Source organism: Nocardia sp. NPDC004168 (assembly GCF_040610355.1).
In the GTDB taxonomy this organism is placed as follows: Bacteria; Actinomycetota; Actinomycetes; order Mycobacteriales; family Mycobacteriaceae; genus Nocardia; species Nocardia sichangensis.
The window spans coordinates 1-211,703 of the sequence record NZ_JBEXME010000012.1; the positions used below are offsets into that span (position 1 = coordinate 1).

The 211,703-nt window shown below is 68.5% G+C and carries 182 protein-coding genes and 2 pseudogenes; 87 read left to right on the forward strand and 97 right to left on the reverse strand.

What is annotated here, in order from left to right; all coding sequences use genetic code 11:
* A pseudogene (locus tag ABZW96_RS21545) lies at positions 1 to 1,164 on the forward strand (DNA-directed RNA polymerase subunit beta); the annotation flags it as partial.
* A gap of 72 nt (positions 1,165 to 1,236) precedes the next feature.
* Here ABZW96_RS21545 and ABZW96_RS21550 read toward each other — a convergent pair.
* The 4 genes from ABZW96_RS21550 to ABZW96_RS21565 all read right to left on the reverse strand — a co-directional run bounded on the left by ABZW96_RS21550 (position 1,237) and on the right by ABZW96_RS21565 (position 5,858).
* Complete coding sequence (locus ABZW96_RS21550; protein WP_355077075.1) at positions 1,237 to 2,406, reverse strand: CHAP domain-containing protein; 1,170 nt, start codon at positions 2,404 to 2,406, stop codon at positions 1,237 to 1,239.
* Positions 2,407 to 2,642: 236 nt separating this feature from the next.
* Positions 2,643 to 3,494, reverse strand: coding sequence for a TIGR02569 family protein (locus tag ABZW96_RS21555; RefSeq protein ID WP_355077077.1), 852 nt, complete (start codon positions 3,492 to 3,494; stop codon positions 2,643 to 2,645).
* 51 nt (positions 3,495 to 3,545) lie between these two features.
* Entirely contained in the window at positions 3,546 to 4,730 is a 1,185-nt protein-coding gene (gene moeZ, locus ABZW96_RS21560; RefSeq protein WP_355077079.1) for an adenylyltransferase/sulfurtransferase MoeZ, read from the reverse strand.
* 156 nt (positions 4,731 to 4,886) lie between these two features.
* Positions 4,887 to 5,858: a DUF3152 domain-containing protein gene (locus ABZW96_RS21565; RefSeq protein ID WP_355077358.1), complete on the reverse strand. Its 972-nt coding sequence runs from the start codon at positions 5,856 to 5,858 to the stop codon at positions 4,887 to 4,889.
* 485 nt (positions 5,859 to 6,343) lie between these two features.
* Between ABZW96_RS21565 and ABZW96_RS21570 the strand changes: the two genes are divergently transcribed.
* Entirely contained in the window at positions 6,344 to 7,000 is a 657-nt protein-coding gene (locus ABZW96_RS21570) for a TetR/AcrR family transcriptional regulator (protein WP_039800303.1), read from the forward strand.
* An 82-nt stretch (positions 7,001 to 7,082) separates the two neighbouring features.
* Here the strand turns inward: ABZW96_RS21570 and ABZW96_RS21575 are convergent, their stop codons facing one another.
* Both ABZW96_RS21575 and ABZW96_RS21580 read right to left on the reverse strand, forming a co-directional pair.
* Positions 7,083 to 7,310 carry a DUF3107 domain-containing protein gene (locus ABZW96_RS21575; protein WP_355077360.1) on the reverse strand — a complete coding sequence of 76 codons (228 nt, stop codon included), beginning with the start codon at positions 7,308 to 7,310 and terminating at the stop codon, positions 7,083 to 7,085.
* 67 nt (positions 7,311 to 7,377) lie between these two features.
* Positions 7,378 to 7,917, reverse strand: coding sequence for a YceI family protein (locus tag ABZW96_RS21580; RefSeq protein WP_355077082.1), 540 nt, complete (start codon positions 7,915 to 7,917; stop codon positions 7,378 to 7,380).
* Between the two features lie 102 nt (positions 7,918 to 8,019).
* Here ABZW96_RS21580 and ABZW96_RS21585 point away from each other — a divergent pair, with 102 nt between their 5' ends.
* Complete coding sequence (locus tag ABZW96_RS21585; RefSeq protein ID WP_355077084.1) at positions 8,020 to 8,859, forward strand: helix-turn-helix transcriptional regulator; 840 nt, start codon at positions 8,020 to 8,022, stop codon at positions 8,857 to 8,859.
* Position 8,860: 1 nt separating this feature from the next.
* Here ABZW96_RS21585 and ABZW96_RS21590 read toward each other — a convergent pair whose 3' ends face one another.
* Genes ABZW96_RS21590 through ABZW96_RS21600 form a run of 3 tightly spaced genes read right to left on the reverse strand, consistent with a single transcriptional unit; the run spans position 8,861 to position 11,558 of the window.
* Complete coding sequence (locus tag ABZW96_RS21590; RefSeq protein WP_355077085.1) at positions 8,861 to 9,562, reverse strand: ferritin-like fold-containing protein; 702 nt, start codon at positions 9,560 to 9,562, stop codon at positions 8,861 to 8,863.
* Positions 9,563 to 9,589: 27 nt separating this feature from the next.
* On the reverse strand, positions 9,590 to 10,645 hold the full coding sequence (locus ABZW96_RS21595; protein ID WP_355077087.1) for an alpha/beta hydrolase: 1,056 nt from the start codon (positions 10,643 to 10,645) through the stop codon (positions 9,590 to 9,592).
* A 55-nt stretch (positions 10,646 to 10,700) separates the two neighbouring features.
* Positions 10,701 to 11,558: a hypothetical protein gene (locus tag ABZW96_RS21600; RefSeq protein ID WP_355077089.1), complete on the reverse strand. Its 858-nt coding sequence runs from the start codon at positions 11,556 to 11,558 to the stop codon at positions 10,701 to 10,703.
* A 408-nt stretch (positions 11,559 to 11,966) separates the two neighbouring features.
* Here ABZW96_RS21600 and ABZW96_RS21605 point away from each other — a divergent pair, with 408 nt between their 5' ends.
* The 5 genes from ABZW96_RS21605 to ABZW96_RS21625 all read left to right on the forward strand — a co-directional run bounded on the left by ABZW96_RS21605 (position 11,967) and on the right by ABZW96_RS21625 (position 17,104).
* The gene (locus ABZW96_RS21605) at positions 11,967 to 13,718 is read left to right on the forward strand and encodes a DEAD/DEAH box helicase (protein ID WP_355077362.1); all 1,752 of its coding nucleotides are present in this window, start codon (positions 11,967 to 11,969) and stop codon (positions 13,716 to 13,718) included.
* A 27-nt stretch (positions 13,719 to 13,745) separates the two neighbouring features.
* Positions 13,746 to 14,972, forward strand: a complete 1,227-nt coding sequence (locus ABZW96_RS21610; RefSeq protein ID WP_355077091.1) for a hypothetical protein — start codon at positions 13,746 to 13,748, stop codon at positions 14,970 to 14,972.
* Between the two features lie 277 nt (positions 14,973 to 15,249).
* Positions 15,250 to 15,855 carry an acid phosphatase gene (locus ABZW96_RS21615; protein ID WP_355077093.1) on the forward strand — a complete coding sequence of 202 codons (606 nt, stop codon included), beginning with the start codon at positions 15,250 to 15,252 and terminating at the stop codon, positions 15,853 to 15,855.
* A gap of 59 nt (positions 15,856 to 15,914) precedes the next feature.
* Positions 15,915 to 16,391 carry a GNAT family N-acetyltransferase gene (locus tag ABZW96_RS21620; RefSeq protein WP_355077364.1) on the forward strand — a complete coding sequence of 159 codons (477 nt, stop codon included), beginning with the start codon at positions 15,915 to 15,917 and terminating at the stop codon, positions 16,389 to 16,391.
* A gap of 5 nt (positions 16,392 to 16,396) precedes the next feature.
* Positions 16,397 to 17,104: an endonuclease V gene (locus ABZW96_RS21625; RefSeq protein ID WP_355077095.1), complete on the forward strand. Its 708-nt coding sequence runs from the start codon at positions 16,397 to 16,399 to the stop codon at positions 17,102 to 17,104.
* On the opposite strand, the gene ABZW96_RS21630 is transcribed toward ABZW96_RS21625, so the two are convergent.
* The gene (locus ABZW96_RS21630; RefSeq protein ID WP_039800324.1) at positions 17,083 to 17,502 is read right to left on the reverse strand and encodes a hypothetical protein; all 420 of its coding nucleotides are present in this window, start codon (positions 17,500 to 17,502) and stop codon (positions 17,083 to 17,085) included. The genes ABZW96_RS21625 and ABZW96_RS21630 overlap by 22 nt on opposite strands.
* 193 nt (positions 17,503 to 17,695) lie before the next feature.
* On the opposite strand from ABZW96_RS21630, the gene ABZW96_RS21635 reads away from it, so the two are divergent.
* Together ABZW96_RS21635 and ABZW96_RS21640 are read left to right on the forward strand one after the other, a co-directional pair.
* Positions 17,696 to 18,640, forward strand: a complete 945-nt coding sequence (locus ABZW96_RS21635) for a diacylglycerol kinase family protein (RefSeq protein WP_355077097.1) — start codon at positions 17,696 to 17,698, stop codon at positions 18,638 to 18,640.
* 256 nt (positions 18,641 to 18,896) lie between these two features.
* Positions 18,897 to 19,151, forward strand: a complete 255-nt coding sequence (locus ABZW96_RS21640; protein WP_011211115.1) for a WhiB family transcriptional regulator — start codon at positions 18,897 to 18,899, stop codon at positions 19,149 to 19,151.
* Between the two features lie 528 nt (positions 19,152 to 19,679).
* Here the strand turns inward: ABZW96_RS21640 and ABZW96_RS21645 are convergent.
* The 4 genes from ABZW96_RS21645 to ABZW96_RS21660 all read right to left on the reverse strand — a co-directional run bounded on the left by ABZW96_RS21645 (position 19,680) and on the right by ABZW96_RS21660 (position 22,659).
* Positions 19,680 to 21,194, reverse strand: coding sequence for a histidine kinase N-terminal domain-containing protein (locus tag ABZW96_RS21645; protein WP_355077099.1), 1,515 nt, complete (start codon positions 21,192 to 21,194; stop codon positions 19,680 to 19,682).
* Positions 21,195 to 21,216: 22 nt separating this feature from the next.
* The gene (locus ABZW96_RS21650) at positions 21,217 to 21,432 is read right to left on the reverse strand and encodes a biotin/lipoyl-binding carrier protein (RefSeq protein WP_355077100.1); all 216 of its coding nucleotides are present in this window, start codon (positions 21,430 to 21,432) and stop codon (positions 21,217 to 21,219) included.
* A gap of 307 nt (positions 21,433 to 21,739) precedes the next feature.
* The gene (gene rsrA / locus ABZW96_RS21655) at positions 21,740 to 22,006 is read right to left on the reverse strand and encodes a mycothiol system anti-sigma-R factor (RefSeq protein ID WP_355077366.1); all 267 of its coding nucleotides are present in this window, start codon (positions 22,004 to 22,006) and stop codon (positions 21,740 to 21,742) included.
* A 20-nt stretch (positions 22,007 to 22,026) separates the two neighbouring features.
* Positions 22,027 to 22,659, reverse strand: coding sequence for a sigma-70 family RNA polymerase sigma factor (locus ABZW96_RS21660; RefSeq protein ID WP_051021205.1), 633 nt, complete (start codon positions 22,657 to 22,659; stop codon positions 22,027 to 22,029).
* Between the two features lie 297 nt (positions 22,660 to 22,956).
* Between ABZW96_RS21660 and ybaK the strand changes: the two genes are divergently transcribed.
* On the forward strand, positions 22,957 to 23,451 hold the full coding sequence (gene ybaK / locus ABZW96_RS21665; protein WP_355077102.1) for a Cys-tRNA(Pro) deacylase: 495 nt from the start codon (positions 22,957 to 22,959) through the stop codon (positions 23,449 to 23,451).
* Positions 23,452 to 23,541: 90 nt separating this feature from the next.
* The gene (locus ABZW96_RS21670) at positions 23,542 to 23,823 is read left to right on the forward strand and encodes a hypothetical protein (protein ID WP_355077104.1); all 282 of its coding nucleotides are present in this window, start codon (positions 23,542 to 23,544) and stop codon (positions 23,821 to 23,823) included.
* Positions 23,824 to 24,294: 471 nt separating this feature from the next.
* On the opposite strand, the gene ABZW96_RS21675 is transcribed toward ABZW96_RS21670, so the two are convergent.
* Positions 24,295 to 25,074 carry an SOS response-associated peptidase gene (locus ABZW96_RS21675; protein ID WP_355077106.1) on the reverse strand — a complete coding sequence of 260 codons (780 nt, stop codon included), beginning with the start codon at positions 25,072 to 25,074 and terminating at the stop codon, positions 24,295 to 24,297.
* 165 nt (positions 25,075 to 25,239) lie between these two features.
* Here ABZW96_RS21675 and ABZW96_RS21680 point away from each other — a divergent pair, with 165 nt between their 5' ends.
* The 3 genes from ABZW96_RS21680 (at position 25,240) to rsgA (ending at position 29,443) form a co-directional block, all read left to right on the forward strand.
* Complete coding sequence (locus tag ABZW96_RS21680) at positions 25,240 to 26,748, forward strand: aldehyde dehydrogenase family protein (RefSeq protein WP_355077108.1); 1,509 nt, start codon at positions 25,240 to 25,242, stop codon at positions 26,746 to 26,748.
* Positions 26,749 to 27,152: 404 nt separating this feature from the next.
* Positions 27,153 to 28,445: a 3-phosphoshikimate 1-carboxyvinyltransferase gene (gene aroA / locus ABZW96_RS21685; protein ID WP_355077110.1), complete on the forward strand. Its 1,293-nt coding sequence runs from the start codon at positions 27,153 to 27,155 to the stop codon at positions 28,443 to 28,445.
* A complete protein-coding gene (gene rsgA, locus ABZW96_RS21690) occupies positions 28,442 to 29,443 on the forward strand; it encodes a ribosome small subunit-dependent GTPase A (protein WP_355077368.1) in 1,002 nt (333 codons plus the stop codon). The genes aroA and rsgA overlap by 4 nt, the downstream gene beginning before the upstream one ends.
* A gap of 20 nt (positions 29,444 to 29,463) precedes the next feature.
* Here rsgA and ABZW96_RS21695 read toward each other — a convergent pair whose 3' ends face one another.
* Both ABZW96_RS21695 and secA read right to left on the reverse strand, forming a co-directional pair.
* Positions 29,464 to 29,868 (reverse strand): NUDIX domain-containing protein, encoded by a 405-nt coding sequence (locus ABZW96_RS21695; protein WP_355077112.1) that lies wholly within the window; start codon positions 29,866 to 29,868, stop codon positions 29,464 to 29,466.
* A gap of 122 nt (positions 29,869 to 29,990) precedes the next feature.
* Positions 29,991 to 32,855, reverse strand: a complete 2,865-nt coding sequence (gene secA / locus ABZW96_RS21700; RefSeq protein ID WP_355077114.1) for a preprotein translocase subunit SecA — start codon at positions 32,853 to 32,855, stop codon at positions 29,991 to 29,993.
* 392 nt (positions 32,856 to 33,247) lie between these two features.
* Here secA and ABZW96_RS21705 point away from each other — a divergent pair, with 392 nt between their 5' ends.
* The 7 genes from ABZW96_RS21705 (at position 33,248) to ABZW96_RS21735 (ending at position 40,374) form a co-directional block, all read left to right on the forward strand.
* Positions 33,248 to 34,669, forward strand: a complete 1,422-nt coding sequence (locus ABZW96_RS21705; protein ID WP_355077116.1) for a wax ester/triacylglycerol synthase family O-acyltransferase — start codon at positions 33,248 to 33,250, stop codon at positions 34,667 to 34,669.
* A 40-nt stretch (positions 34,670 to 34,709) separates the two neighbouring features.
* Positions 34,710 to 35,225: a hypothetical protein gene (locus tag ABZW96_RS21710; RefSeq protein ID WP_355077370.1), complete on the forward strand. Its 516-nt coding sequence runs from the start codon at positions 34,710 to 34,712 to the stop codon at positions 35,223 to 35,225.
* A gap of 125 nt (positions 35,226 to 35,350) precedes the next feature.
* On the forward strand, positions 35,351 to 36,505 hold the full coding sequence (locus tag ABZW96_RS21715) for a ferredoxin reductase (RefSeq protein WP_355077117.1): 1,155 nt from the start codon (positions 35,351 to 35,353) through the stop codon (positions 36,503 to 36,505).
* Between the two features lie 45 nt (positions 36,506 to 36,550).
* Positions 36,551 to 37,987 carry a fatty acid desaturase gene (locus tag ABZW96_RS21720; RefSeq protein WP_355077119.1) on the forward strand — a complete coding sequence of 479 codons (1,437 nt, stop codon included), beginning with the start codon at positions 36,551 to 36,553 and terminating at the stop codon, positions 37,985 to 37,987.
* A gap of 99 nt (positions 37,988 to 38,086) precedes the next feature.
* Positions 38,087 to 39,343 (forward strand): fatty acid desaturase, encoded by a 1,257-nt coding sequence (locus tag ABZW96_RS21725; RefSeq protein WP_355077121.1) that lies wholly within the window; start codon positions 38,087 to 38,089, stop codon positions 39,341 to 39,343.
* A gap of 103 nt (positions 39,344 to 39,446) precedes the next feature.
* Positions 39,447 to 40,067 (forward strand): 5,6-dimethylbenzimidazole synthase, encoded by a 621-nt coding sequence (bluB, locus tag ABZW96_RS21730; RefSeq protein ID WP_355077372.1) that lies wholly within the window; start codon positions 39,447 to 39,449, stop codon positions 40,065 to 40,067.
* A 136-nt stretch (positions 40,068 to 40,203) separates the two neighbouring features.
* Complete coding sequence (locus ABZW96_RS21735) at positions 40,204 to 40,374, forward strand: hypothetical protein (protein ID WP_355077123.1); 171 nt, start codon at positions 40,204 to 40,206, stop codon at positions 40,372 to 40,374.
* A gap of 33 nt (positions 40,375 to 40,407) precedes the next feature.
* Here the strand turns inward: ABZW96_RS21735 and ABZW96_RS21740 are convergent, their stop codons facing one another.
* Positions 40,408 to 41,700, reverse strand: a complete 1,293-nt coding sequence (locus ABZW96_RS21740; protein ID WP_355077125.1) for an acetyl-CoA C-acyltransferase — start codon at positions 41,698 to 41,700, stop codon at positions 40,408 to 40,410.
* A 305-nt stretch (positions 41,701 to 42,005) separates the two neighbouring features.
* Here ABZW96_RS21740 and ABZW96_RS21745 point away from each other — a divergent pair, with 305 nt between their 5' ends.
* From ABZW96_RS21745 to ABZW96_RS21760, 4 genes are read left to right on the forward strand one after another with little or no spacing between them, the layout of a single operon-like run.
* Positions 42,006 to 42,707: a helix-turn-helix transcriptional regulator gene (locus ABZW96_RS21745; protein ID WP_355077127.1), complete on the forward strand. Its 702-nt coding sequence runs from the start codon at positions 42,006 to 42,008 to the stop codon at positions 42,705 to 42,707.
* Between the two features lie 10 nt (positions 42,708 to 42,717).
* Entirely contained in the window at positions 42,718 to 43,155 is a 438-nt protein-coding gene (locus ABZW96_RS21750; RefSeq protein WP_355077128.1) for a hypothetical protein, read from the forward strand.
* Positions 43,156 to 43,202: 47 nt separating this feature from the next.
* A complete protein-coding gene (locus ABZW96_RS21755) occupies positions 43,203 to 43,727 on the forward strand; it encodes a hypothetical protein (RefSeq protein ID WP_355077130.1) in 525 nt (174 codons plus the stop codon).
* Positions 43,724 to 44,881 (forward strand): MAB_1171c family putative transporter, encoded by a 1,158-nt coding sequence (locus ABZW96_RS21760; protein WP_355077132.1) that lies wholly within the window; start codon positions 43,724 to 43,726, stop codon positions 44,879 to 44,881. Before ABZW96_RS21755 ends, ABZW96_RS21760 begins: the two co-directional genes overlap by 4 nt.
* Here the strand turns inward: ABZW96_RS21760 and raiA are convergent.
* The 15 genes from raiA to cofD all read right to left on the reverse strand — a co-directional run bounded on the left by raiA (position 44,857) and on the right by cofD (position 60,201).
* Complete coding sequence (gene raiA / locus ABZW96_RS21765) at positions 44,857 to 45,537, reverse strand: ribosome-associated translation inhibitor RaiA (RefSeq protein ID WP_355077374.1); 681 nt, start codon at positions 45,535 to 45,537, stop codon at positions 44,857 to 44,859. The genes ABZW96_RS21760 and raiA overlap by 25 nt on opposite strands.
* 228 nt (positions 45,538 to 45,765) lie before the next feature.
* On the reverse strand, positions 45,766 to 46,410 hold the full coding sequence (locus ABZW96_RS21770) for a ComF family protein (protein WP_355077134.1): 645 nt from the start codon (positions 46,408 to 46,410) through the stop codon (positions 45,766 to 45,768).
* Positions 46,411 to 46,626: 216 nt separating this feature from the next.
* Positions 46,627 to 48,450 carry an MtrAB system accessory lipoprotein LpqB gene (gene lpqB / locus ABZW96_RS21775; RefSeq protein ID WP_355077135.1) on the reverse strand — a complete coding sequence of 608 codons (1,824 nt, stop codon included), beginning with the start codon at positions 48,448 to 48,450 and terminating at the stop codon, positions 46,627 to 46,629.
* A complete protein-coding gene (gene mtrB, locus ABZW96_RS21780) occupies positions 48,447 to 50,447 on the reverse strand; it encodes an MtrAB system histidine kinase MtrB (protein WP_355077137.1) in 2,001 nt (666 codons plus the stop codon). Before mtrB ends, lpqB begins: the two co-directional genes overlap by 4 nt.
* A complete protein-coding gene (mtrA, locus tag ABZW96_RS21785; RefSeq protein WP_174315456.1) occupies positions 50,444 to 51,130 on the reverse strand; it encodes an MtrAB system response regulator MtrA in 687 nt (228 codons plus the stop codon). Before mtrA ends, mtrB begins: the two co-directional genes overlap by 4 nt.
* Before the next feature lie 69 nt (positions 51,131 to 51,199).
* Positions 51,200 to 51,847, reverse strand: a complete 648-nt coding sequence (locus ABZW96_RS21790; RefSeq protein ID WP_355077139.1) for a dTMP kinase — start codon at positions 51,845 to 51,847, stop codon at positions 51,200 to 51,202.
* Between the two features lie 136 nt (positions 51,848 to 51,983).
* Positions 51,984 to 53,462: an adenosylhomocysteinase gene (ahcY, locus tag ABZW96_RS21795; protein WP_355077141.1), complete on the reverse strand. Its 1,479-nt coding sequence runs from the start codon at positions 53,460 to 53,462 to the stop codon at positions 51,984 to 51,986.
* 105 nt (positions 53,463 to 53,567) lie between these two features.
* Complete coding sequence (locus ABZW96_RS21800) at positions 53,568 to 54,704, reverse strand: alkane 1-monooxygenase (protein ID WP_355077143.1); 1,137 nt, start codon at positions 54,702 to 54,704, stop codon at positions 53,568 to 53,570.
* 190 nt (positions 54,705 to 54,894) lie between these two features.
* Positions 54,895 to 55,515: a TetR family transcriptional regulator gene (locus ABZW96_RS21805; RefSeq protein WP_355077145.1), complete on the reverse strand. Its 621-nt coding sequence runs from the start codon at positions 55,513 to 55,515 to the stop codon at positions 54,895 to 54,897.
* Between the two features lie 40 nt (positions 55,516 to 55,555).
* The gene (locus tag ABZW96_RS21810; protein WP_355077147.1) at positions 55,556 to 55,738 is read right to left on the reverse strand and encodes a rubredoxin; all 183 of its coding nucleotides are present in this window, start codon (positions 55,736 to 55,738) and stop codon (positions 55,556 to 55,558) included.
* Complete coding sequence (locus ABZW96_RS21815) at positions 55,735 to 55,908, reverse strand: rubredoxin (RefSeq protein WP_355077148.1); 174 nt, start codon at positions 55,906 to 55,908, stop codon at positions 55,735 to 55,737. Before ABZW96_RS21815 ends, ABZW96_RS21810 begins: the two co-directional genes overlap by 4 nt.
* Positions 55,905 to 57,164 (reverse strand): alkane 1-monooxygenase, encoded by a 1,260-nt coding sequence (locus ABZW96_RS21820; RefSeq protein WP_355077149.1) that lies wholly within the window; start codon positions 57,162 to 57,164, stop codon positions 55,905 to 55,907. The genes ABZW96_RS21815 and ABZW96_RS21820 overlap by 4 nt, the downstream gene beginning before the upstream one ends.
* Positions 57,165 to 57,351: 187 nt before the next feature.
* Positions 57,352 to 57,870, reverse strand: coding sequence for an NUDIX domain-containing protein (locus tag ABZW96_RS21825; RefSeq protein WP_355077151.1), 519 nt, complete (start codon positions 57,868 to 57,870; stop codon positions 57,352 to 57,354).
* A gap of 34 nt (positions 57,871 to 57,904) precedes the next feature.
* Entirely contained in the window at positions 57,905 to 59,251 is a 1,347-nt protein-coding gene (locus ABZW96_RS21830) for a coenzyme F420-0:L-glutamate ligase (RefSeq protein WP_355077152.1), read from the reverse strand.
* Positions 59,248 to 60,201 carry a 2-phospho-L-lactate transferase gene (cofD, locus tag ABZW96_RS21835; RefSeq protein WP_355077377.1) on the reverse strand — a complete coding sequence of 318 codons (954 nt, stop codon included), beginning with the start codon at positions 60,199 to 60,201 and terminating at the stop codon, positions 59,248 to 59,250. The genes ABZW96_RS21830 and cofD overlap by 4 nt, the downstream gene beginning before the upstream one ends.
* 537 nt (positions 60,202 to 60,738) lie before the next feature.
* Here cofD and ABZW96_RS21840 point away from each other — a divergent pair.
* From ABZW96_RS21840 to ABZW96_RS21870, 7 genes are all read left to right on the forward strand, one after another.
* Positions 60,739 to 60,972 carry a WhiB family transcriptional regulator gene (locus ABZW96_RS21840; protein WP_029901515.1) on the forward strand — a complete coding sequence of 78 codons (234 nt, stop codon included), beginning with the start codon at positions 60,739 to 60,741 and terminating at the stop codon, positions 60,970 to 60,972.
* Between the two features lie 124 nt (positions 60,973 to 61,096).
* Positions 61,097 to 61,576, forward strand: a complete 480-nt coding sequence (locus ABZW96_RS21845; protein ID WP_168434228.1) for a metallopeptidase family protein — start codon at positions 61,097 to 61,099, stop codon at positions 61,574 to 61,576.
* Between the two features lie 288 nt (positions 61,577 to 61,864).
* Entirely contained in the window at positions 61,865 to 62,254 is a 390-nt protein-coding gene (locus ABZW96_RS21850) for a DUF3499 domain-containing protein (protein ID WP_195046620.1), read from the forward strand.
* Between the two features lie 52 nt (positions 62,255 to 62,306).
* Positions 62,307 to 63,683 carry a phosphomannomutase/phosphoglucomutase gene (locus ABZW96_RS21855; protein WP_355077155.1) on the forward strand — a complete coding sequence of 459 codons (1,377 nt, stop codon included), beginning with the start codon at positions 62,307 to 62,309 and terminating at the stop codon, positions 63,681 to 63,683.
* 118 nt (positions 63,684 to 63,801) lie between these two features.
* A complete protein-coding gene (locus ABZW96_RS21860; RefSeq protein WP_355077157.1) occupies positions 63,802 to 65,004 on the forward strand; it encodes a tobH protein in 1,203 nt (400 codons plus the stop codon).
* Complete coding sequence (gene manA / locus ABZW96_RS21865) at positions 65,004 to 66,224, forward strand: mannose-6-phosphate isomerase, class I (RefSeq protein ID WP_355077159.1); 1,221 nt, start codon at positions 65,004 to 65,006, stop codon at positions 66,222 to 66,224. Before ABZW96_RS21860 ends, manA begins: the two co-directional genes overlap by 1 nt.
* Positions 66,225 to 66,298: 74 nt before the next feature.
* The gene (locus ABZW96_RS21870; protein ID WP_355077160.1) at positions 66,299 to 67,225 is read left to right on the forward strand and encodes a cation diffusion facilitator family transporter; all 927 of its coding nucleotides are present in this window, start codon (positions 66,299 to 66,301) and stop codon (positions 67,223 to 67,225) included.
* Positions 67,226 to 67,248: 23 nt separating this feature from the next.
* Here the strand turns inward: ABZW96_RS21870 and ABZW96_RS21875 are convergent, their stop codons facing one another.
* Both ABZW96_RS21875 and ABZW96_RS21880 read right to left on the reverse strand, forming a co-directional pair.
* Positions 67,249 to 68,718: an NAD(P)/FAD-dependent oxidoreductase gene (locus tag ABZW96_RS21875; RefSeq protein WP_355077162.1), complete on the reverse strand. Its 1,470-nt coding sequence runs from the start codon at positions 68,716 to 68,718 to the stop codon at positions 67,249 to 67,251.
* A gap of 39 nt (positions 68,719 to 68,757) precedes the next feature.
* Positions 68,758 to 69,192 (reverse strand): TetR-like C-terminal domain-containing protein, encoded by a 435-nt coding sequence (locus tag ABZW96_RS21880; RefSeq protein WP_355077164.1) that lies wholly within the window; start codon positions 69,190 to 69,192, stop codon positions 68,758 to 68,760.
* Here ABZW96_RS21880 and ABZW96_RS21885 point away from each other — a divergent pair.
* Complete coding sequence (locus ABZW96_RS21885) at positions 69,175 to 69,390, forward strand: DUF4287 domain-containing protein (protein ID WP_355077166.1); 216 nt, start codon at positions 69,175 to 69,177, stop codon at positions 69,388 to 69,390. The genes ABZW96_RS21880 and ABZW96_RS21885 overlap by 18 nt on opposite strands.
* Before the next feature lie 54 nt (positions 69,391 to 69,444).
* Here ABZW96_RS21885 and ABZW96_RS21890 read toward each other — a convergent pair whose 3' ends face one another.
* The gene (locus tag ABZW96_RS21890; protein WP_355077168.1) at positions 69,445 to 70,803 is read right to left on the reverse strand and encodes a cation:dicarboxylase symporter family transporter; all 1,359 of its coding nucleotides are present in this window, start codon (positions 70,801 to 70,803) and stop codon (positions 69,445 to 69,447) included.
* Positions 70,804 to 70,925: 122 nt separating this feature from the next.
* Between ABZW96_RS21890 and ABZW96_RS21895 the strand changes: the two genes are divergently transcribed.
* On the forward strand, positions 70,926 to 72,497 hold the full coding sequence (locus ABZW96_RS21895; protein WP_355077170.1) for an ATP-binding protein: 1,572 nt from the start codon (positions 70,926 to 70,928) through the stop codon (positions 72,495 to 72,497).
* A complete protein-coding gene (locus tag ABZW96_RS21900; RefSeq protein ID WP_355077172.1) occupies positions 72,494 to 73,195 on the forward strand; it encodes a response regulator in 702 nt (233 codons plus the stop codon). The genes ABZW96_RS21895 and ABZW96_RS21900 overlap by 4 nt, the downstream gene beginning before the upstream one ends.
* On the opposite strand, the gene ABZW96_RS21905 is transcribed toward ABZW96_RS21900, so the two are convergent.
* The 3 genes from ABZW96_RS21905 to ABZW96_RS21915 all read right to left on the reverse strand — a co-directional run bounded on the left by ABZW96_RS21905 (position 73,196) and on the right by ABZW96_RS21915 (position 76,754).
* Positions 73,196 to 74,497 carry a cytochrome P450 gene (locus ABZW96_RS21905; RefSeq protein WP_355077173.1) on the reverse strand — a complete coding sequence of 434 codons (1,302 nt, stop codon included), beginning with the start codon at positions 74,495 to 74,497 and terminating at the stop codon, positions 73,196 to 73,198.
* A gap of 106 nt (positions 74,498 to 74,603) precedes the next feature.
* The gene (locus tag ABZW96_RS21910; RefSeq protein ID WP_355077175.1) at positions 74,604 to 75,326 is read right to left on the reverse strand and encodes a TIGR03089 family protein; all 723 of its coding nucleotides are present in this window, start codon (positions 75,324 to 75,326) and stop codon (positions 74,604 to 74,606) included.
* A gap of 3 nt (positions 75,327 to 75,329) precedes the next feature.
* The gene (locus ABZW96_RS21915; RefSeq protein ID WP_355077379.1) at positions 75,330 to 76,754 is read right to left on the reverse strand and encodes an LCP family protein; all 1,425 of its coding nucleotides are present in this window, start codon (positions 76,752 to 76,754) and stop codon (positions 75,330 to 75,332) included.
* A 294-nt stretch (positions 76,755 to 77,048) separates the two neighbouring features.
* On the opposite strand from ABZW96_RS21915, the gene rfbD reads away from it, so the two are divergent.
* From rfbD to ABZW96_RS21930, 3 genes are all read left to right on the forward strand, one after another.
* A complete protein-coding gene (gene rfbD / locus ABZW96_RS21920) occupies positions 77,049 to 77,867 on the forward strand; it encodes a dTDP-4-dehydrorhamnose reductase (protein WP_355077381.1) in 819 nt (272 codons plus the stop codon).
* Between the two features lie 432 nt (positions 77,868 to 78,299).
* Entirely contained in the window at positions 78,300 to 79,196 is an 897-nt protein-coding gene (locus tag ABZW96_RS21925) for a glycosyltransferase family 2 protein (protein ID WP_355077177.1), read from the forward strand.
* A gap of 44 nt (positions 79,197 to 79,240) precedes the next feature.
* Positions 79,241 to 80,320: an NDP-sugar synthase gene (locus ABZW96_RS21930; protein WP_355077179.1), complete on the forward strand. Its 1,080-nt coding sequence runs from the start codon at positions 79,241 to 79,243 to the stop codon at positions 80,318 to 80,320.
* 134 nt (positions 80,321 to 80,454) lie between these two features.
* Here ABZW96_RS21930 and ABZW96_RS21935 read toward each other — a convergent pair whose 3' ends face one another.
* From ABZW96_RS21935 to ABZW96_RS21965, 7 genes are all read right to left on the reverse strand, one after another.
* Positions 80,455 to 82,050 carry a carboxylesterase/lipase family protein gene (locus tag ABZW96_RS21935; RefSeq protein ID WP_355077181.1) on the reverse strand — a complete coding sequence of 532 codons (1,596 nt, stop codon included), beginning with the start codon at positions 82,048 to 82,050 and terminating at the stop codon, positions 80,455 to 80,457.
* A 211-nt stretch (positions 82,051 to 82,261) separates the two neighbouring features.
* Positions 82,262 to 86,035 carry an ABC transporter ATP-binding protein gene (locus tag ABZW96_RS21940; protein ID WP_355077183.1) on the reverse strand — a complete coding sequence of 1,258 codons (3,774 nt, stop codon included), beginning with the start codon at positions 86,033 to 86,035 and terminating at the stop codon, positions 82,262 to 82,264.
* Positions 86,032 to 87,378, reverse strand: a complete 1,347-nt coding sequence (locus ABZW96_RS21945) for an LLM class flavin-dependent oxidoreductase (RefSeq protein ID WP_355077185.1) — start codon at positions 87,376 to 87,378, stop codon at positions 86,032 to 86,034. Before ABZW96_RS21945 ends, ABZW96_RS21940 begins: the two co-directional genes overlap by 4 nt.
* A 12-nt stretch (positions 87,379 to 87,390) precedes the next feature.
* Positions 87,391 to 88,113 carry an ABC transporter ATP-binding protein gene (locus ABZW96_RS21950; RefSeq protein WP_355077187.1) on the reverse strand — a complete coding sequence of 241 codons (723 nt, stop codon included), beginning with the start codon at positions 88,111 to 88,113 and terminating at the stop codon, positions 87,391 to 87,393.
* Positions 88,089 to 88,937, reverse strand: a complete 849-nt coding sequence (locus ABZW96_RS21955) for an ABC transporter permease (protein WP_355077189.1) — start codon at positions 88,935 to 88,937, stop codon at positions 88,089 to 88,091. The genes ABZW96_RS21950 and ABZW96_RS21955 overlap by 25 nt, the downstream gene beginning before the upstream one ends.
* A gap of 34 nt (positions 88,938 to 88,971) precedes the next feature.
* On the reverse strand, positions 88,972 to 90,015 hold the full coding sequence (locus tag ABZW96_RS21960) for an ABC transporter substrate-binding protein (protein ID WP_355077191.1): 1,044 nt from the start codon (positions 90,013 to 90,015) through the stop codon (positions 88,972 to 88,974).
* 168 nt (positions 90,016 to 90,183) lie between these two features.
* On the reverse strand, positions 90,184 to 91,320 hold the full coding sequence (locus ABZW96_RS21965) for an ROK family transcriptional regulator (RefSeq protein WP_355077192.1): 1,137 nt from the start codon (positions 91,318 to 91,320) through the stop codon (positions 90,184 to 90,186).
* 119 nt (positions 91,321 to 91,439) lie between these two features.
* Here ABZW96_RS21965 and ABZW96_RS21970 point away from each other — a divergent pair, with 119 nt between their 5' ends.
* Positions 91,440 to 91,667 (forward strand): zinc ribbon domain-containing protein, encoded by a 228-nt coding sequence (locus ABZW96_RS21970; RefSeq protein WP_355077194.1) that lies wholly within the window; start codon positions 91,440 to 91,442, stop codon positions 91,665 to 91,667.
* A gap of 15 nt (positions 91,668 to 91,682) precedes the next feature.
* Here the strand turns inward: ABZW96_RS21970 and ABZW96_RS21975 are convergent, their stop codons facing one another.
* Genes ABZW96_RS21975 through ABZW96_RS21990 form a run of 4 tightly spaced genes read right to left on the reverse strand, consistent with a single transcriptional unit; the run spans position 91,683 to position 95,331 of the window.
* Entirely contained in the window at positions 91,683 to 91,958 is a 276-nt protein-coding gene (locus ABZW96_RS21975; RefSeq protein ID WP_355077196.1) for a SelT/SelW/SelH family protein, read from the reverse strand.
* A gap of 18 nt (positions 91,959 to 91,976) precedes the next feature.
* Positions 91,977 to 92,366: a YchJ family protein gene (locus tag ABZW96_RS21980; RefSeq protein ID WP_355077198.1), complete on the reverse strand. Its 390-nt coding sequence runs from the start codon at positions 92,364 to 92,366 to the stop codon at positions 91,977 to 91,979.
* A gap of 21 nt (positions 92,367 to 92,387) precedes the next feature.
* Complete coding sequence (locus tag ABZW96_RS21985; RefSeq protein ID WP_355077200.1) at positions 92,388 to 92,879, reverse strand: hypothetical protein; 492 nt, start codon at positions 92,877 to 92,879, stop codon at positions 92,388 to 92,390.
* Positions 92,880 to 92,886: 7 nt separating this feature from the next.
* The gene (locus ABZW96_RS21990; RefSeq protein ID WP_355077202.1) at positions 92,887 to 95,331 is read right to left on the reverse strand and encodes an AAA family ATPase; all 2,445 of its coding nucleotides are present in this window, start codon (positions 95,329 to 95,331) and stop codon (positions 92,887 to 92,889) included.
* Between the two features lie 438 nt (positions 95,332 to 95,769).
* Here ABZW96_RS21990 and ABZW96_RS21995 point away from each other — a divergent pair, with 438 nt between their 5' ends.
* The 5 genes from ABZW96_RS21995 to ABZW96_RS22015 all read left to right on the forward strand — a co-directional run bounded on the left by ABZW96_RS21995 (position 95,770) and on the right by ABZW96_RS22015 (position 104,140).
* Positions 95,770 to 98,628, forward strand: a complete 2,859-nt coding sequence (locus tag ABZW96_RS21995; RefSeq protein WP_355077204.1) for an SWIM zinc finger family protein — start codon at positions 95,770 to 95,772, stop codon at positions 98,626 to 98,628.
* Positions 98,625 to 99,725, forward strand: coding sequence for an AAA family ATPase (locus ABZW96_RS22000; protein ID WP_355077206.1), 1,101 nt, complete (start codon positions 98,625 to 98,627; stop codon positions 99,723 to 99,725). Before ABZW96_RS21995 ends, ABZW96_RS22000 begins: the two co-directional genes overlap by 4 nt.
* Positions 99,722 to 102,121 (forward strand): DUF5682 family protein, encoded by a 2,400-nt coding sequence (locus tag ABZW96_RS22005; protein WP_355077208.1) that lies wholly within the window; start codon positions 99,722 to 99,724, stop codon positions 102,119 to 102,121. Before ABZW96_RS22000 ends, ABZW96_RS22005 begins: the two co-directional genes overlap by 4 nt.
* 420 nt (positions 102,122 to 102,541) lie before the next feature.
* On the forward strand, positions 102,542 to 103,699 hold the full coding sequence (locus tag ABZW96_RS22010; protein WP_355077210.1) for a VWA domain-containing protein: 1,158 nt from the start codon (positions 102,542 to 102,544) through the stop codon (positions 103,697 to 103,699).
* A 99-nt stretch (positions 103,700 to 103,798) separates the two neighbouring features.
* Positions 103,799 to 104,140 (forward strand): DUF3626 domain-containing protein, encoded by a 342-nt coding sequence (locus ABZW96_RS22015; RefSeq protein WP_355077212.1) that lies wholly within the window; start codon positions 103,799 to 103,801, stop codon positions 104,138 to 104,140.
* Positions 104,141 to 104,166: 26 nt separating this feature from the next.
* Here ABZW96_RS22015 and ABZW96_RS22020 read toward each other — a convergent pair whose 3' ends face one another.
* Positions 104,167 to 104,943 (reverse strand): AraC family transcriptional regulator, encoded by a 777-nt coding sequence (locus tag ABZW96_RS22020; RefSeq protein ID WP_355077213.1) that lies wholly within the window; start codon positions 104,941 to 104,943, stop codon positions 104,167 to 104,169.
* 123 nt (positions 104,944 to 105,066) lie between these two features.
* Here ABZW96_RS22020 and ABZW96_RS22025 point away from each other — a divergent pair, with 123 nt between their 5' ends.
* On the forward strand, positions 105,067 to 105,504 hold the full coding sequence (locus ABZW96_RS22025; RefSeq protein WP_355077215.1) for an SRPBCC family protein: 438 nt from the start codon (positions 105,067 to 105,069) through the stop codon (positions 105,502 to 105,504).
* Between the two features lie 4 nt (positions 105,505 to 105,508).
* On the opposite strand, the gene ABZW96_RS22030 is transcribed toward ABZW96_RS22025, so the two are convergent.
* Positions 105,509 to 106,723 carry an MFS transporter gene (locus tag ABZW96_RS22030; RefSeq protein ID WP_355077217.1) on the reverse strand — a complete coding sequence of 405 codons (1,215 nt, stop codon included), beginning with the start codon at positions 106,721 to 106,723 and terminating at the stop codon, positions 105,509 to 105,511.
* 154 nt (positions 106,724 to 106,877) lie between these two features.
* On the opposite strand from ABZW96_RS22030, the gene ABZW96_RS22035 reads away from it, so the two are divergent.
* Positions 106,878 to 107,030, forward strand: a complete 153-nt coding sequence (locus ABZW96_RS22035) for a hypothetical protein (protein ID WP_355077219.1) — start codon at positions 106,878 to 106,880, stop codon at positions 107,028 to 107,030.
* A 178-nt stretch (positions 107,031 to 107,208) separates the two neighbouring features.
* Here the strand turns inward: ABZW96_RS22035 and ABZW96_RS22040 are convergent, their stop codons facing one another.
* From ABZW96_RS22040 to ABZW96_RS22050, 3 genes are all read right to left on the reverse strand, one after another.
* Positions 107,209 to 108,039, reverse strand: coding sequence for a phosphatase PAP2 family protein (locus tag ABZW96_RS22040; protein WP_355077221.1), 831 nt, complete (start codon positions 108,037 to 108,039; stop codon positions 107,209 to 107,211).
* A 794-nt stretch (positions 108,040 to 108,833) separates the two neighbouring features.
* The gene (locus tag ABZW96_RS22045; RefSeq protein ID WP_355077223.1) at positions 108,834 to 109,178 is read right to left on the reverse strand and encodes a hypothetical protein; all 345 of its coding nucleotides are present in this window, start codon (positions 109,176 to 109,178) and stop codon (positions 108,834 to 108,836) included.
* On the reverse strand, positions 109,178 to 109,549 hold the full coding sequence (locus ABZW96_RS22050; protein WP_355077224.1) for a hypothetical protein: 372 nt from the start codon (positions 109,547 to 109,549) through the stop codon (positions 109,178 to 109,180). Before ABZW96_RS22050 ends, ABZW96_RS22045 begins: the two co-directional genes overlap by 1 nt.
* 227 nt (positions 109,550 to 109,776) lie before the next feature.
* On the opposite strand from ABZW96_RS22050, the gene ABZW96_RS22055 reads away from it, so the two are divergent.
* The 3 genes from ABZW96_RS22055 to ABZW96_RS22065 are packed head-to-tail and all read left to right on the forward strand — an operon-like array spanning position 109,777 to position 111,109.
* Positions 109,777 to 110,667, forward strand: coding sequence for a helix-turn-helix transcriptional regulator (locus tag ABZW96_RS22055; protein ID WP_355077226.1), 891 nt, complete (start codon positions 109,777 to 109,779; stop codon positions 110,665 to 110,667).
* Positions 110,664 to 110,852 (forward strand): DUF397 domain-containing protein, encoded by a 189-nt coding sequence (locus ABZW96_RS22060; RefSeq protein ID WP_355077227.1) that lies wholly within the window; start codon positions 110,664 to 110,666, stop codon positions 110,850 to 110,852. The genes ABZW96_RS22055 and ABZW96_RS22060 overlap by 4 nt, the downstream gene beginning before the upstream one ends.
* A gap of 47 nt (positions 110,853 to 110,899) precedes the next feature.
* Positions 110,900 to 111,109 (forward strand): DUF397 domain-containing protein, encoded by a 210-nt coding sequence (locus ABZW96_RS22065; RefSeq protein WP_355077228.1) that lies wholly within the window; start codon positions 110,900 to 110,902, stop codon positions 111,107 to 111,109.
* A gap of 75 nt (positions 111,110 to 111,184) precedes the next feature.
* Here the strand turns inward: ABZW96_RS22065 and ABZW96_RS22070 are convergent, their stop codons facing one another.
* The 6 genes from ABZW96_RS22070 to ABZW96_RS22095 all read right to left on the reverse strand — a co-directional run bounded on the left by ABZW96_RS22070 (position 111,185) and on the right by ABZW96_RS22095 (position 119,248).
* Positions 111,185 to 113,713, reverse strand: coding sequence for an FtsX-like permease family protein (locus ABZW96_RS22070; RefSeq protein WP_355077230.1), 2,529 nt, complete (start codon positions 113,711 to 113,713; stop codon positions 111,185 to 111,187).
* Between the two features lie 34 nt (positions 113,714 to 113,747).
* Entirely contained in the window at positions 113,748 to 114,524 is a 777-nt protein-coding gene (locus tag ABZW96_RS22075) for an ABC transporter ATP-binding protein (RefSeq protein ID WP_355077231.1), read from the reverse strand.
* 55 nt (positions 114,525 to 114,579) lie between these two features.
* A complete protein-coding gene (locus tag ABZW96_RS22080; RefSeq protein ID WP_355077233.1) occupies positions 114,580 to 115,500 on the reverse strand; it encodes a hydroxymethylglutaryl-CoA lyase in 921 nt (306 codons plus the stop codon).
* Positions 115,501 to 115,660: 160 nt separating this feature from the next.
* Positions 115,661 to 116,881, reverse strand: a complete 1,221-nt coding sequence (locus ABZW96_RS22085) for a CaiB/BaiF CoA-transferase family protein (RefSeq protein ID WP_355077235.1) — start codon at positions 116,879 to 116,881, stop codon at positions 115,661 to 115,663.
* A 423-nt stretch (positions 116,882 to 117,304) separates the two neighbouring features.
* Positions 117,305 to 118,234 carry a TauD/TfdA family dioxygenase gene (locus ABZW96_RS22090; protein WP_355077237.1) on the reverse strand — a complete coding sequence of 310 codons (930 nt, stop codon included), beginning with the start codon at positions 118,232 to 118,234 and terminating at the stop codon, positions 117,305 to 117,307.
* Positions 118,235 to 118,477: 243 nt separating this feature from the next.
* Positions 118,478 to 119,248, reverse strand: coding sequence for a deoxyribonuclease IV (locus ABZW96_RS22095; protein ID WP_355077239.1), 771 nt, complete (start codon positions 119,246 to 119,248; stop codon positions 118,478 to 118,480).
* A gap of 124 nt (positions 119,249 to 119,372) precedes the next feature.
* Here ABZW96_RS22095 and ABZW96_RS22100 point away from each other — a divergent pair, with 124 nt between their 5' ends.
* The 4 genes from ABZW96_RS22100 to ABZW96_RS22115 all read left to right on the forward strand — a co-directional run bounded on the left by ABZW96_RS22100 (position 119,373) and on the right by ABZW96_RS22115 (position 125,026).
* A complete protein-coding gene (locus ABZW96_RS22100; RefSeq protein WP_355077240.1) occupies positions 119,373 to 120,503 on the forward strand; it encodes a serine/threonine-protein kinase in 1,131 nt (376 codons plus the stop codon).
* Between the two features lie 125 nt (positions 120,504 to 120,628).
* Complete coding sequence (locus ABZW96_RS22105; protein ID WP_355077242.1) at positions 120,629 to 122,437, forward strand: protein kinase; 1,809 nt, start codon at positions 120,629 to 120,631, stop codon at positions 122,435 to 122,437.
* Between the two features lie 3 nt (positions 122,438 to 122,440).
* Positions 122,441 to 124,045, forward strand: coding sequence for a protein kinase (locus tag ABZW96_RS22110; RefSeq protein ID WP_355077243.1), 1,605 nt, complete (start codon positions 122,441 to 122,443; stop codon positions 124,043 to 124,045).
* Between the two features lie 33 nt (positions 124,046 to 124,078).
* Entirely contained in the window at positions 124,079 to 125,026 is a 948-nt protein-coding gene (locus ABZW96_RS22115; RefSeq protein ID WP_355077245.1) for a MerR family transcriptional regulator, read from the forward strand.
* Here the strand turns inward: ABZW96_RS22115 and ABZW96_RS22120 are convergent.
* Together ABZW96_RS22120 and ABZW96_RS22125 are read right to left on the reverse strand one after the other, a co-directional pair.
* The gene (locus ABZW96_RS22120) at positions 125,011 to 125,841 is read right to left on the reverse strand and encodes a GNAT family N-acetyltransferase (protein ID WP_355077247.1); all 831 of its coding nucleotides are present in this window, start codon (positions 125,839 to 125,841) and stop codon (positions 125,011 to 125,013) included. The genes ABZW96_RS22115 and ABZW96_RS22120 overlap by 16 nt on opposite strands.
* A gap of 84 nt (positions 125,842 to 125,925) precedes the next feature.
* A complete protein-coding gene (locus ABZW96_RS22125; protein ID WP_355077249.1) occupies positions 125,926 to 126,156 on the reverse strand; it encodes a hypothetical protein in 231 nt (76 codons plus the stop codon).
* 349 nt (positions 126,157 to 126,505) lie between these two features.
* Here ABZW96_RS22125 and ABZW96_RS22130 point away from each other — a divergent pair, with 349 nt between their 5' ends.
* The gene (locus ABZW96_RS22130) at positions 126,506 to 126,934 is read left to right on the forward strand and encodes a hypothetical protein (RefSeq protein ID WP_355077250.1); all 429 of its coding nucleotides are present in this window, start codon (positions 126,506 to 126,508) and stop codon (positions 126,932 to 126,934) included.
* 36 nt (positions 126,935 to 126,970) lie between these two features.
* Here the strand turns inward: ABZW96_RS22130 and ABZW96_RS22135 are convergent, their stop codons facing one another.
* Together ABZW96_RS22135 and ABZW96_RS22140 are read right to left on the reverse strand one after the other, a co-directional pair.
* On the reverse strand, positions 126,971 to 128,095 hold the full coding sequence (locus ABZW96_RS22135; RefSeq protein WP_355077252.1) for an acyl-CoA dehydrogenase family protein: 1,125 nt from the start codon (positions 128,093 to 128,095) through the stop codon (positions 126,971 to 126,973).
* 9 nt (positions 128,096 to 128,104) lie between these two features.
* Positions 128,105 to 129,277: an acyl-CoA dehydrogenase family protein gene (locus ABZW96_RS22140; protein ID WP_355077254.1), complete on the reverse strand. Its 1,173-nt coding sequence runs from the start codon at positions 129,275 to 129,277 to the stop codon at positions 128,105 to 128,107.
* A gap of 204 nt (positions 129,278 to 129,481) precedes the next feature.
* On the opposite strand from ABZW96_RS22140, the gene ABZW96_RS22145 reads away from it, so the two are divergent.
* Positions 129,482 to 130,192, forward strand: coding sequence for a hypothetical protein (locus ABZW96_RS22145; RefSeq protein ID WP_355077256.1), 711 nt, complete (start codon positions 129,482 to 129,484; stop codon positions 130,190 to 130,192).
* A gap of 207 nt (positions 130,193 to 130,399) precedes the next feature.
* On the opposite strand, the gene ABZW96_RS22150 is transcribed toward ABZW96_RS22145, so the two are convergent.
* On the reverse strand, positions 130,400 to 131,539 hold the full coding sequence (locus ABZW96_RS22150) for an epoxide hydrolase family protein (RefSeq protein WP_355077258.1): 1,140 nt from the start codon (positions 131,537 to 131,539) through the stop codon (positions 130,400 to 130,402).
* A gap of 97 nt (positions 131,540 to 131,636) precedes the next feature.
* Here ABZW96_RS22150 and ABZW96_RS22155 point away from each other — a divergent pair, with 97 nt between their 5' ends.
* On the forward strand, positions 131,637 to 132,617 hold the full coding sequence (locus ABZW96_RS22155; RefSeq protein ID WP_355077260.1) for a YafY family protein: 981 nt from the start codon (positions 131,637 to 131,639) through the stop codon (positions 132,615 to 132,617).
* A gap of 300 nt (positions 132,618 to 132,917) precedes the next feature.
* Here the strand turns inward: ABZW96_RS22155 and ABZW96_RS22160 are convergent, their stop codons facing one another.
* Positions 132,918 to 133,826 carry a hypothetical protein gene (locus ABZW96_RS22160; protein WP_355077262.1) on the reverse strand — a complete coding sequence of 303 codons (909 nt, stop codon included), beginning with the start codon at positions 133,824 to 133,826 and terminating at the stop codon, positions 132,918 to 132,920.
* Between the two features lie 108 nt (positions 133,827 to 133,934).
* Here ABZW96_RS22160 and ABZW96_RS22165 point away from each other — a divergent pair, with 108 nt between their 5' ends.
* From ABZW96_RS22165 to ABZW96_RS22185, 5 genes are all read left to right on the forward strand, one after another.
* The gene (locus ABZW96_RS22165; RefSeq protein WP_355077264.1) at positions 133,935 to 134,648 is read left to right on the forward strand and encodes an alpha/beta fold hydrolase; all 714 of its coding nucleotides are present in this window, start codon (positions 133,935 to 133,937) and stop codon (positions 134,646 to 134,648) included.
* A 33-nt stretch (positions 134,649 to 134,681) separates the two neighbouring features.
* On the forward strand, positions 134,682 to 135,116 hold the full coding sequence (locus ABZW96_RS22170) for a hypothetical protein (RefSeq protein ID WP_355077266.1): 435 nt from the start codon (positions 134,682 to 134,684) through the stop codon (positions 135,114 to 135,116).
* Positions 135,109 to 136,419 (forward strand): hypothetical protein, encoded by a 1,311-nt coding sequence (locus ABZW96_RS22175; RefSeq protein ID WP_355077268.1) that lies wholly within the window; start codon positions 135,109 to 135,111, stop codon positions 136,417 to 136,419. Before ABZW96_RS22170 ends, ABZW96_RS22175 begins: the two co-directional genes overlap by 8 nt.
* Positions 136,401 to 137,237: an ESX secretion-associated protein EspG gene (locus ABZW96_RS22180; RefSeq protein WP_355077269.1), complete on the forward strand. Its 837-nt coding sequence runs from the start codon at positions 136,401 to 136,403 to the stop codon at positions 137,235 to 137,237. Before ABZW96_RS22175 ends, ABZW96_RS22180 begins: the two co-directional genes overlap by 19 nt.
* Before the next feature lie 164 nt (positions 137,238 to 137,401).
* On the forward strand, positions 137,402 to 137,926 hold the full coding sequence (locus tag ABZW96_RS22185; RefSeq protein WP_355077271.1) for a gamma carbonic anhydrase family protein: 525 nt from the start codon (positions 137,402 to 137,404) through the stop codon (positions 137,924 to 137,926).
* Here ABZW96_RS22185 and ABZW96_RS22190 read toward each other — a convergent pair whose 3' ends face one another.
* On the reverse strand, positions 137,927 to 138,550 hold the full coding sequence (locus tag ABZW96_RS22190; protein WP_355077273.1) for a phosphoribosyltransferase family protein: 624 nt from the start codon (positions 138,548 to 138,550) through the stop codon (positions 137,927 to 137,929).
* Positions 138,551 to 138,562: 12 nt separating this feature from the next.
* Positions 138,563 to 139,417, reverse strand: a complete 855-nt coding sequence (locus ABZW96_RS22195; RefSeq protein ID WP_355077275.1) for a carbon-nitrogen hydrolase family protein — start codon at positions 139,415 to 139,417, stop codon at positions 138,563 to 138,565.
* Between the two features lie 62 nt (positions 139,418 to 139,479).
* On the opposite strand from ABZW96_RS22195, the gene ABZW96_RS22200 reads away from it, so the two are divergent.
* Together ABZW96_RS22200 and ABZW96_RS22205 are read left to right on the forward strand one after the other, a co-directional pair.
* A complete protein-coding gene (locus ABZW96_RS22200; RefSeq protein ID WP_355077277.1) occupies positions 139,480 to 141,270 on the forward strand; it encodes a DEAD/DEAH box helicase in 1,791 nt (596 codons plus the stop codon).
* Positions 141,271 to 141,386: 116 nt separating this feature from the next.
* Positions 141,387 to 144,764 (forward strand): AAA domain-containing protein, encoded by a 3,378-nt coding sequence (locus ABZW96_RS22205; protein ID WP_355077383.1) that lies wholly within the window; start codon positions 141,387 to 141,389, stop codon positions 144,762 to 144,764.
* On the opposite strand, the gene ABZW96_RS22210 is transcribed toward ABZW96_RS22205, so the two are convergent.
* The gene (locus ABZW96_RS22210; protein WP_355077279.1) at positions 144,734 to 145,912 is read right to left on the reverse strand and encodes an amino acid deaminase/aldolase; all 1,179 of its coding nucleotides are present in this window, start codon (positions 145,910 to 145,912) and stop codon (positions 144,734 to 144,736) included. The two genes, ABZW96_RS22205 and ABZW96_RS22210, sit on opposite strands and share 31 nt — an antisense overlap.
* Positions 145,913 to 145,955: 43 nt before the next feature.
* The gene (locus ABZW96_RS22215) at positions 145,956 to 146,438 is read right to left on the reverse strand and encodes a TetR family transcriptional regulator (protein WP_355077281.1); all 483 of its coding nucleotides are present in this window, start codon (positions 146,436 to 146,438) and stop codon (positions 145,956 to 145,958) included.
* A 416-nt stretch (positions 146,439 to 146,854) separates the two neighbouring features.
* Between ABZW96_RS22215 and ABZW96_RS22220 the strand changes: the two genes are divergently transcribed.
* Positions 146,855 to 147,601 carry a tyrosine-protein phosphatase gene (locus ABZW96_RS22220; RefSeq protein ID WP_355077283.1) on the forward strand — a complete coding sequence of 249 codons (747 nt, stop codon included), beginning with the start codon at positions 146,855 to 146,857 and terminating at the stop codon, positions 147,599 to 147,601.
* Between the two features lie 7 nt (positions 147,602 to 147,608).
* Here ABZW96_RS22220 and ABZW96_RS22225 read toward each other — a convergent pair whose 3' ends face one another.
* Complete coding sequence (locus ABZW96_RS22225; RefSeq protein WP_355077284.1) at positions 147,609 to 148,844, reverse strand: AMP-binding protein; 1,236 nt, start codon at positions 148,842 to 148,844, stop codon at positions 147,609 to 147,611.
* Between the two features lie 92 nt (positions 148,845 to 148,936).
* Positions 148,937 to 149,731, reverse strand: coding sequence for an enoyl-CoA hydratase/isomerase family protein (locus ABZW96_RS22230; RefSeq protein WP_355077286.1), 795 nt, complete (start codon positions 149,729 to 149,731; stop codon positions 148,937 to 148,939).
* Between the two features lie 38 nt (positions 149,732 to 149,769).
* Between ABZW96_RS22230 and ABZW96_RS22235 the strand changes: the two genes are divergently transcribed.
* The 6 genes from ABZW96_RS22235 (at position 149,770) to ABZW96_RS22260 (ending at position 161,216) form a co-directional block, all read left to right on the forward strand.
* Positions 149,770 to 150,795: a glutathione S-transferase C-terminal domain-containing protein gene (locus tag ABZW96_RS22235; protein ID WP_355077288.1), complete on the forward strand. Its 1,026-nt coding sequence runs from the start codon at positions 149,770 to 149,772 to the stop codon at positions 150,793 to 150,795.
* Between the two features lie 138 nt (positions 150,796 to 150,933).
* Entirely contained in the window at positions 150,934 to 151,665 is a 732-nt protein-coding gene (locus ABZW96_RS22240) for a hypothetical protein (protein ID WP_355077290.1), read from the forward strand.
* Positions 151,662 to 152,648 carry an ATP-binding cassette domain-containing protein gene (locus tag ABZW96_RS22245; RefSeq protein WP_355077292.1) on the forward strand — a complete coding sequence of 329 codons (987 nt, stop codon included), beginning with the start codon at positions 151,662 to 151,664 and terminating at the stop codon, positions 152,646 to 152,648. Before ABZW96_RS22240 ends, ABZW96_RS22245 begins: the two co-directional genes overlap by 4 nt.
* Positions 152,645 to 153,427, forward strand: a complete 783-nt coding sequence (locus ABZW96_RS22250) for an ABC transporter permease (RefSeq protein ID WP_355077294.1) — start codon at positions 152,645 to 152,647, stop codon at positions 153,425 to 153,427. Before ABZW96_RS22245 ends, ABZW96_RS22250 begins: the two co-directional genes overlap by 4 nt.
* Before the next feature lie 51 nt (positions 153,428 to 153,478).
* Positions 153,479 to 157,279: an ABC transporter ATP-binding protein gene (locus ABZW96_RS22255; protein ID WP_355077296.1), complete on the forward strand. Its 3,801-nt coding sequence runs from the start codon at positions 153,479 to 153,481 to the stop codon at positions 157,277 to 157,279.
* A 106-nt stretch (positions 157,280 to 157,385) separates the two neighbouring features.
* A complete protein-coding gene (locus ABZW96_RS22260; protein ID WP_355077297.1) occupies positions 157,386 to 161,216 on the forward strand; it encodes a multifunctional oxoglutarate decarboxylase/oxoglutarate dehydrogenase thiamine pyrophosphate-binding subunit/dihydrolipoyllysine-residue succinyltransferase subunit in 3,831 nt (1,276 codons plus the stop codon).
* Positions 161,217 to 161,294: 78 nt separating this feature from the next.
* Here ABZW96_RS22260 and ABZW96_RS22265 read toward each other — a convergent pair whose 3' ends face one another.
* Entirely contained in the window at positions 161,295 to 161,420 is a 126-nt protein-coding gene (locus tag ABZW96_RS22265) for a hypothetical protein (RefSeq protein WP_355077299.1), read from the reverse strand.
* Positions 161,421 to 161,483: 63 nt separating this feature from the next.
* Positions 161,484 to 161,828 carry a hypothetical protein gene (locus ABZW96_RS22270; RefSeq protein WP_355077301.1) on the reverse strand — a complete coding sequence of 115 codons (345 nt, stop codon included), beginning with the start codon at positions 161,826 to 161,828 and terminating at the stop codon, positions 161,484 to 161,486.
* 130 nt (positions 161,829 to 161,958) lie between these two features.
* Here ABZW96_RS22270 and ABZW96_RS22275 point away from each other — a divergent pair.
* A pseudogene (locus ABZW96_RS22275) lies at positions 161,959 to 162,873 on the forward strand (IS481 family transposase); the annotation flags it as partial.
* Between the two features lie 168 nt (positions 162,874 to 163,041).
* Positions 163,042 to 164,196, forward strand: coding sequence for an IS110 family transposase (locus tag ABZW96_RS22280; protein ID WP_355077303.1), 1,155 nt, complete (start codon positions 163,042 to 163,044; stop codon positions 164,194 to 164,196).
* Positions 164,197 to 164,500: 304 nt separating this feature from the next.
* Here ABZW96_RS22280 and ABZW96_RS22285 read toward each other — a convergent pair whose 3' ends face one another.
* The 9 genes from ABZW96_RS22285 to ABZW96_RS22325 all read right to left on the reverse strand — a co-directional run bounded on the left by ABZW96_RS22285 (position 164,501) and on the right by ABZW96_RS22325 (position 178,698).
* Positions 164,501 to 166,543: an AIPR family protein gene (locus ABZW96_RS22285; RefSeq protein ID WP_355077304.1), complete on the reverse strand. Its 2,043-nt coding sequence runs from the start codon at positions 166,541 to 166,543 to the stop codon at positions 164,501 to 164,503.
* A 293-nt stretch (positions 166,544 to 166,836) separates the two neighbouring features.
* Positions 166,837 to 168,360, reverse strand: coding sequence for an N-6 DNA methylase (locus ABZW96_RS22290; RefSeq protein ID WP_355077306.1), 1,524 nt, complete (start codon positions 168,358 to 168,360; stop codon positions 166,837 to 166,839).
* 98 nt (positions 168,361 to 168,458) lie between these two features.
* Positions 168,459 to 169,115, reverse strand: coding sequence for a hypothetical protein (locus ABZW96_RS22295; RefSeq protein WP_355077307.1), 657 nt, complete (start codon positions 169,113 to 169,115; stop codon positions 168,459 to 168,461).
* Between the two features lie 110 nt (positions 169,116 to 169,225).
* Positions 169,226 to 170,788 (reverse strand): class I SAM-dependent DNA methyltransferase, encoded by a 1,563-nt coding sequence (locus tag ABZW96_RS22300; RefSeq protein WP_355077309.1) that lies wholly within the window; start codon positions 170,786 to 170,788, stop codon positions 169,226 to 169,228.
* Entirely contained in the window at positions 170,785 to 172,164 is a 1,380-nt protein-coding gene (locus ABZW96_RS22305) for a restriction endonuclease subunit S (protein ID WP_355077311.1), read from the reverse strand. Before ABZW96_RS22305 ends, ABZW96_RS22300 begins: the two co-directional genes overlap by 4 nt.
* Positions 172,161 to 175,685: a DEAD/DEAH box helicase family protein gene (locus ABZW96_RS22310; protein ID WP_355077385.1), complete on the reverse strand. Its 3,525-nt coding sequence runs from the start codon at positions 175,683 to 175,685 to the stop codon at positions 172,161 to 172,163. Before ABZW96_RS22310 ends, ABZW96_RS22305 begins: the two co-directional genes overlap by 4 nt.
* Before the next feature lie 668 nt (positions 175,686 to 176,353).
* Positions 176,354 to 177,259 carry an aromatic prenyltransferase gene (locus tag ABZW96_RS22315; protein WP_355077312.1) on the reverse strand — a complete coding sequence of 302 codons (906 nt, stop codon included), beginning with the start codon at positions 177,257 to 177,259 and terminating at the stop codon, positions 176,354 to 176,356.
* A gap of 120 nt (positions 177,260 to 177,379) precedes the next feature.
* Positions 177,380 to 178,300 (reverse strand): hypothetical protein, encoded by a 921-nt coding sequence (locus ABZW96_RS22320; RefSeq protein ID WP_355077314.1) that lies wholly within the window; start codon positions 178,298 to 178,300, stop codon positions 177,380 to 177,382.
* Positions 178,300 to 178,698, reverse strand: a complete 399-nt coding sequence (locus ABZW96_RS22325) for a hypothetical protein (protein ID WP_355077316.1) — start codon at positions 178,696 to 178,698, stop codon at positions 178,300 to 178,302. The genes ABZW96_RS22320 and ABZW96_RS22325 overlap by 1 nt, the downstream gene beginning before the upstream one ends.
* A 139-nt stretch (positions 178,699 to 178,837) precedes the next feature.
* Between ABZW96_RS22325 and ABZW96_RS22330 the strand changes: the two genes are divergently transcribed.
* The gene (locus ABZW96_RS22330) at positions 178,838 to 183,001 is read left to right on the forward strand and encodes a CHAT domain-containing protein (protein ID WP_355077318.1); all 4,164 of its coding nucleotides are present in this window, start codon (positions 178,838 to 178,840) and stop codon (positions 182,999 to 183,001) included.
* A gap of 39 nt (positions 183,002 to 183,040) precedes the next feature.
* On the opposite strand, the gene ABZW96_RS22335 is transcribed toward ABZW96_RS22330, so the two are convergent.
* Both ABZW96_RS22335 and ABZW96_RS22340 read right to left on the reverse strand, forming a co-directional pair.
* Positions 183,041 to 184,819 carry an NERD domain-containing protein gene (locus ABZW96_RS22335; protein ID WP_355077320.1) on the reverse strand — a complete coding sequence of 593 codons (1,779 nt, stop codon included), beginning with the start codon at positions 184,817 to 184,819 and terminating at the stop codon, positions 183,041 to 183,043.
* Positions 184,820 to 184,970: 151 nt separating this feature from the next.
* Positions 184,971 to 185,996, reverse strand: coding sequence for a hypothetical protein (locus ABZW96_RS22340; RefSeq protein WP_355077322.1), 1,026 nt, complete (start codon positions 185,994 to 185,996; stop codon positions 184,971 to 184,973).
* A gap of 56 nt (positions 185,997 to 186,052) precedes the next feature.
* Between ABZW96_RS22340 and ABZW96_RS22345 the strand changes: the two genes are divergently transcribed.
* Positions 186,053 to 186,496, forward strand: a complete 444-nt coding sequence (locus ABZW96_RS22345) for a MarR family transcriptional regulator (RefSeq protein WP_355077323.1) — start codon at positions 186,053 to 186,055, stop codon at positions 186,494 to 186,496.
* Positions 186,497 to 186,535: 39 nt separating this feature from the next.
* Here ABZW96_RS22345 and ABZW96_RS22350 read toward each other — a convergent pair whose 3' ends face one another.
* Positions 186,536 to 187,168: a TetR/AcrR family transcriptional regulator gene (locus ABZW96_RS22350; protein WP_355077325.1), complete on the reverse strand. Its 633-nt coding sequence runs from the start codon at positions 187,166 to 187,168 to the stop codon at positions 186,536 to 186,538.
* 71 nt (positions 187,169 to 187,239) lie between these two features.
* On the opposite strand from ABZW96_RS22350, the gene ABZW96_RS22355 reads away from it, so the two are divergent.
* The 5 genes from ABZW96_RS22355 (at position 187,240) to ABZW96_RS22375 (ending at position 194,378) form a co-directional block, all read left to right on the forward strand.
* Entirely contained in the window at positions 187,240 to 188,769 is a 1,530-nt protein-coding gene (locus tag ABZW96_RS22355) for an NAD(P)/FAD-dependent oxidoreductase (RefSeq protein WP_355077327.1), read from the forward strand.
* A complete protein-coding gene (locus ABZW96_RS22360; RefSeq protein ID WP_355077329.1) occupies positions 188,766 to 189,596 on the forward strand; it encodes an SDR family NAD(P)-dependent oxidoreductase in 831 nt (276 codons plus the stop codon). Before ABZW96_RS22355 ends, ABZW96_RS22360 begins: the two co-directional genes overlap by 4 nt.
* Positions 189,597 to 189,617: 21 nt before the next feature.
* Positions 189,618 to 190,535, forward strand: a complete 918-nt coding sequence (locus tag ABZW96_RS22365; RefSeq protein ID WP_355077331.1) for an alpha/beta hydrolase — start codon at positions 189,618 to 189,620, stop codon at positions 190,533 to 190,535.
* A gap of 119 nt (positions 190,536 to 190,654) precedes the next feature.
* Positions 190,655 to 192,448 (forward strand): long-chain fatty acid--CoA ligase, encoded by a 1,794-nt coding sequence (locus tag ABZW96_RS22370; protein WP_355077333.1) that lies wholly within the window; start codon positions 190,655 to 190,657, stop codon positions 192,446 to 192,448.
* 127 nt (positions 192,449 to 192,575) lie between these two features.
* Positions 192,576 to 194,378 (forward strand): molybdopterin-dependent oxidoreductase, encoded by a 1,803-nt coding sequence (locus tag ABZW96_RS22375; protein ID WP_355077334.1) that lies wholly within the window; start codon positions 192,576 to 192,578, stop codon positions 194,376 to 194,378.
* Between the two features lie 92 nt (positions 194,379 to 194,470).
* Here ABZW96_RS22375 and ABZW96_RS22380 read toward each other — a convergent pair whose 3' ends face one another.
* The 3 genes from ABZW96_RS22380 to ABZW96_RS22390 form a co-directional block, all read right to left on the reverse strand.
* On the reverse strand, positions 194,471 to 195,952 hold the full coding sequence (locus ABZW96_RS22380) for a DHA2 family efflux MFS transporter permease subunit (RefSeq protein ID WP_355077336.1): 1,482 nt from the start codon (positions 195,950 to 195,952) through the stop codon (positions 194,471 to 194,473).
* A gap of 12 nt (positions 195,953 to 195,964) precedes the next feature.
* Positions 195,965 to 196,663, reverse strand: a complete 699-nt coding sequence (locus ABZW96_RS22385; RefSeq protein ID WP_355077338.1) for a PadR family transcriptional regulator — start codon at positions 196,661 to 196,663, stop codon at positions 195,965 to 195,967.
* A gap of 481 nt (positions 196,664 to 197,144) precedes the next feature.
* The gene (locus ABZW96_RS22390) at positions 197,145 to 198,035 is read right to left on the reverse strand and encodes a glycine betaine ABC transporter substrate-binding protein (RefSeq protein WP_355077340.1); all 891 of its coding nucleotides are present in this window, start codon (positions 198,033 to 198,035) and stop codon (positions 197,145 to 197,147) included.
* A 242-nt stretch (positions 198,036 to 198,277) separates the two neighbouring features.
* Between ABZW96_RS22390 and ABZW96_RS22395 the strand changes: the two genes are divergently transcribed.
* Genes ABZW96_RS22395 through ABZW96_RS22410 form a run of 4 tightly spaced genes read left to right on the forward strand, consistent with a single transcriptional unit; the run spans position 198,278 to position 201,767 of the window.
* Positions 198,278 to 199,162, forward strand: coding sequence for an ABC transporter substrate-binding protein (locus tag ABZW96_RS22395; protein WP_355077387.1), 885 nt, complete (start codon positions 198,278 to 198,280; stop codon positions 199,160 to 199,162).
* Positions 199,163 to 199,175: 13 nt separating this feature from the next.
* The gene (locus ABZW96_RS22400; protein WP_355077341.1) at positions 199,176 to 200,324 is read left to right on the forward strand and encodes an ABC transporter ATP-binding protein; all 1,149 of its coding nucleotides are present in this window, start codon (positions 199,176 to 199,178) and stop codon (positions 200,322 to 200,324) included.
* Positions 200,325 to 200,373: 49 nt separating this feature from the next.
* On the forward strand, positions 200,374 to 201,042 hold the full coding sequence (locus ABZW96_RS22405) for an ABC transporter permease (RefSeq protein WP_355077342.1): 669 nt from the start codon (positions 200,374 to 200,376) through the stop codon (positions 201,040 to 201,042).
* Positions 201,039 to 201,767: an ABC transporter permease gene (locus ABZW96_RS22410; RefSeq protein ID WP_355077344.1), complete on the forward strand. Its 729-nt coding sequence runs from the start codon at positions 201,039 to 201,041 to the stop codon at positions 201,765 to 201,767. Before ABZW96_RS22405 ends, ABZW96_RS22410 begins: the two co-directional genes overlap by 4 nt.
* Before the next feature lie 113 nt (positions 201,768 to 201,880).
* On the opposite strand, the gene ABZW96_RS22415 is transcribed toward ABZW96_RS22410, so the two are convergent.
* The 4 genes from ABZW96_RS22415 to ABZW96_RS22430 form a co-directional block, all read right to left on the reverse strand.
* The gene (locus ABZW96_RS22415; RefSeq protein ID WP_355077345.1) at positions 201,881 to 203,068 is read right to left on the reverse strand and encodes an NADP-dependent malic enzyme; all 1,188 of its coding nucleotides are present in this window, start codon (positions 203,066 to 203,068) and stop codon (positions 201,881 to 201,883) included.
* Between the two features lie 515 nt (positions 203,069 to 203,583).
* Positions 203,584 to 205,125: an FAD-binding protein gene (locus ABZW96_RS22420; protein WP_355077347.1), complete on the reverse strand. Its 1,542-nt coding sequence runs from the start codon at positions 205,123 to 205,125 to the stop codon at positions 203,584 to 203,586.
* A 51-nt stretch (positions 205,126 to 205,176) separates the two neighbouring features.
* Entirely contained in the window at positions 205,177 to 205,443 is a 267-nt protein-coding gene (locus ABZW96_RS22425; protein ID WP_355077348.1) for a hypothetical protein, read from the reverse strand.
* Positions 205,440 to 206,294, reverse strand: coding sequence for a PHP domain-containing protein (locus ABZW96_RS22430; protein WP_355077350.1), 855 nt, complete (start codon positions 206,292 to 206,294; stop codon positions 205,440 to 205,442). Before ABZW96_RS22430 ends, ABZW96_RS22425 begins: the two co-directional genes overlap by 4 nt.
* A 75-nt stretch (positions 206,295 to 206,369) precedes the next feature.
* Here ABZW96_RS22430 and ABZW96_RS22435 point away from each other — a divergent pair, with 75 nt between their 5' ends.
* Positions 206,370 to 207,461 carry a magnesium and cobalt transport protein CorA gene (locus tag ABZW96_RS22435; protein WP_355077388.1) on the forward strand — a complete coding sequence of 364 codons (1,092 nt, stop codon included), beginning with the start codon at positions 206,370 to 206,372 and terminating at the stop codon, positions 207,459 to 207,461.
* A 12-nt stretch (positions 207,462 to 207,473) separates the two neighbouring features.
* Here ABZW96_RS22435 and ABZW96_RS22440 read toward each other — a convergent pair whose 3' ends face one another.
* Genes ABZW96_RS22440 through ABZW96_RS22450 form a run of 3 tightly spaced genes read right to left on the reverse strand, consistent with a single transcriptional unit; the run spans position 207,474 to position 209,519 of the window.
* Complete coding sequence (locus ABZW96_RS22440; RefSeq protein WP_355077352.1) at positions 207,474 to 208,055, reverse strand: suppressor of fused domain protein; 582 nt, start codon at positions 208,053 to 208,055, stop codon at positions 207,474 to 207,476.
* 3 nt (positions 208,056 to 208,058) lie between these two features.
* Complete coding sequence (locus tag ABZW96_RS22445; RefSeq protein ID WP_039800517.1) at positions 208,059 to 208,550, reverse strand: general stress protein; 492 nt, start codon at positions 208,548 to 208,550, stop codon at positions 208,059 to 208,061.
* Between the two features lie 12 nt (positions 208,551 to 208,562).
* Complete coding sequence (locus ABZW96_RS22450) at positions 208,563 to 209,519, reverse strand: CoA ester lyase (protein WP_355077354.1); 957 nt, start codon at positions 209,517 to 209,519, stop codon at positions 208,563 to 208,565.
* A 63-nt stretch (positions 209,520 to 209,582) separates the two neighbouring features.
* Between ABZW96_RS22450 and ABZW96_RS22455 the strand changes: the two genes are divergently transcribed.
* Both ABZW96_RS22455 and ABZW96_RS22460 read left to right on the forward strand, forming a co-directional pair.
* Positions 209,583 to 210,863, forward strand: a complete 1,281-nt coding sequence (locus tag ABZW96_RS22455; RefSeq protein ID WP_355077356.1) for a CBS domain-containing protein — start codon at positions 209,583 to 209,585, stop codon at positions 210,861 to 210,863.
* A 58-nt stretch (positions 210,864 to 210,921) separates the two neighbouring features.
* The gene (locus ABZW96_RS22460) at positions 210,922 to 211,551 is read left to right on the forward strand and encodes a DUF1003 domain-containing protein (protein WP_355077389.1); all 630 of its coding nucleotides are present in this window, start codon (positions 210,922 to 210,924) and stop codon (positions 211,549 to 211,551) included.
* Positions 211,552 to 211,703 lie beyond the last annotated feature (152 nt).

Sequence of the window (211,703 nt, forward strand, 5' to 3'; positions counted from 1 at the left end):
ATCGGTGCGGAGGTGCGGGACGGTGACATCCTGGTCGGCAAGGTCACTCCGAAGGGTGAGACCGAGCTGACGCCGGAGGAGCGGTTGCTGCGGGCGATCTTCGGTGAGAAGGCGCGTGAGGTGCGTGACACCTCGTTGAAGGTGCCCCACGGTGAGTCCGGGAAGGTGATCGGTATCCGGGTGTTCTCCCGGGAGGACGACGACGATCTGCCGCCGGGTGTCAACGAGCTGGTGCGGGTGTATGTGGCGCAGAAGCGCAAGATCCAGGACGGTGACAAGCTCGCGGGCCGTCACGGCAACAAGGGTGTCATCGGCAAGATCCTGCCGACCGAGGACATGCCGTTCCTGCCGGACGGTACCCCGGTCGACATCATCCTCAACACCCACGGTGTGCCGCGTCGTATGAACATCGGCCAGATCCTGGAAACCCATCTGGGCTGGATCGGCAAAACGGGCTGGAACATTCAGCTCGCAGACGGGGTTCGTCCCGACTGGGCGAAACGATTGCCCGACGAATTGTTGTCGGCGGCCCCGGATACGAATCTCGCGACACCGGTTTTCGACGGCGCCCGCGAGGAAGAACTCGCCGGATTGCTGTCCTCGACGCTGCCCAACCGCGACGGCGAGGTCATGGTCGGGGCGGACGGTAAGGCGACGTTGTTCGACGGTCGTTCGGGTGAGCCGTTCCCGTACCCGGTGGCGGTCGGCTACATGTACATCCTGAAGCTGCACCACCTGGTCGACGACAAGATCCACGCGCGTTCGACCGGCCCGTACTCGATGATCACCCAGCAGCCGCTGGGTGGTAAGGCGCAGTTCGGTGGTCAGCGTTTCGGTGAGATGGAGTGCTGGGCCATGCAGGCCTACGGTGCGGCGTACACGCTGCAGGAACTGCTGACCATCAAGTCCGACGACGTGGTCGGTCGCGTGAAGGTCTACGAAGCGATCGTCAAGGGCGAGAACATCCCGGAGCCGGGCATTCCGGAATCGTTCAAGGTCCTGCTCAAGGAACTCCAGTCGCTGTGCCTCAACGTCGAAGTGCTGTCGGCGGGCTCGGCCATCGAATTCCAGCACGCCGACGACGAGGTGGATCGCACCGCCGCCAATTTGGGAATCAAGCTGTCCGGCAATGAGTCCGCCTCGGTCAACGACCTCTCGAGCTGATCCTGCCGCACATTGATCGGCGCGCCGCGCACGAAGCTGTCGCAATGGCCCGTGCGCGGTGCGCCGGTACCGTCAGGACGCTCTTGCCTGGTTGGACGGCGGCTTGACCACGCCGACGAGCGATCCCGCGTTCATGGAATAGCTGTTGGATTTCAATTGATCACTGGAATTGCCCTCGATGGTGGTGATCCGGCCGGTCCTGGGATCCACGGACTCCACGATTCCGACATGGTCGGGGGTTCCGTCGCCCTCCCAGTCGAAGATGATCATGTCCCCCTTTTGCGCGCTCGAGATATTCGCCGCCAAGCCCATGTGTTTGGCGTCGTTCCAGACGGCGGGCACGTAGTTGGGGTTGGTCCAATGGACGTTGTAACCGGCCTGATCCCACGTCCAAGTGGAGAAAGCCGCGCACCATGCGTCATTGATGTTGTACGGGGCCTTGTAAAGCTTGCCGTCCGGGCCGCGGAACATCGGGACGTTGTTGCCGCCGATCTCGGCGACACCGAGCGCCAGTTGCTCCCGCGCCTTCGCGATGATGTCGTCCGGGGTTCCGGTTCCACGGGTCCAGGTGGCATTGCTGGCGGTCGGCGCCCACGGAGCAAGTGACCCGGCATCCGGCGCATTGCCGTAAGGGTTGCGCGGAAGGTCCGGGATCATCTGATAGATGTTGCCCGCGTCCCGTCGCATGCCGCTGTCCGCGTCCTCGATCGTGTCGTGCACACGGTCCACGCCCTCCAAGATCAGCTGTAGCAGCCGGTTCTCCTCGGCGGGGGTCAGGTGCAAGTTGCCATCGGGCAGCCGGGTCAGCTGGTGCTCTCCGGGCTTGCGGCTCAGCTCGGTCACGAGCCCGTTCACGATCTCCTTGACATCCTGGAACGCCTTGTTCGAGGTGTCGAAGCTCGCGATGGCGCGTTCGTTCACGCCGTCGTTCTGCGCTTGCAGTTGTGACGTCTTGTCCACGAACGCACCGCGCTGCTTGTCGTAGCCGTCGACCAGCACCGACGATCCGGGTTCGAGCGTCTGGGCGCCATCCTTGGTGAGCTTTTTGCCGTCCGCGCTCAGCAGCTTCTTGTCCCCCAGCCAAGCGATCATGTCCGGCTGCCCGCCATCCCAGCCGGACGCGAACAGCATGACCGCGTTCTGCATGTACACATTCGCCACGTCGACCACCGCGTTGAGACCGCCACTGGCGTAGTCGGGATGCGGAAGGTCGGGGAGGTCTATGTCGGCAAGGGTCGTCATGCACGCCCTCCACTCCGCGCGATCTCCACGGCCCGTCCCCGCGGGACAACAAACAGCATCCGTAACCTCTCTCGGCGAGAGTCTCCTGGCACATGCGGCGCACGTGCGTTACCGCAAGTATCGGGCATTCCCGACATTGGAAATTGCCGACACGTCCGTCCGAACCCTGGGTGAGCTGCCCCGACGAATCGCACGAGTCGTGCGCTGTGGGGTGGACTGCGTTGCCTGGGAAAGCCTCAGAGGGTCAGACGCACCATATCCGCCGTGCGCGCCAAACCGGGGAACGCCTGGGGGGTCGAGCGCGGATGCAGCGCATGCACCGCGAGCCGGAACATCACCGCGCGCAACAACATCTGCGGCCACTCCGGCAAGTCCGACCAACGATCGAGTAAGCCGTCGTCCGCGCCGCCCCAGGAGAGTGCGTCCACCACGACCACCGCCGCTGCCCAGGGCACCGGCCGCCAGTACGGGGTGAGGTCGGTGAGCCCGGGGGTCTGCGCGCCCGCGAACAACACGGTGCCGAACAGGTCGCCGTGCACCAGCTGCGGAGGCGACTGCACCGGCTTGCGGAGGGTGGCCAGTTGGCCGATCAGTTCGATGCTGCGCCGCCCGTCCGGGGAGGTCGACAGCGACGCGCCGCCCGCGCGCAGACTGCGCAGCGGCACCGGCTCCCAGGCGGCGCGATCGGCCGCGACGAACACGTCGATGTCCACCCACGGCACCACCGGCGGCTGAGCGAGGAAGCGCGGACGCTCCAGCTTCTCTGTCGCCTTGTGCAGGCGCAGCGACACCGAGACCACCTCGTCGTGTCGCGGTTCGGGCATGCCCTCCAGATAGGTGTCCGCGCGCCAGCCGGACACCACATAGCGACCGTCGGTCGCCCGCACCGGACGGGCCAGCCGCAGGCCGTCCACCTTCAACGCCTCACGGACCTTCGCCGACCACGCCGCACGCGCGTGATCGGTGACCGGACTGAGCACCACGTCGCCCAAGCGCCAGCCGCCTTCCCAGTCGCCGAGCGAAACCGGGGTCACTTCGCGCAGACCGAACGTGGCACGCACATGCTCGGGAGGTTCCACAGAAGTCACGGCCGTACGCTACGCTGCGTCGATTTCGGCGCGCCTCCGGCGCGCCGTGACTCAGTACACCGGCAGCGACTTGTCCACCTGGTTGGCCCAGGCGATCACGCCGCCTTGCAGATGGGTGGCGTCGGAGAAGCCCGCGCGCTTGAGCGCGGCCAGGGCCTCGGCGGAGCGCACTCCGGTCTTGCAGTGCAGCACGATCGGACGGTTCTGGGGCAGTTCGGACAGCGCCTCACCGGACAGGATGCGGTCCTTCGGGATGAGCTTCGCGCCCTCGATGTGCACGATGTCCCACTCGACCGGCTCGCGCACGTCGATCAGCTCGATGTCCTTGCCCGACGCCAGCAGCTCCTCTAGCTCGCGCGCGGTGATGGTGGACCCGGCCGCGGCCGCCTGGCCCTCCTCGGACACAACGCCGCAGAACGCCTCGTAGTCGATCAGCTCGGTGATCGGCTGACGCTCCGGGTCGCGGCGCAGCTTGATGGTCCGGTAGTTCATGTCCAGTGCGTCGTACACCATCAGACGGCCGAGCAGCGGCTCACCGATGCCGGTGATCAGCTTGATCGCCTCGGTGACCATCACCGAACCGATGGACGCGCACAGCACGCCGAGCACGCCGCCCTCGGCGCAGGAGGGAACCATGCCGGGCGGCGGGGCCTCCGGGTACAGGTCGCGGTAGTTGATGCCGCGCCCGTCCGGGGCGTCCTCCCAGAACACCGAGACCTGGCCCTCGAAGCGGTAGATCGAGCCCCACACGTACGGCTTGGCCGCCAGCACCGCGGCGTCGTTGACCAGGTATCGGGTGGCGAAGTTGTCGGTGCCGTCGACGATCAGGTCGTACTCGCGGAACAGTTCCACCGCGTTCTCCGGTTCCAGCCGGATCTTGTGCAACCGCACATCGATGCCGGAGTTGATCTCCAGGATCGAGTCGCGCGCGCTGTCGGCCTTCGGGCGGCCGATGTCGGATTCGCCGTGGATGACCTGACGCTGCAGGTTCGAGGCGTCGACCTCGTCGAACTCGACGATGCCGAGCGTGCCCACGCCCGCGGCGGCCAAGTACAACAGGGCGGGCGATCCGAGGCCACCCGCGCCGATCACCAGCACTTTGGCATTCTTCAGACGTTTCTGCCCGTCCACGCCGAGATCGGGGATGATCAGGTGTCGGCTGTAGCGGGCTACCTCATCCCTGGTCAGCTCCGCGGCCGGCTCGACAAGTGGCGGCAGGGACTTCGGTGATGACACGTCCAGGACTCCTCGAATCGCTTGGCCGATCGCTGCGGCGGTATGACGCCCTCGGCGGGTTGGTTCAACAGTGCAACACCGACGACCGGGCCGTTCTTCCCGCCCATCGTTCCGTATACCCGCCGCACCGCGACAACCACCCCTTCGGCGCAATCACTATCCCCGGGGGTAGGGCCAGGGGTTGAAGCGGCAGCGTTTGCCGTCCATCGGGACCACGCCGTGCGGATCGAGGGCGGCGATGTCGTCGTTGCGGGTGCCGAAGGTCTGCTGCATCATCACCGGCGCCAGCCCGCCGTCGGTGTCGCACGCCTGATGCTGGTGGTAGCCGATGGCGTGGCCGACCTCGTGGTTGATCTGGTACTGCCGATAGGACCCGATATCGCCTTCGAACGCGAGCGCGCCGCGCACCCACCTGACCTCCGACAGCACGACGCGGCGATCGTCGGCGTTGTAGCAGGAGGTATCGATCGGGATGTCGTAACCGCATTCCTTGCGGCTGGATCCCCGTGAGGTGAGCGAGACGCGGAAGTCCACCTCGCCCTGGTCGACCCGGCGGAACGCGAACTTGGGGTCGTGCGTCCAGCTCTTCGGGTTGGCCAGCGTGGAATCGATCATCTTGGCGACGGCCTCGTCCCCGCCCAGGCCGGAAGTGTCCACGCCGTTCTCGATTTCCACGGTGTAGCGGAAGGCGGTCGCGGTGCCGGTGCCGATCTGGGCGGTCGTGCCGGGCACTACATGCCAGACGCCCGCACCGGACTCGGCGAAGGCGCCGCCTTCGGGAAGAGCCCCGGTCGGCAGGTCGGTGGGAAACTGCCCGTCACCCGGCGGAGCGCCGATGATGCCCGCGGTCGCGGTGGCCGGACTGAGTCGACCGAGCCCAGGATCCGAGCCCGCGGCGTTGATGTCGTCGGTGGCGCGGATCGCGTCGACCACCACCAGAACGGTGATCACGACCAGCACCGGCAACGCGTACGCCCGCCAGCCGTAGGTCGAGACGAATCTGCCCAGTGCGCTCTGCTTCTTGGCATCCCGCTCGGGACGCGACCTCGTCCTGCCCTCGTCGGGAGCGGTGGGATCCCAGCGGGCGCGCAGCGGTTGGTGGGATCGCTCGGCCTTGTGCGAGTACAGACCGAGCGGATCGTAGACCTCGGCGCCATCGTGTTCGAGCTGCGCCAAGGCTGAATCCGGCTGGGGCGCAGGAGGTTCAGGCGGTTTGCCGCGCACGCGTTTACTTGTCTCCCGGCCGGGCGACCCGCCGCCCGCCCCGGACCGCTTGGCTGCGCCGGTCCGAGCCGCCTCACCGGATCGCGCCACTGGCCAGGTTCTCGCCACGCCGTCCGACCCTACGGAACCGGGCGCGCCGGAGCCAGCCGGGCGACGCGCACCGCGCCGCCCGCCGGGGGGTCTTTCCGGTCGGTCGGTCACGTTCACCAGCGTCTCACAGCGGCGAATCCCCACCTGCGGGCATACCAGCGGGCCCGTCGGTGCGACAATGTGTCTCCGGGTGGCACCAGTTGCCCGGCCCCGATCCGCGGGCGGGCGACAACCGGGTATCGTTCTTGAGATAACCCGGTGCACACCCCTTTGCCGGGGAATCGACTGGGAGAGCCGAAATGACTGACCTCGTGGACCGGATGACGTCCCGTAGATCGTCGTCCGAGCCCGCCAAACGCGGTACCCGGCTTCCGCGCGACGAGCGACGTCTACAGCTACTCGCGGCGGCAAGCGAAGTCTTCGTGCAGCGCGGTTATCACGCCGCCGGCATGGACGAGATCTCGCAGTGCGCCGGAGTGAGCAAGCCGGTGCTGTATCAGCACTTCACCAGCAAGCTCGAGCTGTATCTCGCGGTGCTGCAGAACTACGTCGACATGCTGGTGTCCAGCGTGCGCCAGGCGCTGCGCTCCACCACCGACAACAAGCAGCGCGTGCGCGCGGCGGTGCAGGCGTACTTCGATTTCGTGGACAACGAGATGCAAGGCTTCCGCCTGGTCTTCGAGTCCGACCTGACCAGCGAGCCGCAGGTGCAGCGCCGCGTCGAGCAGGCCACCGAGGCCTGTGTGGACGCGGTCTTCGACCTCGTCGCGCACGACTCGGGCCTCGATCCCTACCGGGCCCGCATCCTGGCCGTTGGCCTGGTCGGCGCGAGCCAGTTCACCGCACGGTACTGGCTGGAGGCCGATCGGCCGATCCCGAAGGAGGAGGCGGTCGACACCACCGTCTCGCTCGCCTGGGGCGGCCTGAAGCACGTGCCGCTGCACCCGATCGACTGAGCGCGGTCACGACGACGAGCGAGCCCCTGCCCCCGACCGATCGGGGGCAGGGGCTCGCTGCGTTTCGGCGGGAAGCCGGGAGTCAGACGGCGGCGAAACCGACGCGGCCGCCGGTGGTCGAGCCGATCTCGACGTAGGCGACCTTCGAAGCCTGGATCAGGAACTTGCGGCCCTTCTCGTCGGTGAGCGTCAGGACGCCATCGTCGCCGCCGAGCGCACCGGACACCAGCGCCTCGACCTCTTCCTGGGTCTGCGCGCTGCTGATCACCAGCTCGCGCGGGCTATCCGAAATACCGATCTTGACCTCCACGGCCAACCTCCGAACCTGAGAGTCCTGTGCTGTCGGTTCCAAGGCTAGTGCGGGCCGCCGGGGGCGCTCACTTGGGCTCGACGAGCTGGATCTCCAGTTCGATCTTGACCGTGTCGCTCAGCATGCCGGGCAGAGCTCCACCGACGCCGAAGTCGGTGCGCTTGATGGTGCCGGTGGCGGAGAAACCCGCGTGCCGGTCGCCGGTGGGACCGAAGTCCTGCACACCGCCCCACTCGACCTCCAGCGTGACCGGCTTGGTGATCGCGCCGAGCGTGGCCTGCCCCTCGACCTCGAAGGTCTCGGCGACGACCACGGGATGGTCGGCGCGGAAGGTCAGCGTGGGGCGATTGGCGACGTCGAGGAAATCGGCGGTGCGGATGTGCGCGTCCCGATCGGCGTTTCCGGTGTCGAAGGAGTCGAGGTAGATCGTCGCGCCGACGGTGGCCGCGCCCGATTCGTCGACCACGAATTCGGTCTCGAACCGGTTGAATCCGCCACGGACCTTGGAGATGCCGAGATGGCGAATGGTGAAGGCGACCGAGGAGTGCGCGGCGTCGAGTGCCCACGAACCGGTTTTCAGCGTGGTGGATTCCGAGGTAGATGTCATGCTTCCGACAATGACCGGACCGCGGTCCGGTAGCCAGACCGCCGTTATCCTGGACCTGACAGGGCGCGGATAACCGTCCTCGGACCGGGCACGATGGGATCTATGGCAAGCAACGGATTCGCGGAGTTCCTCATCGCCCGGCGCGCCGAACTGCGGCCGTCGGATGTCGGCTTGCCCGAGGGCGGCCGGCGCCGGACACCCGGGCTACGTCGCGAGGAGGTCGCGGTGCGCGCGGGCGTCAGCGCCGACTACCTGGCCCGGCTGGAGCAGGGCCGCGACACCAATCCGTCGCTCGCGGTGATCGACGCGCTGGCCGACGCGCTGCTGCTGCGCGGCGACGACCGCCAGTACTTCGGCATGCTCGCGATGACCTCCGGCAACGAAACCCGTTGCCCCGGGAGCGAATCCGCCGCGGAGCAAGTGGCCCCGACGATCGAGACGATCCTGCACGCGTTGCAGCCGACACCGGCCTTCGTGGTCGGCCGCAGACTGAACGTGCTGGGCTGGAACCAGGCGTGGGCCGATTTCGTCGCCCCGCTGGGCCTGCTGGACGGACCGGATCAGCCCAATCTCGCCTGGTACACCTTCGTGCATCCCGCCGCGCGGCGCGTCCTGCGCAACTGGGAGGAAGCCGCCGACACCTTCACCGCCGCCCTCTGCCGCGCCAAACTCCATTGGCCCGGCGATGCGGCGCTGCTCGAGACGATCGAGGCGCTGCGCGGACTCCCCGATTTCGCCGGCCGCTGGAAGCCGCATCGCGTCGGCGCGCCCGGCTCCGGCACGCTGCACCTCGACCATCCCGTACACGGCATGGTCGAGGTCCCGTTCGAGATGTTGGAAGCCGACCGCAGGGACCAGAGCGTCGTGGTCTGGCTGATCGACCGGGCGAGCATCCACGCGCCCGGTTTGCGGCTGGTGCCCAACCGCGCGGCGAACGAATAGCTCAGATGCCGAGAACCGCCATGCGTTCGGCGTGGCTGTCCTGCATCCGCTCGAACAACGCGGCGATGCCGTTGAGATCGCCGGTGGCGGTGAGCACCAGATCCGTCAGCTCGTCGCGCTGCGCCATGACGAACTGCGCCTGTGTGATCGCCTCACCGAGCAGCCGCCTGCCCCACAGCGTGAGCCGGTCGCGCTCGGAGCGGCTCTCGGTGACCGCCCGGCGTACCTCCTCTACGACGAACTCGGAATGCCTGGTCTCGGCGAGCACATCGCGGACCACCGCGGCGACGTCGGGGGTCAGCGCGCCCGCGATCTCGGTGTAGAAGTCCGCGGCGATGCCGTCACCGACGTAGAACTTCACCATCGACTCGAGCCACGTCGACGGGTCGGTGGACGCGTGGTAGTCGTCCAGCGCGCGCACGAACGGCGCCATCGCGTCGAAGACGCCTGCGCCGCGCGCGGCCAGCGCGGACTCCAGCGTCTTGAAATGCTCCATCTCGGCCGCGGCCATCTTCGCGACCGCCACCTTGCCCCGCAGCGACGGCGACAGCTTGGCCTCCTCGGTCAGCCGGTAGAAGGCGGATATCTCGCCGTAGGCGAGCACCGCGAACAGGTCGGTCACGCCGGGATGGCTCGCGGGGATGGAAAGGCTTGCTGGGTCGGTCGACGAAACACCTAACGCGGCAGGTGACTGTGCTCCCATGCGCCCCAGCGTAATACTCACCGCGACTCAGGAGGTCTCGGCAAGGAACTTCTCGAGGTAACTCCATGTCGTGTCACGTGCGGTCGGCGCGGCCAGGATGCCGAGGTGGCTGCCGGGCGCGGTCTCGTAACGGACCATGGCCGCTCCCGTGAGCAGGCGCACACCCCCCTCGACGGCGGGAGCCGGGGTGATCACGTCGGACGGCCCACCGACGAGCAGCACCGGCGCGGTCACGTTCGCCAACTCGATCCGGCGCTCGCCGAGCCGCACGACACCGCGACCGATGTCGTTGTTCAGGATGAACCGGCCCCACAGCTGACCGTAGAAACGACCCGGATATCCGGGCATCTCGGCCATGAACCGATCGATCGACTCCATCTTCGCCAGCGCCTCGGTCCGCGCGATATTGCTCGCGACGAACCATGGCCGGGTCAGCTCACGATCCCAGGCGGTGACCTTGTAGCCGATTCGAGTCAGTGTCGCAGGAACGCCACCGGCCGCGCGGATGACGGTCGAGGTGCCGCGGCCACCGGTGAGTTTCGCGACCGCGCGCAGCTGCGGCACGCCGGTCATCCGGTCGTAGTCCAGCGGCGAGCCGACGGCCGTGACGGACCGGATGGGCAGTTCGGCGTGCGCCGCGGCGGTCAGCAATGCCAGCGTGCCGCCGAGCGACCAGCCAACCAGATCCACCGCGCGCCCGTCGCCGTCGGCGCTGGTGCGCAGCACCGCCTCGGGCAGGATGTCGTCGATCCAGTCCTCGAAGCCCATGCGCCGGTCGGCGAAGGTGATCTCGCCGTAGTCGACGACGTAGGGGCTGCGGCCGATCTCCAGCAGGAAGCGCGCCAGGCTCTGGCCGGGCCGCAGATCGAAACAGGTGGCGGGCGCGGCGAGCGGCGGGACCAGCAGGACGGCCGAATCCGCTTCCGCCGCATCCCCTTCCGCGCGCTCGAACCGCCGCAGTTGCCGGTGCGGCTGGTCCCACAGGATCGTCGCGGAGGTCGGGTCCGGCGCCTCGATGCCGGAGCCGAAGGTCAGCGCCCAGGCGTTGCGCGCGGCGATGGTGACAGTGTCGGCAAGGCTCACAGCGAAGAGAGTCTCACATGTCGGTACCGCCGGTAACAGGCAACTGCCCGCCGCGCTACCGCGGCCCCATGCCGACGGGGTTGAGCGGCGGAACCACCGACTCCTGCACGCTGCGCACCAGCGGCGCGAGCGAGGTGGCCAGCTCCGTGATCGCGTCGGCCGACAACACCGCGAGCGCACCGGTCCACGCCGCTTCGTCGGTCTCGGCCTCTACCGCGGCCAGCAGTTCCGCGCCGCTGCCGGTGAGAGTCGGAGTGACCGGCTCCCCCGCGACCAGCCCACGGGCCCGCAGCTCGTCGAAAGCGTCCGCCCATTCCGCTTCCGACACCCCGCGCGCGGGCCGCATCACCGATTCGGGCGCCTTGCCCGCGGCCACCTGCGCGACCAGCGCATGGCGTCCGCTGAGACCGTGCGTGACCAGGGCCGCGACATGGCCGTCGCCGCGATGCTCACGCAGGGAGGTGGCCAGCTGCCACAGCGCGGCCACCGGGTCGGCGGGCAGCGGCAAGGCCGCGTTCGCGGCGAACAGCGCCCGCCCCGTCGGATCGGCGGCACGCTGCACCGGCGCCAGCAGCTCGACCGCGCGAGCCGACACCGCGTCACCCGCGCCGACGCCGCGCAGCAGACCGGTGGCCAGCTCGAGCCGAGCGGCCAGGCAGCGTTGCGGCGTCGCCCGCTCCCACGCCTCCGGCAGCGCGCGACGCACCATGCCGGGGTGGAATCCGGCGAAAGCCGCCTGCACGGTAGCGGGCGTCACCGCGCCCAGCGGCGCCGCGCGGAAAGCGAAGTAGGTCTGCCAGTAGCCGCGCAATCCGACCCCGACGCCCGCCTCCTTGACGCCGGTTCCGAAATAGACGACATCGTGTAGCGGTTCGAGCGTCGCCCAGATTTGCCGCGCCGGATGAATTCCCATGTGGCGCAGCGTACGTGGGCGCCCTGCACGGCGAAAGCGCGCTGCGGGTCCGCAGCATTTTCGATAGCGCGCCGTGGTGGCAATTCGAACGCGGCACAATATCACGCTACAATCGCGGCGGACAACGGAAAGTTTCGCTCGACAGAGTCGCCGGACGTCGCGCTCACGCACACCGCGGGGACGCCGCTGCGACTGCCGACCGGTTTCGAGTGCGAAGTTTTCGTTGGACAGGAAAATGTGCGCGCACCAATCCGCGTCACCAGTGCGCCGCGCCGATGTTTTGCGAGGTAGCCGCCGCTTTTGTGGCAGGCGCCCGGCATCCGGAGCGTGGCCGGGTGAAGTATCGCCTGCGGAGTCGTGGTCGTCGTGGACCGCCCGGTCCGCCCCACCTCGTGCGCGCGGGACGTGATTACGAGGAAGGCACGAACCCTGAGCAAGATCACAGTCGATCAGGAACCAGGTCTGGCGGAGACCCTGTTGACGGCCGAACTGGACGCAACGCATACCGCCCCGACTTTCGCCGAATTGGGCGTGCGCGCGGAAATCGTCCGCGCACTCGGCGAGATCGGAATCGAACGTACTTTCGCCATTCAAGAACTGACCCTTCCGCTGGCGCTCGCGGGAGAAGATCTCATCGGTCAGGCACGCACCGGCATGGGTAAAACCTTCGGATTCGGCGTGCCGCTGCTGCACCGGATCGCCACCGCGGAATCCGGCACGACGCCGCTGGACGGCACGCCGCGCGCGCTGGTCATCGTGCCGACGCGCGAGCTGTGCATCCAGGTCACCCAGGACCTGGAGAACGCGAGCAAGTACCTGACCAACCATCAGGGGCCGCTGCGCGTGGCGTCGATCTACGGCGGCCGCCCCTACGAGGCGCAGATCGCGGCGCTGCGCGCGGGCGTCGACGTGGTGGTCGGCACGCCGGGCCGACTACTGGACCTCGCCGACCAGCAGCACCTGATCCTCGGCAAGATCGGCGTGCTGGTGCTCGACGAGGCCGACGAGATGCTCGACCTGGGCTTCCTCCCGGATATCGAGCGCATTCTCGGCATGGTCCCGGACAAGCGCCAGACCATGCTGTTCTCCGCGACCATGCCCGGGCCGATCATCACCCTGGCGCGCACCTTCCTGACCCGGCCGACGCACATCCGGGCCGAGGAGCCGCACGACTCGGCGGTGCACGACCGCACCGCGCAGTTCGTCTACCGCGCGCACGCCCTGGACAAGGGCGAGTTGATCGCGCGGATCCTGCAGGCCGAGAGCCGCGGCGCGACGATGATCTTCACGCGCACCAAGCGCACGGCGCAGAAGGTGGCCGACGAACTGGCCGAGCGCGGGTTCGCGGTCGGCGCGGTGCACGGCGACCTGGGGCAGATCGCCCGGGAGAAGGCGCTGACCAAGTTCCGCAAGGGCACCATCGACGTGCTGGTGGCGACCGACGTCGCGGCGCGCGGCATCGATATCGATGACGTCACGCACGTCATCAACTACCAGTGCCCGGAGGACGAGAAAACCTACGTGCACCGGATCGGGCGCACCGGCCGCGCCGGGCGCACCGGCGTCGCGGTGACGCTGATCGACTGGGACGAGCTCAACCGCTGGTCGGCGATCGACGGCGCGCTCGGCCTCGGCATCCCCGAGCCGGTCGAGACCTACTCGCGCTCGCCGCACCTGTACACCGACCTCGGCATTCCCGAGGGCATCACCGGTGTGATCCGCAAGCCGAAGCCGGAACGCGACCCGGACGCGGTGGTGGTCGAACGCCAGGCCCGCGCCCCGCGCAAGCGCAACCGCAAGCGCACCCGCGGCGGTAAGCCGATCGACGGCGCAACGAACGTCACCGATTCGGCCGACACCGACTCCGCCGTGGACGACGAGGTCATCGACACGGAGCAGGAAGCCCCCGAGGCCGACGCGGCCGACAAGCCCGCCCGCCGCAGGCGCAGGCGGCGCAAGGCGACCGGCGACACCACCGACGGCGCCGCCACCGACGAGTCGAGCCCAGAACCCTCGGACGACCACGGCGCCGCCGAGGGGACCGACACGACCGACCGTCCCGCTCGCCGCAGGCGCAGGCGGCGTCGGTCGAGCGAAGGAGACGTCGCGGCGGAGGACGCCGGGAGCGCGGCCGAGCCCGCGGCCGCCGCGTCGGCCTGACCGCCCGGATCGGCTAGTCTCGCATTCGTGCTCGCACCCGAGCGGCGGACGCGCGCCGATATCATCTCCGCAGTCGCGATCGCGGTTCTCGTCGTGATCGCGGCAGCCGTGGTGTGGGTGCGCGGCGACGCACACGGCACCGAATCGGTGACCGCGTCCTCCACGGTGCCGACCCCGGTCGCGGCCGATCAGCTGCCGACCGCGCTGCGTGAGGTGTGGCACGCGCCCGACCGTGCGATCACGCGGGCGCTGGTGTCCGGCGGGGTCGCGGTGACCGGCGACGACGACACGGTCACCGGCCGCGACCCACGCACCGGCGATCAGCTCTGGAAGTACCGGCGCGACTTGCCGCTGTGCGGGGTCGAGGGCCAGTACGGCATGGTGATCGCGGTCTACCGCGACGAGCGCGGCTGCAGCCAGGCCACCATGCTGGCCGGCGACAGCGGCGCCCGCCGCACCGCGCGCAGCAGCTACATGGACCGGGAGGTGCGGCTGTCGGCCGACGGCACCTACCTGTTGGCGCAGGGGCCGCAGCGGCTGGAGATGTGGCGTTCGGATCTGGTGCGCACCGTGGAGTACGGCTTCGTCGACGCCCCGGTGAACGTCAGGACGCAGCCGCGCAAAGGGTGCACGCTGCTGTCGTCGGGTTCCAGTCCGTCTCGGCTCGCCGTGCTGGAACGCTGCCCCACCGACCCGGCCGAGCGGCTGACGGTGCTCAACCCGGCTCCCAAGGACAACACGGTGCCGGAGGAGTTCGGCTCGCACGTATTGACCGGTCCCGGATCGGATTCCACGGAAGCACGGGTGCTCGCGGTCTCCGACAACCGCATCGTGCTCTACTTCCCCGCCGCGACCGGCGTCGAGCCGGTACCGCCTCGCTTGGCCGTCTATGACGGGAACGGCAACGCCGTTGTGGTGCATCAGCTTTCGGCGCCGCTGAGCCAGACGGCCACGACCACGCGCATCGGATCGGCCTATCTGGTCTTCACCGGGAACAGCGTGATCGCTTTGAACGGCAGCACTTTCGACCCGCTGTGGACCGCGGGCGGCGCGCTCGGGTCGCCCGCGCTGATGGCGGGCAAACTGCTGCTGCCGACCACCGGCGCGCTCGCCGTCCTCGACCCGGCCACGGGAACCGAAACCGGTCGGATTCCGGTGGACCGGCCCGGCTATACCGGAAACCCGATCTCGCTCACCGTGATCGGGAGCACCGTGCTGGAACTGCGCGACGGAGAATTGCACGCCTTCGGCTGAGGCACGCGGCGAATCTATTGGTGCCGCTGAGCTCCGACGTCACCAATCGACCACCTGCCGGTGCACGGCGCGGAAGGCCGGGGGCCGACTACGAACGAGCTCGCAATGGGTGACCGCGAGCGATCCGTTGCTCGCGAACTACCAGGCCGAGGTCTCGCGGCCGGTGCCGCTGACAGTGCTCGAGATCGAGCGGCCGACAGGATCGTAGTCCGCTTCGTCACCGTCGCGGGGAGACCACCGTGCCGCTCCATGATCAACGGTGGACCATCATGGAGGCATGTCCGCACTCGACGATGCCCGCGTTGTGCTGCTTCGGCACGGCGAGACCAGCTGGTCAACACAGCGGCGGCACACCGGCCGCACCGATCTCCCGCTCACCGAGCGCGGCGAAGAACAGGCCAGGACGGCAGGCGAGTTGCTCGCCACGCTGAAATTGCGGAATCCGTTGGTGCGCACCAGCCCCCGACTACGGGCGATGCGCACCGCGGAGCTGGCCGGGCTCACCGGCGCCGTGGTCGACGACGACCTCGCCGAATGGGACTACGGCGCCTACGAGGGACTGACCACCCCGCAGATCCGCGAGTCCGCGCCCGGATGGACCATCTGGACGGGCCCGGTCCCGGACGGTGAGACCGCACAGCAGGTGCGCGAGCGCGCCGACCGGGTGCTGGCCGACGTGGCGCCCGCGCTGCCGGAGCGGGATATCGTGCTGGTGGGGCACGGCCACTTCTCCCGCGCGCTGATCGCCCGCTGGGCCGAATTCGACGTCCGGGAGGGCCGCCGATTCGCCATGTCGACCGGCGCGCTGACCGTGCTCGGCTACGAACACGACGCGCGCACGATTCGCACGCACAACCTGGTACACAACGGAGCGTCACTGTGACCCGACCCGCCACCGACCCCACCGCCGTCGACCGCACCGCCGTCGACCTCGGCGCCGCCATCCTGCGCCGCGCCGTCCCGTCCGACGTGCCGGGCCTGGTCGACCTCATCTACGACCTCGCCGATTACGAGAAGGCACGGCACGAGTGCACGGTCACCGCCGAGCAGCTGCGCTCCGCGCTGTTCGGCGCGGAACCGAAGGTGTTCGCGCACGTGGTGGCGGACGAGTCGAGGCTGCTCGGCTGCGCCATCTGGTTCCTCAACTTCTCCACCTGGGACGGCGTGCACGGCATCTACCTGGAGGACCTCTACGTCCGGCCGGAGACCAGGGGCAAGGGCTACGGCAAGGCCCTGCTCACAGCCCTGGCGAAGGAAGCGGTCGAGCACGGCTACAGCCGCGTCTCCTGGGCGGTGCTGACCTGGAACAAGCCCTCGATCGACTTCTACGAATCGATCGGCGCCGTAGCCCAGGACGAATGGCTGGGCTATCGGCTGGCCGGCGACGCGCTCGGCAAGCTGGCCGCCGACGCGCGGTAGCGCGGATGTCCTGGTTCCCGCCGCTCGATCCCGCGTCCTGGCCCACCACTGTCGAATCGGCTATGGCCCTGCAGGACGAATTGCGGCCGCTGGTCACTCCGGTCACCCCGCCCGGTACTCGATTCCGCACGATGGCCGGACTCGACTCGGCCTACGACGACACCGGCGCCGTGGCCACGGCCGTCGTCGTCTTGGCGGCGGGCACCCTGCGACCGGTCGCCTCCGCGGTCGCGCACGGCGTCGCCGATTTCCCGTACGTGCCCGGCCTGCTGGCTTTCCGGGAGATCCCGGCCACTCTCGCCGCGCTCGAAAAGCTCGTCAGCGCACCGGATCTGCTGGTCTGCGACGGCCAGGGAATCGCCCATCCGCGCCGCTTCGGCCTCGCCTGCCATCTCGGACTGCTCACCGGCGTGCCGACGATCGGCGTGGCGAAGACGGTGTGGGGCGATTACGCCGAACCGGGCCCGCAACGCGGCGCGGCCACCGACATCACCATCGGCGGAGCGGTGGTGGGGCGGGCGTTGCGCACCAGAACCGGCGTCAAGCCGGTGTTCGTCTCCGTGGGACACCGCATCGACCTCGACACCGCCTGCGCACAGGTGCTGGCACTGACCCCGCGCTACCGGCTACCGGAGACCACCCGGCACGCCGACCACCTCTGCCGCGCGGCGCTGCGCACGGCCACCGGGAACTATTCCGGTTCGACGCCGTAGTCCTGCGCCATCCAGCGGGTGGACGGCGGCGCGAACAGCAGCACCAGCGCGGCGACCGCGACCACCCCGAGCACCGTGCCGTAGACCGGCTGATGCGAGTCGGTGAGCAGCGACCAGGTGACCGGGAGCAACAGCAGCTGCGCGATGACGGCGATGGCGCGACCCCAGCGTTTTCCCAGCAGGAGCCCGATGCCTGCGGCCAGCACCGCCCCGCCGAGGATGCCGAACCAGGCCGCCGTGCCGTAGCCACTGGTCGCGGACTGGTCGTGCCCGAGCAGCCCCCGCACCACCAGCACGATCGCGAAGCCGACGGCGACGACGCCTTCGAGCGTCACCAATCCGCCGGCCGCCCGCACCGTCGTCGGCGCCGTTCCCGCGGCCGCGCTCTTGTCGCTCACGATCGCGCCTCGCTCGGCTCCGTCGTGCGCCGCAGCGCACGGTGTCCTCGCTTCCCTTGCTGACGCTCGTTCACGCGGCAAGCCTACGGCCCCGCTGGTCCGCGGCATCGTCCTGGCGTATGCCGGGCAACGGCATCCGGCGCATCGCTCGCCGCTTTTCCAGGGCCGGTCGGCCGCCAACTAGGCTGCCATCGTGCGGACGCTGCTGATCGTGAACCCGAATGCCACCTCGACCACACCGGCGACCAGGGACCTACTCGCGCACGCGTTGGAGAGCCGCACTCAGCTGACCGTTGCGCATACCCAGCATCGCGGCCACGCCGCGGAACTGGCCCAATGGGCAGCCACGAACGAGATGGACCTGATCGTCGTGCACGGTGGCGATGGGACGGTCAACGAGACCATCAACGGCTTCCTGCCGCTGCCCGTCCTCGACGACGGTCAAGCCTGGTTGCCACGCCTGGGTGTGATCCCGGGCGGCTCGGCCAACGTCTTCGCCAGGGCGCTCGGCATCTCCCCCGACCCGGTGACCGCGACCAACCAGCTCATCGACCTGCTCACGCTGGACGCCGATCGCCGGATCGGTCTCGGGCTGGCCGACGACCGCTGGTTCTGCTTCAGCGCAGGCGTCGGACTCGACGCCGACGTCTGCGAGGCGATCGACGCGAGCCGCGCCCGCGGACGCGCCGCCACTCCGGCACGTTATGTTCGAACAACTGTGCGACAATTCTTCCGGGCAAAACGCAAGGAACCCGGCGTTCGGGTCGAAATTCCCGGCCGAGAGCCCGTGGACGAGGTGCATTACGCCTTCGTTACCAACACCACACCGTGGACATATCTGAATGCCACGCCGGTGCACACCAACCCCGGCACCCGGTTCGAAACGGGCCTCGGAGTGTTTGCGGTGCGCTCCATGGCGGTCCTCCCGACGCTCCTGCTCGCACGCCAGCTCCTGGCGGCCAACGGGAATCCCAAGTCCCGCAATTTATTTCGCGAAGACGACGTTCCCGCCGTACGAATCGAGTCCAAAGAACCGATCGGCCTGCAAATCGATGGCGACTTCATCGGGAAGCGCAACGTGGTGGATTTCACTGCCGTGCCCGATGTCCTGGCCGTCGTCGCGCCGAGACCGCGCTGAGCGGCGAAACACCGGGAAAAACATCGCGGTTAGTGCTGCGAAATCCGGATAGAGCGAGTACAAAGGACCGGGCAGGCTTCCCCACAGCGGGGGCCTTCAGAGCGTGAGCTTCCCCACGGTGCACCGCGTGCCTATTGACATCTACGGTGTTCGTGAAAGCATTCACAAGCAACCGTGCGGAAACATTCGAGTCGCACAAGTGAACGAACCACAAACCATCGGCGCCCTGCGCGGCGCCCAGCAAAGGAGCAGAGGAATGGACTGGCGCCACAAGGCCATCTGTCGCGATGAGGACCCCGAGCTGTTTTTCCCCGTGGGTAACAGTGGTCCGGCGCTCGCGCAGATTGCCGATGCCAAGCTGGTCTGCGCTCGCTGCCCCGTAACCGCCGACTGCCTGTCCTGGGCCCTGAAGTCCGGACAAGACGCCGGCGTGTGGGGTGGTATGAGCGAGGACGAGCGCCGCGCGCTCAAGCGTCGCAACGCGCGCACCCGCACCCGCACCGTCGTCTGATCTCCAGACGACCGGCCTTACCGGGCCATTCAGCCCGGCCCGGTAACGCATTTCAGCCCGGCACCCAAAGGTGCCGGGCTGTGTTGTTTTTGCACGCTCGTCCGCGAACTGGAAATGACCGGTCTCGCTTCGCGACGAATCCGGAAGCCGACCAATGCGGTTCGCCGGACGGCAAAATCGGCAGCGCGGATCAGAGCGCGGCGCGGGCCGCGGTTCGACTCGCGGACGAGCGGAACTTGTGGGAAAGTGGTTGGTTTCCAATCGGGTTGGGACGGTCGCGAATCAGTGCGACACCTCGCATTCCACTCGTTGCGGACATTCGGAAGTAACCGTGCCGCAAGCCGCACACCGCCCCCGAGAAGCCGCCATTCCGCGACCTCCGAGCAACAGCGCGCAGCGGGCACGACCGATAGCGCGGGCGACGGATCCGGCACCGCCTGCTCGCGGCGATGGGAAACTGCGGCGCTGCCGAGCGCGACTTGACGCGGTGATCCTCGTGAGCTGCGGCTCACGGCCCGAACGCGCTGGTCAGCGGCCGGAACGACGGCCAAGCGGAACGCGAAGGACGGCATCGGTACCGATGTCGGCGCCGGGGTGCAGGCCGATGGAGCCGCCGAGTTCGGCCGTCACCAAGGTGCGGACGATCTGGAGGCCGAGCCGATCGGAGGACTCCAGACTGAACCCGGGCGGCAGACCGCGGCCGTCATCGCTGATGATCACGTCGAGCCAGCGGGCCGAACGCTCGGAACGGATTGTCACCGTGCCGTTTTCGCCCGAGTCGAAGGCATGCTCGATGGCGTTCTGCACCAGTTCGGTGAGCACCATCACCAAGGGGGTGGCGCGTTCGGCGGAGAAGACGCCGAGCGAACCGGCGCGGCGCACCTTGATGCGCGTGGTGTGCACCGTGGCCACGTCGGCCATGATCGGCAGCAGCCGGTCCACGACCTCATCGAGATCGACCTCTTCGTCCACCGACATCGACAGCATCTCGTGCACCGAGGCGATGGAGGTGACCCTGCGCACCGATTCGGTGAGCGCGACCTGCGCCTCCTCGTTCTCGGTGCGGCGGGCCTGCAGGCGCAGCAGCGCGGCGACGGTCTGCAAGTTGTTCTTGACCCGGTGGTGGATCTCCCGGATGGTGGCGTCCTTGCTCAGCAGCGCGCGATCGCGCCGCTTGACCTCGGTGACGTCGCGGACGAGCACCGCGGCGCCGGCCAGCTCACCGTGCGGGCGCAACACGAGGGTGCGCAGCAGCACGGTGGCTCCGCGCGCCTCCACCTCCATCCGGCGTCCGGTCCGCCCGGCCAGGGCGGCTTGGATGTCGCCGACCACTTCCTGGGCATCGAACGGGTCGGTGATCAGCGAACGGGTGGTGACGGCGAGATCCTGGCCTGCCAAGTCGGCCTGCAAACCCATCCGGTGGTAGGCCGACAGCGCGTTCGGGCTGGCGTAGACGACGATGCCCTCGGTGTCGAGCCGGATGAATCCGTCTCCCGCGCGCGGGCTGGAATGGGTGGCCGCGCGATCCTCGGTGGTCGGGAAGGTGCCTTCGGCGATCATCTGGCACAGATCGTCCGCGCACGCCACGTAGGCGCTCTCCAGCTGACTGCGCACCCGGGAGCGTTGCCGATCGGTGTCCCGGCTCAGCACCGCGATCACGTCGTCGCCGCAGCGCACCGGTATGGCCTCGCGGACCGCGGGCACCGGATGCGGGTGATAGACGCCGGAGGCCTCGCCCTCACTGTCGGCTCGTACGGTCTCGCCGGTGAGTAGCGCCTCGAACACCTGCGGATGGTCGGTCCGCAGCGCGACCGTGCCCACCAGGTCCTCCTGGTGCACGGTGGGCGCGGTGGTGGGACGGCACTGCGCGACGCAGACGATGTCCGCGCCGTCCGTCACCGGTCCCGCACCGACCCACAGCAGCAGATCGGCGAAGGACAGATCGGACAGCAACTGCCAATCGCCCACCACGCGCTGCAGATGATCCACGGCGACGCCGGGTAGGTCGGTGTGCTCGGCCAGCAGCTCGCTCAGTGTCGCCATGCAGATCTACCGCCGCAATCGATCAGGAGATGACCGCGATGAGGTGGCCCGCCTTGATCGCGTCGCCTTCCTTGACACCGATCGAGGTCACCGTGCCACTGGACTCCGCGACCACCGGGATCTCCATTTTCATCGACTCGAGGATCACCAGGGTGTCGCCCTCCTGGACTTCGTCGCCTTCCTCGGCGACCACCTGGTAGACGACCGACACCAGCTCGGCGAGTACTTGCTCAGCCATGACACCCCATATCCTCGTTGGCCTGCATCCGCTGACGGTACAGCCAACCACACGTGAAAGAATGGCCTTCAATCAGAAGGGAGACTACTCATGGGTAAGCGCGGACGTAAGAAGCGTAGCCGCAAGGGGAACGCGGCCAACCACGGCAAGCGGCCCAACGCCTGAGCGCTACGCTCGGCCCGCAAGCACGAAGCGGCACGCACTTCCAGCAGGAAGGCGTGCCGCTCGCGTTTCGCGGGCTATGCGTACCTCCGCCTTCGCTCCGGCCATGCGCAGGCTGAGGACGGACTACGTCCGACGGCACCCATCAGTCGGAGGTCTCGACCGAAGTCTCCGTGGTCACGGTCGTCCGGCGGATCTCGATGGTCAGGCGCTCACGCAGCGACTCGGGCGCGCGATCACCGCCACATTTGCGGCTGAGCAGGCTCTTGACCTTCTCCTCGATGCCGTAGGCCTCGATACACGGACTGCAGTGCTCCATGTGGTGCTGCAATCGTTCCCGAGTCGCGTCGTCGCACTCGCCGTCCAGCATCAGCCACACGTCGGCGAGCACCGCCGTGCAGTCGAGCTCCATGTCGGGGTCCCGCTCGGTACTCACTGCTTGACCTCCTGGCGTTCCCCCGAACGGTTGAATCCACGCTCGCGCGCGACATCGGCGAGCAAACCCTTCAGTTGCTTCCGGCCGCGGTGCAGCCGGGACATCACCGTACCGATGGGAGTGCCCATGATGTCGGCGATTTCCTTGTACGGAAAACCCTCGACGTCGGCGTAGTACACCGCCATGCGGAACTCCTCAGGGAGTTCCTGCAACGCGGCCTTGATGTCGTCGTCCGGTAGCGCGTCCAGCGCCTCGACCTCGGCCGAGCGCAGCCCCTGCGACGTGTGCTCGGCTGTCGCCGCCAGCTGCCAGTCGGTGATCTCGTCGGTCGGATACTGCGCGGGCTGGCGCTGCTTCTTGCGGTAGGAGTTGATGTAGGTGTTGGTCAGGATCCGGTACAGCCAGGCACGCAGATTGGTGCCCTCCCGGAACGACTTGAAGCCCTGGTAGGCCTTCACGTAGGTCTCCTGGACCAGGTCCTCGGCATCCGCCGGGTTCCTGGTCATGCGCAGCGCGGCGCCGTAGAGCTGGTCGAGCAGCGGGAGCGCGTCCCGTTCGAACCGCTGTGCCAGCTCGGCATCGTCGACGGCGGCGACATCGTCGGCCGCCACGTCATCGTCGCTCGTCACACCTGTCCCTTCGATCGCCGTACCTGCCAAATCTACCGGCATCGGCACATCGAAGGAGAATCCGCCGTCGGTCGGGGACACGTCGGTCCCTACCGGGCGGTCATCGAGCAGCACGGGCACAGGCATCTCCTTCACGTCTCCATAGGGCCTGCTCACGCGGTGGAAATCATTCCGAGCGCGGTGTACCGGCTACAACATGCGCGACCCGTCCGGTGTTCCCACCCGCCACCGGCTCCCGGCGAATTCGCAGGAAATCCCGTTGCGGGCAGGGTCACAGCCGCCGTTAGGGTTTGGCCCATGGCAGCAGGCTCGACTCCCGCGATCCGCGCGTTGACCCAGGCGAAGGTGTCCCATCGCGTGCACGCCTACAAGCACGATCCGCGCTCCGACTCCTACGGCACCGAGGCGGTCGGCGCGCTGGGCGCCGAACTCGGAGTCGCGGCCGAGCAGATCTTCAAGACCCTGGTCATCGAATTGGCCACCGGCGCGCTCGCGGTGGCCGTGCTTCCGGTGCCGAACACGTTGTCGCTCAAAGCCGCGGCGGCGGCGCTCGGCGCGCCGAAGGCGAGCATGGCGGACAAGACGCGAGCGGAGAAGACGACCGGATACGTCCTCGGCGGCATCTCACCGCTCGGTCAGCGCAAACGGCTGCCCACCGTGATCGACGACTCGGCGCTGACCTGGGACCGGATGCTGTGCAGCGCCGGACGGCGCGGACTGGAGATCGAGCTGGCGCCCGCCGACCTGATCCGGCTGACCGCCGCGGTGACCGCGCCCGTGACATCCGCGTAATTCCGCCACGATCACCGCGATCTGTGCGTTACTGAACTGGCCAGATAGACCCGACTCGAGGATGTGATGCGAATGTCTACGCAGCAGCGTGTGCGCACCGTGATCGTCGCGTTGTTCGGAGCTCTCGTCTTGGCTCTCGGTTCGGCAACGCTCCTCGCCCCCGAGGCAGCCGCCGCGCCGGACAGCCCGCAGATCACGCAGGTCAGCGATTCCGTGTTCGACTTCGGCGGCCAGGGTTCGAAGAGTGACGACAAGTCCGGGAAAGCCGAGAAGCTGAGCGGCAATGTCACCACCAAGCTGATCGACTTGGTCGCCGGAATCATCAAGTGCGGCTTGAATATCGCTTCACCCAGCGTGAAGTGCAGTCTGTGATTTTTTGCAGCGCCTTCGGCGCTGCGTGTTCGCGGCCCCTTTATGGCTCGTGTCCGAGTGACCGCCGCTTGCTCCTTCGTCGCCTACGCGGCGGCCACTCGGACACGAGCCGGGCCGCGAACGGAACATGCTCGGTCTCGCTTCGCTCGAAACCGGGGGTTGGGCCGACGCCGTTTGCGTCAGGCGGTTGGTCCGGCACCCGATCCAGCCGCCAACGGCTGGACCACACTCGAAACCGTGTATGCAACGCAACTCCTTGCGAACGCGGCAGCCGCTCGGACGTGTTGAGCCGACTGCGGACGAGCCACGGCCGCCATCACCAGGGCGCAGCAAGCCATTCCGTTGCCGGACCCGGGCGCTCGTTCGTGGTGGAGATTCAAGCGGTGCGGATGTCCGATTGCACGCCGATCCAGCACGACACGCCCCGTGTGCCTGCGGCGGCGCGGGATCCGGCGGTGGGGCAGCCGACGCTCACAGCAGGGTGATCTGCCCTGCTTCCTTTTGATCGTCCACCGGGGCGAGCAGTTCGGGGCCGTTGTTGCGCACGCTGTTGACCAGGGATGGGACCGGGCGGGGCACGATGGCGGCGACCGTCTCCTCGGACGGCGTCTCCAGCAGGCTCGCCGGGGCCGGGTGATCCGGGTCCAGCCACGCGTCCCAGTGTTCCCGTGGCATGGGTAGCGGCATCCGGTCGTGGATGCGGGTGAGGTCGCCGACCGCGTCGGTGGTGAGGATGGTGCACGACAGCAGCGGTCGGCTCTCCGGTTGCGACCGGTCGCGCCAGACCGACCACAGGCCTGCCATGTAGAGACGGGAACCGTCCGCGTTGGCCATGTAGTAGGGATGCTTGGCGGCTTTGCCTTTCTCGCCGTTCGGCTCGACGACCCACTCGTACCAGCCGTCCATCGGCACCAGGCAGCGCCGGGACTTCACCGCGTCACGGAAGGACGGCGTGGTGGCGGCCTTGTCGGCGCGGGCGTTGAACAGCGGTTTGCCTTTGACCGGTACACCGGGCTCGGCCGCTTTGGTCCATACCGGGATCAGGCCCCAGCGCATGCGCCGGATACGCAGTTTCGGGTCGTCGTCTTCGTGGTCTCGGTCGTGCCGCTCGACCACGGTGAGCACCTGCGTCGTCGGAGCGACGTTGTAATTGGTGAACGAGCTCTCGTCGGCCGCGCCGGTCTCGTCGAGCGCATCCAACTCCACCGCGAGCCTGCCGGGATTGGTCGTGGTCGCATATCGTCCGCACATATCCCGATAGTCCCACTCGCCACCGACAGCGTCGGGGACAATTGGTGCATAGCTGGTGACCTGTTGAGAGTTGTGGCATAGCATTCTCTCATCGGAGGACGGGCTGCCCGTCCACTCGGACATGCGCATCGACCGTCGACCGCAGACGGCAAGAGGAGAACCACTGTGACATCCACCGACACCAAACCGGCCGATCACGACACGGCACTGACGTCGGTCAATCCGGCGACAGGCGAGGTGATCGGCACGCACGTCATCGCCGACGACGCCGCGGTGGCCGCCGCGGTCGCCAAGGCTCGCGCAGCGGCCGCCACCTGGGGCGCGCTGAGTTTCGATGAGCGGCGCACGCATCTGCTGCGCTGGTCGAGCAAGCTGGTGCAGAAATCGGAGGAATTCTGCGCCCTGATCCACGCGGAGAACGGCAAGCCGCTCGACGACGCCTTCCTGGAATTGATGCTCGCGCTCGAGCACATCTCCTGGGCGGCCAAGAACGCCAAGAAGGTGCTCGGCCCCAAGCGGGTCTCCCCTGGCGCGCTGATGTCGAACTTCAGCGCCCGGCTCGAGCAGCGCCCGCTCGGCGTCGTCGGCGTGATCGGCCCGTGGAACTACCCGGTCTACACACCGAACGGTTCCATCGCCTACGCGCTCGCCGCGGGCAACACCGTCGTGTTCAAGCCGAGCGAGTACTCCACCGGCATCGGCAATTTCCTCGCCGACGCGTTCGCCGAAGCCAATCGTGAACTGCCCGAGGGCGTGTTCAGCACGATCAACGGCTATGGCGCCACGGGTGCGGCGCTGGTCCGCTCGGACGTCGACAAGATCGCGTTCACCGGCTCCACCGCCACGGGTAAGCGGATCATGGCCGCCGCCGCCGAACGGCTCACCCCCGTGCTGCTGGAGTGCGGCGGCAAGGACGCGGTGATCGTCGCCGCCGACGCCGACATCAAGGCCGCGGCGGACGCGGTCGCTTGGGGCGCCACCGCCAACAGCGGTCAGACCTGCGCGGGCGTCGAGCGGGTCTACGTCGACCGCTCGGTGCGCGAGGAGTTCGTCGCGGAGGTCAAGCGCATCCTCACCGACATCAAGCCCGGCTCCGGCGACAAGGCCGCCTACGGCCCGATGACCATGCCGAGCCAGATCGACATCGTGCGCCGCCATATCGACGACGCGCTGAAGAACGGCGGCACCGCGGTGCTCGGCGGCCCCGAGTCGGTCAAGGCGCCGTTCATCGAACCGGTCGTACTGGTCGACGTGGACGAGAACTCCGAGGCGGTGGCCGAGGAGACCTTCGGCCCGACCATCACCATCCGCACCGTCGACGGCGTCGACGAGGCGGTGGAACTGGCCAACAACTCCAAGTACGGCCTGTCCTCGGCGGTCTACTCGAAGAAGAACGGCCTGGACATCGCGCGCAGGCTGCGCGTCGGCGCCACCTCGGTGAACTCGGTGCTCGCCTTCGCCGCCATCCCTGGCCTGCCCTTCGGCGGCGTCGGCGATTCCGGCATCGGCCGCATCCACGGCGAACCGGGTCTGCGCGAGTTCACCCGTCCGCACTCGATCGCGGTGCAGCGCTTCACCGTTCCGGGCATGGCGCTGCTGAGCTACAGCCGCACCGACTCCACGATGAAGCTGCTGCGCAAGCTCGTCCCGTTCCTGCACGGACGGCACAAGTAGGAATCCCACTGCACGGGCCGGGCACTCGACCTCGTCGAGCACCCGGCCCGTGCCGTAGGTGACACCCGCCGATCGGTGCCGGCGAGCCACCAAGCAGCCGCGAACACCAGCACAGCAGGCGACAAAGGAACAAGCGGCAGTCGGACTGAGCCGGTGCCGGGTCACAACAAACGGCATGCACTCGATAGCAAGCTCCGACACCTACGCTCCCAGCGCACCGCAACTCCCGGTTTCGAGCGAAGCGAGACCGAGCATCCGCCGTTCGCGGCCCGGCCCGCGTGTGCGCGGCCGCCGCGTACGCGACGAAGGAGCAAGCGGCGGGCGCGCACACGCGAGCCACAACAGGGCCGCGAACACCCAGCGCCGCAGGCGCTGGAAAACTAGCACCGTGTGATGATGGATGAGTGAACTTCTGGCCAGCGCCCCATGTCGAGGTCCCCGTACACGCGACCGTGACCCTGCCCGGATCGAAATCGATCACGAACCGGGCGCTCATCCTGGCCGCACTGGCCGACGGTCCGTCCACCATCACCGGTGCGCTGCGCAGCCGGGACACGAACCTGATGATCGCCGCGCTGCGCGCGCTCGGTGCGGACATCGAGGGCGCGGGCGACACGTTGACCGTCACCCCGGCGCCGTTGGGCGGCGGCACGGTCGACTGCGGGCTCGCGGGCACGGTGATGCGCTTCCTGCCGCCGGTCGCCGCCCTGGCGTCGGGCGATGTCGCGTTCGACGGTGACGAACAGGCCAGGATCCGGCCGCTGCGCACGATCCTGGACGCGCTGCGCTCGCTCGGCGCCGATATCGACGGCGACGCACTGCCGTTTACCGTGCACGGCAAGGGCGCGCTGCGCGGCGGCACCGTGACGATCGACGCGTCCGGGTCGTCGCAGTTCGTCTCGGGCCTGCTGCTGTCGGCCGCGCGCTTCGACGAGGGCCTGGTGGTGCACCACGACGGCAAGGCGCTGCCCTCGATGCCGCACATCGAGATGACCGTGGAGATGCTGCGCCGCGCCGACGTGCGGGTGCAGGCGCCCGCGGACAGCTTCAAGGCGCAGACCTGGACCGTGGAGCACGGGCCGATCCGCGCCGTGGACTGGGAGATCGAGCCGGACCTGTCCAACGCCACCCCGTTCCTGGCCGCGGCCGCGATCACGGGCGGCACGGTCAGCATCCCGCACTGGCCGCGGCTGACCACCCAGCCGGGCGACGTCATCCGCGAGATCCTCGTGCGGATGGGCGCGGAAGCGCGGATCTTCGACGGCGTGCTCACCGTGCACGGCCCCGACCGGCTCGCAGGCATCGATATCGACCTGCACGACGTGGGTGAGCTGACGCCCACCGTCGCCGCGCTGGCCGCGCTGGCCGACTCCCCGTCCGTGCTGCGCGGCATCTCCCATCTGCGCGGGCACGAGACCGACCGGCTGGCCGCGCTGTCCACCGAGATCAACCGCCTCGGCGGCAAGGTGACCGAGACCGAGGACGGACTGGAGATCGTGCCCACCGAACTGCACGGCGGCAGGTGGCACTCCTACGCCGATCACCGGATGGCCACGGCGGGAGCCATTCTCGGCCTCCGGGTGCCCGGCGTCGAGATCGAGGACATCGGGACCACGGCCAAGACGCTGCCGAACTTCGTCGCTTTGTGGGAGCAGATGCTCGCGCCCGCGCTATCCGACGAAGGAGCGGCGCACTGAGCCGGGGACGACGATCCGCGGCCAGCTACGACGAATCCGATGTCCGGGTTCGTCCGGGGCGTAGCTCCCGTCCCCGCACCAAGACCCGGCCGCAGCACAGCGACGCCGAGCCGGCCATGGTGGTCTCGGTCGACCGGGGCCGGTGGGGATGTGTGCTCGGCGGCGATCCGGATCGCCGCATCGTCGCGATGCGCGCCCGGGAACTGGGCCGCACTCCGATCGTGGTCGGCGACCAGGTGGACGTGGTCGGCGACCTGTCCGGGCGACCGGATACCCTCGCGCGCATCGTCCGGGTCGCCGACCGCCGGACGGTGCTGCGCCGCACCGCCGACGACACCGATCCGTTCGAGCGCATCGTGGTCGGCAACGCGGAGCGGCTGTTCATCGTGGTCGCGCTCGCCGACCCGCCTCCGCGCACCGGCTTCGTGGAACGCGCCATGGTCGCCGCGTACGCCGGTGGGCTGCAACCGGTTCTGTGCTTGACCAAACACGATCTGGCGGCCGATTCCGAATTCGCCGCCGCTTTCGACGATCTCGACCTCACCATCGTCTACGGCGGCATCGACGATCCGCTCGATCCGGTACTCGATCTGCTCACCGATCACCTCACCGCGCTGATCGGCCACTCCGGCGTGGGCAAGTCCACGCTGGTGAATCGCCTTGTGCCGGAGGCGGAGCGGGCCGTGGGCGAGGTATCCGGGGTGGGCAAGGGCAAGCACACCTCCACCCAATCGGTCGCGCTCCCGCTACCCGGCGGCGGCTGGGTCATCGACACGCCGGGCGTGCGGTCGTTCGGTCTGGCGCACATCACGCCGGACGACGTCATCGCCGCCTTCACCGACCTCGCCGACGCCATCGAGGACTGTCCGCGGGGCTGCACCCATCTCGGTCCGCCCGCCGATCCCGAATGCGCGCTGGACCAATTGCCGGGCAAGGAACACCGGGTGGCCGCCATCCGCCGCCTGCTGGTCGCCCTGAATTCCAACGATCCCTGGTAATCGCCTCGGCCGTCCGAGACTCAGTCGAAAAGCCGACCGATCATCGCGCTCTGCCCACTTTGCAGCACATGCGCGGCGGTCAGCGGAATCCAGAAGCACTCCAACTTCGTCGGCGGGGCCAGGCCGTCGTGGTCCTCCTGACTCGCCCACCGTTCGGGTGTGGTTCGGTGTAATGCGAGCTGGAAGAAGTGACGCCGGTGCGTCTCGAAACGATTTGGGCGGACGTCGAATTGGTCTCTACCGAGTTCGCGGACCACCGTGAACTCGGTCAGCCCCGTCTCCTCACACGCTTCCCGGAGGGCAGCGTCTGCCGGAGACTCGCCCGCCTGGATGCTGCCCGCGGGAACCTGAATCCCGACTTCCTCCCAAGAGAACTCGGTGTGGCGGAACACCAGCAACTTCTCGCCCCGAACGATGTAGCACACAACTTTCTCTCGCCGGACACGCGCAGACACGACGGTAAAATCCCCCTTGCGAAGACGCTTCGGCATACGGAAAACAACGAAGGCGCCCAGGAAAACCCTGAGCGCCTTCGTGATTCAGCGGATCAGTGACGGCGGCGCGACTTCGGGCCGCGGCGGCCCTTCGCCTCCGCGCGGGCCGCCTCGCGGCGCTCGCGACGGGTGGGCTGCGGCCCACCGTCCACGCCGTATTCCTCGGCGTCGCTGTGCACGGCGGCGCGGCCGCCCTCGTCGGGGCCGGAGTAGCTGAAACCGCGCGGGGCGGTGTCATCGATACCCCTGGCGCGCAGGGCCGCCGGTGCGGCGTGGCCGTTGGCGACCTGAGCCTCCTCGGTGGGCAGCGGGCGCGGGGCGGTCATCGCTCCGACCGGCGAACGAAGACCCTGGCCGACGGCGACGCCCTCCGGCTGCGGCTGCTGCACCTCGACCTGCAGGTTGAACAGGAAGCCGACCGACTCCTCCTTCAGGCCGTCGAGCATCGCGGTGAACATGTCGAAGCCCTCGCGCTGGTACTCCACCAACGGGTCGCGCTGCGCCATGGCCCGCAGACCGATGCCCTCCTTGAGGTAGTCCATCTCGTAGAGATGCTCACGCCACTTGCGGTCGAGCACCGACAGCAGCACCTGCCGTTCCAGATTGCGCATGCTGCCCTCGCCCGCCAGACCGTCGATCTCGGCCTCGCGGCGCTCGTAGGCGTCGTGCGCGTCGTCCAGCAGCGCCTCGAGCAACTCCTCGCGCGTGAGCTCGCCCGCCTCGCCGACCTCGGTCTCGCCGGTCAGGTCCCGGTAGTCCAGGCTCACCGGGTACAGCGTCTTCAGCGCCGTCCACAGCTTCTCCAGATCCCAGTCCTCGACATAGCCCTCGGCGGTGGCGCCGTCCACGTAGGCGGTGATCACATCGGTGATCATGCTCTGGACCTGGCCCTCCATGTCCTCGCCGCGCAAGATCCGATCGCGCTCGCCGTAGATGACGGTGCGCTGCTGGTTCATCACCTCGTCGTACTTGAGCACGTTCTTGCGGATCTCGAAGTTCTGCTGCTCGACCTGCGTCTGCGCGCTCTTGATGGCCTTGGAGACCATCTTCGCCTCGATCGGCACGTCGTCGGGCAGGTTCAGCCGCGTCATGATCGCTTCCAGCGCGGCGCCGTTGAATCGGCGCATCAGCTCGTCGCCCAGCGACAGGTAGAAGCGGGACTCCCCCGGGTCGCCCTGTCGGCCGGAGCGGCCGCGCAGCTGGTTGTCGATGCGGCGCGACTCGTGCCGCTCGGTGCCCAGCACATAGAGGCCGCCCGCCTCGCGCACCAACTCGGCGTCCTCGGCGGTCTGGGCCTTGACCTGGTCCAGGGTGGGCAGCCAGGCGCGCTCGTAGTCCTCCGGCGTCTCGACCGGGTCCAGCCCCTGCTTGCGCAGCAGGATGTCGGCGATGATGTCCGGGTTGCCGCCGAGCACGATGTCGGTACCGCGGCCTGCCATGTTCGTCGCGACGGTCACCGCGCCCGGCCGACCCGCCTCGGCGATGATCTCCGCTTCCTTCTCGTGGAACTTCGCGTTCAGCACGTTGTGCGGAATGCCGCGCTTGGTGAACTGCTTGGACAGGTACTCCGAGCGCTCGACGCTGGTGGTGCCGATCAGCACCGGCTGGCCGTTCTCATGCCGCTCGGTGACGTCGTCGACCACGGCGGAGAACTTCGCCTCTTCCGTCTTGTAGATCAGATCGGACTGGTCGGCGCGGATCATCGGCTTGTTGGTCGGGATGGGCACCACGCCGAGGCTGTAGATCTGGTGCAGCTCGGCGGCCTCGGTCTCGGCGGTACCGGTCATGCCGGACAACTTGTCGTAGAGGCGGAAATAGTTCTGCAGGGTGATGGTGGCCAGGGTCTGGTTCTCCGGCTGGATCTCCACCCCTTCCTTGGCCTCGATCGCCTGGTGCATGCCCTCGTTGTAGCGGCGGCCGACCAGGATGCGGCCGGTGAACTCGTCGACGATGATCACCTCGCCGTCGCGGACGATGTAGTCCTTGTCGCGGGTGTAGAGCTCCTTGGCCTTGACGGCGTTGTTCAGGTAGCTCACCAGCGGCGAGTTGGCGGCCTCGTAGAGGTTGTCGATGCCGAGCTGGTCCTCGACGAACTCGACGCCGGCCTCGTGCACGCCGATCGTGCGCTTCTTGATGTCGACCTCGTAGTGCAGGTCCTTCTTCAGCAGCGGCGCGATCCGCGCGAACTCGGCGTACCACTTCGACGAGGCGTCGGCGGGCCCGGAGATGATCAGCGGGGTGCGCGCCTCGTCGATGAGGATGGAGTCGACCTCGTCGACGATGGCGAAGTTGTGCCCGCGCTGCACCAGGTCGTCGAGCGAGTGCGTCATGTTGTCGCGCAGGTAGTCGAAGCCGAACTCGTTGTTCGTGCCGTAGGTGATGTCGGCGTTGTAGGCCACCCGCCGCTGCGCGGGGCTCATGCCGGACAGGATCACGCCGACCTCGAGGCCGAGGAAGCGGTGCACGCGGCCCATCCACTCCGCGTCGCGCTTGGCCAGGTAGTCGTTCACCGTGACGACGTGCACGCCGTCGCCGCTGAGCGCGTTCAGGTAGGCGGGCAGCACACAGGTGAGGGTCTTGCCCTCACCGGTCTTCATCTCGGCGATGTTGCCGGTGTGCAGCGCGGCGCCGCCCATGATCTGCACCTTGTAGTGCTTCTGGCTGAGCACCCGCCAGGACGCCTCCCGCGCGACGGCGAACGCATCGGCCATCAGCTGGCCGAGCGGATCGGTCTCGCCGTCCTCGACCATCTCGGCGTACCGCTCGCGGAACTCGTCGGTTTTGGCCCGTAGCTCCAGGTCGCTGAGGTCCTCGTACTCCGGTTCGAGGGCGAGGACCTGGTCGGCGAAATGCGAGAGCCGCTTGACAATGCGACCCTCACCAATCCGTAGCAACCTCGTCAGTGTCAGCGCAGGCACGGGTCTCGTCAGTCCTCTGGTCGGTGTGTCAAATCGTGTCGTCGGCCCCCGGGCCGGTGCGGCCCACGCGGTTGCGCGGAATCCGCTGCATGCCCCATGGTAATGGTCTGTTGGATGTGCAGCGCCTGCGGCGCTGCGTGGACCTGCCGCGAAGTGGTCGCGCCCCGCTGGAAAAGGTGCCCGGCGGGCCACCCGGACGGTTCGGCCACGCATTCCGGTCCGCCCTGTGATCGAATCGGTTCGCAGAACTCGAGTCGACCAGCGTGTCATGGGCCCCCGGCGCGGGAAAACGTGTACGGAATTCATCAGAAATGCCACAACGGCCGGGCCAACGGTTGATGCGGCAGCACAATGAAGCGGGGGCGGCATCGGGAAAAGGAGTACCGGGCAGCGTGATCACGAGACTGACGCCGCAAGACACGGCCTTCTACCGGCTCGAGTCGAGCAGCAATCCGATCCATATCGGCTCTCTCGCGATCGTGCGGAACACCGATCCCGGCGACAGCTCGGGCGCGCCGATCCTGGACTACGACCGGTTGGTCGATCTCGTCGAGAGCAGGCTCTCGCTGGTACCGAGATACCGGCGCAAAGTGCGGGAGATCCCGCTGTCGCTGGGGCGGCCGGTCTGGGTCGAGGACAGCCGTTTCGACATCACCTACCACATCAGGCGTTCGGCGCTGCCCGGTCCCGGCACCGACGAACAGCTGCACGACCTGGTCGCCCGCCTCGTCTCCCACCCCTTGGACCCGGCCCGGCCGCTGTGGGAGATGTACCTGATCGAACGGCTGTCCGACGGCCGCTGCGCCATCTTCACCAAGACGCATTCCGCTCTGGTGGACGGGGACACCGCGCTCGAGATCGGCCATGTGATCCTCGACGCGGGGCCCGCTCCCCGCGAACTGGCCTGCGACGACTGGATCGCGCCGCGCGAACCCGGTGAGATGGAACTGCTGGTCGGCGCGCTCGCACACCTCGCCGCACAGCCGCGCAAAGCCCTCGAGGTCGCCCGGGAGGCGAGCGCGGGCGCGTTCGCAGTGGTCGGGACGGCGGGCAAGGCGGTCGAGTCGGTGGTCGCCGCCGTGCGCACCGCGGCGACCGGTGCGCCCGCCAGCCCCCTGAACACGCGTACCTCGCGAAACCGGCGCTTCGACGTGGTGCGCACCGACCTGGCGGATTACCGGACGATCCGCAAGCGGTTCGGCTGCTCGACCAACGACGCCATCCTCGCCGTGGTCACCGGCGCTCTGCGCAACTGGCTGCTGTCGCGCGGGGAAGCGCTCACCGAGTCCACCACGCTGCGAGCTGTGGTGCCGATGTCGGTGTACGTCGAGGGAAACGAGGGCGACCAGACGCACTCGGCGAGCGAGGTGTCGTCGTTCCTGATCGATCTGCCGGTGGGCGAACCGAACCCGGTGATGCGGTTGTCGCACATCGCGCACGCCTCCGAACTCAACGGTCGTCAGCGGCGCGGCGTCCGCGCGCGTACGCTCGTGCACCTGGCCGGTTTCGCTCCGGCCAGCCTGCATGCGATGAGTGTGCGAGCGGCGAGTACGTTCGCAGAACACACGTTCAATCTGGTGATCACCAACGCGCCGGGTCCGCAGGCGCCGATGTACATCGGCGGCGCGCGGATGCTGGAGATGTACCCGGTGTCGCCACTGCTGCGCAATCAGGCGTCGAGTATCGGGATCACGTCCTACGACGGGCGTGTCTTCTACGGTCTCAACGCCGACCGCGACGCGATGGCCGACATCGGCGTGCTCGCCACGGCGGTGCGCGATTCCATGGAGGAGATGCTCGGTGCCTGCGTCTGATCAGAAGAAGCTGCGGGTCTACATCCCGGCCACGGTGCCGATGCTGCGCGATCTGGTCGGCAACCGTGAGCTGGCCCCCGTCGGCGGGACCGCGTTCGCGGTGACGCCCGCGCTGCGCGAGGCCTACGCCTCCGGCGACGACGAGGAACTCGGCGAAGTCGCCATGAACGAGGCCGCGCGCGCCTCGCTGCGACTGCTGGCCGCCGAACGCGAGGCGATCGGATCGGAGGACTCCGACGACGAGGCCGCGCCGGCGGCGGGCGGTAACCCGGTTTACCGCCGTGCGGTGATCGCCGCCGACGTGACCGGCGCGAAGCTGCGGCCCGACCTCGACGACGCGGTGGTCCGGCTGGCGGGCCCGATCGGCTACCAGCAGATCGCCTCGGTGCACGTCGACCTGGCCGACGCCGAACCACAGGTTGCCAAGGCCGTCGACGTGGTGGACGCGGCCGATCTCGGCGACACCGACGCCGAGTTCGTCCTCGGCGACGCCGAGGACCATCAATTGGCCTGGTACGCGGCCCAAGAGCTGCCGTTTCTGCTCGAGCTCCTCTGAATCGCCGCGGCGGGCGCCCCACTGACCTGCCGCCGTAACCTACGATGCCGTAACCTTGCTGGCGAGGCCTCCGATCGGCGAGACGGCGGCCCGCGCATCCGACGACAGGGAGACCAACGGCAGCGATGGGTTCGAAAATTGGGAGCTCCGTGCGAAGCGTCCGTGCGTGGCTGGAGGCGCCCGCCGCGAGCGTCGCCGAGCGCGGCGGCAAGCTGAACGTGCTGCGCGGAGCCTTTGCGCGCGTGACCACACCGCTGCTGCCCGACGACTACCTGCACCTGGCCAACCCGCTGTGGTCGGCTCGCGAGCTGCGGGGACGCATCGTCGAGGTACGCAAGGAGACCGCCGATTCCGCGACGCTGGTGATCCAGCCGGGATGGGGCTTCGACTTCAAATACCAGCCCGGCCAGTACATCGGCATCGGCATCCTGGTGGACGGCCGCTGGCATTGGCGCTCATATTCGCTGACCTGTCCGCCGAATTGGTCCGACCCCGGCCACGGCGGCAAGCGGCTGATCTCCATCGCCGTGAAGGCGATGCCGGAAGGCTTCCTGTCCAGCCACCTGGTCAGCGGCGTGCCGGTCGGCACCGTCGTCCGGCTCGCCGCCCCGCAGGGCGGTTTCGTACTGCCGTCCCCGCCGCCGGAGAAGGTGCTGTTCCTCACCGCGGGCAGCGGCGTCACGCCGGTGATCGCCATGCTGCGCGCGATGGACCGCCGCGAGGTGTTCACCGACGTGGTGCACCTGCACTCCGCGCGCACTTCCGACGACGTGATGTTCGGCGCGGAGCTGGGCGCGCTGCGCGACCGCAATCCCGGCTTCGACACCCGCCTGCATCTCACCGCCGAGCGGGGCAAATTCGCCCTCGCCGATCTCGACACCGAGATTCCCGACTGGCGCGAACGCCAGACCTGGGCGTGCGGCCCGGCCGGAATGCTCGACGAGATCGAGAACCACTGGCGCGACGCGGGGCTGTCGGACCGGCTGCACGTGGAGCGCTTCGAGATCGAACGCTCCGCGGTCGGTGCGGGCGGCACGGTCACCTTCGGCAAGACCGGTCGCAGCGTCGCGGCCGACGGCGCGACCAGCCTGCTCGAGGCCGGTGAGTCCGCCGGTGTTCAGATGCCGTTCGGCTGCCGGATGGGCATCTGCCAGACCTGCGTGGTCACCTTGAGTTCCGGACACGCGCGCGACCTGCGCAACGGTGAGGAGCGCCGCGAAGGCGACAAGGTGCAGACCTGCATCTCGGCGGCGGCGGGCGACTGCACCCTGGACGTCTAGTCCGGCAGGTACCCTCGAGGTGTATCGAGTAGGGAAAGGACCCCGGTGGCCATCACCGACATCAAGACGTTCGCGCATCTCACGGCGGCCGATATCGAGACACTGGGGCAGGAACTCGATTCCATCCGGCGTTCGGTGGAGCTGTCGCGCGGCGAGCGCGACGCGAAGTACATCCGGCGCACGATCGCGGCGCAACGCGGTCTCGAGGTAGCCGCCCGGGTGGTGCTGTTCGGCAGCCGCAACCGCTGGGCCTGGCTGGCAGGCACCGCGATGCTGTCGGTGGCCAAGATCATCGAGAACATGGAGCTCGGGCACAACGTCAGCCACGGGCAATGGGACTGGATGAACGACCCGGAGATCCACTCCAGTTCGTGGGAGTGGGACATGACCGGCCCCTCCGCGCAGTGGCGCCGGGCGCACAACTACTCCCACCACACCTACACGAATGTGCTGGGCAAGGACGAGGACCTCGGTTTCGGCATCCTCCGGATGACCCGGGACGAGCAGTGGCGGCCGATCCATCTGGTGCAGCCGCTGGCGAACTTGCTGCTCGCCGCGACCTTCGAGTGGGGCATCGCGCTGCACGACTGGAGCATCGACAAGGAGCTGTCGGACACCCCGCGCTGGGAGGTCGCCTCCGGTCCGAACGTGGAGTTCGCCCGCAAGATCTGCCGTCAGGTGGCCAAGGACTACCTCATCCATCCCGCGCTGACGGGTCCGGCGTTCAAGCACACGCTGAAGGCCAACGCGATGGCGAACCTGGTGCGCAATCTGTGGGCGTACGCGGTGATCTTCTGCGGGCACTTCCCCGACGGCGCGGAGAAGTTCACCGTCGAACAGCTGGAGAACGAGACCAGCGGCGAGTGGTATCTGCGCCAGATGCTCGGCAGCGCGAACTTCGAAGCGGGGCCCGCCATGGCGTTCATGAGCGGCAACCTCTGCTACCAGATCGAGCACCATCTGTTCCCCGACCTGCCGAGCAACCGGTATCAGGAGATCGCGGTACGGGTGCGCGAGCTGTGCGACAAGTACGACCTGCCCTACACCACCGGATCGCTGGGCAAGCAGTATCTGCTGGCCTTCCGCACGATCCACAAGCTGGCCCTGCCGGACCGGTTCCTCAAGGCCACCGCCGACAACGCGCCGGAGACCTCCTCCGAGCGCAAGTTCGCCGGTATCACGCTGCCGTCGCTCGGCGCGGAGTCCACGCACTGGCTGCGCGTCGATCCGGAGACCGGTGAGCGGCGCGGCCTGCGTTCGGCGCTGCACGAGGCGAAGATCGCGCTGCGCGAGAAGGCGCGGCAGGAGAAGGAGATGCTCCGCGAGGCCAAGGCGGCCCTACAGGAGAAGGCCGAACACGAGCGGCAGGTGCTGCGCGAGGCCAAGCTCGCGTTCCAGGAACGGGCCCGTCATGAACAAGCGGCGCTGCGCGAAAAAGCGAAGCGGGACAGGCGTTTTCGCTTTCCGGGCAGGGCGCGCTAACCTACCATTCGACAGCCGGGATCGCAATAAGGTATTTGACACATCCGTGCGGCGCACCTCGCAACCTACGGTTTCGTAACTTACGGTAAAGTAACCCGCATGGCGATCTCGGATGTCAAGGAATACGCGCACCTCACCGAGGCCGACGTGGAAGCACTCGGCGCGGAATTCGACGCGATCCGGCGGGAAATCGAAGCCTCGCGCGGCGCACGCGACGCGAAGTACATCCGCAACGTCATCCGGTTGCAGCGCGTTCTCGAGATCGGCGGCCGTGCGGTGCTCTTCGCGAGCCCGAAGCGCCCCGCGTGGCTGGCAGGCGTCGCACTGCTCGGCACCGCCAAGATCATCGAGAACATGGAGATCGGGCACAACGTCATGCACGGGCAGTGGGACTGGATGAACGATCCGGAGATCCACTCCAGCTCGTGGGAGTGGGACAACACCGGCGCGGCCAAGCACTGGAAGCACACCCACAACTACCTGCATCACAAGTACACCAACGTGCTCGGCATGGACGACGACATCGGCTACGGCCTACTGCGGGTGACCCGCGACCAGCGCTGGAAGCCGTTCAACCTGGGCAACCCGGTCTACAACCTGCTGTTGCAGCTGTTCTTCGAGTACGGCGTCGCCATCCAGCACCTGGAGCTGGGCAAACTGGTGGCGGGCCGGTACAAGCCCGGCTCCCCCGAACGGGCCGAGTTCGAGCGCAAGCGCGACGAGGCGCTCACCAAGATGGGCAAGCAGGTCCTCAAGGACTACGTGGTCTTCCCTGCCCTCACCGGTCCCGCGTTCTTCTCCACGCTGACGGCCAACCTGGCCGCGAACGCGATCCGAAACGTCTGGTCCAACGCGGTGATCTTCTGCGGGCACTTCCCCGACGGGGCGGAGAAGTTCACCAAGGCCGATATCGACGGCGAAACGCACGGCCAGTGGTACCTGCGCCAGATGCTCGGCAGCGCCAACATCTCCGGCGGCCCGGTCATGCACTTCATGACCGGCAATCTGAGTCACCAGATCGAACACCACCTGTTCCCCGATCTGCCGAGCAACCGGTACGCCGACATCGCCGTGCGGGTGCGCGAGCTGGCCGACAAGTACGACCTGCCCTACACCACCGGCTCGCTGCCGGTGCAGTACTTCAAGGCGTGGCGCACCATCCTCAAACTGGCGTTGCCGAACAAGTACCTGCGGGCCACCGCCGACGATGCGCCCGAGACCGCCTCGGAACGCAAGTTCGGGGGCCACACCGCCGCCTCCATCGATCCGGTGACGGGCCGCCGCCGCGGTCTGCGCACCGCGCTCGCCGGGGGACGGCGGCGGCTGGCCCGGCGCCGCGTGTCCGCGGCAGGCTGACTTCCACTCCCGCCACGCCGCGGTCGGTCGGCGACGCAGGAGCCAACGCCGTGTGCGGCGAGTTCGCCGGGTTTGATTGACTCGGGCGGTGCATGCTGAAGTTCTGAGCGTCTACGAGGCCATCCGGCGCCGTCGTGACGTACGCGCGGAGTTCACCGGCGAACTCGTCGACGATGCGACACTGTGGCGGCTGCTGGATGCCGCGCACCGGGCGCCGAGCGTCGGGAATTCGCAGCCCTGGGATTTCGTGGTGGTCCGCGAGCCGGCGACGCTGCGCGAGTTCGCCGAACACGTGGCACAGAAGCGCATCGAGTTCCGCGACGCGCTGCCACCCGAGCGCGCCGCCACCTTCGAGCCGATCAAGATCGAGGGCATTTCGGAGAGCGGTACCGGGATCGTGGTCTGCTACGACCACGATCGCGGCGGGCCGCAGGTGCTCGGCCGGGCCACGGTGCCCGAAACCGGTGTCTACTCCGCGGTTCTCGCCATCCAGAACCTTTGGCTGGCCGCCACCGCCGAAGGCATCGGCGTGGGGTGGGTGTCGTTCTACGATCCCGGTTTCCTGTCCGATCTGATCGGCCTCCCGGAGGGCGTCCGCACGGTCGCCTGGCTGTGCGTCGGGCCGGTGCGCGAGTTCCAGCGCATTCCCGATCTGGAGCGCTTCGGCTGGCGCGCGGGCAGACCCCTCACGGACGCGGTGCACCGCGAGACCTATCGGGGCTGACCTTCCGCGCATCGTTACCCAAATGTGCGGATCGTTCATGCTTCAATCGGATCCCCACTGGGTACGACAAGGGCGAAACTGTCACTTACGCAGTGCGCTTCATCGTGGTTTTCGTCGGTTCCAGGAGGTTTGTGCAATGGCCAATGTCGATGCTGTTCGGCTGTCCAGCGAGCTGGGCATCGATCTGGCACAGGCGACGTTGCGCCTGCGTCGAGAAGGCGTCCCCGGCGAGACCAAGCACCAGACCTGTCTGCGCATCCTCGCGGACGAGGGGCGCAAGCGCCGGGGCTTCACAGGCAAGACCTGAGAGAGGCTCCGGCAGGGCCACTCATACGTCGCCTCAGACGCGTTCGAGCACCGCCGATGCGCCGATGCCGCCCGCGGCGCAGATACCGAGCAGGGCCGCGTTCTTGCCCGTGCGAGTCAGTTCGTTGGCCATGGTGGTCACCATGCGCGCCCCGGTGGCGCCGAACGGGTGACCGAGCGAGATCGAGCCGCCGTGCACGTTCAGCTTGTCGACGTCCACCTCGCCGACGGCGGTATCGCGATCCAGCCTGGTCTTGGCCCATTCGTCGCTGGCCAGTGCGGTAAGCACCGCCAAGGTCTGGGCGGCGAAGGCCTCGTGGATATCCACGAGATCGACGTCGGCCAAGGACATTCCGGCGTTCTCCAGCGCGCGTGGCATCGAGATGGCCGGCCCGATTAGCACCTGATCGGCCGGGTCGACGCTCACGTAGCTCCACGACCGGAACGCCGCCAGCGGCCGATATCCGAGGGCGTGCGCTTTCTCTTCGCTCATCAGCAGCACCGCGGCGGCACCGTCGGTGAGCGGGCTGGCGTTGCCAGCGGTCACGCTGCCGTCGGCGGCGAAAACCGGTTTCAGCGCGGCCAGTTTCGCGACGCTGGTGTCGCCGCGCACCAGACCGTCGCGCCGGATCTCCGCGTCTTCGGGCGTGCGGATCCGCAGCACCTCGTCATCGAACCGGCCGGAGTCGATGGCGGCCGCCGCGCGGTGATGCGAGCGGGCGGCGAACTCGTCCTGGTCCGCGCGGCTCACGCCGTGGATACGAGCCATCTTCTCGGCCGACTCGCCCATCACCTCGCCGGTGGTGCGCTCGGCGATCTTGGGCCTGCTCGGTAGCAGGTCGGTGAACGGCGCCAAGCGCGCGACCGCGGACAAGTAGTCCTTCGGCTTCGGCTTGCCCAGCGCCAGCGGCGCCGCCGCGTGCACGACCTTTTGCGGCAGCTTGACCTCGGCGTTGGAGGTGGAATCGCTGCCGCCCGCGATCATGACGTCGTATTCGCCCCGCTCGATCGCGGCCGCCGCCGACGTGACCGCCTGCAGACCGGAGGCGCAGGCCCTGGTCACGGTGTAGCCCTCACAGCCCGGGTCCAGCGCCAGGTCCAACGCGACTTCGCGGGCGATGTTCGGCGCCGCGCTGGGCAGGATGACCCCGCCCCACACGATCGCCTCCACTTCCGCACCGGGCAGCCCGGTGCGCTCCAGCAGTCCACGGACCGCGGCATCGGCCAGCGCGATGGAGTCCATCCGGGTGTATCCGGTGAACGCACGCAGGAACGGCGTGCGCGCACCGGACACGATCACAGCACGGCGAGCAGCTCTGGTGGCCATGCGATTTCCTTTCGAAAGCCTGGGACCACCAAACTTACTTCAAAGTAAGTTCACCGTCGACCCCCTTCGCCGACGGTGAACCCCGACGCAGCGACGATCCCCTCCACCGCCGCTGAACCGGTCCGCCGCGCGCCGTTGCGCGACGGACCGAGACGCCCGTCCCGGCGAACGCCCCTGCCCGTCCCGGAACCGTCGCATGCACTCCGTCATCCGACGCAAAGAACCGTAACAAACTTTCGACTAACTTTCCAAATAGTTTCTATTTGTTTGCCTTGAGCCTCCCATCGGCTTACCATGAACGCACTATGCATAGCCCTTCGGAGCTGTCGCGGCAGAAGAGATTCGGGCGAATCATCAAAGAACGCCGGGACGAGCTCGGCCTCACCCAGCTACAGATCGGCGACCTCGGGGGACCTTCGGCGCCGACCATCAGGAAGATCGAGGACGGCGAAGCGACCATCAGCATGCAGACGCTGAACAAGCTCGACGCGCCGCTGCGATGGCTGCCGGGCAGTGCCGCACGCACCTACGCGGGCGGCGTACCCGCCGCCGACGAACCCGCGAACTCCGCGCGCGGCGCGGGCGACTCGGTGGTGGCGGGGCCGGACGCGATCCGCTTCGAAATCTCCGACCTGACCGGCCTTCTCGCGGCATCGGGCAGTCTCAACGACGCCGTCGAGCACGGCCGCACCACCGACCCGCAGGTGGTCGCCGCGATCGCGGAACTCAACCGGGTGGTCTCCAAGCTGTCGGCGCGATACGCGACCGCCATGCTCGAACGCAACGGTGGACCGGGCAAGCAGTTGCATCCGCTGGTGGAAATGGCCTTCGCGCACTTGCTCGCGGTCCCCGCGGAGTCCAGCGACCCCGACGAGCTACAGGAACGCCGGTACCGCCGCTGGCTGGCCGGTCGATCGGAGGATATCGATGCAGCGACCGAAGCCCGATTCCGCGCACGCTGGCTGGCGGCCAACCTGGCCACGACAGCGGTTCGAAACGGCGAGTGACGAGGCAGCCATGACCGACCACGGATCGAATCGCCCGGAGCTGACCCTCAGCCACAAGATCAATCGGCTGTTCTCCGTCGTGCACCCGCGCAACGCACCGGAACGCAGCACCGAATCCGTCGCCGAGCAGATCGGCGAATTCCTCGGTCGCACGGTGCCGCCCGGTTACCTGGAGCGCCTGCGCGACGGCGAGTTCGACGACCGGAACGCGGGCGCCACAGCGGATGTCGAGATCCTCGCGGCGGTGGCGCGCAGTTTCGGCGTGGCGGCCGACTATCTGCTCACCCGCGGACCCGCGGCGGACGCGATCGACCGGGAACTCGAACTCCTCGCCACCATGCGAGACGCGAACGTCGCCAGCGTCGCGCTGCGCGGTTCGAACATCGATCGGGCCATGCTCGCCAGGATCATCCAGAGCACCGAAGGATCGATGCCGCCGAGTCGGTAACATGCTTCCCTACATGGGCCACTGAGCTTTTGTAGGAGACCGATCACATGGCCATCCAGGCCCGGTTCCGGAGCTTGACCCGGGACCTCCCGATACCCCACCCATGGAATCTGCAGACCTACCTCGATGCCGTCGCGGCGCACCGTGGTCGCAGCATCAGCCTGTTGCCGATCGATACCGCGCTGCTCGCAGGCACCGGTTGCGGCACGGGCAGCGGCCTGTGGATCGCGAAGCAGGACAGCGACGTCATCGTCTACGGCGCGGACACCACCGAATGGCATGCCGAGCACATCATCGTGCACGAACTCGGGCACATGTTGCTCGGGCACGGCCCGGAGCAGCACCGGCCCGGTGAGCCGCCCGCGGGCACGCCGACGGTGGCGGCGGTCGCCGACCTGCTGCCCTCGATCTCGCCCGAGTCGATCGCCCACGTGCTCGGCCGCACCGACTACGGCACCCTGCGCGAGCGCGACGCGGAGACCTTCGCCGACATGGTGATGCTGCACGCCATGCGTCCACCGCGTCGCGATTCGCTGCTGCACCGCACGTTCTTCCGCGACCGGCGGCGGTGAACTCGCCGATCCCCGCGCCGATCGCGATACCGCTGATCGTCTTCGTCGCGGTGGTCGTCCTCGGACGGTTGATCGTGCTGCACCACGCCGCCGTCGACCGGCTGCTCAATCGAGCCTTGCTGTGGGGTACGGCCACGCTGGTCCTGCTCGAGCGCGGCGTCGCTCCGGGGATCGGCAGTCTGCTGCACCAGCTTTCGATGGTCACACTGCTGATGGAGGTGGCCGGTCTGTACGGTGCGGCCCGGCTGTGGTCGGGCGCCGACCCGGTCTCCGCATCGGCTCGGCAGCGGGTCTACGACTTCACCGGACTGGTGGGTGGCGCGATCATCCTTGCCGTCGGCACTCCGGCCCGACAGGAGGGCAGGCTGCTGGGGCAAGCATCGGACTGGCCGACGGTAGTGGTCTGGTCGATCCTGTGGCTTCCGCTGCTCGCCGCCGGTCGGCTGGCCTGGCGCGCGGCACTGCGCGAATTGCGCTCGGCCGAATCCACCGCCGCCGAACGGATCGTCTACGCGACCCTGCTGGCGACGCTGGTCGTCGGTTCCGCGGGCCTGGTCGTCTCCGCCGTGCGGCTGGCGGCGCCTGGTACGGCCGCGGACCCGGCCATGGTGCGCTGGGCGGCACCGACTTTCGCCGCCTCGACGCTCGGCGCGGCGCTGCTCGCCGTGCCGCTGCTCGCCGGGCTGCGGGCCCGCGCGGGCTGGGACCGCGCCGGACGGTACTGCCGTCGCCTGCGGCCGCTGTGGCGCGATCTCACCGCGGCCGTGCCCGAGGTCGTGCTCGAGCCGGACATCCCCCTCGGATCCGAAGCGCGGCTGATCCGGATGACGGTGGAGATCCGCGATGCCCTGATGCACCTGCGGCACTACCTGCCCGGGGAGACGAGCCGGCCGGACTACGTGGAACAGATCGTGCAGGCCATCGCCGCGAAGACGAACGGCGCGGCCGTGACCCCGCGGCAGTTCGACCAGCCCGTGCGGCTGCCCGTCGGCGACATCGACTCGGATCTGCGGCTGCTGCTCGCGCTGGCCCGCCGCTGGCACGCCGAGGGCGCATCGACGAAAATCTCCGGGCATCCGGCCGGTGAGCCGAATGCCCGGAGAAGTGGGGACGGGTGGTTTCCGTTTCGTCAGGCCAGGCGGATCAGGCCGTAGTCGAAGGCGTGACGACGGTAGACCACCGAAGGCCGGTCGGTCTCTTTGTCCTGGAACAGGAAGAAGTCGTGGCCGACGAGCTCCATTTGGTACAGGGCATCATCGACGGACATCGGCGTCGCCGCGTGCTCCTTCGTGCGCACGATGTGGCCGGGACCCTCCTCGTATTCCGGTTCCCGCTCTTGGTGCGCGTGGGCGGCGCCGGACTCGGCGAGCCGGTCGAACAGGGAGTCGTCCACCAGATCGGCAGTGGCCTGGGCGACCGACAGCGGCGTCTTGTCGCCGTAGTGCACCCGGCGCCGGTCCTTGGTGCGGCGCAGTCTGCTCTCCATCTTCGCGGTAACCGACTCGAATGCGGCGTAGAAGCTGTCCGCGCAGGCCTCAGCCCGCACGACGGGACCCTTTCCGCGCGCGGTGATTTCGACGCGCTGACAGTTCTTGCGCTGACGACGGTTGCGCTCGTGGAACAGCTCGACGTCGAAGAGGAAGATCGACGGGTCGAAGCGTTCTAATCGGGAGAGTTTTTCCGCGACGTAGATACGAAAATGATCGGGCACCTCGACGTTGCGGCCCTTCACCACGATGTCGCCGCGCGGCGCTCGTGGTCGTTCCGCAGTGGGTTGCTCGAGTGCTTCCTGGGTGCTGGGCTCCAGCACCGAAGCAGCGGGATCTTTCACTGAAGGTCGTGAAGAAGTCGTCACGCGTACCTCCCGGATCTGGCCGCACCGACCGATTCCAGTGCGGCGGGATTGAACCGTGCCGAACGACGATTGCTCGGCACTAGACGTCCGAGGCGCCACCTCCAAACTTGCGGTTCGGGTGTGTGTCCGCGACGCTAGTCCGCCGACGGGCTGATCGCCAGTGTTCACGCAAATTTCCCGGAGTCAAGCAGCACAAGTAACCAGAACGCCACGTGTCGGCAACCCGGCGCGCTGTAGCGCGCGCACCGACTCGAAGGCCGTCGCACCGGTGGTCAGCACGTCGTCGACCAGCACTACCTCGGCATTCGCCGGTACTCCCCAGTCCGCGGCAGGGCCGGGCGTCGTGGTCACCCGCCCCTTCAGGTTGCGAGCGCGCTCGGCGGGTGTCAAGCCCACCGAATCGCGCACCCCTTGCCCCACTCGCAACACCGGCACCACTCGGCAGTTGGGCAGCCATCGGGTAGCTACCGTCGCCGAGCGAAGCACCGGATCGCCGCCCCGGCGCCGCGCCGCCACGCGTCGGCTCGGCGCGGGCACCAGTACCAACGGAACACCCGGCGAACGCAGTTCGGCGAGCGCGCCCGCGAACGCCTTTCCGAGTGGCAGCGCCAGATCCCGCCGTCCCCGTTCCTTGGCGGCGAGCACCGCCCGCCGCGCGGGCCCTGCGTACGGCCCCAGCGCCCAGCACGGAATGCCCGGGTCGTTGCGCGGCCACACCCGCACCGGCGGACCGGCCAACGTGACGGCGCAATCGGCGCACCAATCGGCTCCGGAACGTCCGCAGCCCGCACAGGCGGCGGGCAACACCAGATCGAGCAGGGTTCGCATCGACCGAGTGTGCGCCCGCCCCCTGACAGAATCGCTCGATCATGTCGACAGCATGCACCTGGCAGAACGCTATGCCCTTGCGGCGAAGTCTTTTACGCTGCGCTCGCACCCTGCTCGAACCGCCATGCGCGCCCGCGCCGGATTCTTCCGAGTGTGAGCGAGCCTTCCGAAGTGCCGACGTGCGGCCGGCCTCGCGTACTCGCGACAGATCGCCGCTCAGCCGGGCAGGACGGGCGTGGCGTTCGCGCCCAGACCCGGCACCTCACGCCAGTAGGGCTGGCCTTGGTCCGGGGCGGAGGTCAGCTCCAGCACCGCACGTGAGTCGGCGACGTACTGATGGTCGGGGCTCGCGCTCACGGACCGCACCGGGGCGGTGAGGTTCTGCGACGTCAACGGGGTCGGCTCCGAGCCGTCCACCGACACCGTGCTCACGGGGTCCACATTCCCCTCGCGCGCGATGATGATCGTGTCCGCGTCCAGCCAGTCCACCGACACCGCGGCCGTGCTGAGTCCGACACCGACGGGCACCGCCGAGGTCAGCGCCAGCTTCCCGTCCGGTTGCGGCGCGACGACCGCGACGTACACCCGGCCGTCGGCGATCATCGCCGCCCGCGCCCCGGTCCGGGAGATCCGGAGTTCGGTGATCGGTAGCCGCGGCGCCGTGGCCGAGGATGCCGCCGTCAACCTCGAGATGTCGACGTTCTGAATCGAGACGTTTCCGGTGCCGCGGTCGTTGACCGCGCGGATCACCCGGTCACCGTCGACCACCGCCCATGCCGCGCTGCCGTCCGCCGTCCACGAGGGCCGGGTGATGGTGAAGCCATCGGCCACCGGAAAAGCGTTGCCGCCGTAAGTGCCGACCATCAAGATCCGCGACGGCGCGCCCGGCGGTCGTCCGGCTTCCGCCACCGCGGCGACGAGCTGACCGTCCGCGGACAGCGTCGCCGACTGCAGGTTGTTCACTCCGCCGAAGTAGCCCGGAGCGGGAGTGATACCGCCGTTGTCGGCGATCTGCACCAGCCCGCCGCCGCGCAGAGCGTGCAGCCCGACCTGGTTGCGCGCGGCGGTCGCCGGATTGAACTGCTGCACGTCCGCCACGCTCCAGCCGTTCGCGGCGAAGCGCTCGTCCAGCGGCTTGCCGTCGGCCAACAGCATGTACGGCCCGAGGATGTCGGCGCTGGACAAGGTGAGCACCACCTGCGCGGCCAGCAGTTCGCGCTCGCGCGGATTCAGCGCCGACGCGCCCGCGAAATCGATCCGGACACCGCCGAGCCCGATGCCGACGCCGTCGGGATCACCGTTGGCCTTGGTGATCGCCCCGCGCACCGCGATCGGCGGCGTCAGCTCACTGTGCAGCACCGACGCCAGCGCGGGCTGCGGCCCCTCCAGCAGCGAGCTGATCAACCGCTGGGTCAGCTGCGCTTTCGGCACCGCGAGCCAGCGCAGGTCCGGCACGGCCATATTGCCGCCCGGATCGATGAAGTACAGCGCGTAGCGGCGGTAGGACTTGAAGAACGCGGTGGAGTCCATGACCACGCCGTCGGGCAACTCGTCGATGCGCCACTCGCCGTTGATCTTGGTCAGCTCGATCTTGTTCTCGACGAACGGAATGTCGTCGTTGGGCCGGTACCCGCCGTCCGCGGACAGCTCGCCGACCTTGCGCGCGCGGATCAGATAGTTGGCCTTGTCCCCGGAACGCGACTCCCGCAGGGTGTCCGGTTTCTCGACGATGACCGTGCCCGCCGCGTCGTCCCACTGGGTGGAGGCCGCAGGGGTCATGTATTGCCTTGCGGCCAGATGCCGGTTGGCCGGATCGGCGGTGGCCTGAAGGAAATCGCGCAGCAGCAGATCCGGATCGCGGTTGGCCAGCGGGGCCGGCGGGCCCTCGGAGGTGGGCTCACGATTGATGGTGCCGAGCGCCTCCGGCGCGGAGGACTCGGGGAGGCTGGCACAGGCGGTGAGCGGCATCACGACCGCGAGGACCGCCGCTGTCAGTACGGTCAGCCGCCGCATCCGCGCAGATCCGACACGCATTCTCATGACTGTACGTCCCCCGGTTCGCGCGCCGCGCCGCCCCCGGTCTGCGCCGACTCCGAGGCGGGCGATCCGTTCGCCCCGGACGCGAGCGGCTCTTCGGCCGCGGCGCTGTCGGTGGGCGTCGCCGTACCGTCGGCCGCTCCGGGCGACTCGCTCACGCTCGGCTCCGCGGCCGCGCCGCCTTCGACGTCCGTGCCGTCCAGCTCATCGCTGTCGGTCTCGGCCGCCTCGCTCGCGCCCTCCGCACGCACGCCGACCGGATCGGATGTGCCCGCGTGCGCGCCCTGTGGCGCGGCGTCGGTCACCTGCGCGGCGCCCGGCTCGGCGGCGACCGGCAACGCCGTATCGGTCGTGTCGCGATCGGCGGACGGTTCCGGCTCCACCACGTGCATCGTCTTGCGCGCGGGCTCCAGCGGCAGCGGGCTCGGGCCGAGCTTCTTACCGCGCACCAGCGGCAGCGTCAGGCGGAAGCTGGCGCCGATCCCGACCTCACCCCAGGCTTCGAGTCTGCCTTCGTGCAGGTTCGCGTCCTCCACGCTGATCGACAGACCGAGGCCGGTGCCGCCGGAGCGGCGCATGCGCGACGGGTCCGAACGCCAGAACCGGTTGAAGACCAGCTTCTCCTCGCCGGGGCGCAGGCCGACGCCCTGGTCCCGCACGACGACGGCGACCGCGTTGCTCTCGACGTCGCCCCGCATCCGGATCAGCACCGGCTTGCCCTCGCTGTGGTCGATCGCGTTGGCGAGCAGATTGCGCAGCACCCGCTCCACCCGGCGCGGATCGACCTCGGCGACGAGCGGATCCTCCGGCATGTCGCTGATTATCTCCACCCCGGCGTCCTTGGCGAGGTGGCGCACGGTCGAGATCGCGGCCCGCGCGCACATCCGCACGTCCAGCGATTCGACCTGGAGTTCGGCGACGCCCGCGTCGTGCCTGCTGATCTCCAGCAGGTCGTTGAGCAGGCCCTCGAACCGGTCCAGCTCGTTGACCAGCAACTCGGCGCTGCGGGCCAAGGCGGGGTCGAGGTCGTCGCTGCTGCCGTGGATCAGGTCGGCGGCCATGCGCACGGTGGTGAGCGGTGTGCGCAACTCGTGGCTGACGTCGGAGGTGAACCGGCGCTGCAGATTGCCGAATTCCTCCAGCTGGGTGATCTGGTTGGACAGGCTCTCGGCCATCTCGTTGAACGCCTGAGCCAGCCGAGCCATGTCGTCCTCGCCGCGTACCAGCATGCGTTCCTTGAGCCTGCCGTCGGCGAACCGGCCGGCGATCCTGGCCGCGGAGCGGATCGGAAGCACCACCTGCCTGGTGACCAGCGCGGTGATCGCGGCAAGCAGGACCAGCAACACGATGCCGCCGACCAGCATGGTGCCGCGCATCAGCGACAGGCTGCGTTCCTCGTTGGCCAGCGGGAAGATCAGGTAGATCTCCAGGGTCGGAACCTCGGCGCTCGGGCTGCCGATGATCAGCGCGCGACCGCTGTAGCCATCCGCGTCCTCGACGGTGGCGAACTGGTAGCTGACCTGGTTGCGCTGCACGAACCGGCGCAGCTCGTCGGGCACCTCCTGGATCGGGCCGCGAGGGATCTGCTGCGGCGGCATCCCGCCGATGACGCTCAGCGCCGAGACGAAGCTGCCGGCGGCGCCGGTGGACTGGCCGCTACCGCCGCGATTGGACAGTGCGTTGCGAGCCTCTTCCAGCCGCTGCGGTTGAGCACCGATGTCGTGCACACCGGCCAGCTGGCTCTCGACCGTGTTACGCGCGCGGTCCATCTCCTCGACCGCCGCGTTGATCTTGGCGTCCAGCAGCCGGTCGGTGATCTGGCTGGTCAGCACCACACCGAGGATCGTGATGACAATCAGCGACAGCGTCAGCGTTGACACGATGACGCGCAACTGCAGCGAACGACGCCACAGGTGGCCTAGGGCAATGCCGACCGCTTGGAACCAGGCCACCACCGGAGCCAGCGATCGTTCCAGACGCGCGAAGACGCCATGGATCACGGCGGTCCGGCCTTGTAACCGACACCGCGGACGGTCAGCACGATCTCCGGGTTCTCGGGATCCTTCTCCACCTTCGCCCGCAACCGCTGCACATGGACGTTCACCAGGCGGGTGTCCGCGGCGTGCCGGTAACCCCAGACCTGCTCGAGCAGGACCTCACGGGTGAACACCTGGCGCGGCTTGCGGGCCAGGGCGACGAGCAGGTCGAACTCCAGCGGCGTCAGAGAGATCTGCGCGCCACCACGGCTGACCTTGTGCGCGGGCACATCGATCACGATATCGGCGATCGACAGCAGCTCGGCGGGCTCCTCCTCGGTGCGGCGCAGACGGGCCCGCACCCGGGCGACCAGCTCCTTCGGCTTGAAGGGCTTGACGATGTAATCGTCGGCACCGGACTCCAGACCCAGCACGACGTCGACCGTGTCGGTCTTCGCCGTGAGCATCACGATCGGAACTCCGGAATCGGCCCGCAGCACACGGCACACGTCGATGCCGTTCATGCCGGGCAGCATCAGGTCCAGCAGCACCAAATCGGGGCGGATCTCGCGAACCGCCGCCAGGGCCTGTGTGCCGTCGCCGACCACGTGCGGGTCGAACCCTTCCCCGCGCAAGACGATCGTGAGCATCTCAGCGAGTGCCATATCGTCGTCGACGACCAGAATCTTCGGCTTCATAACTACTATGTTGTCATCTCCCAGGCCAGGATCGGGCCGCCACGCCAACACTGGTGTGAACCCGCGGCACAACCAACCTTATCGACCAACGATTTCGGCGATGCGCGCGGCCAGCGTCGCCGGACCGTCGTCGGATCGGTATGTCCACCAGGGTCCGCGCCAGTCGCGTTCGGCCAGCTCACGGTACACCGCGCCGGTGCGATGCTGCAGACCGCCGTCGCGTTCGTAGACGTCGAGCGCGCGTTCGGCGTCGAGTTCGCCACGCCTGCGGGCACGCTCGGCGGCGAGCTCGGTGGGCACGTCCAGCAACACTTGCAGCGCGGGCTCGGGCAGAGCGAATCTGCCGAACTCCAATTCGCCCACCCATGTAACGATTTCGCCGTCCGCCGACTGCCCCAGCCGGGCGGCCGAATAGGCGGCGTTGGAAGCGACATAGCGATCGAGTAGCACAACGTCGTTGTCGGCCAACAGTTTCGACAGCTCGTCCGCGGCGTCCGCGCGGTCCAGCGCGAACAGCAGAGCCATGCCGCTGACCGAGCCCGCGAGGTCGCCGTGCGCGCCGCGCAGCGCCTCGGCGGCCAGATCGGCGTGCACCGAGACGCGGTAGCGCGGGAAGGCCATCGTCGCGACGCGCAGTCCGCGACCACGCAGATCGGCGACCACCCGCTCGATCAGCGTCCGCTTACCCGCGCCGTCGAGCCCTTCGACCGCTATCAGCACTCCCATGACCAGGCACACTACCCCGCCGCACACCGGACGCCCGCAGCGGCTGACCAGCGTGGATGCCGGGCGCTGCGGGCGGGCGCGAGGTGACGGGCGCCGGTGTCCCCGCCGACCGTCGGCGGGGACACCGGCAGCGCGTTCAGTAGCGGTAGTGATCCGGCTTGTACGGGCCCTCGACGTCGACGCCGATGTACTCGGCCTGGTCCTTGGTGAGCTTGGTCAGCTCGCCGCCGAGCGCTTCGACGTGGATGCGCGCGACCTTTTCGTCCAGGTGCTTCGGCAGCCGGTAGACCTCGTTGTCGTACTCCTCCGGCTTGGTCCACAGCTCGATCTGCGCGATCACCTGGTTGGAGAAGCTGTTCGACATCACGAACGACGGGTGGCCGGTCGCGTTGCCGAGGTTGAGCAGACGCCCCTCCGACAGCACCAGGATCGAGCGGCCGGTCTCCTTGAACGTCCACAGGTCGACCTGCGGCTTGATCGTCAATTTCGTTGCGCCGGAACGCTCCAGCGCCGCCATGTCGATCTCGTTGTCGAAGTGACCGATGTTGCCGAGGATGGCCTGGTCCTTCATCGCCTTCATGTGGTCGAGGGTGATGATGTCCTTGTTGCCGGTCGCGGTGATGACGATGTCGGCCTCGCCGATCGCCTTCTCCACGGTCACCACGTCGTAGCCGTCCATCAGCGCCTGCAGCGCGTTGATCGGGTCGATCTCGGTGACCTGCACCCGGGCGCCCTGTCCGGCAAGCGATTCCGCGCAGCCCTTGCCGACATCGCCGTAGCCGCAGATCAATATCTTCTTGCCGCCGATGAGCACGTCGGTGCCGCGGTTGATGCCGTCGATCAGCGAGTGGCGGGTGCCGTACTTGTTGTCGAACTTGCTCTTGGTGACCGAGTCGTTGACGTTGATCGCGGGGAACACCAGTTCGCCCGCCGCCGCGAACTGGTAGAGCCGCAGCACGCCCGTGGTGGTCTCCTCGGTGACGCCCCGCACCGATTCGGCGATCTTGCTCCACTTGCCGCGATCGGACTCGAAGCGCTCGCGCAGCAGGTTCAAGAAGACCTTGTACTCGGCCGAGTGGTCCTCGTCCTCCGGCGGCACCACGCCCGACTTCTCGAACTGCGCGCCGCGCAGCACGAGCATGGTGGCGTCGCCGCCGTCGTCGAGGATCATGTTGGCCGGCTCGCCCGGCCAGGTGAGCATCTGCTCGGCGGCCCACCAGTACTCCTCCAGGGTCTCGCCCTTCCAGGCGAACACCGGGGTGCCCTTCGGCTCCTCGACGGTGCCGTTGGGGCCGACGACCACGGCGGCCGCCGCGTGGTCCTGGGTGGAGAAGATGTTGCAGGAGGCCCAGCGGACCTCGGCGCCGAGGCTGGTCAGGGTCTCGATCAGCACCGCGGTCTGCACGGTCATGTGCAGCGAGCCGGAGATGCGCGCGCCCTGCAGCGGCCGCACCTCGGCGTACTCACGGCGCAGCGCCATCAGACCGGGCATCTCGTGTTCGGCCAGACGGATCTCTTTGCGGCCGAAATCGGCCAGCGACAGATCCGCCACCTTGTAGTCGATGCCGTTGCGGACATCGGCGGTCAACGACGTGCGAAGTTCTGAGGTGGTCATCAGCCTCTCCTGGTTCGGCAAGTACCGAGGCAAGGCTAGTCGCTCACGACGGGGCGCGGTTTACGCGGCCGTCCCTCCGACGGGCGGACCGGCCTCGGACTCGGCTCACGCCGTGACGCCGCGGGCCGCCAGGATGCGACGCCGCTTACGCGGCTGAATGTTCGCCAGTGTGATGTCGCCGCCGTAGTGGGCGAGCACGCGGCCGTCCATAATCCGCCGCCACAGCGGCGGGACGGCGGCCAGCACGATCATGGCGGCGTAGCCCGCGGGCAGTTGCGGGGCCTGCTCGGAGGTGCGCAGCGTCTGGTAGCGGCGGCCCGGGTTGGCGTGGTGATCGCTGTGCCGCTGCAGGTGGAACAGGAAGATGTTGGTGACCAGATGGTCGCTGTTCCAGCTGTCGCGCGGCGAGCAGCGGGCGTACATGCCGTTCGGGCGGCGCGCCCGCAGCAGGCCGTAGTGCTCGACGTAGTTCACCGTCTCCAGCAGGCCGAAGCCGATCACGGCCTGCAGCAGCAGCCAGGGCAGCACCTGGTAGCCGAACGCCGCGACCAAGGCGCCGAACAGCACGAGCGTCATCGACCAGGCCTGCAGGATGTGGTTCTGCACGCTCCACCAACCCTTGCCCTTGCGTGCGAGCCGCTCGCGCTCCAAGACGATCGCCGAGCGGAAACTTCCGGACACGCTGCGCGGCAAGAACTCCCACAGCGACTCGCCGAGGCGCGCGCTGGCCGGATCCTCCGGAGTAGCCACCCGCACGTGATGGCCGCGATTGTGCTCGACGAAGAAGTGCCCGTATCCGGACTGGGCGAGCGCGATCTTGGCCAGCCAGCGCTCCAGGCGCTCGACCCGGTGCCCGAGCTCGTGGGCGGCGTTGATGCCGATACCGCTGACGAATCCGAGAGTGGCGGCCAGACCCAGCTTGTCGACCACGCTCAGTTCGTCCCCGGCCCACATGTAACTCGCGATCACCAAGCCGATCAGCTGCACGGGGAGCATCAGGTAGGTGCACCACCGGTAGTACCGGTCGTTGGAGAGCCGCTCGTAGTCCTCGTCCCTCGGATTGTTGCCGTCCACGCCGATCGACCAGTCCAGCACCGGGATCACGATCAGCACGATGATCGGGCCGATCCACCAGAAGATCGGGATGCCGGTGTGCAGCACCAACTGCGAGGGCAGCAACGCGGACGCAGGCGGAAGCAAGCCGAGGACCCACAGATGGCGTTTGGGATCGGGCGATCCCACGGGTTTGCCAACCGTTTGCACTTTTGCCCCACTCGAAGAAGACCCGAACACCGTCGCATGAGAATACTTCTTGAGTTGTTGTCTGTTACAACCAAGTGGTGGGTTGAGACATGATCGCTATTACAAGCTACGCAGTCGGTTTTCAATGTGCTGCATATGCGCCAGTCGCGCGCCGGTTGCCCGCGCGGGCTCAGCTCTGCACCCGCGCGGCCAGGATCGCTTCGACGTAGGGACTCAGCAGCGCGCTCAATTCCGCGGGCGCGTCCCGCCCCGGACCGGGCGGAGTGGGGATGTAACTGAGGGCGATCCGCACCAGCGCGTGCGCGATGACGTCCGATTCGGCCGCCGTCGACGCCACCCAGCTGTACTGGAAGGCGCGCGACAGCCGCGCGGTCGCGTGCTCGAGCAACGGCCCCGCGTCCAGGGTGATCAGGCGCAGCAGATCCAGCTTCACCTCGCCCGCGACCAGCGACTGCACCAGCGGGTCGGAGGCCGCGTCGAAGAAGAAGTTCGCCATGCCGTCGCGGAACGCCGCGCGGACGTCACCGACGTTGCCGTTGATGGCGGCGTCGACGTGATCGACCAGGAAGTCGGCCAGGCGCAGGGCGTAGGCCTGGGTGAGGCCGCCGCGTGAACCGAACTCGTTGTACAGGGTCTGCCTGCTCACGCCCGCTCTGGCCGCGACGTCGCCGAGCGTGATCTTGGACCAATCCCGTTCGGTGAGCAGCTCGCGCATCGCGTCCAGGACCGACGTCCGCAGCAGGTCCCGCGCGGCCTCCTGGTAGGGAATCCTGGTTCCGGTGCGCGGCATACCCGCGACACTGTCACGGGCGCCTGCCGCAGTCAAAATCTCACGACCGCTCGATTTCGACCATGAAGAAATCCGCCTTGGCGGCGCCGCAGTCCGGACAGGTCCAGTCGTCGGGGATGTCGTCCCAGCGGGTTCCCGGCGCGATGCCGTCCTCCGGCCAGCCCTCGGCTTCGTCGTATTCGAAGCCGCACTGGATGCACTGATAAAGCTTGTACTCGTTCATTTCGTGGCCCCTATCGGTTCGAAGTCGATCTTCTCCCGCACGCCGCAATCCGGGCAGCACCAGTCGTCCGGCACCGTCTCCCACCGGGTGCCCGGCGGAAAACCCTCGTGCGGCTCACCTTTCGCCTCGTCGAAGACGTAGTCACAGACGGGGCAGCGATACGCTTTCACGCCGCGTCCTTTCCGGCAGCGTTTTCCGCCCGACCCGAGCCGTAGCGCGCCAGCACTTTCTCCCGCTTGCCGGGATCTATATTGGCCCGGGTGATGTCGCCGTCGTAGTGCGCGAGTACGCGCTTGTCCATGACGCGACGCCACAGCGGCGGGAAGTAGGCGAGCATGATCATGCTGGCATAGCCGCTCGGCAGGTTGGGCGCGCCGTCCCAGCTGCGCAGCGTCTGGTAGCGGCGGGTCGGATAGGCGTGATGATCGCTGTGCCGCTGCAGGTGGTACAGGAAGATATTGGTGACGATGTGGTCGCTGTTCCAGCTGTGCACCGGGGCGGGCCGCTCATACCGGCCGCTCGCCGTGCGCTGCCGCACCAGGCCGTAGTGCTCCAGGTAGTTGACCGCCTCCAGCAGGCTGAATCCCACCACGGCTTGCAGGATCAGGTATGGCAGCAACTCGATGCCGAACACCGCGACCAAGGTCGCGAACAGCACCGCCGACATCAGCCAGGCGCTGAGTACTTCGTTGCGCAGACTCCACGGCTTCTTGCCGAGCCGGTCCAGCCGGGCCTTCTCCAGCTGCCAGGACGACTTCAGGCTGCCCCATACCGTGCGCGGCCAGAAGGCCCAGAACGTCTCGCCCACACGGGAACTCGCCGGGTCCTCGGGCGTCGCGACGCGCACGTGGTGGCCGCGGTTGTGCTCGATGTAGAAGTGCCCGTAGAAGGACTGGGCCAGCGCGATCCGCGACAGCCAGCGCTCCAGGTCCACCTTCTTGTGGCCGAGTTCGTGTGCGGTGTTGATGCCGATGCCGCCGATCATGCCGACCGTGATCGCCAGCCCGATCTTGTCCACCAAGTGCAGCCCGCCATCGATGCCGAGCCAGCTCACGTCGTCGGCGGTGATCAGATAGGCCGCCATCACCAGCGAGGCATATTGGAACGGCAGGTACAGGTAGGTGAGGTAGCGGTAGTACTTGTCGTTCTCCAGGTACTCCATCACCTCGTCCGGCGGGTTGTCGCCGTCCGGGCCGAAGAAGATGTCCGCGATCGGGATCAATACGTAGATCAGGATGGGCCCGAGCCAGAACGGCACCTGCGCGAGGCGATGCCAGCCCAACTCGTTCAGCCCCCAGATCAGCGGCAGACCGATGATGAACAGGCCGGCCGGAGCGAACAAGCCCCACAGCCACATGTAGCGCTTGCGATCCCGCCAGGCCGGCACCTCCACCGGCTGAGCGGACATGTCCGCGTGCGTCGACATCGTTGTCTCCATTCCCGAAGGGCACGCCACATGTGACGTGCATTACCTCACTTCTGGACGATATACGGACATTTGTCGCTTGTCTAGACAAATCACGCAATTTGTAAACTTCCCTCCGGGTCCAACGAACCGAGCCCCGGCCGGAGACAACTCCGCCCGGGGCTCGGCGTGGAATGAAGGGACCGACTCAGCGCAGCAGCACGTCGGCGTCGGCGGGTAGGGCGTTCACCGGCCACCAGCGCAGGTCGGTGGATTCGTGGCTGCGAACCGGGATCGCGCCCGCGGGGGCGGTGATGCGGAACAGCAGGTCGAGGTGTCTGGTGGGGACGCCGAGCGAGCAGGTGATCGGATGCGCTTGGGCGCCGTAGAGCCCTGGCTCCAGCCGTAGGTTCGCGATGCCGGATTCCTCGGTCGCTTCGCGCAACGCGGCGCCGGCGACCGTCTCGTCCCGCTCTTCGCAGTGGCCGCCGAGCTGGATCCAGCGTCCGACCCGCGGGTGCAGAGTGAGCAGCACCTCGCGGCCGTCGTGGGAGAAGACGACCGCGGAGGCGGTGATGTGGCCCGGCGCGTGCTCACGCAGGCAACCACGCGGGGCCGAACCGAGGAAGGCCAGCATCGCTTCCCGCAGCGATCGCTCCGGATCTGTTCCGGGACACCAAGTCTCGAGCAACTCGGTGGCCGAAGCGTGCAGCGACTCCACGCTCACCGGCGACACTCTCGCACTGCGGAATCGAGGCGCATCACAGCTCGACCAGTCCGGACCCCGCGCCCGCGGGCTGCCGCGGGGTCGGCTCCTCGAGCGGATGACCGATGGCGATGGCGCCCAGCGGACTCCAGTCCTCGGCCACGCCCAGCACGTCCCGGGTGACCTCGGGGGCGAAGATCGTCGACCCGATCCAGCAGCTGCCGATGCCCTCGGTGGCCAAGGCGACCAGCAGGCCCTGCACCGCCGCGCCCACCGCGACGGTGAACATGGTGCGTTCGTTCGCTCGCCTGCGCTCGTCCGGATAGTCGTGCGCGCCGTCCGGCACACAGAACGGAATGATCACCTCGGGTGCGTCGAACAGAATGCGCCCACGCGCGACCCTGCGCTCGATCCGCTCCGGCGACAGCCCGTCAGCGGTCAGTTCGGTGCGCCATTTCTCCGCCATCGCCTCGAGCAGACGAGCGCGCAGCTCCGGCGTGCGCAGCCACACGAACCGCACGGGGCGGGTGTGGTGCGGAGCGGGCGCGGTCAGCGCGACCGACACGGCCGAGCGGATCCGTTCGGGATCGACCGGCAGGTCGGCGAACTGGCGAATCGAGCGACGCAGGAGAATCGCCTCCTTGCGACCGCGTTCGATGGCCTCCGCGGTGCCCAGCCAGAACAGGTCGTCGGTGCCGCCGCGCAGGAGATCGGCGGCGCCCGATCCGTCGTCGACGATCGGCAGCCCGCGCACCACGGCGACCGGGACACCCCCGAGTTTGCCCTTGACCAGGTCCGCGGCGGCGGCCAGCTCGTCCGCCACGGCCACCTGGGTGACGAAAAGCTCGTTGCCCTGGCCGTCGACCGCGCCCGCGTAGTCGTGCAGCACCCGCAAGCCCGCGGCGCCGATGGCCGCGTCGGTCTGCCCGTTGCGCCAGGCTCGGCCCATCGTGTCGGTGACGAGCACCGCGACCGTCACGCCCAGCCGTTCGGCGAGCGCGGCGCGCAGCGCCTTGGCGCTGGCGTCCGGGTCGGTGGGCAGCAGCACGAGCTCGCCCTTCTCCACGTTCGAGCCGTCGACACCGGAGGCCGCCTGCACGATGCCCAGCTTGTTCTCGGTGATCAGAGTGCGGCCCTTGCGGGCGAGCACCCGCACCGCCTCCTGGTCGACGAGCCTGCGCCGGGCCGCGTCGCGCTCCTCGGGGTCCAGCGGCGCTTCCACGATGCGTCCCTCGACCTTGGCGACGATCTTGCTCGTGACCACCAGCACGTCACCGTGGGCCAGCCAGGGCGCGCAGCGGGCGATGTGCTCGGCGAGGTCGTCGCCGGGCCGGAATTCGGGCAGCCCGGTGACGGGCAGGATGCGCAGCTCTCCGGCCGCGTGGTCGGTCGGTGTGCTCACAGGGCGACTCCAGCGAGATCCAGCGCCTGACGCACCATTTCGGCGGTGGTCGGCGGGTCGGTCATCAACAACGGCACGCTACGCACCTCGACCCCTGGCACCTCGGCGGTGTCGGTGCTGTGGATCAGCCAGCCGTCCAGGATGCCGGTGGCGGAGCGTGCGCCGTAGTGCCTGCCGATCGCCTCGGCCGTCGTCTCCACGCCGATGACCGACAGGCACTCGTCGGCCATACCGCGCAGCGGCTTGCCGTCGATCACGCCGGACACGCCGATCACCTTCGCCGGGGTGGTGCGCAGCGCGCCCCGGATGCCGGGCACGGCGAGGATGGCGCCGATGCTCACGACGGGGTTCGACGGCGCGAGGAGGACCACGTCGGCGGATTCTATGATATTGATCACATTTGGGGCAGGTTTGGCTTCATCGGCGCCAATTGTGGCGAATCCATGGGTGTCGATGTTCGCGCGGTAGCGAACCCACCACTCTTGAAAATGGATCGCGCGCCGTTCGCCAGGCTTGTCCGGATCCGACACCACGACATGCGTTTCACAGCGATCGTCGGTTGCCGGGATCAGTTTCACGCCCGGCTGCCACCGGTTGCACAGCGCCTCGGTGACCGTGGAGAGCCGGTATCCGGCGCGTAACATTTCGGTGCGGATCAGATGCGTGGCGATATCGCGGTCCCCCAAGCCGAACCAGTCCGGCTGGGCATGATATTTCGCGAGCTCCTCCTTGGCGTGCCAGGTCTCGCCGACCCGGCCCCAGCCGCGCTCAGTATCGATACCGCCGCCGAGGGTATACATGCAGGTGTCGAGGTCGGGGCAGATCTTGAGCCCATGCATCCAGACGTCGTCGCCGACGTTCACGATCGCGGAGACGTCCGCCTCGGGCAGCAGCTCCCTGACGCCCTGAAGGAAACGCGCGCCACCGACACCGCCGACCAGCACGGCGATCCGGGGTCCGTTCGCGAGCGTGGCGTCCGCTTGTTGTCCAGTCACATCCGCACAGCCTATGCGCTGACGCGAAGGCTCCCGTTCGCGGCAAATTTGCTATACATTTGCTATCGCAGATCACAAGAGTGACTCGGAATGCGGCTGCGGATAGTAACGGAATAGCGACGGCGGCTTGACCATCGCAGCGTCCGGCGTGTCTAATCACAGACATGTCATTCCGGGTTCGCGCGAGAGATCAACGCGCGAACGGCATTTCGAACAAGTGTTCGCATCGGTGTGACAAGCTCGGGGACGTCCGCGGGACAACGTCGCGGGGTATGGCCGTCGGTATGCGTGTTGGTCCGACGGAAAGAATCATTCTGCGCTAACACACAGTGAGGAGGCGGAGCGATGGCCAACGAGATGGTCTCGCCGACCGATTCCACAGCAGGCGCAGCACGTGGCGTCTGCGCAGATAACGGCGGCTGGAAGGACCAAGAGGGGGGTGACGGAGTCACGGCGCCCCGGCTCAGCCTGGTCGTGACCGGCTTCGACGAGATGTTCGAATCCATCGAAGAGCAGTGGCAGGAGCGCGCCCTGTGCGCGCAGACCGATCCGGAGGCGTTCTTCCCCGAGAAGGGCGGCTCGACCCGCGAGGCCAAGCGGATCTGCATGGGTTGCGAGGTACGCGACGAGTGCCTGGAGTACGCGCTCGCGCACGATGAGCGCTTCGGCATCTGGGGCGGCCTCTCCGAGCGGGAGCGCCGCCGCCTCAAGCGCGGCATCGGCTGACAGACATCCGCGATGCCCGGAGCCGCCCGTCCACCGTGGCGCTCCGGGTACGCGCGACACGACCGGACAGTTCCCGACCGCCTCGATGCGGACGACCGGAGCCGACTGGCCTAGATTTTCTCTCATGGCACGTTCCCGTAAGCGTCGACCGCCGACCGCGCGGTCGGTGATCCGCCGCGGCCGCGGAGTGCGCGGGCCGATGCTGCCACCCACCGTGCCCGCTTGGCGGACCCGAGGCCAGAAGTTCGACCGGCTGGTGCTGGAGGCGTTCGCCCCCTTGGACTCCCGCTGGCACGACCGGCTCACCAAGCTCGACATCGCGGTCGACGACGTTCCGAAAATCCGTCCGCTGCATCCCGATTCGGTCACCTGGCCGGACGAGGTCGTGGCCGACGGCCCGGTTCCCCTCTCCCGGCTCATCCCGGCGGGCGTCGACCGGCACGGGGCGGCGACCAGGGCGCGGGTGGTGCTGTTCCGCAAGCCGCTCGAGCTGCGCGCCAGCGACCCCGACGACCTGGTGGATCTGTTGCGTGAAGTCCTGGTCCAGCAGGTCGCGACCTACCTCGGCGTCGATCCGGACGTGATCGACCCGGAAGCGGAGTGAATCGCACCCATCCGGGTGGCGGCGGCTCCCGAATGCCGTTGCGGGGCAGGCGCGGGCGTGTAGGCCGGTCACCGGCTGGGTACTCCGTGAACCCACGCCACGACGCACCACCGATGTCGCGCACCGGCGACACCGTCGCCCGCGCGTACGGCGAAGTCGTCCAGATCACCGCGGGGCCCGTCACGGCCCTGTGGGACGTCGTGCTGCCCTCGTTCCGCGACGCACGGACCGAGATTCTTCAAGCGTGTCTGTCCCCATCGACGCGCCAGGGGGGTTACTCTCATCGGCGTGATTCCCATGCGTCGTTGCTGCCGACCAGGCTGCAAGAATCCGGCCGTCGCGACGCTCACCTATGTGTACTCGGACTCGACGGCGGTGGTCGGACCACTCGCGACGGTCGCCGAACCGCACTCCTGGGATCTCTGCGAAACGCACGGCTCACGCATCACCGCTCCGAAGGGTTGGGAACTGGTTCGCCACGAAGGCGGATTCTCCTCCAGCACACCGGACGACGACGACCTGACCGCGCTGGCGGAGGCGGTGCGGGAGGCGGGGTTGCGCCGCCGCCCACCGGAGCGCGAACAGCGTGGCTATCGCGACTACGCTCCCCCGCCGCCGCGCACCACACGAACGGGTCGCCGCGGCCATCTGCGCGTGCTGCCCGACCCGCCGTCCTGATCGGACGAGGACGGTGTCGGACCGGTCCGGCGCAACCACTAGGGTATTGGGCATGACAGTCGCCCGCTCTGCCGAATTCGTGAACGCGGTGATCAAGGCCTACGACGTTCGCGGTGTGGTCGGTGATCAGATCGACGCGGAATTCGTCAGGGACGTCGGCGCCTCCTTCGCACGGCTGATGCGCGCCGAGGGCGCGAACCGGATCGTCATCGGTCACGACATGCGGGATTCCTCCCCCGAGCTGTCGGCCGCCTTCGCCGACGGCGTGCTCGGCCAGGGCCTCGACGTGGTGCACATCGGTCTCGCCTCGACCGACCAGCTGTACTTCGCCTCCGGCCGCCTGGACTGCCCGGGCGCCATGTTCACCGCCAGCCACAACCCGGCCCGCTACAACGGCATCAAGCTGTGCCGCGCCAAGGCCCTTCCGGTCGGGCAGGACACCGGCCTGGCCGCCATCAAGAACGAACTCGTCGACGGCGTGCCCGCGTACCCGGGCGAGCGCGGCAGCGCGACCGAATCGAACCTGCTCACCGAGTACGCCGACTTTCTGCGCGGCCTGGTCGATCTGGACGATATCCGCCCGCTCACCATCGCGGTGGACGCGGGCAACGGCATGGGCGGGTACACGGTGCCCGCGGTGCTGGGCACGCTGCCCCAGGTGACGATCGTGCCGCTGTACTTCGAGCTGGACGGCACCTTCCCGAACCACGAGGCCAACCCGCTGGACCCGGCGAACCTGGTGGACCTGCAGAAGCTGGTCCGCGAGTCCGGCGCGGACATCGGCCTCGCCTTCGACGGCGACGCCGACCGTTGCTTCGTGGTGGACGAGAACGGCGACCCGGTGGCGCCGTCGGCGATCACCGCTCTGGTCGCCGAGCGCGAACTGGCCAAGGAGCCCGGCGCGGTGATCATCCACAACCTGATCACCTCCCGCGCGGTACCGGAGCTGGTGCACGAACTGGGCGGAACGCCGGTACGCACCCGGGTCGGCCATTCCTTCATCAAGCAGGAGATGGCCGCCACCGGAGCGGTGTTCGGCGGCGAACACTCCGCGCACTACTACTTCCGCGACTTCTGGGGCGCCGACTCCGGGATGCTCGCGGCGTTGCACGTGCTGGCCGCGCTGGGCGAGAAGGACCGGCCGGTGTCGGAACTGATGGCGTCCTACGCCACCTACGCGGCCTCCGGCGAGATCAACTCCACCGTCGCCGACGCCGAGGAGAGGACGCTGGCCGTGGTGGACGCCTTCGCCGACCGGGCGCACTCGGTGGACCGGCTGGACGGGGTGACCGTGCAATTGGCCGACAACGCCTGGTTCAACCTGCGCGCGTCGAACACCGAGCCGTTGCTCCGGCTGAACGTCGAGGCCCGATCGGCGGAGGAAGTAGACGCACTCGTGACCGAGATCCTGAGCATCGTGCGGTCCTGACTGGAATAGTGGAATCACAGGCCTTGGATTCGCCCGACTCGGTCTCGGTGTGGCAGCTGGACCGGGTGGGCGCGGGGGCGGAAAAGACACAGCGCGATGAGGGGAGGTGGAACGCCCGATGATCGCTGGAACACCGGTGCTCGACCTCGACGATGCCGCTTCACTCGAAGCCGCCGACGCAGGCGGCGCCCTTCGCTCGGCCGCCTCTGGCGGCGCCCAGGTGCGTGCCACCGCGGCGGCCGTCGGTGAGGACGCGCTGGCCCGGCTGGCCGATCTGCGACCGCGCAGCGTGGTGCTGGTCTCCGGTTCCGGACGCGCCGCACGTGCCGCCGGACTGCTCGTGGCCGCGCTCGGCGATCGCGCGGGCCTACCCGTCGTGCCCGCCGCCGCCCTGCCGCCGTGGGTGGGGCCGCTGGACGTCGTCCTGGTCTCCGGTGACGACGCGGGTGATCCGCGCCTGATCGACGCCGTCGACCGGGCGCTGCGTCGCGGCGCCGAGGTGGTCGTCGCCGCGCCGCACGAGGGGCCGCTGCGCGCCGCCGCGGCCGGACGCGCCGCCGTTCTGGAACCGAGGGTCCAGGTTCTCGGGTACAACCGCCTGTTGCGCTTCCTGGCCGCCGGAATCGCGGTCCTGCGCGCGGTCGACCCCCAGCGCACCGGCGCCGCGGTCCCGGAACTCGCCGACCTGGCCGACGTGCTGGACGCGGAGGCGCTACGCGACGGCCCGCACAACGAGGTCTTCCACAACCCCGCCAAGACGCTGGCCGCCCGGATGCAGCAGCGGGGCATCGTGCTCGCGGGCGACTCGCCCGCCGCCGCCGAACTCGCCGAGCACGGCGCCGAAGTGCTGTTGCAATCCGCGGGCAAGGTCGCCACCGCGGTGGATCTGGCCGAGGCCGTGGCCGCGCGGACCCGGATGGCCGAAGCGGCAGGCGAATCCGCGCCCGACTTCGACCCGATGTTCCACGACGAGGAGTTGGACGGGCCCGCGCCGGTTGAGCGCGTCCGGGTGTTCGTGCTCAGCGCCGATCGCGATCGGGCGGCGGCACGCCGTCGCATCGCGGTGTTCGGTGGCGAGGGCGGGAACCTGGTGGACGCCGATCTGGTGAACGCCGACGTCGACCTGCTGCACACCGAGATGACCGACCCCGCCGCGCCCGCGCAGACCCATGCCGAGGAGTCCGCGCAGGCGAACGGCACCGAACTCGAACAGCTCGCGGTGCTCGCGCTGCGACTGGAGATGGCCGCCGCCTACCTGCGGCTGCTCGGCTCGCGGACGGCTCCGGCCGACAGCCAGGGGCAGTACGGGGGAAGCTACTAGTGCACGAACTCGTTGGTGCGCTGCGCTCGTATGCCTGGGGCTCGCGCACCGCGCTCGCTCAGCTGTGCGGCAGGCCGGTGCCGTCGGCGCATCCGGAGGCCGAACTGTGGTTCGGCGCCCACCCGGCCGATCCGGCGCACGTGAAAACCGGTGACCGCACCACGTCGCTGCTGGAACTGATCGCCGCCGACCCGAGCCGGGAACTGGGCTCGGCCGCAGAACGATTCGGCGAGAAGCTGCCGTTCCTGCTCAAGATCCTGGCCGCAGAGGAGCCGCTGTCGCTGCAGGCGCACCCGAGCACGGAGCAGGCGCGGGCCGGCTTCGCGCGGGAGAACCAGGCGAAGGTGCCGCTGGACTCCCCACTGCGCAACTACCGCGACGAGAACCACAAGCCCGAGCTGGTAGTCGCGCTGGACCGGTTCGAGGCGCTGGCCGGTTTCCGCGATCCGCACCGCACCGTCGCACTGCTGCGCGCACTGGCGGTGGACGGATTGCGCCCCTACTGCGAACTGCTTGCCGCGCAACCGGACAAGGCGGGCCTGCGCACGCTGTTCACCACCTGGATCACGCTGCCGCACCACGTGCTGACCACGCTGCTGCCCGAGGTGCTCGACGGCTGCGTGCGGTATCTGTCGGGCAAAGGCGCCCGTGAGTTCACGGCCGAGGCGCGCACGACCCTCGAATTGGCCGAGGCCTATCCGGGCGACGCGGGCGTGCTGGCGGTGCTGCTGCTGAACCGGGTGACCCTGGAGCCGGGCCAAGGATTGTTCCTCGCGGCGGGCAATCTGCACGCCTACCTGCGCGGGGTGGGCGTGGAGATCATGGCCAACTCCGACAACGTGCTGCGCGGCGGGCTCACCCCCAAGCACGTCGACGTGCCGGAACTGTTGCGGGTGCTGGATTTCGAGCCGATCGACTTGCCTGCCGTGTTACCCGAGCCCGCCGGTGACGGGTCGGTGCGCTATCGCACGCCCGCACCGGAGTTCGCGCTGCGCCGCTTCGACCTGGTCGCGGGCTCCGCCCGGGTGCCGCTGACCGCGGCGGGACCGGGCATCGTGCTGTGCACCGCGGGGACGGTGCGGCTGTTCCGCAACGACTCGTCGCTGGAGCTCACCCGGGGTGGCGCGGCGTGGATCTCCGCCGTGGACACCGATATTCGCGCCCAAGCGGTGGACGGCGACGTCCAGCTGTTCTGCGCGTCCGTCGGCGCGACCGGCTGACCGATCCGGAACGCCGGATTCCAGGTGTCCTAGTCTGTTCGCGGGTATCTCGAAAACAGAGAGGACATGCTTCCATGTCGGCTGGCGGTGGCAAGAAGGCGATCATCGCGGCGTTGTCCGCGAACGCGGGGATCGCCGCGGCGAAGTTCGTCGGTGCGGCGATCACGGGCTCGGGATCGATGCTCGCCGAGGCCGTGCACTCCGTGGCCGACACGGGCAACCAGGCACTGCTGCTGCTCGGCCAGCAGCGCGCCGCGAAGGAAGCCGACGAGCTGCACCCCTTCGGCTACGCGCGCAACCGCTACTTCTATTCGTTCATCGTGGCGCTGGTGCTGTTCACCCTCGGGTCCGGCTACGCCATTTACGAGGGCGTCCACAAGATCCAGCATCCGGAGGAGCTGAGTTCGCCGATCGTGGCGGTGATCATCCTGGTGATCGCGATCGCGTTGGAGTCATACAGCTTCACCACCGCGGTGCGCGAGTCCGCACCACTCAAGGGCGACGCGAGCTGGTGGCGGTTCATCCGCAATTCGCGCAGCCCCGAGCTGCCGGTGGTGCTGCTGGAGGACACCGGCGCGCTGATCGGCCTGGTTTTCGCGTTCGCGGGCGTCGGCCTGACCATGCTCACCGACGACCCGGTCTGGGACGGCGTCGGCACGCTGGCAATCGGCGGGCTGCTCGGCGTCATCGCGGTCGTGTTGATCGTGGAGATGCAGAGCCTGCTGATCGGCGAGGGCGCCACGCCGCAGGAGAACCGGCTGATCCGCGCGAACCTGGTCGACCGGACCCGCATCGACCGGGTGATTCACCTCAAGACGCAGTACCTCGGCCCGGAGGAACTGCTCGTGGCCGCGAAGGTCGGCGTCGTTCCCGGACTCGACATCGCGGCGATCGCCGGTGCCATCGATGAGGCCGAGTCCCGCGTCCGCGCGGCGGTACCCGCGGCGCGCGTCATCTACCTCGAACCCGATCTCTACCGCACCGAGCCCGCCACGAGTTAGCGACTCGGCGACCGGGGCAGTCCTCAGCGATGCTGGAAAGCCGGGGTGCGTACGAGGTCGAGCGGATCGGTGCGGATGTCGAAGCGGTCGCGCAGGGCGTGGCGCGCGGCGTGCAGCCCGCACATACCGTGTACCCCGGGGCCCGGGGGCGTCGCGGACGAGCAGAGATAGACACCGGGAATCGGTGTGGCGTATGGGTTCCAGCGCGGAGCCGGGCGGAAGGCGAACTGGCGCAGGGTCATCGCGCCCGCCGAGATGTCGCCGCCGATGTAGTTGGCGTTGTGCGAGGGCATTTCGGTGGCGGTGATCACGTTCTTGGCGACGATCAGATCGCGGAAACCCGGCGCGAACCGCTCGACCTGGCCGATCACTTCCTCGCTGACATCGCGGGTGGAGCCGTTGGGCACGTGTGCGTAGGTGTAGAACGTGTGGCCGCCCTCGGGCGCGCGAGTGGGATCGACCACGCCCGGCTGGATGGACAGCACGTAGGGCCGGTCGGCGTGTCGTCCCATGGCCACGGCGTGCTCGGCGGCCATGGCCTCGGCGCGGGTGCCGATCACGTGCACCGTCCCGGCCAGCGCGCAGCCCTCGGCTCGCCACGGCACCGGCCCGGAAAGGGCGAAGTCGATTTTGCACGCCGCGCCGCCGTACCGGAAACGACGCAGGCGCTTCGCGTACCGCGCGGGCAACCGATGCCCGGCGATACGCAGCAGTTCGGCCGGGGCGAGATCGAGCAGAACGGCGCGGGCGCCGGCGAACTCGTCGATCGAGTCGACCCGGTGGCCGGTGTGCACCCGTCCGCCGAGACGTTCGAGTTCGGCGATGAGGGCGTCGGGAATCGCCTGACTGCCGCCGCGCGGAATCACCCAGCCTTCGACGTGGGCCAGCGTGCCGAGCAACAGCGCCGCGCCCGCGGCGGTGACGGCGCGCGGGGGAATGATCGCGTGGGTGGCGATGCCGGTCAACAGGGCGGGCGCGACCTGGTCGCGAAACCTGATGTCCCACAGCGGCGAGCCCTGCTCCAGGGTGCGCAGGCCGAAACGGATCGAGGTCGCGAGGCCGGATGGGATGCGGCGCAGATCCGACATCGCGATGTCGACCACGTCCGGCCAGTGCCGCACCAGCGGAGCGAACAGTTTGCGCCACGCCGGGCCGTCGGCACCGAGGTCGTCGACGGTCCGATCCAGATCTCGCCAGGCCAGTCCGGCCACACCGCCGTCGAGCGGATGCGCGTAGGAGACCTCCGGTGCGAGCAACTCGACACCGTGCGCGGTCAGGTCGAACGCGCGGAACAGCGGCGCGGCCGCCGCCATCGGATGCGCGCCCGCACACAGATCGTGCCGGTAGCCGGGCAAAGTGAGTTCCGCAGTACGGGACCCACCTCCGGCCGTCGCCTCGGCCTCGTACACCTCCACGGCGAGCCCCGCCCGAGCCAGGATCACCGCGGCGGCGAGGCCGTTCGGTCCGGAGCCGACCACCACCACATCAGCCATACCCCCACGCTACCGGCGACGGGCATGCCGACACGGACGTCAGGCCCGCGCCGCGCCCACGGCGGCGAGCCGTTCCGCCACCAGCCAGACCAGGCGTCGATCGCGCAGTTCCGGCCGCAGCCGTCCACCCCCGCCCAGCGTGGCCAGGCCGTGCAGTGAGCTCCAGGCGACCTCCGTGCGGGCGCCGAGGTCGGGCGCATCGACGAAGGGCCGGAACATGGCTTCCAGCTCGCCGAAGGCCGCCCGCAGCGGCAGCTGCGCCTCTAAGCCGAAGGTGAGGGCTGTGTTCATCAGGAACATCGCGTCGTAGAGCGACGGATTCGCCACCGCGAAGTCCAAGTAGGCCCGCGCGACCCGCAGCGGCGAGTCCGCGGCGGCATGACGGGCCGGTGCGATGATTTTCCGGCGGCCGCCCCGTCTGCACCATCGAACGCACGACGAGCAAGGAGATCGACCATGGCGACCAAGCCGCACGGCCCCGCGTCCTACTTCCCCTCCATCGAGGCCAAGTACGGCCGCACCATCGAAGAGTGGAAGGCCGCCATGCGCGAGACCGGCTTGGCCGCACACAAGGAACTCGTCGAGTGGCTGAAGACCGAGCACGGTTTCGGGCACGGCCACGCCAACGCCCTCACCCAGCACCATCTGCACCCGGAGAAGTGGGAGGCCTGATCCCGGACGCCACGAAGGGCCCGCAGATCCTGCGGACCCTTCGTCGTGCGCGCGCTATGCCTGGACCAGATCCTTGGCCTCGGATTCCTGCGCCTGCGCGGGCGTCCCGTGGTCGTCGTCGACCATGGTCCGCTCGTCGAACGGCAACTTGCGATCGAGCACTTCGCGCACCCGATCCACGTCGACGGTCTTGGTCCAGGTGCCGATCAGCACCGTGGCGACCGCGTTGCCGGAGAAGTTGGTCAGAGCCCGCGCCTCGGACATGAAGCGGTCGATGCCGACGATCAAGCCGACACCGTCGAGCAACTCGGGCCGATGACTCTGCAATCCGCCCGCCAGCGTGGCCAGTCCCGCGCCGGTGACGCCCGCCGCGCCCTTGGACGCGATGATCATGAAGACCAGCAGCCCGAGTTGCTCGCCGATGGACAGCGGCTTGCCCATCGCCTCGGCGATGAACAGCGATGCCATGGTCAGGTAGATGGCGGTGCCGTCCAGGTTGAACGAATAGCCGGTGGGCACAACGACGCCCACGGTGGTGCGCTCGACGCCCATGTGGTCCATCTTCGCGATCAGCCGTGGCAGCGCCGATTCCGACGACGAGGTCGCGACGATCAGCAGGTACTCCCGCGCGAGGTAGCGGACCAGCTTGAAGATCGACACCCGCGACACGCTCCACAGCAGCAGACCGAGCACGCCGAAGACGAAGACCACGCAGGTGAGGTAGAACGCGAGCATCAGCGTGCCCAGCTTCGCCACGGCGTCCAAGCCGGTCTTGCCGACCACGTTGGCGATCGCGCCGAACGCGCCGATCGGCGCCAGCCACAGGATCATCACCAGGATGCGGAACACGAGTTTCTGCAGCAGCGCCACGCCGCGCAGGATCGGCTCGCCCGTCGTGCCCATGGCCTGCACCGCGAATCCGACCAGCAGCGCGACGAACAGCGCCTGCAGCACGTTGCCGGTGGTGAGCGAGGACAGCAGCGTGGACGGCACGATGTTCTGGACGAATTCCCAGGTACCACCCGCGCTGTGCGCGGTATCGGCGAGGTTGTGACCGGCTTTGGCCGAAGTGGCGATGTTCAGTCCCGCGCCGGGTTGCAGCAGGTTGCCGACGACCAGACCGATGCCGAGCGCGATGGTCGACATGACCAGGAAGTAGCCGATGGCCAGTCCGCCGACCTTGCCGACGGTGGCCGCCGCGCGCACCGAGCCGATCCCGAGGACGATGGTGCAGAAGATGACGGGAGCGATCATCATCTTGATGAGATTGACGAAAATGGTTCCCAGCGGGGCGAACGACTGCGCGGCGCCCGGCGCCAGCCAGCCGACGAGGACGCCCGCGACCACCGCCACGATGACGGACAGATAGAGCCAATGGGTGCGGTCGCGCCGCGTTCGAGTCGTGTCGCTCATAGCGAGGATTTCCCTTCGAAAGGTACCGACGCGAAGTGGCTCACGCCTTCCAGGCAGAATGATGGTCGGCCGGGTGATCCCGGTCACTGTTTGGTGCATTACGTTCAGCGGAGGCAGAGCTTGTGAGACGCGGTCGGCTCTCCCTCGCCGGGCAGGCGTTCGTCTTCCAGTTGGTCGTGTTGGCGGTGATGATCGGGATCGGCGTGGTGCTCGCGGTCCTGGACGCCAGGCACGACAGCGACGTCACCACCACCAGGGAGGTCACCGACGTCGCGGTGAGCGTGGCCGACGCGCCCTCGACCATCGACGCGCTGCACAGCGCGGATCCGACGGCGTTGTTGCAGCCGGTGACGGAGGAGATCCGGCGCGAGACCGGCATGGATTTCATCGTGGTCATGGCGCTGGATCGGACCCGCTACACGCACACCAACCCCGCGATGATCGGACTGCCGTTCAGCGGCACCATCGATCGCGCGCTGGCGGGCGAGACGTTCACCGAGACCTTCACCGGCACGCTCGGCCCCTCCATCCGGGCGGTGACTCCGGTCCAGGACCACGGGCGGATCGTCGCTCTGGTCTCCGCGGGCGTGACCCGCGCGAAGATCGGCGACCAGGTCGCTACTCAGTTCCCGCTGATCCTCGGCGTCGCCGCGGCCGGGCTGGCGCTGGCCGCGGGCGGATCGTTCCTGCTGAGCCGCAGGCTGCGCAGGCAGACCCACGGCCTGGCGCCGGACGAGTTGCGCGCGATGTACGAGCACCACGACGCCGTCCTGCATTCGGTGCACGAGGGCCTGGTGGTGTTCGGCGCGTCCGGCGAGGATGCCGAGGTGGTCAACGACGAGGCGCGCCGCCTGCTCGACCTGCCCGCGGGCGACGTGCGGCGCAGCGACCTCCCGCTGTCGCTGCAACGGATGAGCTGGGGCACCGTCCGCGACGAGATGCACGTGACCACCGACCGGATCCTGCTGGTCAACCAGGACACCGTGGAGTGGGAAGGCCGGGCGATCGGCACGGTGATGACCATCCGCGACCACACCGAGTTGCAGGCGGTGATGGGCGAACTCGATTCCGTGCGCAGCTTCGCGGCGTCGTTGCAGGCGCAGGCGCACGAGTCGGCCAACCGGTTGCACACTGTGGTCACCATGGTCGAACTGGGCCGCCACCGCGAGGCCGTCGAGTTCGCCACGGCTGAACTGGAGCTGTCCCAATCGTTGATCGATCGGTTGTTCGCCGCGGTGGGCGCGCCTGCCCTGGCCGCTCTGCTGCTCGGCAAGGTGAACCAGGCCGCCGAGCGCGGCATCGAGCTGACGATCACCGACGACACCGCGCTCGACTCGGTGGACCCGCTGTCCCCGCACGAAACCGTCACGCTGGTGGGCAATCTCGTCGACAACGCGATCGATGCGGCGGCGGACAGCACCTCCGGCTGGGTGGAGGTCACGCTGCGCCACCAATGGGCGGACGCCCCGGACGAGTCCACGCTCTACATCCGGGTCGCCGACAGCGGCCCCGGCATGTCGGCGGAGACGTTCGCCCGCGCGTCCCAGCGCGGTTATTCGACCAAAGCCGACCACCACGGGCTCGGTCTCGCGCTGGTTCACCGGCTGGTGGCCCGTCACGGGGGAAGCATCCATACCGAACGGGATCCCGAAAGCGCGGTCACCGTGACGATCCCACGAAAGGAGGCACGATGATCCGCGTGCTGATCGTCGAGGACGAGCCGCTGATCGCCGAGGCACACCGCGCCTACGTGGAGCGCATCGCCGGATTCACACCCGTCGGCATCGCCCACACCGGACGCGAGGCGATGCGCGCGGCGGCCGACGCCGCGGCCGAGGGCACGCCGATCGATTTGGTGTTGATGGACATCGGTCTTCCGGACGCCAGCGGCCTCGACGTCGCCGCCGCACTGACCGGCCTGGCGCCGCGCCCGGACGTCATCGCCATCACGTCCGCGCGGGACCTGGCCATGGTGCGCACCGCGGTGTCGCACGGCGTCGTGCTGTATCTGCTGAAGCCGTTCACCTTCGCCGCATTTCGCGACAAACTGGACCGCTATCGCGAGTTCCGCACCGCGCTCCCTGCCGGGGAGAGCGCCATCTCCCAGCACGACATCGACCGGGCGTTGAGCGCCCTGCGCACCACCGACCAGCGCGCGACGACTCCCAAGGGCGTCGCGCCGCAGACCCTCGACGAGATCTCCCGCACCGTGCGCGCGGCCGAGGCCGAGGGTGTGACGGCCGCGGACACCGCGACCTCGATCGGCGTCTCGCGCATCACCGCATGGCGTTATCTGGAGAAGCTGGCCGACGACGGGTTGGTCGTCCGCCGCTCCGACTACGGCCGGGCCGGGCGCCCGAAGACCCGCTACGTCTGGAAGACCACGGGCTGATCAGACCGGCTCCGGGGCCTGCGCGCGCTGGCCGAGGTGCACCGGCATGCGCTCGTACCCGTGCAGGGTGAACAGCGCGCGCCGCCGCAGCGGACCGTCCAGCCGCAGGTCGGGGAACCGCTCGAACAGGGCTTGCAGGGCGTAGACGCCTTCCATCCTGGCCAAACTCGCGCCCAGGCAGACGTGTACGCCGCTGCTGAACGACAGGTGGTCCTTGGCGTTGTCGCGCCCGACGTCGAAACGCCCGGGATCGGCGAAGACCGCGGGGTCGCGGTTGGCGCCCGCCAGCGACAGCACCACTGTGTTGCCCTCGCGCACCCGGACGCCGTCGATCTCGACGTCGGTCAGCGCGGTCCGCGCGGTGGTCTGCACCGGGGAGTCGAAACGCAGGATCTCCTCGACGGCGTTCGGCCACAGCTCCGGCTCCTCGCGCAGCCGCTCCAGCTGATCCGGATGGGCCAGCAACTGCGCGACACCGTTGCCGATCAGGTTGACCGTCGTCTCGAAACCGGCGCCCATGAGCAGGCTCGCGGTGGCCTTGAGCGCGTAGGAGTCCAGTTCGCCCGCGGCGACCAGGCTGCTGAGGATGTCCTCGCCCGGCGCGCGACGCAACCGTTCGATGTGCTGGTCGAGGTAGTCGTTCATCACCTCCATGGCACGCATCGCTTTCCGGTGCGCGTGCCAGGGGATGCCGACGTCCAGCAGAGGCGTCATCTGATCGCCCCAGTCCAGGAACAGCGCCTTGTCCTCGTCCGGGAAACCGAGCATCTCCGAGATGATCGCGATCGGCACCTGGGCGGCGAACGAGCGGATCAGGTCCGCCGAACCGTGCGCGGGCAGATCGTCCAGCAGTTCCTCGGTGACCGTCTCGACGCGGTCGCGCAGCCTGCGGATCGCGCGCGGGGTGAAGGCCGAGGCCACCGGTTTGCGCATGGCTGTGTGCTCCGGCGGATCGATGACCAGCATCGACGGCGGCTCCACCGGATTCGGCGGCAAGGGGAAGCGTTCGGCGAGCTTCTGCAGCGGCTTGGGAATGTTGAAGCTCTCCGTGGTGCGCACCCCGAAGCGGCTGTCGCGCAGGATGGAGCGGCACAGCTCGTGGTCGAAGGTCGCCCACGCGATCGAGGTGCGCATCAGCCTCGTCTCGCCGCGCAGACGTTCGATCAGCGGATAGGGGTCGTCGAAACCGGCCGGTCCGCCCATCAGTTCGGCGAACGGGTCACCGCGACGCGCCTGCAGGCGCAGAACGAGACGAGGCGCGCCCTGCACGGACAACCAGCGGAACCAATAATGTGGCTTCATAAGTCCAACCCCGTCGTCGTCGCCGATGAGTCCACCGTACGGAACCCGGCCCGCTTGTGGAACGTCCTCAGGTCGGATTCGGCGCTTATACCGTGGTAGGAGCCGCTCAGCCGCGCTGCGCGGTCACCCGCTCCGAGGCGACGCGCCGCTCGCGCAGCGCCGGATCCGGGTTGACCACCTGCACCAGCGAAGCGCCCGCGGCCAGCACCGCGAGATATCCGTCGATCAGTTCGGCCGGGGTGTCCCACGGCGTGCTCGACAGCACTCGGTCGCCTTCGGCGAAGCCCTGGCGCATCGCCGATTTCCGCGCCTCGGCGAGCACCTCGGCGACCGGCATGCCGTCCAGCGCGACGCCGGCGCCGCGGGGTAGGAACTGGTCGCCGTGCACGCGCACCGAGGTGGCGAAGTCGGTGACGCCCACCGGCAGGTCGCGCACCGGCGAGCCCATGGCGTCCAGCGACAGGGCCGCGACCTCGCCCGCTCCGTCGGCGTCGTCCAGGCGGTCCGGAGTGACCAGGGCCAGATCAGCGTCCCGGTCCGGACGCAACACCACCTCGGTGCCCGCCCACCAGCAGCCCAGCAGCACCGCGGCGGTCTGCCAGTGCGCCGGGAGCAGGACGGCGACCCGCGCGCCCGGGCTCAGGCCGAACTCATCGCGAATCAAGTTGGCGGTCTTGGCCGCCCAATTCGCCAGCGTCGCGCCGGACAGCTCGATGCGGGCGCCGGTGGCGTCGTCGTAGTAGGTGACGCGCGGACCCGCGGGTTCGCGGGCGAGGATGGGATCGAGCACCGCTTCGGTGAGAGTATGTGCCTGGTCGATGTCACGCATGGTTCAGTTCACGCATTTCGGTCCGTTCTGGCCTGCGTCGATCGGTGGAGCGGGCGGGACTGGTGTGGCCGCGGTCGACGTTCCGGACAGGTCGAACATCCGGCTCGCCGACGAGCCCGGACCAGAATAGTCGCTCGCCAGCACGACACTCACCGAATCCGGGGACAGAGCCGGATCGGCGAGCACCGTCAGCCCGCCGAGCGCCTTGGCGACCGCCTGCGCCTTCGGACTGGATGTGTCCGCCGCGAGCACGCGGCTGCCGGTGACGTGGCCGCCGCTGTAGTTGGACACCGTGCCTTGACGGAAGCCCTTGGCGCTCAAGGCCTGCGCGACCTCGGCCGCGAGTCCGCCGATGCCGCCCGCGTTGTAGACGCTGACCGTCACGGTCGCCGGATCCAACCCCGGCTCGGCGTTGCGCGGGGCCGGGTCGCCGCCGACCAGCGAGGCGACGTAGGACTTGACCGCCTTGGGCTCGACCTTGACCACGGATTCACCGTTGCCGGTCTCGCCGTTCAGGTCGGCGACCGGAATGGTCTCGAATTTCACCTGCCCGCCGGACAGATCCTTCAACCGCTGCAGGAACGCCAGCACGTCCCAGTCCTCGTCGAGCACGATCGTCCGGCCCACCGCGTCGCTGAGTTGCTGGAGCTTGGCCGGGTTGCCGAGCATCTTCGCGCTGAGCAATTGCTGCACCAGCTGTGCCATGAACACCTGCTGGCGCACGATGCGGTCGATGTCGCCGCGCGGCAGATCGTGGCGTTGGCGCACGAAACTCAACGCTCGCGGCCCGTCCAGGCGCTGGCGTCCGGCGGGGAACTTGGCGCCGGACATCCACTCGTCGACCGGGTTCCGCAGACATACCTCGACGCCGCCGACGGCATCGGTGAGCAGCGCGAAGCCGAGCAGGCTCACCTCGGCGTAGTGATCGACGGTGATACCGGTGAGCCCGGCCACCGTCTTGATCAGCGCCTGCCTGCCCGCCTGGGTGGACTGCCGCTCCGCGTCGGCGTTCGAGACGCCCTGGTCGAGGAGCTTCTGGAACTGTGCCGCCTTGGTCGCGCCGTAGGCGGAATTGATCTTGCCCATGCCGAGGCCGGGAATGCTGACGTAGGAATCGCGCGGGATCGAGATCGCGGTGGCCGAGCGTCCGTCGTTCGGCACGCGCAGCAGCACGATGGTGTCGGTGTTGGTGCCGACCTCGTCGCCCGCGTGCAGCATCGCGCGCTCGGCGTCCGACAGCGGGTTGCCGTGCGCGTCGGTACGACTGTCCACACCGACCAGCAGGATGTCCACCGCGCCGTCGCGACCGCCGCCGAGGCCCAGATCGCCGAGACGCTCGATGTCGGCCACCAGCCCGTCGACGCTGTGCCAGGCGAAACCGGTGAGCACCAGCACGATCACGGCGGCGGCCACGGCGAGCGAGCGCAGCGGCCCGAAGGCCCGGTCGCCGGGCCCGGTCGCCCGCGACGCCGCCGATGTGCCCCTCCGCTGCGACAAGTCCGCATCCTCTCGCCGAAACTCGGTGTCCTGGCGACGCGTGCGCAACCGATCCGCCACCATGGTTACCGCTCGCCCCGCCCGGTTTCGGGATCCCCCGATAGCACAAGGCTATCGAACGGCGGGCGCGAACGGCCGTAACCGAGGACGTGGCGGCGTGCCAGACTTGCGCCCGTGACCGACCCCACCGCGCCCGACTCCACCGCGTCCGCTCGCCTCGTCGTCATGGGCGCGCACGGGCAGGTGGGCCGGGAACTGCGTCGTCTCGCTCCGGCCGCCAGCGGCTACGGGCGCGCCGAACTCGACATCACCGACCCCGCCGCCGTGCGCGCGGTGCTCACGCCCGGCGACGTGGTGCTGAACTGCGCCGCCTATACCGCCGTCGACCTGGCCGAAACCGAAACCGAGGCGGCGTACGCGGGCAACGCCACCGGACCGGCCGTGCTCGCCGACGTCTGCGCCGACCTCGGTGCCCGGCTGATCCATCTGTCCACCGATTACGTCTTCCCAGGTACCCAGGATCGGCCGTACGACACAGCCGATGTGACCGGACCGACGTCGGTCTACGGGGCGTCCAAGCTCGCCGGGGAACAGGCGGTGCTGAGCCGCTGCCCGGACGCGCACGTGGTGCGCACCGCGTGGGTATACACCGGGCGCGGCGGCGATTTCGTCGCCACGATGCTGCGGCTGGAGCGCGAACGCGACACGGTCGACGTCGTCGACGACGAGGTCGGCTCGCCCACCTACGCCGCCGACCTGGCCGTCGCGCTGCTGGAATTGGCGGGCAGGCCGGACGCGCCGCGGGTGCTGCACGCCACCAACGCCGGGCGGGCCAGCCGATTCGAGCTCGCCCGAGCGGTGTTCGCCGGTGTCGGCGCCGATCCGGGGCGCGTCCGTCCGTGCGACTCCTCCGCCTTCCCCAGACCCGCACGCCGCCCGGCGTTTTCGGTGCTCTCGCCGCGGGCCTGGAACGACGCCGGGCTCACGCCGCTGCGGGATTGGCGGACCGCGTTGGGAGACGCGCTGGCGCGGCAGGCCGATTGAGGCGTACCTCCGCCTTCATTCCGGTCATGCGGGCTGATGGACGACTCCTGGCTCCGTCCGCCAGGCGTACCCCGCCTTCGCGGCATGCCGAGCCATCGACGGACGGGTCGAGCTGCGCGCGTTGGGCCTACCTCCGCTGTCACTCCGACCACGCGCAGGCTGTCGACCGACGATGTCCGGCTGCGCCCGTCGGGCGTACTCTCGCACCCCGGTCATGCGCAGATCGTCTCCCGCAGCGCCCGTCAGGGGTCTGCGCTTTCATTCCGGCCGCGCGCAGGGTATCGCCCCGAGGATGTCCCGCTGCGCCAGCCGGGCGGGTCTCCGCTCGACACACGACGCGCGCTCGCCTGTCCGGCATCCTCCACCTCGGCTGCGGACGAGCGCGAGCCATCGACGGACGGCTTGCGGTTGCGCCCGTTAAGGTTGGCTGTCGTGAGTGATTCCGAATCCGCCGCGCCCGCGGGCCTGGCCGTCGTCACGGTGACCTACTCGCCGGGTGAGCACCTAGAGCACTTCATCAGCACTCTAGCCGGGGCCACCGCCGAGAAACCTCAGGTGATCCTCGCCGACAACGGGTCGGTCGACGGTGTGCCGGAGCTGGTCGCCGAGGCCAATTCGCACGTGCGGCTGCTGCGCACCGGCGGCAACATCGGTTACGGCGGCGCGATCAACCGGGCGGTCGCGGAGATCGATCCGGCGATCGAATTCGTCGTGATCGCCAACCCGGATATCCGCTGGGGCACCGATTCCATCGACAAACTGCTCGCCGCCGCCAAGCGCTGGCCGCGCGCGGGCGCGCTCGGTCCGCTGGTGCTGGAGCCGGACGGCAGCGTGTACCCGTCGGCCCGCCGGGTGCCCGGCCTGCTCGACGGCGCCGGACACGCGATCCTGGGCACGGTGTGGAAGTCCAACCCGTGGACCCGCAGGTACCGGCAGGAGAACGAGGAGATCTCCGAGCGAGCCGTCGGCTGGCTGTCGGGGTCGTGCCTGCTGGTGCGGCGCGCGGCGTTCGACTCGATCGACGGTTTCGACTCGCGCTACTTCATGTACATGGAGGACGTCGACTTCGGCGACCGGATGGGCAAGGCGGGTTGGCACAACGTTTTCGTGCCGGACGCCGAGGTAACCCATGCCAAAGGTCACGCAGCGGGCCGCCATCCCGAAGTGATGCTGCCCGCCCACCATGCCAGCGCCTACCGGTTCCAGGCCGACCGGCATCCGCACTGGTGGCAGGCTCCGCTGCGGTTGGCGCTGCGGGCCGGACTTGCGGTCCGCTCGCGGATTGCGGTTCGATCTGCCCTGCGCCAGCAGGCGCGCGACGCCGGGTAACCGGCGACGGCGGCGAGAAACGACCTTGTGAACAGGGGAGCTTGATGGCAGGAAATACAGGCACCGACGCGGTGATCCTGGTCGGCGGGCAGGGCACGCGGCTGCGGCCGCTGACCCTTTCGGCGCCCAAGCCGATGCTGCCGACGGCCGGGCTCCCGTTCCTGACCCATCTGCTCGCCCGTATCGCCGAGGCCGGGATCACGCACGTGGTGCTGGGCACGTCGTTCAAGGCCGAAGTGTTCGAGGAACACTTCGGCGACGGCTCCGAGCTGGGCTTGGAGATCGAGTACGTCACCGAGACCGAGCCGCTCGGCACCGGCGGCGCGATCCGCAACGTGCTGCCCAAGCTGCGCGCGGACAACGTGATGGTGTTCAACGGCGACGTGCTCGGCGGAACCGACCTCGGCGCGGTGCTCGACACCCATGAGTCGACTCGCGCCGACGTGACGCTGCACCTGGTCCGGGTCAGCGACCCGCGCGCGTTCGGTTGCGTGCCCACCGACGAGGACGGCCGGGTCACCGCGTTTCTGGAGAAGACCCAGGATCCGCCGACCGATCAGATCAACGCCGGGTGCTACGTCTTCCGCCGGGAGTACATCGAGAAGATCCCGGCGGGGCGTCCGGTGTCGGTGGAGCGCGAGGTGTTCCCTGCGCTGTTGACCGAGGGCGCCCGCGTCCAGGGGTACGTCGACGCTTCCTACTGGCGCGACATGGGCACGCCCGAGGACTTCGTGCGTGGCTCCGCCGATCTGGTGCGCGGCATCGCGCCCTCCCCTGCCCTGCCGGGGCAGCGCGGTGAATCGCTGGTGCATCCCGGCGCGGGTGTCGCTCCGGGTGCGGTGCTCGTCGGCGGCACGGTCGTCGGCCGCGGCGCCGAGATCGGCGCGGGCGCGCGCCTGGACGGCGCGGTCGTCTTCGACGGCGCGGTGATCGAGGCGGGCGCGACGGTGGAGCGCACCATCATCGGCTTCGGGGCGCGCATCGGCCCCCGCGCGCTGGTCCGCGACGGCGTCATCGGAGACGGCGCGAACATCGGCGCCCGCTGCGAACTGCTGCGCGGCGCTCGCGTCTGGCCCGGCGTGGAGATTCCCGACGGCGGCATCCGCTTCTCCACCGACGTCTGAGGCGCTCACGCTCGCCGGGTGCCCGATCGACCAGGCATCCGGCGGCGGCGCGATCGGGCTGGTGTTGCCGCCACTTCCGGTACCTGCCGACGGCGCGGACGACCCGAATTCGCGTGCTGCGCGAAGAACGTCTGCTAGGAGAACCCGACGGCTTGCTGTCCCCAGGCGGTGTGCAGGTCGCGGTCGGGGTCGTCGACCACGCGATCGACGCCGTCGATGAGCAGTGTGGCGCGGTCGCCCAGGCGATACGGCCGCCAGTGTTTGGAGCCGTCGAGCGCGGCGGGGACGCCGTGCGCGGCGAAGGCCAGCCAGCGGCGCATCACGCGCCCGGAGACCTCCATGGCCGCTTTGCGGCCGCCGAGCCAGAAGGTCGGATCGAGGTTCAGTGTCCCGAAATTGCCGAAGACGTAAGGCAATTCGGTGGCGTGACCGGCGCCGACGCGGGCGGCCCTCAGCATCGGGGTCGCGTAGTCGAAGCGGTACATCCACGTGGGCGAGTGCTCGGCGTGACCGTCGGCCACCCAGTGCGCAGGCATCCGGAACGCCGCGTCGGTGGACATCGCCAGCGCCCCGCGCGCCTTGTTCAGGTCCGGGTAGGCCGAGGTGATCTCGGCGATGCGCTCCGCGGACATCTCCGGGTGGCTCGCCGCGACGTCGCGCAGCATCGCGTTCACCGCGTCCGGCGTCACCGGCATGATCGGCGAGCGCAGCAGCCGGAACAGCGACGCCTCGTCCTTGTTGGTGCCGATGATCAACGGCACCCGGTGCGACTGTCCGCGCTGGAACCGGTCGATCGGGTAGGTCGGCAGCAGATCGCCGTCGACCACGGGCGCGGCCGCAAGCCGGCCCGGCTCCTTCAGCGGTATCTCGTCGAGCAGGACCCCCGCCGCCGCCACGATCCGCTCGATCGGGCAGTCCAGCAGCTCTTCGGCCCTGGTCGCGGGCAGCTCGATCAGCTCGAGGAACCGCTGCGCCACCGTCGCGGCCCGTTCCTGCCCGAACACCGTCGTAGCGGGCGGGCTCTGCGCGATCGCCCGGTGGAACAGCCCGGCGGCGCGGGGGGCGGTCAGCAGTGCGGTGACGCAACCCGCGCCGGAGGACTCGCCGAAGAGCGTGACGTTGCGGGGATCGCCGCCGAACGCGGCGATGTTGTCGCGTACCCACTCCAGTGCGGCGATCTGGTCGCGCAGGCCGAGGTTCGGCGCGAAGTCGTCGCCGAGCGAGGACAGGTCGAGGAAGCCGAGCGCACCGAGCCGATAGTTGACCCCGACGACCACGACGTCACCGGCCGCGGCCAGCTTGCGCCCGTCGTAGATCTGCTGCGCGGCGGTGCCCAGGCAGTACGCGCCACCGTGCAGCCAGACCAGCACCGGGCGCGGCTCGGTGTCCGGGCCACGGGTGGGATCGCCCGTCTCCGGCCGCGGTGACCAGACGTTGAGCCACAGACAGTCCTCGCCCATGGTCAGGCCGGAGTCGACGGGGACCATGGTGCCCATCGTCTGCGGCGCGATCTGCCCGAAAGCGGTGCAGTCGCGCACCCCGTCCCAAGGCTGCGGGGCCCGTGGCGGAGCGAATCTGGCCGGACCGGTGGGAGCCGCCGCGTAGGGGATGCTGCGCCAGACCGACACCGGCCCTTCGCGCACACCACGCACGTCGCCGTAGGCCGTTCGCGCGATGGGCTCGGCCGAACCGTCGGGACCGGGCACCGCCTCGGAGAACTGAGCGCGCATCGCAGACCTCCTCATACTTCTTTTTCGAGAGTACGTCGAAGATCAGTACGAGAGCGTCGCGATGCCGTGACATTGCCGCGTCGACTCCCATTCATCCGCTGTTCAGGCCCCTGGCCGGCGCCGCGGTGTCGAATCGGTCACGCGAGCGCAGGCACCCACCGCCACCTGGGGATAGCCAGGAGAATGCTCCTGCTGTCACGGTGGCGCGGGATCAGGTCGCGGCCTCCGATTCCCGGTCACCGACCGACGCCGTGTCGTCGCCGACGTACGCGGCCCACAAGCGGCGATACGGCCCGTCCTCGCCGAGCAGTTGCGCGTGCGTGCCGGTCTGCAACAGCCGCCCCTCGCCCACCACCGCGATGAGATCCGCGTCCGCGGCGGTGGCGAGCCGGTGCGCGACCACGATGGTCGTGCGCCCGGCGGTGAGCACGTCCACCGCGGCCCGCACCCTGGCCTCGGTCGCCAGATCCAGCGAGGCGGTGGCCTCGTCCAGGATCAGGATGTCCGGCTCGACGAGCTGGGCCCGCGCGAGCGCGAGCAGCTGGCGCTGGCCCGCCGACATGCTGCGTCCGTGGTCGCCGGTGGGCTGGTAGTACCCGTGCTCCAGCGCGGCGATCATCTCGTGCGCGCCGACCGCCCGCGCCGCCCACTCGATGTCGGCGGGCGTGGCCTCCGGCTTGCCGTAGGAGATGGCCGCGCGCACGGTGTCGCCGAACAGGAACGGTTCCTGCGGGACCACGCCGAGCCGCTTGCGATACTCGCGCAAGCGATAGTCGCGCACGTCGACGCCGTCGACCAGCACCGCGCCCTCGGTCGGGTCGTAGAACCTGGCCAGCAGCTTCACCAGTGTCGACTTGCCCGCGCCCGTCTCGCCGACCAGCGCCACCTTCTGTCCCGGCTCGATGCGCAGATCGATGCCGGAGAGCACCGGCTCGGCGCGGGTCTCGTAGGTGAATCCGACTCCGCGCAACTCGATCGCACCGTTCAGGCGGGTCACCGGACGCGCGTCGGCGGCGTCCGGGGTGGCGACCGGCGTGCGCAGCAGTTCGCCGAGCCGATCGACGCCGACCACGGCCTGCTGGTAGCTGTCGAAGACCTGGGACAGCTGCTGGATCGGCGCGAACAGCAGATCCACGTAGAGCAGGAAGGCGATGAGCGTGCCCGCGGTGAGCACGGCCTCGCGCACCTGGTGCACGCCCACCGCGAGCACCGCAGCCGTGGCCACCACGGACATGAACTCGATGAACGGGAAGAACACGGCCATCAGGATCTGGCTGCGCAGGCGCGCGTCGCGATAGTCCCAGGACCGCCGCTCGAACTCGGCCCGGTTGCGCTCCTCGCGCCGGTAGGCCTGGGTGACCTTGATGTTGTCGACGTTCTCCTGCAGGTAGGCGTTGACGATGCTGACCCGCTCGCGTGCGAGGTTGTAGGCGGGCACCGACGCGCGCCGGAACGCCGCCGTCGAGATCAGCAGCAGCGGGAGCAGCGCGAGTACCACCAGCGCCAGCCGCGCGTCGATGACCAGCAGTGCGATCACCACGCCCGCGATGGTCACCGTGCTGGTGAGCGCGGTGGCCAGGCCGGTTTGCAGGAACGCGGAGAGCCCGTCGACGTCGGTGGTCATCCTGGTCATGATCCGGCCGCCGAGTTCGCGCTCGTAGTACTGCAAGCCGAGCCGTTGCAACTGCGCGAAGGTCTTCACTCGCAGGCCGTACAGCAGCCGTTCGCCCGCGCGACCGGTGACCCGCACCTGCGCGACGCTGATCGCCCAGTCCACCGCGACCACGAGCAGCGCGAGCGCCGCCGCGACCAGCAGCACGTCGCGCGCGCCGGCCAGGACGCCGTGGTCGATGCCGTAACGCACCAGGAAGGGAATCAGCACCTGCGCCAGGGCGTCGAGCCCCACCAGACCGAGCCCGGCCAGCAACGGCGCCGCGAACGGCCGCAGCAGCCGCGGCAGCGAGAACTCCGGATCCGGTGTGTGCGAGAAGGATTCGGAGACCTCCGGTTCGCCGGTCAGCGCGGGAAGGCGGTCGATCAGCTCCTGCACGTCACCGCTGGGCGGCGCGGCGGCGAGCATCCCCGGCCCCGCCGCCCGGCCCGCTCCGGCAGGAGCACCGGCGGCACGCTGGGAGAACGCCTTCGCCACCTGCTCCAGGGTGCGTGCGCCGTCATCATCGTCCCCGGCGGGCTCGACCCACAGCGGGGAGGTCGGCGCCTCGGGCCGAGCGAGCCCGGCGTCCACGCCGATTCCCGTCACCTCCGGCGGGGTGAACAGCGCGCGGAACAACTCGCCGGAGTGTTGCAGATCGCGCAACGTGCCCAGTTCCGCCACCCGTCCGTCGTCGAGCACGGCCACCCGGTCGGCGAGCGCCAGGGTGGACAGGCGATGCGCGACGACGATGGTGGTACGCCCGCGCACCTCGGCCGCGATCCTGGCGTAGATCTGTTCCTCGACCTGCGCGTCGATGGCCGAGGTGGCGTCGTCGAGAACCAGGATGGGCGCGTCGGTGAGCAGCGCGCGGGCCAGCGCGATGCGCTGCCGCTGTCCGCCGGACAGCCGCTGCCCGCGCTCGCCGATCCCGGTATCCAGTCCCTCGGGCAGTGTCCGCACGAACCCGTCGGCCGCAGCGAGATACAAAGCGTGCCAGACCTCTTCGTCCGTGGCCGCCGGACGTCCATATGCCACGTTGGCCCGGATGCTGTCGGCCATCAGCTGGGTGTCCTCGAACACCATCGCCACTTGGTCGCGGGCGTCGGACAGGTAGCGGATGTCGACGCCGTCGAACAGGACGGCCCCGGCGTCCGGGTCGACCAGACGCGGAAGCAATTGCACCAGTATCGATTTGCCGCTGCCCGCACCGCCCGCGATCGCCATGGTCTCGCCCGGCTCGACGGTCAGTTCCAGCCCGTCGAGCACCCGGGTGCGGTCGAAACCGAAACCGACGCCGCGGAACTCGACGCGCGGGGGCGTACTGCCGCGCACCGTCTCGACCTGGGGACGTTCCACCGGCGTCGGCGCCTCGATCACCTCGCGCACCCGGTCCAGCGACGCCTTGCCCTGCTGGCTGACCGTCAGCAGCATGGCGAACTGCCGGATCGGGCTGACGAACGAGCCGAGATAGGTCATGAACGCCAAGAAGGTGCCCAGCGTGATGGACTGCGACAGCGCCAGCAGCCCGCCCGCGATCAGGATCAGCGCCTGTCCCGCCGCGGGCACGGCCTGCATCGCCGGGGTGAACCGGCTGGTGATGCGCGCGACGCGCAGCCGGGAGCGGTACAGCTCCCGTGCCTTGGCGGCCAATCCGTCGAGCTCGTGCCGTTCCTGGCCGAACCCCTTCACCACTCGCACCCCGGCGACCGCAGCCTCCACCCGCATCGCCACCTCGGCGGCGCGGGCCTGCGCGTCCCAGTTGGCCGGGAAGAGTTTGCGCTGGCTGCGCCGGGTGATGATCCACAAGGCGGGAACCACGAGCAGCGCGATCACGGTCAGGGCGGGCGACATCAGGGTCATCAGGGTCAGCGCACCGGCGAGCAGCACCACATTGCCCGCCACCATGGGAATGAGCTGCACGAACATCTGGATCAGCGTGACGTCGGTGATCGCCCGGCTGACCACCTGACCGGTCCGCAGGTCCGCCTGCTCGCGGCCGTCCAGCCGCAGCAGCGCGGCGAAGAGGTCCCGGCGCAGATCGTGCTGCACACCCAGCGACAGCTGGGACGACGCCACCCGGCGCGTGAACGACGACCCGAATCGCGCCGCGCCGACGACCAGCAGCAGCGCCGCCCACGGCGCCACCGACGCCGCGGTGGTGGTGAGCGTGTCCACCACGTGCAGCACGATGAGGGGCAGCACCGCCGTCAGCAGCGCCGCCGCGAGCGCACCGGCGCCCGCGGCCACGACCAGGCGGCGGTGCTCGAGACAGCGGCGCGTCAGGTACCGGATCCATCCCGGCTGGGACGGATCCGGTTGAACCGAGCTCATCGGGCGACCACGAGCGCGTCCGCGGTGTCATACTGGTTGGCCGGCCGGTCCAGGCCGTAGTGTCCACGCAGGGTGGTCTCGGTGTACTCGGTGCGGAACAGCCCGCGCTGCTGCAGGATCGGCACCACCTGGTCGACGAAGCGCTCCAGTCCCGAGGGCAGCACGGCAGGCATGATGTTGAACCCGTCGGCGGCGCCCTCCCGGAACCAGTGCTCGATGGTGTCGGCCACCTGTTCGGGCGTGCCCGCGAAGGTGCGGTGCCCGCGGCCGCCGCCGAGCCGCCCGATCAGCTGACGCAGCGTGAGTCGTTCGCGCCGGGCGAGGTTCACGATGAGCGTGAACCGGCTCTTGGCGCCCTGGATCTCGTCCTCGGTGGGCAGATCCTCCGGCAGTTCGCTGTCCAGGTCGAGTTGCTCGATCGGGAGTTTGAAGTGCGCGGCCAGCTGGCGGCGCGCGTACTCCGGCGAGATCAGGCGCTCGAGTTCGGCGTCGAGTTCGCGTGCCTGTTCCTCGGTGTCGCCGATGACGGGGACGATGCCGGGCAGGATCTTGATCGTCTCCGGGTCACGGCCCAGCGCGACCGCACGCTGCTTGAGATCGGTGTAGAACGCCTTGCCGTCCTCGAGCGTCTGCTGCGCGGTGAACACCGCTTCCGCGTAGCGGGCGGCGAAGTTCTTGCCGTCCTCCGAGGAGCCGGCCTGCACCAGCACCGGGTAGCCCTGCGGCGAGCGCGGCACGTTCAACGGACCGTCGACCTTGAAGAACTCGCCGTGGTGGCCGATCTTGCGAACCTTGCTCGCGTCGGTGTGGATGCCGAGGCCCTTGTCCGCGACGATCGCGTCGTCGTCCCAGCTGTCCCACAGCTTGGTGGCCACGTCGACGAACTCGGCGGCCTTCTCGTAACGCAGCTGGTGGTCCGGGGTGTCGTCCAGACCGAAGTTGCGCGCGGCGTCGGCGCCCGCGGTGGTGACGATGTTCCAGCCGACCCGGCCGTTGCTCACCCAGTCCACCGAGGAGAACCGGCGTGCCAGGTTGTAGGGATCGTTGTAGCTGGTGGACGCGGTGGCGATCAGGCCGATCCGGCTGGTCTGCACGGCCACCGCGGTGAGGATCACGGTCGGCTCCAGCTTGCCGCTCGGCCTGCGGCCGGGATCGCCCATCAGCACCGGGCTGTCGGCGAAGAAGATCGAGTCCAGCTTGCCGCGCTCGGCGGTGCGGGCCAGCTCGACGTAGTAGTTGATGTCGGTGTGCGCGTACGGATCGCTTTCCGGCAGCCGCCAGGCCGCCTCGTGGTGTCCCACCGACATCAGGAAGGCGTTGAGGTGCAGTTGTTTACCGGACATGGTCGGGTCCTTTCAGACAGCGGCCGGGGCGACGCCCAGCGAAGAGAGCAATGCGCGACGGACGCGCTGGAATTCGGGCAGACTCGGGTCGCGCTCGGCGGGCAGGTCCACCGGCACGTCGACCGTGATGCGCCCCTCGTCGAGCACTAGCACCCGGTCGGCGAGCGCGATCGCCTCGTCCACGTCGTGGGTGACCAGCAGCACGGTCGGGCGGCGGCGCCGGATCAGCTGCCGCAGCAGCTCGTGCATCTTGATCCTGGTCAGCGCGTCCAGCGCGCCGAAGGGTTCGTCGGCCAGCAGCAGGTCCGGCTCGCCCACCAGGGAGCGGGCCAGCGAAACCCGTTGCTGCTCACCGCCGGAGAGCTGGTTGGGCCACGCCCGTTCGCGTCCGGCGAGACCGACCTCGGTCAGTACCCGCACCGCCGCGGCCTTGCGCGAGCGCGGCTGGCCGTAGAGCACGTTGGCCAGCACCCGTTGCCATGGCAGCAGGCGGGAGTCCTGGAAAACCACCGACGTCTTGGCGGGCACCCGCAGCGTGCCCGACCCGGCCACGTCGTAGTCGAGTCCGGCCAGCGCGCGCAGCAGCGTGCTCTTGCCCGACCCGCTGCGGCCGAGCAGGGCGACGAACTGCCCGGCCGGGATCGTCAGCGTGATGCCGTCCAGCACCGTGCGTTCACCGAAACCGCGGGTCAGTCCGCGGACCTGTACGCCTACCCCGCGATCGTCCGTCGCCACGACAGCACCTTCCGCTCAACCAGCCGGATGACACCGTCGGACAACAGTCCGAACGTGCCGTAGACCGCGAGGCCCACCAGGATCACGTCGGCCTGACCGTAGTTCTGGGCGTTCTGCATCATCTTGCCCAACCCGTCGATGGCGTTGACGGATTCGACGACGATCAGCGCCAGCCACGCGCCGGTCACCGAGAGTCGCAGGCCGAGGAAGAAGCCGGGCAGTGAACCGGGTACCACGACCTTCCTGATGAACGTGGCCCGCGAAACCCGCTGCACCTCCGACAGTTCCACCAGCCGCTGATCGATGGTGGTGAGCGAGGCGTGCGTCTGGATATACATGGTGATCACCACGCCGAGGGTGATCAGCACGATCTTGAACGATTCGCCGATGCCGAGCCAAAGGATCATCAGCGGAATCAGGCCGAGGCTTGGGATCGCCCGCTTCACTTGGATCGGGCCGTCCACCAGCGACTCACCGAATCGGGACAGGCCCGCGATCAGGGCGAGCGTCGTGCCGACCAGCACGCCGATGCCGAGGCCGATGCCCGCGCGCTGCAGCGAGGCGGATACGTTCGCCGCCAGGGAACCGTTGACGAGCAGGTCCCAGCCCGTTTCCAGCACGGTCCACGGCGCCGACAGCTTGCGTTCGTCGAGCCAGCCGAAGTGCGCGCCAGCCGCCCAGAGGCCGAGAACTACCAGCACGCCGAGCATCCGGGCGAACGGAACGGACTTGCGTAGCCCGAGCCTGCGCAATTGCCTGCGTTCGACGAATCCGTCGGTCCGTGACGGCGGCGCCGCTACGGTGCGAGTCAGTGCGATGGTCATGGCGACTCCTGTGTTGTGCGGGCGCTCGAGCGGTTCACCGGGTGTCCTGGGTGCGGTAGTTCGCGGTCACCGCCTCGGCGGCGACTCGTTCGAAGCGGCGGTCGAAAAGTTCGTTCGCGTCGAACCGCTTGCCGAAATAGCCCGAACCGGTGAGCAAGTCGACGGTGTCCTGCTCCCATGCGATCGCTTTGTCCCAATTGTCCGGGAAATAGGGGCGCGGTGTCGTATCCAGAATTCGCCTGCCGTCCGCCGCGGAGACTTCCTGGTCTTTCACGTAGTAAGAGGAGATCCATTGTTCCTGGTGCTCCCAGGCCCAGACATCGCCGCGCGCCCAGAACTCGACGAATTGCCGGACGGCCGCGAGTTTGGCCGAGTCGCGCAGGACCGCGGTCGGCGCCCACAGCACGGTCAGCGCGTCCACCGCGGGCGTGGCCACCGCCGTGGCGCCTTGCCCGCGGTATTTGTCCAGGTATTTGGTCAGCGTCGGCTCCCCCAGCGGGGCGACGTCGATCTGCTTGCCCTGCAACGCGGTAAGGAACTGCGGGCTGTTGAGTTCCACCAGCTGCACTTCGTTCAGGCCGATGCCCGCGGCGCGCAGGGTGCGCAGCACCACCACGCCCTGGGCCTGACCAGGCGAGAAGCCGATCTTCTTGCCGCGCAATTCCTGGATCGAGTTGACGGTCACGCCGGGCGCGGTGGCCAGCTGATAGTTCGGGATGTCACGGACTTTGACGCCGACGATCTTGGCGTCGAGACCGGTCGCGTGGGCGTGGATGGGCGGGATGCCCGCGTTCGTCGCGATATCCACCGAACCGCCACGGAAGGCTTGGATGACGTCGGGGCCCGCTGAGACGGCGGGCCAGGCGGACACGGTGAACGGCAGCTTGCCGATCTCACCGGAGGTTTCCAGCGCGACGCGGGTGGTGTTGACCGCCACCGACAACGAGGTGCCTGCCGGAACGGTGGTCGGCAGCGCGGATTTCAGATCGGTGTCGCCGCCCCCATCGGTGGCGCACGAGACGGCGAGCAGAGCGGTGGCGGAGGTGACGAGTGCTAATCGCCGGAGAGAATTGCGCACGGTGATTTCCTGGGTCGAATCCGGTGTTCTCGGGAATATCTCGCTCCCGGACAACACCGCAGTTGCGATCCGGTCCCGGCAATGGCTCGGTGCATTTCTTTCATGAAAGAACTTTCCCGAATAACCGTGCCGCACGTCAATATTCGTTCTACTTAAAATAAGTCGGAGTCAAACGGCAGCCTCCAGCGCGCGCAGCGGAGTGTGGAACAGGCTGTGCAGCACCACCGCGCACGCGGACATCTCCAGGACTCGCCCCTCGAACGACGAACCGACCACCAGTTCGGCCGGGTCGGTACACAACAGCGAATGTTCGCGTACTGCCGCGAGATACGCCTCCCACACGCCGCCGACGCGACGGCCGCGGTCGACCACTACCACCGATTCGGGATCGAGCAGATCGATCAGCGCCGCGACGACCCGGCCGAGCACGCGGGCGCGCTCCAGGAACAGCCCGCGCACGGGCGCGCCTTCGGCCGCCACCGCCACCAATTCGGGCATGGTCGACGCCACGCCGCAGCGCTCGAGCAGCGCATGATCGGAGTAGTAGTCGTCGAGCGAGGAACCCCCCTGCGGGCCCGCGCTCTTTCCCGCGCCCAGGCCGAGCAGCGACTCGATCGATCCGGCTCCAGACCGCGGCCCGTAGTGCACCTGCCCGTGCACCGCGATGGCCACATCGATCACGTTGCCGACGAACAGCACCACCGAGCTCGCCGTCGCGCCCATGCGGCCGAACAGCTGCTCGGCGTGCATCAGCGCTCTGGTGTGACTGTCGAGCTGGGTCGGCAATCCGGTGCGCGCGGCGAGATACTCCCGCACCGGGACGTCACGCCAGCGCAGGAAGGAATGGTCCACCACCGACCCCGCCGTTCGGTCGACCCGGCCGCCGGTAGCCACGCCCAGACCCACGATCCGCAGGCCGTCGGACTCGTCGCGGACCCGGCACACCTCGGCGGCGGCGGTGGCCAGGATGTCGTACGGGGCGTGCGTGCGGTGCGGCACCTTCGTGGTTTGCCGGAGCGTGCCGCCGATGTCCACCACGGCGACGGTGGTGTGGGTGGCCGCGATGTGCACCGCTATGGCCACGTTGTCGGCGGTGTCGAGCGCCAGCGGGCTATGCGGTCGGCCGATCCCGGACGCGCCGGCGGTCTCGGGCAGCTCGACGATCAACCCCGCCTCCAGCAACGCGCGAGTCTGCCACGTCACCGTGGCGGGTGAGATTCCCGCGTGTCTGGCGATCGAACTGCGCGGAGCCGGACCCAGCTCGAGCAACGCTCGAAGTACCGCTCCCGCGCTGCCGTCCGCCATCGCCGTCACCTCTTCATCGCCGCGCTGCCCAGCCACGCTACGGACGCGGCCCGCGGCTGCGAAGCATTTGGCGCAGGCCGATCCGAACACACCGGCGGCACAGGCCCTAAACTGAGCGGATGCCGAGTTACAGCTATCGGTGCCGCAGCTGCGGTGACACGTTCGAGGTGACCCGTCCGATGGCGGAGTCGGCCGCGCCGGCGACCTGCCCGATCGGCCACGACGACACGGTCAAGTTGCTGACCACCTTCGCCACCGTCTCCCGAGGCGGCGCGAGCGCGCCCGCACCAACCCCGGCGGCGCCCCCTGCGGGCGGCGGCTGCTGCGGTGGCGGCTGCTGCGGCTGAGTTCCCGGCGCGGTCTCACTCGCGCCGGTCGGCATGACCGAGGTCGCGCTCGGGTGCGACCCGGTCGCGCACCCGCTGCTTCAGCACCGTGATGTCGGGAAATCCGCCGTCGGCCTTGCGCTCCCAGATCTGTTCGCCGTCCACGGTGATCCGGAAGACCCCGCCCGAACCAGGCAGCAGCGCGACTTCGTCCAAGTCGGTGGCGAAGGTGCTGAGCAATTCCTGCGCCATCCAGCTCGCCCGCAGCAGCCAGCGGCATTGGGTGCAGTACTCGATCGCGACGCGTGCCATGCCCGCTGACGCTACCGCTCAGTCGTCGTGCGTGCCGTCCAGGTAGACCCAGGCGCCGTCGGATCGGGTGAACCGGCTGGTCTCGTGCAGTGCGCCGCGACCGCCCGCGTCGCGGTAGTGCGCGACGAACTCCACCGTGCCGGTGTCGTCGAACAGTCCACCTCGATCGGTCCGGGTGATTTCCAGGAACAACCAGCGCTGGGCGGGATCGAGGGTCAAGGCGGCCGGGCGAGTGCGCGGATGCCACGAACGCAGCAGATAGTCGACATCGCCCACCGCGAACGCGGTGTAGCGCGACCGCATCAGGGCTTCGGCGGTGGGAGCGGGACGCTCGCCGCTCAACACCGGACCGCAGCAGTCCTCGAATGCCTCGCCACGCCCACACGGGCAGCGCCGTGCCTTGTTCATTCCGCGCCCTTCCGACCTGTGTCAGGAATCCCGGCGCGCCCGCACCGCCGCCAGGTCCTCGGCCAAGGCTACGGTCTGCTCCCGCCAGCGCCGCAGATCGGTGACGCTCGGCGCGAGTTCGTAGTCGTGATGGTGCGCGGCGCGCGACAGCGCCGCCCAGAGCACGGCCACGCGCGCCGCCACGTCCGGTCCCGCGAAGGCGCGCAGCGCGATGAGCTGTGCCCGCATCGGACAGCGGACCAGCGGGGGCGCCAGCCGCAGCCACAGTTCGTCGACGGCCTGCTCCAGAGCGATCCGCAGAATCCAGGCCGTCGCGCGGGACCACAGCCCGCCCGCGGCGGTCACCGATCCGGCGAGCAACAGATCCACGGTTTCCAGCCGCTCGGCGACCGACGGCCGATTCGCTCGCGAGCGTTGCGCGCCGTTGTTCGGCCCACGCTGCCCGTGCCTGGCCGCGCGCCCGCCGCCCGCGGGTCCACGACGTGCGCCGACCGGCCGACGCCGCCCGCTCATCGGCGCCTCACCGGGCCAGCCACGCGACGAACTTCTCGGTCTCACCGATCAGCTCACGCATATCGCGCCCGATCGGCACGTGCGCGCCCGCCGTGGCGTCGCGCAATGCGTCCACCACCCACCGTCCTTCGCGCGCGATTAGGTTCTTGTTCAAGTCGTCGACCTTGCTGCCGACCCCGAAGACCGCGAGCGCCACTTTCGACCGGGTCGAATGCGCGGCATCGATGTGGCGTTCCACTTCCGCGTGATCCATGCCCGCGGCGAGCAGGGTGCGCCGCGCCCTGGCCAGACTGGCCGCCTCCACCGCGGAACGGCAGCACGTGGCCACCAGTTCGTCGGCGATCGCCGCGGGCAACTGCGGGGTGCGCACCAATGCGCGGGCGTCGTCCAGATAGCGGCGAATCGGGTCGCTGGACACCCGCACCTCGACCACCGAGCGGTCGCGGCGCTGCACTTCCAGCACGGTCGCGTCGAGCTGCATCCGCCGCACCGCCTCGGCGAGGCGCTCGTCGTGGGTGAAGACCACCACCTGCCTGGTCCAGGCGACCGTGGCGAGTACTTGGGCCAGGCCGTCCACCTTGGCCGGGTCCATCGCCTGCACCGGGTCGTCGATCATGACGAAGCGGAACGGGCTCTGCTCCACCGTGGCGCGCGGCAGGAACAGCGAGAGACCGAGCGCGTGCAGCTCACCCTGGCTCATCACGCCAAGCGCGGCGCCGTCCACCTCGTCGACGGTCACGTCGAGCAGCACGCGGCGCGCGGTGCCCGCGTTGCCCTGCAAACGGATCGCGCCCAGCTCGACGTTGCTCTGCTGCCGCAGCGTGCGCCACACCCACCGGGCCGTCGTCTCCAGCGGCGTCATGCGCTCGCCGCGCAGACCCGCGGTGGCCGACTTCAGCCAGTCCTCGGCCTTCTTCACGGTGCGCAGTTCCGCGGCGTGCGCGGCCACCTCGCGCGCGCCCTCCAGCCAGGCCACGATCCGTGGCACCAGCGGCGTCCACACCTCGTCCAAGCGGTCGAGTTCCTTGCGGGTGCCCTTCTGCAACAGGTCGAGTTCGTCGACCAGTCGCGCGTGGGCGGCGCGCAGCCGGGCGGGCAGGTCCGGGGCGTATTCGGTGTTGGTCAGCGCGGCCCATTCGGCCCAGGCCTCGCGCACCGCCGTGGTGTCGACCGACGGCGGGTTGCGCGGATCGAAATCCAATTCGGCGGGAACGAGGTCGGGAAGCGCCCGAGCGGCCCGCACCGCGTTGCCGAGTTCGATCCGCGCGGTCGTGAGCGCGTCGACTCGGGCGGTCAGCCGCTCGATGGCAGCATCGGTCTCGCGCGCCCACGCGTCGTCGAGTGCGCCGCGGCCGCACACAGGGCACGGACACGGCCCGCTCGCGGCATGGTGTTCCCGCGCCTTGCGCAGCAGTTCCAGCAGGCGCAGATCGGCTTCGGCGTCGGCGGTGGCTCCCGCGGCCAGCGCCGCGCCCCATTCCTCGAGCCGGGTGGCCACCGCCTCCACTTCGGCGTCTTCGGGCAGCGCCAGCCGCACGATGGCGCGCAGGCCGTCCGGTCCGGTCGGGTCGTCCACCGCGCCGAGCACTTCCCGGCCCACCGCGGCGAGATCCGGTTGGGCGGGCCGCAGCAGCCCGGCGACCCGGACCGCGCGGTCGTCGGCCACCGACGCGAGCAGCTCCAGCAGTTCCAGGCGTTCCTGACGCGAATCCCGCACGGCGCGTTCCAGCTCCAGGCGGCGCATCCGGATCCGTTCCTGCGCCAGGGTGAGTTCGTCGAGACCGAGCAGCTGGTGCAGCGCGTCGAACAGGTCGCTCGGTTTCCCGTCCACCAGCGCGCCGAGTTCGCTGTAGGACAGGAAGGGGCGGTAGAGCTCGAGCTGGGCCGCCCACCGGTCGGTGTCGAATCCCGTCGGCGGCGCGGGCGGATACCGCTGGGTCCAGTGCGCGTCCGGCAGGTCCGCGTCGGCCGCCCATTCCTTGGCGATGGTGAGGCGCGGCGCGGCACCGGCGGTGAGCAACTCCAGCTCGATGCGGGCTGCCGTGCCGTCGTGCAGGTTGCGCCAGCCCTCCCGCCACGCCGCCGAGCGACCGTCCCACCGGCGGTTCCCTCCGGTCATCGCCAACTCCGCGGCCTCGGCGAAACTGGATTTGCCGCTGCCGTTGCGGCCGACCACGAGCGTGAGGCCGGGCCCGGGCGGCAGTTGCAGCGTCGTCTCGGGGCCGATACCCCGGAAACCGCACACCCGGATGGCGCTGAGGAAGATCCCGGAGTGATCGAATGCCGTTGACGCGTCCTCTGTTTCGGCGGCGCCGATGGCGCGCAACACGGTCCGCGTCACCGACGGCGTGACCGCGGGATCCTCGGCCAGGCGCCTCGTCACCACCTCCGACAGCCGGGGCGGCGCGTCCGTGGAACCGGCGGCGTCGACAGCGTCGGGATCCAGGCGCATGCGAAAAACCCCTCCACCATCGAGCCGCAACACGTCCTCCGACCCCGTGCACGGCGCCTTGTCGAAGCTGTGCGGAACGCTACCCGATCACGCCGGAATCGCCCACCGCGCCCGAGCGAATCTGCCCGCGGGGATGGATATATGGTCATCGAAACGCCTGCGCCATGTCTCGATGTCCACCCCTCGCGCCAACCCCGGCGGGCAGCCTCGATGGTGTCTACACCCGGTCCGGGTGGCTCGGTCGAGCCGAACAGGACAGAATGCCAGAGCGCACCGATCGGCGCAAGATTCGTTCGAAAGACGAATGCGGCACCGGGACAAGCGGTTCCGAGGGCAGTGCGGCGCCGGCGGCGGTACTTGTCGGTGCGCTGGGGTAGAAATCCGGTCAACCGAGCAATGAAGGAAGGCGATGAGGCAGCAGCGAGCCGGAGCGAGCCGATGACGACGCAGTGGACCGAAGCCCAGGTCACGGCGTTGGCGCCGGATGCGAATTCGCTCTCGGCGGCCCGCAAGCTGGTGGGTCGCTGGCGCGAGTGCGGGCAGCACGGCCCGGCGCTGTGGGGCCGGTGCCAGGGCAGCGGCGCCACGCCCTATCAGACGATCGTCGACCTGTCCGGTCCGGCGTACCGGTGCTCGTGCCCGAGCCGCAAGTTTCCTTGTAAACACGCGCTGTCGTTGTTGCTGCGCTGGTCCGCGGGCGAGGTCGCCGTCGCACCGGAGACCGCGGACTACGCGGCGGCGTGGATCGGCGGCCGTACGGCGCGGGCCGCCGCGACCGCGGAGCGGCCCCGCACCCCGAATCCGGCCACCGCCGAACAGCGCCGGGTGCGGGTGACGGCGGGGCTGGAGGAACTCGACGTCTGGCTCGGTGATCAGGTACGCACCGGGCTCGCGCAGGCCGATCGCTCGTATCGCGCCTTCGAGGCCGTGGCCGCCAGGATGGTCGACGCGCAGGCCCCCGGCCTCGCCTCCGCTCTGCGCAGGCTCCCGGCCGCCGTGGCCACCAGAACCGACTGGCCCGACGTGGTGCTGCGCGAGTACGCGCGCATGCACCTGTTGATCGCCGCGCACCGGCAGCTCGACGCGGTATCGCCCGCGCTGCGCGCCAGCATCCGCACCCATGTCGGCTACCCCAATCCGGCCGAGGCGGTGCGCGCCGAGGCTCCGGTGCGTGATCGGTGGATGGTGTTCGGCTCGCGGATCATCGAGGACGAGCGCCTCTACACCCGGCGCACCTGGCTGTACGGGCGGGAGAGCAGGCGCTGGGCGCTGGTGGTCGACCATTCCTTCGGCTCCCCCGGCTTCCCCGCCGACGTTCCCGCGCTGGGTCAACTGGCCGACGCGGAGTTGCATTTCTACCCGGGCGCCGCGCCGCTGCGCGCGCTGTGGGGCGAGCGGCACGGCACGGTCGAACCGTTCACCACGTTGCCCGCCGACGCGAACCACCCCGCCACCATCGCCGCCGCGCTCGCCGCGCACGCGTCCGCGCTCGGCGCCGATCCGTGGCTGCGCTCGTGGCCGATGCTGCTGGCCGATGTGATACCCACCCGCACCGAAGAGGGCTGGTACCTCACCGAATCCGGCGGCAGCGCGCTGCCGATCCGGCCGGGCGAACAACCGTGGACGCTGCTGGCCGTCTCGGGCGGTCATCCGGTGACGGTGGTCGGCGAGTGGAGCGCCGACGGATGGGAGCCGATTTCGGTGTTCACCGCGGGGGAGGTGATCGATCTGGCACCCACGGAGACCTTCGTGCCCGACGCGACTCCGCCCGCGGGGCCGACCGGGAGTGCCGACCTCACCTCCGTCGCGCTGCTCGGCACCGCGCGCCGCGCCCCGGATCTCGCCGCACTCGCGCCCGCGGTCGCACGCGTGGCCGACCGGTTGCCCCATGATCCCGCGTTGCGACTGCTCGAAACAGCCGCCCTACAAGACCTTTTCACTCGGGGTGGGGTCGTGCCCGCCACTGCCGCGGCACCGGAACCCGCGGCGGACGATCCCCGTCCGTCGCTGCCGCGCCCTGCTGCCGTGCGCCTGGCACGCATGCTGCGGGAACGCTCGGCGTTCCTGCCCGAATGGTTCGACGCGGCGCGGCCGCACGATTACCGGGCGCCGGTCGTGCTGTGCGAGCAACTGCTCGAGCACGCGAAGATCAATGCCGGTTTGCGCGAGCCGCTGCTACGCCTCGCGGGCACACGCGGCAGCTGGCTGGCGGCCCGGCATCCGGATCGGCGCGACTTGGTGCGGCTGCCCGTCGAACGGTCCACGGACACTTGGCTGTTCGGTCGGCCACCCGAGCGGCGCGACTGGCTCGCCGACCTCCGGCGCGGCGACGCGGGTGCGGCCAGGGCGGAGCTCGCCGCGGCGTGGCCGAAGGAATCCGGGCCGCTGAAGGCCGAACTGCTGGCCGTGCTCGCCGACGGGCTCGGCCCGGACGACGAGCCCCTGCTGGAAACGGCGCTGGACGACCGGCGCGCGGACGTGCGCCGCACCGCCGCCGGACTGCTCGCACTACTGCCGGAATCGGCGTTCTCGCAGCGGATGCGCGCCCGAGCGAGCGCGTGGATCCGCGCCGAGCACCGAATGCTGCACACGAACGTCGTTCTCACGCTGCCCGACCGGCCCGACGCCGCCGCGCAGCGCGACGGGATCACCGATCGCACCATCGAATTCGCCTACCGCTGGAACGGCGCGCCCGACGTGTCCGCGGCCCGGCTCCGGCAGGTGGTCGCCGCGACGCCGCTGGCGCACTGGACCGGTGTGCTCGGCACACCGCAACAGGCGGTGCGCGCCACGATCGAAGACCGGTTCCGGCAGCCCATCTTCGACGGCTGGGTGGACGCCGCACTGGCTCAACACGATTCGACGTGGGCTCGGGCATTGTTCGAGGCGGGCGTGCCCACCGATCTGGCGATGCTGCGCAGACGGGAGCTGTTCGCGCTGCTACCGCTGCCGGATCGGACCGCGCACCTGGTGCGGCTGGACGGCTCCTGGCTGTCGGAGATCGAGGCGCTGCTGCCCGCGATGGGCCATCCGTGGCCGGAAGCGCTGGCCCAACACGTGGTGCTGCTGCTGTTCGAGCGGGCGCGGGCGGCGGCGCGGCGCCCCGAGACGCACGGCGCGTCACCGAACGCGCACCGCTCGCTGCTCGCCGCGGCCTCGGTCCACCTCCCCGTCGCCGCCGCCGCCACACTGTCCGCCGTGGCCCGCAAATGCGACGATCCCGCCTGGCAGCGGGCCTTCGACCAGCTCGCCCATGACCTCAACAACCGCTCGATGATGCTCGAGGAGTTGCGATGACCACCACCGACCCGACGCCGGATCTGCTGCGCCCCCATGCCGAACAGGCGTACGCCGACGAGCTGCGCGCCCTCGCCGCCGCCGACGACCGGCCCCGCCCGCCGTCGTGGCGGCTGTCGCCCTGGGCGGTGGTCACCTACCTGCTCGGCGGCACCCTGCCCGACGGCACCGTGATCACCCCGAAGTACGTCGGCCCGCGCAGGCTCATGGAGGTCGCGGTCGCGACGCTGGCCACCGACCGCGCACTGCTGCTGCTCGGGGTGCCGGGCACCGCCAAGACCTGGGTGTCCGAGCATCTCTCCGCCGCCATCAGCGGTGCGTCGACGCTGTTGGTGCAGGGCACCTCGGGCACCGCCGAGGAGGCGATCCGCTACGGCTGGAACTACGCGCGGTTGCTCGCCGAGGGACCGAGCGATGCGGCGCTGGTGCCGTCGCCGGTGCTCACGGCCATGCGGACGGGCTCCATCGCCCGCATAGAAGAGCTCACCCGCATCCCGTCGGACGTGCAGGACGCGCTGATCACCGTCTTGTCCGAGAAGACGCTGCCGGTGCCCGAACTGCGCACGGAAGTGCAGGCCGCGAAGGGCTTCAACGTGATCGCCACCGCCAACGATCGCGACCGCGGGGTGAACGAGTTGTCCTCCGCGTTGCGCCGCCGGTTCAACACAGTCGTGCTGCCGCTGCCCGCGAGCGAGGACGAGGAGGTCGCCATCGTCAGCAGGCGGGTCGAGCAGCTCGGCTCCGCGCTGGAACTGCCGACCGTGCCCGCGGCGGCCGAAGAGGTGCGGCGGGTGGTGCGGGTCTTCCGCGAGCTGCGCTCCGGCAGTACGGCCGACGGCCGGACCAAGCTCAAGTCGCCGTCCGGAACACTGTCCACGGCCGAGGCGATCTCGGTGATCACCAACGGAATCGCGCTCTCGGCGCACTTCGGCGACGGCGTGCTGCGCGCCTCCGACATCGCGGGCGCGGTGCTCGGGTCGGTGATCAAGGACCCGGTGGCCGACGCGGTGGTGTGGACGGAGTACTTGGAGGCCGTGGTCCGCGAGCGACCGGATTGGGCGGATTTCTACCGCGCCTGCCGCGAGGTCACCGGGTGACCTCCGGTGTCGAAACCGCCCCTGTGACCAGGGTATTCGGCATCCGCCACCATGGTCCCGGCTCGGCGCGCTCGCTGCGGATGGCCCTGGCGGATTTCCGGCCCGACATGATCCTCATCGAGGGGCCCGCGGACGCCGATCCGCTGGTGGGCTTCGTCGCCGCCGAAGGGATGGCCCCTCCGGTCGCGCTGCTGGCGTACGTGCCCGACGCCCCCGCCACGGCCGCGTTCTGGCCGTACGCTGTGTTCTCCCCCGAGTGGCAGGCGCTGCGGTACGCCACGGACAACGCGGTGCCCGTACGGTTTTGCGATCTGCCCGCGAGCGTCACGCTCGCGACCGAGGACGAGCCCGGCGACCGGTTCGATCCGCTCGCCGCGCTCGCCGAAGCGGGCGGCTACGACGACGCCGAACGCTGGTGGGACGCCGTCGTCGAAACCGTGCCGGACGCGGATGCGTTCGACGCGATCACCGAGGCGATGGGCGCGCTGCGGGAAGGCGCCGAGCGCGACGCCACGCATGGCGACCCGACGTCGGCCGCGCAAGACGGCCCGGCGCGCCAGGGGCCTGCGGGCACCGAACCGGCTGATGACCGACCGACCGCCGAATCGGGACGCGATCGAATGGCCTCCACGTCGGAGTTGGATTCGGTCGCGGAGGCAGTAGCCGAATCGGCCCTCGTGCCGGAACCACCGCCCGAACCACTCGTGGTCGACGCCCACACCCTCCGGCGCGAGGCTTATATGCGCCAGACGATGCGCAAGGCCCTCAAAGACGGTGCGATGCGGCTGGCGGTGGTGTGCGGGGCGTGGCACGCGCCCGCGCTCGCAGGCGCGCTCGGTCCCGCCGCGCCGGACGCACGGATGCTCAAGGGCCTTCCGAAGATCAAAACCAGGCTCACCTGGGTGCCGTGGACGCATTCGCGGCTGTCCACGACCTCCGGCTACGGCGCGGGCGTCACCTCACCGGGCTGGTACCACCACCTGTTCACCGCCACCGAGCGGCCGATCGCCCGCTGGCTGACCAAGGTCGCCGGTGTGCTGCGCGCCCACGATCTGCCCGTCTCCAGCGCCCACGTCATCGAGGCCGTCCGGCTCGCCGACACCCTCGCCGCGCTGCGCGGTCGCCCGCTCCCCGGTCTGTCGGAGGTGACCGAGGCCACCCGGTCGGTGCTGTGCGGCGGCGACGAGACGATGCTGCGGTTGGTGATCGGCGAACTCGTCGTCGGCGAGGCGCTCGGGGCCGTTCCGGAGCAGACGCCGACCGTGCCGCTGGACGCGGACCTGCGCGCCACCATCCGGTCGCTGCGGATGAAGCAGGAGCCCTCGATCCGCACCGTCGACCTGGATCTGCGTAAGGATCGCGAGGTGCGGCGGTCGCGCCTGCTACACCGGCTGCGGGTGCTCGACATCGAGTGGGGCACGCTCACCACCAGCGACGTGCGCAGCACGGGCACCTTTCGGGAAACCTGGACGCTGCGATGGCAGCCCGAGTACGCGATCTCCATCATCGAGGCCTCTCGCTGGGGCACCACCATCCGCACCGCGGCGGAGGCGAAGATTCTCGACACCGCGAGCCGCGCCGACCGCTCGGTCGGCGAATTGACCGCCGCGCTGGAAGTCGCGCTGCTGGCCGACCTGGGCGGCGCCACCGACGGATTGATCGCCCGGCTGGAATCCACCGCGGCGCTCGACCACGACGTCACCCACCTGCTGGCCGCGCTGCCCGGCCTGATCCGCACACTGCGTTACGGCGACGTGCGCGGCACCGACACCAAAGCGCTGGCCCACGTGGCCGATGGGTTGCTGGTGCGTATCTGCGCCGGTCTGCCCGCGGCGGTCACCGGATTGGACACCGACGCCGCCACCGATCTGCGCGGTCTGCTGGACGCGGCGCACACCGCCATCCATACCAGGGACGACGGCTGGGCCACCGGTGAGTGGCTCGCCGCATTGCGCCGGGTCGCCGACCGCGACGACGTACACGGCGCGCTTGTCGGTCGTGCGGTCCGTTTGCTCGCCGACGCGGGTCGCATCGATGACGCCGAATCCGCGCGCAGACTGTCCGCCGCCCTCTCGGTGGGCGCCACCGCCGCGGCCAAGGCGGCGTGGATAGACGGATTCCTCGGCGGTCGCGGCCTGCTGCTGGTGCACGATCGGGAGTTGTTGCGGCTCATCGACGATTGGCTGCGCGAACTCGGCGACGACACGTTCGTCGAGACGCTGCCGCTGCTGCGCCGTACCTTCGGCGCGTTCGAATCGGGTGAACGCCGCGCGATCGGGCAGGCGGTCCGCGACGGCGGAGCGGTATCACCGGCGGCGGCCGTCGCGGGCATCGACGCCGATCGAGCCACGACCGCGGTGCGCACCGCGGCGGAGATCCTGGGGGTTACGGTATGAGCGGTCGGACCCGGAGACGGCAGCGGCGCGTAACCACACCGGGCCCCGCTCACGCCGCAATCGGACACCGCGTGAGCGGTGCGGCCGGAAACGACACGCCATGACCACGCAGCGCCCCGCTGATGCCGAAAACCGGCACAGCATGAGCGGCCGGACCCGAAAGCAGCAACGCACCACGCGCAGAACTCCACTGATGCCGAAATCGGGCACAGCACGAGGCTCCGTAGCGGAAGCACAGCGCAATCACGCAGGATCACGGCCCCTGCCGAAAACCCACACAGCATCAGCGGCCGGACCCGAAAGCAGCAACGCACCACGACCACGCAGGCCCACTGATGCCGGAACCGGACGCAGTATGAGTGACAAGGCAGCGGGGCGAAGCCGCACCGGCGCTCTCGCCGGTACCGAGGAGGACAAGCCGTGACCGACGAAGCACAATCTCGGCGTTGGCGATTGGTGCTCGGCGCGGCCGCGGAGGAGGGACTGGGCGGGCTGGGCTCCGGCGCCGACGCGGCGATGGACCGGGCGCTGTCGGCGCTGTACAACACCGATGAGGAGACCTCGCCCGGCAAGCGCACCGGTGGTTTGCAGGGCTCGGCGCCGCGCGTGGCCCGCTGGCTCGGCGATATCCGCAGCTACTTCCCGGCCTCCGTCGTCGAGGTCATGCAACGCGACGCCGTGGAGCGGCTCGATCTCACCCAATTGCTGCTGGAGCCGGAACTGCTCGAGGCGGTGGAACCGGACGTGCACCTGGTCGGCACCCTGCTGAGCTTGAACCGGGTGATGCCCGAGACCACCAAGGCCACCGCGCGCATGGTGGTGGAGAAGGTGGTGCGGGAGATCGAGCAGCGGATCGCGGCGCAGACCGTCGCCGCGGTGTCCGGTGCGCTGAACCGCGCCGCCCGGGTCACCCGGCCGAAATTGCGGGATATCGACTGGGACCGCACCATTCGCAAGAACCTCGCCACCTATCTGCCCGAGCATCGCACCGTGGTGCCCGAACGCCTGGTCGGCTACGGCCGCAAGGCTCAGGCGGTCCGGCGGGACGTGGTGCTGGCCATAGACCAGTCCGGTTCGATGGCCGCCAGCGTCGTGTACGCGTCGGTGTTCGGCGCGGTGCTCGCCTCGATGCGGTCGCTGCGCACCTCGCTGGTGGTCTTCGACACCGAGATCGTCGACCTCACCGACAAACTCGACGACCCGGTAGAGGTGCTGTTCGGCACGCAACTGGGCGGCGGCACCGACATCAACCGGGCCCTCGCCTACTGCCAGTCCCTGGTCACCCGCCCGGCCGATACGTTGTTCGTCCTGATCTCCGACCTCTATGAGGGCGGCATCCGCGACGAGATGCTGCGCCGCGTCCGCTCGCTACAGGATTCCGGCGTACAAGTCGTCGTGCTGCTCGCCCTCTCCGACGACGGCGCCCCCGCCTTCGACCACGACAACGCCGCAGCCCTCGCCGCACTGGGCATCCCGGCCTTCGCCTGCACCCCCGACAAGTTCCCGGAACTCTTGGCACTGGCCCTCGACCGCGGCGACGTCCAGTCCTGGGCCCACGCCAACGCCGCCCAGCACTGACGCGAGTCCCTCCGGGGCCTGCCAGGCGGGACGACTTGTGACTGAGCGAGGAGGCCGACGTCCTCGACGCTCTCGACGGCCACATCGAGGCCCACATCCATGGCCCGTTCGACCGATGTGGAGGCATTGGCGCTCGATCCCAGCTACCGCGGTACGGCGGTGCACGAGGCCGCAGACCGGCTCGGATGCCGGGTCGAGCGGCATCCCGGCTTCCTGCTCAGTGTGGACCGCATGCGCTGTCACCCCGACTTCAGCGGGCCGCGGTACGTCGAGTTGGGGACCGCGATCGCGGTCGGCGACCGGCTCGATCCCCGGATCATCGGTGACGCCGCCCGCACCAGTGGTGCCGAGAACACCACCGACCGTGGCGGCCAGGCGCGATGGCTACCGTCGTCCGGGCTGGAAGCGCGAGGCCTGGGAAGGTGCAGCGGCGCAGGCTGATTCCGCGCCCCGTCTCAGCGGCTCGGTCAGGTGGTTTCCGTGAGTAGACGGCGTAGCGCCGTGGGGGTGTGGCCGAGGTGTTCGCGGACGGTGCGGGTCAGGTGTGCCTGGTCGGCGAAACCGAGGTGCGCGGCGAGGTCGGCGAGGCCGGTTTCTCCGTCGGTGAGCCGGTCGATGGTCCGGCCGACCCGTACTCGGTTGCGGTAGCGGGTCAGCGACAGCCCCATGTGCTGCGAGAACACCCGGCTCAGCCGGTACGGCGAGACCTTCAGCGATGCGGCCAGAGATTGCAGGCCCACCGATTCCGGTGCGCCGATGATGATCGCCTCGCGGGCCGCGGTAACCAGCGCCCGGTCGGTGGGCCGCGACCGAGGGATCGGCCATCCGGCGGCGAGTGCGACGAGCCGGACAAGCTCCTCGGTCAACGCGTAGTCGATGTCGCCACCGCGGACGGCGGCGAGAACACGGTGGTGCGCGAGATCGATACGGGCATCGAGGTACACCGCTCGCGGATCGACGGCCCCTTCCCAACGGCCGGGCGCGACGGTCACCACGGTGCAGACGTCGCCGCCGGCGGGATGGGCGAACCGTTCCTCTTCGCCCGGTACGCCCAGGTAGCCGACTGTCGGATCCAGGTCGGCCCGGTCGCCGTCGGACTGTCGCTGGAACCGGCCACGGCACACGAGCACGAGGCGATGGTCGTCGCGGACCTCCGGGTCCGAGAAGTGGGTGTGGTCGGAGCGGCAGTTCACCGTGGTCACGGTGAACTCGGGCCGGGCGGCAACGGTTGTCGTGGACAGCACCTGCGGACCGTACGCCGAGGGTACGACGAAAAACGCCGCGCAAGAATCTTCAAGACCCGCGGCTGGGCCGGCGGGAATGCTGAGACGGCAACCGAATCACCGCCGCCCGACCAGGAGGACCTCATGGCATCCGTTCACAAAGAATTCGACATCCACGCCACGCCCGAGCAGGTATGGGACGCTGTCAGCGATTTCGGCGCGGTGCACGAGCGCCTCGGCCCGGGTCTCGTCGCCGACGCACGGCTCGACGCGGACACCCGTACCGTCACCTTCGCCGACGGCACCGTCGTCGTGGAACGGCTCGTCGACCTCGACCCGGTGAGCCGGCGTATCGCGTACTCCATCGTCGGAGGCAGTCTGCATTCCTCCCATCACCACGCCTCGATGCAGGCGCTGCCCGGCAAGGAAGGCGGGACCCTGGTCGTGTGGCACACCGATGTCCTGCCCGAGGCTCTCACTGTGCCGATAGCCGAGTTCGTCGAACAGGCGTCGGCTGTCATGCGCCGGACCCTGGAGGCAGGGGGATCCCAGGAGCCGGGTGGCAGCGAACTCGCACCGTAGGCGCTCATCGGGCAGGCTGCGTGGCCGCGTGCCGCCGCGGCCGGTCGGCCAGGGTGACCCCGCCCGCCGCGGCCGTGGCGACCGCAGCGAGGGCGACCAGACCGGGCCAGCCGAACCAGCCGACGGCGGCGGCGCCGAATGCGGTTCCCAGGCTGCCTCCGACGAAGTACACAGACATATACGCACTGTTGAAGCGGGCAGGCGCGGACGGGTCGATGGCCAGGACCGTGCTCTGGTTGGCCACCTGGGCCGCGAACAGTCCGGCATCGAAGAGCCCGAGGGAGGCCAGGGTCACCACAGTGTTCGAGAGGGCGACGCCCAGGACAACCGTCGCGACAAGGGCGAGCGCGAGCCCCACCAGGATCACGTTTCGCGGGCCGACCCGGTCGGTCCATCCGCCGGCGATCCGAGTCGCGAGGACACCGGCGAGTCCGGCGCAGGCGTACAGGCCGATCCGTTCGGGTGAATATGAGTACGGAGGCTGCGACAGCGCCACCGCGAGACCTGCCCAGATCGCACAGAACGCGAAGAACCACAGCGCTCCCCGTGCCGCCGCCCGGCGCAGTGCGGCGAAGCGGGCGAAGAGCCCGGGAATCCCGCGCACCGTATCCAGATATCCGGCATACGTGCGACCCCACGCGGTCGGCAGGGTGGACAAGGACACCGCCGCGACCACGACACACGGCACAGCGAATACGAAAAGCATTGCTCGCCAACCGATCACGTCGGCGAGCCAGCCGCCGATGATGCGCCCGGCGAGGATTCCGGCAGATATGCCCGCGGTCACGATACCCAAGACCGTGGCCCGCCGACGACGCTGCGCGAAACGCCCCGCCACCGAACTCAGCTGGGCCCCGACCGCCGACCCCGCCCCGACCAGGCCCATGACGAATCCAAGGGCCCAAGGTGATCCCGCTACCGCACCAGCGGCGGAGGCAACCGCCAGCGCCACGAACTGGGCCGCCACCACGGCCCGTGGCGCGAACCGGTCGACCAGCGGCACGAGCAGAACCAACCCCACCAGATAGCCGACCGGCCCGCACGCCAAAGCGGTGCCGGTCGCCGCCGTAGAGGCGTGCAGTGAACCGGCAACCTCCGCGACGGCCGGTTGCAGTAGGTAGACACTCGCCGTCCCGAGCGCGGCCGCCAGCGCCATGAACCACACGACAGGCGCCCGCAACTCAGCATTCCCGGCATCCGGGATCCGTTCGCTTTCCATTGCATCGACGGTAGGAATCCCGGCATCAGGGTTCCGGCGAGAAATAGACAACACCGTCCCGTTCCCGGCCGCGCATGTATTCGCGACAGCAAGTCGGCGAGGAACGTCCCATGACGGCGCTTTCGCGTTCCGCGATCAAGACGGACGGACCGCGGTGACCTGGACCTATTCGTTCCAGCCCACCGCGGTCCCGTTGCGACCACTGGTATCGGCCCTCGTCGGCCGGACCATGCCCGCGTTCATGCGGGAGACACTCGCCGCGATGAAGAGCGGCGCGGAAGTAGCGGCAACGGATCAGCCGGGGTAACCCCCGGGGAATCCGCCCAACAGGGCGAACACCTGGATGGCAAGCGAAGACAGCAGATCCGCGATGGTCATCGGTTCCATGGCAACTCCTTGTCCGGATGGGCGAACAGGACGGCTCTGCGATCGTACGCGCGACGGAGCGCTTTTCCGGTCAGCGCCGCCGGGTGCGTGATGGACTGTCAGGAGCTGGTCAGCATGGGTTTCGACGAAACGGGACCCATCACGCCCCACGCCGTGGCCGCCGCGGGCACCACGAGGGGATGCAGTACGGCGGCCACCGCGAGCAACATGACAGCGACAATGGTGTCCAGCCAGTAGTGATTGGCGGTACCCACCACCACGAGCGTGGTCAGCGCCGGATGGGCCAAGGCGAGCCAGCGCCACGGTGTGCGAGTCGCGGCGACGACGGCAACACCGAGCAGCAACGCCCAACCGACGTGCAGCGAGGGCATGGCCGCGAACTGATTGGACAGACCGCCGGAATCCGCCGCGCCGTAGACGGATTGGCCGTATCGCACGGCCAGATCGACGAAACCCTGGTCGGGCAGCATGCGCGGCGGCGCGAGCGGGATCAGGATGTGCACCGCGAGCGCGGCTCCCGTCAGCGCCGCCATGAGGTTCCTGGTCCAGCGATAGTGCTCCGGCCGGAACGTCCACAGCCACAGCAGGACTCCGACGGCCACGGTGAAATGCGCGCTGGCGTAGTAGAAGTTGGCCGGAACCGCGAGGAATTCGCGGTTCAGGAACAACGACTGCACCGTCTGCTCGTCCAGCAGGCCGAGCCGGTCTTCGAGTCCGAGCAAGCGGTGTGCGTTGACCAGGGCACGCCCCGTGTCGTCGGCGGTGATCAGACGGCCCGCGCGATAGCCGAGGTAGAGCACGGTGATGAGAAGAAGCTGCCCGACCGCCTCGCCCCCGCGACCGCGCACGGCCGCGCGCACCCGTTCGACGACTCCGCCCGACGCGAGCTCGAGCCCGGCGCCCGGACCCCCGAAGTCCACAGCGACCATCGCGCGGCCTCCTTCCCCGTTGAATCAGGCCGTTTACCGAGAATTAAGTGGAGTGGTAACCTCCGTTTAAACTAGCACTACCGAACGGACAACTTCAGCAAGATGTGACGGGGTATACAGCCGCCCGTCATCAAGTCGAGTTCGCTTGAAGGACAAGCGATCTCGCGATTCCTGCTATCATCGACCGCGCCGCCCGGCACGCGAGATGCATCAGCTGACGACCGACGCGGTGTGGCCACTGACCCCAGCCGTTCGACGCGCGATGCGGCTTGCCGGGATCGGCGGGCGATATGGTCGAACATCGTGCGACCCGCCTCGGTGTTCCAGCGCGCCTGCCTCCTCGCCAGTTGGGACCACATGCTGGACAACGAGTGGTCGGACGGCGAGCCGAATCAGCGGATTCGCCTCTCAGCACCATCTGCCGCCCAATGCGCCGGGGCCTTGCCGATCGAACGATTCACGGCTTCTCATTCCGCCGGTGTGAATCCGGCACAATCCGCCCTGCGGCCACCAGCACATCCCAGGCGGCGCGTTTGCGGGCACACCCGTGTTCCCGGTGCCGCTGCATGGCGACATGAGCTTCGGCTACCGCGAACGGCTCCGGCGGTGCCGTACAGGTCCACGCCGCAGGCCAACGGAACGCCGCCACCTTGCCCGCGGCGGGGAGGCGTCGGTGCGCGACGGAGCGTCGCGGCGAACCGGCCGGCCACAGACAGGCCAACGCGAGGGCGACGCACGATCCGCCGCCGGCAGTCGCGGCGACACCGCACACCAGATCCCACAGGCTCAAAGCATCACACCCCCTCGAGCGGCGGCGCGACCTCCTGCCCTGGCGATAGGACGGACCGATTGAGCATGTCCAGCACTTGCCGCAACGTGGGCGGCGCCACCACGGCGTCGACCGACGCAGGGGCACCGCCGATCGGAGGAAACGGAATATTCCTTTCGGCAGCACGCTCACGCGGACTGAGCGTTTGCGGCACGATCCGGCCACGGACGACAAGCGTGTGAAACGCCGTCCGCTTCCATGCGCAAAGGTCGATGCGGCATGCGTGATGCTCCTGCATGATGCGATGGGCGAGTTCCACATCCGCGTCATCACAGATCACCGGCACGTCCACAACGGTCTCGATACCCATCACGCCCCCTCTACCGCCGCACCGGGCACAGATGGAGCCGAACGCGTCCATTTGCCCTGCGGGCTGACGGTCTCGAGATCGAATCCCCTGTCACAGATCAAGGCCGGTCGGTCATCCACATGCCCGAGATCGAACACGACGATCACTTCCACACCGAACTCCGCCGCGAGACCGAGCGCGTACTCGATCGGACTGTCCACATCGACCGGTGGACGAACGGTGTACACGTAGTGGTATCCCAGGCCGTGCGCATGCTGCCGCACCTCGGCTGCATGCCGTGGGGCATGGATGCCGGACAGGTCATTCCGTATGAAGCCCAACGATTTCGGCCTGCCCCCGATGGGCGGTTCGATTACGTTCGCGTAGGTCATTGATCTCCCTGGATCCTTGCTGTGGCGATTCGTACGGCGTCCGACCGATGTGCGCTGTCTGCTGAGACGCCGCGACGAGCACAGCATGCGCGCGCCACGGATCAGCGAAATTCGGACGGTTCGAGTTGAATTCGACCGAATGCCCACAGTTCGTTCCGGCTCCGACGTACAGTCGCGTCCGCGTTCGATTTCAATTCGTTCCGCTTTTGCAGGGGGTGCACAGAACTATGACCACCGACGACCAACCGTCGACATTGGCCCGACGGCAGCTGGGCCGCTTCCTTCGCGAGGCTAGGGAGGGACGTGGGCTATCGCTCGATAGATCGGCTCATCTCGTAGAACTCAGCAAGACGGCGCTGCAACGCGCCGAGACCGGCGGAGTGAAGAAATTCCGCATCCGCGACATAAAGGCGTTGTGCGAGCTGTACGAGGTCGAGGCCGACGACATCGACCGCGCGGTCGAACTCGCCAAACAGGCGCAAACCGCCTCGTGGTACACAGCGTTCGGCGGACTCTACAGTGACTCGACCTTCAACATGTACGTCGAGCTCGCAGCCTCGGCGCGTCAACTGGTCGCTTACCACGAGATCGTTCTCGGCTTGGTGCAGACACCCGATTACGCTCGAGCACTGATCAGCGCGTTCTACCACGACAGCAGCCCAGAAGACATCGAACGCCGGGTCGAACTGCGTATGAAGCGCCAAACGATCGTGACCCGAAAGGCCGATCCGGTGAAACTCGAACTGCTGCTGCATGAATCGGCGCTGCATCGGGTTATCGGTCATCCTCGTCTGATGGCAGCCCAACTGCACCACTTGGCCGAGATCAGCAAACTTCCGAATATCTCGCTGCGCATCTGCCCGTTCGCGAGCGGCTGCGCCGTGGGCCTCTTGCATGGTCCATTCGTCATTCTCGACTTCGGCACCGACACCAAAGGTCGGCCCGTGGAGCCGTCACTCGTCTACTTGGAAGGGGCCGGAAAGCCGGACCTGTACCTGGAGCACGCCGATGACCTGCGGCGCTACCATGGCATTGCTTCGACCATCCGGAGCACAGCACTGAACGAGACACAATCGCGTGACCTGCTCAGGCGGGTGGCAAGGAGTTACTCAGCGTGAACGCCGACCTATCTGGGGTGACGTGGTTCAAGAGCAGCCATAGCAGCGGGCAGACCGACTGTGTCGAGGTGGCATGGCTTGATGAAGACGGAGTCGGCGTCCGTGACTCGAAGAACCCAACCGGCCCGGCACTGGTGTTCACCTCCGGCGAGTGGGATGCGTTCATCAGCGCGGTTCGGCACTGAACTGAGCGCGTGACCTGCTCAGGCGGGCAGCAAGGGAGTTATGCAGGATGAACATCGACCCCTCCCGGGCGAAATGGTTCAAGAGCACCCGTAGCTCGATGGGCAAGGATTGCGTTGAGGTCGCCTTCCTGGCACAGGGCATGGTCGGGGTTCGTGACAGCAAGAATCCCACCAGTCCCGCCTTGGTGTTCGCTCCGGGTGATTGGGACGCGTTCACCAGCGCTGTCCGTGTCGACGAGTTCACCCGTCCAGCCTGAGCAACTCGAGGACTGTGCTCACGGCACGGCCTCGACCGGCCGTGCGGCGCACAATACTGTGCGCCGCACGGCTTTTCAGAGATCAGCGATCGCGGCCAGTGGTGGTGTGCGCGCCGCTCGCACAGCGGGCCACAGCGCGGCCAGTACTCCGACCACCGCCGAGCTGACCAGGACCAGGACCAGCTGGCTCCAGGGGATGGCGATCTGGTCGAGACCCAAATCCCTTAGCGTGCGCAGGAATCCGACGCCGAGTCCCAGGCCGAGCACCATGCCGACGATCGCGCCGAACACCGCTATCAGCATCGACTCCAGATAGATCGTCCGGCGCACCTGGGCGCGCTGCATGCCGACCGCGCGGAGCATGCCGATCTCCCGGCGGCGCTCCACCACCGACAGCGCCAAAGTATTGACGATGCCCAGGATCGCGATCACCACCGCCAAGGCGAGCAGGCCGTAGAGAATGGCCAGCAGGGTGTTGATCTGCTTGCCCTGCGCTCCCTTGAATTCCTCCCGGTCCTGCACCTGCACCACGACGAATTGCTCGGTGGCCTTCTCCAGGTCGGCGCGCATCGCGCTGGTATTCGCGCCCGGTTGCGCCTTGATCAGCACGAGGAAGTTGGTCCGGAAGTTGAGCGGGACGACCTCGTCGTAGACCGTCTGCGACACCACCATCGGGCCGAGCAGCGGGTTCTTCTTGTACACACCGGTGACGGTGAGCGGCACCTTCTTGCCGTCGACGCTGGTCGGGGTCACCTCTTCGCCGACTTTCCAGCCGCGGTCGTTCGCTTCGTCCTCGGACACGAGCACGTCCCTGGCGCCGAGAGTGTCGCTGCCGCGCACGATCTCGTAGTTCAGCACACCGGTCAGCGGACCGTCCGGTGAGGACGCGAACACCTGATCGCTGCCGAGCTTGAACGCGGCCCCCCGCATTCCGACCACCTGCGCCACGTTCGGCACCTTCATCCGGGCGGCGTCGGCGGCACCGAACGGCACCCCGAGCAATTGCGGGCCCGCCAGCACGTAGTCGGCCCGCACGCCCTTGTCGACCAGCACGCCGACGCTCTCCTTCGCCGAAGCGCCCAGCATGCCGATCGCCGAGACGAGCATCAGACCCAGCGTGAGCGCGAAGGCCGTCGCGGCGGTGCGGCGCGGATTGCGCGACGCGTTGTTGCGCGCCATGCGACCGATCGGCCCGAACGGGCGCACCAGCACGCCGAGCCCGCCGACCAGCGGTCGCGACAACGCGGGCGCGGCCAGCAGCACCGCGAAGATCAACCCGAGCGCGCCGACGCCGACCGTGGCGGCCGCCGTGCCACCGGTGCGCTGCGCGCCCAGCACGACGAGGACCGCGCCGAGCACCGCGAGCACCGCGCCGAAGATCGTGCGCAGGCGCAGCGACTCCCCGATGGACGCGAATTCCTCGCGCATGGCCTGCACGGGCGGGATGCGCGAGGCGCGGCGCGCGGGCGCGTAGGCGCTGACCATCGTCACCGCGAGGCCGACCAGCAGCCCGACCACGACAGTGCGCGGCCGCACCGCCATCGATCCGGTCGGCAAGCCGAGATCGAAGGCGTTGAGCACCGCCGACAATCCGAACGCCAGGGCGACGCCGCCCACGAGGCCGACCACGCTGCCGATCAACCCGATGACGAACGCCTCCGCCACCACCGACGTGCCGACCTGCTGCCTGCTCGCGCCGACCGCGCGCAGCAGCGCGAGCTCCCGCAGGCGTTGCGCGACGATCATCGAGAACGTGTTGTAGATGATGAACGTGCCGACGATCAGCGCGATCGCGCCGAAGGCGAGCAGGAAGTAGTTGATGAAGTTGAGCGCGTTGGAGATTTCCTTCTTCAGGTCGGCACGCACCTGATCGCTGTTCTGCACTTTGTAGCCGGGCAGTGCCTTGGCGAGGTTGTCGCGCAACTCGTCGCCGGGAATGCCGGTGGCCGCCAAGTCGACGTAGGCGACGTGCAGGCCGTCGGTGAACAGCTTGCGCGCCTGCGTGTCGTCGAACAGCACGCCGATGAACCCACCCGTGTCGGAGGGAACCTCGTAGATGCCGGTCAGGGTCACGTCGATCGGATCGGCCTGGGAGGGGATGAGGATCTTGGTGCGGTCACCGATCTTCAGTCCGGCCCGGTCGGCCCCGCCGGTGTTGAGCGCGATCTCGCCGGGCCGGGCGGGCGGGACGCCTTGCAGGAACTTCTCCGGCTCCGCGACGGCCTTCTCCGGCGGCAGGTACGACTTGCCGAACGTCGGCGCCCCGCCGGTCTGCACGGCCTTCTTTCCGGTCGGATCGAGCAGCACCACCGGTCCGTTCACGCTCGGCGCGACCGTGCGGACGCCGGGGTACTTCCCCAGCTCGTCCACCACATTGTTCGGAACGCCTTGCGCCTGACGTTCTTTCGGGCTGACCCGAACGTCGACGTCCTTCGCCTCGTTGGCGAAGATTCCGTCGAATGTGCTCTGCAGGGTGTCGGTGAACACGAACGAACCCGCGATGAACGCGGTGCCGAGCACCACCGACAAGAGGGTCAGCGCCAGCCGCACCTTGTGCGCCGCTAGATTGCGCAGCGCGACCTTGCGCATCGGACTTCCAGCCATTACGCCCGCCCCCGAATCTTCCGCGAACGCCCGGTCACGCCTGCTCCAACGCTTTCATCCGGTCGAGCACGGTGTCGGCGGTCGGATCGCGCATCTCGTCGACGATGCGTCCGTCGGCGAGGAACACCACCCGGTCGGCGAACCCGGCCGCGTGCGGTTCGTGGGTGACGATGACGACCGTCTGCCCGAACTCGTCCACCGCCGCGCGCAGGATCGACAACACCTCCTCCGAGGAGCGCGAGTCCAGGTTGCCGGTCGGTTCGTCGCCGAAGATTATGTCCGGCTTACCCACGAGCGCGCGGGCGCAGGCCACCCGCTGCTGCTGTCCGCCGGACAACTCGCTGGGGCGGTGGGTCAGCCGACCGACCAACCCGAGCCGCCGCACCACGGTCTCCAGCCATTCGCGATCGGGTGTTCGCCCCGCGATGTCCAGCGGCAATGTGATGTTCTCCAGCGCCGTCAACGTCGGCACCAGGTTGAACGCCTGGAAGACGAAACCGATGCGGTCGCGGCGCAAGCGCGTCATCTGCTTGTCGGACAGCGAGGTCAGGTCGGTGTCACCGATGCGGACGGCGCCCGAGCTGGCACTGTCCAGGCCGGCCAGACAGTGCATGAGCGTCGACTTGCCCGACCCGGAGGGACCCATGATCGCGGTGAACTCGCCCTTCGCGAACTCGGCCGACACCCCGTCCAATGCCCTGACCTGGGTGTCGCCCGATCCGTAGACCTTGGTCAGTTCGATAGCGTGGGCCGCGACATCGGTCGATGCCGCCAGGTCGGCGGTGTCGGCGCCCAAGGCTTGCGAAGTCATGTCGTCCAGTCTTACCGGCATCGCCGCCGCACGCCATCAGGGAACACCCTGTGTTTCAGGCCTCACCTACGACCCACTCGAAGGCGGACGCTTTGGATCGGGCGCCTTCGAGGGTGCGGGAGCGGTTGGGTTCGCCGAGTTCGGACAGCAGGTCCTCCGACAGGTTGACCAGAGCGGCCAGGGCGGTTGGGGTGAACCAGTCCGGCCTGGTGGCGAACAGGATGTCCTCGGAGGCGGTGTTTCCGCTGGCACCCGGCGCGAAGGGGCAGCCGCCGAGGCCGCCGAGCGCGCCGTCGACCATGTCCGCGCCGGCCGCGACCGCGGCGAGGGTGTTGGCCACGCCCATGCCCCAGGTGTCGTGACCGTGGAAGACGACGCGCCGGGGAGGCGTCCGGTCCCGCACCGCCGCGACCAGCGCGGACACCTCACCGGGGTGGGCCTGTCCGAGCGTGTCGGCCAGGACGATGTCGTCCGCGCCCTCGGTGCGCGGGTCGCGGGCGATGGCCAGTACCCGTTCCGGGTCGACCGGGCCGTCGAACGGGCAGGTGAACGCCGTCGCCAGGCAGAGCTGGATCGACCCGTCCACCTCACGGGCCAGGCGCACCGCGTCCGGCATGGCGGCGACGCTGGCCTCGGTGTCGCGTCCGATGTTCGCCCGGTTGTGCGCGTCGGAGACCGAGAAGCAGTACTGGAAATTCCGCACTCCCGCCGCGGCGGCCTTCTCCACATGGCGCGGCGTCGCCACCCATACCCAGCAGCGGCGCAGTTCCTCCGGTGTCAACGCGGCGACCAGCTCCATGGTGTTCGCCATCGGCGCGACCAGGTCCGGGCGCGCCATCGAGCCGATCTCCAGCGCGGGCACCCCCAGCGCGAGCAGGCGGCGCACGATGTCCACCTTGCGCTGCACCGGCAGCAGCTTGCCGGTCAGCTGCAGTCCGTCGCGCAACGTGACATCGCGCAGCACCGGCGCGGTCATCGCTGCTCCCGCGCCCGGTGGTGGCCGCACATCACGCCGCCCCATGGTTTCTCGCCCGCCCCGGTCGGATTCGGCTGCACCGTGGGCCTGCTGGTGCCCGGCGAGCGCGGTTCCCTCGCGTCGCGCCCCTTCGGACGCCTCCGGTCGTGTGGCCGCGTGCTCATCGCGCCTCCAACGCATCGATCTCGGCTTCGCTCATGCCGAGCAGGCCGGACAGCACCTCTCGGGTGTGCTCACCCAAGTCGGGTCCGACGCTGCGGATGGGCAAGGACTGTTCGCCGATCACCGGGACGATGCCGGGGAAGCCGACAGCCTTGGGCTCCGGCGCGCCGACGTCCACGGTGAACGACTGGATCATGTTGCGCGCCCGGTACTGCTCGTCGGCCACGATGTCGGCCGCGGTGTAGATCGGGCCGCACGGAATAGCGGCGGCGTCCAGCAGCTTCAGCGCCTCGTCGCGGGTATGCCGAACCGTCCACTCGCCGATCGCCGCGTCCAGCCGCTCGCGATTGCGCCAACGGCCCGCGTTGTCCTGCAGGTCCGGATCGGCGGCCAGGTCCGGCCGATCGATGACCGCCATGTAGCGCTGGAAGATGGCGTCGCCGTTGCCGCCGATGATGATGCTGGTGCCGTCCGCGCACGGGTAGGCGTTGCTCGGCGCGATGCCCTCCATCCGGCCGCCGACGCGTTCGCGCTGGATGCCGTAGGCGAGATAGTCCGGCACCAGCGATTCCATCACCGACAGGATCGCCTCGTTCAGCGCCACGTCGATCACGCGCTCCCGCAACGGGACCGGCGTCTCCGACTCGGCGCGGCGCTCGCGCTGGAACAGCGCCATCACGGTGCCGAACGCGGCGTAGATACCCGCGATGGAGTCGCCGATCGAGACGCCGGTGCGCACGGGTGGACGGTCCGGATCGCCCACCAGTTCGCGCAGTCCGCCGACCGCCTCGGCCACCGCGGCGAACCCGGGACGCTCCGACAGCGGGCCGGTCTGCCCGTAAGCGGAGATCCGGGTGATCACCAGGTCCGGATTCGCCTCGTTCAGCACCTCCGGCCCGAGACCCCACTTCTCCAGCATGCCGGGCCGAAAATTCTCCAGCAGCACGTCACAGCGCCGGATCAGGTCGAGGACGATCCCGCGCCCCGCCTCGGTGCGCAGATCCAGCGTGATCGACTTCTTGTTCCGGTTGATCGTCCGGTAGAGCATCGAGGTGTCGCCGCCGTAGAGCCGCCAGTTGCGCAGCTCGTCGCCCGCTTTCGGGCGTTCCACCTTGATCACCTCGGCACCGAAGTCGCCGAGGATGCGCCCGGCGGTCGGCGCGGCGATGTAATTGCCGAGCTCCAGGACGCGCACCCCGTCCAGCGGCCGAATACTCATGGCAACCAGTATGGGCTGTGTTGGTTTTTGCAGCGCCTGCGGCGCTGCGTGTTCACGGCCCCGAGAAGTCTCGCGCCCGAGCGACCGAGACTCGCGACTGCGTCGCATGCGCTTCGGTCACTCGGCCGCGAGACGGGCCGCGAACGGCGCTCGTAAGACTCGCACCCGGCGGGGCTGGGTCGGTTTCGGGCGTCCCGCGATTGTCGAGGCAACCTCCGGTGCCGGGGGCAATACCCGTGATAACCCTGCGACCGCCGGGCCAGTCGACCGAAGCCGCGGTTCGCGGTCAGGTCACTTACGGCATTTCGTAGCCCGACCTGCATATATGGCAGGCCGGACTCCTCGGCGACGGCTCACAGCGACCCGAAGACACCGCATGGCCCCTCAACAGCCGGAGGCCCGGCAACCATGCGGGGTCCGCGTTCAGGACGCGAGCAGCTGGGTGTCCTCGACGATCGAGTAGTGCTCGGCGTTGCCCGCGATGATGGTGCTCGTCGAGCCGTCGACGCCGACCGGGACATCGCCGGCCAGGGTGATGCGGGTCAGTTTGCGTGGCTGGTCGTCGTAGTCGTCGATGGCGTAGTGCTGGGTGGCGCGGTTGTCCCAGATGGCGACGTCGCCCGGCTCCCAGTTCCAGCGGGCGGTGTTCTCCAGGCGGGTCACCCGGTCCTGGAACAGCCGGAACAGCGCGTGCGACTCCGTGCTGGACAGCCCGACGAAATGCTTGACGAAATGGCCGAGCAGCAACGCCCGCTCCCCGGTCTCGGGGTGCACGCGCACCACCGGGTGCTCGGTCTCGTAGTAGGTGGACTCGAACTCGGCGCGGTAGGCGGCCGTGTTGGGACGCGGCGTCTCCTCGGCGCGGGCGTAGTCGTAGACGTTGGTGTGCACGGCGCGCAGGGATTCGGCGAGCCGCTTGAGCGGCTCCGGCAGCGACTCGTAGGCCGCGACGGTGGACGCCCAGGTGGTCGCGCCGCCGTAGGACGGCAGGTGCACCGCGCGCAGGATGGACGCCTTCGGGATGCGGTCGACGAAGGTGACGTCGGTGTGCCAGCTGTTGGCGCGGCCGTGCTCGGAATCGATCGCCAGGCTCTTCACACCATGCGAGGTGACCGTCGGGTGCGGGGTGGTCGGCGAGCCGAGCAGCTGGGCGAACTCGTACTGCCCGTCCTCGGTGAGGTGGTCCTGACCGCGGAAGAAGATGACCTTGTGCTCCAGCAGCGCGCGACGGATCACGTCGATGGTGGCCGGATCCAGGTCTCCGCCGAGCCGGACGTTGTCGATTCGCGCGCCGATACGAGCGCCGAGCCTGGTCACCGAGGCTGTGGATGGGGTGGCGGGTGCGACCGTCATGAGATCACCTTCGCTGTCGAGATCGGTTACTGCTCCGGAGAGCAGACCACCCAAACGACCCCTCTGACCAGGGTTTTCGTCGCACTGATCGCAAACGGCGCGCAGGCACCACCACTTCGGCCCACCGAGCGCGAGCCCGAACCGGACACCGCCCAGCTCCATTCCGTTCTGCCGGGCGCTGCCCAAACATCGCCGGGACAACCGAGCTGACCCAGCCCCGCCGGGTGCGAGTCTTACTGCAAATCAGACACAGTGCTCGCGCAAGTACGCCAAGTCCTCCGCGAGGCCGTCCGCCGGAGTCTCCAGGACGACCGGCGCGTCCGCCGTGCGGCACACCTCGGCGAGCAATTGCGGGTCGATGGTGCCGTCGGCGAAGTTGGCGTGCCGGTCGGCGCCGGAGTCGAATTCGTCGCGCGAGGAGTTCAAGTGGACCAGGTCGATCCGGCCGGTGATCGCCTTGATCCGATCGACGACGCCGATCAGCTCCTCGCCGCCCGCCCAGGCGTGGCAGGTGTCCAGGCAGAATCCGGCGCCGTACTCGCCTACCGCGTCCCACAGCCGGGCGATGGAATCGAAATGCCTGGCCATGGCGTGATTGCCGCCCGCGGTGTTCTCGATCAGGATCGGCACCGCGAAGCCGCCTTTGTCCTGCTGACGCTCGAACAGTTTGCGCCAGTTGTCGATTCCGGTCTCCAACTCGGCGTCGGAACGCACATGCCCGCCGTGCACCACCAGACCGAACGCGCCGAGTTCGGCGGCCGCCTTCGCCTGCTGGGCCACCGCGTTGCGCGAGGGCATGCGCAGGCGGTTGTTCAGGCTGGCGACGTTGATCTGATAGGAGGAGTGGACCACGACCTCGATCGGGCTGGCGAGAATCTCCTCGGTCCGCGGATGCGGAGTGGGTTTGTCCCAGCTCTGCGGATCGACCACGAACATCTGGATGACGTCGGCGCCGAGTTTCTCCCCGAAGCCGATCGGGTCGCTGTCGAGCCGGACGTGTGCTCCAATGCGCATGCGGGTCACAGTACTGGCTGCTACCGACGACAATCGAGGTTGCGCCGCGAGGTGTTGCATCCCGATGGCTCATCGAGATACATGGGTAGTGTCCGCGCGCTCGACTCGACAAGGGGGTGTACAGGTGTTGCAGACCGGCGAGATCTTCGCGGGCTACGTCATCAAACGCGTCCTCGGCCATGGCGGCATGGGCACGGTGTACCTGGCCCAGCATCCTCGGCTGCCCCGCCTGACGGCGTTGAAGCTGCTCAAACGCGAACTGTACGCCGACACCGACATCCGCCGCCGCTTCGAACGCGAGGCCGATCTGGTGGCACGGCTCGATCACCCGAACATCGTCACGGTGTTCGATCGAGGCGCCGAGGACCGGCAGCTGTGGATCTCGATGCAGTACGTGCCCGGCGCGGACGCCTCCTGCGCGGACGTCGACGTGCTCGCTCCGTGGCGCGCGGTGCAGATCGCGGCCGACACCGCCGCGGCGCTGGATTTCGCGCACGCGAACCAGGTGCTGCACCGCGATGTGAAACCGGCCAACATCCTGCTGGCCAAGGCGCCGATCGGTCAACCGGAGCGGGTGCTGCTCACCGATTTCGGGATCGCGGGCATCCGCGGCGCGGAGAGCACGATCGGCTCGTCCGGCACGATCACCGCGACACTCGCCTTCGGCGCCCCGGAACAGCTGATCGGCAGGCCGCTGGACGACCGCGCCGATCAGTATTCGCTGGCGTGCACACTGTTCTGGATGCTCACGGGGGCGCCGCCGTATCCCGGCGCCAACCCGGCGGCGGTGGTGAACAGCCATCTGTACGCACCGATCCCGGTGCTCAGCCGCGCACGTCCCGGTTTGCCGCCCGCGCTGGATCCGGTGCTGGCTCGTGCGATGGCCAAGCGGCCAGAGGATCGTTTCAACAGTTGCGCCGAGTTCGCCGCCGCCGCGAAATCCGCGCTGGCCGAACAGCGGGCCGGGCATCGGACGGCGCCGCACGGCATTCATCCCGACGGGTATCCGACCGCGCCGACGTACCACGCGGCCGCGCCGCAGCACCGACCGAGGCCGCGGGAAACCCCTCGACCGTCCCCGAGTTTCCTGCCGCCGCGCCGCCCGGCGCATCCCGGCCTGATCGAGTTGCCGAACTTGCCCATGCGCCCGGGCTCGGCGGTGCGACCGCACCAGCAACCTCCGGACGCTCGGCCTCCGCCGGGCGGTCCGACGCATGTCGATCGCCCGCGCCGCACCACGCTCGACGAGCGATAGGTGAGGCGCGATTACTGCTATGGTTTCGATGTTTTCCGTGGTCGGGCCCATCTCCGGCCACGCGTTCTTTTGCTGTACGCCTGTTCGCCGGTGGGTCCCGGCGGGCGGCGGGAAGTGGAGCAGTCATGCTGGCCAGCGGTGACGTTTTCGCCGGCTATGTCATCGAGCGGCAACTCGGCCGCGGTGGCATGGGCTCGGTATATCTGGCGAAACATCCGCGGCTGCCGCGGATGACCGCGCTGAAGCTGCTGAATCGGGAGATGTTCTTCGACAAGGAGGTGCGGGCGCGGTTCGAACGGGAGGCGGATCTGGTCGCCCAGCTCGATCACCCGAACATCGTCACGGTCTACGACCGCGGGCTCGAGGACGAGCAGCTGTGGATTTCGATGCAGTACGTCGACGGCATCGACGCCGCATCGGTGGAGCCGAAGTCGCTGCCGCCCGTACGCGCGGTGCAGATCATCAAGGAGACCGCCGACGCGCTGGACTACGCGCACGGCAACGGGGTGCTGCACCGCGACGTGAAACCAGCCAACATCCTGCTGGCCCGCTCCGGCGCCGGTCGCGGTGAGCGGGTGTATCTCACCGACTTCGGCATCGCGCGGCTGCGCGACGACACCGGCCACCTCACCCAGACCGGCACCTTCACGGCAACGCTGGCCTACGCCTCGCCCGAGCAGCTCACCGGCGCGTCGCTCGACCACCGTTCCGATCAGTATTCGCTGGCCTGCTCGCTGTTCTGGTTGTTCACCGGCACCGGCCCGTTCTCCGCGACGAACCCCGCCGCGGTCATCCAAGGGCATCTGCAGGGCACGCCGCCCGCGCTGAGCGGCGTCCGGCCGGGCCTGCCCTTCGCGCTGGACGGCGTGCTGGCCAAGGCGATGGCCAAGCGACCCGACGACAGGTACGGCAGTTGCGCGGAATTCGCCGCGGCCGCCAAGCAGGCGCTGACCGGTTCCAGCGCGCCGTCGATGCCGGTGGTGGGCGGTCCCCGCCCGGTCACCGGGCCGCAGCACCCCACCGCGGGCCCGCGCCCGGCCACCGGGCCGCAGATCCCCACCACGGGATCGCCGTATCCGGCTGCGCAAGGTCACTACGTCAGCGGCCCTGGCCACCAGGTGCACACCCCGCAAACCAGCGGGCCGAACGCGCTCGCCTCGGCGTCGCCCGCGACTCCGCCGCCCGCGCCGGTGGTGAACTCGCGGCCGCACACCGGTCCCGCGCCCCAGCCGACGGCCGCCAACCCGTATCCCCAGCAGCAGGCCGGGTTTTCCACCTTCGCCCCGCCGCACGGCGCGCACGTGCACCACTCGGCCGCGCCGCCGCCCAAGAAGAACACCGGCCTGATCATCGGCCTGGTGGTGGGCGTGGTCGTGTTGATCGTGGTGGTGCTCGGCATCATCGGCGCCGTCTCCGATTCGGGCTCGAGCAACGCGGGCACGACGACCACATCAGCGGTGAAGCCGAATCTCGTCGACGCGACCCCGGAGTCGGTCAGCGCGGAGTTCCCCCGGATGGTGCCCGCCTCCAAGTCCGAGGAGGTCGGATACAACGGCGCCGAATGCTGGCTGGCCTCGCCGAGCTCGCCGCCTTCGCCGTCCAAGGGCGAACCGGACTTCGGTGACTGGGCCGCGCAGTGGCGCTGCTTCAAGGGCGGCAACAACGAGGATCCGTACTACCGGATCTACGTCTACAAGGCCCCCGCCGATGTGCAGGCGGTGCTGAAGGGCCTGCCCTCGTCGGCCGCCAAGTCCACCGACACCAACGGCGGAAAGTCCTACACCAATTACAAGTACGTCGACGACGGCGCCAAGATGGTCACCGCGTTCACCGGCGATCCCGATCGGACCCAGTACCTCATGTACACCGACGGCTTCTCCCACACCACCGTCGACGAGCTGCTGCGCTGGTGGCGCTCGGCTCCGCTGAACTGACCGATGCACCACACCGGCGAAGTCTTCGCGGGGTACACCATCGAACGCCTGCTCGGCCGCGGCGGGATGGGATCGGTGTACCTGGCCCGGCATCCGCGGCTGCCCCGGTTGACGGCGATGAAGCTGTTGAACCCGGACCTGTTCGACGACACCGAGTCCCGCACCCGCTTCGAGCGGGAGGCGGACCTCGTCGCACGGCTGGATCACCCGAACATCGTCACGGTGTTCGATCGCGGCGTCGAGGGCGACCAGCCGTGGATCTGCATGCGCTACATCGACGGCACCGACGCCGCGGCGCTGGACGCGTGGACGCTGCCGCCGCCACGGGCGGTGCAGATCATCGCCGAAACGGCCAAAGCGCTGGACTTCGCGCACAGCCGCGGCGTGCTGCACCGCGACGTGAAACCGGCGAACATTCTGCTGGAGCGCGTCGAGGGAGACCAGGAACGGGTCTTCCTCTCCGACTTCGGCATCGCCCGATTCCGGGACGACACCGGACGGCTCACCCAGACCGGCACCTTCACCGCCACCCTCGCCTACGCCGCGCCGGAGCAATTGTCCGGTGCGCCGCTGGATCACCGCGCCGACCAGTATTCGCTGGCCTGCACGCTGTTCCGGTTGCTGACCGGCACGGTGCCGTTCGACGCCACCAATCCGGTCGCGGTGATCCAGGGGCATCTCAACGCACCGCCGCCCGCGATCAGCAGGCTGCGGCCCGGATTGCCGGTGGCGCTGGACGGCGTGCTCGCCAAGGCGATGGCCAAGCACGCGGCCGATCGCTTCGACTCGTGCGGCGAATTCGCCGCCGCCGCGTGGCAAGCGCTGACCGCGCCCGCGGCGTGGCCCGCACCGAGTCATCCTCCGCTGCACGCGGAACCACCGCTCCCGAGCGCGGGCGGGGGCCTTCGTCCGCAGCGGCGTCCTGGACGGAGAGCGCGACTGGAGGCCGTGATAGGTCTGGTGCTGGCGCTGGGCCTGGCCGCTGCGCTCGCCGCGCCATCGTTCCACGACACCTCATCCGGCTCCGCCGCATCGACCACCACGGTGGCCACGCGGAACACCGACGCCACCACGCCGCCGACCGCCCAGCGCCCGACGACGAGCGTCTCGGCCACCGCGGACCGTGCCACCATCGGCGCCCGCGCGGCCGAGCTGAGCGCCGCGTTCCCGGACATGCTTCCGGAGACCTCCGCCCAGCGCCTGGTCCACTCCGGAACCGGGTACAACAAGGCGGGCTGTTTCGCCCACGCACCGGATTCCGCGACGACGCGCGACCACGAGGATCCGGATTTCGGCCCCTGGCTGGTGATGTGGAGCTGCTTCGGCGGGCCGAACAAGGCGTCTTTCGACTTCTACCTCTATGGCTCCCCGGCCGACGCGGAGGCCGCGCTAGCGGCGTTACCGGCCAACGACCGCGCGACCGCCACCAACAACGGCGGGCACAGCTACACGAATTACACCCTGCGCGACAGCCGGAACCTGCGGCCGCGAATGGTCACCGCCTTTTCCGCGGACCCGGGACGGGCCGCCATGCTGATGTACAGCGCCGGATTCATCGCCACCGAAGCCGAGTTCATGAATTGGTGGAAATCCGCGCCGCTGAATTGAGTTTCCCCCAGGGGGAGACGCGAGGGTAGGCACATGGACGACACCCGCTTCACCATCGGCGCCGTTGCCGAACGCACCGGCCTCAGCGTCAAGACGATCCGGTTCTACGCCGACAAGGGCGTCGTCCTGCCCACCGAAATCAGCCCCTCCGGCTACCGCCTCTACGATGTCCGCGCGCTGGCGGAACTGGATCTGGTGCGGACGCTACGCGTTCTCGGACTCGACCTGGCCACCGTCCGGCGCGTGCTCACCCACGAGCTCGCGCTGTCCGAGGTCGCCGCGGCACACGCCGACGCACTCGACACCCAGATCCGGATCCTGCGTCAGCGACGAGCGGTTCTGCGCGCGGTGGCCGGGCAGGGCTCGACCCCACAGGAGTTGGATCTCATGCACAAGCTCGTCACCTTGTCGGCTGCCGAACGTCATCGACTGATCGAGGATTTCGTTGAGGCGACCTTCGGCGGACTGGACGCCAACCCGGAACTCACCGAGTTGCTGCGCACCGCACTGCCGGACCTGCCCGACGATCCCGCACCCGGGCAGGTGGCCGCGTGGGTGGAACTGGCGGAACTTACCGCCGACACGGACTTTCGGGCGGCGATCCGGCGGATGGCCGAGTACCAGGCGCGCGAACGCGCCGAGGGCGATGCGACGGGTCTGCACCACGCACTCACCGAGGCCGTGCGCGACCGGGTCGAGGCGGCCATGGCGGCGGGTGTCACGCCCGGCTCTCCCGCGGCGGCCGAGGTGGTGGCCGACCTCGCCGCGCGTTACGCGGCCACGTTCGGCAGGCCCGACGATCGCGCGCTGCGCGAGTGGATGCTGGAACGCCTCGCGGTGGCCGATGACGAACGCGTGGAGCGGTACTGGCGGTTGCTCGCGGTGGTCAACGGCTGGGCCGCGCCGCCGAGCCTGACGCCGGTGTTCGCCTGGTTCACCGCCGCCCTGCGGGGCGTCCTGGCGGGCTACTCGAAGACGTAGTGCGCGAATTCGTGGGTCGGGTGGAAGCCGATCGCGCGGTAGATCCGGTTGGCCGTGGTGTTGTCGGTGTCGGCGAAGAGGCAGACCTCCAGGTTCTGGGCTCGCAGCTGCTTCGCGACGTGCGCGGTCACCGCGCTGGCGTACCCGTGTCCGCGGGCGTCCGGCGGGGTGTAGACCGGCCCGATCCGCGACCAGCCCTGGATCGGGATCTGATGCGCGGCAAGACTGACCGGTTGCCCGTCGCGTTCCCACAGCCACCACCGGCCCGCTTCGACGCGGCGCCGGATCGCGGCCTCGTCCAGTCCGGCCGCCATGCCGGACTCCGCGCGCATGGCCGCGAGCCAGTCGCCGCACAGGGCGACATCGGATTCCAGGGCGCGGCGTGGCGCTCCGGCTACGTCCGGGATCCGCAGCGCGCCGAGCCGGTGCAGCCGGGTGCGGTACGACTGCTGAAAATCTCTCCCCAGCAGTCCACACCAGTGCTGGGCGAAATCGGTCGCGTCCGCGACGACGCCCTCGACGCCCGCGCTTTCGGGGACGACCTCGGCCAGCGCGCGAGCCACCGCGGGAATGCCGTCGGGCGGTAGCGCGCCGAGGTACACGTCGCGACCGGACACGCGCATGGCGGCGCCTACCACCGCGGCATCCTCGCCGTGGACGGTAAGAAATCGCGATGGCTCAGCCGGGGCATCCATGCCCGTGACATGGTTGGCGACGCTCGTGGTGAGCACGGTGTGCCGCAGCGGATCGCGGAGCAGGAACGCCCCCGCGACCGAGCGGAACTCGGCGGCGTCGGTGGTGATCTCGATCCTCATACAGATCACGGTAGGCGCCTGAGATCTTGCGCGCCTTCGTTTCTCACGCCCGTCGCCGGGCCTGCGGGCGGCCGACCGGCCGGTTTACGGTCCGTCCGCTTCGCCGCCACCCGCGCGGAGTTTGAGCAGAACCAGTCCCGCGGTGCAGGCGAGAATGAGTCCGGCGACGGTGATTTCGACGTGCAGTCCGGCGATGCCGAGCACCGCCCCGACGAGTCCGCCGATGAAGATCAGCCAGGCGAGCGTCCGCGACACGATCGTGGACAGCGAGCGGCCCTGCTGGTTCGACGCGGGATGCTGTGCCGTTGCCGACACGGCATCTTCTGCGGCGCGGGACGAACCACGCCGCGACGCTGTCGAGTAAGCTCCCATCATCTACTCCTCGATGACGCCGGTCAGAGAACCACAATCACGTTCTCACACAACGTGTCTCTCATCCTTAAACCGGCGTCTCACGCGTAACTTTGCTCACACACGCTACGACTCCGGGACGCCGGAAGATAGCGACACGTGCCCACGACACGCCGAAGAGACCAATTCGATATCTGAATCAGAACTGTTTTAAATGCGCCGTCCGGCGCATACCCAGCGACCACTCGCCTCGCCGGACCGACCGGCCTCGAGTAAGGTGAGTCCACTCGATACACACCGAGGAGCGTCACCGTTGGAAAGCAGCAGGGCCAAGATCGCCGGTCCGGCGATCGCCGTAGGAGCGGTTTCCATCGGGCTCGTCCTGATCGGCGCCTGTGGCGTCGGTAAGCACGACACCTACGTGCCGCCCCCGCCGCTCAAGGCAGGCGAGTACGCCGAACCCGTTGTCCACGAGAACACCACCGGCTCGACGACCCCCAAGGTCGTCATCCCGCCGTCGCCCAGCTGGCGGATCGCACCGGCCGACCAGCGGCACCCCACCCCATTTTCGGGCTTCATGAGCAGCACCACCGCTGAGCCGTCCCCGGGAAATCCGCACGACGACCCCACGCAGGCGGCGCCCCCCGAGGAGCCGAGGCCGACGGCCGCGCGAGCGCCGGCGAGCGACTCGACGGACGAAGCGCCCACCCAACTGCGGACGACGCCGCGAGACGACGAATGACGCGGTGGTGCGCGAAACGCACCACCGCGGCACTCCTTACAGTTCGGGCAACTCGTAGTCGCCGACCCGCGAGCTGAGCACCCGCAGATGCTCGAGGCCGCTACCGAGGGTGCGCTCGATCGCGGTCAGCCGGGCCACGTAATGGCTCACCGGGTACTCCGCGGTGACGCCGATGCCACCGTGCATCTGGATCGCCTCCTGCCCGATGTGACGTGCCGCGCGGCCGACCTGCAGCCGTGCGCGCGACGCGATCACCGGATCGTCGGCCCCGTCCGCCAGCGACGCCGTGGCGTACAGGCTCATGCTGCGCGCCAGTTCCAGCGAGACGTACATGTTGGCCGCTCGCTGTGTGAGCGTCTGGAACTTCGACAGCGTGACACCGAACTGCTTGCGCTGCTTGAGGTAGTCGGTGGTCAGTCGCAGCGCCTCTTCCATCGCGCCGACCGACTCCGCGCACAGGCTCGCCTGCGCGTGGGTCAGCACCGACTCGATGGCCTCGGTCGCGTCCGCCGCGCCGAGCCGCTCGGCGGGCGCGTCGGTCAGCTCGACCTGCGCGCCGCGCTGGCCGTCCACCGTGCGGTAGGACTTGCGGACCACACCCGTCGCGTCCGGCGCAACCAGGAACAGACCGACGCCACCCTCGGGCAGCGCGGCGCTGACCACGAGTTCGTCGGCGCTGTCGCCGTGCGCGACGGGGTTCTTCACGCCGGTCAGCGTGTACGAATCGCCCTGCGCCGTGGCGGTGGTCGCCAGTTCCGCGGCCGGCCAGCGCACCCCGGGCTCGGCATGGGCGAAGGCCAGCAGCTTCGCACCCGAGGCCACCTCGGGCAGGATCCGCTGCCGCTGTTCGGCGCTGCCCGCCGCGGCTACCAGGCCACCGGGCACCAGCACCGCGTCCAGGATCGGTTCCGGCGCGAGCCTGCGGCCCACCTCCTCGAGCACGACCATGGTCTCCACCGGACCGGCGCCGACGCCGCCGTCCTCCTCGGTGAAACTCAGGCCGAGCACGCCCAGTTCGGCGAGCTGACGCCACACGTCGCGGCTCCAGCCCAGTTCGGAGTCCACCACCTTCAGACGTGATTCGGCGTCGTAGTTGCGCGCGAGCAGGTCACGGACCGTGTCGCGGAGCATGACCTGTTCATCGGTGAGATCGAAATCCATGGTTGCGCCTCACAATCCGAGGATCGTGGAGGCGATGATGGTGCGCTGCACCTCGCTGGAGCCTCCGTAGATGGTTGTCTTGCGGTAGTTCAGGTAGGAGGGGCCGCTGCGCTGCGCCCAGCCGGGCGAGGCGATGTCGTCCGCGCCCACCGGGATGGCGTCCGGTCCGGCGATGTCCAGCAGCAGCTCGGTGGCGGCCTGCTGGAGTTCCGAACCGCGCAGCTTCAGCACCGAAGAGGCCGGATTCGGCTTGCCGTCGGAGGAGTTGGAGACCACCCGCAACTGGGTGAGTTCCAGCGCGAGCAGCTCGTTCTCCAGTTCGGCGATCCGCGCCGCGAACACCGGGTCCTCCAGCAGCGTGCCGTTGCCCGACTTGATCTTCGCCGCGTACTGCTTCGCCACGCCGATCTTGACCTTGGTGCGGCCGACGCCGGTGATTCCGGTGCGCTCGTTGCCGAGCAGGAACTTCGCGTAGGTCCAGCCCATGTTCTCCGCGCCGACCAGCTGATCGGCGGGTACCCGGACGTTCTCGAAGAAGACCTCGTTCACTTCGTACCCGCCGTCGATCAGCTTGATCGGGCGGATGGTGACACCGGGCGACTTCACGTCGAACAGCAGGAAGGAGATGCCCGCCTGCTTCTTCGCCGCGCTCGGGTCGGTGCGCACCAGACAGAAGATCCAGTCCGCGTACTGGGCCAGCGTGGTCCAGATCTTCTGGCCGTTGACGATGTAGGAATCACCGTCGCGAACCGCCGTCGTGCGCAGCGACGCCAGGTCGGAGCCCGCGTCCGGCTCGGAGAAGCCCTGGCACCACCAGATGTCCAGTGCCGCGGTGGGCGGCAGGAAACGCTCCTTCAGCTCCTGCGAGCCGAAGTGGGCGATCACCGGGCCGACCATCTGCGCGTTGAACGTCAGCGGCTCCGGCACCGAGGCCAGCTGCATCTCGTCCTGCCAGATGTGGCGCTGCATCGGCGTCCAATCCTTGCCGCCCCACTCCACGGGCCAATTGGGCACCGCGAGGCCGTGGTCGTTGAGGATCTTGTGCGCGGTGACGATGTCGTCGCGGGTCAGCTCACGGCCGTCCCGGACGCGCTCGCGAATGTCGGCCGGGATCTCGGTCCGATAGAACTTGCGCAGTTCGTCGCGGAAGGCGACGTCGTCTGGGGACAAGGATAGTTTCATACGCATCTCCCTGCGTGTCTCGTACGTCCGAGTCCAAACTACCCCCCGGTAATCCTGCCCTGTCGACTGGATCACAGGTGCGGGACACACTCGCCGTTCGCGGCATCGGATTCCGCGCCGCTCCCCGGGACGGCGACCGGCGCGAGCTGGTACGTTGCTGCAGGTGGGCCGGGGGCCCACAGGGTTCGGTATCGAGGAGAACGAGTGAACGGCAGGACCATCGCACGCGCCGCGGCCGCCGCGGCATCCCTCGGCATCGGCGCGGTTCTCACCTTCTCCGCGCCCGCCACCGCCGAGCAGACCCAGGCGCCGGTGGACACCGGCCTGGCGCATCTGACCGACATCGCGGGGGCCGACCCGTCCGCACAGGAGGGCATCGCCGCGCTCACGCGCTACGCGGGCTTGATCGACGCCGCGCACCTGCGCGAGGTCTCCAGTGTGTTCACCCCGTTCTCCTACGCCGCGCCCACCTTCGGCTGCGGCAGCAACGGCCCGATCACCACGATCATCGCCGCCGCGACGACCGAGGGGACCGGCAACGGCCGTGACCTGAACGTGGAGCCCGGCGAGCTGCGGTTCAGCGCGACTCCTTCGCACTCCGGCGCTCCCCTGGCCTCCGGGCTCGTGGTCGCCTGGGTGAACGTGAACACCGGCGCCAGCGGCATCGACCCGCTCGACGACGTGACCGAGTACCGCCAGCCCACGCTGTCCAAGACGGTCCGCAGCGGTCCCGGCACGGTGCTCGCTTCGATGTGGGGCATCATCGACTACCCGTTCGCCCACTGTGTGATGACTCCCACCGTGGGACTTTTCACGGTGCCGGACAACCCGCCCCCGCCGCCTTCGGCTCCTGCGCCCAACCCCGCCCCTGCTCAGCCCGCGCCGAGCGGCTCCGGCGGCGAACCCACCCCGTAGCAACGTTTCGTCGCTGACGGCCGACCGTCGTGCCCGGCCCCGACCGTCCCAGGCCCGGCCGCTCGATGCGACCGCGCCGTCGCGTCGGTAATCGAACGGCCAGGATGGCCCGATCCGCCGCATGGACTCCCGCCACCCGTCGAGCAACCGGGCACCGGCTGCTCCACGCATCGCCGAACCGACCGCGTGCCGGGCAGGTGCCTCTCCCTATCGGACGGCGGCGAAGAACGCGCGGATGTCGGCGACGTGCGCGTCCGGGCGTTCCATCGCGATGAAGTGGTTGCCCGTGTTGCCCTCCGGCCAGTGCACGATGGTGTTGTCGCGCTCGGCGAGCCGCCGCATCAGCGCGGAGCCGCCGCCGTACGTGCCGGTCGGCACCGCTTTCTGTCCCTTCGGCCAGGTGAACCCGCCTTCGCCGAGGCCGTTGTACATCGGCCAGGACGACGAGGCCGCCGTGCCGGTGAACCAGTACAGGCTGACGTTGGTCAGCAGCTGATCGCGGCTGATCACGTCCTCCACCCGGTCGGCGAGCGGGGCGAACTCGGTGAACTTCTGCATCAGCCAGGCGAGCAGGCCCACCGGTGAATCGGTCCACGCGTGGGCGAAGGTCTGCGGGGCGGGGCGCAGCAGGACGTGATGGTCCACGCCGCCGGTCATCCACTGCTGCATGAGGTCCCACTCGGCACGTTCGTCCGGCGTCATGGTGGGCACGTCCGCTTCGGTGGGCATCCCGATCCCGCCGTCGAGGTGCACGCCGATCACCCGGTCCGGCGCGGCGATGGCGAGTTCCGGCGCGACGTAGGCGCCGAGATCGCCACCCTGTGCGCCGAAGCGCCGGTAGCCGAGCCGATCCAGCAGGGTCAGCCACATCCCGGCCACTTTCGCCGGTGTCATGCCTGGCTCGCGCGGCCCGTCGGAGAAGCCGAAGCCCGGCACCGAGGGCACCACGACGTGGAAGGCCTGCGCGGGATCGAGTCCGTGCGCACGCGGATCGGCGAGCGGGCCGATGGTCCCCGCGAATTCGGCGAACGAGTTCGGCCAGCCATGGGTGAGGATCAGCGGCGTCGCGTCCGGTTCCGGCGAACGCACATGCAGGAAGTGCACGTCCAGCCCCTCGATGCGCGTCTTGAACTGCGGGAACTCGTTCAGCGCCGCTTCCTGTGCCCGCCAGTCGAATCCGGTCCGCCAGTTCTCGGCCAGCTCGCGCAGATAGTCGACCGGCACGCCGCGATCCCAGCCCGTGCCCGGCAGCTGGGCGGCCCAACGGGTGCGAGCGAGCCGATCGTGCAGGTCGTCCAGGTCGGACTGCGGAATCTCGATGCGGAACGGGCGAATGGCGGTGGTCATCGGTACGCCTCCTCGGCGGTCGGTGCTGCGGTACAGCGATGACGTTAAGCAGCATCTAGGACCGAACAAGTCCTAGATTTCCGGCATCATCTGATTCGTGAACGACACTCCCGCCCGACTGCTTCGCCTGCTGTCGCTGCTCCAGACGCCACGGGAATGGCCGGGCAGCGAATTGGCCGAACGCCTCGGTGTCACCGACCGCACGGTGCGCCGCGACATCGATCGGCTGCGCGAACTCGGCTATCCGGTGACCGCGACGCTCGGCGCTGCGGGCGGATACCGCCTCGCGGCGGGCACGGCGATGCCGCCGCTGCTGGTCGAGGACGACGAGGCCGTCGCGATCGCGGTCGGGTTGCGTGCCGCCGCCGGGTCCGCGGTGGCCGGGATCGAGGAGGCGTCGGTCCGGGCGCTGGCCAAGGTGGAGCAGGTGCTGCCCGCGAAGTTGCGACGCAGGGTGCGGGTACTCGCCGTCGCGCTGACCCCGCCCACCGCCGACGGGCCCACGGCCGACCCCGAGGTGCTCGCCACGCTCGCGGCGACCGTGACCAACCGGGAGCGGGTGCGTTTCGCCTACCGCGACGAGGCGGGCGGCGAGACCAGGCGCAACACCGAGCCGGTCGGCCTCGTACCCGCCCGGCGGCGCTGGTATCTGGTCGGCTACGACCTCGATCGGGCCGGCTGGCGGGTCTACCGCGTCGACCGGATCGACCGTCCGCAGCCCACCGCCGCCCGCTTCTCGCCGCGTGCGCTACCCGCCGCCGATGCCGCCGCCTACGTCGCGGGCCGCCGCACCGACTGGGGCACACCGTCCTTCCGGCTCCGAGTGACCGTCCACACCTCCGCCGACCGTGTCACGGGGCGGCTGAGTGAAAGCCCCGGCGATGTCGTCGCGATCGACCCGGACACCTGCCGGATCGACGCCCGGCGCGACGACGCGCCGGAATGGTTGGCTCACCGGCTGCTCGCGCTGGGAGCGGACTTCGAAGTCCACGAGCCTCCGGAACTCATCGCCCATCTGCGGGCCATCGCTGACCGCGCCGAGCGCGCGATCAACCCACGGCAGGGACCTATGATCTGAGCTCGCCGGTCCCGTATGCCGATGACAGCATTACCGGCCGCTTGCACAAGCAAGACGTAATCAAAACCTCTGCCGGACAGCATATTCACCTCGCTGCGGTGTGTGGACCGCGCGTTCGGTGCCGGCTCGTGGACACGCGGTCCTCCTGGCCCTGCGGCGCGATACCCGCGCGGCCGGATTGCCGGGCGCGCCGACACGGTGCCGCCGATCGATGTGGAGATGGACGCCGCTTCGCTCCCCTCTTCGCGCGGATACCGCGACGGCGCCGAAGCCTGTGATCCCGACGACGGCGGCTCGACCTCAGCGAGAGAGCTGGATTCGGAGGAGAGCGCCGGATTCCGTGCTCGCCGTCAATTCGTCCGGACGGCCTGGGACGGCGGCGACCGCGGTGAGCGGCTGGCCGTTGAGCACGGCGCAGGTAGCGCCGGAGGTCGGATCGACGCGGATCAATTGGCCGGTGAGGGTGGTGACGTAGAGGATGCCGCTCGGATCGGCCAGAAGATCGTCGGCGAAATCCGGGAGACCGGCCAGTTGCGAGGACAGGTCGGCGACGGTGCTGCGGGACGCGGGCGCGTCGAGCGGGATGCGAACGATCCGGCCGAGCGGGCCGCCGTTGGCGGTCACGTAGAGCACGCCGTCGTGCACGACCGCGCCGTTGGCGGCCAGTCCGGCCAGCGGTGCCGCCCACTCGGTGTCGAGGGAGGCGTCGGGACGGACCTTGATCACGCCGGAGAGGGTCGCGACGTACAGGTTGCCGCTCGGGTCGAACGCCGCGCCGTTGGGCATCGGGAAGCCGGAGACGAAGACCTCCGGCTTCGGCACGGCCGCCGCCGGATCGAATCGGAGCACGCCGCCGGGACGGACGACGCTGACCGGCGCGTCACCGTAGACCACGTACAGCAGTCCGTCGGGACCGAGCCGCACCGCGCCGGGGAACTCCACCGGAACAGTCGCCGTGAGATTGCCGGCGGTGTCGTAACGCTGCACCTCATTGCGGTAGAGCCGCGATACCCACAGATTGCCCTGCGCGTCGTAGCCCAGGTTCTCCGCCCAGTCGAGCACCGGCACTCGCGCCGCGACGGCCGTGACCGCCACCGCGGGGTCGCAGGCGATGGATGGCGCGGCGCCCGCGCCCGGCGCGAGCACTCCGGTGAGGGCCAGCGCCACGGCGGACAAGAGGAAGGCGCCTCGACGGCGGAGAGTTCGCAACGCGGGCACCTCGGGCTCCGGTAGGTATGAGTCGCCGCGGATCTTAACCGTTTCCGGCGCGGAATCGCGCGGTCCCACCCGCGACACGATCTTTGGCACTATCGGTGGATGCCATTCTTCGACGGCGCGCGCGGCCGGATGCACTATCGGCGGTGGCCGATCGAACACCCGCGTTACACCGTGGTCCTGCTGCCCGGAATCGGCCAGCACAGCGGCCACTACCACCGCTTCGCGCGCGGTCTGCGCCCCGCCGGTGAGGTATGGGCGCTGGACACCGCCGGGCACGGGTTGAGCGAGGGCGATCCGGAACGGCCCGGCACGCTCGCCGAGCTGGTGGCGGACGCGGTGCGGCTGGTCGAGCTGGCTCGTGGCGACCGGCCGCTGATCCTGATGGGCCACTCGCTCGGCGCGGTGACCGCGCTGGGCATGCTCGGGGCCGCCGTGCCGGAGTCGACCGATGCCGCAACGGGTTCGACGGTGCTGGACCGGAACTATCCACTGCGGCCCGCCCTGCCCTCGGACGCGCTGGCGGGCCTGGTGCTGTCGGGCGTCCCGAAACGCGCACTGGGCGGCGGGGCGCCGGGCGCGCCGGGAACGCCCCTGCCGCAGCGTCTTCCGGTGCTCGCGGTGCACGGCGTGGACGACCGGCGCGCGCCGATCGATGCGATCAGGGTCTGGACTAGCCGCCACGAATCGGTAGATTTACGGGAGTACATCGACGCCGGGCACGACCTGCTGCACGAGCCGGTGCACGCGCGGGTCACTGCCGACATCGCGGATTGGATGCAGGGTGTCGTCGTGGGGTTGGCACGACATCCGTAACCGCACTTCGGACGAGGAAGGGGGACGGCGCAGATGCCATCGCAAGAGAACGGGTTCGGCGGAGAGCCGCGCGCGGAAGTCACCGCACCCGGCGTCGACATCGCCGCGCTGAACCGAGCGGTCGACGACGGCTCGCTGTGGATCGACGGCCTCCTGGTCGCCGACGGCGCGCACGAACGGTGCGCGCGCCAGTACGAGTTGCTCGCCGATCGGGTCGACGAGCAGATCCGCATTCTGAGCGCCGCCACCGCGTTGCCCGGCTTCGGCGGATTCGCCTCCGGCGACGCGCTGCGCGCCGGTTTCGAGCGCAAGGCCGACGGCGCGATCACCCGACTGAACGAATACGCCGCCGCCGCGCGAGAACTCGCCCAGACCTTCCGCGCCGCGGCCGCCGTTTACCAGCAGGCCGACGAGGCGCTCGCGCAGGCGGTCGAACGGGTCGACGTGACGGGAGCCGCGCATGCGTGAGATGCCGCGCGCCGGGCAGCGGGCCACCCACCGGCGCACCGATCCCGCCTACGCGCCGAACGTCGAAGTGTTCGACAACCTCGCCCACGACGAGATCCACGCAAAGGTCCAGTTGCTGAACCCGGCCGTCCTCGCGGGCGGCGAGCAGGCGTGGAGCGACGCGGCAGCGCACCTGGCCGACGCGGTCTTCCAGGCGCACACCGAGATCCGCGCGGCCATCGCCGACGGCTGGCGCGGCTCCGCCGCCAAGAGCGCGGACGCGGTGGTGCGCGTATTCGAACAGAGCGGCCAAGACCTGGCCGACGTGTTCGCGGTCGTCTCGCAGCGCCTCGGACAGGCGAGCGACGCGGCGGAGGCGCTGCGCGCCGCGGTGACCGAGCCGTCCACCGGCGCACCGGATCTGGGGGCCGCACTGCTCGATCCGTCCCGGGCGACCAGCAATGTCGATGGGCAGAAGGCGAGCGAGCACGCCCGTCAGGACGTCGTGCGCGCGATGAACGACATCTACGCGGGGGTTTTCGTGCGCACCGGCACCGACGTGCCCGCGTTCCCCGACGAATCGGATCAATCGGCCGCCCCGGCTCCCACCGCCACGCCGACGAGCAAGATCGTCGGGACAACCCAGGTCGCACCCGACGCGCAGCCCACTTCGCTCGGGACGCACGCGCCGAAGCCGATCCACACGGTGGAGCAGAGCGTCTCGGCGACGTTCACCGATTCGACACCCGCCGACGAGACGCCCGCCACGTCCGCCGCCGCTGCCGCCGTGCCGACGACCGGCGCCGCGGTCGCGGACGAGACACCGGCCCCGGCCGCGCCACGAGTCGCACCCGCCGCCACGGCGGCGCTCTCGACGGTTGCGGCCGCCTCGGTTCTCCGCACCGCGCCCCCCACCGGATCGCCGGGTCCGGCGACCGCGCCCGCCTCGGCGACGAGCGAGCCGACGACGCTGCCCGCCGTGCCCGGCGTCGGCGGCCAGGTTCCGTCCGAAGAGCAGCGCAAGCGCGACGAGCGGCGAAAGCACGACGACAGCTCCGACGCGGCGGTCACCGGTCTCGGCGCCGGAGCGATGGGTGGCCTGATGGGTGGTGCGGTGGCCGCCGTCGACACCCCGCGCGGCGGTTCGAGTGTGGCCGCGAACGCCGCGAACGCACGCTTGGCGCCGATCGATGACGAGGACGACGAGTTCGACCTCGATGATCTCCCCACGTTCCTCGAGCCCTCCGACGACGGCGGCGAACTCATCGGGTCGCTCGATCCGACCACACCGCCTGTGCTCGGCGAATGGACCGAGTACGAGTGAACTGGACGCTGACCCCGGATCAGTTCGCGCTGGCCTGGTCACGCACCGATGGGGATCGCATTCCCTATCCACTCGCCGTGCGCCTTTCGGCGCGCGACACCGCGGAACGCACCGCGCAGCTTCCCGCGCTCGACCGCTGGTGCGCTCAGGTGCTGGACGCGGATCTGGAAGCGGCGCTGCGCATCCTCGCCCAGCCGGACCTGCGCGTCGAGGTGTTCGGTCAACGTGACGCGGCGTCAGAACCGCCGTCGCGCGAGAACGGTGGACCACGCCCACCGGCAATCGACACCGGGCGGCAATCCGAGGCGCGACCGATCCGTATCCTCGGCGCCGCCGCCGGGAACATCGCGGTGGTCGCCGCGCAACGCCCCGGTGCGACGCCCGATCGCGGCGGCGACGTGCGATTGTTCGCGGGCAGCTCGAAAACCCTGTGCCCGCGGATCGTCTCGATGCTCCCGGAGAACAATCCCGGCATGCTGCCGCGCCTGACCGCTCCCCTGTCCCAGGTCGGCGAGGACAGCCGCAACCTGGTCACCGTTCCGGTCGCGGGCCCGTCTATTCCGTCCCGGATCCGCAAGCTGCTCCGGCAGCCGCGTGAAGGCATCGGCCAGATGGTCGTCTCCGCGCGCCGCGGCGTGGGCGAACCGCGCCCGTTCGGCGTGCTGTGCTGGATCGACGTGGTCGCCGACGGCCGATACGCGGTGCGCACCGGCACGGACGTCGACATCGTCGCGGTGACCGCCGAGCGTTTGGCCGCCCAGCTGCGACCGCTCGTCGCCGCGGCCGCGCGCACCTCGACGGCCTACGCCGGGCGCTGAGCGGCGCGCAGACCCGACGCGAGTCCGACCCCGGCCCCGGCACACCGACCGGCCGCGACGAGCGGGGGCGCGCCACCCTGTCCGCATCGGATCCGTCGCTGAGCCACGCGGCAGATGCCTGACACCGCTCCGGTTGGCGCCACGGGACCATTTACGGTGTTCGAGTGCCACTCTACGAATTCGAAGGCAAACGTCCGCAGGTCGACCCGACCGCGTTCGTCGCGCCGACGGCGACCCTGATCGGCGACGTCCGGGTCGAGGCGGGCGCCTCGATCTGGTACGGCGCGGTGCTGCGCGCGGATCTGGCGCCGATCGTCATCCGGGAACGCGCCAACATCCAGGACAACGCGGTGCTGCACGTGCCGCCGGATGTGCCGATGGAGATCGGGCCCGGCGCGACGATCGCGCACAGCGTGGTGTTCCACGGCGCCGCGGTCGGCGCCGAGGCCATCGTCGGCAACGGGACCACGGTGCTGGACCTGGCCAAGATCGGGGCGGGCAGCATGATCGCCGCCCACTCGCTGGTGCCACCGGGGGCGGAGATCCCCGACGGCGTGCTCGCCGCCGGTTCCCCCGCCGAGGTGAAACGGCCGATCGAAGGCACCCAGGCGCAGATGTGGGTGCGGCTCAACCCGGGCTTCTACGCGGACCTGGCGCAGCGCCACCGCACGGGTATCACCGAGATCTGATCAGCACAGCAGCGCGGTGACCTCCGCGTCCTCGAGCTGGTGGAAATCGCGGTAGGCGCCGCCGACGCCGCCGAGCGAGCGCGGCACCCACGGGCAGACCGCCTCGTCGGCCTCGTCGGTGACCCGGCGCATCGCCTCGGTCGAGGAGACGGGGACGGCGGCGACGACGCGCGCGGGCCGGTGCAGGCGCGCGACCCGGCAGGCGGCCACGACCGTGGCGCCGGTCGCCATACCGTCGTCGACGATCACCACCGTGCGACCTGTCAGCGGGATCGGCCGCGACGCACCGCGCAGCACCTGCCTGCGCCGCTCCAGCTCGGCCCGCTCCCGCGCCTCGATCGAGTCGACCTTCTTGGGCGTTATCCCGGTGTGCGCCAATACATCCTGATTGAGCACCCGGACCCCGTCCTCCCCGATGGCGCCCAGCGCCAGCTCGGGCTGCCACGGCACACCCAGCTTGCGGACCAGCAGGATGTCGAGGTCACCGCCGATCACCGCACGCACCGCGGCGGCCACCGGAACTCCACCGCGCGGCAGCCCGAGCACCAACGGGTCCGACGCGCGTAGGTGTTCCAGATGCGCACCCAGCGCGTGACCCGCCGAGGTCCGATCGGTGTAGACCATCGATTCCGAACGCTACTCCGGTCCACGCTCGGTGATCGCGAATCGACGCAAGGCAAGACTCGGGTTGGTCGTGCGCACCTTGCTCAGGTACGCCAGGTCGATTCCGGCGGTCAGCACGCCCGGTTCGTCGCCGAGTTCGGCGAGCACCGCGCCGGCCGGGTCCACGATCATGGACGCGCCCGCGCCCCGGGGAGCGGCCTGGTCGGCGGCCGCGACGTAGACGGTGTTCTCGATCGCCCGCGCCCGCACCAGCGTGGTCCACTGGTCGACCTTGCCCGGTCCCGGGATCCACTGGGCAGGCAGCAGCAGCACCTGCGCGCCCGCCGCGGCGACCCGGCGCACGCCCTCCGGGAAGCGCAGATCGAAACAGGTCTGCATGCCGAATGTGATATCGCCGACGGTGAAGGTGGCGGGCGCCTCGATCGCGCCCGGCTCGACCACATCGGATTCGAGGTGGCCGAAGGCGTCGTAGAGGTGCACCTTCCGGTACCTGGTGACGAGGGAACCGTCGGGGCCGAGCACGACGAGGGTGTTGCGAATCCGGTCGCCGCCTGGCGCGACCTGTTCCACCGTTCCGGCGACCAGGAACACGCCGAACTCGCGGGCGATCGCGCCGAGGCCGGTGACGAACGGGCCGGTCAGCGGCTCGGCGACGGCGACGACCCGCTCATCGAGCCGGGTCACGGCGAACATCGAGTATTCCGGTGCGACGACCACGCGCGCGCCCCGTTCGCGCGCCGTGCGCACGTGTTCGCGCACCGCGGCCAGGTTCTCCGCGGGGGCGGTCGAAGGGGCGAACTGGACGACCGCCACGTCCAGCTGATCCGGCGTCGCATCCCGATGCGCGGGCGAGTTGTCCAGTTGCATAGATCTCACCGTATTGGGGCGGTGGCCGGGACGACCAGCAGGAGGCAGTAAACTGCTGCTCAATGAGCACCAATCAGGTCGACAGCGTTCCTGGCGACGACGACAGGGACATTGACGGCCCGTCCTTCGCCGATCTGGGTATCGATGACCGCATTCTGGCGGCCATCGCCGATGTCGGTTACGAATCGCCCTCGCCGATCCAATCCGCGACGATTCCCCCGTTGCTCTCCGGCGCCGACGTCGTCGGTCTCGCGCAGACCGGCACCGGCAAGACCGCCGCGTTCGCCATCCCGATCTTGATGGGGCTCGAGGCCACCGGTCGCAGCCCCCGCGCCCTCGTGCTCGCACCGACCCGTGAACTCGCGATCCAGGTCGCCGAGGCGTTCGGCCGCTACGCCGCGCACATTCCCGGCCTGCACGTGCTGCCCATCTACGGCGGGCAGAGCTACGGCGTGCAGCTGTCGGGGTTGCGCCGCGGCGCGCACGTCGTGGTCGGCACGCCGGGCCGGGTGATCGATCACCTGGAGAAGGGCACGCTCGACCTGTCGCAGCTGCAGTATCTGGTGCTCGACGAGGCCGACGAGATGCTGAAGATGGGCTTCCAGGAGGACGTCGAGCGCATCCTCGCCGACACGCCCTCCGACAAGCAGGTGGCGCTGTTCTCCGCGACCATGCCCGCCGCGATCCGCAAGATCTCCAAGCAGTACCTGCACGATCCGGTGGAGATCACGGTCAAGGCGAAGACCTCGACGGCCACCAACATCACCCAGCGCTGGGTGCTGGTGTCGCACCAGCGCAAACTGGACGCGCTCACCCGGGTGCTCGAGGTCGAGTCGTTCGAGGCGATGATCATCTTCGTCCGCACCAAGCAGGCCACCGAGGAACTCGCCGAGAAGCTGCGCGCGAGAGGGTTCTCCGCGGCGGCGATCAACGGCGACATCGCGCAGAACCAGCGCGAGCGCACCATCGGCCAGCTCAAGTCCGGCGCGCTGGACATCCTGGTCGCCACCGACGTGGCCGCGCGCGGGCTGGACGTGGACCGCATCTCGCACGTGGTCAACTACGACATCCCGCACGACACCGAGTCCTATGTGCACCGTATCGGCCGCACCGGACGGGCCGGGCGCAGCGGCGAGGCGCTGCTGTTCGTCGCGCCGCGCGAGCGGCATCTGCTCAAGGCGATCGAGCGGGCCACCCGCCACCCGCTCACCGAGATGCAGCTGCCGAGCGTGGAGGACGTCAACGCCCAGCGCGTCGCCAAGTTCGGCGATGCCATCACCGAGAACCTCACCTCGTCGAATCTCCCGCTGTTCCGCAAGCTGATCGAGGATTACGAGCGCGAGCACAACATCCCGCTGGCCGACATCGCCGCGGCGCTGGCGGTGGGCTCCTACGACGGCGACAACTTCTTCATGGAGCCCGAGCCGGAGCCGGTGGAGCGCCCGCAACGCGACCGGACTCCGCGCGAACGTCCCGCTCGCCGCTTCGACGAGGACCGGCAGAGCGCCTCGCACCACCGTGCCACCGGAACCGAGCTGGCGACCTACCGGATCAGTGTGGGCAAGCGGCATCGCGTGGTGCCCGGCGCCATCGTCGGCGCCATCGCCAACGAAGGCGGCCTGCGCCGCAGCGACTTCGGGCACATCAGCATCCGCCCCGACCACAGCCTGGTGGAACTGCCCGCGCAGCTGCCGGATGAAACGCTGGAAGCGTTGCGGCGCACACGGATCAGTGGTGTGCTCATTCAGCTGCAACTGGATCAGGGTGCGCCGCAGCATCGCACGTTCAGCCGCGGCCAGCGCCGGGAGCGCGAGGGCGGCAAGCGGCCGGAGCGCCGTAAGCCGCGTTCCTGAGCCGGGCAGGGTACGTCGAGGTCAGACGCGCTAGCTACAGTGTTGCGGTCCGTGTGTAATTCGGCGCACGCCTGCAGCGGGTGTCCCGCGAAGACACAGGAGGGCCGCGTTTGTTCGTGTTCGGTGATCGTGTCGTCTGCACCGCCGTCGATCTCGTCCGCGCGGCGCACTGCGAGTTCGCCCTGCTGCGCGCCCTCGACGCCGAACTCGGCACCATCCCGGCCGACCCCGGCAGCGCCGTATCGGGGTACGAACCCGCTCCGGGAACCGATGACGTCCGTCGACGCCTGCTCGACGACTACCGCGCGCGGTTCGGCGGCGCAATGGTCGAGATCGACCGCCCCCCGGACGAACCGGGCGAACCCGGCCGCCATGTCGCGGCGTTGACCGCCGCGCACGCCGACACGGTCGCCGCGCTGCGCTCCGGCGCGCACGTGGTGCACGGCGCGACCTTCTTCGACGGCCGATTCCATTGCTCCGCCGACTTTCTGGTGCGAGCCGAACATCGGGTCCGCTACACCGTGCACGGCATCGCGTCCACGACCGCCGATCGGGTGGCCGCCGCGCTCGAACTGGCCGCCTGCGCCGAGGCACTCGACCATTCGGGCGCGCTCACCGCGCCGCTGGTCCGGCTGCATCTCGGCACGGAGAGCAGCGCCGGAGCGCTGAGCGAGCTGCTTCCGCTGTATCGGGCGCGCAGGAGCCGGGTGGAGCGCATCGTGGACGAGAAGCTCGGCGAACTGCTGCCCGTGCAGTGGGGCGATCCTCGTTATCTCGCCTGCGGCCGCTGCCGCACCTGTGTCGATGCCCTCTCCGCCGCGCGCGACCTGCTGCTCGTGGCCGGCATGCCGCCCGCCGCCCGCGCCCGGCTGCGCGAAGCGGGGGTGAACACCATCGATCGGCTGGCCACCACCGAGAGCTCGGTGCCCGGCGTGCCGCCGCGCACCGTTTCCGCGCTGCGCCGCCAGGCGCAAACCCAGCTGCGCCGCGAAGTTTCGGGCGAGCCGACCTACGCGGTGCTCGACGCGACCGTGCTCGGGGCGCTGCCCGCGCCTTCCCCCGGCGATCTCTCGCTCACCGTCTCGGGCGGCGGACGGACTCCGCTCGTCGTCGAGGTCGGCGGCCCGGACACGGTGCACCTCTCGTTGCGCGGACCGAGCGGTTCGAGCGAGCCCGGCCGCGCCGCGGCCGCCGAACGCCGCGTGCTCGAGCAGGCGCTCGATTACCTGACCCAGCGCCGCCGGATCGATCCGGATCTGCACGTCTACCACTACTCCGCGGCGGTGCGGACGGCACTGCTGCGCTGCACCGGACGGCACGGGGTCAACGAGGAACTGGTCGACGAACTGCTGCGCGAGGGCGTTCTGGTCGATCTGTATCCGATCGTCCGCGGCGCGCTGCTCATCGGCGAGTCCTCCTACCGGCTGAGCGGCCTGCGCCGACTGCTTCCCGGTGCGACCGATCCGGCTGCCGCGGAACACGATTGCCACACGGTGCTGCGGTTGCGCGACTGGCTGCTCGATCGCGCGGCCGAGCAACGCATCGCCACCCGGACCCGGACTCCGGACGCGCGGTCCACCTCAGCGGTCGCCGGAGAGCCCGCACCGCCGTCGTCCCGGCCGTCGTCGCTGGAGGCCGCGCTCGCGGAATACGCCGCCGCGCAGGGCGATCCGCTGCATCCGGCCGCGTTGATGGCCGCGACGCTCGGCTACCACCGGCGCGAGCGGCAGCCGCTGTGGTGGGCGCACGCCGACCGGCTCAGTCATCCGGTGGAGGAATGGGCGCAGGCCCCGGGAGTGCTGGTCGCCGACTGGGGCACCGTCGACACCAAGTGGCATCGCCGCCCCGACCGCCCGGGGATGCGGCGTTATCTCACCTTGACCGGACGGATCGGCACCGGTTCCAGCGGCGCCCCCGGCCCGAGCGCGCTGACCCCGGGTACCGCCGTCTACACCTTCTACGATCAACCGATGCCGGCCGGCATGGTGACCGATGCGGGGCAGCGGGCGACCGCTACCGCGACGGTGCTCGGCTGCTCGGTGGACGCCGAATTCGACGACACCGTCCGGCTGGAGGAATCGCTGCCGGAGGGCTGCGAACCCTACGACGAACTGCCCTCGGCGATCGCGCCGGGCCTGCCGGACTGGGATGAGAACGCCGAACTGGCGATCGAACTCGCGGCGCAGCAATTGCTGATGACCTTGCCGGAAACGCCGCGTACGGCCGTGTTCGACATCCTCGCGCGCCGCCCGCCCCGGCTGCACGGCGACGTCCGGTTGCCCGAGGTGCACGGCGACTACGCCGCGGCGATCACCGCCGCGCTGTGCGCTCTGGATCACTCCTACGTCGCGGTGCAGGGTCCGTCGGGCACCGGGAAGACCGCGACCGCGGCCCGGGTGCTGGAGCGGCTGATCACTCGGAACAAGTGGCGGATCGGCATCCTCGCGCAAACACCCGCCACCGTGGAGAACCTGCTCGACGCGGTGGTGCGGGCGGGTGTGCTGCCGGAACTGGTCGCCAAGAAGGACGCGGCGACCGTCGCACCTGAGTGGGTGGTGATCGACGCCGCCCGCTACCCGCGATTCCTGGACAATGCGATCAGCGGCTGCGTCCTCGGCGGCGAACCGGCCGATTTCGCGAACGAGGATCTGGTGCCCCGCGCGGGCCTCGACCTGCTCGTGATCGCCGACGCGGGCCGCTTCCCGCTGGCCGAGACGGTGTCCGTCGCGGAGTGTGCGCGCAATCTGTTGCTGCTCGGCGATCCGGTGGCGTCCACCGCGCGCGGCGCGCATCCGGCCCCGGTCGGCGAATCGGTGCTCGGCTGGCTGGCGGACGGACGCCAGACCTTGCCCACCGAGCGCGGCTACTTCCTGGACCGCACCTGGCGGATGCACCCGGCGGTGTGCGAACCCGTCTCCCGCCTGTACTACGACGGCCGCCTGCGCGCCAGCGAGACGGTCACCCTGGCCCGGAAACTGCACGGCGAGGACCCCGGGGTGGACACCGTCCTGGTGGACCACTACGGCAACGCCACCGAGTCGCCCGCGGAAGCGCGCGAAGTGGTGCGCCGGGTCCGCGCGCTGCTCGGCATGTCATGGACCAGCGGCGCGACCACGCGCAGGCTGCACCCCCACGACATCTTCGTGGTCGCTCCGTACGCCGCTCAGGTGGGACGCATCCGGACGCTGCTGGCCCGCGCGAAGATCGAGGACGTCCTGGTGGGCACGCCGGATCGCTTCCGCGGCCGGGAGGCGGCGGTGGTGCTGCTGTCCATGACCACCTCCTCCCCCGCCGACGCGCCCTACGGCATGCCGTCGCTGCTGTCGCGCGGGCTGATCCACGCGCTGTGCCGGGCCATGTGGAAGGCGATCGTCATCCGCTCACCGCTGCTCACCGAATACCTGCCCGCGAACCCGGACGAACTCGCCGATCTGGGCGCGTTCCTGCGGCTGACCGGCGCGGGTCAGCCGAAGCAGGCGCCCTCGCCTCGATAGGTCGGCGCGCTGACGCGGGAGCCGTCCTCGTCGACCAGATGCACGGTGTCGAATCGCTCGCACAGTTCACCGGCCTTCGCGTGCCGGAACCACACCCGGTCGCCGATCCGCAGTTCCGCGGCGCCGGACAGCGGGGTCTGCACTTCGCCAGCGCCCTCGGTGCCGATCAACTTCAACCCGCGCGGCCACACCGGTTTGGGCACCCGCGACCGCCCTGCGGGGCCGGAGGCGATGTACCCGCCCGCGAAGACGGTGGCGATGTCGGTGGCGGGACGCCGCAGCACGGGCATCGCGAAATACAGCGACGGTCTGGGCGTGAAGGACCGGTAGCCGTCGAACAACGTCGGCACGTACAGCCCGGACCCGGCGGTCACCTCGGTGACGTCCGGATCGGCGACGCTGACCTCGATGGATCCGCTGCCGCCGCTGTTGACGATCTCGAGTTCGCCGGTCACCGACCGGACCGCGGCGAGCACCTCGGCCCTGCGCTTGCGGATCTCCGCCGCGGACGCCCGCTTCACAAGGCGCACCGCGAGATTGGCGTCCGGGAGCCCCGCGATCTGCGCCTCGTACGTCATCACGCCCACCACGTCGAAGCCTCGCCGCCGGGCCTCGCCCGCGAGCGTGGCCGCTTGCTGCGGCGTGCGAACAGGGGAACGCCGCACGCCCAGGTGCAGCGGGCCGATCCGCAGGGAGGCGTCCACGTCGAGGCAGACACGTGGCCGCACGCGATCGGAGCCGACGGCGGCGCGGATCAGGTCGAGTTGCGCGGCGTCGTCGATCATCAGCGTGATGGAGCGCAGCGCGATGTCGTCGGCCGCCAGTTCGGCCAGCGCGGCGCGGTCCACGCTCGGATAGCCGAGCAGGACATCGCGCGCCCCGTGGCGCACGAGCCAGAGCGCCTCGCGCAAGGAATAGGACATGATGCCCGCGAAGCCGCCCGCCGCGGTGAGATCGGCGCCGAGGACTTCGGCGAGCACGGCACGGCAGCGCACGGATTTGCTGGCCACCCGCACCGGTGTGCCACCGGCTCGCCGCACCAGATCGGCGGCGTTCGCGCGCAGGGTGGACAGGTCGAGGGCGGCCAGCGGCGGGTCGAGTTCGGCGGTGGCCGCATGCAGCCCCGCGATCGGCGACGTCTCGGTCACCCGGACAACTCAACCACCAAGTTGGTCAAACGTCCAGTATTTGTCAGAGCTCCGCGGCCTTGGCGGCCAGACCGCTGACCATCTCGTCGAGCACCACCAGCATGGTCTCGTCGTTGCAGTCGGCCAGCCAGCGCAGCACCGTGCCCTGCACGATCGACACGACATTGCAGGCGATCGCCTCCACCGGCTCCAGCCACTGGGTTCCGGACAACTCGGCACACATCTCCAGGAACGCGGTGACTTCCGCGTCCTTCTCCTGGTAGAACTCCGTGGCGATCGGATCGGGGAAGCAGTCGGCCTTGACCGCCCAGCGGGCGCGCAGCGCCTGCAGGGTCATCTCATACGACCTGATCTGCCTCTCCGGCGTGGCCTTGACCAGCGGCCAGTAGGCGCTGACTCCCGCGTGCAGCAGCACGCGCAGCGCACGGAGGCCTTTGTAGTCGACCGTGGCCGCCGCCGCTTCGACCGCCTCGATGACGGCAGGTCGTAGCCGGATTTCTGTTATCACTTCTCCACGTGCGCTCAACGACGACTCCCTCTCGGCGAAAGAACTCACGCACCTGCGTCGGCGCGACTCGCTGAACAGGGCGGACAACATCGGGAAACACCTGAGCTGCCCGGTCCAACATTCACCAATGGTAGAGCGTTTCCGGGGTTTGAGAACGGGTTCGATGGGTAATTTCAGACTGAAAGAATGTTTTGTTACCCAACCGCGATCGGTATGCGATCGGGCCGTGTCACCCGGAAATCGCGCTATGACGGTGGATCTCGGCGGCGCTCGACCACTCGGCAGACCGTTGACAACGGTACGGTCCTGGTGCCGAGCAGCCCAAATCCTGTGGCGAATCCCACAGTGAAACCTCTCAAAACGGTCAGCTTATCGTGGGAGGTTCGATCCGCTACCGACACCTGTTCGTTCCGCGCTGCGGATAGCCTGGATCGGTGACTCTCTCGCCCCCCGCCGACCAGTACTTCCTCTCCGGCACGTTCAATTTCCGCGACACCGGCGGGCTGCGCACCGACGACGGCGCCAAGGTCCGTCCCGGCGTCCTGCTGCGCTCGGCGCAACTGAGCGGACTCGACGACGCGGGCCACGCCGCGCTGCGCGACCTGGGCGTCAGCGCCGTCCACGACCTGCGCGGACAGCGCGAGATCGACCACATCGGCGCCGACCGGCTGCCCGCGGACGTCCGGCTGAGCATCACCCCGTTCGACTCGCGCATGGCCGAGGCGCCGCCACACGAGGCGACCGCGCAGACCGCCTACACGCACATGCTCGAGGTCTACCGGATGTTCCCGGCACTTCCCGAGGCGCATGCCGCCATCGCGTCCCTCGCCGAGTCCGTCCTGCGCGGCGACGGCGCCGTGCTGGTGCACTGCGCGGCGGGTAAGGATCGCACCGGGTGGGCCGTCGCCACGCTGCTGCGCGCGGTCGGCGTCACAGAGACCGACGTGCAGGCCGACTACCTGCTCAGCAACGGAGCCGTCCCGGCGCTGCGCGCGCTCATGACGGCGAAGCTGCTCGGCGGTGAGGAACTCTCCATCGACCTGCTCGGCGTGCGGGAGGAATACCTGGACATCGCCACCGCCTCGATGCGCGAGTTGCACGGCGGCCTGGACGGCTATCTCGCGACGATCGGACTGACGCCCGACCTGCTCGGGCGGCTGCGCGAGCGAATGCTGGAGTGAGACAGGGTCACTCGACGGGCACCGGTTCCCTGCGCACCAAGCCGTCTTCGTCGATCGTCACCTGATCGCCGGTGTGGAACCAGGTTCCGGTGAACCGCGCCGCGGTCGTGGTCGGGTCGTCCCAGTAGCGCGGGGTGACATTCGGCCCGCGGCACAGCAGTTCGCCGTGCCCCGCCATCGCCTGCGGGCCCCACAGCGCCAATTCCGTTCCGCCGAACGGGAAACCGAGTACCGCGGCGGCTTCGGACGAGTCCGCTCGCTCGGCGTCGTCCACCGCGAGGCCGATGCCGCTGGTCTCGGTCGCGCCCCACACCGACCACTGCCTGGCGGCGGGGAACACGCCGCGCAGTTCGGCCGCGAGGGCGGCCGGAGACGCGGCGCGATGACCGGCTTTACTGATCCGCGCGATGCCCTCGGTGCGCAATCCGTCGGAGCGCAGTTCCGCGAGCCGGGGCAGCAGGCCCGCGAAGATCCGCGGCGTCGCGGAGACCATGTCGATGCGCTCGGCGGTGACGGCTTCGGCCATGCCTCGGGTGTCCCGGGTGAGCACCACGGTGCCGCCGACGGCGAAGGTCGGCAACAGCTGATCGACACAGCCGCCCGCGTGCGCCAACGGCAACAGCACCAGGTTGCGCAGGCCGTCGGTCGGCAGGTCCAGCGCCGCGACCACCGAACGCACGGCCGACAGCAGGTTCTCGTTGGTCAGTTCCACGCCCTTGGGCGTGCACGTTCCGCTCGTGTAGCACAGCAGCGCCAGGTCGCCCAGTGCCGCGCCGTCATCGATATAGGCGGCGCCGTCGGGCAGCTCGGTCTCGGCGCCCTTGCCGCCGAGCACGAAATCGGCACGGCTGTCGGCGATCACGCGCTCGGCCACCGACTCCGCGAGCCCGTCGTGCACCAGTACCGGTACCGCTCCGCTGAGCAGTGCGCCGAGGAATGCCTGCACCCATCGAGCGCCGGTGGGCAGGTGGACAGCGACTCGGTCCCCGTATCCGATGCCGTGCTCCTGCAAGCCGCCCGCGATGCGGGAAGCGGAGTGCCACAGCTCCCGGTAGGTCAGGCGCGGGCCGCCGACCTCCACCACGGCTTCGCGGCTCCCGAACGCGTGCACCTGAAGATCGAGTAGTTCGGTGAGCGCGGGTGTGAGGTTTCCGTAGCGCAGCACCCCGTCGGCGCCCCGAGCTAGCGGGTTGTCCCAGACGTGCGGGCCGGTGAGGGGATATTCGACGAGCAACTGCGACATTCGTCCTCCGCGTGCCTCGAGTTATCAGGCACTGCGACTATATGACGCATGTCACAACTTCGCTGGAATAGGCGATGAACGTGTCCTAGCTGTCACCGGCCCGCGTAGCGCGCCTTCCCCGGACCCTGCTCGAGGAAACTGCGCACGCCGCCCTGCAGATCCTCGGTGCCGAACAGCTCGCCGGACACCTCCGGCGTCACCGAATCCGCATGTGCCACACCGCCGGAACGCCAGGCCTCGATGATCTTCTTGGTCGCCGCGTTGGCCTTCGTCGGGCCATCGGCCAGCCGGTGGGTCAGCGCTCGCGCCGCGGTGTCGAGGTCTTCGTGCACGGCGTTGACCACGCCCCACTCGGCCATGGTCGCCGCGTCGTAGAGGTCGCCGGTCATCACGAACTCGCGGGCCCGCCCCGAGCCCGCGCGCTCGGCGAGACGCTGCGGGCCGCCCATCGAGGGGGTAAGCCCGACCACGATCTCCACCAGTCCGAACTTCGCCTTCGGCGCCGCGAGCAGGATGTCGCAGGCGAGGGCGATCTCGAAGGCGGCGGTCAGGGTCAACCCGTGCGCGGCGAACACCACCGGGCACGGCAGCGCCTCCAGCGGATGGATGATCTGCGCGAACAGGGTGCGCCACAACTCGGCGCCTTGCTCGGGCGTCAGGCCGTCGAAGACGTGCACGTCGACGCCGCCGGAGACCACTTTGCCCTCGGCGCGCAGCAGCACCGCGCGCGGCGGCCGCGCCGACAGCTCGGCGATGTCCTCGACCAGCGCGTCCAGCATCGACCGGTCGAAGAGGTTGAGCGGCGGATGGGCGAGCGTGAGGGTCGCCACCTCCGCTCCGCCGTCGGTGACGTCTCGTTCCAGACGGGTGGCCTTCGTTTCACTCATCCGGTCAGCGTACGAGGTCGATCTGGAAGACTGTCGATGTGACCAAGTCGGCCAGCAAAACCGGTTCCTACGTCGAGCCCGGCGAGTTCAAACGCGACACGAACTACATCACCACCCGGATCACGGCCGACGGCCGCGACGGTTACCCGGTCGAGCCGGGGCGCTACCGGCTCGTCGCGGCGCGAGCCTGCCCGTGGGCCAATCGAACGCTGATCGTGCGCCGCCTGCTCGGACTGGAGCCGGTGCTCTCGCTCGGCTTGTGCGGACCCACGCACGACAAGCTGAGCTGGACCTTCGATCTGGACCCCGGTGGTGTCGATCCGGTGCTCGGCATCCCGCGGCTGCGCGACGCCTACCTGGCCAGGTTCCCGGACTACCCGCGTGGCATCACGGTGCCCGCCATCGTGGACGTGCCGACCGGCCAGGTGGTCACCAACGACTACGCGCAGATCACCCTCGACTTCTCCACCGAGTGGACCGCGCACCACCGGCCCGGCGCGCCGCAGCTGTACCCGGAGCCGCTGCGCGCGGAGATCGACGAGGTGAACCTCGCCGTTTTCCGCGACGTCAACAACGGCGTCTACCGCTGCGGGTTCGCCGGTACGCAGGACGCCTACGACGCCGCCTACGACCGGCTCTTCGCGCGGCTGGACTGGCTCTCCGAACGCCTTGCCGCACAACGGTATCTGGTCGGCGACACGATCACCGAGGCCGACGTCCGGCTGTTCACCACGCTGGCCCGCTTCGACGCGGTCTACCACGGGCACTTCAAGTGCAACCGGACCAAGCTCGCCGAGATGCCGGTGCTGTGGGCGTACACGCGCGACCTGTTCCAGACCCCGGGCTTCGGCGACACGATCGACTTCGGGCAGATCAAGCGGCATTACTACGTGGTGCACCGGGACATCAACCCGACCGGGATCATCCCCAAGGGCCCCGACCTGGCGAACTGGCTGACCCCGCACGGCCGAGAGGCTCTCGGCGGCAGGCCGTTCGGCGACGGAACCCCACCTCCCCCTCCGGCATCGGGCGAACGCGTGCCCGCGATCCACACTTCCGCGTAAGGACGCACCCGCCCGGGTCGAAAGCGAGGCAGCCGCCGGTGGAACCGATGCGGCTGGGTACTTCGTTGTCATGACGAGCTGACGGCAACCGGTGCCATACAGTTCTACCCAGCAGACCGGAAGAGGAGGATGCCGCCGATGCTCAAAGGCGCGTTCGAGAAGACGGTGGTCGAACTGCTCGACACCGGGTCCCGCCTGCAGGCCCCCGCGGTCGCCAAGTACGTGGACCGCATTCGCCGCTCCCACCCTGGTGAGAGCCCAGCACAGATCGTCGACCGACTGGAGAAGCAGTACCTGCTCGCGGTGACCGGCAGCGGCAGCGCGGTCGGCGCGACCGCAGCCTTCCCCGGCGTCGGCACCGTCGCGGCCATCGCCGCGGTGAGCGCGGAGACCACCTTCTTCATGGAGGCGTCGGCGGTGTTCACCCTCGCGGTGGCCTCGGTGCACGGCATCACGCCGGAAGACCAGGAGCAACGCAGGGCGCTCGTGCTGGCGGTCGTGCTGGGTGAGAGCGGCATGCAGATCGTGCAGAAGAGCGTCGGCACCTCCGCGAAGAACTGGGGCTCGGCCTTCGCCAACCGCATCCCCGGATTGTCGAGCATGAACGATTCGCTGCTGAAGCGGTTCATCATCCGGTTCATCACCAAGCGCGCGGCGCTGATGGCGGGCAAGGTACTGCCCGCAGGCATCGGCGCGGTGATCGGCGGCGCGGGCAACCGCGCCCTCGGCAAGGCCACGATCACCAACGCGCGCAAGGCATTCGGGCCGCCGCCCACCACCTGGCCGGTCGACCGCCATTTGGTTATCGAGGCCGATCCGCTCACCGCGATCGACCCGGCGAAGCCGCGACCTCCGGCCACTCCGCGATGAGCGGGACGCGGCCGATCGCGTTCGCGGTCCGGGGACTGACCAAGCAGTACGAGCTGGCGACCGCCGTGACGGACGTCAGCTTCACCGTGCCCTCCGGCACCATCGCCGCACTGGTGGGCCCGCGCGGCGCGGGCAAGACCACTATCTTGCGGGTGCTGCTCGGCCTGCTCGCTCCCACCTCGGGAACGGCGTCCGTCGGCGGGCCCGGTTCCCGGGGAAACACCGCGGGCTCCGCGAACGTGATCGGCGGCGTCCTCGCGCCGCGCGGACTGCATCCGGCCCGCACCGCGCGCGAACACCTGTGGGTCTACGCGGCCGCGGCGAACGTCGTCGACAGCCGGGTGACCGAAGTGCTCGAGCTGGTCGGACTGGACGAACACGCCAGGACGAAGATCGGCGCCCTGTCGATCGGGCAGCAGACCAGGCTGGCCCTGGCCACCGCGCTGCTCGGTGACCCCCCGCTGCTGGTGCTGGACGAGCCGATGGACGGACTCGACCCCGCCGAACGCGGCTGGCTGCACGACTTCCTGCGCAAGCACGCCCGGCGCGGCGGCAGTGTCCTGCTGACCAGCGAGAGTCTCGGCGCGGTGCTGCCCGCCGCGGACCAACTGGTCGTGCTGAGCGAGGGCACGGTGGTGTACCAGGGCACTCCGGCGCGCTTGCGGCGCGGGCATCCGGACCGGCTGGTCGTCGCCGCGTCCACCCCCATCGCGCTGGCCACCACGCTTGCGGCACAAGGATTCACGGACGCGGTGATCCGGCCGGACGGCCGCCTCGCCGTCGCCGAGGCGAGCGAAGCGCAGATCAGGACGGCGGCCACCGCGGCGCAGGTGCGGATCGATAGCATCGTGCCCGACCCGATCCACCCCGACCGCGTGCTCGCGTCGCTGACCAGACCCACCGCCACGCCCGCGCCGCACTACCCGGGCCTCTCCGCGCCCGCCCAGCCACCCTCGCCGACGCCCTACGGGATCCCACGATGATCGCCATCCTGCCCACGGACCTGGTGCCGAACGTCAACTCCGAGGTGCGCAAGGTCGTCACCATGCCGCGCGGCCGGACGCTCGCCGCAGCGCCGATCGTCGTGGCGCTGCTGGCGAGCGTCGCGTCGGCGAGCCTGGCCGGGCCGCCGGATCCGCGCGGCCAGCCCGCCACCGGCGCCGCGACGATCGGGCTCTACTTCGGCCTCGCCTTCGTCGTGCTGGCGGCGGCGGTCTTCGGCGCGCTGGCGACCGGCGCGGAGTACCAGTACCGCAGCATGGCCGTGACCACGCTGTTCAGCCCTGACCGCGACCGGCTCGCCGCCGCGAAGTTCCTGGTCATCGGAGGCTGCGCGCTGGCCGCGGCGGTCGCGGTGGAACTGGTGTCGGCCGGCGCGCTGTTCGGCGTGGGGCGCGGCAAGGTCCCGGTCACCGGGGAGTTCTTCGCGGTGCTCGGCGGCGGGCTGCTCGCCGCGGTCTGCTGGTCGTTGATCGGCGCGAGCGCGGGCATCCTGCTGCGGTCCTCGACCAAGGCGGCGGCGCTGCTGCTCGGCTGGAGTGTCGTCGCCGAGCCTTTGATCTGGCTGATCGCGCGCGGTCTCGGTATTCCGGGCGTGGTCACCCTGCTGCCCGTCTCCGCCACCGTCGGCACTGTGGCGGTCGGTTCCTATCCCGACAGCGACTTCCTCGCCCCTACTCCGGCCGCCGTGGTGGTCCTGCTGCTGTGGACCATCGGCCTGGGCGCCGCGAGCTGGTGGAATCTGCGCACCCGCGATCTGTGATCCGAGGACCCGCCGGGAACAACGACTTGTCGGCCGGTGTCGGTACCGTCGATGACGAACGCGGTACGACGAAGGGGACGGGCGAACGACGTGGACGGGGGATGCAGTCCGGGCTGGACACGGAGGCTGTGGGCCGAATGCCTACCGCACCGCGCGGTGCTGGGCGGCCTCGCCGCCGCGGTGCTCGGCGGGGCGATCGTCGAGACAGCGGGTCCGCTGCTGACCAAGCGGGCCGTCGATGCGGCCGGGATCGGTGACACGGCGGCGATCAGCGTGGTCGCCGGGCTGATCCTGGTAGTGGCCGTGAGCCGGTCCGGGGCCGGATTCGGACGGCGCTGGCTGGCCGGGCGGCTGTCGCTGGACGTGCAGCACACCCTGCGGGTGCAGCTGCTCGGCGCACTGCAGCGGCTCGACGGCGTCGGTCAGGACACCCTGCGCACCGGCCAAGTGGTGTCGCGATCGATCACCGATCTGCAGCTCGTCCAAGGACTGCTGGCCATGGTGCCGCTGTCGGGCATGGCCCTGCTGGAATTCGGGCTCGCCGCCGCGGTCATGCTCTGGCTCTCCCCGCCGCTGGCCGCCGTCGCGTTGCTCGTGGTGCCCGCGGTCGGCTTGGTGGTCTACCGCATGCGGCCGCGCCTGCACGCGGCGACCTGGTCCGCGCAGCAGCGTGCCGCCGATCTGGCCCAGCACGTCGAGGAGACGGTCACCGGGGTACGGGTGGTCAAAGGCTTCGGCCAGGAAGCGCGGATGGTCGACCTGCTGGAGCGGCACGGTCGCAAGCTGTTCGCGGAGCGGATGCGCGCCGCACGGATCGACGCGCGCTTCGCGCCGACCGTCGCGGCGATCCCGCAGCTCGGGATGGTCGCGGTCATCGCGCTCGGCGGACTGCTCGCGCTGCACGGCAGCATCGGCATCGGCACCTTCGTCGCGTTCGCCGCCTACGTCGCCGTCATGACCGGCACCGCGCGCATTCTCTCCTCGGTGATCGTCATGGCGCAGCTCACCAGGGCGGCGGCCGAGCGGGTCTTCCAAGTGATCGACACCGCCCCGGTCATCGCCGATCCCGAACGCCCGGTCGAGCTGCCGGACGGCCCACTCGGCATCGAGCTCGATGCGCTGAGTTTCGGCTTCGATCCCGAGCGGCCGGTGCTGCGCGAACTGGATCTGCGCGTGCGGCCCGGCGAGACGGTGGCGGTCATCGGTCCGGCGGGCTCGGGCAAGTCGACACTCGCTCTGCTGCTTCCGCGCTTCTACGCGCCGGACGCGGGCCGTATCCGGCTGTTCACCGACCCCACCGCGCCGCACGCGGGCGCGGTCGACGCGATCAAAGCCCCGACTTCGCGAGCCGGGACCCGAATCGGCGAGGCCGTCGACATCGCCGACGTGCGCGCCGCCGACCTGCGCGCCGCCATCGGCGTCGTCTTCGACGATCCGTTCCTGTTCTCCGACACCATCGCGGCCAATATCGCGCTCGGGCGACCGGACGCCACCGACGAGGAGATCAGGCAGGCGGCCGTCCAGGCCGCGGCGGACGAATTCATCGCCGAGCTACCCGACGGCTACGACACGGTGGTCGGCGAGCGCGGCCTCACCCTGTCCGGCGGCCAGCGTCAGCGGATCGCGCTGGCCAGGACGCTGCTGGCCCGTCCACGCATCCTGGTGCTCGACGACGCCACTTCCGCGGTGGACGCGGTGACCGAGGCGGCGATCTTCGACGCGCTGCCCGACCAGGGCGGACGGACCACGCTCATCCTCGCGCACCGGGAGTCGACGCTCGCCCACGCCGATCGCGTGATCCGGCTGCCCGCGCCCGCCGGGCACCCCGCTCCCGAGCCGGACGCGAGTTCGGCCACGGGCAGGCGAGTCGGCGACGGATCCGCCGGCCGTCGCTTCGGTGCGGCGGCGGCTGACATCAGCGAGACGCCCGAGCTGCGCCGGACCATCGAGCGGCTGCCGCCTGCCACCGAGCAGCCGGACACGGACAGCGAACGCATTCGCGAGCCGGATCCAGGTTTCCGGCTCACCCGCCTGCTGCGTCCCGTCCGCGGGCTGGTGCTGACCGTGATGGCGCTGCTGGCCGTGGACGCGGCGATCGCCATCGCGTTCCCGCCGCTGGTGCGCTACGCGATCGACGGCGGCGTGCTCGGCGACGACGCCGGAGCACTCGTCCGAGCGACACTGCTCGGCGCGGTACTGGCCGCGGCGGGGTTGGCGGTCGGCGCGGCCACCACGCTGCTCACCGCGCGCACCGGGGAACGCGTGCTGTTCGCCCTGCGGGTGCGCAGCTTCGCACACCTGCAACGACTCGGCCTGGACTACTACGAGCGCGAACTGTCCGGGCGGATCATGACGCGGATGACCACCGACGTCGACGCGCTGTCGACCTTCCTGCAGACCGGCGTGGCCACCAGTCTGGTCGGGCTGCTGACGCTGGTCGGCATCACGGTCGCGCTGCTGGTCATCGACGTATCGCTGGCTCTGGTCGTGCTGGCGACGGTGCCCGCCCTCGCGATAGCGACGGTGCTGTTCCGGCGGGTGTCCTCCGCCGCCTACACCGTGTCGCGCGAGCACGTGTCGGCGGTCAACGCCGACTTCCAGGAGAACGTCACGGGCTTGCGCGCGGTGCAGGCGAACCGGCACGAGCCGCGCGCCGCCCGCCGCTTCGCCGAGTACTCGCAGCGCTACCGCAACAGCCGGTTGCGAGCGCAGCGGGCGATCGCGCTGTACTTCGCGTTCGTCGTCGGATGGGCGGACGTGGCGCTGGCTGCGGTGGTGTTCTTCGGTGCGCGCGAGGTCGCCACCGGTGCGACCAGCGCCGGCACGCTGGTCGCGTTCGTGCTGTATCTGGAGCTGCTGTTCGTGCCGATCCTGCAGCTGTCCCAGGTGTTCGACAATTACCAGCAGGCCAGGGTCGGGCTGCGCCGGATCGGTGACCTGCTGCGCACCCCCTCCTCGATCGCCGCCGACCCGGCCGACCCGGTGACCATCGGACCCGCGCTGCGGGGTGACGTGGCGTTCGACGACGTCCGTTTCCACTACCCGGGAAGTCGTGTTCCCGCGCTGGACGGTGTGTCGCTGCGCATTCCGGCGGGTTCCAGCCTTGCTCTCGTCGGCCCGACCGGCGCGGGCAAGTCGACCGTCGTCAAGTTGCTCGCGCGGCTGTACGACCTGCGCCCGGATTCCGGCGAGCGCACGCGAGTGCCCGCCGCAGCAGCCGAAGGACACGCTCGCGACGCGATCAGGGTGGACGGCGTCGACGTGCGCGACTATCGCCTCGCCGACTACCGCTCGCGGCTGGGCATCGTCCCCCAAGAAGCTCACCTGTTCACCGGCGACGTGGCGAGCAACATTGCATTCGGGAAACCATTCGCGACCCCCGACGAGATCGCCGCGGCGGCTGCGGCGGTGGGCGCGACGGAGATGATCGCCGGCCTCCCGCTCGGCATGCAACAACCCGTCGGCGAGCGCGGCCGGGGCCTGTCGGCCGGGCAGCGGCAGCTGATCGCGCTGGCCCGTGCCGAACTGGTCGCTCCGGACTTGCTGCTGCTCGACGAGGCCACCGCGACGCTCGATCCGGACGCCGAGGCATCGGTGCTGGCAGCGAGCAGATCGCTGAGCCGGGACCGCACCACGGTGATCGTCGCGCACCGGCTCGGCACCGCCGCGCGCGCCGACCGGATCGCGGTCGTCGACCACGGGCGGATCGTGGAATTCGGCGAGCATACGGAGCTGCTCGCCGCAGGTGGGCCATATGCCCGGCTCTGGGCAGCGGCACAGGCGTCGGAGGGAATATTCTCGGGTGACGCCGGGTCATCACCAATAGGGTCGGGGGTGTCGGGTGGTCAGTGAATCGGCCGATTTGCTGCTGGGCCTATCCTCAGATAGGGCGCATCGGCGCGCAATCCGCTGATCCCCGTGCCGGGCACGTCACAAACGTCGCAGCGCGAAGAACGAAATGAGGCGAACACCTGCTGTGAGCAGCTCAACATCCCAGTTCGGACAGAACCAGTGGCTAGTCGACGAGATGTATCAGAAGTTCAAACAAGATCCATCATCGGTCGACGAGAGCTGGCACGAGTTCCTGGCCGACTACACGCCTGACGCGAGTGGCGACACCGGCAACAGCCAGCCCGCCCCCGCGACCGCGCAAGCTGCCGCTCCCGCACCGGCTCCGGCGGCCACCAAGCCCGCCGCCGCCACGCGCAACGACGCCAAGCCTGCCGCCGCCCCCGCGGCCCCGAAAGCACCCGCCCCGGCCGCCGCCAAGCCCGCACCGGCTGCCGCCAAGCCCGCACCGGCCGCTGCCAAGCCCGCCGCTGTGACAACACGCACACCGCAGACCACCCCGGCGCCGACTTCGAACGCCGCGCCGACCTCCGGCCCGAAGCAAGCCGACACCGCCGCCGACGAGTCCAAGGTGCTGCGCGGCGCCGCCGCCGCGGTGGCGAAGAACATGTCCGCCTCGCTGAGCATCCCCACCGCGACGAGCGTGCGCGCCATCCCGGCCAAGTTGATGATCGACAACCGCTTGGTCATCAACAACCACCTCGCCCGCACCAGGGGCGGCAAGATCTCCTTCACCCACCTGCTCGGTTACGCCATCGTGCAGGCGGTCAAAGCGTTCCCGAACATGAACCGGCACTACGCCGAGATCGACGGCAAGCCGAACGCGGTCACCCCCGCGCACACCAACCTCGGCCTCGCCATCGACCTGCCCGGCAAGGACGGCAGCCGATCGCTGGTCGTCGCGGCCATCAAGGGCTGCGAGGCGATGACCTTCGGGCAGTTCCACACCGCCTACGAGGACATCGTCCGCCGCGCCCGCGACGGCAAGCTCACCGCGGAGGACTTCTCCGGCGTCACCATCTCGCTGACCAACCCGGGCACCATCGGCACCGTGCACTCGGTGCCCCGCCTGATGAACGGCCAGGGCGCGATCATCGGCGCGGGCGCGATGGAGTACCCCGCCGAGTTCCAGGGCATGAGCGACGAGCGCATCGCCGATCTGGGCGTCGGCAAGCTGATGACGCTCACCTCCACCTACGACCACCGCATCATCCAGGGCGCGGAGTCCGGTGATTTCCTGCGCACCATCCACCAACTGCTGATCGCCGACGAGTTCTACGACGAGATCTTCCACGGTCTCGGCGTGCCGTACGAGCCGATCCGCTGGCGCAAGGACATCCGCGAGCGCGCTGTCGACAAGAGCGCCCGCGTGCTGGAGATGATCGCCGCCTACCGCAACCGCGGCCACCTGATGGCCGACACCGATCCCCTGCGGCTGGTGAAGGACAAGTTCCGCAGCCACCCGGACCTGGACGTCACCCAGCACGGCCTGACCCTGTGGGACCTGGACCGCACGTTCAACGTGGCGGGCTTCCACGGCCAGGACCAGATGAAGCTGCGCGACGTGCTGTCCGTCCTGCGCGACGCCTACGTCCGCCACGTCGGCGTGGAGTACACCCACATCCTCGAGCCCGAGCAGTTGCAGTGGATCCAGGATCGGGTCGAGCAGAAGCACGCGAAACCGACGGTCGCGCAGCAGAAGTACATCCTGAACCGGCTGAACGCGGCCGAGGCGTTCGAGACCTTCCTGCAGACCAAGTACGTCGGGCAGAAGCGCTTCTCGCTGGAGGGCGCCGAGGCCGTCATCCCGATGATGGACGCGGTGATCGACCAGTGCGCCGAGCACAGCCTCGACGAGGTCATCATCGGCATGCCGCACCGCGGCAGGCTCAACGTGCTGGCCAACATCGTGGGCAAGCCCTACTCGAAGATCTTCACCGAGTTCGAGGGCAACATGAACCCGGCCGCCACCCACGGCTCCGGCGACGTGAAGTACCACCTCGGCGCGCAGGGCACCTACCTGCAGATGTTCGGCGACAACGAGATCGAGGTCTCGCTCACCGCGAACCCCTCGCATCTGGAGGCGGTCGACCCGGTCCTCGAGGGCCTGGCGCGCGCCAAGCAGGACCTGCTGGACAAGGGCGACGGCCCGGAGGGCTTCTCGGTCGTGCCGCTGATGCTGCACGGTGACGCCGCGTTCGCCGGTCAGGGCGTGGTCGCCGAGACGCTGAACCTGTCGGGTCTGCGCGGCTACCGGGTCGGCGGCACCATCCACATCGTGGTGAACAACCAGATCGGCTTCACCACCGCTCCGGAGAACAGCCGCTCCACCGAGTACTCCACCGACATCGCGAAGTTCATCGGCGCGCCGATCTTCCACGTCAACGGCGACGACCCGGAGGCGTGCGACTGGGTGGCCCGCCTTGCGGTCGACTTCCGGCAGAAGTTCCGCAAGGACGTCGTCATCGACATGATCTGCTACCGCCGTCGCGGCCACAACGAGGGCGACGACCCGTCGATGACCCAGCCGTACATGTACGACGTCATCGACACCAAGCGCTCGGTCCGCAAGGCGTACACCGAGAGCCTGATCGGCCGCGGCGACATCTCGCTGAAAGAGGCCGAGGACGCCCTGCGCGACTACCAGGGCCAGCTGGAGCGGGTGTTCAACGAGGTCCGCGAGCTGGAGAAGTATTCGCCGGAGCCGAGCGAGTCGGTCGAGGGCGACCAGCCGGTGCCCGCGTCCGTCGTGACGGCCGTGGACAAGTCGATCCTGCAGCGCATCGGCGACGCGTTCCTCAACGTGCCCGACGGCTTCAACGTGCACCCGCGCGTCAAGCCGGTGCTGGAGAAGCGCCGCGAGATGGCCTACGAGGGCAAGGTCGACTGGGCCTTCGCCGAGCTGCTCGCCTTCGGCACGCTGATCGACGAGGGTCGCGCGGTGCGCCTGACCGGTCAGGACTCCCGCCGCGGCACGTTCACCCAGCGCCACGCGGTGATCATCGACCGCAAGACCGCCGAGGAGTACACCCCGCTGCACAACATCGGCAGCGAGAACCCGGGCTGGTTCGCCGTGCACGACTCGGCGCTGAGCGAATACGCCGCCGTCGGTTTCGAATACGGCTACTCGCTGGGCAACCCCAACGCGCTGGTGTTGTGGGAAGCGCAGTTCGGTGACTTCGTCAACGGCGCGCAGTCGATCATCGACGAGTTCATCTCCTCCGGTGAGGCCAAGTGGGGCCAGCTCTCCGACGTCGTGCTGCTGCTGCCGCACGGCCACGAGGGCCAGGGCCCGGACCACACCTCCGGCCGCATCGAACGCTTCCTGCAACTGTGCGCGGAAGGCTCGATGACTGTCGCGGTGCCGTCCACCCCGGCCAACTACTTCCACCTGCTGCGCCGCCACGCACTCGACGGCATCCGCCGCCCGCTGATCGTCTTCACCCCGAAGTCGATGCTGCGCAACAAGGCCGTGGTCTCCGACCTCAAGGACTTTACCGAGAGCAAGTTCCGCTCGGTCTTCGACGAACCGGGCTACGAGCAAGGCATCGGCGACCGCAGCAAGGTCAAGCGCGTCCTGATGACCAGCGGCAAGCTCTACTACGAACTCGCCGCCGAAAAGGCCAAGCAGAAGCGCGAAGACGTCGCTATCGTCCGGATCGAGCAGCTCTACCCGCTGCCCGTCCGCCGCCTCAACGAGGCCCTCGAGGGCTACCCCAACGCCACCGACCTGGCCTGGGTCCAGGAAGAACCGGCCAACCAGGGCGCCTGGCCCTTCTTCGGCCTCAACCTCCCCGAAACCCTCCCACCCCGCTTCGCCAACACCCGACTGCGCCGCATCTCCCGCCGCGCGATGTCGGCCCCGTCCTCGGGGTCGAGCAAGGTGCACGCGGTGGAGCAGGCGGAGATCATCGCGGAGGCGTTCGAGCCGACTAGTTAGTTTCCTGCTGTGACGCCGGGCCGGATCGCTCAATCCTTCGAGCGACCCGGCCCGGTTTCGTATCTGCGGATGATGAGTTCAGGACGCCGAAGGGTTACGACGCCGCTCGAAACCCAATTTCACCCGCGCCTGAACGATCTCGGCACGGGTCAACGGCTCGTCGTCCTTCTCGAAGTCGGCTACCAATTTCCCTAGCTTGTCCATCGCTACACGCTGCTCCAACGCTTCGGCGACATAGGCGGAGAAGCCTCCCGGATCGACATAGGCTCAAGCCTGCTCGACGAAATCCTCAGGGAGACTCATCGAGTACTCCTTACTACCCACCTCTGTGCTAATCCTGGCGCTGGTAGCAGCAGCCTCGTAGCCTCCGGTCAATCCTCGCTGCGTCGGCTTCGGAGCACAGATTCGATCCAGACGTTCCGCGTCGGTCGTATTCGTAGCGGTGATGGTGACAGACGTCGTCTGGCCATCAGCGCCCGTCTCGACCTCGATTGTTACGTCCGAGCGCCGGGATCGCAGAAACCCGGGCAGCTTCTTGATAGCGGCGATCAGAACGGTGGCGCTGGATGTGCCCAGCCGAATGTATTCCGTCGACCACCGTCCCCCCTTCACTTCACAACTAGCTGTTGCGGGGCGTGACGTTGGTGACGCGGTGGCAGTGGTGGTGAGCTGAAGGCGGTTCTTTCGACGGCAGGATGTGAAGCGCCAACTACCACGTCCGCCGCAAGCCGAAAGAACCGCCGTGATTCACCGTAATGCCCCGCTGACAGTCGAGGGCCGCTACCGGCTCGTGCAGCGCTGCCAGACCCGGCCGATCGCTCATGTCGCCGCCGAGATGGGCCTGTCCCGTCAGTGTGCGAGCAAGTGGGTCAACAGGTTCCGCCGGTACGGTGAACTCGGCCTGCACGACCGGTCCTCGACACCGCACCGGTCACCGACAGCGACTCCGGCCCAGATCATCGTCCGGATCGAGCAGCTGCGGCGTGAGCACAAATGGTCGGCACGACGCATCGCCACCGAACTACATACCGAGGGCACGGTGATCTCGGCACGCACGGTGAGCCGTCACCTGCACCAGCTGGGACTCAACCGGCGGCGGTTTCTCGACCCGGCCGGCGTATCGAACCGCGAACCGCGCCGCATCCTCGCCCGCCGACCCGGGCACATGGTCCACGTCGATGTGAAGAAGGTCGGAAGGATTCCGGACGGCGGCGGCTGGCGTGTGCACGGCAAGGGCTCGGACCGGGATAAGGCTGTCGCCCGCACGAAGAAACGCGGCACCCGCACCGGCTACGTCTTCTTGCACACCGCGGTCGACGGCTTCTCCCGGCTGGCCTATACCGAGGCCCTGCCCGACGAGAAAGCCGTCACCGCAATTGGATTCGTTTTCCGGGCGCGAGCGTTCTTCGCCGCTCACGGCATCATCCACATCCAGCGGATCGTCACCGACAACGGCGCCTGCTACAAAGCAACCGACTTCGCGAAAGTCCTGCTCGGAGCGCGGCACCAGCGCATCACGCCCTACACGCCACGACACAACGGCAAGGTCGAGCGCTACCCCCGGATCCTGGCCGAGGAATTTCTCTACGCCCGAGAATGGACCAGCGAAACCCAACGCGCCGACGCACTCGGCGTCTGGAACATCCACTACAACTATCGACTTATGGTCGTGGAAGCATCGTTTCGCGGGAGTAGCTACCCGGTGAAGGGGTGCCAGGAGGCGGGCGCGGCTGGCTCGACAACTATCTGTTGCCCGGTCTGGGTTGACTCGCCGATGGTCTGGTCGCTGCGCTCGCTTCCGTCTGCGGCCTGACTCGACAGAGGGATGACGACCACGACGCTTCAGCGTCGTTTCTGGAAGTCGGCTTGTCGGCCGCGGTCCCTCCTGGTCCAACAGTCACGCAAGGAAGCCCGTCGGATGATCATTCTCGGTGTCGACCCGCACAAGTCGTCGCATACCGCCACTGCGGTCGAGGCGCGTGAGACGACGACCGTCGACACGATCAGGATCTCGTCCAGCCTCGACGAATACCGTCGGCTACTGCAGTGGGCTCAGCGGTGGACCGACCGATATTGGGCGGTCGAGAACGCCGATGGGCTCGGACACCATCTCGCTCAGTGGCTGATCGGGCAGGGTGAGCGTGTCGTCGATGTTCCACCTACCGCCACTGCCAAGATCCGTGCCCTGTCCCGAGGAGGCCGCCGCAAGAACGATCCGATCGATGCTGCAGCCGCGGCCTGCGCCGCAGCGATCCGAGGAGACAGCCGCCCGGTCGTCGTCGAGGGGCACACCGACGCGCTGGCACTGCTCGACGAGCGGCGCCACACACTCAACCGGCACCGCACCAGGCTGCTCAACCAACTCCACGCCCTTCTGCGGGAACTGATACCCGGCGGCGCGAAACGCTCGTTGTCGGCCACCGCCGCCGAATCCATCCTGCGCACCGTCATGCCCGGCACTGTCGCCGATCGCGTCCGTGTCCAGCTCGCGTGCGATCTCGTCGACGATATCCGCCGTTACGACAGGCAACTCAGCGACAACACCGCCCGAATGAAGCAGGTACTCGACGAACACGCCACGTCGCTGCCCGCCATTGTCGGCGTCGGGCCCGTACTCGCTGCACGGGTCCTTGCCGGCACCCGTGACCCCCGGCGGTTCCCCACGGCCGCGGCCTACGCGAACTACACGGGGACCGCGCCGGTCCAGGTCGCCAGCGGTAACTACGACCGACACCGGCTCTCCCGCTTCGGAAACCGAGATCTCAACTCAGCGATCCACTCGATCGCTGTCATCCAGATCCGAACCCGCAGCAGCGCCGGCCGACGCTATTACGACCGGAAACGTGAGGAAGGGAAAACCGCGCGGGAGGCCACCCGCTGCCTGAAACGCCAACTCGCTAGCGTCCTCTGGCGCACCATGATCAACGATCACCGAACACGCGCACATGCCCCAGATCGACAGGTCCCGTCAGCGGCTTGACAATACAGAGGGACCATCGACCACATTCCGCCGCCGGAAACCGGCCTCCAGCCAGCCGCCTCCACGCTGGCGTCACCAACGTCACGGCCTCACACAACTAGATGCCCGCACGTGGCAGCGAACGCCGGAGACGCGAAAATTGTCGTCGTCGGCATTGACGGCCTCGGCGACCTCACGCAGATTTACCTGCTCGGTCCGGCAAAGGAATGGCGGCCGGCCGTGTCGCGCAGTTTCTACTATCGGAGTCCTGGTTGCAATCACCGTCGTGTCCGCGACCAAGGAGCTTAAGTGTGGGGCCGACCTGCTAATCATCCTCCGACGGATCGCGACGCAGTTTAGCAGCAATGTCGGCAAGCGATCCCTCGTCCGCTAGGTACCACGATTTCGTCCCCTGCACTGCGACAGGGGCCTCGGTCCAACCTGCTTGTTCCCACATACGTAACACCAAACCAGTGGGAGAATACTGCTTGCCATCCGCCTCCCATAGGATGGGCCGACTTCTGTCAACGACCCAACTAGCTCGGGATCGGCGGGGATCCGACCGTATCCACTCTGCCATCGCGGCCTGTTCACGAGCGTTCAACGGCTGGTACAGCAGCGGGGTTCCCTGCTTCAGGTACACGGCATCGAGAATCACCGCAACGGCAGTTCGTGCTCGGGTCTTGGGCGACTGCTGCGGGGGCAAGTAATCCGCTGGGAGGGCTGGCGTCACCTCCTCACCACGCAGATGCGCAAGTACCCGGTCAGCCAAAGCACGGCATTTGCTCTCATCCGTAAAGGTTCTGGAAATGAACGACTTTCGATACGTAGAGTCATTCTCCGCTATGAGCCACAACAACAGCGCGGCGACCTGAGCACAGACGCGGCCGACGACAGCGTCCCAGTCCACCTCCGCATCTTCGATCTCGTCCGGCTCCACCAACCGAAAAGCCATATGCGCCAACAACAGGTTCCCGTATTCCGCGATGGAAAGCGCACGCTCACGCAGACTCTTCATCTCCGCTGCCAACGCATCGCGTACCGCGCGGTGCAGAAGCACACAACGCCAGATGTATAGGGCAGTGGGCTGGTTGCCGAACAACTGTGGATACGTCCCACCACGCCCCTGCTCCCAGAGGGTATCCATACTAGTCTTGGTACGCACTGCGAGCGCCGGATTTCGATGGGCGCAAGCAAGCGCGACCGCAGCCTCGACAACGGAACAACCTGCCTCACGGGCCGGCTCGCCATCACCTCGTTGGAACACATAGACGAGGTTCAGCGCAAGCATGAAATCGTCACGTATATGTCCCTGTATCGGATCAAGAGCAATAAAGTCGCGTGGCTCGATGTGATTTTGGGTATTGGTGCTTTCCGTAATTGCGCGACCGATCTCACCCGATTCCGCAGGCACTGAGATCACTCGGACCATAACATCGGCCCTGCACACCGTGTCGGGGTTACTCTCGCCTGCTCGATACGCCGCGTGCACTGTTTGGGCACCATTGACGACGACGGCGCCCTGCAACGTGAGGTCGACCGGCTGATCGAAGCGTGCGCTGCTACCATAGTAGCGAGTCCTTTGAATCTGCGAACACAGGATTGTAATCCCGTTGTTCATCGCCCAAAAGCTCTCTGGATCCTCCCGCAAGGTTCGAATCATCTTTTGGTTCACGGCAGTGAGGCCGAGAGCCTTACGCACGTTACCCTCGAAAAGGCGGTCACCGTGCTCGCGGTACCATCGAGCAAGATTGTCGACTGAAACAACACCGAAGTATGAATCCGCGAACCCATCTCTCGGCAACCAACGACTCATCGGCACGAACAGTTCGATCGGCGCCGGGCTCATATCTGACCGAATGAACTGCCAGAAATCCGAAACTGTCAGCACCTGGTGATGCAGTAATCTGCCATGCCCGTTGAAATACATGCTCGCCGCATCGAGCTCGTCTTGCACTTCCTCCTCGATACGGCCGTCGCCCATCATCGCCAAAACTAGGGTGACCTGAACCTTCGGGTTTTGAATCAATGCCTTGACACGGCCCGCCAATACGCCAAATTTTGGATTGAAACGCACAAAGCTCTGGTCTTCGATCTGCCGAAACCCAGAAATGAGATCCCTGACATACGAGGCCTTGATTCCGGCGTTTCCTTTATCACTCCACTTGGCCTGAATCAAGAACAGCTCCGGAGCGCCATCGCCGAAGCCGATTGCGTCAATCCCTTGATCTTTTCGCCCATCGATGACGCAGGCCGCCGCCGCATCGGATTCACATCCGACCAGCATCCGCACGACCAGCGCCGAGAGCGCCCGCGAAACAAGGCGAGCTTGCCGCTCTTGTGGATTCGTCGTCTCCACGTCCGACATGTCGATGCGCTCACTGAACTCACGGAGAATCGCTGACCGTACGTGGCCCACCTGAATACTCGAACTCGACTGCGCGGCTGACATCCACTCCCCATCTGATCATGACCGGTCCCGGCTCGGCTGCTCGATGCTACCGCAACCGCCGCTCGTGAATAGCTCTGTGTTCCAGAGATTGTCGCGCAGAAGGAACGCTCAACCGAAACGACATCGGCCACTTACGGCACTGCTACCGAGCACCGACATCCTTCACTGAACGGCCAACGTGGCCCTTGCCTGACCGATGTGCGACCGTGCTATTCAACTATCTCCAGGGCGTCGGCGATGGCCATGAACTCGTCATGCGCGGCTAGCAGCTCGTCAGCGATCTCGCGAGCGACCACCCCGGGAGCAAGTCGTACGTCAGCATCGTCGTAATCATCAATGGGCCAGGCGATATCGAAGTTGACCTTGTGGCGTGCAACCAGCTCCTTGTGCGAAATCGGCCTGAACCGACTGCTCTTCTTCCGCTCACTGCGGTCAACACCCGGCTTGAATTGCATAACGAAGTCATCGAGGTCGCTACGCTGCAAGGGTTTGTTCCGACCGGTGAAGTGCTGTCCGGTACGGAAGTCATATACCCAGATTTCGGTCGTTACCGGGGAGCCATCGGCGTGCGGGCTCTTCTTGTCGAAAAAAAGTACGTTTGCCTTGACTCCCTGTTTGTAGAATATCCCGGCGGGCAAACGCAAGAGGGTGTGTACATCGAAGTTCTGAAGGAGTCGACGCCGAATTTTCTCACCCGCTCCAGTCTGGTAAAGCAAATTGTCCGGGACGATGACGGCGGCCCGACCACCGCGATCCAGCAAGGTCATAGCGTGCTGGACGAGATTGAGGTGGGTGCTTTTCGTCGTCGTTACGAAGTCATCACGCTGATATGCCTTGCCTTCCAACTCATCGGCTCCATCGTTTCCCGGATCGCGTGACCGCCGACCGAACGGTGGGTCCAGCAGCACCAGCGACGCGTACGCGGACGGCTTATCTTCCAGCACGTCCTCGACCGTCACCAGTGCGTCACCGTTGACCCTACCGATACCATGCAGCAGCATGTTCATTACCGCAAGGCAGGCTCTTCGATCTTTGATCTCCATCCCCCGGATGGTCCCGGCCGAAAGCCTTTCCAGCTCGTCCTTGCTAATCATCGCGAGACGACGCGCTATGTACTGGTGCGCAGCGATCAAAAATCCGGCACTGCCGCACGCGGGATCGACGATGACGTCATCCGACCTTGGCTGCATAACATCGACAATCGCCTGGATCAGTGGTCGCGGTGTCAGGAAGTTTCCCGCCTCAAGGTTCTCGCCGACGCTCTTCTGCAGGAAATCCTCGAAGAGTCCGCCCAGAATGCGTGTCCCTTTCGGGTACCAATCGTGGCCGCCGACGAGGTCGACGATGAGCCTCTCCAGTAACGCGGGATCCCCGATGCGGTTCTGCGCCCTAGCATACACCGCGCCTGAGGTCCCTGAGCTCTTGGCGAGCTCACCGAGGACATGCCGGTATTGTCTCTCCAGATCATCCCCACGCCTGCCCCGCAACGTATCCCACAAACGCGCGGCATGGTGCGGTTGACCGGACAGCCCGGCATCGCGGTCCTCAGCAGCGAGCTTCATGAACAAGAGATAGGAGAACTGCTCAAGGAACTCAAGTGTCGACATTCCACGGCTCCCGAGCGAGTTGCGGTAGCCACGTACCTCATCGACCAGCTCGGCAAGCTCGTTCTCAGCAGCGAACACCCACCCACCGACCCCGCTCGGCTCATCCATCTCGACGATCCCCTCCATTATTCACCTGTAGCGCTTACCCTCTCGTGAACGAGCATAGGATAGCGCCGACCGACCGAACCATCGTTCTGCGGCCGCTATTGTTCGATGATCGAATCTCAGGGCGCTCCAGGACCTATCACGGCAGCGATCGCGAGGGCTATACGCTCGATCCAGGCAATCGCATCCGATGCCTCGCTGGCGGTGATATCGCGCCGATTGCCAGTCGGATCCAGATCCGCCTCGTGCGCGATCTGGTTGCGGCGCTTGAGTATTTCCTCGTGCCGGGCCCTGATCGTATCCGCGGTCCAGCCCACGGCGCCGTGATGCCGGAGTCGAAACTCCTTCGCGACCTTGCCCCAGAGATCACCATCGTCGTAGACAAGCTTCAATGCCTCGGCGATCTTCTTCGGGTTCTGCAATGCCTGATAGGACCACGTCCGCTGTACCTCCTCGACCACCGCCGCACTGAGCAACGTCTTGCCGAGTCGAATGTCCTCGACGGCCGCCAACGTCAGCGGTAGCTTCTGCAGTGCTATCGGCACGCTGGAAGTGTTGTCAGCCAGAACCCTCACTCGCGAATAGATCTCCTCGTGCAGCCAGTGGTCTAGCGCCGAGACCGCCTGCACCCACGCCGCGCGGTGCAGATCACCAACATCGAATGCCCCCGCCTTCAGGTCAGCCAGGGACTGCCCGGCCTTTACCAGGTCGCGCGCATAGTTGATGTTCGATGAGAACACCCTGAACTGTTGGGTCTTCGGCCCGGCCAGACTCACTGCTGATCCCCACTCACTGGCTCTACCCCGGTCGCGTTGTGCAGTCGCCGATCCTGTCCAGCAATTCCTACCACTGAATAAGCTTGCACCTCAAGGAAATTAGGAGATGACTACGCGGCGTCGTCCGTGTCGACGGTTGCGACGGCGCCGGTCTCGCCCAGCGCTTCGGCGATGGCGGCGAACTCGGACAGCGCGGACTGCAACTCCTCGACAATCTCCTGTGCGATCACCGCAGGTGGTAGGAACGTATCCGATTCTGCAGCCGCCGAATCCTCTTGCCAAGTGATGTCCAGGTTTACCTTGTCGCGGACGATGAGCTCGTCATAGGTGAACGCCTTGAAGCGGTCCGATTCCTGACGCCTCGACCGGTCTTCGCCCACTCTATAGCTGGCAACAAAGTCGTCGAGGTCCGCGCGCCGCAAGGGTTTCGCCTTGAGCGTGAAGTGCTGGGCGGTCCTGAAGTCGTACACCCACAGCTTATCCGTCAACGGTCGGCCATCAGCCCGCTGGTTCTTCTTATCAAAGAACAGCACATTCGCTTTCACGCCGTTCGCGTAAAAGATCCCCGTCGGCAGACGTAGCAGAGTATGCACGTCGAAATCCCGGAGCAGCCGCCTACGAATCTTTTCCCCTGCACCCCCCTCGAATAACACGTTGTCCGGCAAAACCACCGCAGCCCGACCCCGTATCGCCAACAACGACATAATATGTTGAACGAAGTTGAGCTGCTTGTTGGTAGTAGTCGAGCGGAAATCATCCCGGGAATAGGCGATGTCTCTACCATCGGCCCTATCGCCCTCGCCGAATACCGTGATTGAGGATTTCTTGCCAAATGGCGGATTAGCAAGAACAACTGTCGCGTGCTCGGTCGGCTTGTTACGCAAGGCATCGTCCACGGTGATCAACGATTCACCATCGGAGCGACCTATGCCGTGCAACAACATATTCATCGCTGCCAGGCGCGCCGTTCCCGGTACCAACTCTACACCGCGTATGGCCCCGGCGACATGGTTGACCTGAGCCCGACTCATGCCGTCGAGGAAATTATTCCGGATGTACTCGTGCGCCGCGATCAAGAACCCGCCCGTCCCGCATGCGGGATCCACTACCGTGTCATCCGGCGTGGGCCGAACAACGTCGACCATCGCCTGAATCAATGCGCGCGGCGTGAAATACTGCCCAGCACCGGTTTTGACGTCCTCAGCACCTCGCGCCAAGAGGCCCTCGTAAGCGTCGCCTTTCACGTCGACGCCCTGCGCCTGCCAGTCCTGTTTATCGATAAGATCAACTACCAACCGCCGTAGCTTTGCCGGGTCGGTGATTTTGTTCTGCGCCTTCGTGAAGATGGTGCCAAGCATTGTGCTTGGTTTCTTGCCCAACTCACTCAGCACAGTTCGATAGTGACGCTCAAGCTCCTCACCTTGCTTCACCACAAGGGAGTCCCAGTCGAGTCCTGCCGGCACGATCGCCCTTGGATCGTCGCTGAGGTCCGCCTCGTGAGCCTCCTTTGCGATCTTAAGAAACAGCAGATACGACAGCTGTTCCACATAGTCGATCGTCGACAGGCCATCGTCGCGGAGCACATTGCAGTAGTTCCACAGCTTCGCCACAAGCGAATTGACCGCAGCATCACTGCGAGCAGAGCGTGTGGGCACGATCGTCTCAACTGTCACAGCGGTAACTCCCCTTGCACTCCAAGCGGCACCGCACGCGGCGCACCCGTTTTCGGTCGACGGACCCCCATCACCTTAAACTTCGAGTCCGACATCGCACTGACACGAGCCAGCAGTCGCGCGACGGGCTCGTCACCGGGATCCTGCGGAACGAGCTGACCCGTAAACGCCTTTTTTAGTAAGGAAGCGCGCAGACTTTCCGCTCGCTCGAGTGCTGCGCGCAGCCCCGTCTTCAACCGCTCGACGTCATCCAATCGATCCATTGTCGTCGCCACGATGGCCTTCTGTTCCGTAAGCGGCGGCACCGGAAACTCGACAGACTTGAACCGGCCAGCCGACAGATGCGCAATATTCGTGGTGATCCGAGTCTCTTTGAGGAACCGCCGAGCGTGAAGGTGGCGACGAAAAACCAGCAAAGCCCACTCCGGTTCGATGCCGTCCCTAGCCCGAAACCTTAATAAACTATTGGTGAACGCGACCTCTTCCGGAAAGCCGCGGTACATTGCGGGACGACCCAGATATTCGGGACTCTGCCCCTCATTCAGAAGTATGTCACCCGGCCGCAGTTTAAACTTGGCGAAGATCTCATCCGGAAAATCCATTTGCATGATATCTGAAACGTCGAACCGGTCCTCGAAAACATTCGCCACCCGCAGATAGGGGCGCATGTTCGGGCCAGTGTGCCAGTTAGGATGCCGCTGCCTTCCGAGATCAACAATGCCCGCATCGGCAACAGTCAATAACTTCCAATTATCCCGCCCTTTTGTCGGGACAGCATCAACGATGACAGACTTTCTGAGTTGCTCCGCTTTGCGGAGCCCCAACTCAACACCAGATTCCCCCACATCTAGTCTCGACAGACTATCTTCGAGCACCTCGACGATGCGTTTCTGCTCAGCTAGCGGGGGAATCGGAATTTTAAGTTGCTTCAGTGCCGTAGTCTCAATCGAGGCAACAGTTGTTCCAGCTTTACGGCAGTTGTTCAAAATTACTCGTTCAAGATTCCTAAGCGCCCACGTCAACCATCGCGAATCTATTCCCGCAAATGGCACAATCGCCTTCATATCTTGATTCAGGGCGGTTTCGAACCGAACTAGCGAAACCGGAAACTTCCGTTCGAGAATACCAGACCGCACAACAAAAACAACTGAGTTTGGCGGCACGAGTTTGGCCGATGACCGATCCAGCGCGACCGCGGTAATACGGTCCCGAGTTCCCAGGATGGTGCCACCACTCATATCTTTCGGCGAAAGCCACGGCACAGTCCCACCGGTCCAAAACAACGGATTAGATTTCGATGGGGTGCCGCCACCGTACCATGTTCCCAGATCGGCCAGGGGAATACTGGCCCAACCCTGTGGTAGCGCCTCGCTCAAGCCAGTTCCTTATCCAATTCGTTGATCAGCTCCCGCGCCCGGTCGCGCCCACCGAAGACCCGAACCAAGCCGACTGGTCCGCCGCGCTCGGCAAAGGTCACGTCATACCGCACATCGTCCACGCTCACCCCTACTCCCCGCGCGACCGTGTCGCGAATCCGTTCGAGCCACCACAACTGATCGTCGTTGAAGACTACGCCGACCTGTCGTTGGCGCAACAGCCAGGCATGGAAACGCTCGTTTACCACAGTGGCGTAGGGACGGAGGTCGGCGTCGAGGCCGAGTTCGTAGCGGATCAGCGACACCAGATCGGGTATCCCAGCCTCGCGACCTTGAGCGGCGGTCTTCTCAAGGGCTTCGTAGGCGTCCCATAGCGCGTCGGGCGTGAACGAGTACGGCGAGTGCCGAATCTTGCTGGCGATCTGCTTCAACGCTTCCCAAGCTCCGCGACCGCCTCCGCCACGTGGCCCGCCAATTACTCCGATGGCCGCGATCTCGTCGCGGTTCTTCTCCAGGAAACTGTGCCAGGACTGGATCCGCTCGGCCGCCCGGTCCGCGGCGGTCGTCACCAAGACGGCGCGGATTTCATCCTTGGTGGTTTCGTCGTAAGTGATGTCATACTCACGCCTGATCATTACGATCCTGTCCCGGTATTCGGGGTTGGCGGTGAGTGACGCGACCGACTCCACGACCAACTGGCGCGCCCTCTTGCGCCCCGCCTTTTCCTGGGTATCGGGATCCGTGGCCTTGACGATTCCGCGCGCCAGTTCGGCGAGCGTGACGCCGCCCACAGCCGCGAGTTCTTCGCGGTCTTCGTCACTGATGCGACGGTCGAGTCGGGAGATACGGCCCGCGAGTTCGCGCGCCTCGTCGGCAGTGATGGCACACGAGGCAGCCTTGTCCATAAGCTTCTTCATCGATAGCCGCCTCTCGCTGTCTCCGGACAACGGCGCGGACAGCGGATCAGCATCAACCAACGGGGACTCGGTGACGCCCACCGCGTCGAGAAGCAGGAATTGGTCTTTGCGGGTGCGTTCATCGGCTTCGGGCGTAACCTCAGCGAGTTCAACAGGATCGAGGGTTCGGGAGCCACGCCCTTTCATCTGCTCAAACAACACCGCGGACTTGATTTGCCGCAGGAAGATCAGACACTCCAATGCCCGGACGTCGGTGCCGGTTGCGATCATGTCAACGGTGACAGCGATACGCGGCGTGACACTATTGCGAAGCTGGTTGATCAATTCCTCGGGGTCGAGCCCGGCATGACGCACCTTGTAGGTGATCTTCTGGACGAAGTCGTCCCCAGCTTCCGGAAATACTTCCTGCGTGAGCCGGACGATGTCTTCGGCATGATTGTCATCGGCGGCGAAGATCAAAGTCTTTGGCACCACCGCACGATCCGGGAACCAGGTCCGCCAATTGTCACGCCAGACCACGAGAACCGTTCTAATGTGGTCTTCGGCGATGACCGATCTACCTAATTGCGTTGGGGTATAAGTGAAGTCGTCCTCGAGCTGTTCGAGACGTTGAGCACGCGTGCGGCGATCTCTGCGGCGCACCGTTGTGCCCTCATCGATGATCGAGCCTTCTTCGCCGATTTTGGTGGACAGCCGCACAGTCTGGAAGTCCACGTTCACACCGTCGGCAACCGCCATCGGATAGGTGTACTCGGATACAAGATTCTGCCCGAAGAATCCGAATGTCTGCTTTGTCGGCGTCGCGGTCAGCCCGACCATCGGTGCGTCGAAGTATTCGAGCACCCCGCGCCACAGACCATAGATAGAGCGATGACACTCGTCGATGATGATCAGATCGAACGATTCCGGCGGGACGTCTTGATTATAGCCGACTTCCACCGGGCGATCGGCATCGTAGGAGTCGTCGAACGTATCCTGCTCGTCATCGGTGGCATCGTTGTTGACGACCGACTCACCGCGGAGCAAGGCATACATCTTCTGGATAGTGCTGATTACCACTGCAGACGACTGGTTAATCCCCCTACCCGAAAGCCGTTCCACGTTATAGAGTTCAGCGAACCTTCTTCCGTCATCGGGCGCGGTATAGCTATGAAACTCCTTCAACGCTTGACGTCCGAGGTTGTTGCGATCAACCAAGAAGAGCACCCGACCAGCCTTGGCGTGCTTGAGAAGCCGATACACTTCGGTGACTGCAGTGAAGGTCTTGCCAGCGCCGGTGGCCATCTGGATCAGCGCCCGTGGGCGATTGTCGGCGAGTGATTTTTCTAGACCGGCGATCGCCTCGATCTGGGCCAGCCGCAATCCGCGGGTGTCCAGTTGGGGCAAGGTCCTCAGTCGGGCACGATAGGTAGGCACCTGCGGCCTCTCACGAGTCTGCGACATCCACCTGTCGATGGTTTCGGGACGATGGAAGGAGAACATGGCCCGGCTGGTGGGCACCGGGTCGAGCCGGTTGACGAACATCGTCTCCGCACCGGTACTGACGTATCGGAAGGGGAACGGCTCTTCTCGCTTCCACAGCGCCAGTGTGTATTCCGGCTCGACACCTGCTGCGTAACGAAGGGTTTGAGCCCGTGCGGCGGCAAGAGTCTCGCCTTCACGCTTTGCTTCAACAACTCCGACAATGCTGCTACCGACGTACAGCACGTAGTCCGCGCGCCCCGTTGCGAGAGGGAATTCGCGGACGGCCACACCTTGCGCAGCAGACGGATTCAGCGCGGTGAAGTCCTGCAGCACCCATCCGGATTCCGTGAGCATCCGATCGATGACGCGGCGCGCTTCGACCTCGTTGAGGGGAGCCGGTCGCATCGCACGCTCGACCAGCTGCTCACGCTCACCGACCGAAATCTTGGCAGGCGTTTCCTGAGCCGCGGCGATGGTTTGCTCATGGACCGCTTTCAACCGTTCGATCTCGACGTTCAGTTCCGCATTCTGAGCACGCAGCTCTTCCTGCGCGAGACGTGCCTTCGCGATCTTCGATTCGGCCTCGACCTGCGCTCGTTCCCAAGCCAGCACGATATCCGCCTGTTCCGACAGACGCAGATGTGCTTCGGTAAGGGCTAGCTTGTGCTCGTCGAAGGCTTGCTTCAGCGCTTCATGTTCGGCCGGATCGAGGGTTTCGGCCTCGACCGGCGGAACGAACTCGATCACCGCGCGGTCATCGGTGATGACCCGGTAGTACCAGGTCCCGAGCGCGAAGGCTGACCGTAACGAGTTGAGTGCGCGCTGCCGATCGAAACTGTGCGCGTGTGCGGCATCGTTGCCGGCCTTGCGTAAGACGGTGAACGCCTCTTCGACCCGGGCGGTCAGCAACCCGGCCTTCCGTAGCCGATGCAACCGCGCCACCTGCGTAATGCCGTTCTCCAAATGGAGACCGGCTTGCGTGGCCAATAGCTCGGCCAACACCTCCCCGAACTGTCGCGTATGAACCAGCGCGCCGTTCGCATCGGTGTATACGTTGGCCTCGGCCTGCGCTCCGTAGATTGCGAGCAACGCACTGTGGTCGAACAGGCGGCCGAAGTTAGGAGACGTCCTCGCCAGCATCGTCAATCGCGCGTCCACAAGCCCCTGCCCCTACTCGATCCTGATCATGCACAGTCTGCTTCCCGCAAAGATGCTACCGCGCAGGTTCGCAGAATCCAGCGGCTGGCGACATCAGCGCCACACCTGACACCTGCACTGTCCACGAGACTGACAAAGGCGTTCGGGCGCGTCTGGTAGCCGTGAATCCACGAACGGTCGACGACTCCACTTCAAATGCCCGTGATCTATTAGCGCACTTCCATCCGCCAGGGACCAAGGTACCTACCGCCGTTGGATAGAATCAGCTCGCGACGGCTATCGCCCATGCCTGAGATTCTCGACGCCCTCGTCGCTTGCACCTCACGATCTGCGCGTCGGGAACCTCATCAGCGGAAACCCATATCCGCCTCTACGCGGCATACGAAGCCGAATCGCTTGCGAAACGAGCGCGGTGACGTCGGCGGACACGTCGTCCGATCATGACGGATCGACCACGTCACAGCAGCCCTGTCACCGGCCCCCAGGCGAACGCCGGTCCACCGATTCCCGGACCGCACAAACTCCGCGCCGACATCTTCATCATCAGGGCGCCGCTCGAGGCGGCCGTCCAACTCCTCCGGTCAGCACCGCTATCGAGAGGCTGTGTTAGCAGGAGTGGACTCTTCAGCTGACACGTCCTGTCGACAGTTCTATGAATCGGACGTCTTCATCCTGTCCAATATCCTGGGCTGCCATTGGTAGAACCAACTGAACTTGTAGGACTCCCCATCGGGCGACGAGGTGGCGGCATAGGTGAATCGACGGTCGGTCGTGCTGATCGGAACTTTGTCGACGAGTTGCTCGAAGCGCGGTTCGATTCGAACCGGGAGCGTTGTCGGGTCCGGTGTTATCACCGGAAAACAGAGGCGCTCGATTCGGCGCGATTCCCAGCTGATGGTGGCGTATATATCGAATGCTTTCTCGGTGAGTGAGAGAAAGTCATCGCTCGGGTCCGGGAGTCCGGCATCCCGGTGCAGCGACACGATGGCGCGGGGTTCGAAATAGTCGGCCGACAGTCCGGGGAAGTACACGTTCATCGTCTTGTCGTGGTAGTCGATACCGAGCAAGCCGACTTTGTCCTCCAAGCCGTGACGTGCGAACATGCCGGCGTGGTCGGCGAGACTGGGCGGCATGGACGGTAGTTCGGCGAGCTCCGAGACTTTCTGCATGCCGTCGGCGGGAAAGAACGGCCAGATTTTCTTGAAGCCGCCGACTACACCGATGTCGATCCCGTAGCTGTGGATCGGGCACCGTTCCCGGACCTCGTCCAGCAGAGCGCCGACCGGATGATCGGTCTCGGAAATGAGTTCGTTGGAAAGGGCGATGTCATAGGGGTCGATGTCGCTCGGCAGCGTCAAGAAGCGGTAGTCGAGGTCTCCTGAGCGGCGGGCGTCGGTGACCACTCGGAGGGAGATCACGGAACGCGTGAGCATCGCGCCGTACGCGGTCAGAGTGGGCCGGACAGCTTCTCGAGTGCAGGGCACGTTCCATAGCCGCGCGGATTCCTCGATGGCCGCGTAGAGATCTTCCAGCTCGGATTCGGTAGTGGTGAACACGCGTCCTTCCAGAGATCGGTGCTACGAGCAACATCACGGTTGCGCCAATTCCATTCAACCAGAATGCAACTCAGCGCCGGATGCCACGTGTGGGAATGCAGGCACCGCATCCATCCATGGTCACGCGGTCGATGAACGGAGGTGGCGGGTGAGGGCATGACCCAGATGCGGGCCGAGGGGACCGGTGTGGTCGATGCCGAGCTGGGTGGCGAGGGTGGTGGTGTGCAGGCGTGTGGCGTTTTCCAGCAGGGTGGCGTAGGCATCGGTGGTAGCGCGGATTCGGTGATGAGCGGTCGCGGCGATGACGACGGCGAGAGGTGCGGCGGGCCACCACCAGACGGTCAGAACGAGGTAGAGAACGGACCAGGCCGCAAGCGTGGTCGCTCGCGAGAGAGCGGTGCGGGCGGTGGTGATCTGCTCGCGCACGGGGTCCGGCAGGACCAGCCACAGCGACGGCCATACGGTCGCCAGGTCGAGATGGTGATCGCGATCGAGTCGAATCGCCGTTGCTTGGATTCGGTCGCCGCTCCAGGTCGGGCGCTCGGGCCGCTCGACCGAAATCCTTGCTCGCGCGCGTGCCGCACGGTGCCTGAGCGCCGGGTCGGGCCGGGACGCCGGATCGGGAGTCAAGGCATTCTGGTATTCACGGAGGTAGTCGGCGTTGGCGCTGTCCCACCGACGCTGACGGCGGGCGAGCGACCACCGAGCGGCGAACCGGACGGGAATCGGCCAAGCCTGCCATTCCGCCGCCAGCACAGCCCGCTCCACAAACGTTCCGATCGATTGTGCGACGAAACCGACCGCCGCGGCGGCTGCGAGAATCGCGGCCAAGACGACGACCTGCCCGCCCGTGCTGGTCACCCCGGGATTTCTGGCGTAGTCGGTGATATGTCGGGTGAGCAGGCCGATGTCCAACGCATGCGCGTGGCCGAGAGTGAGCGCGGTGGCGGTGACCGCCAGATAGAACGCGCCGGGCAACACGAGAAGCGAAAACCATTTCTCGGCCAGCTTTTTGGCGAGTTCACTCCACAACCCGTTCATCAGGAGAGCCGTTCGCGCCGTAATTCCCGTCCGCTGACGGCGCATCGGGGCGGCTCGGCATCGACATCGTCGCGGCCGTCGCAGCGTTCGAGCGGGCAGCGGTAGACGACTTCGATGCTGTGCACGCCGACCGGCACCAGACCGCGATGGTGTCCATACACACCGCGCGCATCGCCGGCCGCCCGCAGAGCGGTGTGCACCCCGTCCAGCGCGGCGGCGATGCCCGCACCGTCCCCCGATCGGACCGAGCTGAGCAGCTTGTGCAGCGGGGTCGAAATGTCCGTCCCGTCATCGCCGAGAGTGCCGCGGATCTCCTGCAGATGACCGCACAGATACGCCAGCCCGGCGGTGACCCGAGTTGCATCTTGCGACGGCGGCAACCGAACCCCCAGGTGCACAGGTGAATACGATGGACACTGCCGCCGAGGCCACGATCCGGCGAGCGTGTCGTGTGATCATATCGCCGTAAACCGTTGTGCCAGGGGTGGCCGTGTGATTAGCGTGGCTCGATAGGGCAGGGGGATGGATGGATGCGGTATGACGATCAACGCCACCATCATCACGGCCGAAATCAAACTGTGGCAACGCAAGCTGACCACGCTGCCGACCGGCCACCCCACGCGGGTGCTGTGCCTTTTCCGCCTCGGTGACGCTTTTTATCGCCGGTTCAAGGCGACAGGGGCCATCGCCGACCTGGACGAAGCCATCGTCTCCCTCAGGAAAGCCGTGGAGGCCACTCCCGCCGGTCACCCGAACCTCGCCGTCATACTGACCGAACTCGGCGGCGGACTCTGGATCCGTTTCCAGCGCACCGGGATGTCGCCCGACTTGGACGAGGCGATCCGGACAGCTCGACGCGCGGTGGACGCCACGCCACCCGATCGCCCCGTGGACGGCCTGCTGGGTTTCATCGCTGCAGCCCTGAAGATCCGGTTCGAGCTGACGGGCGCGATGGCCGATCTGGACGAGATGGCCCGGACAATGCGGCTGACGATCGCGGCCACGCCCACCGATCACCCCGAGCGGGCCCAAAGGATCAGCGCGCTGAGTCGCGCCCTGCGGCATCAGTTCACGTTGACGATGGCGCTGCCCGATCTGGACGAGGCGATCCGACTCGGCCGACAGGCGGTGGCCGCGGCCCCGTACCACCCCGAGCGTTCCAGCATTCTGTCCGATCTCGGGATCTCCTTACGGCTAAGGGCCGAGCGAACGGGCGGGCAGGCCGACCTGGAGGAAGCGATCCGAGTAGGTCGGCAGGCGATAGCCGAAACATCGCCCGACCACCCCAAGCGTGCCGACCACATGACCAGCCTCTGCCGGGCTCTGGTGCACCGGTTCGCACGCGCGGGTCTACCGGACGATCTAGATGAGGCGATCGAAATCGGTCGACGAGCGGTAATGGTCACAGCCTTAGAGCATCCCGACCGTGCCGAAAGTATGTCCATCCTCGGATCAGCGCTACGGCTCCGGTCCGAGCGAACAGGCTCGACAGCCGATCTGGACGAGGCCGTCGCCACCCTGCGGAAGGCCGTGAATGTGGACCTCGTCGACCGAACAGTCCGCCCGGTGTCGCTGTCCGATCTCGGTATCGCCCTTTTGAACCGTTTCGAAAGGACCGGGGCCCAGGCCGACCTGGACGAGGCGATTCAGGTCGGCCGACAGGCGGTGGAAACCGGCTTCGGCCGCTTCGACTTCGGCAACATCCTGTCCGGTCAGGGGGTCGCGGTACTGCGGCGGTTCGAGCGAAACGGCGAAATGAGCGATCTGAACGAGGCCGTCATCACCTTCCGGAAAGCCGTGGACGTCACGTCTCCCGATCATCCCGATCTGGCGAGCATACTGACCAATTCCGCCGTCACCCTGCTGAAGCGGTTCGAGCGGACCGGCGAGCTGCCCGATCTGGACGAGGCGATCGAACTCGGCCGACAGGCGGTGCCAGCCCTGCCCACCGGCCACCCTGACCTGGCCAAAACACTGTCCAATCTCGTTACCTGCCTGGCGAGCCGGTTTCACCGGACAGGCGAAATGGCCGACTTGGACGAAGCGATCCGGATCGGACGGGAGTCGGTCGTTGCCACACCCACCGGCCATCCCGGCTCGGCCGCCACCGGGTCCAATCTCGCGATCTGCCTGGTGAGCCGATTTCACCGTACGGGGCAGACGCCGGACCTCGACGAGGCGATCGCCACCCTCCGGAATGCCGCGGACGTTCTTGCCCCCGACCATCCCGATCTTGTCACGCTGCTGTCCAATCTCGGTGTCGCATTGTGGAAGCGGTTCGATCGAACCGGAGCCCCGGTCGACCTGGACGAGGCGATATACGCGAACCGACGAGCGGTGGCGGCCATACCGGACGACCACCCCCTCCGAGCCCGCCACCTGTCCAATCTAGCCATCCCTTTGCGGATTCGATTCCAGCGAACCGGCGCGATGGCCGATCTGGACGAAGCGATTCGAATGGGTCGGCAGTCGGTCGCGGCCACACCCGAAGACCATCCTGATCTTCCCATCATCTCGACCGAACTCGCGGCCTTCCTGCTGAGCCGGTTCGAGCGGACGGGGATGATCGCCGACGCGGACGAAGCCATAGCCACGCTCCGGAAAGCCGTGGACATCACCCCGGTCGACCACCCCGCTCGCGCCGGGATACTGGCCGACCTCGGAGTAGTGCTTTGGAAGCGCTCCGAGCGAACGGAAACGGCGGATGACTTGGGCGAGGCGATCCGGATGGGCCGGCTGGCAGTCGCGGCCACGCCGACCGACCACCCCGAACGCGCCAACCGACTGTCGAACCTCGCCGTGCCCCTGACGATTCGGTATGAATCGACGGGCACGACACACGATCTGGACGACGCGATCCGTCTCGCCCGGCAGGCGGTCGCGGCCATCCCGACCGGGCACCCTGGCCACGCCGTCATGCAGGTCAACCTCGCCGAAGCTTTGCGGGCCCGATACTCGCGGACAGGCACGGCGTCTGATCGGGAGGAGGCGACGACCGCCTTGCAGGAGGCTGCGGAACTGGCCACAGCGACTCCGTCCCTGCGCATCCGGGCTGCTCGCGGCGCCGCCGAGCTCACCGCGACGGCGCAGCCGGGCCGGGCGGCGGAACTGCTGCGGCGGGCGGTCCGCTTGTTGCCCGAAGTCGCGCCACGTGAGTTGGCGCGGTCGGATCAACAACATGCTCTGGGCGAGTACGCCGGAATCGCCTCCGACGCGGCGGCACTGGCGCTGGACGATCCGTCCACACCGCCGGACCAGCGGCCCGTCCTGGCATTGCAGCTGCTGGAGGCGGGGCGGGCGGTGCTGTTGAGCCAAGCGTTGCAAGTGCGCGGCGACATAGCCGACCTCGCAGACCAGCATCCAGATCTGGCCGCCGATTTCGTCCGGCTTCGGAAACTTCTCGACCGAACTTCCCATGCCGCCGCCGCGTCGGACGCGGCAGCCGACCCCATAGCGGACCGGGCGCGCTCGGCGCGGGAGTTGAACCACGTGCTGGCGCGGATCCGGGCGCAGCGCGGATTCGAGTACTTCGCCCTGCCGCCGTCGGCGGCGGAACTCATCGCTCAGGCCGGCCGAGGCCCGGTGGTGGTGTTCAACATCAGCGGTCACCGCAGCGACGCGCTGCTGCTCACCGCCGGCGGAGCGACCTGTCTGCCGCTGCCCGGCCTGCCGCTCGAGACCGTGATCGACCAGGTTCTCGCCTTCCACGAAGCCTTGCAGGCCGCTGGTCACGGCCGCACCGGGCCGGAGCGGCAAACCGCCCAACGACAGCTCAGCCGGATCCTGGAATGGCTGTGGGACAACGCCGCAGGCCCGGTTCTGGACGCCTTGGGCTACCGCGATCGGTTCCCTGTGGACCGGACCGGCCCGCGGGTGTGGTGGATACCCGGGGGTCTGCTGGGTCTACTGCCCATCCACGCCGCGGGCTATCACACCGCACCACCTGATCCCGCGGGCCGGGCGGTGCTGGACCGGGTTGTCTCCTCCTACACCCCCACCATCGCCGCCCTCCGCCATGCGCGGCGGCGCTCACCGAGCACCGAGCCGTATGCACGCAGGCCCGCACTCATCGTCGCGATGCCTACCACCCCCGGCGTAGCGGGGCGCCTGCACCACGTGCCCGAGGAAGTCCGCACGGTCGCCGCCCACCTGTCGTCGTCGATCACGCTCACCGAGCCGGACTCCGGCATCCAGGTCGATCTCGCTGGAGCGGACTCCGCCACAACCCTTCCGACCAAGGCCAATGTCTTGAATCGCCTGGCCGACTGCGCCATCGCGCACTTCGCCTGCCACGGCACCACCGATCCGGCCGACCCATCCCGCAGCCACCTGCTGCTGCACGACCACGACGCGGACCCGCTCACCGTCGCCGAACTCGCCCCGGTCCACCTCGACCACGCGCGTCTGGCCTACCTTTCGGCCTGCGAAACCGCCCTCACCACCAACACCCGGCTCCTCGACGAAGCCATTCACCTTGCCTCGGCGTTCCAACTCGCCGGATACCCACACGTCATCGGCACACTGTGGCCCATCGACGACGAAATCGCCGTGCAGGTGGCCGACGCCTTCTACGCCGCTCTGGTCACCGACCCGGACGTGACCGATGCCGCATACGCGCTGCATCGCGCCATCCAGGCTGTGCGCGACGCGCTTCCCGCCACCCCCTCGCTCTGGGCCGCCTACCTTCACGCCGGGGCATGAGAGCCGACCCCGATCGGCCCCGCATGCCCGCCTGCGTCGTCAGCACTTCGGCGTGAGCGGAGTGCACAGAGGCAGCAGGTTCATGCGGGCCGGGGTCTCCGTGACGGGCGGCGGTGGGGGAACCGCCTCGGTCGTGAGCACAGGCGCTTGGGTGGGTTGCACAGCGCCGCCGGTGGGGGTCGAGCAGGAGGCGGCCAGTATCCATATCGTGCCGATGACCAGCACGATCAGCGCCACCGCGGCGATCTGTTGCGAGCGGTGGCCGCGTGACTTCGATTTCTCGGAGGTGCGACCGGGGATCCGCGCGGACAGGGCGGTTAGCTGCTCGCGAACCGGGACCCGTGGACGGCGCTCGAGCACAGCCGTCGGCGTGGGTCGGCGCAGCGGCTCGGGCGCGGGGGTGGGCGTTGACCACGATGCGGGCCGGCTCGGCGGAGGCGCCTGCACCGGACGTGGACTCCGAGGCCGGTCGGCGGCGGGCTCGATCCACGACGACCAGTTGTCCGTGAAGGACGACGGTGCGGGCTTCGCCGCGAGTCGGCCTTCGAACCGAGGCGGCTCCGCGTGCTCGGCATCAGTTGTCGGGTCCGACGCCGCGGGATGTGATTCGGGCTCCGGCGCGAGGTATTCCGGCGCGAAGGGATCCGCCTGGGCGGGTTGCGCCTGCGCAGCTACGGCGACAAGTGCCTGCGGGGAATGCGACTCTGACGCGGACACCTTCTGGCTGCCGCCTGGCACATCCGTGTACTCGAGTGACTGTCCAGCCGTCGACGACGCCCCTTGGGCTCGCTGTGCGCTTTCGGCACTGGGCCGCGTCGACGGCTCGAACTCCGAGCCCTCGTGCTCGTCGACAACCTGCGCGGCCACGGTTCCCGAGGCGTCGGTCTGCTCCAGCGCAGGCATCGCGGACTGCGACGCGGGCGACTGATCTACCTGCGGGACCTGCTGATAACCCTCATCTGCCTCGTCACCGATTTCGACGGTTCGCGTCGAGCCGGATTCGCTGAGTCGCGCAGCATCCGGATCGAGGTCGTGCGGCTCGGGCACGGCGTCGACCGGTGGCGCGTCCGAACCAGCCGACACGTCGTCGGTGTCCGAATCCTCGCTGGACGTCCTACCCTCGAGCTCGGGAGCCTTCCGCGTCACGCTCTCCAACGCCGCCAGCGTCCCGGCCCGTAACTTCCGCTCCGCCGGAAAACCATCCGCCACCAGGTCGTCGATGGTGATCTGGTCGCCCAGGTTCAAGTCCGTCAGGAGGGCGTGGGTGCGTTCGGCGGTCCAGATGAGCTTGCGGCTCGCGGTGCGGTGGAACCACGCGCGCAGGTCGGCCTGCCCGGCTCCGAGCACCACCGCGCATCCGCGCCTGCGCGACTCGATGTTGAGCGTGAGGTTCGAATCCTTGGGCGGCACCACGACGATCAGTCCGTCGACGAAGGCCTCGGCATTGTGCTTGCGCACCAGCGTCTTCAAGTTGAAGACGTTGTTCGTCACCTGGTCGAACGGGCTGCTGTCGTGGTCGCGCACGTGGATCGGGTCGCCCGCGTAGCCGGACAGCCGCCAGCGGCCGTTGGCCTGTACCGACAGGACACCGCTCGTCGCCTCCGGGACGGTGCCCTTGACCTCGACGACGACCGCCGCCCTGGGGGTGATCACCACCAGATCGGCTTCCTGCGTTTCGTCCTTGCGCTCGCGGTCGGGTAGGTAACACCCCGAGATCGCGAGTCCCACAATGACGTACTGGCCGGTCCAGCTCCGCATCCAGTCGAGCACGCGCTGTTCGGATCGCGGCGCCGTCGTTCGTTCATTGATGACCAACATCGGCGGCCTCCATCGCCGTCCACACCATCGACCACACAACGGTATGCGCCGGGATTTCCGCCACAAAATCGAAAGGCACTGGAGCAGCATGATATTGGCAGCACAAGGGCGTGCGAAGGACGGCGTGTGGGCAGCGCCACACTCGGGTGCGTCAGACCCCGACCGCTTCTTCGATCTCTTCCTCGGCCGCATGTTCCGTGACGCCGACCGTCTCGGTGCGCGCGGCCGTGCGCAGCCTGCGCTCGTAGCCGCCCGCCACCAGGACCAGTCCCGCACCGGCCGCCAGCCACAGCACCAAGCTCAACACCCGGTTGCCGAATCCCGCACCGCCGTCGAAGTACAACAGGGTGCGCGCGCCCTCGACGAAACCCGCTCCGTTCCAGAACGAATGCAGCGCGCCGAAGAAATCGTTCTGCAGCCACGGCCCGTACACGCCGCCCGATGTCGTGAAGTTGAGCATCACGAACAGCACCATCATCGTCAGCGTGGTCCAGCGCCGTAAGAAGGTGTGCAGCCCGATGCCCACCGCGAGAATCCCAGCCGAATACAGCCACGACATCGCCCAGACGGCGGCGTAGTCGTGGTCGACCACATGGAATACCGGCCCCGCGACGCCGAGTCCGATGACGCTCACCGCCAGCGACGTGACCAGGCCCAGCAGTGCGCGAACGCCCATGCTCAGTCCCGCCCCGGCCGCGCCGATCGCCGCGACGCTGCCGTAGGAGCCGATGCTCAATGCCACCAGCAGGAAGAACAAGCCCTGCGCGGTCGGATCGCCGGTGCTCGGCGGAGCGATATCGGTGACCTCGACCGGTGCGCCCTGCTGGGCGGCGATCCGGTCGAAGACGGCCTCGGCCGCCATCGCCGTGGTGTCGGAACCAGCCTTGGCGACCAGCGCTTCGTGCGATTCCGGCACGTAGGCGCCGGCCAGTGTCCGCTCCCGCAACTGCCGCACCGCCTCCTCCCGACCTGGCAGAGTGACAACCTCCAGCGCGTCTCCGGCCCGGTCCTTCAGCGTCTGAGCCAGCACCTTGACCTGCGGTGCGTCACCCACGATCGCCACCTTCAGGTGGTTCGGCTCGGGCTGGTGGAACGCGCCCAGATACGCCAGTGCCATGCCGAGGCACATCAGCAGTGGGGTGAGCAGATGCGCGGCGACATGCCGTAGTTGGTGCATGAGACGACTCCCCAAAAGGTTGGTAAATACAACTATCTTCGTTGTACTATACAACCATGCGGCAATCTCCGGCATTCCCCACTCGCTCGACCGCGATCCACACCATTCAGCGCGAGCTCACCGCATTCGCCCGCCGAGCCCGTGGCCGAGCCGCCGAACTGCATCCGGAACTGCCGCTGGTCGCGTCGAGCATCCTGGACCTGGTCATCGAACGCGACGGCTGCCTGGCCACCGAACTGGCCGAACACTTCCTGCTGGACAAATCCACGGTGAGCAGGCAGGTGGCGGCGCTGGAACGGCTCGGGTATCTCACCCGGGAGGTCGATCCCGCCAATCGCCGCAACCACATCCTGCGCGCCACCCCCGCCGGGCAGCGGATCGCACGGGAGGCCGAGCAGCGCCGCCGGGAGGCGTTCGCGGAACGGTTCCGCGACTGGGACGACGAGGACCTCGCCGAACTCGCCGGGTACCTGGTCCGCTACAACGCGGCGGACGGCTGATCGGCCCACGGCCGGCGCGGCGGACGCGAGCGAGCCCCCTCAACCTCGCAGCGCCGCGGCCAGATCCGGGTCCACGGAGAACGCGATGGCGATCAACGATTCGACCAGCAGATCGATCAGCTCCGTACGCGAGATGGGCTCCGAGCGCAGCCAGGTGAGCGTGGATTCCTCGACGAAGGCGATCCAGCCGCGCATGGCGAGCATGAGGCGGGGGTGGTCGGATTCCACAATGGGAGTGGGAGTCTCCGCGAGAATGATCCCGATGATCGCGTCGCGGGTCTGGTCGACCAGCGGGGCCAGGTCGGGGCTGACGCTGGTGGGGCCGCGTAGCAGCGCCAGATAGGAGGTCCGGTTCTCCGTGACGTACTCGATGTAGCGCTCGATCGAGTCGCGCAGCATCTCGAACAGGCCCAGCGAGCGGTCCGGGGCGACACGCTCGAGCAGTTCGGCGTTGGCGTGGTGCACGATCGCGAGCTGGAAGTCCTGCTTGGTCGGGAAGTAATGGAACAGCAGGCCGCGGGAGATGCCCGCCTCGGCGGCGATCTCGCTGACGGAGATGTCCTCGATGGAACGCTCGCCGAGCATCTTCGCACCCAGAGTGATCAGCTGCTCGCGGCGCTCGTCGGGACTCAGCCGCGTGCGCTTGGGGGCGTCTCCCTGGGTTCTCGTCACGCGCCCAATCCTACTGAACGTCAGTCAATACACTGTTGACTCGCGCTCAATAGGACCGTAGGCTCCATTACATGAGTCGCAAGGTTACAGACAAAGCTGTCGCCGGCCGACCCGCGCGCCACGCCAAGACGATCATCATCGGCAGCGGGTTCGCGGGCCTGGGTCTGGCCATCCGGCTGACCCAGCAGGGGCGCAACGACTTCCTCGTGCTGGAGCGCGGCAGCGACGTCGGGGGCACCTGGCGGGACAACACCTACCCCGGCGCGGCCTGCGACGTGCCTTCGCACCTGTACTCCTACTCGTTCGCGCTGAACCCGAACTGGTCGCGGTCGTTCTCCCGGCAGGGCGAGATCCAGCAATACATCCAGGACGTGTCGAAGCGCTACGACGTGCGTGACAAGCACATCTTCGACTGCGACGTGACCAGCGCCCGCTGGAACGACGAGACCGCGCTCTGGGAGATCGAGTCGACCAAAGGCAGCTTCACCGCGAACACGGTGGTCTCCGCGGTCGGCGCGCTGTGCGAGCCCGCGCTGCCGGACATCAAAGGCATCGGCGAATTCGAAGGCGAGATCTTCCACTCCGCCCGCTGGAACCACGACGCCGACCTCACCGGCAAGCGGGTCGCCATCATCGGCACCGGCGCCTCGGCGATCCAGATCGTGCCTGCCATCGCCCCGAAGGTCGGCCACCTGGACGTCTACCAGCGCACGGCGCCGTGGCTGCTGCCGCGCCTGGACCGCCCGTACACGAAGGCCGAGCGAATGGCCTTCAAGTACGTGCCGGGTCTGCAGCGACTATCCCGCGCGGCCATCTACGCCGCGCGCGAGACCCAGGTGGTCGGCCTGGCCAAGGTGCCTGCCCTGATGCAGTTGTTCGAGGCGATCGCGAAGGCCAAACTCCGCCACGAGATCCGCGATCCGCAGCTGCGCGCCAAGGTCACGCCGAATTTCCGGATCGGCTGCAAGCGCATGCTGATCTCCAACGACTACTACCCCGCGCTGTCGCGCCCCAACGTCGACGTGGTCACCGACGGCATCGCCGAGGTGCGCGCGAACTCGATCGTCACCGAGGACGGCACCGAGCGCGAGATCGACGCGTTGATCGTGGCGACCGGCTTCCACGTCACCGACTCCCCCACTTACAACACCATCGCGGGCCGTGACGGTCGCACTTTGGCAGAGGTATTCGACGAGATCGGCCAGCAGGGCTACAAGGGCTCCGCGATCGCCAATTACCCCAATTTGTTCTTCCTGCTCGGCCCGAACGTCGGCCTCGGGCACACCTCGATGGTGTACATGATCGAATCTCAGATCAATTACATCGCCGACGCACTGGCTACCATCGACCGCCTCGACCTGCGTACCGTGGAGGTGCGCCGCGACGTGCAGGATGCCTACAACGCCGACCTGCAGGCGAAGCTGGCGGGCAGCGTCTGGCTGACCGGCGGGTGCTCGAGCTGGTACCTGGACAAGCACGGCAACAACACCACGCTGTGGCCGGACTTCACTTTCGAATTCCGTAGGCTGACCAAGACATTCGACGTGGCGGCGTACGACATCTCCATTTCCCGGGCCGATTTGAAAGCAGTGGCATCGTGAGCAGTGACGCTTACTTCGAGAACAAGGTATGTGTGATCACCGGAGCGGGTTCCGGGATCGGCCGTGCGCTGGCAATGAATCTGGCCCGGCGCGGCGCCAAACTGGCACTGTCGGACATCGACGTCGACGGTTTGAACGAGACCGTACGCCGCTGCGAACAGCTCGGCGCCGAGGTCAAGTCCGACCGGCTGAACGTGGTCGAACGCGAAGCGGTGATCCTCTACGCCGACGCGGTGAAAGCGCACTTCGGCACGGTGCACCAGATCTACAACAACGCGGGCATCGCCCACCACGGCGAGGTCATCCGCTCGGAGTACAAGGACTTCGAACGCGTGATGGACGTCGATTTCTGGGGCGTCGTCAACGGCACCAAGGCGTTCCTGCCGATGGTCATCGAGTCCGGCGACGGCCACGTCGTCAATGTGTCCAGCCTCTTCGGCCTGATCGCGATTCCCGGGCAGAGCGCCTACAACGCGGCGAAGTTCGCGGTGCGCGGCTTCACCGAGTCGCTGCGCCAGGAGATGCTGGTCGCGCGGCACCCGGTCAAGGTCACCTGCGTGCACCCCGGCGGCATCAAGACCGCGGTCGCGCGCAACGCCACCTACGCCGAGGGCATCGACGCCAAGTCGGCCGCGACGATGTTCGACCGGAAGCTGGCCATCCACACCCCGGAGATGGCGGCGCAGACCATCGTCGAGGGCGTGCGCAAGGGGCACGGCCGCGTGCTGATCGGCTGGGAGGCCAAACTGCTGGATCTGTTCGTCCGGGTCACCGCGTCGGGCTACCAGCGGATCGCGGCCAACGTCGAACGCCGCTTCCTGCCCTGACCCGGATTCGAGGAACGACGAATGCGGGACATCGACCTGCCACTGCCCCTCGCGCGGGCGATACTGAATCCGATCTTCCGGGTCACGCTGAACAAGCGATTGCCGTTCACGGTGCAGCGCAGGCTGCTCGACGTGACTTCGCGGGCGCAGTTGCTGCCCGCGGGCGCTGTCGTGCGGCCCGTGCGCCTCGGCGGCAGGCCCGCCGAGCGGATCGATTTCGCGGACACCTCCGAGCACGGTGCCGTGCTCTATCTCCACGGAGGCGGATACGCGGTCGGCTCGGTCGCGACACATCGCTCGCTCGCGGCCCGGCTGGCACGAGACATCGGTTGCGCGGTCTACGTGCTGGACTACCGGCTCGCGCCGGAGCACCCCTTCCCCGCGGCACTGGACGACGCCGAGGCGGCGTTCCTGGAGCTGGTGGCGACCTCGGGACTGCGGCCGGACCAGATCGCCGTCTCCGGTGACTCCGCGGGCGGCGGTCTGTCGCTCGCGCTGGCGCAGCGACTGATCGCCCGGCACGGGCAGACCCCGGCCGCGCTCGGTCTGATCGCGCCGTGGGCGGACCCGAACGAGATCCCGGAGCGGGAACGCGATCTGGTTATCAACAGGCCCTGGTCACGCGCCTGCGCCGCCGCTTACCTGGGCGACAGCGATTCCGCCGACCCGGCTTACGCACCCCTGACCGGCGAACTGCGCGGCCTGCCGCCGACCTACGTGCAGGTGGACGTCAGCGAACTGCTGCACTGGCAGTGCGTCGCGCTGGTCGCCGCGCTGCGCGAGGCGGGGGTACACGTGCGCTTCACCGAGAGCAAGGGCTTGTGGCACGTCGCTCAATTGCAGGCCGCGCTGGCGGCGCCCGCAGCGGCCGCGCTGTGCGAACTCGCCGAGTTCCTGCGCGAAGCGATTCAACCGGCGGACCTGCGCGAACTAGGATGAAATTCGAGCGGGTCCCCAGCCTGCGGTGATGTACGGAGGCGATTGGCGGTGGTCGACCTCACGGGCCCGGCGCAGGTGTCGTAGATTACTGGCGAGTAAACCCACGTGGAAGGGCACTGATGCGAGAGTTCGAAGTCCCGGCTTCTTACACCATTCCGGATGACGCGAACAATTCCGACAACGTCTTCCGCCACGCCGAGCAGTCGCCGAATACGGTGCTGTTCAACGTGCCTAACGGCAGTGGCGGCTGGCGGGACGTCACCGCCGCCGAGTTCGCGAAAACCGTTACCGGGGTGGCGAAAGGCCTGATCGCTTCGGGTCTCGAACTCGGCGATCGCGTCGCCATCATGGCCCCCACCCGCTACGAGTGGGCCGTCCTCGACTTCGCCATCTGGGCCGCGGGCGGCTGCACCGTCGCGATCTACGACAGCTCCGCCGCCGAGCAGGCCAAGTGGATCCTGCAGGACTCGGCCACCAAGCTGCTGGTCGTGGACAGCGACAAGCACCGGAAGGTGATCGACGAGATCGAAACCGGGGCGCTGCCCGAGCTGCGGGAGATCCTGCAGATCGACAAGGGCGCGGTGGACGAGTTGCTCGGCCGCGGCGCCGACCTGGACGACCAGGCCGTGCACGAGCGCCGCGCACAGGTCGGCGCGCAGTCGCCCGCCACTCTGATCTACACCTCGGGCACCACGGGCCGCCCGAAGGGCGTCATGCTGACCCACGCGAACCTGTACGCGGAGTCCAAGTCCGACCGGATCGCGCTGAACAAGTACGTCACCGAGGGCAAGAAGACCCTCATGTTCCTGCCGCTGGCGCACGTCTTCGCCCGCGCCGTGGCGCTGGCCGCGTTCGACGCGAAGGTGGTCGTCGCGCACACCGCCGACTGGTCCACCCTGGTCGAGCAGTTCGGCAGCTACCGGCCGCACTTCATCCTCTCGGTGCCCCGGGTGTTCGAGAAGGTGTTCAACAGCGCCAAGCAGAAGGCGCACGACGGCGGCAAGGGCAAGATCTTCGACGCCGCCGCCGATACCGCGATCGCATGGAGCGAGGCGCTCGACAACGGCGGACCGGGCCTGGCGCTGAAGCTGAAGCACGCGCTGTTCGACAGGCTGGTGTACGCCAAGCTGCGCGCCGCGCTCGGCGGCCAGTGCGAGGCCGCCGTTTCCGGCGGCGGACCGCTCGGCGCGCGGCTGGGCCACTTCTTCCGCGGCGTCGGCGTGACCATCTACGAGGGCTACGGCCTCACCGAGACCACCGCGGCCATCGCGGTCAACACCCCGGAGCACATCCGGGTCGGCTCGGTCGGGCGGCCGATCGAGGGCCACGCCGCCAAGATCGCCGAGGACGGCGAGCTGCTGCTGCGCGGCTCGGTCGTGTTCAGCGGCTACTGGGGCAACGCGGAGGCCACCGACGACGCGTTCGAGGACGGCTGGTTCAAGACCGGTGACCTCGGCGCCATCGACGGGGACGGCTTCATCACCATCACCGGCCGCAAGAAGGAGATCATCGTCACCGCCGGTGGCAAGAACGTCTCCCCCGCGCTGCTGGAGGACTCGCTGCGGGCGCACCCGCTGATCAGCCAGGTGATGGTGGTCGGTGACGGCCAGCCCTTCATCGGCGCGCTGATCACGCTGGACCCGGAGTCGCTGCCCGGCTGGAAGGAACGCAACAGCCTGCCCGCCGACACCCCCATCGAGAAGCTGATCGAGAACCCGGATCTGCTCGCCGAGGTGAACGCGGCGGTGGCCGAGACGAACAAGAAGGTGTCGAAAGCCGAGCAGATCAAGAAGATCCGCCTGCTGACCATCGACTGGACCCAGGAAACCGGCGAACTCACCCCGAAGATGTCGCTCAAGCGCGCCGTCGTGATGAAGCAGCACGCCGACGACGTGGCGAACATCTACAACTGAACCGATCGCGGAAAGGCGCTGTCCGTTCGCGGGCAGCGCCTTTCGCGTGTCCGGGTCCGTCCACGACGATCCGTGCGCTGTCGCGGATGCCGGACCGAGCCGGTCGACCGGCAGTAGTCTCGATGCCATGGCCGATCTGCGACTGCGTGTGGTGGCCGGGATCGTCTCGGCGGGCCTCACGCTGGGTGTCGCCGAATTGCTCGCGGCCTTCCTCGGCCCCGACAGCGCGCCGCTGCACCTTCTCGGTTCGGCCGTGGTCGACCACACGCCCGACGGTGTGCGGGAATGGGCCATCACCACCTTCGGCACCAACGACAAGGCCGCGCTGTACCTGATCATGAGCGTGATCGCCGTCCTGGTCGCCGGCGTGGCCGGAGCGATCGAGCGGACCACCCGTGCCGCCGGGTCGTGGTTGTTCGCCGTGTTCGGAGTGATCACCGCTTGGGTGGCGGTGGCGCGCACCGGTCTCACCGCCGCGTTGCCGACCGTCGTCGGCGTCGCCGTCGGCATCTACTCGCTGCGAGCGCTGACCCGTCGCATCGACGCGGCGGTCGACAAGTCGCCCGGTGCGAGGCACGCGGAAACGCCATCGTCGGCCGCCCCTGCTCGAACCGTGGCCGAAGGTTCGGCTTCCGCCGACCGAGATCACTCAGAGCACGCCGATGTCGCCGACGGGCAGAACCGGGCGATCACCGACGTGGACTCGCGTCCGGACTCATCGGTGCACCGGCCAGGCACCGAACGCCCTGGTGCGGGCGAGAACCTCGCCGCCGCGGACGAACCGGGAAGGGTCGAGGCCAGACCGGCGGGTGAGGCCTCGCCCGCATCGGCCGCCGGGGCTTCGGAGCTCAGCTCGGCGGCTCCGGAGCGCAGGCAAGTCTTGCGGGGACTACTGGTGGCCGGTGGGCTGGCCGCGGTGACCGGAATCGGCGGACGGGTGCTCGGCGCCCGCCGCAGCGACGTTTCCGGCGAGCGAGCCGCCGTGCAGTTGCCGGAGCCGTCGGCACCCGCCGAGCCGGTCGCTCCCGGCGTGGACCTTCGTGTCCCCGGACTGACGCCGTACCTGACCGCGAACGACGATTTCTACCGGATCGACACCGCGCTGATCGTGCCGCAAGTGTCCAAGGACGGCTGGTCGCTGCGGATCCACGGCATGGTCGACCGCGAGATCCGGCTCACCTGGGCGGATCTGGCGCTTCGCCCGGTGGAGGAACACCTGGTCACGCTGGCCTGCGTGTCCAATCCGGTGGGCGGCGACCTGATCGGCAACGCGCGCTGGCTCGGTTACCGCGTGGATCAGCTGCTCGCCGAGGCGGGACCGCACCCCGACGCGGACATGGTCCTCTCGCACAGCGCCGACGGCTGGACCGCGGGCACGCCGCTGGCGGTGCTCACCGACGGACGCGACGCGCTGCTCGCGGTCGGCATGAACGGCGAACCGCTGCCGGTGCGGCACGGGTATCCAGCCCGGCTGGTCGTGCCCGGTCTCTACGGCTACGTCTCGGCCACCAAATGGGTGACCGAACTGGAAGTCACCCGCTTCGACCGCGCCACCGCGTACTGGACCCGCCGCGGCTGGTCGGCACTCGGCCCGATCAAGACCGGCATCCGCATCGACACTCCCCGTGCCCGCGGCCGCCTCCAGCCGGGCCGCATCCCCATCGCCGGAGTCGCGTGGGCACAACATCGCGGCATCCGAGCCGTGGAAGTGCAAGTCGACAACGGCCCCTGGCAGCAGGCCCGCCTCTCCGAAGAGCAGTCCATCGATACCTGGCGCCAGTGGGTCTTCGACTGGGACGCCACCTCCGGCCCGCACACCCTCCGCGCCCGCGCCACCGACGGCACCGGCGAAACCCAAACAGCCGAACGCCGCGACGTCATCCCCGACGGCGCCACCGGCTACCCCTCGGTCACAGTCCAGGTTGCCTGAGCGCGACCGGACCGCCCCTGCACCGTGCCTGCACGCCGACGAAACATGCCCCGCAGAAGGATCCTCTTCTGCGGGGCATGGGATTTCGGCGGTCAGCTCGCTACGGCGTCGGCCTCGACCCGTTCTTTCTCGAGCCGCGGCGGGGCCGACTCGCCGTGGCGGATGAACAGTACCGAGGCGGCGACGCCGATCAGCAGGACGGCCGCGGGGAGCAGCGCGGACTGGCCGAGCGCGGTGCTGAAGGCATCCTTGACGAACTTTGGGAGCGGGCCCCGGCCCGCGCCTCCTTCGGCGACCGGGCCGCCGCCCAGGCCGTTCGCCGTCATCCTGGCCGCCACCAGCGCGCTGATCGCCGCGCTGCCGAGCACCGAGCCCACCTGGCGGGTGGTGTTGTAGACACCGGCGCCCGCGCCGGCCAGTTGGACCGGCAGGTTGTGCGTGGCGGTGGACGCCAGCGGCGCCCAGATGCAGGCGTTGGCGAAACCGGCCAGCGCCGCGGCCACCAGGAACCAGACCAGCGACGAGTCCGGCTTCATCAGCGCCGCGAAGCAGAACACCGACAGCGCGAACAAGCCGAAGCCGATGGTGGGCACGATCCGCGGGTGCAGCTTGTCGGCGAACTTGCCGACCAGCGGGGCGGAGAAACCGGTCACGATCGCCATGGGCGCGAAGACCAGCGCGGACTTGGTCGGCGACAGCTCCCGCACGGCCTGCAGGTAGAAGTACGTCGGCACCATCAGGGAGGTCACCGCCGCACCCATCGCGGCGATCGCGGCATTGGACAGCGCGAAGTTGCGATCGCGGAACAGGCTCAGCGGCAGCAACGGCTCGCCCTTGTTCCTGGCCTGGTTGACCAGGAACACCGCGAGCACCACCAAGCCGGCGCCGATCAGCAGCCAGATGCGCAACGACCAGTCGTAGGTGTTGCCCTCCTGGATGCCGAACACCAGCAGGAACATGCCGACGCCGCTGAGCAGCACACCGGGGATGTCGAACTTGTGCTCGTGCGTCGGCAGCGCGGGCACCAGCCAGACGGCCAACGCGAAGGCGACGACGCCGACCGGGACGTTCACGATGAAGATCCACTCCCAGCCGAGACCGTCCACCAGCACACCGCCGAGGATCGGGCCCACCAGCGTCGCCAGGCCCGCGACGCCACCCCACAGGCCCATGGCGGCGCCGCGCCGGTCGGGCGGGAAGGTCCTGGTGATCACGGCCATGGTCTGCGGCGTCATCAGCGCGGCGCCGATGCCCTGGGCGGCGCGTGCCGCGATCAGCATGCCGATGGTGCCGGACAGACCGCACCACAGCGACGCGGCGGTGAACACCGCCAAGCCGATCAGATAGATGTTCTTGGGGCCGAATCGATCACCCAGCCGTCCGGTGACCAGCAGCGGCACCGCGTAGGTGAGCAGGTAGGCGCTGGTCACCCAGATCACCTGGGAGATGTCGGCGTGCAAGCTGGTCATGATCGCGGGATTGGCGACCGCCACGATCGTCATGTCCAGCAGGATCATGAAGAAGCCGACGACCAGCGCGACCAGCGCCAGCCACGGATTGCGTTGTGTGGACATCTGTTTCGTTTCCTAACTCGGATGATCCGAAAATCTCGGGTCGGCGGCCGCCACAGCGCCGGGCGGCACCGGCAGCGACACCGGGGTGTCGGCGGCCGGTTCGGCCGCGGAGCGTTCGCCGGTCACGGGGTCGAAGTCCTCCCACTCGAGTGCGCCGCCGGCCAATTCGGCGGTGAACTCCTTGACCCAGGTGAGTTCGGCGGCGAGGATCGCCCGCAGATACGGCAGGGAGATCCAGTAGCGGCGGGGAACGACGTGCTCCTCGGCCCAGGCGATCAGCATGTCGGCATCGGCCAGTTCGGTCTCCAGCACGCCGATTCGTTCGCGCAGCAGCGTGAGCGCCTCCGTCTTCGGCAGATTGTGCAACTCGCCCAGCGCCACCGGGAAGATCGGATACTCCGGAACGGGTCGCCGCACGATCTCGGCGATCCGGTTGCGCAACGCCTCCCTGCCGCGCCCGGTGATCCGGTAGGTGGTGCGTTCGGGCCGGTTGCCCGCCCGGTCGACGCCCTCGGCGTGCACCAATTCTTGGTCGGCCAGGCGGGACACGGTGTGGTACAGCGAGCCCGGCCGCACCTTGACCAGCTTGTCCTCCCGCCGCGCGATCAGCGTCTGGAACATCTCGTACGGATGCATGGGCCGCTCCTCCAGCAGTGCGAGCACGGCGATGGCCAACGGCGTCACCGACGGATGCGCCTGCCCTTGCCCCATGCTTGTTCACCTCCGTCACTCGGTCGTCTCGGCCTTCGGCCGCCGACGCTGCGAGCCTGCCGCCGCCCGGCACGCTATCGCCCGGTCCCGACATGCTCCACGCTAAATATTCCACGTGGAATATACGGCGCGGAGCTGCCTGCGAACAAGACGCTGCGACCCGTGATGACCCCCACAATTCACAGCCTCGCGTATCGCGTTCCCGATGTCCCGGCTCGTACACGACGAGAGGCCATCGAGATGTGACTTCTCGATGGCCTCTCGATTTCGGCTCCCGCCGAAGGCCGACGACGTCGGCGACCCTCTCCAGCGCCGTTGCTGTGCGGGAGGGTGTAGTGGCTGCTCAACCAGCCTATGCCGCGGCTCGCAACCGGCGGCAGTGTCGGATGCGACATCTATCGCTCGATTCCCGACAGCAAAGGACGCGAGCTTATGACTCGGCAGTCCCGGCCGACGATGGCAAACGCCGTACGGGGCACGCTTACAAGGAGTGCTTGTCCAACCAGGCGCGCGCGACATCACTCGGTGCGGCGCCGTCGTCCCGGACATTCCGGATCATGGCCGCCAGCTCGTCGGTCGTCAGTTCGCCCGCGACGTAGTCGAGTTTCTTGATCTGCCGCCGGTCGAGCAGTCCTTTGCGGAACAGCGGCAGCACGTTCTCGGCTCGCACGGCGTACTCGTCATCGGACAGCACGGCCAATCCGTCGGTCGCACCGGGCGTCAGTTCGGCGGGACCGCCGAGCAGGCCGACCTGAACCCGGCCTTCCAGCAGCGCTTTCCGCAGTGCGGCGGGATCCGGGAAGGCCACGGTGGCGGCGAAGTCGCACCCGGCGACGCGATCGCTCCCGGCCTGCGGCAGCAGGCCGGGCGTGGCCGCTACGCCGACGGTCAGTCCACCGCAGCGGGGCGCGAGATCACGCACCGAACGCACTCGGTCCTGCGCCGCCGCCTGGGCGGTGAGCAGCACCCGCGGCCGCAGATCGGTGCCGTCGGCGAGATCGGAGACGACCAGCCCCTCGGGCAATGCGGCGCTCACCGCATCTTTCACCTGCTCAGGCAGCCGCGGCGTCGTGTGTTCGTCGAGATGGGCCAGCAGCGCGCCGGTGTGCTCGCCGACCACTTGGACCCGGTCCGCATCGAGCGCGGCGAGGTAGTCCGCGCGGCTGCCCAGTCGCGGGTCCACCGCGGTCCGCACACCGGCGCGCGCAAGCGCGCCCGCATAGATTTCGGCGAGCACGGAGGACTCGATCGAATCACCCGCGCCGACCGTGATCGACGGCTGCGGCTCGTCGTTCCCGCAGGACACGACCAGCGCGACGGAAGCGACGACCAGCAACCGAGCCAGCACCCGCTGTGACGAGGCCAACACCATCCGGCGACACCAACTCTCCGACGACTCGACACGGCCAACAGAAAAACCCGGAAGCGGGCAGTATGGACACCCAGAATGTACCGGCGGCCGCTCGGTGCCGAGACCGCGCCCGCCGTCATGTCGGAAGGACTCTCGTGAAATCCACCCGCACCCCCGGTGCCGCCGCGCACCGGCACCCCGCCGCGCGCGCCGCACTGCGCGGCGCCCGTATCCTCGCCGCCGCGACCGCCCTCGCCGTCGCGATGGCCCTGTCGGCTTGTGGCGATTCCGATCCACTCGCCACCGGCGGCAGCTGTTCGGGAGACGGATTGACCGTCGGTTCGGCGAACTTCCCCGAGTCCGAGACCATCGCCGAGGTGTACGCGGAAGTGTTGCGCGCGAACGGCTTCAGCGTGGATACCAAGCTGGGCATCGGCAGCCGGGAAGCTTATCTTCCCGCCCTGCGGAAGTGCGCCATTTCGGTGATCCCCGAGTACACCGGCAATCTGCTGCAGTACCTGGACAAGAACGCCACCGCCACCAGCGCGGCCGACGTGAACAGCGCGCTCGGCAAGGCGCTCGGTTCCGATCTCGCGATCGGCACGCCCGCGCCCGGCGAGGACTCGGACGCCGTCGTCGTCACCCGCGCCACCGCCCAGCGCTGGAACCTGAGCACGATCGCCGACCTGGCCGCGCACTCGGCCGAGGTGAAATTCGGCGCGCCAGCCGAATTCCAGGAGCGTGCGGGCGGTCTGCCCGGCCTGAAGAAGAACTACAACCTGGATGTCGCGGCGGGCAATTTCGTGCCGATCGCCGACGGCGGCGGTCCCGCGACGGTTCGCGCGCTGGTCGAGGGCCAGGTGACCGCGGCCGATATCTTCACCACCTCGCCCGCCATCCCGCAGAACGACCTCGTGGTGCTGAACGACCCGAAGCACAACTTCCCGCCGCAGAACGTGGTGCCGCTGCTCAACGCGAGCAAGAAGTCGGACAAGGCGCTCGCGGCGCTGAACGCGGTATCCGCGCAGCTGACCACCGCCGAACTGATCAAGCTCAACGAGGCGGTCTCCGGCACCGGCAAGACCGAGCCCAAGGCCGCCGCCGCGGCCTGGGTCGCCGCCAAGGGGCTGAACAAGCCGGTCGGCTAGGGAGGGAGATTCGGTGTCCGATATCGAATTCTCCGGTATCAGCAAGACCTATCCGGACGGCACGCACGCCGTCACCGACCTGGATCTGCGCATCGAGTCCGGGTCGTTCACCGTGTTCGTCGGGCCTTCCGGCTGCGGTAAGACGACCTCGATGCGAATGATCAACCGCATGATCGTGCCCAGCTCGGGGACGATCACCATTGCCGGGCAGGATGTCTCGACCGTCGATCCGGTCCGGCTGCGCCTCGGGATCGGGTACGTCATCCAGAGCGGCGGACTGCTGCCGCACCGGACGGTCGTCGACAATGTCGCGACCGTTCCGGTCCTGCGCGGTGACTCGCGCCGGGCCGCCCGTGCCGCGGCGCTCGAGGTACTCGACCGGGTCGGCTTGGATCGCTCGCTGGCGCAGCGGTATCCGGCGCAGCTGTCGGGCGGTCAGCAGCAGCGCGTTGGCGTGGCCCGCGCGCTGGCCGCCGACCCGCCGGTCCTGCTGATGGACGAGCCGTTCAGCGCCGTCGACCCGGTGGTGCGCGCCGAATTGCAGGTCAAAATGCAAAGGTTGCAGGCGGAATTGCACAAGACCATCGTGTTCGTCACACACGACATCGATGAGGCGATCACGCTCGGCGATCGCGTGGCGGTGTTCGGACGCGGCGGAGTGCTCCAGCAGTACGACGCGCCGCAACGCGTGCTCGCCCAGCCCGCCACCGATTTCGTCGCCGACTTCGTCGGCCGCGACCGCGGTTACCGCGGATTGTCCTTCCGGTCCGCGAATGAGATTCCGCTGCACGAGATCCGGACGGCTGTCACGGATGAGGTGCGCGAACTGCGACTCGACGCGGGCGAGTGGGTGCTGGTGGTCGACACCGACCGCAAGCCGGTGGGCTGGATGGACGTCACCGGCGTCGAGGGATTCCGCGCGGGCCGCGCACTGTCGGACAGCATGTCGGCGGGCGGTTCGCTGTTCACCCCGTCCGGCGACCTGCGCCAAGCGCTGGACGCCGCGATCTCCTCGCCATCCGGAATCGGTGTCGCCGTCGACGGCGCCGGTGCGGTACGCGGCGGAGTGCTGGCCACCGAGGTGCTCGAGCAGTTGGCCGGGCAGCGCGCCCACGAAGACGCCGAACGCAACCGGCACTTCTTCGAAGAACGAGTGCCGTGAACGGACGTGAGCGAGACGGCGTCGTGCACGCCGGAATCCGGAGAGCGGCATGAGATACCTCGTCGAGAACTTCTCGGAGATCATGGGAATCACCGCGACCCACCTCTATCTCGCCCTGGTGCCGCTACTGCTGGGCCTGGTGATCGCGGTCCCGGTCGGCGCGCTGGTGCGGCGAGCGGCGTGGCTGCGCCGGGTCACGGTGACCGCCGCGAGCCTGGCCTACACCGTTCCGTCGCTGGCGCTGTTCGTGATCATTCCTCCGCTCGTCGGCATCTCGGCCATCGACCCGCTGAACGTGATCATCGCGCTCACCATCTATTCCACGGCGCTGCTGGTGATCGCGGTCCCGGCGGCTCTGGACTCGGTGCCCGCCACGGTGCTCGACGCGGCCGACGCGGTGGGCCACGGCCCGCTGCGCCGCACGCTCACCGTGGATATGCCACTTGCCGTGCCGGTCTTCGTATCCAGTCTGCGGGTGGTGGTGGTGACCAATATCGCGATGGTGTCGGTCGGCGCGCTGATCGGCGTCGGCGGGCTCGGCAAACTGTTCACCCAGGGCTACCAGCGCGATTATCCGGACGAGATCATGGCGGGCATCATCGTGACGCTCGCGCTCGCGCTGGTCGCCGACCGGGTGGTGTACGCGCTGGGCCGCTGGTCGACGCCCTGGGTGCGCGCGGACGCCAGGACCGTCAGGGCGAAAGGCACTGCGGCATGAACCTTTTCCTCGACGCCTGGCACTACTTCACCGACGGCGCCAACTGGAGCGGTCCGTCGGGCATCGGGAGCCGCATCGTTCAGCACCTCTGGTACAGCTTCCTGACCGTCGCCGTCTCCGCGGTGATCGCCGTACCGCTCGGCCTGATCATCGGCCACACCCGGCGTGGGGCGGCGGTGCTGGTCGGCTTCGCCAACGCCATGCGCGCGCTGCCCACCCTCGGCCTGTTGACCTTCCTGGTGCTGCTGCTCGGCCTCGGCTTGATACCGCCGCTGCTGGCACTGATCACGGTCGGCATCCCCCCGCTGCTCGCGGGCGCGTACGCGGGAATCGCGAACGTTCCCGCCGACGTCGTGGACGCCTCGCGCGCCATGGGCATGACCGAACGGCAGATCCTGTTCCGAGTGGAGGTGCCCAACGCGCTGCCCATCCTGCTCACCGGGCTGCGCGGCGCGACCCTCCAGGTGGTGGCCACCGCGACGATCGCCGCCTACGTCAACCTCGGCGGCTTGGGCCGCTACATCTTCGACGGCATCAGCCTCTACCGCTACGACCGCATGCTGGTCGGCGCGCTGCTGGTGGCGGTGCTGGCGATGCTGCTGGACGGGCTGCTGGCCTTCGCGGCGTGGGCCAGCGCGCCGGGAACCGGCCGGTTGCGTCGCCCGACCCCGGCCGCGCAATCTGCTCCGCTATCGACCCAGGACCGAGCCACCGTGCCCAACTAGCTCTCCACGTGTCCGCTCAGTCGTCGGTGACGCGAGGCGCTTACTCGGCCGCGACACGCAAAAGGCGCCCATTCGCGGTCGAATGGGCGCCCTTCGGCTGGCGTGCGGTGGCGTTACGCGACGCCCTCGGCGCGAGCGGCGGCGGCGACCGCTTCGGCGACGGCCGGAGCGACCCGCGGGTCCAGCGGGCTCGGCACGATCTTGTCCGGGCCGAGTTCGTCGGCGACGACGCTGAGGATGGCGTCGGCGGCGGCGATCTTCATGCCCTCGGTGATCCGCCGGGCGCCCGCGTCCAGCGCACCCTTGAAGACGCCGGGGAACGCGAGCACATTGTTGATCTGGTTCGGGAAATCGCTGCGGCCGGTGGCCACGATCGCGGCGTACTTGCGCGCCACCTCGGGGTGGATCTCCGGGTCCGGGTTGGACATGGCGAACACGATCGCCTCCGGAGCCATCGACGCGATGAGCTCCTCGGCGATCAGACCGGCCGACAGGCCGAGGAACACGTCGGCGCCTGCCAGCGCCTCCGCCGCGCCGCCGGTGAGGCCGCGCGGGTTGGTGCGGGTGGCCAGCTCGGCCTTCACCTCGTTGAGGTCGCCGCGGTCGGCGCCGACGATGCCCTTCGAATCGAGCACGGTCACGTCGCGGACACCGGCGGCCAGCAGGATGTTCGTGCACGCGACACCCGCAGCGCCCGCGCCGGACACCACGACCTTGAGGCCCTCGATGCCGCGGCCCTGCACCTTGGCGGCGCCGTTGAGCGCGGCGAGCACCACGATGGCGGTGCCGTGCTGGTCGTCGTGCATCACGGGGCAGTCGAGCGCCTCGATGACGCGCTTCTCGATCTCGAAGCAGCGCGGCGCGGAGATGTCCTCCAGGTTCACCGCGCCGAAGCTCGGCCGCAGGCGGATCAGCGTCTCGACGATCTCGTCGACGTCCTTGGTGTCCAACACGATCGGGATCGAATTCAGCCCGGCGAACTTCTTGAACAGCGCCGCCTTGCCCTCCATCACCGGAAGCGAGGCGCGCGGGCCGATGTCACCGAGGCCGAGCACGGCGGTGCCGTCGCTGACCACGACCACGAGCCGATCGGTCCAGGTGTAGCGCTTGGCCAGCGCCTCGTCCTCCGCGATCGCGCGGCTGACCTGGGCGACGCCCGGGGTGTAGGCGATCGACAGATCGCGCTGGGTCTCCAGGGGCGCACTGAGTTCGACCGAGAGCTTGCCGCCGAGATGTCCCGCGAAAATTTCGTCGTTTGTGATTTCGGACAAGCTTGCCGTGGAATTCGGTGCATCAGTCACAGGTGACACGATTTCACTCCTGCTCGGGTCGGGCTAAACCGGGGGACGGTTACCACCGGGTAATGGGTATAAGGGGTTTCACGACGCTCATCGGGTGCGCTGACCGGTGCGTTTCGAGCTGGCTGCGAGCGGCGAACGCGACTTGCCGAGTTCTCGATGGCGGGCGCGGCACTGATCCGCGAAGCAGAACCGAGCGGGTGCGCCCGGACAGAACGTGCGGTGCGATCTCGCGGGTCGCGACGGTACGTCGGCGAGGCGGAGACCTCCGTGATTCCCTCACCCGGCGGTGGCGGAGGCAAGGAATCCGACACATTCTGCCAGTCCGGTAGGCAAGTTGCCAAACCGGTTACCCCCTGGGCCGTGTCGCGCTCCATCACCCAACGTTATGGGGCGGGAATTACCCTCAGGTAAGCGGAAACTCCCCGTTCAGCAGTCGCGCGCGGTGAGCGATCGCACCGCTCGGGGCGGCGGCGGTGTGAGTACCAGCGGGCCGAGCGCCGCCCGGCGGCGCTCTGTCAAGCGACGATATCGCGGGGCTGCTCCGGCATCGTCCTCTGCGCGTCCGGGCGCACCCACACGCTGCGCACACCACCGGACATCAGTCGCGTCCGCCAGGTGTCGGACGCGCCGGGATGATCGGTCCTGCGGTGCATGCCGCGGCTCTCCGTGCGCGTCAGCGCGCTGTATTTGGTCCAGCGCGCCACCGCGAGCAGCGCGGCGGCCTGCCGGGCCCGCAGCAGGTCGGCGCCGCTGCCGCCGAGGTCGAATTCCGCCCCGGGCCACATGCCGTCGAGTTCGCCGATGCTGTCGCGCAGGCTGCCCGCGCTGCGCCAGTAGCTGCGCCGCAACGGCAGAGTGTGCTCTTGGACGAGGCCGACCACCGCCCTCGGATCGATCCGCGCCACGGCGTTGAGCCCGGCTCCGGTCACCTCGCGCGCCGGGGCACGCCGGTCCGTCGTCCGGGCGAATTTCGCCGCGCCCGCGCCCGCCCAGACGCCGGAAGCGATCGCCCACGCCGCGCTCAGTCCGCCGAATCCGCTCACCGCGCCGGTGAGCGGCTCGCGACTGACCACGTCGCCCGCGGCGAACAGGCCCGCGACGGTGGTCGCGCATTCCGGTCCGGTGACGCGCAGTCCGCCGGTGCCGCGCACGGTGCCCTCCAGCACGGCGCGCAGCGGCACCCGTTCGGCACGGTCGACGAAGCCATGGCGCGCCAGCCGGGACCGGAGGGCCACCGGGACGTCGTCCAGGGCGGCGAAAACGCGCTGACCATCGGCGATGGCCGCGAGCGCCGCCGAGCGATGCCCGGGCAGCTCGACGCCGGATTCGTCGTAGAGCGGGGCGTACCGCAAGGCGAGATTCCGCAGCGCGGTCGGCTCGGCCTTGCCTGGCGGAATCAGGCTGTAGGCGCAGGAGAACTCCATCCCGGACAGCTCGGCGCCCGCTTCCACGGCGAACAACAGACCGTCGCCGGTGTCCACGTCGGTGCCCGCCGCCCCGGACAGGAACGCGCAGCCACCGGTGGCCACCACGACCGCACCCGCGCGCACGGTCCAGCGCCCGAACCCGTCATGGGGGCGCAGCCCGGTGGCGCCGCGCACTACGCCGTCGCGGTCCACCAGCAGTTGCAACGCCGGGTGATGATCGAGTACCCGGACCCCAGCTTCCCGCACCGCGCGGCGCATTCGCCGCAGGTAGCGGGCGCCGTCGAGATAGCTGCGCCGCCTGGCCGGCCCCGCGGGGTCACCGGCGATGTGATAGCCCCAGCGGGCCAATTGCTCGACCCGCTGATGACTTTCCTCGAGCACGCGGTGCATCCAGTCCGGATCACCCAGCGCGCCGCCGTGCGCGTGCCCGCGCCGGACCGCCTCGTCCCGCGCCGGGCCGGGCGGAAGGTGCCACAGCGAGATCGCGCCGTACGCCGTCGGCCCGCTCGACCCGCAGCGCGCCTTGTCGACGAGCACCACGGTGGCGCCGGCCGCGGCGGCCGAGACGGCCGCCCAGGTACCGGCGGGACCACCGCCGAGTACCAGTACATCCGTCTCGAGTTCGGTCATAAAGAAAAATGTTCGGGCACAATTCATCGGCCCGCAACCAAAACTCGGGAGTCAGCTCCACCATTGCGTCCACAGCAATAGTCCAGCAGCCAGAAAAACGATCATCGAACCGGTAAAGGCGGCCGAACCACGATGCCGGTCCGAATATATCTGCGCCGCCAGGGCGACCACCGCGGCCGCCACGTGCCAGGCCACCGATTCGGCACCGGGACCGGGGAAGCCGCGCCGCTGCGCGATGACCGCGGCGCCGACCACGACCAGCATGCCCACCACGACGCCACCGGCGACGACGCCGCTGAGGCCGCGCACGAATCTCACGCGGCGATCACCGGCACGCCGGAGGCCTTGCCCACCAGCTTCTCGAATTGCGTTGCGTCGGTGGTGAACTCGCCGAGCCGAATGGTCTTGTTTGTGCCGTGATAGTCCGATGAACCGGTGGTGAGCAGGCCGAGTTCCGCGGCGAGATCGGTGAGCAGCTCGCGGTCGGCCGCGGAGTGGTCCGGGTGCGCGATCTCCAGGCCGCCGAGCCCGAGCGCGGCCAGCTCCCGGATGTCGTCGACGGCGAGCAGCCTGCCCCGCTTGCGCGCCCTGGTGTGCGCCAGCACGCTGACTCCGCCCGCGGTGGCGATCATCTGCACCGCGCGACGCAGCGGGGTGTCGGCCTTCTCGGCGTAGTAGGGACCGTGCGGGGCGAGCAATTCGTCGAACGCCGCGTCCACGCTGGGCACCACGCCCGCGGCGACCAGCGCCCGGGCCAGATGCGGGCGCCCGGCCGACGGCCCAGCCGAGGCCAGCACGGCGTCGGGATCGATCGGCAGTCCGTCGGCCGCCATCCGCTCGGCCATGGCGCGCAGCCGTTCCACCCGTTCGGCGCGCAGCCGCTCACGTTCCTCGGCGAAGCCGCGATGGGTCGGGTCGAACAGGTAAGCCAGCAAATGTACGGGCACCGGCCAGCCATCCTCCCCCAGGCCGACGCAGGACATCTCCATGCCGCGGACCAGCGTCAGCCCCTTCGGCAGCGCGTCGACCGCTTCCGACCATCCGGCCGTGGTGTCGTGATCGGTGATCGCGACGACGTCCAGGCCCGCGGCGGCCGCGTTCCGTACGAGTTCCGCCGGAGTATCGGTGCCGTCGGACGCGGTCGAATGGGTATGCAGGTCGATGCGCACGCCTTCAAGTCTTACAGTGCTGCGCCGTCCCCCCGCACGCGCAGGCGACGTTCCGCCGGCCTGCGGCGACGTAGCATCGTCAGCGTGCCGTCCTTTTCTCCGCTTTCCTCGCTTCGTGGATCCGGCCGGACGCCGTCGCAGTCCGAGCAGCGGTTCATCCCGGTTCCGACGGCGCAGGCGATCGTCGACTGCGCCGTGTACGTGGACGGAAAGCGTCTGCCCGGACGGTTCACCCACAAGGCCGCACTCGCGCGAGCCCGCGAGGAGCCGAACGGGTTCGTCTGGGTGGGCCTGCACGATCCCGACCAGACGCAGATGGAAGACATCGCCGCGACGTTCGGCCTGCACCAGCTCGCCACCGACGACGCCCTGCAACGGCACCAGCGGCCGAAACTGGAGCGCTACGACGATTCGCTGCTGCTGGTGTTGCGCACGGTCAGCTACGTCCCGCACGAGATGAACAGTGTCAGCGAGATCGTGGAGACCGGCGAGATCATCGTGTTCACCGGTCCCGACTTCGTGGTCGCCGTCCGGCACGGTGAGCACTCCGGACTGGCCGAGGTACGCAAGGCGCTGGAGGAGGACTCCGCGCAGCTGGCCCTCGGACCGGGCGCGGTGCTGCACGCGATCGCCGACCGGATCGTGGACTCCTACATCGACGTGGCCCAGTCGGTCGAGAACGACATCGACGAGATGGAAGAGGAGATCTTCACCCCGCGCAGCAAGGTCACGGTGGAATCCATCTACCAGCTCAAGCGCGAGGTGGTCGAGCTGCGGCGCGCGGTGAATCCGCTGGCCGCGCCGCTGGAACAGCTCAGCCGCAAAACCGATCTGCCGGTGCCGAAGGAGGTCCGGCGCTACCTGCGCGATGTCGCCGAGCATCACGCCGCCGTGGCCGAGCGGATCAACGACTTCGACGAGGCGCTCAGCGCGCTGATCAGCGCCGCGCTGGCCCGGATCGGCGTGCAACAGAACACGGATATGCGCAAGATATCGGCCTGGGTGGCGATCGCGGCCGTGCCGACGATGATCGCGGGCATCTACGGAATGAACTTCGACCACATGCCCGAACTGCACCAGGTCTGGGGTTATCCGATGGTGTGGGTGCTCATCCTCGCCATCTGCACCGGCTTGTTCTTCACCTTCCGCCGCAACAAGTGGCTGTAGCCGGGCTAGGCATCACAAGCTGGCGGCGCCGCGCCTCGGGTCGCGCACATCGATGCCCGCCTCCTGCCAGGCCTCCCGCAACGCCTGCGCGCCCCGCACCCGGACCCAGGCCGCCTCGGTCGCGGTCACCGGCGTCACCGCGAAGTACCGCACCGGCTCGGCCGGCTCGGGCAGCGGCACCTCGGGAATGTCGCTCTCACCGAGCAGAACCGCGGTGAACGGCGCGTCGCGCCACATCGGCTCACCCAGATCCATCAGTGCGTCCGCTTGCAGCACAACACCTTCCACGACCGGCGCCGCGGCGAGCACGCCGAGCGACTTGGCCAGGCCCGAGCTGGCTCCCACACCGGACCGCAACGTCAGCACGAGTTCCGCGCGCGGGCCGCGCACCGGGTCGGCGTGCACCGCGGTGGGATCGCCCATGGGATGCCTGCTGCCGCCCAGCGTCACGTAGTGCACCAGATCGTCCTCGACGATGCGCAGGATCTCGATCGGCTCCAAGCCCAGAAAAGTGACCGACGCGGCGTCGACGTTCGCGGCGTCCACACCGAAATGGCCCAGCACCTCGGTGCGGACCGTCTCCAGCACTTCCATACGTCAGATCGCCAGCCGCGCGAGCATGTCCCGTGCCTGCTCGGCCGACTTCGGATCGCACAGCACGTCGTAGCGGCCAGCCACCAATTGCATGGTGGACGCGAAGTCGCGCTGACCCCTGGTCGCCGCGTACGGGATCGAGGTCGAGATCAGGCCGAAGATGATGCCGCCGACCAAGCCGACGATCAGCGGGCCCAGCGCGCCGCTGGTGGTGAACAGGCTCAGCAGCAGACCGAGGAACAGGCCGAGCCAGGCGCCAGACACCACGCCGCCGCCGATCACCTTGCCCCAGGTCAGCCGGTAGAGAACCCGCTCGACCTGCATCAAGTCGACACCGACGATGGTCACGTCCTGCACCGGGAACTGGTTGTCGGCCAGATAGTCGACCGCCTTCTGCGCCTCGGCGTAGGTCGGGTAGGAGCCGACCGGCCAGCCCGACGGAGGCGTCGGGAGGGCCTGCCGCGCACGGCTCGAGTTCCCCAAGGGATTCGTCATAGTTCCATTCTGCTATTCCGACGCATCCCGCGGTGGTGTGAAACGCGTGGTGCGCGTCATTCCGGCGGCGCGGCCCTTTTCCGCGATCACCTGGGCCATCTTGGCGCTGGCCTCGTCGATCATCTCGTCGCCGAGCATCACCGCGCCGCGGGCGCCGCCCGCCGCCGAGGTGTGGAAGGCATAGGCGTCCAGGATCTCCTCGGCGCGGTCGTAGTCCGATTGCCGCGGGCTGAAGATCTCGTTGGCCGCCTCGATCTGACCGGGGTGCAGCACCCACTTGCCGTCGAACCCGAGCGCGGCTGTGCGCGCGGCGGCTCGGCGGAAGCCGTCAACATCCCGGATCTGCAGGTACGGGCCGTCGATCGCCTGGAGGCCGTGGGCGCGGGCGGCGAGCAGGATGGTCATCAGGATGTGGTGGTAGGCGTCGCCGGTGTCGTAGCCCTCCGGCTGTTCGCCGACCACCAACGTGCGCATGTTGATGCTGGCCATGAAGTCCGCCGGGCCGAAGACCAGGGTCTGCACCCGGGGACTCGCGGTGGCGATCGCGTCGATGTCGCGCAGTCCCACAGCGTTCTCGATCTGCGGCTCGATGCCGATCCGTCCGACGTCCAAGCCGCAGGTCTTCTCCAGCTGGGTCAGCAGCAGGTCCAGCGCGCGCACCTGGCCCGCGTCGGTCACCTTGGGCAGCAGGATCGCGTCCAGCCGCGCGCCCGCGCCCTCGACCACGGAAATGACGTCGGCGTAGGTCCATTCGGTGGTCCAGTCATTCACCCGGACCACCCGGAGTTGCGTTCCCCACCCGGAGTCGTTCAGCGCCGCGACGATGTTCGCCCGCGCCTCGGCCTTCGCGACCGGAGCGACCGCGTCCTCCAGATCGAGGAACACCTCGTCGACGGGCAACGTCTTGGCCTTCTCGATCATCTTCGGGTTGCTGCCCGGGCACGCGAGCACCGAACGGCGTGGCTTCATGATCACTCCCGTCGATCGTGGCGGGATGCGAACACCCGCGCGCGAACATCTAGCCTTGGCAGCATGGCAGCTACCAGGGTGTACGTCGCCAGGCTGGCCGGTTTGGCGGTACTGGGACCGGACGGGGAGTCTATCGGCCGGATTCGTGACGTCGTCGTGGCCGTGCGGTCCGACCGCCAGCAGCCCCGCGTGCACGGCCTGGTCGTCGAACTGCCCACCCGGCGGCGCATTTTCGTGCCGATCCTGCGGATCACCGCGATCGAGCCCGGCGTGGTCACGCTGAACACCGGAACGGTCAGCCTGCGCCGTTTCACCCAGCGACCGGGCGAGATGCTCGCCTTGGCGCAGATCGTCGACTCGATGGTGCGGGTCGATGACCCCGACCTGCCCGACCTGGCCGGCGTGGACGTCCACGTGGCCGATCTCGGCATCGAACAGGCGCGTTCCAGGGATTGGCTGGTCAGCAGGGTGGCCGTGCGCGGGCACCGCAGGCTTGGCCGCAGGCGCACGGTGCACGTGGTGGACTGGACCAGGGTGTCCGGCCTGACGCCCCACGAGATCGGCAGGCCGGGACAGGACGTGACGCAACTGCTCGAACGGTTCGAGGGCATGCGCGCGGCCGACGTGGCACAGCAACTGCGCGAGCTGCCGGAGAAACGGCGGATCGAGGTGGCCGTCGCGCTGGACGACGAACGTCTGGCCGACGTGGTGCAGGAACTGCCCGACGACGAGCAGGTCGAGTTGCTCAGCCACCTGGAGGTGCGCCGGGCCGCCGACGTGCTGGAGGCGATGGACCCCGACGACGCCGCCGACCTGCTGGGCGAACTGCCGGAGGGCGAAGCCGAATCGCTGCTCGCCCTGATGGACCCGCAAGAGTCCGAGCCGGTGCGCAGGCTGCTCGAGCACTCCCCTTACAGCGCGGGCGGCTTGATGACGCCCAAGCCGGTCATTCTCACCCCCTCCACGACGGTGGCCGAAGCTCTGGCGCGCGTGCGCAACCCGGACCTCACTCCCGCGCTGGCCTCCATGGTGTTCGTGGTCCGTCCGCCCACCGCTACGCCGACCGGCCGCTACCTCGGTTCGGTGCACATCCAGCAGTTGCTGCGCGAACCACCCGCCCACCTGGTGGGCGGGATCCTCGACACCGATCTGTCGACGTTGCGTCCCGAACTGCCTCTGGCCGCGGTGACCCGGTACTTCGCGACCTACAACCTGGTCTGCGGACCGGTGGTGGACGAGGAGAATCACCTGCTCGGCGCGGTCAGCGTCGACGACGTCCTCGACCACCTGCTGCCCGAGGACTGGCGCGACCAGGAAGAAACCGACGAACGGGGCGGAGCGTGAGCCCGCACGACCCCGCGCACGCCCGAAAGGACACACCGTGAGCGAGAACGACCCGGGCGTGCGGCTCGGTCACAGCAGGGCCCGCCAACGGCTGGAGACGCCGGTGGAAAGCCGGTTCCGATTGGAGTGGGACGCCGAGGCTTTGGCCCGCAGCAGCGAGCGGGTGGCGCGATTCCTGGGGACCGGTCGGTATTTAGCGGTTCAGACGATCGTGGTGGTGGTCTGGATCCTGGTGAACATCTTCGTGGTCGCGCTGCGCTGGGACCCGTATCCGTTCATCCTGCTGAACCTGGCGTTCTCCACTCAGGCCGCCTACGCGGCGCCGCTGATCCTGTTGGCGCAGAACAGGCAGGACAACCGGGACCGAGTCGCCCTGGAGGAGGACCGGGTGCGGGCCGCTCAGACCAAGGCGGACACCGAGTTCCTGGCCCGGGAACTCGCATCGCTGCGCATCGCGGTCGGCGAAGTGGCCACGCGCGATTACCTGCGCCGGGAATTGGAAGAGCTGAAAGGAATTCTGGACCGCATGGAGTACGCGGAATCCCCGGATCCGGAGAGCCGGACGGACAGCGCAGGAAAGGGCGGTCGCAAGAAAACCTCCGGCCGAAAGCCCGCTCCGGCATCGGTTTCACCGTCGGTAACCAGTGATCAACCGGAAATACCGAATAAGGACCTGACTGGTGGGTAACCTGGACAACGTTGTCCAGAGCGGCTTGGGCAGGGGATGTCCCGGACGGCCGCTCCCACGACGTCGAGGATTGGGTGTGGCCGAATGCGTGTATCTGCTCCGATAACGGTCTCGGCTTTGGTTGTTGCTGGTGTGGTGGTGAGTGGTTCGGG

Excerpts from the sequence above, each read along its gene's own strand:
- ABZW96_RS21550 (WP_355077075.1), bottom strand. The coding sequence starts at position 2,406 with ATGACGACCCTTGCCGACATAGACCTCCCCGACCTTCCGCATCCCGAC.
- ABZW96_RS21570 (WP_039800303.1), top strand. The coding sequence starts at position 6,344 with ATGACTGACCTCGTGGACCGGATGACGTCCCGTAGATCGTCGTCCGAG.
- ABZW96_RS21580 (WP_355077082.1), bottom strand. The coding sequence starts at position 7,917 with ATGACATCTACCTCGGAATCCACCACGCTGAAAACCGGTTCGTGGGCA.
- ABZW96_RS21585 (WP_355077084.1), top strand. The coding sequence starts at position 8,020 with ATGGCAAGCAACGGATTCGCGGAGTTCCTCATCGCCCGGCGCGCCGAA.
- ABZW96_RS21590 (WP_355077085.1), bottom strand. The coding sequence starts at position 9,562 with ATGGGAGCACAGTCACCTGCCGCGTTAGGTGTTTCGTCGACCGACCCA.
- ABZW96_RS21600 (WP_355077089.1), bottom strand. The coding sequence starts at position 11,558 with ATGGGAATTCATCCGGCGCGGCAAATCTGGGCGACGCTCGAACCGCTA.
- ABZW96_RS21615 (WP_355077093.1), top strand. The coding sequence starts at position 15,250 with ATGTCCGCACTCGACGATGCCCGCGTTGTGCTGCTTCGGCACGGCGAG.
- ABZW96_RS21625 (WP_355077095.1), top strand. The coding sequence starts at position 16,397 with ATGTCCTGGTTCCCGCCGCTCGATCCCGCGTCCTGGCCCACCACTGTC.
- ABZW96_RS21640 (WP_011211115.1), top strand. The coding sequence starts at position 18,897 with ATGGACTGGCGCCACAAGGCCATCTGTCGCGATGAGGACCCCGAGCTG.
- ABZW96_RS21645 (WP_355077099.1), bottom strand. The coding sequence starts at position 21,194 with ATGGCGACACTGAGCGAGCTGCTGGCCGAGCACACCGACCTACCCGGC.
- ABZW96_RS21650 (WP_355077100.1), bottom strand. The coding sequence starts at position 21,432 with ATGGCTGAGCAAGTACTCGCCGAGCTGGTGTCGGTCGTCTACCAGGTG.
- rsrA (WP_355077366.1), bottom strand. The coding sequence starts at position 22,006 with ATGGAGCTCGACTGCACGGCGGTGCTCGCCGACGTGTGGCTGATGCTG.
- ybaK (WP_355077102.1), top strand. The coding sequence starts at position 22,957 with ATGGCAGCAGGCTCGACTCCCGCGATCCGCGCGTTGACCCAGGCGAAG.
- ABZW96_RS21675 (WP_355077106.1), bottom strand. The coding sequence starts at position 25,074 with ATGTGCGGACGATATGCGACCACGACCAATCCCGGCAGGCTCGCGGTG.
- ABZW96_RS21710 (WP_355077370.1), top strand. The coding sequence starts at position 34,710 with ATGCTGCGCGATCTGGTCGGCAACCGTGAGCTGGCCCCCGTCGGCGGG.
- ABZW96_RS21715 (WP_355077117.1), top strand. The coding sequence starts at position 35,351 with ATGGGTTCGAAAATTGGGAGCTCCGTGCGAAGCGTCCGTGCGTGGCTG.
- ABZW96_RS21725 (WP_355077121.1), top strand. The coding sequence starts at position 38,087 with ATGGCGATCTCGGATGTCAAGGAATACGCGCACCTCACCGAGGCCGAC.
- ABZW96_RS21735 (WP_355077123.1), top strand. The coding sequence starts at position 40,204 with ATGGCCAATGTCGATGCTGTTCGGCTGTCCAGCGAGCTGGGCATCGAT.
- ABZW96_RS21740 (WP_355077125.1), bottom strand. The coding sequence starts at position 41,700 with ATGGCCACCAGAGCTGCTCGCCGTGCTGTGATCGTGTCCGGTGCGCGC.
- ABZW96_RS21745 (WP_355077127.1), top strand. The coding sequence starts at position 42,006 with ATGCATAGCCCTTCGGAGCTGTCGCGGCAGAAGAGATTCGGGCGAATC.
- ABZW96_RS21750 (WP_355077128.1), top strand. The coding sequence starts at position 42,718 with ATGACCGACCACGGATCGAATCGCCCGGAGCTGACCCTCAGCCACAAG.
- ABZW96_RS21755 (WP_355077130.1), top strand. The coding sequence starts at position 43,203 with ATGGCCATCCAGGCCCGGTTCCGGAGCTTGACCCGGGACCTCCCGATA.
- ABZW96_RS21770 (WP_355077134.1), bottom strand. The coding sequence starts at position 46,410 with ATGCGAACCCTGCTCGATCTGGTGTTGCCCGCCGCCTGTGCGGGCTGC.
- lpqB (WP_355077135.1), bottom strand. The coding sequence starts at position 48,450 with ATGAGAATGCGTGTCGGATCTGCGCGGATGCGGCGGCTGACCGTACTG.
- ABZW96_RS21790 (WP_355077139.1), bottom strand. The coding sequence starts at position 51,847 with ATGGGAGTGCTGATAGCGGTCGAAGGGCTCGACGGCGCGGGTAAGCGG.
- ahcY (WP_355077141.1), bottom strand. The coding sequence starts at position 53,462 with ATGACCACCTCAGAACTTCGCACGTCGTTGACCGCCGATGTCCGCAAC.
- ABZW96_RS21805 (WP_355077145.1), bottom strand. The coding sequence starts at position 55,515 with ATGCCGCGCACCGGAACCAGGATTCCCTACCAGGAGGCCGCGCGGGAC.
- ABZW96_RS21810 (WP_355077147.1), bottom strand. The coding sequence starts at position 55,738 with ATGAACGAGTACAAGCTTTATCAGTGCATCCAGTGCGGCTTCGAATAC.
- ABZW96_RS21820 (WP_355077149.1), bottom strand. The coding sequence starts at position 57,164 with ATGTCGACGCACGCGGACATGTCCGCTCAGCCGGTGGAGGTGCCGGCC.
- ABZW96_RS21840 (WP_029901515.1), top strand. The coding sequence starts at position 60,739 with ATGTTCGAATCCATCGAAGAGCAGTGGCAGGAGCGCGCCCTGTGCGCG.
- ABZW96_RS21845 (WP_168434228.1), top strand. The coding sequence starts at position 61,097 with ATGGCACGTTCCCGTAAGCGTCGACCGCCGACCGCGCGGTCGGTGATC.
- ABZW96_RS21855 (WP_355077155.1), top strand. The coding sequence starts at position 62,307 with ATGACAGTCGCCCGCTCTGCCGAATTCGTGAACGCGGTGATCAAGGCC.
- ABZW96_RS21860 (WP_355077157.1), top strand. The coding sequence starts at position 63,802 with ATGATCGCTGGAACACCGGTGCTCGACCTCGACGATGCCGCTTCACTC.
- ABZW96_RS21870 (WP_355077160.1), top strand. The coding sequence starts at position 66,299 with ATGTCGGCTGGCGGTGGCAAGAAGGCGATCATCGCGGCGTTGTCCGCG.
- ABZW96_RS21875 (WP_355077162.1), bottom strand. The coding sequence starts at position 68,718 with ATGGCTGATGTGGTGGTGGTCGGCTCCGGACCGAACGGCCTCGCCGCC.
- ABZW96_RS21885 (WP_355077166.1), top strand. The coding sequence starts at position 69,175 with ATGGCGACCAAGCCGCACGGCCCCGCGTCCTACTTCCCCTCCATCGAG.
- ABZW96_RS21890 (WP_355077168.1), bottom strand. The coding sequence starts at position 70,803 with ATGAGCGACACGACTCGAACGCGGCGCGACCGCACCCATTGGCTCTAT.
- ABZW96_RS21900 (WP_355077172.1), top strand. The coding sequence starts at position 72,494 with ATGATCCGCGTGCTGATCGTCGAGGACGAGCCGCTGATCGCCGAGGCA.
- ABZW96_RS21905 (WP_355077173.1), bottom strand. The coding sequence starts at position 74,497 with ATGAAGCCACATTATTGGTTCCGCTGGTTGTCCGTGCAGGGCGCGCCT.
- ABZW96_RS21910 (WP_355077175.1), bottom strand. The coding sequence starts at position 75,326 with ATGCGTGACATCGACCAGGCACATACTCTCACCGAAGCGGTGCTCGAT.
- rfbD (WP_355077381.1), top strand. The coding sequence starts at position 77,049 with ATGGGCGCGCACGGGCAGGTGGGCCGGGAACTGCGTCGTCTCGCTCCG.
- ABZW96_RS21930 (WP_355077179.1), top strand. The coding sequence starts at position 79,241 with ATGGCAGGAAATACAGGCACCGACGCGGTGATCCTGGTCGGCGGGCAG.
- ABZW96_RS21935 (WP_355077181.1), bottom strand. The coding sequence starts at position 82,050 with ATGCGCGCTCAGTTCTCCGAGGCGGTGCCCGGTCCCGACGGTTCGGCC.
- ABZW96_RS21940 (WP_355077183.1), bottom strand. The coding sequence starts at position 86,035 with ATGAGCTCGGTTCAACCGGATCCGTCCCAGCCGGGATGGATCCGGTAC.
- ABZW96_RS21945 (WP_355077185.1), bottom strand. The coding sequence starts at position 87,378 with ATGTCCGGTAAACAACTGCACCTCAACGCCTTCCTGATGTCGGTGGGA.
- ABZW96_RS21955 (WP_355077189.1), bottom strand. The coding sequence starts at position 88,937 with ATGACCATCGCACTGACTCGCACCGTAGCGGCGCCGCCGTCACGGACC.
- ABZW96_RS21965 (WP_355077192.1), bottom strand. The coding sequence starts at position 91,320 with ATGGCGGACGGCAGCGCGGGAGCGGTACTTCGAGCGTTGCTCGAGCTG.
- ABZW96_RS21970 (WP_355077194.1), top strand. The coding sequence starts at position 91,440 with ATGCCGAGTTACAGCTATCGGTGCCGCAGCTGCGGTGACACGTTCGAG.
- ABZW96_RS21975 (WP_355077196.1), bottom strand. The coding sequence starts at position 91,958 with ATGGCACGCGTCGCGATCGAGTACTGCACCCAATGCCGCTGGCTGCTG.
- ABZW96_RS21980 (WP_355077198.1), bottom strand. The coding sequence starts at position 92,366 with ATGAACAAGGCACGGCGCTGCCCGTGTGGGCGTGGCGAGGCATTCGAG.
- ABZW96_RS21985 (WP_355077200.1), bottom strand. The coding sequence starts at position 92,879 with ATGAGCGGGCGGCGTCGGCCGGTCGGCGCACGTCGTGGACCCGCGGGC.
- ABZW96_RS21990 (WP_355077202.1), bottom strand. The coding sequence starts at position 95,331 with ATGCGCCTGGATCCCGACGCTGTCGACGCCGCCGGTTCCACGGACGCG.
- ABZW96_RS21995 (WP_355077204.1), top strand. The coding sequence starts at position 95,770 with ATGACGACGCAGTGGACCGAAGCCCAGGTCACGGCGTTGGCGCCGGAT.
- ABZW96_RS22000 (WP_355077206.1), top strand. The coding sequence starts at position 98,625 with ATGACCACCACCGACCCGACGCCGGATCTGCTGCGCCCCCATGCCGAA.
- ABZW96_RS22015 (WP_355077212.1), top strand. The coding sequence starts at position 103,799 with ATGGCCCGTTCGACCGATGTGGAGGCATTGGCGCTCGATCCCAGCTAC.
- ABZW96_RS22025 (WP_355077215.1), top strand. The coding sequence starts at position 105,067 with ATGGCATCCGTTCACAAAGAATTCGACATCCACGCCACGCCCGAGCAG.
- ABZW96_RS22030 (WP_355077217.1), bottom strand. The coding sequence starts at position 106,723 with ATGGAAAGCGAACGGATCCCGGATGCCGGGAATGCTGAGTTGCGGGCG.
- ABZW96_RS22040 (WP_355077221.1), bottom strand. The coding sequence starts at position 108,039 with ATGGTCGCTGTGGACTTCGGGGGTCCGGGCGCCGGGCTCGAGCTCGCG.
- ABZW96_RS22045 (WP_355077223.1), bottom strand. The coding sequence starts at position 109,178 with ATGGGTATCGAGACCGTTGTGGACGTGCCGGTGATCTGTGATGACGCG.
- ABZW96_RS22050 (WP_355077224.1), bottom strand. The coding sequence starts at position 109,549 with ATGACCTACGCGAACGTAATCGAACCGCCCATCGGGGGCAGGCCGAAA.
- ABZW96_RS22055 (WP_355077226.1), top strand. The coding sequence starts at position 109,777 with ATGACCACCGACGACCAACCGTCGACATTGGCCCGACGGCAGCTGGGC.
- ABZW96_RS22065 (WP_355077228.1), top strand. The coding sequence starts at position 110,900 with ATGAACATCGACCCCTCCCGGGCGAAATGGTTCAAGAGCACCCGTAGC.
- ABZW96_RS22070 (WP_355077230.1), bottom strand. The coding sequence starts at position 113,713 with ATGGCTGGAAGTCCGATGCGCAAGGTCGCGCTGCGCAATCTAGCGGCG.
- ABZW96_RS22075 (WP_355077231.1), bottom strand. The coding sequence starts at position 114,524 with ATGACTTCGCAAGCCTTGGGCGCCGACACCGCCGACCTGGCGGCATCG.
- ABZW96_RS22080 (WP_355077233.1), bottom strand. The coding sequence starts at position 115,500 with ATGACCGCGCCGGTGCTGCGCGATGTCACGTTGCGCGACGGACTGCAG.
- ABZW96_RS22085 (WP_355077235.1), bottom strand. The coding sequence starts at position 116,881 with ATGAGTATTCGGCCGCTGGACGGGGTGCGCGTCCTGGAGCTCGGCAAT.
- ABZW96_RS22090 (WP_355077237.1), bottom strand. The coding sequence starts at position 118,234 with ATGACGGTCGCACCCGCCACCCCATCCACAGCCTCGGTGACCAGGCTC.
- ABZW96_RS22095 (WP_355077239.1), bottom strand. The coding sequence starts at position 119,248 with ATGCGCATTGGAGCACACGTCCGGCTCGACAGCGACCCGATCGGCTTC.
- ABZW96_RS22105 (WP_355077242.1), top strand. The coding sequence starts at position 120,629 with ATGCTGGCCAGCGGTGACGTTTTCGCCGGCTATGTCATCGAGCGGCAA.
- ABZW96_RS22110 (WP_355077243.1), top strand. The coding sequence starts at position 122,441 with ATGCACCACACCGGCGAAGTCTTCGCGGGGTACACCATCGAACGCCTG.
- ABZW96_RS22115 (WP_355077245.1), top strand. The coding sequence starts at position 124,079 with ATGGACGACACCCGCTTCACCATCGGCGCCGTTGCCGAACGCACCGGC.
- ABZW96_RS22120 (WP_355077247.1), bottom strand. The coding sequence starts at position 125,841 with ATGAGGATCGAGATCACCACCGACGCCGCCGAGTTCCGCTCGGTCGCG.
- ABZW96_RS22135 (WP_355077252.1), bottom strand. The coding sequence starts at position 128,095 with ATGGATTTCGATCTCACCGATGAACAGGTCATGCTCCGCGACACGGTC.
- ABZW96_RS22140 (WP_355077254.1), bottom strand. The coding sequence starts at position 129,277 with ATGAAACTATCCTTGTCCCCAGACGACGTCGCCTTCCGCGACGAACTG.
- ABZW96_RS22150 (WP_355077258.1), bottom strand. The coding sequence starts at position 131,539 with ATGACCACCGCCATTCGCCCGTTCCGCATCGAGATTCCGCAGTCCGAC.
- ABZW96_RS22165 (WP_355077264.1), top strand. The coding sequence starts at position 133,935 with ATGCCATTCTTCGACGGCGCGCGCGGCCGGATGCACTATCGGCGGTGG.
- ABZW96_RS22170 (WP_355077266.1), top strand. The coding sequence starts at position 134,682 with ATGCCATCGCAAGAGAACGGGTTCGGCGGAGAGCCGCGCGCGGAAGTC.
- ABZW96_RS22175 (WP_355077268.1), top strand. The coding sequence starts at position 135,109 with ATGCGTGAGATGCCGCGCGCCGGGCAGCGGGCCACCCACCGGCGCACC.
- ABZW96_RS22180 (WP_355077269.1), top strand. The coding sequence starts at position 136,401 with ATGGACCGAGTACGAGTGAACTGGACGCTGACCCCGGATCAGTTCGCG.
- ABZW96_RS22190 (WP_355077273.1), bottom strand. The coding sequence starts at position 138,550 with ATGGTCTACACCGATCGGACCTCGGCGGGTCACGCGCTGGGTGCGCAT.
- ABZW96_RS22195 (WP_355077275.1), bottom strand. The coding sequence starts at position 139,417 with ATGCAACTGGACAACTCGCCCGCGCATCGGGATGCGACGCCGGATCAG.
- ABZW96_RS22200 (WP_355077277.1), top strand. The coding sequence starts at position 139,480 with ATGAGCACCAATCAGGTCGACAGCGTTCCTGGCGACGACGACAGGGAC.
- ABZW96_RS22225 (WP_355077284.1), bottom strand. The coding sequence starts at position 148,844 with ATGTCGCAGTTGCTCGTCGAATATCCCCTCACCGGCCCGCACGTCTGG.
- ABZW96_RS22230 (WP_355077286.1), bottom strand. The coding sequence starts at position 149,731 with ATGAGTGAAACGAAGGCCACCCGTCTGGAACGAGACGTCACCGACGGC.
- ABZW96_RS22240 (WP_355077290.1), top strand. The coding sequence starts at position 150,934 with ATGCTCAAAGGCGCGTTCGAGAAGACGGTGGTCGAACTGCTCGACACC.
- ABZW96_RS22245 (WP_355077292.1), top strand. The coding sequence starts at position 151,662 with ATGAGCGGGACGCGGCCGATCGCGTTCGCGGTCCGGGGACTGACCAAG.
- ABZW96_RS22250 (WP_355077294.1), top strand. The coding sequence starts at position 152,645 with ATGATCGCCATCCTGCCCACGGACCTGGTGCCGAACGTCAACTCCGAG.
- ABZW96_RS22255 (WP_355077296.1), top strand. The coding sequence starts at position 153,479 with ATGACGAACGCGGTACGACGAAGGGGACGGGCGAACGACGTGGACGGG.
- ABZW96_RS22260 (WP_355077297.1), top strand. The coding sequence starts at position 157,386 with ATGAGGCGAACACCTGCTGTGAGCAGCTCAACATCCCAGTTCGGACAG.
- ABZW96_RS22265 (WP_355077299.1), bottom strand. The coding sequence starts at position 161,420 with ATGGACAAGCTAGGGAAATTGGTAGCCGACTTCGAGAAGGACGACGAG.
- ABZW96_RS22280 (WP_355077303.1), top strand. The coding sequence starts at position 163,042 with ATGACGACCACGACGCTTCAGCGTCGTTTCTGGAAGTCGGCTTGTCGG.
- ABZW96_RS22285 (WP_355077304.1), bottom strand. The coding sequence starts at position 166,543 with ATGTCGGACGTGGAGACGACGAATCCACAAGAGCGGCAAGCTCGCCTT.
- ABZW96_RS22290 (WP_355077306.1), bottom strand. The coding sequence starts at position 168,360 with ATGGAGGGGATCGTCGAGATGGATGAGCCGAGCGGGGTCGGTGGGTGG.
- ABZW96_RS22310 (WP_355077385.1), bottom strand. The coding sequence starts at position 175,685 with ATGCTGGCGAGGACGTCTCCTAACTTCGGCCGCCTGTTCGACCACAGT.
- ABZW96_RS22320 (WP_355077314.1), bottom strand. The coding sequence starts at position 178,300 with ATGAACGGGTTGTGGAGTGAACTCGCCAAAAAGCTGGCCGAGAAATGG.
- ABZW96_RS22330 (WP_355077318.1), top strand. The coding sequence starts at position 178,838 with ATGACGATCAACGCCACCATCATCACGGCCGAAATCAAACTGTGGCAA.
- ABZW96_RS22335 (WP_355077320.1), bottom strand. The coding sequence starts at position 184,819 with ATGTTGGTCATCAATGAACGAACGACGGCGCCGCGATCCGAACAGCGC.
- ABZW96_RS22340 (WP_355077322.1), bottom strand. The coding sequence starts at position 185,996 with ATGCACCAACTACGGCATGTCGCCGCGCATCTGCTCACCCCACTGCTG.
- ABZW96_RS22345 (WP_355077323.1), top strand. The coding sequence starts at position 186,053 with ATGCGGCAATCTCCGGCATTCCCCACTCGCTCGACCGCGATCCACACC.
- ABZW96_RS22355 (WP_355077327.1), top strand. The coding sequence starts at position 187,240 with ATGAGTCGCAAGGTTACAGACAAAGCTGTCGCCGGCCGACCCGCGCGC.
- ABZW96_RS22365 (WP_355077331.1), top strand. The coding sequence starts at position 189,618 with ATGCGGGACATCGACCTGCCACTGCCCCTCGCGCGGGCGATACTGAAT.
- ABZW96_RS22370 (WP_355077333.1), top strand. The coding sequence starts at position 190,655 with ATGCGAGAGTTCGAAGTCCCGGCTTCTTACACCATTCCGGATGACGCG.
- ABZW96_RS22375 (WP_355077334.1), top strand. The coding sequence starts at position 192,576 with ATGGCCGATCTGCGACTGCGTGTGGTGGCCGGGATCGTCTCGGCGGGC.
- ABZW96_RS22380 (WP_355077336.1), bottom strand. The coding sequence starts at position 195,952 with ATGTCCACACAACGCAATCCGTGGCTGGCGCTGGTCGCGCTGGTCGTC.
- ABZW96_RS22385 (WP_355077338.1), bottom strand. The coding sequence starts at position 196,663 with ATGGGGCAAGGGCAGGCGCATCCGTCGGTGACGCCGTTGGCCATCGCC.
- ABZW96_RS22390 (WP_355077340.1), bottom strand. The coding sequence starts at position 198,035 with ATGGTGTTGGCCTCGTCACAGCGGGTGCTGGCTCGGTTGCTGGTCGTC.
- ABZW96_RS22395 (WP_355077387.1), top strand. The coding sequence starts at position 198,278 with ATGGCCCTGTCGGCTTGTGGCGATTCCGATCCACTCGCCACCGGCGGC.
- ABZW96_RS22405 (WP_355077342.1), top strand. The coding sequence starts at position 200,374 with ATGAGATACCTCGTCGAGAACTTCTCGGAGATCATGGGAATCACCGCG.
- ABZW96_RS22410 (WP_355077344.1), top strand. The coding sequence starts at position 201,039 with ATGAACCTTTTCCTCGACGCCTGGCACTACTTCACCGACGGCGCCAAC.
- ABZW96_RS22420 (WP_355077347.1), bottom strand. The coding sequence starts at position 205,125 with ATGACCGAACTCGAGACGGATGTACTGGTACTCGGCGGTGGTCCCGCC.
- ABZW96_RS22440 (WP_355077352.1), bottom strand. The coding sequence starts at position 208,055 with ATGGAAGTGCTGGAGACGGTCCGCACCGAGGTGCTGGGCCATTTCGGT.
- ABZW96_RS22445 (WP_039800517.1), bottom strand. The coding sequence starts at position 208,550 with ATGACGAATCCCTTGGGGAACTCGAGCCGTGCGCGGCAGGCCCTCCCG.
- ABZW96_RS22450 (WP_355077354.1), bottom strand. The coding sequence starts at position 209,519 with ATGAAGCCACGCCGTTCGGTGCTCGCGTGCCCGGGCAGCAACCCGAAG.
- ABZW96_RS22455 (WP_355077356.1), top strand. The coding sequence starts at position 209,583 with ATGGCAGCTACCAGGGTGTACGTCGCCAGGCTGGCCGGTTTGGCGGTA.